Source organism: Brucella pseudintermedia, assembly GCF_008932435.1.
GTDB classification, from domain to species: domain Bacteria; phylum Pseudomonadota; class Alphaproteobacteria; order Rhizobiales; family Rhizobiaceae; genus Brucella; species Brucella pseudintermedia.
Window position 1 is genome coordinate 1 of sequence record NZ_WBWE01000001.1, and the last position, 230,686, is coordinate 230,686.

The window sequence follows — 230,686 nt, forward strand, 5'->3', positions numbered from 1 at the left end:
CCAAAACCGGTCAGCGCATGAGCCGGATACACCCTTCTCAATCTGCGTCAAAACTCTGCCGCCCAAAACAGCATACTTCCCAGAACAAAACCCGTCGAAAATATCGATGGGTTTGTCAGCGGTCTGAGCCCGGTCGCGAGACCGGGCTTTTTCGATCCTGAACGGTTATTCCGTTCCCTGAATGGCTGCAAGCTGCCATTCGCCGCCATCCTTGCGGGTGAACGTCCAGAGCTCGACGCTTTCAACCGGCTCATTTGGATTGCCTTCCACGACAGCGCCGGTATTGCGATCCAGCATCACGTCGATTGCCGAATAGCGGATAGCAACGGTGGCGTATTCGGCATTGCCTTCGCGCCAGGCTTCGGAAACATCTCCCTGCAGAAGCTTCACGTCCTTCACCTCGTTGCGCATGCCGCTGGAAGCGATCTCGCCCAGCTCTTCCGCCAGATAAGACATGGCTTCCGGCGTGGTAAGCTTGCGCAGCGCCGCATAATCCTCGCGGCCATAGGCAGTCTGGATCTCGGAAAGCATCTGCTCGAAACGATCCAGATCTTCCTGACCGACATCCATCGGTTCGTCTTCAACCGCCGCAGCAGCAGGTGCGGCTTCCTGCTTGCTTTCAAACGGGTTTACGGATGGCGTACGGCCGCCAAAACCAGCCTGTGGGGCGGCAGCCTTTGCCGCGCCGAAGGGCTGCGCGCCTGCGTTACCGGCACCTGCCGCCGCTGGCTGGCGGCGGTTCGCGAACATGCGCATGACAAACATGGCAATGAGCGCGATCACTGCGACCTGCAGGATCAGCCCGAACATGCCCGCAAGACCGCCAAGGCCGTTACCGAGCAACATGCCGATCAGACCGCCGACCAGTAGGCCGCCCAGCATGGAACGGCCAAAACTGCCGAACATGCCGCCGGAACGCTGCGCCTGCGCCGCATTCTGCGTTGCGCCTGCCGCCGGGCGGCTGGTCTGTGTCGTGCCGGTATTGGGCGTCATCGAACGTTCGATGGGAGCGGCGTTGTTGGGTGCCGTGCGCGTCGGCGCCGGTGCGGAATAGGTGCGCGCACCGCGGCTGCCGAAACCGCCACCGCCCGCGCGGCGAGCCTCGGCGAAATCGACCGCAGCAAAGGAGGCAATCAGCCCCAACACCATTGCAGCTGTCAGTTTGGTCAGGCGGTTTCCGGAACCCGGCATCGGTTTCTCCCACTTAGAGTCATGTCTGAATGTTTAAATCAGTGCTCATATGGGAATTCGCCCCCGCCCCTCACAAGAGCGTGAAGGCAAAAAAATCCTGAAATTTCAAACTGGCCCAGGAAATATTAAACGGGCAATGCCGCGTCCAGAATCTGTATCTGAGGAGTGACGGAGCCATTCCAATGGTTTAGCGACAGATTTCCTGCCACATGCACGCTCTGGCCGATATTGTTGAACAGAAACCGCCCAAGATCGCCTTCCGCCGCCCGGAAGGCTATGGCATTGACGCGCTTTCCATCCGCGCCGCGCAATGTAACGCGCACATGGTCGCGTCCTACCCCCCGCACATCGGCCAGTATATGATGCGGCAGCGCCAATATGGGCTGCGGGTGCGCCGAGCCATAGGGCCCTGCCTTCTGCAAGGCTTCATAAAGCGACACGGTGGCGCCCGATGCGGCCAGCGCACCATCGATGGAAATGCTCTGGTTTTCCCGCAGGCGCGAAACGATATGCGCCGATTCTTCTTCAAGATAGGCGCGCAGAGCGCCAAGATTGCCGCGCTCGATGGTGATACCGGCTGCCATGGCATGACCGCCGCCCTTGACGAGCAGTCCGCGCTCCATTGCGCCGCGAACGAGCTTGCCGAGATCAAGCCCCATGATCGAACGCCCGGAGCCCGAACCAACGCCATTGGCGTTGAAGGCAATGGCAAAGGCGGGACGCCGCGCCTTTTCCTTCAACCGGGAGGCAAGCAGGCCAACAATACCGGGATGCCAGCGGTCGCTTGCCGTCACGATCACCGAGGCGCCCGCACCACCGGAGATTTCCAGCGAGGCTTCCGCTTCCGCCTCCACCAGCATCTCGGCCTCCATGGCCTGACGCTCCTGATTGAGCCGGTCGAGTTCAACAGCGATACGGTCCGCCGTTGCAGGATCATCCAGCGTCAGCAGCCGAGCGCCAAGCCCGGCATCGCCGATGCGTCCGCCCGCATTGATGCGCGGCCCGATCAGGTAACCCAGATGGAAGACATTGAGCGGCTCGCCAATGCGCGCCACACGGGCAAGTGCTGCAAGGCCGACATTGCTCTGTGAGCGCGCAACAAGCAGCCCCTTGACGACGAAAGCACGATTGACGCCGGTTAGCGGCACCACGTCGCAGACCGTGGCGAGCGCCACCAGATCGAGCAGGGAAAGCAGATCAGGGCCCGGCCCTTTGCCACGCTCGCGCAAGATTTTTGTCACCTGCACCAGCGTCAGAAAAACCACGCCCGCCGCGCAGAGATGCCCTTGCAGGGAAATATCGTCTTCACGGTTCGGATTGACGATTGCCACCGCATCTTCCGGCAGGTCGCCGCCAACCTGATGGTGATCGAGCACCACGACGTCCGCCCCGGCCTGCTTCGCCGCCGTGATGGAAGGGGCGCTGTTGGTACCGCAATCGACGGTCACGATCAGGGTCGCACCCTTGGCAACCAGATCGCGCATGGCATCGGGGTTTGGGCCATAACCTTCAAAAATCCGGTCGGGAATGTAGATGGAGTGCTGAATGCCGTAATGTTTGAAAAAACGCGCCATCAAGGCGGAGGAACAGGCCCCATCCACATCGTAGTCGCCGAAAATGGCTACGGTCTCGCGGCGCAGAATGGCGTCCGCAATGCGCCCTGCCGCATTTTCCATATCGGTGAGCGTTGCCGGATCGGGCATGAGATTGCGCAGTGTCGGATCGACAAACTCCGGCGCGCCTTCCACGGACACGCCCCTCCCGGCCAGCACGCGGGCGACAAGATCGGAAATGCCGTGATGCTGCGCGATGGCAAGTGCCGTATTGGCCTCACGAAGGCCAAGCCGGTCCACCCATTTCTGCCCGGTTGCGGATTGTTTTATTCCGAGGAAAAAGCGCTCTGTGGTCATAAGATTCTAAAGACACAAAAGGCGGCATTTTTGCAATGCCGCCTTTTGCCAACTTGAAAAATGTCCTGTCAGAATTTCGACAAATCCTGATGCCTTGCCTTGATTTCGCGCACCGTCTGCGAGCTTGAACGCATGACGATGGTGTGCGTCTGGATATAGTCGCGGGCGAACTTGACGCCGGAAAGCATGTTGCCGTCCGTCACGCCGGTCGCGGCAAAAAGCACGTCGCCCTTGGCCATTTCTTCCATCGTGTAGACCTTCTTGGGGTCTGCGATGCCCATCTTGGCGGCGCGAGCGATCTTTTCATCGGTATTGAGCTGGAGACGGCCCTGCATCTGGCCACCGATGCAGCGCAGCGCTGCCGCAGCCAGAACGCCCTCAGGCGCACCACCGATACCGATATAGATGTCGATGCCGGTTTCATCCGGGTTGGTCGTGTGCATCACGCCGGCCACGTCACCGTCGCCGATCAGGCGGATGGCCGCGCCGGTCGCACGCACTTCCTCGATCAGCCGCGCATGGCGCGGGCGGTCCATGATGCAGGCGGTGATTTCATTCGGCTTCACGCCCTTTGCCTTGGCAACCGACATGATGTTGTCCGTCGGGCTGGCGTCGAGATCGACGACGCCCTTCGCATAACCCGGACCGACAGCGATCTTTTCCATGTAGACGTCCGGCGCGTAAAGCAGGTTGCCCTTCTCGGCAATCGCGATGACGGCGAGCGAGTTCGGCAGGTTCTTGGCGCAGATCGTGGTGCCTTCCAGCGGATCAAGCGCGATATCGACGTCCGGTCCCTGCCGGGTGCCAACTTCTTCGCCAATATAGAGCATCGGCGCTTCGTCGCGCTCGCCCTCACCGATAACCACCGTCCCGGCAATCGGAAGGCGGTTCAATTCCTGACGCATGGCATCGACGGCGGCCTGATCAGCGGCCATCTCGTCGCCCCGGCCACGCAGCCTCGCCGCCGCCACTGCTGCACGCTCGGCCACGCGGACCAGTTCGAGTGTGAGGATGCGGTCGAGTCCGTGGGGTTGCTGCTCTGCGGTCTTGGCCATTTGAACAAAGTCCTGAATTCGAATTGCGTGGATGCGGCGCATGACGCCCGCGACTGCCGCCTCTTATAGCGACACTGTGCAAACCTTTTGTCAAAGTCCCCGGCACCCTGCAAGGGCGCGAAGGCCAAAAACATTGTACGCTCAAACTCTTAATCGATTTAAGCAATACACGCTTCGTTTCACCTCTCGACCGGATGTGAACACTCACGCCCGGCCAGAAGTTATCAAACAACCGAAAGATGTTGCACCTATTCAGCTTCCTATAGCATCGAAGAAAAACTCCGGACTTTCCAGCTCGACCAGCTTTTTTCTTTCGATCATCCAGAACCGGTTGCCGACATTGCGAACAAAACTGCGGTCGTGCGAGACGATCAGGCTTGCCGCCTCATTGCGCAGCAGTTCCACTTCCAACGCTTCCTGCCCCTCGATATCGAGATGGTTGGTCGGTTCATCGAGAATATAGAAGTTCGGATTGGTCAGCCGCAGAACCAGCATCGCCAGCCGCGCCTTCTGCCCGCCAGACAGGCGTTCCAGCGGCTTCGCCTGCATTTCAAGCGTCATACCGGCACCGGCGAGCAGCGATCGCGTCCGCTGGTCGCCAATATCGAAGCGTCTCGCAATCGTCTCGAACGGCGTCCAGTCCGGACGAAGTTCCGACAGAGCCTGATCGCTATATCCAAGCACCAGCGATGGCGTCGCCTTGACCCCGGTCTGCGCCCGTTCCGGAGCAAGGATGGCCTCGCGCACCAGCGTCAGCAGCCGCGTCTTGCCCATGCCGTTGGCGCCCAGCAGGACAATGCGGTCGCCCGGATTGATCCAAAACTGCCCCGTCTTGAAAAGAAGCCTGCCATCGGGCGTAGCAATATCGGCGTGATCGAGAACAACCAGCGCCTTGGCGTGGCTGCCGCGGCTGTTCAATATGATCTTGCCGGCAGAGCGCTCCACATGGGCTGCCTTGGCAGTTTCCTCGATCTTGTCGGCCCGCGCTTTCAACTGCTTGGTCTTGATCACGAGCAGGTCGCTGCCGGAATTGATGCCGATATTGTTGAGCTTCGCCGCCTGCCTGCGCAATTGCTGGACCGTTTTCATGTCCTTTTCGAACTGCCGGGCATCCGCCGCGTCGATTTCATCGAGCGCAACCCGTGCCTGACTATATGGCAGAGCGAAAATCGGTGATTTTTCCGCCCTCAGGAACAGGGTGCGCTTCGTCACCGCATCCAGAAAGGCGCGGTCGTGACTGCTGACCACGACCGCGACCGAACGCGGCAGCGCATTCAGCCAGTCTTCCAGCAACCGCACCTTTTCGAGGTCCAGATGGTTGGTCGGCTCATCGAGAAGGAGAACATCGGGTTCCGACACCCAAGCGCGGGCCAGAAGCGCAAGCCGCTGCCAGCCGCCGCTGAGTTGGCACACCGGAAGCTGGCGCAATTCATCGGCCACGCACAGATCATCCAGAACGATATCGGCGCGCCAGCTTTCATAATCCCGCGCTTCTTCATCGAGCCCATCCAGCACAACTTCGTAGAAACTGCGGTCTAGCAGGCTTTCCGGCACATATTGGCTGACATAGCCGATTTTCAATCCACGCGACCGGGTGATCGTTCCGAGTGTCGGTTCACCATCGCCGACAAGGAGGCGCAGAAGGCTGGTCTTGCCGCGCCCGTTGGCAGCAACGAGACCAAGGCGCTCGCCCTCGCCTATGGCGAGATCGAGATTGGCAAAGAGGGGTTCATGAAGGGTAAGCGAAAGATTCTGGATAGAAACAAGAGACATGGCAATCAGCCCAATTCTGCCACGCACAAATGCCCGGTTTCCAAACCGCGATATGCATCAATGTGCTGGCGAATGTCCGGCACGGTCGATGACCGCGCCTTCAGGAAAAGGCAGAATAAGACAGTGGTTTCAGTGTCTTTTTTCCGCCCTGCACAAATTACTTATGCAGGGCAAAACCGGGGCCATACTGACGGTGATGATCATGACGCGTCACATACATCGTACAGCCCTCCTTTTCCTGTTTATCTCTTGAAACGAATAACCCGGCCTTCATAACAAAGGTGAATCGAACCTGCAAGAGAGCAGAATATCCGCAGTCAGCCCGCCCGTTCGATGCGGATCATCTGCGGCTTGTCGACCAGATGGTCATCCTTGAGGATCGCTTCCAGCGCCTTCTTGACGGCCGATTCGGTCGTTTCATGCGTGACGAGGATGACCGTCTTGATGCCTTCCCTTGCTGCATCGTCCATCGGCGGACGCTGCACGATGGATTCCAGCGAAATGTCATTTTCCGCCATGCGCTTGGCGATGGCCGCAAAAGCGCCGATACGGTCAAGCACAGTCAGGCGGATGAAGTAACCGCCCGCATGCTTGCGCATCTTGGCGCGTTTATAGGGCTGCAACGCCTTGGCAGGCGTGCCGAACACCGGCCCGTGCTGGAAACCCGGACGGCTCTTGGCAATATCGGCAACGTCGCCGATCACGGCGGATGCCGTGGCATTGCCGCCCGCGCCGGGACCGGAAAGCAGAAGCTCGCCCAGAAGATCGGTTTCGATTGCAACGGCATTGGTGACACCGTGAACCTGCGCGATCACCGACGAGGTTGGCACCATGGTCGGGTGCACGCGCTGTTCGATACCCGTATCGGTCTTCTGCGCAACGCCCAGAAGCTTGATGCGATAGCCGAGTTCATCGGCGGCGCGAATATCGGCCAGCGAAATATTGCTGATGCCTTCGAGATAAATATCGTCGGCTGCGATCTGCGTGCCGAAGGCAAGGCTGGTCAGCAGCGCCAGCTTGTGCGCCGTGTCGTTGCCTTCAATGTCGAAAGTCGGGTCGGCTTCGGCATAGCCGAGGCGCTGCGCATCCTTGAGACAGGCTTCGAATGAAATTCCCTCTTCCCACATCCGGGTCAGGATATAGTTGCAGGTGCCGTTCATGATGCCATAGACGCGCGAAACCGTGTTGCCGGTCAGCGATTCACGCATGGCCTTGATAACCGGGATACCGCCTGCGACAGCGGCTTCAAAATTGAGCAGAACGCCCTTGTCCTCGGCGATCTTGGCAAGCGCAACGCCGTGGCGCGCAAGCAGGGCCTTGTTTGCGGTCACGACATGGCGACCCGCGCGCAGAGCCGCTTCCACGGAAGCTTTCGCCGGGCCATCCTCGCCGCCGATCAGCTCAACAAAAACGTCGATTTCCGCAGATTTGGCCAGCTCAACCGGATCGTCGAACCATGCGATGCCGGAAAGATCGATGCCGCGATCCCGCGTGCGGTCGCGAGCGCTGACCGCCGTAACCGTCACAGGCTTGCCGCATTGGCGCGTGAGCATTTCGGACTTGTCACGCAGGATACGCAACACCGAAGCACCAACGGTGCCGAGCCCGGCAACGCCGATCCGTAATGCATCACTCATTATATCGACCTTCTGTATGGAGTAGCTATCAGGTGGGATGCACGGGCGGCGAGTTGCCGCCCCTAGCGATTTCTAAAGACTATCCGCGACGACCGTCGAGCGGAATCACATTTTGCAGGTTCTCATGCTTGGCGGAGAGAAAACGCTTGATGTTGCGCGCAGCCTGACGGATGCGGTGCTCGTTCTCGACCAGCGCGATACGCACATAGTCGTCGCCGTGTTCGCCAAAGCCAATGCCCGGCGCGACGGCCACATCGGCCTGTTCGACCAGAAGCTTGGAGAATTCAAGCGAACCCAGCGAGCGGAAGCGTTCCGGGATCGGAACCCAGGCAAACATGGTCGCAGCAGGCGGTGGAATATCCCAGCCTGCCCGACCGAAGCTTTCGACCAGTACGTCACGGCGCTGCTTGTAGACATTGCGCACATAGGCGATATCCGAGCCGTCGCCATTGAGCGCCGCCGTTGCAGCAACCTGGATCGGCGTGAACGCGCCATAATCGAGATAGGATTTTACGCGCGTCAGCGCGGCGATCAGACGCTCATTGCCAACCGCAAAGCCCATGCGCCAGCCCGGCATGGAGAATGTCTTCGACATGGAAGTAAACTCGACGGTCACATCCATGGCGCCCGGCACTTCCAGCACGGATGGCGGCGGATTGCCGTCGAAATAGATTTCCGAATAGGCGAGATCCGACAGGATGACGATGTCATGCTTGCGCGCAAAAGCCACAACATCCTTGTAGAAATCGAGCGTCGCCACATAGGCCGTCGGGTTGGACGGGAAATTGAGGATCAGCGCGATCGGCTTCGGGATGGAATGCTTCACGCCGCGCTCAAGCGTCGGGATGAAATTCTCATCCGGCTTTGCCTGTACCGAGCGGATGACGCCGCCCGACATGATGAAGCCGAAGGAGTGGATCGGATAGGTCGGGTCCGGGCAAAGCACCACATCGCCCGGCGCGGTGATGGCCTGCGCCATATTGGCGAAGCCTTCCTTGGAGCCGAGCGTGGCGACAACCTGCGTGTCCGGATTGAGCTTCACGCCAAAGCGGCGCGCATAATATTGCGCCTGCGCACGGCGCAAGCCCGGAATGCCCTTGGAAGCCGAATAACGATGGGCGCGCGGGTCCTGCACGGCCTCGCAAAGCTTGTCGACGATGTTCTGCGGGGTCGGAAGATCGGGGTTGCCCATGCCAAGGTCGATGATGTCGGCACCCGCCGCTCGCGCCGATGCCTTCAGACGGTTTACCTGTTCAAAGACATAAGGGGGCAGACGGCGGACTTTATGGAATTCTTCCGACATGATCCTGTTCCAGTGGAGGGTTGAACGTAATGGCGCGTATGCGCCGCCAAGGAGCTATACACCTGTTCTCGAATCGGGTCGAGACATGTTGCCGCGTCAAAGAACGCGGCTTTCGTCTTTAGAGCACATCCCGAAAAGTGTGAAACGGTTTTCGGGTAAGATGCGCGCCAAACCCCAAGGAAGAGGATTACTCTTCCCCGCTTTCGATCTGTTTCAGGGTAGCGTCCGTATCCTGCTGCGCCTGCTTGCGCAGTGCAGCAGCTTCGGCGGGCGTGAAACCCGCGCCGCCGGTTCTGGATGCCGCCAGACGCGTGCGGTCGGCATCAAGCTTGGTTGTAAGCTGCTGCTTTTCTTCCGCAGTGATCTGCGTGGTCGCAGCCTTCGGCATATGGCCGAATGTCGGGAAGACACCGGTCCGGGAAGCGCCTTCCTGCGGCGTGCCCTGAAACTCTTTTCCGCCCGCGCACGCAGTGAGCATCGCCGCCGCTGTTGCTGCCAGCAAAAGATTGGCGATCTGCCGCGTGCGCTTGGTCATGTTTCTGTTCCCGGTTGATGCCGCATAAGGCGCTGTTGGCCCAGCGCCAGACAAAGATAAAGCAATTGCCAACGGATAGCACCAAGTCGAGGCGTCCTGTCAACAAGTGAGTGATGCAAATCGGAAATTCGCCTTGTCCTGAAGGCCGGAACGCCACACCAACGGGCCATCAGAAAGGAAAAACCTAACCAAGAGTTACACGAAGTAATATTTTGTTATATGCGAATATTCCGCGCTAAATGCCAAGTCATTTAACACCACATGCGCATCAATAGTTGCACTCGGCGATTAAAAAACTTAAAAATTGGTAGCGAATTGCCGGACAGGTGATTTGCCCCTTGCAGCGAAATGACTGTCATTGCTCTGAAGTGACTATCATAACACGCTGATATTTCTGAATTTCTTTCCCGGCACAAACAGTCGGGAGCTGTGGGGACGATCAGCCACTGGACGTGACGTCAGCCTCGCACGGGAGAGCCGATCTCCCGAAACCAGGTAGGCCCGGAGAAATTCGGGGCGCCAAACTGGTCAGGGAAATCGAGCTGGAGCAGACTGTTGAAATTTGCACATTCTACACACCGGACCTCCGGCAGGTTTCTATCAGGCAGCGTGGCTTTGCTTGCGCTTCTTGTCACGTCCTGCACATCAACCGGGACGGGACTTGACGGCAAGCCGCTTCAGATGACCTCCGCCGCCGATGGCTCCGTCATTGCGGACACGCTGCAAAGCGCCGCTGACCAGACAGCCGCCGCAGAGGCGGCGACGGCCTCTTCCACGGAAGAGAAAAAAGCGGAAGCCAAGCCCGGTGAAACAAAGCCTGCTGTCGTGGCAGCGGCGACAAACACCAATAATAAAGAGCAGGCGAAGCCGGCCACAACTGCCGCGGCCACCGAGCAGCAGCCGACCGAGGTTGCCGCCCTCGCCCCGCAGCAACCGAAGAGCACATCGCTTTTTGGCATGTTCGGCGGCAGCAAGCCCGCAGCGCCGGAACCGGCTCAAGCTACGGAACAGCCAGCGGAAGCAGCATCTGCCGAAACTGCAAAGAAGCCCCAAGAACCGGCAAAGGAAGAAAAGAGGGCCGGGGCAGCCGAACCGCAGCAGACCGCGGCGGCAAAGCCTGCCGAGGCTGAAAAGCCGGTTCAGGTCGCTTCCCTGTTTGGTTCCACAAAGAGCGCTTACGCCTCGCCACAGCGCCCAACAGCCTCGCAAGGCAGCATCGCCCGGCTTTTCTCCGACGAATCGACCGGCGCACGCTCCGATAGAACGGAAAACAAGAAACTGGCCGTGGTGAAGCCGGTTTCGCCTTCCGCCAAGCATGATTACAATTATTCACTGCCGGGCGTGCGACCGAATGGCGGCATCGAGATCAAGCATCGCAACAGTCTCTATGACGATAGCGATATTGATGCGAACGAAGACGATGAATTTGCAAGCGTGACGCTTGCGTCAGCGCCGGGTCTTGCCCGCCTTGCGCCCAATGGCCTGAAAGTACAAAGAGAAACCGTGGATGTCGCCTGCCTCAAGCCGCAGCTCGTTTCCATGCTGAAAACCATGGAGCGTCATTTCCGCCGTCCGGTGATGGTGACTTCGGGCTATCGCAGCCCCTCCTATAATCGCAAGGTCAACGGCGCCCGCAAATCGCTCCATATGATCTGCGCTGCGGCAGACATCCAGATCGATGGCGTTTCCAAATGGGAAATCGCCCGCTTCGCGCGCTCCATGCCGGGACGTGGCGGCGTCGGCACCTATTGCCACACGACTTCGGTTCACGTCGATGTTGGTCCGGAGCGCGACTGGAACTGGCGCTGCAAGGGCTGAGAAGCACCCCTCACCGAACACCGGAAGCCGGATCGCATGATCCGGCTTTTCTTTTGCCTTTATTTTTCAAGGAAGTAACGAAATCGATCGGGGAAGTTTTCCCCATTTTTGCAGTACATTCGATTTTTTTCAGAAAAGTGTTTTTTGGGGCTTGCGAGTCAGAACCTTCCTCAATATAAGCCCACTCACACCAGCAACGGGCGCCCATCGTCTAGCGGTTAGGACGCCGCCCTTTCACGGCGGAAACAGGGGTTCGATTCCCCTTGGGCGTACCATTGCTGGTTTTTCTTTTCCCTTACAATTCAATATGTTAGCGCTGGGCGCAAGCTGTTTTGCGCTGTTTGAACTTATTCACAGACAGGTGAAAAAGGGGCTTGCATGTCGGAAATTTCCTGACTATAAGCGCCCCACACCAGCAACGGGCGCCCATCGTCTAGCGGTTAGGACGCCGCCCTTTCACGGCGGAAACAGGGGTTCGATTCCCCTTGGGCGTACCATTGCTGGTTTTTCTTTTCCTTAGAATTGACGCAAATATTACTGGCTGAACTGCCAGGATGTTGCTACGCGCCGGACTGTAACCTTCCTGAAAGGACAGCATGATGCCGAAAGCAACAGCAATCGTTTCCACCGCCCATGCCAGCCGCTACCTGCAGCAGCTCTGCAAGCATTGGGCGCACAAATTCACGGTAGAATTCACTCCTGAACACGGCACGATCGATCTCGGCGAGAACCGTCTCGTGATTCTCGATGCCGATGCTGAAAAACTGACCGCGACCGTGGAAACCTCGGAAGAAAACCTCCCCCGTCTTCAAGAGGTGGTGGCAAGCCATGTCGTCCGCTTCGCTTTTCGCGAGGAACTCGTCTTCGACTGGGTGAAAAACTAGCAAGATCCGGCGGCGTTTACCCTATCCGTAAAATGCCCGCAAATTGCCCGGAATAGCCATTATCGCATCACAATCCGGGCAAATTCTCCCGTGAAATTCCTCCCAGTTTCAAATGATTGATTTGATGGGGAAGAATAATGACAAGCGAAACAAGAACCACCCTCACCTTTCTCGGTGCCGGTCTCGTTGCTGCGGCAATGGTACTGGGTGCGGATATGAGCTGGGCCGACGTTCTCAAGGCCTTGTTCTGACCCCGGCCCCGTCTATCCGCTATTTCGGCGAGGCTGGCAGAAAAGCCTTTCGCATGCGCGCCGAACTGCTCTACATCGGCGCATGATTTTTCAAACTCCTCTGGTTACCGGCAGGCTGGAACGCCGCTACAAAAGATTTCTCGCCGACGTCACGCTTGATGACGGGCGGTTCATCACGGCGTCCGTGCCCAACACCGGCTCGATGCTCGGATTGACCGCTCCGGGTTCCCGCGTCTGGCTGAGTGTTTCGGATGCCCCTCACCGCAAATATCCCCACACGCTGCAAATCGTCGAAGCGGATAATACGCTGGTCGGCGTGAATACCGCCTTGCCCAACAGAATCGCCGAGGAAGCGATCCTCAACGGTCTCATTCCCGACCTCGCGGGATATGCCAGCCTCAAGCGCGAGCAGAAATATGGCCGCAATTCGCGCATTGATCTTCTGCTCGATGACGGTCCGCGCCAGCGCGCCTATGTCGAGGTCAAGAATGTGCATTTCATCCGGACACTCGGACTGGCGGAGTTTCCCGATACGGTGACGGCGCGCGGCGCAAAACACCTCGACGAGCTGGTCGACGTGGTTGCCGCTGGTCATCGTGGCGTGATGCTGTTTATTATCCAGCGAAACGATTGCAGCAGATTCAGTATTTCCGGCGATCTCGACCCCACTTACGCACGCGCTTTTGAACACGCGCTTGCAAACGGGGTTGAGGCCTGGGCCGTTCGGTGCCACATAACGGATAGCAGCATTGACGCCACCGGGCTGGTGCCAATCGAGTAAATGAGACGGATCGAAGTGATGGTAACCTATATCGAAGCGACAAGCGCACCCATGAAATATACGGGCCAGATCAGGCTCTATGGCCCCGAAGCCTTCGAGGGGATGCGCACGGTCTGCAATCTGACGGCGCGCTGTCTCGATGCGCTCAACGATATCGTCAAGCCCGGTGTGACCACCAACGAGATCGACCGCTTCGTGTTCGAATTTGGCATGGATCACGGCGCGTTTCCGGCAACGCTGAACTATCGCGGCTATACGAAATCGACCTGCACGTCGATCAATCACGTCGTCTGCCACGGCATCCCGAACGACAAGCCGCTGCGCGAGGGCGATATCGTCAATATTGACGTGACCTATCTTCTCGATGGCTGGCATGGCGATTCCAGCCGCATGTATGCGGTAGGCGGCATCAAGCGCGCTGCCGAGCGGCTGCTGGAAGTCACCTATGAAAGCCTTTTGCGCGGGATCGCGGCCGTCAAGCCGGGCGCCAAGACCGGCGCAATCGGCGCAGCGATCCAGACCTATGCCGAAGGCGAGCGCTGCTCTGTCGTGCGCGATTTCTGCGGCCACGGTGTCGGGCAGCTTTTTCACGATGCGCCGAATATCCTTCATTACGGCACGCCGAATGAAGGCGTGGAAATCAAGGAAGGCATGATCTTCACCATCGAGCCGATGATCAATCTCGGCAAGCCGCATGTGAAGGTTCTCGCCGATGGCTGGACGGCGGTTACACGAGATCGGTCGCTGACGGCGCAATATGAACACACGGTCGGCGTTACGAAAGACGGCTGCGAGATATTCACACTCTCTCCAGCCAATGTCTTCGGACCGCCTTCCATGAGATAATGTCGAAGTGATATTGTCCCGATAATTGTCTGGTCTGTTTTTGCGGGGGTTTAAACAGGATGGCAAAGAGCAGGAACGAGCCGGGTAATGCGCAATTGCCCGGCTTCAGCGATACGCTGCAATTAGCGCCCAAAATCGACAAGCCGCATTACGCCGGTCATCGTGATCGCCTCAAACAGCGTTTCAGGGAAACGCCCGATGCATTGGCGGATTATGAATTGCTCGAAATGCTGCTGTTTCGTGCCATTCGCCGCGCTGACACCAAGCCGCTCGCCAAGGCGCTTCTGACCCGGTTCGGCTCGATTGCCGAGGTGCTGGCCGCGCCCGAAAAGCTGATCGCTGAAGTGCCCGGTGCTGGCCCCACTGTCGCGCATGAACTCAAGCTTGTGGAAGCCATCGCCAAGCGAAGCGCGCGAAGCGCGGTCATGGAGCGCGAAGTGCTTGGCTCATGGAACCAGGTCATCGAATATTGCACCACCGCCATGGCATACGAGACCCGCGAGCAGTTCCGCATCCTATTCCTCGACAAGAAGAACAGGATGATTGCCGATGAAGTGCAGCAGACCGGCACGGTCGACCACACGCCGGTCTATCCGCGCGAGGTGGTCAAACGCGCGCTGGAACTTTCTGCCACGGCCATTATTTTGGTCCACAACCACCCATCAGGCGATCCGACTCCATCGCGCGCCGATATCGACATGACCCGACAGCTCGTCAATGCCGCCAAGGCGCTCAACATCGCCGTGCACGACCATGTCATCGTCGGGAAGCACGGCCATGCCAGCTTCCGCGGGCTGGGATTGATCTGACAAAACTCCGGCGTCACGCAGTTACCGATTGTTAAGCATAGCGCAAGGAATGATTGCGCAATGCATGGAAATCGCTCGAATTTTCTTAAATTTGGACACAATCAGAGGTGAGACGAAAGCCAGACCGAAGGCAAGACCTTTCGATGGCAATAATGAATTCAGGCATGTTTCCCGCCAGCGTTTCCGGACGGGAAAATCGGAGTAAAAAATGTTGAAGCGTTCTATCACCGCAGTGGCGCTTGGCGCCGCAATCGTTGCTTTTGCAGGTCAGGCTTTCGCCGCCGACATGATGGGAGCAACGGACTATTCCTATAACGATCCGGTTGCCAGCGGCCCGCATGACTGGTCGGGCAACTATATCGGCGCACAGATCGGCGCTTCATCGTCCAAGATCCCCGGCCCTTTCACCAACCGCACGGGCGCTCTGGGCGGCGTCGTCGTAGGCAAGAACATGCAGAGCGGCAATGTGGTGTTCGGCGCGGAACTCGAAGGCAATTTCGCCGAGGCGGAGCATCGCATTGGCCATGGCGGCAGCCTCCAGCAGTCGTGGAACGGCAATGCCAAGGGCAAGGTCGGCTATGCTTTCGACAAGACGCTGGTTTATGGCACGGCGGGCTACGGCGTGACGCGCTTCAAGGCAAAGGACAACACCACTTCCGCTCCGGGCTGGGAAGGCGGCGCGCTGATCGGCGCCGGTGTGGAGCAAGCGCTGAGCGGCCCGCTCTCGGTCAAGGCCGAGTATGACTTCCAGCGCTTCGGCGACGTGAAGTCCCGCGTCAATGGCGTGGAGCAGCGCAACAACCTGAAGAACCATTCGATCAAGGCGGGCCTGAACTACAAGTTCTAGACCGACACTTCATTCTGTTTTCGCATCAAGCAATTCGGCTTTTGCACAAAGGGCTGCGCTTTACCGCGCAGCCCTTTCGTTTTGCATAAATTTATCTTCATTTCGCAGTCTGGCCACGTCATTCGATGGCTTGACTCCGACAGGCACTCACCGCTTATAAATTGATAGTGGAAATGCGGGGAACAATGACTGGAAAGCTCAACCACCATATCGGGAGGTTATCTTACCTTGCCGTGTTGTCCCCTTGCGCCTGAACACATGAATATGTGGCTCTGCTCCGGCAGGCCATGCAGGCAGGAATGAGAGAATGCAGCGCGTTTTTGACGGACATAACGATGTCCTTCTGCGGCTTTGGGAAAATGCCCGCAAAGGCGAAGACCCCATCAAGGAATTCATCGGCGGAACGGATGTCGGCCATATCGATGCCCCCCGCTCGCGCAAGGGCGGCCTGGCGGGCGGTATTTGTGCTATCTATGTGCCCTCCGGCGAGCATATCGAACTGGGCAAGCCAGACGCCAATGGCCATTACGAAACGCCGCTTTCGCCACCGCTGGAACGCAGCCCCTCCCTCGACATCGCTCTCGATATGGCCGCCATTGCCCTCAAGCTGGAAGCGGCTGGCGGCTGGAAGCTCTGCCGCAATGGACGCGAGCTCGACGAGACGCTGAACAGCGACACATTTGCCGCCGTGCTGCACATGGAAGGCTGCGAAGCCATCGATGAAGATCTTGCAGCACTTGAAGTGTTTTACGCCGCAGGCCTGCGCTCGCTTGGACCCGTCTGGAGCCGCAACAATATTTTCGCACACGGTGTTCCGTTTGCCTATCCGATGAGCCCAGATACCGGCCCCGGCCTGACTGAGACAGGCAAGCGTCTCGTCAAGGCATGCAATGCCAAGGGTATTCTGATCGACCTTGCGCATATCACCGAAAAAGGCTTCTGGGATGTGGCGAAACTGAGCGATCAGCCGCTGGTCGCCAGCCACTCCAACGCTCATGCCCTCACCCCCGTGGCCCGCAACCTGACCGACCGCCAGCTTGATGCGATCCGCGAGAGCAAGGGCCTTGCCGGACTGAACTACGCAACGACCATGCTGCGCGCCGATGCCAAGGAAGACGCCGACACGCCGCTTTCCGATGTGGTGCGCCACGTGGATTACATGGTTGAACGCATGGGCATCGATTGTGTGGCGCTTGGTTCGGACTATGACGGCGCAACAATCCCTGCCGAAATCGGCGATGCAGCAGGCACGCAGAACCTTGTCATAGCCTTGCAAAAGGCCGGATATAACGACGAGGAACTGGCAAAGCTTTGCCGGGGCAACTGGATCAGGGTTCTGAAACAGGCATGGCATGAAGCCTGACATGCAGATACAATCGAACAAAATCCCAACAAAAATACAGAAAGGGAACTCTACCATGATGCATTTCGGACGTTTTCGCATTCTGGCCGCAGGCGCCGCACTTGCCGCTGTTCTGGCCGCAAATCCGGCCCTGTCGGCCACACCTGCCGACACGCTGGTACAGGCATGGGCCATTGACGACACCATCACGCTCGACCCTGCCGAATCCTTTGAATTGAGCCCGGCCGAGTTCATCGGTAACGCCTACGACATGCTCGTCCGTCTCGACATCAACGACACGTCGAAAGTCGTGCCGGGCGTTGCCGAAAGCTGGACCGTTTCCGACGACGGCCTCACCTATACGTTCAAGCTGAAGAAGGACATCAAGTTCGCTTCCGGCAATCCGATCACGTCTGCCGATGTAGCCTATTCCTTCGAACGCGCTGTCCGTCTCGACAAGAGCCCGGCGTTCATCCTGACCCAGTTTGGCCTGACCAAGGATAACATCAACGAAAAGGCAAAAGCCGTAGACGATAACACCTTCGTCTTCACCGTCGACAAGCCTTATGCGCCAAGCTTTGTGTTGAACTGCCTGACCGCGACCGTCGCCGCAGTCGTCGACAAGAAGCTTCTCGAAGAACATGCAGAGAAGGTTACGCCGACCGACGAGTACAAGTACGACACCGATTATGCCAATGCATGGCTGAAAACCAAGTCGGCAGGTTCCGGCCCGTTCGTGATCCGCGAATGGCGCGCCAATGAAGTCGTCATTCTGGAGCGCAACGATAATTTCTATGGCGAAAAGGCCAAGCTCAAGCGGGTCTTCTATCGTCACGTCAAGGAAAGCGCGACGCAGCGCCTGATGCTCGAATCCGGCGATGTGGATGTGGCGCGCAATCTGGAACCGGGCGACTACGAAGCCGTTCAGAAGAACGACAAGCTCGCCACAACCAGCGCCGCCAAGGGCACGGTTTATTACATCAGCCTCAATCAGAAGAACGAGAATCTGGCCAAGCCGGAAGTCCGCGAAGCGTTCAAATATCTGGTCGATTATGATGCGATCGGTTCGACTCTCATCAAGGGCATCGGTGAAATCCGCCAGACTTATCAGGCCAAGGGTGTTCTCGGCTCTCTCGATGCTGCTCCGTACAAGCTCGACGTCGCCAAGGCGAAGGAACTTCTCGCCAAGGCAGGCCTCAAGGACGGTCTTTCGGTCACGTTCGACGTGCGTAACGGCCAGCCGGTCACCGGCATTGCCGAATCCTTCCAGCAGACCGCTGCTCAGGCTGGCGTGAAGATCGAAATCATCCCCGGCGACGGCAAGCAGACACTGACCAAATATCGCGCCCGCAACCACGATATGTATATCGGCCAGTGGGGCATGGACTATTGGGATCCGAATTCCAACGCCGAAGCTTTCACCAGCAATCCTGACAATAGCGACGACGCCTCGACCAAGACGCTCGCATGGCGCAACGCCTGGGACATTCCGGAGCTAACCAAGCAGACGCAGGCCGCACTTCTGGAGCGCGACAGCGACAAGCGTGCCGAACAGTACAAGAAGCTGCAGCAGGAAGCGCTCGACCAGAGCCCGTTCGTCATGCTGTTCCAGCAGGTGGAAGTCGCCGGCATCGGCGGCAATGTGAAGGGCTACAAGCTCGGCCCGACATTCGACTCCAACTTCCTGGCTCCTGTCAGCAAGGAATAGTGGCCATGCGTCGGCGCGTGAAAATCATCACGCGCCGAAACGGCTTTAAATCAACGAGATGGAGCGGTTTTCTGAATCAAAAAGGAAGCCGCTCCACGAAATTTTCAGCACTGCCGATCCGGTTTTCCGGAGCGACAGTTGTCCTGAAACGCTCTCATTGTCGGAAGCGGTCAAAACATTGAGTAACACTGGAACCACCAAAAAGGTAAGGCGGGCACCGCGGCGCGGGGCGGCTCTTGCCACGTCGATAGCCAGTTTTCTGGGTATCGTCATCACGACTTATCTGGGCCTTCTGGCCGTAACCTTTTTCATCGGCCGTGTTGTGCCGATTGATCCCGTTCTTGCAATCGTCGGCGATCGCGCTCCAGCGCATGTCGTCGCGCGCGTTCGGGAAGAAATGGGCTTCAACCTGCCCTATTACCAGCAGTTTTTCCTTTACGTGAAGGGCGTGCTACAGGGCGATTTCGGCACTTCGGTGCTGACCACCAATCCGGTCATGACCGATATTCGCCGCGTTTTCCCGGCCACGATGGAACTTGCCACCGTCGGCACGATCATCGGCGCCGTGTTCGGCATTCCTCTTGGCGTCCTCGCCGCGGTCAAGCGCGGCAGCCTCGTCGACCAGATCGTGCGCGTGATCGGGCTTGTCGGCTATTCGGTGCCGATCTTCTGGCTCGGAATGCTCGCGCTTTTGATCTTCTATGCGCGGCTGGGCTGGACATCCGGTCCCGGACGCATCGACATCACATTCGAATATACCTTCACGCCGATCACCGGATTCTATGTGATTGACGCGATTCTCCAGCGCGACTGGCCAGCATTGAAGGATATTGTCTCCCACCTTATCCTGCCATCTGCACTGCTCGGCTATTTCTCGCTCGCCTATATCAGCCGCATGACCCGTTCCTTCATGCTCAATGAACTGGAACAGGAATATATCATCGCCGCGCGCGCCAAGGGCATTTCGGAAACCCGCATCATCTGGGGCCATGCGCTGCGCAATGCCGCCGTGCCGCTGGTGACCGTGATTGCGCTTTCCTATGCCGGGCTTTTGGAAGGTTCGGTGCTGACCGAAACCATCTTCTCCTGGCCCGGCCTTGGACTCTACATCACCAATTCACTGCAAAACGCTGATATGAATGCCGTTCTCGGTGGCACGATCGTCATCGGATCGGTCTTTATCGCGCTCAACCTCGTGTCCGATCTTCTCTATCGGCTTCTCGATCCAAGGACGCGCGCACGATGAGCCAAATGACAGATACTTCCAACCTCTCATGGCGCGAATGGCTGCTTACCGAGCGGCCGCAGTCGCGCACGCAAGCCCGTCTCGGTCGCGCCTACATGGTCTGGCGGCGCTTCACCGCCAACAAGCTGGCCGTCCTCGGTCTCCTGATCATCATCGGCCTTCTTGTCGTGGCGGCTCTGGCCGATGTGCTGGCCCCGCATTCGCCGGTTGTCGGCGATCTGGCCAATGCACGTCTCCTGCCGCCGGGATCACCGGGGTATCTGCTCGGCACCGACGATCAGGGACGCGATATTCTTTCGCGTCTGATCTATGGTTCCCGCCTCACCCTTTATGTGGTGCTGCTGGTCGCGATCATCGCAGCGCCTATCGGCCTTCTGGTCGGCACGGTTGCCGGTTACGCCGGCGGCTGGGTCGATGCGGTGCTGATGCGCATTACCGATATTTTCCTTGCCTTCCCGAAGCTCATTCTGGCGCTCGCGTTTGTTGCTGCTCTCGGGCCGGGCATCGAAAATGCCATCATCGCCATCGCCATCACCTCATGGCCGCCCTATGCGCGCATTGCGCGTGCCGAAACGCTGACCGTGCGCAACTCGGACTATATTTCCGCCGTTCGTCTGATGGGCGCTTCGCCGATCCGCATCGTCGTGCGCCACATCATGCCACTCTGCACCTCGTCGCTGATCGTGCGTGTGACGCTCGACATGGCAGGCATCATCCTCACCGCCGCCGGTCTTGGCTTCCTTGGCCTTGGCGCTCAGCCGCCATTGCCTGAATGGGGCGCGATGATCGCGTCCGGTCGCCGCTTCATTCTCGACCAGTGGTGGGTTGCCGCCATGCCGGGCATCGCGATCCTCATCGTCAGCCTCGGCTTCAATCTTCTGGGCGACGGCCTGCGCGATGCGCTCGATCCGCGGGGTAACAACCAATGAAGCCTCTTCTGACTGTTGAAGACCTGCGGGTCACCTTCCCGACCCGCACGGGCGCAATCGAGGCCGTGCGCGGCGTCAGCTTCGAACTGGGTCGCGAACGCCTCGGCATCGTGGGCGAATCCGGCTCGGGCAAGTCGCAGACCGGCCGCGCCATCATGGGGCTGACCCCGCTGCACGCGAAGATCACCGCCAAAAAACTCGAGTTCGACGGCATCGATCTTCTGAACGCTCCAGCGCGCCAACGCCGTGCCTTACGTGGCGGTCGTATCGCCATGGTGTTGCAGGACCCGAAATATTCCCTCAACCCTGTGATGACCATCGGCAAGCAGATTGCCGAAACGCTGAAGGCCCACGGCAAGTTCAGCAGCGAGGAAATCCGCAAGCGCTCCATCGCCATGCTGGAAGCTGTGCAGATCCGCGATCCTGAGCGTGTCATGAGCCTCTATCCGCACGAAGTTTCGGGCGGCATGGGCCAGCGCGTCATGATTGCGATGATGCTGGTGGCAGAGCCGGAAATGCTGATCGCCGATGAGCCGACCTCAGCCCTCGACGTGACGGTGCAGCTCGAAGTGCTCGGCATTCTGGACAAGCTGGTCGCCGAACGCGGCATGGGGCTGATCTTCGTCAGCCACGACTTGCGCCTCGTTTCCTCCTTCTGCGACCGCGTCATCGTGATGTATGCAGGCAAGATCGTGGAGGAAATCGCGGCGAAAGACCTCGCCAATGCGAAACACCCCTATACGCAAGGATTGCTGAACTGCATGCCGAAAATCGGAGCCGATCGCCATCCCCTGCCAACCTTGCAGCGTGAGGAGGCATGGAAGCTATGACAGGCGAAACTATGAGCACGGCATCTGCATTGAGCGTCGATAATATCGACGTTTATTTCGACCATTTCCATGCGCTGAAATCGGTCAGCATCGAAGTGGCCCGCGGCGAATCCTACGGGCTGGTGGGTGAATCCGGTTCGGGCAAATCGACCCTGCTGCGCGCCGTAGCAGGTCTTGCGCCTGTCGAAGATGGCGAAATCCGTATTGACGGACAATTGCTGAAGACACCGCGTGACAAGGCGTTCTATCGCAATGTCCAGATGGTGTTTCAGGACCCTTACGGCTCGCTGCATCCACGGCAGACTGTGGACCGCCTGTTGCTGGAACCGCTCGCCATCCACGGCGTTGGCGACACGGAACAGCGCATCGTGAAGGCGCTCGATGAAGTCGGCCTCGGTTCCGGCTTTCGCTTCCGCTATCCGCACCAGCTTTCGGGCGGCCAGCGCCAGCGCATCGCCATTGCCCGCGCGCTCATCGTCGAGCCCAGCATATTGCTGCTCGACGAGCCGACTTCGGCGCTCGATGCATCGGTTCAGGCGGAAGTGCTGAACCTGCTCGAACAGGTTCGGCGCGACCGCAATCTCACCTTCGTCATGGTCAGCCACGACCTTGGCGTCGTCACCCATATGTGCGACCGGCTTGCCGTCATGCGTAATGGGGAGGTCGTGGAACAGTTGCAGGCGAATGATCTTGTCAGCGGCAATATCCATGCCGACTATACGAAGAACCTGATGCGGGCGAGCGAAGGCTTCCGCAGGTAGGAAGAAGCGGTCCGTTTCAGCATGCGCAAAAACAAAGGGGACCTGGCGGCCCCCTTTTTCATTGCATCAATCGTCGGACTTGCCTGGCGTGTCGCCATCCTGCCCGCGCCGCCAATAGGCGACAATCAGCTGACGGTCCTTCGGGATATTGCGTTCCTTGCGCATATAGGTGCGGATCGACCGGAATGCGTCGAATTCGCAACCGGCCCAGACAAAAATATCGTCTTCATCTTCCGGCAATTCCACCGCCCTCACCGCGTCCTGCAACAATGTCGTCGTTCCCGCCTCGGCGCCATTGCGGTTCAGCCATTGCAGATCGACATCGGCCCGTGAGAAAAGTTTCTGCTCTTCCTCGGGGCTGCCGATTTCGACGCGCACGACCGCCTTGGTTCCTTCCGGCAACCGTTCGAGAATGCGCCCTATGGCAGGCAAGGCGGTTTCGTCGCCAGCGAGCAGATACCATTTGGCATCGCCTGCATCGCCACCGCCCGGACCAGTCATACCGACAATGTCGCCCGGCTTGGCGCTGAGGGCCCAACCGGAGCCGGGCGCATCGCAATCATCGCCATGAACGACCATGTCGATATCCACCCATCCGGCGGCCGCATCAATGTTGCGGATCGTATAGACACGTGTCGCAAGCTTGGCTTCGCCATCCGGCCAAACCGGACGGCCATCTTCGCCAGTCGTGGGCCATTGCGGTTTGGCAAGGCCCTTGGGCGGGAACAGAAGACGGATATGCAGGCCCAAATAGGAAAAGCGGTGAAGATTGTCGCCCTTGAGGCGAACACGGCGCATGTGCGGCGTTACATTCGATACCGAAACAACCTGCATCTCGCGGAAATAAGGCAATGGCAGTCCGGCCGCCACATCGCCTTCCCAGATAATCTTCGGTTTGGCGCTGCCCTTGTCGAGAAACTCCAGCACATGTTCGGCGATGGAATATTTCATATAGGCCAGCCCGGTTTCGTCCTCGCTCGTGACATCGACGCTGACCGTTTCATCGTCCCACTGCACATCCGCCTGACCGAAGCTCAGCACCAGCTTGGCCATGCTACCCTGACGGTGCACGTCGGCATGCTCGACAAAATGATCGAGAAGCTGATTGAGCACATGACCCGCATTGGTAAGCGCAAAACGGGTATTGGCGTTGAGTTCGGACATGCCCCGTCCTCCTTTGGGAATGAATTTTCCCAGCCTTACCCGAATATAACATGACTATTCAAGTCATCATTGTTGCTTGGACCCGCAATAAATTGTGACGGGCAGTGCCTGCCGCCACACATCGAAAGAACCGAGCGCCCCGGCCTGCGCAACCGAGAGCCGCGTCAGTTCTCCACCGCACTTTTCACGCCAGTTGAAAAGCAGCATTTCGCTTTGCAGGGTCACGGCATTGGCAACCAGCCGCCCGCCTGGCTTCAGGGCATTCCAGCAAGCTTGAAGCACACCGTCATCGGTCACGCCGCCGCCAATGAAAATTGCATCCGGCGCTTCCAATCCTGTAAGCGCCGCAGGAGCTTCGCCCCTGATCAACTGCAATCCCGAAGCGCCCAATGACGCGCGATTCCGCTCGATCATGGCCTGTCGCTGTCCGTTGGCCTCGATGGCAATGGCGCGACATGTGGGGTGAACACGCATCCATTCAATGCCGATGGAGCCGCACCCAGCCCCAACATCCCAAAGAAGTTGATGGGGCAATGGCTGCAATCGCGACAGCGTGACAGCGCGAATGTCCCGCTTGGTCAGTTGACCATCATTTTCAAAGGCTTCATCGGGAAGCCCGGCCGCTGGCGAAAACACGTTCGCTTCCGGCGCAGCGATGCATTCAATCGCCAGAACATTCAGATCGGCACATCGCTCGTGCCACCAGTTTTCTGCTCTATCCCCTATCCGGCGTTCCTTCGAGCCGCCTATGTGCTCAAGCACGGTCATGCGGCTCTGGCCAAAGCCCTTGTCCTTGAGCATTGCCGCCGCTTTTGCTGGCGTCAAGCCGTCATTGCTGAGGACAAGAAGTTTCTCGCCCGGCAGGATATGCGGAAGCAGCAGTTCAAACGGACGACCGTGCACGCTGACAGTGCGGACGTCCTGAAGCGGCCATCCCATCCTTGCGGCAGCCAGCGAGAGCGAGGACGGATGCGGCAGAACAAGCATTTCTTGCGGAGAAAAATGCCGCGCCAAAGTTGCGCCCACGCCGAAGAACATTGGATCGCCGCTTGCCAGCACGACGACCGGCTGGTCGCGATATGCCTCAATCATGGCGAAAGCCTCGTCGAAGGGAGACGGCCACGCCACGCGCTCAGCCTTGATGCTGTCGTCCAGAAAATCCAGATGGCGTCTGCCGCCGAAAATGACCTTGGCCGAAGCAAGCGCCGCGAGCCCGGTTTTCCCAAGCCCGTCCAATCCGTCTTCGCCGATCCCGATCACCGTCAGCCAATGTGCCATGCGCGCCGCTCCTTTTCCCTGTTCGTATGGCGAGGCAGTAGCAAGTGCAAGCGGCAAGGCGTATAAGGCTGGAATGTCGAGCCAGCAAACCACTCAAACGCTGCAAGTCCAGACCGACAGGCGCAACGCCTGTCCTGGTCTTTCACGCATGGTGATGGCGAAAGATGGCGCAATGGCCCGCATCAAATTGAAGCTCGGTCGCCTGTCAGCCGATCAGGCCCGTTCAATTGCAACGATAGCGGAACGTTTCGATACAGGCGCGATTGAGCTATCGATTCGCTCCAATATCCAGTTGCGCGGCATCGCGCCCGGACATTGGGATAATGTTGTCGCTGCGCTTCATGACACAGGGCTTGGAGCAGAAAATTCCGGTGCCGACGATGTTCGCAACGTGATGGTTAGCCCCACGTCTGGCCTTGACTGTGGTCAGATATGCGACGTCACCGGACTGGCCTTATCCGTGCTGAATATGTTGCAGGCGAATGAAGCTTTCTATTCGCTGTCACCGAAATTCTCCTTGCAGATTGACGGCGGCGAGGACTGCGCCATGATTTCCCATCCGGGCGATATCTGGCTTTCGGCCGTGGACCGGAAAACCTATGCGTTCGGCCTTGCTTCCTCTCCCGACAGGGAAGCGCTGGGGACCTTGGAATCCCGACACGCCCTCCCCCTCATCGAAGCGTTGCTGCATCGGTTTTTACGCCATGGCCGTTTTGCGCGGATGAAACATCTGTTCGAGGTGGTTTCGCCAGCCGAATTTCTCGCCGATTTGAACAGGGAACTGCCTTTTCCAATCCATTCTGCCGCAGGCTGGAAACGCAAGGCACAGACGCCATTTTCGCATCTTGGCCCGAACCGGCAGCGTGATGGATCGACTTATGTCGGCGCCATGCCGCTTATGGGGCGGCTGACGCCACACCAGCTCAGGGCACTGGCAGACCTCTCCATCAGCGGAAAGCGCGAACTACGGCTAACGCCATGGCAAGGCATCATCCTCCCTTATGTAGATGGAATGCAGATTGGAAAAATAACCGAAGTACTTCGTTCGCTTGATCTCGAAACCACAGCCGAAGCGCCTCATGCGCGGATTCGTGCCTGTTCGGGTTCGAATGGGTGCGGCTCCGCGCTCGCCGACACTCAAGCCGACGGCAAGACACTCGCCTCGCATTTGACCTGCGCAACGACAGCCGTCCACGTGACCGGATGCGCCAAATCCTGCGCGGCGCTCGCGCCCCTTCCGCATACGCTTCTTGCCCGGTCGGCAGGCCGCTACGATCTTTATGCGCGAGACAGGACTGGACCATCGCGTTTCGGGCAGCTATTGGCGACAGATATCACCATTGACGAAGCGGCGCGCCTTCTGAACGCCCGACACTGATTAGAGTGGTCCTTATGACAGACTATATTCGCGACGGGCAGGCGATTTACGACCGGTCTTTTGCCATCATCCGTGCCGAAGCCGATCTGAGCCGCATACCCGCCGATCTGGAAAAGCTTGCGGTCCGCGTGATTCACGCCTGTGGCATGGTGGATGTGGTTGGTGACCTCGCCTTTTCGGAAGGCGCGGGCAAAGCCGGGCGCGACGCCCTGCTCGCAGGCGCGCCCATCCTCTGCGATGCGCGCATGGTGGCCGAAGGCATTACCCGTTCTCGTCTGCCCGCAAACAATGAAGTCATCTGCACTCTTGGCGACCCGTCGGTTCCCGAGCTCGCCGCGAAGATCGGCAATACCCGCTCGGCGGCTGCACTCGACCTCTGGCTCCCGCATCTTGCCAACAGCGTCGTTGCAATCGGCAATGCACCAACTGCCCTCTTCCGCCTGTTCGAACTGCTGGATGCCGGTGCGCCGAAACCCGCACTGATCATCGGAATGCCGGTCGGTTTCGTCGGCGCGGCAGAATCGAAGGAAGAACTCGCCGCAAACAGCCGTGGCGTGCCTTATGTGATCGTGCGCGGAAGACGCGGCGGCAGCGCCATGACGGCAGCGGCGGTCAACGCGCTCGCCTCGGAGCGCGAATAATGGCGGCAAAAGGCAGACTGTTTGGCCTGGGCGTCGGTCCCGGCGATCCCGAACTGATAACGCTGAAAGCCCTTCGCCTTCTCAAAAGCGCGCCGGTCGTTGCTTATCATGCCGCGAAGGGAAAGAAGGGCAACGCCCTCTCAATAGTCGAGGAATATCTTTCACCGGAACAGATTCTGGTGCCGCTGATCTATCCGGTGACGACGGAAAAGCTCCCGGCACACATGGATTACGAACAGATCGTCAGCGATTTCTATGGCGAGATAACGGGCACGATAGCAAGCCATCTCGATCGCGGACAGGATGTAGCCGTGATCGCGGAAGGCGATCCGTTCTTCTATGGCTCGTTCATGTATATCCACGACAGGCTTGCGGACCGGTATGAAACGCAAGTGGTTCCCGGTGTCTGTTCCGTTCTCGGTGCCTCTGCCGTCCTCGGTGCGCCGCTGGTCTATCGCAACCAGACGCTATCCGTCCTTTCCGGCGTCATGAGCGCCGAAGAGCTGAAACAGCGGCTCGCGGATACGGGAGCAGCGGCCATAATGAAGCTTGGCAAAAATCTCGACAAGGTCCGCACCGTGCTTGGCGATCTCGATCTCATGGAGCGTGCGCTCTATGTCGAGCGCGCCACCATGTCCAATCAGCGCATCGTGCCGCTTGCCGAAGTCGATGGCGGCGATTGCCCCTATTTCTCGATCATTCTCGTTCCGGGGCAAAAATGGAACGGCGCATGATCCCCGCAATTCTGGTGCTCGGAGAAGCTGCTGTGCCCGCCGCACAGCGAATCGCAATGGCGCTGGAACGCGCCGAAATACTCGGCCTTCGGAACCGTGTTGCATCGGTTGACAGCACCTTCATGCATTTCGGCGATGCGATAAGATCGCTTTACGAGGAAGGTCGCCCCATCATTGCGCTTTGCGCCGCCGGCATCGTCATCCGGGCGCTCGCCCCGCTGCTTGAGAACAAGCGTATCGAACCGCCGGTTCTGGCCGTTGCCGAAGATGGAAGCACGGTCGTGCCGCTTTTGGGCGGTCTCTCCGGTGTAAACGACATGGCCAGGCAGGTTGCGGCGGCATTGGAAGTTGTGCCTGCAATAACCACGTCCGGCGAATTGCGGTTCGGGATCAATTTGCTGCACCCGCCTGCCGAACTGACGCTTGCTAATCCTGACGACGCGAAAAATTTCATGTCGAACCTGCTCGCCGGGCAGAAGCTGCGGCTGGACGGACAATCGCGCTGGCTTGCGCAATCGAAATTGCCTTTTGCCGACGACGGCGCGTTGACGATCAGCATAACGCCCCGCAACCGTGCACCGCGCCCGGACGAGTTGATTTATCATCCGCGCTGTGTGGCTATTGCCGTCGATAGGATCAGCGAGAACATTCAGAACGATATCGAAGATGCTCTGGCCAAAGCCGGAATAGCCCAGTCGTCTCTGGCGTTGCTTCTCGCCCACGAGAAGAATTGTGCGTCTTCCGTACTTCATCAGGTAGCGGCCAATCTCGATATTCCGCTGCGCTATGTGGCAGATGCGACAGATGCGTGCGATCTGGTCCTTCGTTCCGTGGAACAGCCGGTCGAACTGATAGATAGCGACGGGCTGGCCGTCGCCATAGCCGCTACACCGGCAGATGTACTCTTTGTCGGTCGAAAGCGTGGCAAGCTGGTCGTTATCGGACTTGGACCCGGATCGCGGGACCTGATGACGCCCGCCGTCCAGCATGAATTGGAACAGGCTGAAGACATCCTCGGCTATGAGACCTATGTGCGAATGGCAGAGGAGAACCTTCGCCCCTTCCGCGCGGACCAGATCATTCACATGACGGACAATCGCGAGGAAATGCAGCGCGCTCGTCACGCGTTCCAACTCGCGGCTTCCGGTCGGCATGTCATCATGGTCTCCTCGGGCGATCCCGGCGTCTTCGCGATGGCTGCGGCGGTTGTGGAGGCGCTGCACGAAACAGACAATCCCGCATGGTACGGTGTGGAGCTTGTCATCCAGCCCGGAATTTCAGCAGCAATGGCTGCCGCATCGCGCATTGGTGCGCCGCTGGGACACGACTTTTGCATCATTTCCCTGTCGGACAATCTGAAGCCTTGGGCAATCATCGAAAAGCGCCTGGCGCTCGCCGCCGAAGCCGATCTCGCCATGGCGTTCTACAATCCCATTTCCAGGGCGCGCCCGCATCAGCTTGGCCGCGCACTGGAAATCCTGCGCCAATATCGCGCGCCAGAGACGCCCATCGTCCTTGGACGAGACATAGGCAGGCCTGCGGAGACGACACGGATAACCACGCTCGGCGCGCTGACGCCCGGCGAGGTTGATATGCGTACCGTAGTGATCGTCGGCTCTTCCCACACCCGAAGTTTCGCGAAATCCGATGGCCGAGAATGGGTCTACACGCCGCGCTGGTATGGCGAAAACCCGGAAAACAAATAACAAAAAGGCAGGGAAAACCATGCCTTTTTCGTATGTTAGAAGTGATTCTTGAATCAGTTCTTCTTTGCCTTGGCCTTTTTCGGCTGGGCAGCGGCGGCGGCATCGGCCTTGGCGGCTGCTGCTTCAGCTGCAATCTGGTCGGCGCTCTTCGGCGACGTGTCGATGACGGCGCGCACACCGCCCTTGGCGGTGAGCTGGCAAACAGCCGTGCGCAGGTCCACCTTGAGATCGACATCCGTTCCGCCTGCTGCACCCGGACGGGAATTGACGGCGGAGATAACGCGTTCCGGCAAGAAATATTTGTTGGCTGCAGCGGTGATGCACGGCTGGGCCAGCGCCGGATCGACATAAGCCGTAGGTGTAAAGCGCGGCATCGAAATCGTCGGCGCACTGACCGGAGCGTCGGTCTTGCCCGGCGTCGCCGTGGTGGTCGGTACAGTCGTCGTGCAGGCAGCGGCAAGCGGGGCCAACATGGCAATGGCTAGGAAACGGGCTCCGGTGCGGGCGCGTCCATACATGATCAACCTCATAGGATCTGCTGAGTAGGTAAATTTTAAGTTCGATAACTATTCGGTTTTGCACGATTGTCGAGTGGCAGGAAGGTCACATTGCCAGAATTTCGATTCGCATCCACAGGCTGACGTCATTGCTTTGCCAGAATCCAGTTCAGCATTTCCCGCCAGTCTGCCATGCGGATCGGCGTGCCGTGATTGCCGTTCTCGAAACGGCGAAACTGAACCGGATAACCCGGCGCGCGCTTGCGGATCTCGCGGTAGAAGGTTTCCTGCTTGTCGATGGCGAAAACCGGGTCGCGGCTTCCATGGCCGAAGAAAACAGGAACGCGCTTCCTGAATGCTGGAGACTTGAAAAATCCTTCATCCCAGAGCGAGCCGAGCAGGATGAGACCTGCAAGCCCACCCCCGACCTTTTCGTTTCCCGCTATGCGCCAGCACAGTGTTCCGCCTTGCGAGCCGCAGGACAGGATCAACGGAGCGTTTGGCGATGACGCCTTGACGGCGTCGATCAGCCCGGCAATCTGCGCCTCTCCCACATCGGCGAAATCCTTGAAGTCCGGCGTGACATAAAGGCCGCCGTTCAATGCCGCGAGATTCTTCACCCGGTTGAAATTGCCGCCGAACGTAAAATCGTTCATGCCTTGCAGGCGATTGCCGCCACGTCCATGCAGGTAGATGACGATGAAAGATGCGCCTTCCCGCTTGCCCGCCGTCATGGCTTTGACCGGTCCGGCAACGGTTTGAAAAGTCACGTCCTTCTGGTAGGCGCGGGCTTTCAGCGAAACATAGGCGTCTTTCACACGCTTTTCAGGCACCGCATCGCGCCCGTTGATATCGCGCATCTCATTGTAATCGACGACCTTGTAATCACCGTTGTCAGCGCTGCTGATAATGCCGGGATACGCGAAATAATCGTCCTTGAATGCAGGCAAAAGACCTGCGCCAAATGCAGAAGACGCTGAAAACAGAAATAAAGCGCCCACAAGACCGCTCGTTCCACGTCGCCTCATCGCACTACAGCTCCAGAGTATGATAGCGCCTGTTGAGATAAACCAGCGCTTCCTCCTCGGCCCTCGACCGCAGGCCGACCACTTCGCCGAAAAGCACGTGATGGGTGGAGTGATCCTGAACGCTGACCACCCGACAATCGAAAGAAGCAAGCGCTCCCCGCAATATGGGCGCTCCGGTAACCTGAACTTCCCACTGCGCCAGTTCGAACCGCTCGTCCTGCGTCAGACCGATACGGCCGGAAAACGCGTCTGCAAGCTGCTGGTGCGAGCCAGCGAGCGTATTGACGGCAAACACACCATTCTCGATGAACAGCCGGTTTTCCTCATGAACTTTCTGGAGGCAAATGAGGATCGTCGGCGGATTATCGGACACCGAGCAGGCCGCAGTCAGCGTGAGGCCGCGCCTTCCCGCGCTGCCCGCCGTCGTGACGATCTGTACCGCGCCGGCATAATGGCTCATGGCATCGCGGTAGGACTTGGATTCCACCGAAGCTGCACTGGAAATGATGTTCTTAATCGTTTGCACGTCCAACAGAATCCATCTCGCCCTATGGGTATATTACCTGAAGCCAGCTATCTTGCTCAGAAGCCGCAATATCGGCCCCCAGAAACGGGCATTGCACAAAGGCGAGGAAACAGCTACCCACTTTTCGTTGAAAATGCCACGAATTGTTTAATGAAGACGGATCACGTGATCGAGCTAGGGAAACGTCCTGTTGCAGCGCTGACAAGCATTATCCTCACACTGCTGGCCAGTTCGATGCTGGCGCGGGCAGAGGATATGCGCATCGGACTTGCAGCGCCTCTGTCGGGAACGTTCGCTCCCTTGGGCAATCAACTGGCCGAAGGAGCCCACATCGCGGCCGCGGCGAAAAGCGCTCCACTCGTCATATCCGATGACCGTTGCGATGCCGAAGGCGGCAGGGAAGCGGCAGAACGTTTCGTGAAGGAAAACGTCCGGATCGCGACCGGCTTCCTGTGTCCCGACGCCCTTGAGGCAGCACTTCCGATCCTCGCAGCCGGCAACATATCGGTCGTGGCATCCGGCGTCAGCGAACCGACGCTCACCGAAAGGCGCGCAACCACGCCGATGGCGGTATTTCGTCTCGCAACCGGGCTCGACAAGGAAACGCAAGCGACTGGCAGCTTTCTCGCCAGTCTCTGGCGCGCCCAACCCTTTGCTGTCATCGATGACGGTACGATTGAGGGGCGTGAACGGGCAGCGCGTGTGCTGGCAAGCCTCAAGGAGCAGCAGCTTCAGCCGGTTTTCACCGACACCTACCGGCCTGGTCTCGACAATCAGAATGCGCTGGTCGCCCGGCTGCGGCGCGCGGGCGCTACTCACGTCTATGTTGGCGGCGAGCGCGACGATATCGCCGCCATCGGCGCAAGCGCTGCCGCCCTCAATCACCCGCTGACGATTGCGGGCGGCAGCCTGCTGGATGCCGCGCCCGGCGCACAGTCCTTGAATCAGGGCACTTTGATGATCGCCCCGCTCCGTCCGCAGGATCTTTCGACCGCAAAGCCTGCAATCGAAGCACTGCATCAGGCCGGGAAACTTGCCGATGCTTATGCCGTCATCGGTTATGCCAGCGCGGAGATTGCCGCGGATGCGATCCGGCGCACCGACGAGAAGAAGCAGCCGGTGCTTGATACGCTGCGCACCGGTTCCTTCGAAAGCGTGCTTGGCACGATCAAGTTCGACGGCAACGGCATTCGGACAGACAATCCCAACCGCCTCCAGCGCTTCGACGGCAAACGGTTCGTGCTAACCGACAAATAGCCCAAGCAGGCTCGCGGCGATCACCAGCCCGGTCATCAGGCTCATTGTTGACCAAAACAGGCGAAGCGCGGCATCGATATCATCGGCATCGGCATCGCGTTTACCGGATGCATTGAGCATCGGACCTTCAACTTTTTCCGTCCCATACTGGCGCGGGCCGGCCAGCGCCAGTCCCAGCCCGCCTGCAAATGCCGATTCCGGCCAGCCAGCATTGGGTGAGCGATGCAGTCGCGCGTCACGACGCATGACGGAGAAGGCTTCCCTTCCTGAGAGCTTGTCTTTCGTGACGGCAGTGGCAAGTGATGCCAGCAGCCCTGTCAACCGAGCGGGAATGTAGTTTGCAACATCATCCAGCTTCGCGGCAAAACGCCCGAAATCGCGATAGCGATCATTGAGATGACCGATCATCGAGTCAGCGGTATTGATCATCTTGTAGGCAAACAGGCCCGGCAACCCGCCCACCAGAAACCAGAACGCAGGCGCAACAATTCCGTCCGATGCGTTTTCGGCGAGACTCTCTATCGCTGCTCGGCTAACGCCGCCTTCGTCAAGATGCTCAGGATTGCGCCCAACAATCATCGACACGGCCCGCCGTCCGCCCTCGATCCCCTCCTCGCGCAGCGCCAGCGCCACTGCCTGCACATGATCGGCAAGGCTTTTCTGCGCCAATAGCACCGTCACGATGAGGATTTCCGCAACCGCACCTGCTGTTCCGGCAAAAGGCAACAAAGCCTCAAGGACAAGCCCCAGAACCACGCAGGCCGCCACCAGCCCAACCGTCAGCCACATGCCATTTCGGCGACGCAGCGAAGCAGGGAAATTCCGGCTGTTCCAGCGCTTTTCTCCCCAAGAGATTGCCTTCCCAAACAGCACGACAGGATGCGGCATCTTTTGCCATAGCTGCGGGGGATCGCCGACAAAGCGATCGAGAAGCAGCGCAAGCGAAAGAATAATGAGCTTTATTTCCATGAGTTTGACCAGAAAAACTGAATCAGGATTTAAACGCCTTTTCCAAGCGCGTAAGCGCCACGTCATCCAACGGCAGACCAATGCGCAGCCAGCGTGGGGCATAATCGAACTTCCGGACCAGAATAAGTCTCTGGCACAGTCTGGCATAGAGTTCGTGCGCATCCGAATGTTCAATAAGAGAAAACAGTGCCGTGCCGCCGATTTCCTTAAGGCCTGATTTCTCGAGAACAGCAGATAGCTCCAGCCGCCGCAGATCGATACGCGCACGATAGTTGGAAAGCACCTCGGCATCGCTGAAGGCATGGCTGGCAATTGCGAGCGCCGGACCGGAAACCGCCCATGGCCCAAGCCGCTGCTGCAAAGCCTCGACAAAACGTTTCCCGCCGATTACAAAGCCCAGACGAACGCCAGCCAGCCCGAAAAACTTGCCGAAGGATTTCAGCACGATCATCGGCACGTCTTCCGTATCTGCTGCAACGCTGACATCCTCATGCGCATCGGCGAAAGCCTCATCCACGATCAGAAAGCCGCCCCGTGCACCCAGCTTTCGCGCCAGATGCAGCAGATCGCCTTTTGAAACCACGCGCCCATCGGGATTGTTGGGATTGACGACAACCGCCGCCGTCGCATCGTCTGGAATTTCATCAATCGTCGTGCATTGCACAACCTTCCAGCCGGAAGCGGAGAACGAGGCCGCATGTTCCTGATACGTCGGCCCGAGAACCGCAGCCGTAGACGGAGCAACCAGCATGGGAACGAGCTGGATCAAAGCCTGTGTGCCGGGGGCGGCAATGATAGGCGCATTCTCGCCAAGCCCATAATAGCCACGGGCCAGCCGCAACGTTTCCCGTAGCAGCCCCTCGTCCGGCAGGCGATTCCAGATTTCCGGTGTCAGCTGGGGAAGTGGAAAATGCTCCGGATTGATGCCCGTCGAGAGATCGAGCCAGTCTTGCGGCTGTCCGCCAAAACGTGCGACGGCCTTATCCAGCGCACCGCCATGCTCGATTTCTGCACTCAAGCTCTCTCTCCGCAAAAATCGATAACGTGCATGAACGAGCCGGAAACGGAACCGACCCTGAGACCCACCTCGCCCAGATCATCGCCCACAGCATCCCGAACACGGAAAAGACGATCAGCGTTCCCTTCCCGCACGATGCTGGCATAGTGAAACTCGTGCGCTTTCAACGGCTCGACCCATGGCGAACCCTCAAGCGGCTCCAGCAGGCGATAGCCAAGTTCCAGCTTTCTTTTCGCAAAGCTGGTTTCGAGCGGCAGAAGACCCAGCATCGGATGCGCAACGCCTTCCGCATCGTGCAAGCTCTCGCCAAGAACCATGTAGCCGCCGCATTCGCCATAGATCGTTGCGCCACGGGTTGCGGCTTCGCGTATGCCCGTTTGAAACCGCCTTGCCTGTGCAAGACGTCCTGCATGAAGTTCCGGATAACCACCGGGCAGATAGATGGCGTCAGCGTCCTGTCTCGGTGTCTCGTCGGCAAGCGGCGAGAAGAACGAAATCTCAGCCCCGCGCCTGCGCCAGCCTTCAAACAAATGCGCATAGGCAAAAGCGAATGCGTCGTCGCGGGCAACCGCAATGTGGCTGCCAAGCGGTTTCAGGCGCGGCACATTGGCCATTGCATCGTAACGCTTTGGTCGTGACCAGAGTGACTGCAATGCGTCCAGATCAAGATGCGCTTCGATGACATCGGCGGCGTGATCCAGAAAAGTTTCGAGATCGGAATGTTCGCCCGCCTGCACCAGCCCCAGATGCCTTTCAGGTAGCGAAAGAGCAGCATCGCGAGGCAGTGCACCGAGAACCGGGATGCCGAGCGGCTCCAAGGCGCCGCGCAGCATCGCCTCGTGTCGGGCACTGCCGACGCGATTGAGGATAATTCCCGCAATCAGCACATCCTTGCGAAACTGACTGAAACCCCAGACGAGCGCGGCAATGGAATGCGACTGACGGGCGCAATCCACCACCAGCACTACCGGCAGGTCAAGTAGCCGGGCGAGGTCGGCGGAAGAACCCTTGCCGTCCAGCGCTCCGTCAAAAAGCCCCATCATGCCTTCGGCGACCAGCAGCTTGGCGCCGCTTTCCGTCATGCGGGAGGAAAGCGCACTGATAAGTTCAGGACGCATGGCCCAGGGGTCGAGATTAAAGCAATCTGCACCGCTCGCGGCCCTATGATAGGCGGGGTCGATATAGTCCGGCCCGGCCTTCACCGGCGCAAGCGCTACGCCCCGGCGCTTCAGAACCCTCAACAAACCCAGCGTTACCGTTGTCTTGCCCGACCCGGAAGCTGGGGCTGCTATCATGAAACCCTTCATGCGGTTTGCGCTCCCTCATTTTGGTTCTTTATGCCGAGCGGATCGCTGGACAGCACCTTGCCGCTCAAAGCGCCCATCCAGTCCAATCCATCCCGCAGGCGAACCACTTGCCCCACAACCACGATTGCAGGCGGGTTCAGCCCCGCCGCTTCAACGTCTCTTGCAGCCTGCATCAATGTTGTTTCAAGCACGATCTGGTCAGGCAAGCTGGCATTGCATACAAACGCAACCGGCTCATCCGGCGAGCGCCCGGCATCGATCAACCGCCTGGCGATGAGATCGATATGTTTCATCGCCATATACATGACGATCACCGGAGAGGTTCTGGCGATGCCGGTCCAGTCCATCCCGTCCGGTACAGAACCGCTGGCATCGTGACCGGTCAAAAACGTCACCGACTGATTAATGTCGCGATGCGTTGCGGGGATGCCAGCATAGGCGAGGCCGCCAATTCCGGCGGTCACTCCGGGAACGATGCGAAACGGAACACCGTGCTCAACGAGCGTGAGCGCTTCTTCCGCTCCTCGCCCGAACACGAACGGGTCGCCGCCTTTCAGGCGCAACACCTTCTTGCCCTGTTTTGCAAGTTCGACAAGCCGCAGGGAAATATCGCGCTGTTTCGGCGAGGGCTTGCCGCCGCGCTTGCCTGCATATTCCAGAACAGCATCCGCCTGTTTCAGGGAAAGGCAGGCATCATCCACCAGCGCATCGTAAACGATGACGTCCGCTTGTTGCAGAGCGTTGACGGCGTGAAGCGTCAGAAGTCCGGGGTCGCCCGGCCCCGCCCCCACGAGCCACACATGGCCGGGCTCCATCGCAGGCAAGGTCACCCTGCTTTTCGCAATGACACATGCCGCCGCTTCTTCAGCCTTGTTCATTCTCGTCAACCATTATTCTGTCTGGCGACACAGCTAGCAGATACATTATAAGGCGTCCATGAATGACGAAACCGCTCCAACGAATAAAAGTCAGGAAAAGGCCGAGCTTCGCCGCGGCTGGACTACCGGCGCCTGCGCGACCGCTGCCACCAAGGCAGCTTTGATGGCGCTCATCACTGGAGAATTTCCAGATCCCGTCGGCATAATTCTGCCAAAAGGCGAAGTGCCCTACTTCCAGCTCGCCTACGAAGGGCTGGGCGAAGGCTATGCGATGGCGGGCATCGTCAAGGATGCGGGCGACGATCCTGATGTGACCCATGGCTCCACGATCATCTCGACGGTATTCCCGGCGCCGCCGGGAACCGGCATCATCTTTCGCGCCGGTGAAGGCGTTGGCACGGTCACGCGGCCCGGTCTGCAAATTCCTCCGGGTGAAGCCGCCATCAACCCGGTTCCGCGCCGCATGATGACGGAAATCTGCGAACAGATTTGCGCCGAATATGGCCTGCCCGCCGATCTGGTCATTACGATATCGGTTCCGGGCGGCGAGGAAATTGCCAGGAAAACATGGAACCCGCGCCTCGGCATTGTTGGCGGCATCTCCATTCTCGGCACCACCGGGGTGGTCCACCCGTTCTCCTGCTCGGCATGGATTCATTCGATCCATCGCGGAATCGATGTTGCGCGTGCTGCCGGGCAAAAGCACGTGCTCGGCGCGACCGGCTCGACGTCCGAAGACGCGGCGCAGGCGCTCTATGACCTGCCGGATTTTGCCATTCTCGACATGGGCGATTTCGCGGGCGGCGTGCTCAAATATCTGCGTGACCACCCAATCGACAAGCTGACAATTGCGGGCGGTTTCGCCAAGCTGACCAAGCTCGCCCAAGGCGCGCTCGATCTCCATTCTTCGCGCTCGCAGGTGGACAAGGGCTTCCTCTGGACCATAGCGGAAAAGGCAGGCACACCAACAAGCATGAAGGAGCAGATTCTCTTTGCGAACACTGCTCTGGAAGTGCTTGAACTGACTCAATCAATCGGCTTCGACATGGCGACGCCCATTGCGCTCAAAGCGAAGGAAACAGCACTGGAAACCCTTCGCGGCGCACCTGTGGAAGTTGAGATTATCGTGACCGATCGCAGTGGCAATATCCTTGCGCGCATCTGAGCCCAAAATACTCATTTTGGGCGGAACGACCGAGGCAGCAGCGCTGGCCACGGCCTTTGCGGAACTGCCCGTCAAAGCGATCACCTCGCTCGCCGGACGCACCAGCAATCCAGCCAAACTGCGCGGTGCGGTTCGAAGCGGCGGCTTTGGAGGCATTGACGGCCTTGCCTCCTATCTCGATTGCGAAGGGATCGACCTCGTTATCGACGCGACCCATCCTTATGCCACGCGCATCTCGCAAAATGCGGTTCAGGCCGCAAGCAGGTGCGACGTTCCACTGGTGAGGCTGGAGCGCCCAGCATGGCAGAAACAGCCGGGAGACCGCTGGATCGACGTTTCCAACGAAGCCGAAGCTGCAAGCGCTGTCCCTTCCGGCGAGCGCGTGTTTCTAGCGCTCGGCCGCCAGCATATCGCGCCATTCGCCAAGCGCTCGGACGTTCATTTCGTCTTGCGCATGATCGACCCGCCGGAAACAGCACTGCCCGCGGATTGCGAGCTTATCCTCGCAAAGCCCGGCGATTTCGCAGCGGAAAGGCAATTTCTGGAGAACCACAAGATCGGGTTGATCGTCAGCCGCAATTCGGGTGGCACCGTTTCCTATGTCAAGATCGAAGCCGCTCGCGCGCTAGGGCTTCCGGTCATGATGATTTCCCGCCCGCCGGCGACAGCGGGAAATGTTGTTGTCTCGCCGGAAGATGCAATCGCATTCGCCCGTACAAACTTAGGCTTTTGAACGCGCCGCGTGGCTATGCGCTTCATGATAGAGCGCGGAATCGCGAAAGTTCTTGGGGTCCAGACCTCGCCCGACAAAAATCATCGCAGTGCGTTGTAGGCCCGACATTGCCACCTTCTCGCTTATATCCGACAACGTGCCGCGTAGTATCCGCTCATCCGGCCATCCAATGCGATAGGCGACGACTACAGGGCAGTCAGCGCCATAAAGAGGTGTCAGCTCGGCCTTGATCTTCGCGAGGTTGCGAATGGAAAGGTGAATCACCAGCGTCGCGCCCGACCGTCCAAGTGTGGCAAGGTTCTCGCCTTCCGGCATTGCGGACGATTTCATCGAGGTGCGGGTCAAGATGATAGTCTGGTTGACCTCGGGAATGGTCAGTTCCTGCTTCATGGCGGCGGCAGCAGCCGCAAATGCTGGAACACCCGGCGTCACATCATAGGGAATGCCGAGACTGTCCAACCGCCGCATCTGTTCGGCCATAGCACCGTAAATTGACGGATCGCCCGAATGCACCCGCGCGACATCGAGACCCTTAGCGTGTGCGGCTTCCATTTCAGCGATAATCTCATCCAAAGTCAGGGATGAACTGTCGACCAGATGCGCACCCTTGGGCACTCCGGCAACAAGTTCCTTCGGCACCAGCGACCCCGCATAGATGCATACGGGGCATTGTTCGATCAGGCGCAGGCCGCGAACGGTGATAAGATCCGCCGCACCGGGACCGGCGCCAATGAAATGAACAGTCACGATCTTCCTTTCCTGAACTGCGGAGCGCCGCTGGGGGCAGCAATCGCCAGAGCGGCAGTTGCTCGGCCCGAGGCGGTTTTCTCGACTGCCAGAATACCGCTCGGACCAGAGGCAGCAAGCGCTGCTGCTTCGGCAACACCATGACAACCGACTGTCCGGAAAACAGCCTCCGACGGATTTTTCAGACGTGGTGTTTCCTGCTCCAGTCGCTCCGCATCGAAGTAACAAACCGCACATGCATAATATGAAGCAAGCTCAGCCCATACCGGCTCACCGCGCTTCGTGCTCAAGGTCGCGATAGCATCAGGCCGCGAACACGCTCCCCGAGCCAACACTTGCTCGGCCAAGGCCAAAAGCTCATCGAACGTCACGCCCGACGAACCGCCCATGCCAAGAACTCTGATGAAATTGCTTTTAAGCATGTCGTTGTCCCAAAACCGGTTCCCACTTTTGGGAGACATGCTCTAGGAACCACAGGGAGATGAACGGCGCGCTTTGTGCAGCTCTTCCGGCTTGACCCCGAGCGTATCGGCAATACGCTGGATCATTGTTGCTTCGCTGCGATCAAGGCGATTATCGGAGCAGGCGATTGTCACGAGGTCGCCAAGCAACGCTAAACGACGCTCCGGCGCCATCTCTGCCAGCATATTGGCGGCTTGCTTGGTTGTCGTCTCGTAAGCAAAATCCTTGAGATATTCCGCGACTTCCGGAAGCTCTTCTGGCGCAATGCCGAAATTCTTTTCGGCAATTTCCTTGAAAGCGGCTATTTCGGCTGGGTGTTGGTCGCCATCGGCAAACACCACATGCAACAGCAAAAGCAATTCAGAAGCGAGCGCCGGATCGTCGGCGACGCGCTGCACGGCACTCTTCCTGCTCAAAAAAGCAGTAATCCGCTCAAAGATGCTTTCGCTCATGGAACCCCTCTAAACTTTCAGCCTGCATATAATGAATAGCGCCGGATGCACAGGAAAACAATCTCGCTCCGTACGCCGCTTTCTTCAGGCGAAACTCCTCGTTTGACTGGCGTTCGCGCATCCGCTGCTCTATGTTGCCCCAACCTCTCCTTTAGGCTCCCCCCGATGCTCGATTTCTTTGATACGCTTACCCTGCTCCTGACGGCTGCGGCATTCATTGCCGGAATCATCGATTCCATCGCCGGCGGCGGCGGAATGATTACGATTCCCGCCTTGTTGCTGGCCGGAATACCACCCGTTGAAGCATTGGGAACGAACAAGCTGCAAGGACTGTTTGGATCGTCTTCGGCAACGATCGCCTATGCGCGCAAAGGGCATGTCAACATTCGGGAACAGTGGCCCGAAGCGCTCGCCTCGCTCATCGGCTCGGTATTGGGCGCATTGCTGGCAACCGTTCTGCCGGTGGATATCATGCGAGCGGCCCTGCCAATCCTCCTTATCGCCATCGCAGTCTATTTTGCCGTCAAGCCGAGCCTTGGCGACGTTGACCGGGCGCGACGTCTCGGACCGTTTCTTTTCGGCGTGACGCTCGTTCCGCTGATCGGTTTTTATGACGGGCTCTTTGGCCCCGGAACCGGATCGTTCTTCATGCTCGCCTTTGTAGCGCTTGCCGGTTTCGGCGTGCTGAAAGCCACCGCTCACACAAAACTTCTTAACTGTGCGTCCAATATCGGCGGCTTTGCGACCTTCGCCGCTGTCGGCGTCATCAACTGGAAAATCGGCATCTGCATGGGCATCGCCCAGTTCATCGGCGCACAGATCGGCGCGAGCCTGGCGATGAAAGTCGGCTCACGCATCATCAAACCGCTTTTGATCGTGGTCAGCCTGGCACTGGCAGTTCGCCTCCTGATGGACGGAACGAACCCGCTGCGCCAGTGGATGGGATTCTAGAGCATTTCCAGCAAAAGTGTGAAACGGTTTTGCGTCGGATAATGCGATGAAACAAATAGTTAGAGCGGTTCCGACGGCTCCGTTTTAAGCGGAACCGCTCTAAATCCGAAGCGCTACCAGCACCACGCCGCAACCGATAAGCAGAATACCGAACCAGTTGATGGTGGACATACGCTCACCAAGGAATGCCGCACCGAACAGTGCCACCAGCACGACCGACAATTTGTCGATCGGCGCGACGCGGGATGCATCACCGATCTGTAAGGCCCGGAAATAGGCAAGCCACGAAGCACCGGTCGCCAGTCCCGAAAGCACCAAGAACAGCCACGATTTTCCGGAAATCTCGCCCGGCTTCTGCCATTGTCCGGTAATCGTCAGGAACAGGCATAGCGCGCCAATGATGACCAGCGTGCGCACAAGCGTGGCAAAATCAGAATTGATGCCTTGAATACCGATCTTGGCGAAGATCGCGGTCAGCGCGGCAAATACCGCCGACATCAGCGCCCAGAACTGCCAGCTATCGATCATCAGAATTCAATGCCCTTCTGTGCCTTCACGCCGGAGCGGAATGGATGCTTGATCATCTCCATCTCGGTCACAAGATCCGCCGCTTCAATCAACTCTTCCTTGGCATTGCGCCCGGTAATGATGACATGCTTCATCTCCGGCTTGGCTTTAAGAACCTCAATCACTTCCTCAACCGGCAGATAATCATAACGAAGAACGATATTCAGCTCGTCGCAAAGCACCATATCGTAGCTTTCATCCATTATCAGCGCCTTGGCCTGTTCCCACGCGCCCCGCGCCATGGCGATATCCCGCGTGCGATCCTGCGTCTCCCAGGTAAAGCCCTCGCCCAGCGCTGAAATCGTCACCTGCTCGGGAAATTTTTCAAGCACCCAGCGCTCGCCTGTGTCCCACGAACCCTTGACGAACTGCACGACGCCAATCTTCATACCATGACCCAATGCACGGAAAACCATCCCGAAACCGGCGGTCGATTTGCCTTTGCCCTTGCCGGTATGGACGATCACCAGCCCCTTTTCCTTGGTCTTCGTAGCCTGGATCTTGTCGCGAGCAGCCTTCTTCTTGCGCATCTTGTCCGCATGGCGGGCGTTCAGTTCCTCTTCAGTCATGGAGAGAAGTTTTGCAGATTTTTCAGCCATTTGTTCTCATTCCCGGATTCAAAGTCGCAAGTTGTTCCAGTTCGAACCGCGCCGAATTGGACCGTGGTGTCCAGAAGCCCCGCTCGATGGCGTCGTTCAGCTTCGCTGCCGTCTCGGCAAGTGCTGCGGGGTTTTTCTCAGCCATGAAGTCATGCACCGTCCTGTCCGCGATATAAGCCTGATAGACCGCCTCGAAGTGATGATTTCCGACCTTGCCGGTGGTCGCTGCAAAGGCGAACAGATAATCGACCGTTGCCGCAATCTCCGCCGCCCCTTTGTAGCCGTGACGCATCACACCCGCGATCCATTTCGGATTGGCCGCGCGCCCCCGCACGACGCGTGAAAGCTCTTCCTCCAATGCCCTGATCACCGGTTTCTCCGGGCGGGAATGGTCGTTGTGATAGACCGCAGGCATTGCGCCGCTCAGGCTTTCCACGGTCGCGGCCATTCCGCCTTCGAACTGATAATAGTCATCGCTGTCGAGGAGATCATGTTCGCGGTTGTCCTGATTCTGCACCACCGCCTGAACCGAACGAAGCCTTTCTTCCAAAAGGCCACGCTCGGCCTGCCCTTCCTCACCCGCGCCATAGGCATATCCGCCCCAGACAAGCCAGGCTTCCGCCAGATCGTTGCGCCCGGCCCAGCCATTCTCGTCGATCAGCGCCTGCAAGCCTGCACCATAAGCGCCGGGTTTGGACCCGAAGACACGATAGCCTGCACGGCGCTGTGCCGTCTTCTCGTCTACCCCATCTGCAACGAGACGCGCTTGCTCTATCCGCATGCGCGCCGCAATCGGATTATCCTCGGCATCCTCATCTAGCTCCCCCACTGCGCGCACAGCCTTGTCGAACAGCGCAATCTGTTCTGGAAACGCATCGCGGAAGAAGCCGGAAATGCGCAATGTCACATCAACCCGCGGACGGCCAAGCTTTGCAATCGGAACAATTTCGTATCCGGTTACCCGGCGTGACGCCATGTCCCAGACCGGCTTCACGCCGATCAGCGCCAGGGCCTGCGCAATGTCATCTCCGCCGGTGCGCATATTCGACGTACCCCACGCGGTCAGGCCGAAAGATGTAGGCCATTCACCATGGTCCTGCGTGTAGCGGGTAATCAGCAGTTCCGCCGATTTACGCCCAAGTTCCCATGCGGCCGGCGTGGGAACGGCACGACTGTCGGTAGAGAAGAAATTGCGCCCGGTCGGCAGCACATCGGGACGGCCCCGTGTCGGTGCGCCGGACGGTCCCGGCGGCACAAATCGCCCGCCAAGCGCGGCAAGAAACCCGTCTACTTCCGAAGGACCGCAATTGACCACCATGGGACGCAGATGTTCCTCTATGGATTGCAGCACCGCCCGCGTCTGCGACCAGTCTTGCGGGCATTCCTTTTCGCCCGCAACAAAACTCGCCGCCAGCAGCTCGATACGTTCCACCGTATCGCCTGCTATGCGCCATGTTGCTGGGCTAGCGGCGCGCAGGAGTTCCGGTTTCTCTCCCGTCCATGCCTCGGCCATGTTGCAATCCAGCGGATCGAATATTTCGTCAAACCCACAATCCGCAGCGATTGCCCGCTGGAGACTTTGATCGCCCGGCGCACCGCCAAGCGAAACCGGAACACCGCGCGGCACACGGGCCAGCGCGACCAGAAGATCGGTCAGCAGTCTGCCTTGAGGTGCAAGCCCGAAAATATGCAGTCCATCACGAATCTGCATTTCCTTGAGATCGCAAAGGTAAGCGTCGAGCTTTTGCAGCGCCATGTCTTCATCGTCATGGTCTTGAATGCCTGCATCGCGATCAAGTCCGATGTCGCGCACGAGGTCGAGTATCTGCCCTTTCAGTCTCAGGAGGCGGCGCGTATCGACACCGGAGGCTTCGTAATATTCATCCACCAGCGCTTCCAGATCTTTCAGCGGCCCATAACTTTCAGCGCGTGTCAGCGGTGGCGTCAGATGGTCGATGATGACTGCACCGGCACGACGCTTGGCCTGCGTGCCTTCACCGGGGTCATTTACGATGAAAGGATAGATATGCGGTGTGGGACCGAACACGGCTTCGGGATAGCAGTTTTCCGACAGCGCAAGCGCCTTTCCCGGCAGCCACTCCAGATTTCCATGCTTGCCCATATGCACAATGGCATCAATGCCTGCGACCTCGCGCAGAAACGCGTAGAAGGCAATATAGCCGTGCGGCGGCACCAGATCGGGCGAGTGGTAAGTCTCTTTCGGATCGATATTGTAGCCGCGTGCAGGCTGAATACCGACAAGGGTTTCACCCAGCCGCATCAACGGGAATGCGAAAGCGACAAGTTCCTCGGCAAAATAAGGATCGTTTTCCGGCGGGCCCCAGCGATCTCCAACTTCTTTCTGAATCGCAATGGGAAGTTTTTTGAAGAAAGCCTTGTATTGATTCAGTGAAATCGTCTCGCGTATCTCGCGCCCGTCACGTGCGGCATTGGTCGGCCCTGCCGTTAGGGCACGCATTAAAGCATCACCGTCCACCGGCAGGTTAGCGACGGGATAGCCGCCCTTGGCCATGGCGTGCAGGACTTCGACCGTTCCGGCTGGCGTGTCGAGACCCACGCCATTGCCAAGCCGCCCGTCGCGGTTCGGATAATTGGCAAGGATCAGCGCAACACGCCTTTCCTCAGGCGATTTCCGCCCCAACCGAACCCAGTTTGCGGCAAGTTGCGCCACAAAATCCACGCGGTTTTCATGCGGCTCGTGCGTCACGATATTCGCTTCTACTGCCGCATCAAACTGCTTTGCAGACTTGAAGGATACCGCACGCGAAAGCACCCGCCCGTCCACTTCCGGCAGGGCGACATTCATCGCCAGATCGCGCGCCAGCAGCCCTTGCTGCGACGTTTCCCAGACGGTTTTCGGCGTACCGGAAAAGATAACTTGCAAGACCATATTGCCGCGCTTGTCCAGCACCGTCGGCTTGCGCTCGGCACCTGGCGAAGAAATCGCAAATCCGGTGGCGTTCAAAACGATATCCGGCGGACAATCCGCAAACAGACCATCGACAACGGCTGCGGACAATCGGTCCTTGAGGCTCGAAACGAATATCGGAAGCGGGTTGAGGCCATTTGCTTGCAACGAAGCGATCAGCGCATCGACAGGCTGCGTCTGTCCGCTTTGCACCAGCGCCCGATAAAAAATGATGCCGGCGACTGGTGCCTTTACATCGCTCCACTGCGTACGGATGCTTTCCAGCGACGCGACATGCTCTCCCGGCCACCACAGACCGGCCCTGAGCAAAGGGGCGGCACTCTCCGGCTTCTCGGAACCCGCGATCAGTGCAGCGCAATAGTGAAGAAATGCGCCCGTATTTGCCGCCCCGCCTTCAATCAGATACTGCCAGAGTTCATTTCGTTCCTGGGCAGAGATCGTCGAAAAACGGTCCAGCCCGTGGTCTGGCTTATCGTCCCCCGGCAATACGGCAATCTTGACGCCATGATTGACGGCGCAGGCATGTAGTGCTTCCAGCCCATAGGGCCAATAGGTCTCCCCGCCAATGATGCGAACGACGATCAGCTTTGCGTGCCGCGCGGTGCGCTCCACATAAGCATCAACGGACATGGGATGGGTGAGGCTCAGGAAATTGGCCAGCCGCAAGCTTGGCAAATCCGGTGCAAGCCTGTGTGCCTGCGCCAGACTGGCCAGTTCTGTATCGGCGGCGGAAAGGAACAATATTTCTCCCGGTGTCTGGCCGAGATCGACGGCCTCATTGCCGTCGCTGATCGTTCCTTTCTGGGCAAGCAGGAGATGCATCAGGCGGCGTCTTTCACCGCTTGGGCAATCGCTGTTTCGTCAATATCGTGCAATCCGATGACAACCAGCCGCGTGGAGCGCGTTTCATCCTTGCCCCATGGACGGTCGAAATAATGCTCAATGCGCGGACCGACCGCCTGCACGACCAGACGCATCGGCTTGCCCGGCACATCGACAAAGCCCTTCAGACGAAGAATGTCATGTTCCGCGATGACCGCTTTTAGCTTGTCCGTGAATAGTTTGGGATCGGCAACAGAACCTGTCTCGACGACAAAACTCTCAAACTCATCGTGATCGTGTTCATGTCCATCCGCATGATGAATTTCATGGTGAGACTTACGGTTGGCGATGTCGTCTTCCGTACCGACACCGAGGCCCAGCAGAACATCGGCTCCAAGCTTGCCAAAGCTTGCAGGAACCATGTTCACCCGGCGCGACGAGCGCTCGGCCACATCGGTCTTGACACTTTCCAATCTCGATGGATCGATCAGATCGGCCTTGTTGAGCACGATAAGGTCGGCTGCATGAATCTGATCCTCAAAAAGTTCCTCCAAGGGGCTTTCATGATCAAGAGATTCGTCCGCTGCCCGCTGTGCATCAACCTTGTCATGATCATCGGCAAAACGTCCCTCTGCAACAGCGGCGGCATCGATCACCGTGACCACGCCATCGACTGTCACCTGCGTCTTGATTTCCGGCCAGTTGAAGGCGGCAACCAACGGCTGCGGCAAGGCAAGGCCGGAGGTTTCGATCACGATATGATCAGGGCGATCAGCACGATCAAGAAGCTTGGTCATCGTCGGGATGAAATCATCGGCAACAGTGCAGCAAATGCAGCCATTGTTGAGCTCGATCACATCTTCCTCGCGGCATGTCTCGATACCGCAGCCTTTCAGAATGCCTCCATCGACACCGAGATCGCCAAACTCGTTGATGATCAATGCAATGCGTTTTCCATTGGCGTTTTCCAATAGATTGCGGATCATCGTCGTTTTGCCCGATCCGAGAAAACCCGTGATAACGGTTGCGGGAATTTTTTGTCCCTGCATTGATTTATCCCTTCATCTTGAGCGGCAGCCCTGCCGCCATGAAATAAACTTCGTCCACGATCGCAGCCACTGCCTGGTGCAGGCGGCCTGCATGATCGCGAAATTCCCGTGCCATGCGATTTTCAGGCACGATCCCAAGTCCCACTTCGTTTGAAACCAAAACGACTGGCCCGCCAAGGCTCGGCAGCATCGCGACGAGATTTGCCGTCTCTCTCGCTATATCGCGTTCGGCCATCATCAGATTGGTAAGCCACAGGGTCAGGCAATCGACCAGCACGAACCGATCGGCGGCAGCATGCAATGCGAGTGCGCCGACGAGATCAAGCGGCTCTTCCACTGTCTGCCATTCAGGACCGCGCCGTCCCCGGTGGACAGCAATGCGATTTTCCATTTCCTCATCGAAAGCGCGTCCAGTTGCCAGATAAAGTGGCTTAAGACCTGAGGATTCGACCATTTTCTCGGCATAGGACGACTTGCCCGAACGGGCTCCGCCAAGAACCAGAACCGATTTTCCCGGCGAAGCCATTGTCGTCAGCCCTCAATCTCGGACGATGCATAGTGCTGGATGAACCAGCCGAGTGCGAGGCCGATTACCGCCCATAGAAACAGATTGGTCGCCAGCGATGCGACCGCATATTGCGACGCAAGCAGCGAGGGAATGGGCGACGAAATATCTTCTGGATGTGGTGCACCGTAAAGATGCGGCGCAGCGATCAGAACCAGGCCCAGGATTTTTGCCCAGATTTCCTGACGCAACATGACGAGATAGATACCTAGTCCGCTCAGCACCACTGTCCCAATCCACCAGAGCTGGCGTTCGGCCAGATCAGCCGCAGGCATTGCCGGCAACTCCGGCGAGAGCCCCAACGCCGGCAGAAATGCCACTGTGAAGAAACCCGCAACGCCCCAATAAATGCCATTCTGAACCGTAATACGACGCCCGAGCAGCAATGCTACGCCGCTGAGCAGCAGGGCAAAACCAGCCCCGGCCACAAGATTGGCCAGGATCGTGTTGCCCAGTCGTCCGAACGGCAATTCGGCGCCTCCTTCTTCGGCATCTGCAGTAGCGCCGCCATGATCATGCGGCGCGGATTCCGCCTCACCGTGGCTATGGCCGGCGCCAGCTTCTTCGTAGGTTTCGGCCTGCAGGATCAAAGGCACCGTTTTTAGATACATGGCAGGCGTAACCAGCAGCCCGGCCAGAAGTCCGGCGGCGAGCGTCGCCAACAAATAACGGATCAACATTTCTGTCCCTCAATAGCAATTTCGCACCGATGGAGCGCCATCCGAAAAGCCTGAAACGGTTTCGGAACAAGATGCGCGTAAAAACAGCCAGATAGGGCATTTCCAACGATTCAATCAAAATGGGAAATGCTCTGGCCGTCCGCCATCGAGCTTGTTCAACTTCAGTTCCGGAAGATATTCGACTGCTCAGTGGCAGGGAAAACCATAGGAATGGCGCGTATCGTGCGCTGAATCGTGCAGCGTATCGGAATGGGCAAGCCCTACGCCGTAAATCAGAAACGCGCCGAGAAGCAGTGAACCGACAGCTGTGCCCAGACGGGCAGCGAGCGGTATTGCGAGTGTGCTGGAAACAGAATTCTGGGTATGTGCAGCCATGACAACCTCCGTGCAGGCAGCTGGGAAAAACCTCCCAAGGGGTGCGGGCTCAATGCCCTCACGCAACAGGCAGGTCTCCTGGCTCACGGGTCACGGGGATTGAAGCTGCCTTCCCAGAAGCCATTCTGCCTCCAGTGGTTACCGGTTGTCCGGTTTGCCTCATCCCTCTCCGCTCTACAGTCGCGGGGTCGGCTGCGATAAAGACGCCCGGAGTGGGTCCGTCCGTCGCATTCCCTTTTTGGTATCACCGGGATTCGTCCCGGCAAAAACCTGTTGCACGAGTTTGACATTAGGCTGTCGGCCCACCGGCGTCAATCAGCGAACAGCCAAGCGTGTTCGCAGGTTTTTGCCGCAGAGCCGCACCCATCCGTCGATTACATTGGCGCGACGTGAAATCATGGGCCAAAACCAGATCATAACGCCGATTACGAGCACCCAGGAGATAACCACGTCAGACAGGAAATGTGCACCCATAAACACGCGGTTCAATGATACGAGCGCAAGAAGCGGGATCAGGATTATCCCCGCAGTCAATCGAAAGCGCGCGGGCACAAGCATCAGGAGAGGCAGCATGGCAGCGGCTACCGACGATTCGCCCGACGGAAAGGAACAGTTGCGTTGACATATGCTGGCAAATTGCCAGGCCGGGGTAAAATCAGCCCAGCCGCCAAACTCCACTAAATCCCGCGGCCGTGCCCTTCCAAAAAGAAGCTTCAGACTATTCACCAACACCCCTGGGCCGATCGCATAGACAAGCACCATATAAATAATCTTATGCGGCGCGATGATTGAAAGTGGGCGATGCCATAGAGCGTAGAGTCCGACGAGCACGACCATGGCTCCTAACAGATACCACTGGCTAAGCCGATGAAAATTTCGCAACTCAATCCAAAATGGATTGTGGGAAATGTAGAAACTTCCCGCCTTGAAAAAAATCGCGAGACAAACAAATCAATATTGGGAATGACAATAAAAACACCACTTATCAAAACAAAAGAGTAAAGAAAATAATTCTGCAGCCTTATATTATTAAATTCACGCTCCGACCCGGAAAAAGAGAAAGAACTCAAAACATCACCTATTAGAAATAAGTAATTATTAAATTAATAATTGCATGACTTAATAAAGTAAGATTATACAACGAATCTATTCAGTTGAATAGATGGAAGTGGCTAGCAAAATTTAAGGATAAAGAAAAAATAAAAGAGAGATCACTTTTTAATTCAGCAAATCGCGAAAAGCGCTGCAATATCGAGGCACTTTTCCAGCTCTTCGGCCAGCTCATCCAATGCATCTTCAACACCGGCGCGATAATTTACGGAACTACCGCGCACACCAAGGCTCTCCAGAAATCTCCGGCGAAATTCGTCAGCATTGAAAACACCATGGAGATAAGTTCCCATGATCCGGCCATCCGGCGATACGGCGCCATCGTAATGCCCCGCTAACCAGGCAAAAGGCCGCGCCATATCCGGGCCGGTGGTGCGACCGATATGGATCTCATACCCCTCAAGCAGCGTATTGTGCAGGCAAGACGTCGCCTGTACGTTGCGGACAACTTTTTCCGGCGCCATCACTGTTTCGACATCGAGAAAACCAAGGCCGTCAATGTCGCGTGCATGCCCTTCGATACCGGCAGGATCGCTGATGTGGCGACCAAGCATCTGAAATCCGCCGCAGATACCGAGCACGTGGCCTCCCCGTCTGACATGAGCGGACAACTGCCGATCCCAGCCATTGTCCCGAAGTGCAATCAGATCGGCGATGGTTGACTTGGTTCCGGGCAGGACGACGAGGCCCGCATCGCCGGGGATGTTCGAGCCAGGCGGAACCATGACCACTTCCACATCCGGCTCAGCTTTCAAGGGATCGAGATCATCGAAATTGGCGATGCGCGGCAACATCGGCACTGCAACCGTGAGCGCCTGCTTGTTTCCGCTCACGGCACGCTCGAGAACGACAGAATCCTCGGCCGGCAATCGCGATACAGGCTTGAGCCATGGAACCACGCCAAAGGAGCGCCAGCCGGTAAACCGGGTAATAGCGGCGAGCCCGTCGTCAAAAAGCGAGATATCACCGCGGAACTTGTTTATCAGAAACCCGCGAACCATGGCGCGGTCCTGCTTGGAAAGAATAGTGTGCGTGCCGACAAGGGAAGCGATCACTCCGCCCCTGTCTATATCGCCGACCAGGACAACCGGTACATTCGCCTGCGTGGCAAATCCCATATTGGCGATATCACCAGCGCGCAGGTTGATTTCAGCGGGCGAACCCGCACCTTCCACCAGCACAAGGTCTGCGCCTTTGCTGACTTCTGCGAATGATTCCATAACCGCAGCCATGAGTTGCGGTTTCAATTCCTGATAATAACGCCCGCGCGCCTCGCCTCGCACCCGCCCCTGCACGACAACCTGACTGCCCATATCGGTCTGCGGCTTCAAAAGAACGGGGTTCATATGTACGGACGACGGAATTCCGCATGCCAGAGCTTGCAGCCACTGTGCCCTGCCGATTTCACCGCCATCGTCGCTGACTGCCGCATTGTTGGACATGTTCTGCGGCTTGAACGGTCTGACATTGAGCCCGCGATTGCGTGCGACACGGCATAACCCGGCGACAAGAACACTTTTGCCGACGTCCGAACCCGTACCTTGAAACATGATTGCGCGTGCCATGGAAAGGTGCGTAGCTTAAACGCGAGGCGCTGGCAACGGCATCTCGTTCGGCCTCCTTCTATGCAAAAATGCGCATCAGTTTATTACAAATGTGAGCAACATTATTCCAATGGAGCGTTGGCAGCCTACCGCTGTTATGATCTAGTTCAGCGAATAGGTGCGGTGCTGCAGGGAGGAAACCATGGATGCTGCCGACCAGATTCAGTTCGAACTGAACGAAGATCAGCTTGCCATTCAAGATATGGCGCGAGCCTTCGCCAGCGATCGTGTTGCGCCCCATGCATTGCAGTGGGATCGTGACAAGCATTTTCCCGTCAATGTATTGCAAGAGACCGGGCCGCTCGGCATGGGCGGTATTTATGTACGCGAGGATGTAGGCGGTTCGGCGCTGAAACGGCTCGACGCGGTGCTGATTTTTGAAGCCCTGGCGACTGCATGTCCTTCATTCTCGGCCTTCGTCTCTATCCACAATATGGCCGCATGGATGATCGACACTTTCGGCAACGACGAACAGCGGCAACGCTTTCTGCCGAAACTTACGTCGATGGACGCGCTTGCGAGCTATTGCCTGACTGAGCCCGGATCAGGTTCGGATGCCGCAGCGCTCAGAACGCGCGCCACGCGCGACGGCGACCATTATATCCTCAACGGCTCGAAGCAGTTCATTTCTGGTGCTGGCGCCACGGATGTCTATGTGACGATGGTGCGTACTGGCGAGGACGGTCCCAAGGGAATTTCCACCATCGTTGTGCCAAAAGATGCACCCGGCCTTTCTTTCGGCGGCAATGAATTCAAGATGGGCTGGAACGCGCAGCCGACAAGAACTGTTATTTTCGATAATTGCCGGGTTCCGATTGAAAATCTGCTCGGGGAGGAAGGAACCGGTTTCCGCATCGCAATGGCGGGGCTAGACGGCGGTCGTCTCAACATCGCCGCCTGCTCGCTCGGCGGCGCGCAGGCGGCGCTCGACAAGTCGCTGGAATATTGCGGCCAGCGCAAGGCTTTTGGCCAGACGATCGATCGGTTTCAGGCCCTGCAATTCCGTCTGGCCGACATGGAAACCGAACTCTCGGCCTCACGTCTTCTGCTTTATACCGCAGCCAGCAAACTGGACCGAAAATCCCATGACGCGAGCAAATGGTCCGCAATGGCCAAACGCTTCGTCACGGATACGGGGTTCAATGTAGCGAATGAAGCGCTGCAGCTTTTTGGCGGCTATGGCTATCTTCATGAATATGGAATCGAAAAGCTTGTCCGCGATTTGCGCGTGCACCAGATTCTCGAAGGTACGAATGAAATCATGCGCGTCATCATTGCACGCCAGATGATCGGGCGCTGACGAAATTTAATAACCGCCAAGGGAGGAATTCATTATGGCCAAAATAGCATTTATCGGCCTTGGCAATATGGGCGGGCCAATGGCCGCAAATCTTGTGAAAGCCGGTCACACCGTCCACGGTTTCGACCTTTTGCCGCAACATCTTGATGAAGCGAAGGCAAATGGCCTCGTGGTTGCTTCGAGCGCGCAGGAGGCCGTTGCTGATGTGGACGTGGTGATCACCATGCTGCCCGCGGGAAAGCATGTTCTTGCCGTCTATGAAGATATTGCGCCTAAAGCCCGGAAGGACTCGCTTTTCATCGATTGTTCGACCATTGATGTGGATTCGGCGCGCAAGGCACATGAGCTGGCGGCAAGCCACGGGCATCTTTCCATCGATGCGCCCGTTTCCGGCGGCACCGGGGGAGCGTCTGCGGGCACGTTGACTTTCATGGCAGGCGGCAGCGACGAGGCGTTCAGACGCGGCGAACCGGTCCTGCAGCCAATGGCCGGAAAGATCGTGCATTGCGGCGGCGATGGCGCGGGACAAGCGGCGAAGATCTGCAACAATATGATACTCGGCATATCGATGATCGGTGTCAGCGAAGCTTTCGTTCTGGCAGAAAAGCTGGGGCTTTCACATCAGGCCCTCTTCGATGTGGCTTCGACCTCATCGGGACAATGCTGGTCGCTGACAACCTATTGCCCTGTCCCCGGCCCTGTTCCGACATCGCCTGCCAACCGGGACTATAAGCCCGGCTTTGCAGCAGCCCTGATGCTGAAGGACCTCAAACTGTCGCAGGAGGCCGCCCAAAGCGCCGGCGCTGATACGCCGCTTGGAGCGCATGCTCAGGAACTTTATGGTCTTTTTGACCGCGAAGGCCATGGCGGCGAAGACTTTTCAGGCATTATCAATTATCTGCGGGCCAGATCGGTGGCAAAGTAAACAAAAGTCCACGCAAAAAACTTGCATTGTTTAGATTTGCTTAAGTCTCTGATAACCGTACGGTAACGATGTTGAGCTAGAAAGGAGCACGAGGCGGTTCACCCCGGCTCGACGCTCCGGATCTGGTACTGCGTACCGGAGCTCAGTATATCCCGCCAGTGTATTGTTCGGCGGAGATGCCATGCGTAATTGGCAAAACCGTGCACCTCTGGCAGCGCGGTTTTTGCCGTTCTCGGCCTGCAATATTGCCCGTACCGGCACATAAACCCTTGCTCCCGAATGATTGCCTGATTACACGCCTTTGTTACAAGGCATTTTAGCTGTCCGATTGAAATCCGGACATAATCCTGTGAAATGCAGTGCTCCTCCAGTGGAGCGCCTGCACAGGCTATTTTTATTCGAGGCAATGAGTTTGACCGCACAACGATCAACCGCCGCTGTTTCCAGCGCAGACAGGACGCTCTTCGGCCTGCCTTGGGCCGTTATATTCGTGCTGTGCTATTTTGCGTTTCAGGCCGTTCTTGTCACCCTCGTTTCAAACGGTGCCGGTCTTGATGACGCCGAACAGCTTGCCAATATTGGCTATCTGGACTGGGGCTATGGCGGGTCCCAGCCCCCGCTCTATACATGGATTACCAATCTTGCGGCGTCATTGCTCGGCACCTCGATGCTCACGCTGCAGATCGTCAAGTTCGGCCTTCTCGCGAGCTTGTTCCTGAGCGTTTACGGCGCAATGAAATTACTCGGTTTTTCGCGCATGGTCGCGTCGGCCGGCATGCTCGGATTGTTCCTCATTCCGCAAATCGGATGGGAATCGCAGCGCGCATTGACGCATTCAGTTGCTGGCACCGCCGGTTGTGGCTGGGCATTTCTGGCCTTTGCCTGGCATATGCGTGCGCGTCACGCGGGGTCTGCCATCGTTCTTGGTGCTGCGATGGCTGCGGCACTTCTCGGCAAGTTCAACGCGTCGTTTTTCCTGATCATGCTGGTCGTGACGGGCCTTCTCATTCCCGAATATCGCCGGATACTGCTCTCCAAGCTGAGTCTCGTAACGGTTCTGGCATTCGCGATCTGCTTCGGGCCGACTGCGATCTGGATGCTGGCACACAAATCAAGTGTCATGGCGCGTGCAAGCAAGTTTGAGATCGGTGCTTCCGGGAATCTGTTCTTCGACCGGTTGATGGGAGTCGAAAGTTTCATTGAGGCGGCGTTTCTGTTCTCTATCCTTGCCGTCGCGATCGCTGGAATTATCGCGCTCATCCATTGGAAGAAAAAGATTGCGCCACCCGCTCCGCTGGCGACTGGCGAGAAATTTCTTCGCCTTCTCATTCTGGTGGGCTTGGGTATCGTACTTGTCGGTGTTGTCGCAACCGGCGCTAATAACGTGAAAGACCGCTGGCTGCAGCCAGTCCTGTTTCTCACTCCTGCTCTGATGGCGAGCCTTATGGCTCGTTATCGGATCGGAGATAGAGCCTTGATTGACTATGCCATCGTCAGCGCTGTCGCGGCGCTTATTGTGCCGCCGGTGTTGAGCTTTAACTTGACCTATGGTTCGGGCTCGCCGCCTTACGGCCAGCTCGACTATCGACATCTTTATGAAGAAGTGCGGGCGAAAGGCTCGTTCAAGACGATCCTCACGGACAATGCACAGATTCCGGGTAATTTCAGATTGTTTGATTCGTCCTTGCGAGTGGTACATCCAGAAACCCCGGATACCAGAGCGCATTTGACGCCACCTGTACTCGTGATGTGGTTTGGTGGGGCTGAACCGAACGAGCGCATTGCAACTTTGTTGCAGAGTGCAAATATCGCCGTGCCTCACGAAAACATTGTAACCACGGACGTTACATACAAAACCCGCCCTGACAAGCATATGACCGTCAGCTATTTTCTGACGCCGTAACGAAATGGCCCGGAAAACCCGGGCCATTTGTTCTTTTATTCTACGGTATCCTGGACCGCATGCGCGGTGCTCTTTACATCGCGGCCAACGCCTCGCACCGTATTTGCGCAGGAGGCGAGCGTAAATGCGCAGAGAACAATAGCTAATGGGACAAGTCGGGTCAGCTTCATGACAGTCTCTCCAATGGGATGCGCGTTTCTGCCCTTTTGAAGGCAGACGCCTAGAGTTCCAAGCCTATTCAAACCAGTTATGCCTCCCGCCGCATACAAGCCCCTGCTCGGCAGCTGGCGGTGAAGCCGATTCACTCGGCTGTCACACAAGAAATCTAGCGCAGCGTTTTTCTCTGGCAAGAGAATGCTTTAAGTCCCATCCCAATAAACTGTGATCTTCATCAGCAGGCCCGGAAGGTCTCGAACCGCCCGGAGCGACGATAACCTTCAAAAACACTTCGCAGATGGTCAGCGACAACCTGAATATGCGGACCGGCTTCCGGTTTCACAACCATACCAAGCTGGTAGCGGCCAAGAGCAGGCAGGCCGTGCTCCGGCCCCAGAGCAACGATCCCGTCGCTCAACAGCGTTTTACCGAAAGGCGCTATCGCAAGATCGGCCATGATCGCTGCCCGCTGCCCCGTCGAGTGTGAGCTCATGTAGGCGATACGATATGGACGTCGGCTTCTTTCAAGCGCTTCGAGCGCACTGCCCCGCCAGGCACAACCCTCTTCCCAAATGGACAGCGGCAACGGTTCGCGACGATAGGCCGTACCGCACTTGGCGCCAGCCCATACAAGTTCTTCGTCCAGCAGAACTTCCACATCGCCCTTGTTAAGCACCGTGTGGGAAATATTGATCAGCGTCACGTCCAGCCGCCGCTCGTCAAGCCGCTTGCGCAGATTGCTGCTTTGATCGATCACCACATCGACCGTTACCCCCGGATGGCTTTCAGCAAAACGCTTCAACACGAGCGGCAGCACGCATTCGCCAATATCATCCGGCGAGCCCAGCCGAACCACACCGGTCACTGTGGGCGCAACGAATTTCGATACGGCTTCCCGATTGAGAGCCAGAAGACGCCGCGCATAACCGAGCAGAATCTCCCCATCGCTGGTCAATGTGACCGAACGCGCGTCACGGTCGAAAACCGCGACCCCCAGCTGTTCTTCCAGTTTCTTGATCTGCATCGAAACGGCGGAAGGCGTGCGGAACACCGCATTTGCCGCAGAAGAAAAGCTCCCGGTATCAGCTATCGCCACAAATGTGCGCAGCACATCAATATCCAGCATCGGAAGGGGATGTTGAACGGGCGCTGTCATGACGGACTCCGTTTCTAGCACTTTGTTCAAATTTTCTGATCTTAAGCCTTTCTATATTTCGTTTGATTGAACGTCAAGGGAAATACATATTCAAGATACCGACAAGGCGAGCTGCAGCGAACGCATCAACCGGACTTTCTGAATGAGGAGAGAAAAAATGACCGTTCATTGCCAATCCGCTTCCAGTGGCAGAGTGACGACTATTCGCTTCATGCCGACTTGGACCGTCGTGAATGCACCGTCATGGCTGCTGGTACTGCACTCCAAAATGCGGAAGCAGCTGCAAATCTGGGCTTACGAGGGGCGCGTGAGGCGAAGCCGCCGGGTGCTCGAATCGTTGCCCGAGCACATATTGCACGATATTGGCTGGCCCAACGTGGATGATCGTCTGCCCGGCATTCCAAGAAACCCGAACGAACTGCCCCGCAGAAGCTGAAATCAAATGAGGGCGAGCGCGCGACCCGCCCTCATTTTCCCGACATTAAAATACCTTTTCGCGGCAGGCATTTAGCCGCACTTTGCAACCTACCCGTTCTGTGTCTCAATATAACACTATCTTGTTTGCGCCATCACCCTCCCCCTGCGAATCTCGGTTGGCGCGGCAGGACTACCGGTCTGAAAGCGACCGGCTAAAACCGGGCCCAAAACGACCCGGAGTCGTGACGGAGACACAAGGTTCGGCTGCGTCGGGAACCGTAGCCAAAGCCTTCGAGAATGGGAACGTTCGGGCATGATCCAGGCTTCATCGGTTAAGCGGTCTATTGTCTTTTTTCTTGTTCCAAATTTTTCGATGATTGCTTTCGCAACGGCCATCGAGCCATTGCGTATTGCAAATCGAATGCTGGGTTATGACGCCTATCGATGGCGGCTGACATCGGTTGACGGAAAGCCGGTAACGGCTTCCAACGGTGTGGAATGCGCTGTCAACGCCTCGCTGGAAGACGAGCGGCGCTTTCTGCAGCGCGAACAGCGTCCATCGATGGTGTTCGTCTGTTCCGGCGTCTATGTGGAGGAATTCAGGAACAAATCCGTCTTCGCGTGGCTGCGCGAAGAGTATAATCGCGGCGTTGCGGTCGGCGGGCTTTGTACTGGGGCGCATATACTGGCGGCAGCCGGGCTTCTATCTGGAAAGCGCTGCGCCATTCACTGGGAAAATCTCCCCGGCTTCTCGGAAGCATTCCCCAAAGCTGAGGTTTATGCTGATCTTTTTGAGGTTGATAGCAACCTCTACACCTGCGCAGGCGGAACCGCTTCGCTTGATATGATGCTGAAACTGATCGGGGATGATTTCGATGCAAACCTGGTCAACAAGATTTGCGAGCAAGCGCTGACGGACCGTGTTCGCAGCCCTCAGGATCGCCAGCGCCTGCCGCTGCGCGCCCGTCTCGGCATCCAAAATTCGAAGGTGCTGACTATCATCGAGATGATGGAAGCCAATCTTTCGGAACCTCAGGCGCTGATCAATGTCGCTCATACGATAGGTCTGTCTCGCCGGCAGGTGGAACGGCTTTTCCGTCAGGAAATGGGTCGGTCGCCGGCACGCTATTACCTTGAAATCCGCTTGGATCGGGCACGGCATCTGTTGCTGCAGTCATCCATGCCCGTTGTTGAAGTTGCAGTTGCCTGCGGTTTCGTGTCGGCGTCGCATTTTTCCAAATGCTACCGGGAACTGTATGGCCGTTCACCGCAACAGGAGCGGGCAGAGCGCAAAATGCTCATTGCAGCGTAAACTTGATATTGAAAGGGAATGGCGTTGAACCTCGAACAGAACAGCCCATTCCTTTCAGCTTCTAAAAGAAAATCAAAAGTCTACAGCTCGTTCCGGAATCAGTTTCACAGGTCGGACCGCATATGGCTCCAGATCAACCGGCATGTCGTGAATGGAACAGTCCTCCCCCACCCCGTGGTGATTTCCGCAAGCTTCAATGCAGTCGTCTGACGCTGCTAATATGTCGTATAAAGGCAAATGTCGCGACCAGCCAGCGACTATGGTTTTGTGAAAATACCAACTGGGGTCGCATAAAATGGCAGAGTTTCCTAAGAAGGCGAAAGTTGTGATTGTCGGGCTGGGCGGCATCGTCGGCGCCTCGATCGCGCACCACCTGATAGAGCGCGGCTGGGACGATATCGTCGGCATCGATAAATCCGGTATCCCGACCGACATCGGCTCGACAGCCCACGCCTCGGACTTTTGCTATGCGACAAGCCATGACTTCCTCTCCTGCTGGACGACGCTTTATTCCATCGACTTCTACGAAAAGATGGGGCATTACGCCCGCGTCGGCGGTATCGAGGTGGCCCGCGTCGGCGACGACGCGCGCATGGACGAAATCAAGCGCAAGGTCGCGTCGGGCAAGGCTTTCGGCACCCGCGCACGGTTGATGGAACCGGCGGAGATCAAGGAAAAATTCCCGCTGATCGAAGAAAGCATGGTTCAGGGCGGCCTGTGGGATCCGGATGCGGGCCTCGTCATCCCGCGCTCGCAGACTGTTGCGGGCAAGCTGATCGATCAGGCGGAAGCCGCGGGCAAGCTCAAGAGCTTCGCCAACACGCCTGCACAGTCGCTGATCGTTGAAAACGGTCGCATCAAGGGCGTCGTCACGCATCGTGGCACCATTGAAGCCGAATATGTCATCGTCTGTGCGGGACTTTGGGGACGCCTTATCGCCGAAATGGTCGGCGAAGACCTGCCAGTGATGCCGATCGACCATCCGCTGACATTCTTCGGCCCCTATAACGAGTTTGAGGGAACCGGCAAGGAAATCGGCTGGCCGCTCCTGCGCGACCAAGGCAATTCAGCCTATATGCGCGACACGGGTGATCCAAAGACTGCCGAAGGTGGCCAGATCGAATGGGGGTACTATGAGGAAACCAATCCTCGTCTGTGCCATCCGCGAGATCTTCTGGAAAAGCACGAAGCGCGCCTGTCGCCCTCACAGCGTGACCTCGAAATGGAGCAGATTCTGGAGCCGCTGGAGCGTGCCATCGAACTGACGCCCATTCTGGGAGAACTTGGCTACAATGAAAGCCATTCCTTCAATGGCTTCCTGCAGGTCACAACCGATGGCGGCCCATCGATGGGCGAAAGCCAGAAGGTGCGCGGCCTCTGGTATGCCGTGGCCATCTGGGTCAAGGACGGCCCCGGCATGGGCAAGCTCATCGCCGACTGGATGACGGATGGGCGCACTTCCATTGATCATCACGCCATCGACTATTCCCGCTTCTACCCGCACCAGATGACCGAACAGTTCATTTGGGACCGCTGCACAGAAACGGCGATGAAGGTTTATAATCCGGCGGTTCATCCGCGTGAACCTTTCTCCAAAGGCCGCAATATTCGCCGTTCACCATTCTACGAACGCGAAGTCGAACTTGGCGGCTATTTCATGGAACTTGGCGGTTGGGAGCGTGCGCATGGCTATGCCGCAAACGAACACCTGCTGGAGAAATACGGTGACCGTGTGCCGGTACGCAAAAACGAATGGGACAACCGCCATTTCTGGCGCGTCTCCAACGCCGAACATCTCGAACTCACCGAAAATTGCGGCATCATCAATCTCTCGCACTTTGCGATGTATGATATCGAGGGCCCCGACCATGTCGAGCTGATGGAATGGCTCTGTGCGGCCAAGATCGGCGGCGACGCCAATATCGGAAAGGGGATCTATACCCACTTCCTCGACGACGAAGGAATGGTGCGAGCCGACTTCACGGCAATCCGCATGGCTGACCGCATTCGCATGATCAATGGCGCCGATGCGGGCCCACGCGATTTCCACTATATGCGCCGTGTGGCCGAAGATAAGGGTTTCGATGTCACAATCACCGATGTGACGGAGAAATACGTTACCATTGGCATCTGGGGTCCGAACGCGCGCGAAAATCTGAAAAAGGTCGTCGAGAACCCGGAAGGGCTCGACGCGGAAAACTTCCCCTTCGCTGCCATCAAGCCGATCCGGATTGCAGGCAAGGACGTTACCGCCTTCCGCATTTCCTATGTCGGCGAACAGGGCTGGGAACTGCATATGCGTTATGAAGACGGCCTCGCCGTCTGGGATGCGCTTCGCTCCACCGGCGTGATCGCGGTGGGCGTCGAGACCTATGCCAATACCCGCCGTATGGAAAAGAGCTTGCGCCTGCAAAATGCCGATCTCCTGACCGAATACAATCTTCTGGAGGCTGACCTTGCTCGCCCCAAGGTCAAGGAAGCTGACTTCCGTGGTAAGGCAAAGCATCTGGAATACCGCGCCCGCGAGCATCAGCCCGCCATGCTCTGCACGCTGGTCATGACCGACAATGTCGATAAGAACGGCGTGGCCCGTTATCCAGTTGGCATCATGCCGGTACAAGACCCTGAAACGGGAGAAACGCTTGTCGACGAGCTGGGCCGCCGATCATTCACGACGTCCGTCGCTTATGGTCCGACCATCGGCAAGAACATTGCTCTTGCTTATCTGCCCTGGGCTTATTGCCAGGAAGGCCGCAAGCTGAACGTGGAATATTTCGGTGAGACTTATCCGATTGAGGTGCGCTCTATCGGCTATAAACCGCTCTACGACCCGGAAAACTTGAAGCCTCGCAGTTAATCCCGTTATATGCAAAAGCCGAGGCGATGCCTCGGCTTTTGTGTTCAGATCGCAAGATTATTTCAACGTGGCCTTGCCGCCACTGATCGTTATCTTTTCATCACCGGTCAATGCTTCGCGGTCCCCATTGGGAAAGGTCACAAAGCAGCCCGAAGCGCAGAAATCCACCGTCTCGCCCGGCGCGACGATCATTTCGCGCTTGGAAGCGCCTTCCGTGACGACTATCGTCTGCGGGCCGCTATCATTGTTGGAAATCTGGGCAGCATAAGCGCTCCCGGCCGAGACCGCAAAACCAATTGCTGCACCAAGAACAAGCTTGGCGAAGCCATTGAGCTGATGTGTGTTCATATCGTCCCGACCTTTCTATCGCTCCCGCTGCGATATGTTCTCTGTCGCGTGAGCCCTATTGCCCTGAGACACCCCTTTATAAGCGGACAAAACTGAACTGCAACTGAACGCAATGTTCATCAAGCGCGATCATCGTCCTTGTCCTTGGCTTCCGGCTTTTCCGCACTCGCCCTTTTTGTCCTGACCGCAGACGAATTCTCTCTTTCCTGCTGCATTAACCCGGACAGTTTTTCGATTTCCGGCACGCTCAGAATGAGATCAGTCGAGGAGGAGGACAAATGCAGTCCTTCTTCATGGAAGCGCTCGACGATCTGGAAACGTAGCTCATTCTTGATGCCGCCAGTGGACGTGATATCGGCAACATGCGCATAGATATCGAAGACCATCAGTGAATCGTTCATGCTTTGAAAAGCGACGAAAGGCTCCGGATTTTTCAAGATTGATGGATGGCCGCGAACGATTTCCAGCAGCAATGCATGAACCCGGCGCGGTTCGGCCGTGTAGGAAGCCTGCACGTTGATATCGATGCGCCCGAGCTTGTTGCGATGGGTCCAGTTGCCAACATTGCCGTTGATAAGCGTCGAATTCGGCACGATGATCGATTGCTTCTGGAAGGTTTCCACTTCGGTCGCACGCACGCTGATCTTCTTGACGATGCCGCTGACCGTGCCAGCTTCCACCCAGTCGCCGACCTTAAAGGGACGCTCGGCGAGCAGAATGAGACCGGAAACAAAGTTCTGTACGATGTTTTGCAGGCCAAAACCGATGCCGAGAGAGAGACCGCCGGCAATAAGGGCGAGGTTCGACATATTGAACCCGGCTGCCGATATCCCCATCAACGCCGCCAGACAGAGGCCGACATAGCCTATGACTGTGCGGATCGAATTGCGTACGCCGGAATCGACGCGCCCGCGCGCCATGACACTGTTGTCCAGCCAGTTCTGGAACCAGCGCGTCAGCAGATAGCCGATCACGAACAGCAGCACGCCGGTCAAGAGCCCCATGAGCGAGATCGAAATATTACCGATCTGGAAACCCGTCATCAGCTGGTAGAAAGTACTTTTCAGTTCAGCCCACTGGAAGCCAAGCTGCATCAGGACGAGCGGAATGCCGATCAGCGCCACGACGAGATTGATCAGGATGCCGGCTGCGAGGCCAAGTTGATCCAGCGTCGCGTCGTCGAAATGAAAGCGCTCCCGCATTGCCTTGCCGATATGGCTGGAAGCAAAAGCCTGCTCCTCGGAAATCGCGCGTCCGGTCAGGAAGCCCATATACATGGTCACGAGAAACGCGCCTGTCACAACGATCTGCTGTGAGATAAACCGGGCCAAGCCGATATAGCCGAAAACCGCGGTCAGGATCGGCAAAAGGCCCAATAGGATGAGGAACGTCCTGAAGGCACGCGGCCACGACCGGACAATGCCATCCTTTTCGCGCTCAACGGGCTTCAGGAAAGCGATCGCAAGAATAAGGACACCAACCATTACGGTTGCGAGCAAGCTTTTCGCCATCGTCAACGATAGCGGCGAGGAAAGTATCTGATTGACCGTTCCGAAGAAGGAATCGAGCCCGCTTGTCAGCGCCGTTCCCGTTATCAACCAGCCAAGAACACGTCCCGGCCCCGGCGCGACCGGAACCAGCCGCCATTGCGGCATATCTGAGCTGATACAGGCGAACGCCAGCCTGTGGATGAAGAAGACCAGTCCGAGCACCAGAAAAAGCGACTGGAGGAGGGACGCAATATCTGTTCTCAGAACATTGAAATAGTTCAGAAAAAAGTATGTCGTCGCCAGAAAGACGCCCACAGCCGCCGACGGTATTACCGTAGACCAGAAGGCCACCGACAATCGGCTTAGATAGGAGGGCGACTCCACTGTTGGGTCACGCTGGTAGAGTGTCCCCAAAACGCGCCGCGCACCAAGTTGAATTACCAACGCGGCTACGAATGCAAAAAAGGCGGCGGCGAGAAACGAATTGAGCTTGAACGTGCTTACAAAGCGCCACCACGATTGAATGATGCGCCAGAGCGATACCATTTGCGAACTCGCCGCCGATGCAACCTCAGTGCCGAGCGTCGTGTCGATGTTCACGCGCTGGGAAAGTGTCCTCGCAAAAAGATCGCGGCGCATATCGCCGATTTTTGCGGACATCTGATTGACGGAAAGCGACGTATCTTCCGTCTCGCCGACAATCGCATTGATTTCCGCCTTTTCGGAGACAAGCCGGGCACGCTCTTCACTGACAATAGCCGGTTCAGGCGGCTGATCGCCGGATGGCGCCGGTCCGAGCTGTTCGAGCCGCGTATTGATTTCGCTGAGACGCGGACGGAATGAAACACCGGCATCAAGAAGCTTCTTCGAAAGAGAATCCAGCTGGAGCTTGAGATTGGCGAGCGTTTCATCGTTCGAAGCCGCCTTCGGCAGCTGATCGCTGATCCGCTTCGTCTGCTGCTTCAAATCATCGATAACAGGCCTTTGCTGCTGAACCACATTGGAAACGGGCGCCGCCGCTGGTTGCTGACCGGTGGCAGCGGGCGCCTGCGTGCTTTGTGGAACAGCAGCGGGCGCGGCTGGTGCCGGCTGCTTGTTGTCCTGCGCAAAGGCGGGCGCAAAGCTTCCCGGCGACAGGGCACCGATCAGAAGAGAAAATGCAAGAACACGAAACGTCGATGAATATGCCAATTCAATTCTGCCGTTAAACAAGACACGGTTTCAACATAAAGCGCCCTAAAAGGGATGCAAGGCGTGGCTGTTTACAAGATTTCACAGCATGTAGGAAGCGGACAGATACCCTATCAGGCGAGCCTTGATGCCAGTATTTCCTTGTTCGTGCGAACACAAATGATTAATGAGGATTCGCAATGAGTGTGAAAAGCGGGCTCAACTCCACGGTTAGACTCTAAAGAAAGTCTTGGCGATTTGATGAAGGGCATGAAAAACACGGAACAGCACAAGCGGCATGGTTTCATGCTGTTCGTGACGTGCGTTCTGTCGTTTACCGCTTTTCTCTTTGCCGTCGATTTTTCAACGCCCGATGACGATGCGGCATCTCATTCCGGCGGCATCGTGGCAAGGCAAGTCGAAGGCAGTCCAGCGACGCCTGTTCGCCAGCAATCCACCCCCTCACCGCAGCCCATGCGGGCGATTCTGATCGAAGCCATAGCAGCCAAGATCAAAGCTGCGTATTTCGACAGCTCGGGCGCGGCACTCCCGGTTGTGGCGGCGGCAGCGTTTCTTCCAAAGACGGGTTCAGCCGAAGCGGCGCGGAAAATCCAGCGCCTCGCGGTCTTGCAGGGACATTTTGGCTCTGCCCGTGCGCCCCCGAAAAGCGCATAATGCGCCATTCTTGATGATTGGCCCCTACCGATCCTAACGCCATTGAAAACAATGCCCGCGTCAGCCTTCGAGTGGCAACCGGGCTTACCAACCGGAACCTTAATCCATGCGTACTTCGAAATGGGTGGTTGTGCTATATAGCCTGATCGTTGCGATCGGCGTTATCATCGCCTTGCCCAACTTCTTTACCCAAAAGCAACTTGACGCGATGCCGTCCTGGTTCCCCAAGCGCCAGGTCACGCTCGGCCTTGATCTGCGCGGCGGCTCCTATCTCGTGCTTGAAGTCGATGCAGCCAGCCTGAAGAAGGATCGCTTGCGGACTTTGCTCGACGATGCCCGCAGCAAGCTGCGCGCCGAACGCATCCAGCCGCAGTCTATCCGCGCCGTCGGTGATGCGGTTGTCGTGACCATCCCTGACGCCGACCAGCGCGCCAAGGCGGAAACTGCACTGCGCACCTTGATTTCGCAGGTCAATACCAGCGGGTTCGGTACGGCGATCAATGACATAGATGTCGCCTCGACCGACAATCAGGTGCGTCTGACCCTGACGGAAGCGGGCTTCAACTACCGCCTCGACGCCGCTCTCCAGCAGAGCCTTGAAATCATCCGTCAGCGCGTCGACCAAGTTGGCGTCGCCGAACCTTCGATCCAGCGCGTGGGTTCTGACCGCATCGTGGTTCAGCTTCCCGGCCTTCAGGATCCGGCACAGCTTCGCCAGCTTCTTGGAAGTACGGCGAAAATGAGCTTCCATATGGTTGCGGATGCCAATCCGAACGATGCGCCGCCTCCCGGCGTGACGATTATGCCGGATTCCAAGGACCCGAATATCAAATACCCGATCGAAGATCAGATCGCGCTTTCCGGCGAGCGTCTCACCGATGCGCGTGCAGGATTCGACCAGCGTACCAATGAGCCGATCGTGTCCTTCCGCTTCGATAGTCTCGGAGCGCGCCAGTTCGCGGATATCACCACAAAGAACGTCAATCGCCCGTTCGCTATCGTGCTCGACGGCAAGGTGTTGAGCGCTCCGGTCATCCGCGAACCGATCACCGGTGGTTCGGGTCAGATTTCCGGCAGCTTTACCGTTCAGGACACGGTGGTTCTTTCCGCACTCCTGCGCGCCGGCGCCCTGCCCGCGCCGCTCACCGTTATCGAGGAACGCACGGTTGGTCCTGATCTCGGCGGCGATGCGATCAAGATGGGCCTGATTACCGGTGTGATCGGCTTCGTGCTAGTCGCGGTCTTCATCCAGCTCCTGTACGGTGTCTGGGGAACTATCGCCAATGTGGCCCTCCTGCTTCACACCCTGCTTACCTTCTCGGCCTTGAGCCTTATTGGTGCAACGCTGACATTGCCTGGCATCGCCGGTATCATTCTCGGCATTGGTATCGCGGTTGACGCGAATATTCTCATCAACGAACGTATCCGCGAAGAAACGCGGCGCGGCCTCGGAGCCATGGCCGCGCTGGACAAGGGCTTCCACAGCGCTTTCTCCACCATTGTGGACGCGAATGTCACCTCGCTGATCTCGACTCTGCTGCTCTTCACCTTCGGCACAGGCCCGGTTCGCGGCTTTGCGATTACCATGATGCTCGGCATCGCGATCTCCATGTTCACGGACGTAACGCTCGTCCGCATGGTGATGGCGTGGTACGTTCGCAAACGTAAGCTGAAGGTGCTTGTCATCGAGCCGTTCCTGAAATTCGTTCCCGAAAAGACGAATATCAGCTTCATGAACGCCCGCTTCGTCGGCATTGGTGTCTCGATCGTCCTGTCCATCCTGTCGATTGGCCTGTTCTTCAAACCGGGTCTGAATTACGGCATCGACTTCAAGGGCGGCATTCAGGCGGAAATCGTTACATCACAGCCTGCCGATCTGGCGCAATTGCGCGCCAAGCTTGGCTCGCTTGGACTTGGTGAAGTCGCGCTCCAGTCTGCAGGCAGCCCGAACGATGTTCTGATCCGCGTGCAGCGGCAGGATGGTGGCGAAGAAGCGCAGACGGCCGCCGTAAACAAGATGCGTCAGGCTGTCACCGAGCTCGATCCCGGCGTGAAGATCGAACGGACGGAAGTCGTCGGTCCGAAGGTCTCTGGCGAACTGGCCCGCTCCGGCTTCATCGCGGTTGTCCTTTCGGCGCTCGGCATGCTCATTTATCTGTGGTGGCGTTTCGAATGGTTCTTCGCGATGGGCGCGATCATCACGCTTGTCCTCGATACCACCAAGATGGTCGGCTTTTTCGCGCTGTTGCAGCTCGACTTTAACCTGACCGCCATCGCAGCGCTTCTGACTGCTATCGGCTACTCGGTAAACGATAAGGTTGTGGTTTATGACCGCATGCGAGAAAATATGCGGCTTTATAAATCGAAACCGCTGCGCGAAATCGTGGACATGAGTATCAATCAGGTGCTCGTCCGCTGTATCTATACATCGATGACGACGTTCCTGTGTATGCTTCCGATGGCTATCTGGGGCGGCAGCGCGGTTCATAATTTTGCCGTTCCGATGCTGTTCGGTATCGTGATCGCAACGTCGTCGTCGATCTTCATCGCTGCTCCGATTCTGCTCTTGCTCGGCAACTGGTGGCAGCACCGAAAGGAAGCCCACCAAGCAATTGAAGACAGCGCCGCAGCGCAGAAATGACCCATTCGCCGGGCAAGGTTCATGCCTTGCCCGGCTTCCACATACAGAATAGAGAAGCCAGAGGGGGAAGGCACCTGATGCCCCATGACACGCCTTTGATAGCGACAATCGTCATCGGGTTATGCCTGGCCTTCATCTTCGGTGCGATAGCCACCCGCCTGAAAATCTCACCTCTCGTTGGCTATCTCCTGGCCGGTGTCATTGCCGGTCCCCACACACCCGGTTTCGTTGCAGATCAGGACCTCATTCTGCAGCTCGCTGAAATTGGCGTTATACTGCTGATGTTCGGTGTCGGCCTACACTTTTCGCTTAAAGATCTCCTTTCCGTCAAAGCCATCGCGGTACCCGGCGCACTTGCGCAGATCGCTGCCGCCGCAGCCCTCGGTACCGGTCTCGGCCTCGCACTCGGCTGGGACGTGCAGGCGGGTCTGGTTTTCGGCCTTGCCCTTTCAACCGCCAGTACAGTTGTCCTTCTGCGCGCCATGCAGGAGCGCCGCCTGATCGATACGGAACGCGGACGCATTGCTGTCGGCTGGCTGATCGTCGAAGACCTCGCAATGGTCATGGCGCTCGTGTTGCTTCCGGCCATTGCCAGCGTCACCGGCCGCGCAGAAGGCACGGCAGCAAGCGATCCCATTATTTCATGGCTTGGCCTCGGCATTGGCGGCATCATTCTACTTACCATAGCCAAGGTCATCCTGTTCGTTGCGCTGATGCTAATCGTTGGACGCAAGGTCATACCCTGGCTTCTCAATGTCGTGGCCCAAACCGGCTCACGCGAATTGTTTCGTTTGGGCGTGCTCGCTATTGCACTCGGCGTCGCCTTTGGCGCAGCCCATCTGTTTGGCGTTTCCTTCGCGCTGGGCGCATTCTTCGCTGGCATGGTCATGAGCGAATCCGAGCTTAGTCATCGGGCCGCTGAAGAGTCCCTCCCCCTGCGAGATGCCTTTGCGGTGCTGTTCTTCATTTCTGTCGGCATGCTTTTCGATCCGATGAGCCTTGTCCGTGACCCGCTTCCCCTGCTCGGAACGCTCGCCATTATTCTCGTTGGAAAGTCGGTCGCTGCATTTTTCATCGTGCGCGCTTTCCGTCGTCCGGTCAGCACGGCGCTCACCATTTCGGCCAGCCTTGCGCAAATCGGTGAATTCTCTTTCATTCTTGCAGGGTTGGGCGTCAGTCTCAATCTTCTCCCTCCAGCCGGGCGCGATCTCATTCTCGCGGGCGCAATCCTCTCAATCTTCCTCAATCCGGTCATGTTCATCGTAGCGGAACGGATGCGGCCATGGATCGAAAAGCGAAGCAAAGGCGAAATGACAGCCGGTGAGAATATCGAAGCCGAGCCCAGCATTTCCGAGCCCGAGCCTTTGCCGCAAACATCGCTGGTCGCGCACACGATTGTGGTCGGTTATGGCCAGATTGGTGCTGGTATCGCGGGAGGATTGCAGGCGGAAACTTCACCTTTTCTGGTGATCGAGGATTCGCCGAAAGTAAGCGCATCTTTGAAGGACAAGGGCATTGAGGCTATCACCGGCAATGCTTCGGATTCTGAAATACTGGCGGCTGCCAATCCGTCAGCCGCCAGAAATCTGGTCATCGCGATACCCAACGCCTTTGAGGCTGGTCGTGTGACCGCGCTGGCTCGAGCCGCCAACCCGGAAATAAACATCGTCGTGCGCGCCTGTTCAAAAGCAGAAGCACAATACCTGCATGATCTTGGCGCTAATTCCGTCATTCTGGGCGAGGAAGAGATTGCAGCCGCCATGGCGAAGGCAATCGGAACCGAAATCAAAAGGAAAGACGCCGTCACCGTTTCGGACGGCGAAACGCAGAACGGCATAATGGGAACAATATCGGACGGATTGGCCGATATGACGGGCAATAATGGGGATGATATGAAGCATGAACGCGTGGTGACCGGCTGATGAAAGCAAAGGATTATATCTGGCCGGTCGTAGGCATTTGCGCAGTCGGAGTTTCGGTCTGGCTTCTTTATCGCGAGCTTCGCAGCATATCGCTGGATGATGTTCTGGACAGCCTTTATGCCATCCGGGCTCACCATTGGGTTCTGGCGGCGGGTTCCGCGCTTCTCGCCTATAGTTCGCTTGCAGGCTATGATCGTATCGCGCTGCTGCATCTCAAACGCAAAATTTCCTGGCTGTTTATCGCGCTTTGTTCCTTCACCACCTACGCCTTATCGCACAATATCGGAGCCTCAGTCGTCTCCGGCGCCGTAGTGCGCTATCGAGCTTATTCCTCGCAAGGCATGCCGGGCAGTGAAATCGCCGTCCTGATTGCCTTTTGCTCTTTTACGTTCATTCTTGGCGTTATCATAACCTCCAGCGTCGTTCTTCTGCTGGAGCCGCACATTCTGATGCGTTTCAACGAGGAACTGACACCGACCGTTTCCATTGTCATCGCACTTTTGATGCTGGCATTTGTGCTGCTCTATGTCTTCGGCAGCTGGTTGCGCCTGCGCCCGCTCCAGATCGGCAGTTTCCGGCTCGAATATCCGCGCATGTCGGTGGTTGTGCAGCAGCTCATCGTCGCTCCGCTGGAACTGATCGGCGCCGCCGGCATCATCTACTTTGCCTTGCCAGAGGCAGGTAATCCCGGCTTTCTCATTATTCTCGGCATCTTTCTCGTTTCGTTCTCGGCAGCTTTGATATCGCACGCCCCCGGCGGTCTCGGCGTCCTGGAACTGGTTTTCCTGACAGGTTTGCCGGATATGAATCAGGCAGACGTTCTCGCTGCGCTGATCGTGTTTCGACTGCTTTATCTGCTTATTCCGTTCGCAATGTCGCTCGTGGTGGTGCTCGTTTTTGAAAAGTCCCAGTTTCTGCTGCGGTGGAACGAAAAACAGCAAAAATAGACCCGCCAGACATGGAGCATAATTTTCACATAATCGCTCTAAATTGAATTTGTTTTCCTTAAAAAGGCGGCTTCCGCCACTTATCTTGGAACCAGTTTCGCAAAGCGCAAGCATCGCGAAATTGAACGCCCTCCCAAGGCTTTAATTCCAAGAGGAAAGACGCATGCCTGCGACATTGATCATCCCCGGCTACAAGGGATCGGAAGCAGGCCACTGGCAGCGCCAATGGTTGCATGACGATCCGTCAGCATTGCTCGTCGAACAGGACGACTGGCACTATCCGGTGCTATCCGACTGGATGCACGCGCTCGAAGCCAAGCTCGCCGAAAACCCCGGCGCGGTTCTGGTTGCCCATAGCCTCGGCTGTGCGCTCGTCGCCCATCTGTCGAGCCGACCATCGGCTGCTCATGTGGCGGGTGCACTTCTCGTTGCACCGGCCGACGCTGAGACCATGGCCCGCAGGGACAGTCGTTTCCAGAGCTTTGCCCCGCTGCCCCGCCACGAACTGGGTTTCCCTTCTATCGTCGTGGCAAGCCGCAACGATGAGTATATGAGCTTTGCCAAGGCTGAAGCTCTTTCGCATGTGTGGGGTTCGGGATTTGTCGACCTGGGCCATGCCGGTCACATCAACGTGGCAAGCGGTTTCAGCCGCTGGCCTGAGGGAATTATTCTGGCGTCCTCGCTGCACAGAGAACCGGTAACCAACACGCTTTCCCAAGCAGCGTGACCGCGAGCCGTCTATTCCTCGAATGGACGGCTCCCTTTTTCAGGCGCCCTGCCTGCGCTCAAGCAGAACCTTCAAAACAAGCGTGAGAAGAGCGATCAATGCCAGCGTCGAGGCTGCTGCGAAAGCACCGGCGACATTATAGTCGTTGAACAGCAATTCCACCTGTAGCGGCAGCGTATTGGTCTTGCCTCGGATGGCACCAGAGACGACCGAAGTTGCTCCAAATTCCCCCATGACACGCGCATTGCAAAGCACCGCGCCATAGAGCAACGCCCACTTAATGTTGGGCAAGGTAACATAGAAAAAGGTCTGCCAAGCGTTGGCCCCGAGCGTCAAAGCCGCTTCTTCTTCATCACTCCCCTGCACTTCCATGAGCGGGATCAGCTCCCGCGCCACGAAGGGCGAAGTCACGAAAAGGCTGACCAGAAAAATCGCTGGGACCGTGAACATGATCTTGATGTCGTAGGACTCCAGTAGCGGCCCCAGCAGCCCCTGCGATCCATAGAGGAAGAGATAGGTAACACCAGCCACGATAGGCGAAACGGAAAAAGGTATTTCCACGAATGTGATCAGAAGCCTGCGGCCGGGAAAGCGGAATTTCGTTACCAGCCACGCTACACAGACACCGAAAGCCATGTTGATCGGGACAACAACGATCGCAGTCAACACAGTGAGCCACACCGCATGAAGCGTGTCTGGCCTCAATATCTCGCTGAAAAAGACATCGACGCCTTTGCTGAATGCATAGGAGAAGATGACGGCAAGCGGCGCTCCGATACAGATCACAGACAACACGGCTGCGAGCCAGATCAATATGTTGCGCATCGGGCCCGAATTTCGTGCCTGCATGCTTGCGCTAGCGTTCTGCATAACGAAGCTGCCTTGCCTGGATGAGATTGGTCACAAGAAGCATGACAAAGGCCGTAACAAGCATCACGAATGCAAGTGCAGCCGCGGCGGGATAGTCATATTCGTCCAACCGGATGAAAACGAGCAGTGACGTGACTTCGGTTTCGAAGGGCAGATTGCCTGAGATAAAGACAATCGAACCAAACTCGCCAAGGCTGCGCGCAAAGGAAAGCGAAGAGCCTGCAAGGAAAGCCGGAAAGATGGTCGGCCAGATAATATGCGAGAATGTCTGCCAGGAACTGGCCCCAAGGCTGCGCGCAGCCTCTTCCACATCGGCGCTCATATCTTCGAGCACCGGCTGAACCGTGCGAATGACGAACGGGATGCTGGTGAAGAACATCGCGATCATGATTCCAAGTGGTGCGTAAGCGACCTTTATCCCGATCGGTTCAAGAAGCCGCCCGAACCAGCCATTCTGAGCGAACAGTGTTACAAGCGCCAGGCCAGCAATGGCAGTCGGCAGCGCGAAAGGAAGATCGACAGCGGCATCGATCATGCGTTTGCCCGGAAATTCGTATCGTGTCAGGACCCATGCCAGCAGAAGACCGAACAGGCCATTGAACACGGTCGCCACCGCAGCAGCGCTCAAGGTGATCCTGTAAGTCGCCAGCGCCCGCTCCGAAGTCACAATGTTCCAGAAGTCGCTCCAGCCGAGACTGGCCGTTTTCAGGATCATGGCCAGCAGCGGCAAAGCCACGATCACAACCAGATAAAGCAAGGTGCAGCCAAGGGTCAGCCCGAACCCCGGCAACACCGAATTACGTTTCATGCTTAGAACCGCCACTGGATTTTTCCGAAAAGCGAGGCGACCCATGCGGGTCGCCAGTTGGCTTCATTTATTTGCCTTTGAAGAGCTGATCAAGCACTCCGCCTTCAGCGAAATGTTCCTTCTGCACCTTCTCCCAGCCACCAAAAGCGTCTTCAACCGTTACGAGGCGCACATCAGGATAGATGTCCTTGTGCTTGGCGATGACGTCCTTGTCATGTACGCGGTTGAAGTTTTGGGCCAGAATTTCCTGCCCCTCCAGAGAATAGAGGTAATCGAGATAGGCTTCGGCGATCTTGCGCGATCCGCGCTTGTCCACCACCTTATCCACGACCGTAACCGGAAACTCCGCCAGCAGGCTGACTTCCGGTACGACAACGTCATACTTATCGGGCCCGAGCACTTTTTCTGTCCCGCGCGTTTCCGCCTCGAAAGTCACCAGAACGTCACCAATGCCGCGTTCGGCGAAAGTTGTCGTTGCCCCGCGACCGCCTGTATCGAAAACCGGGACGTTTTTGAAAATCTTGCCGATGAATTCATGCACCTTTGCCTGATCGCCCTTGAACGCCTCGTTCGCGTAAGCCGTCGCGGCAAGATAGGTGTAACGCGCATTGCCCGAGGTTTTGGGGTTCGGGAAGATAACCTTGACATCATCGCGCGCCAGATCGTCCCAGTTCTTGATGTTCTTCGGATTACCTTCGCGCACGAGGAATGCGGGGAACGAATAATAAGGCGACGAGTTGTTGGGCAACCTCTTCTGCCAGTCCGCCGGAATCAGATTGCCCTTGTCATGAAGGACCTGCACGTCGGTCACCTGGTTGAATGTCACGACATCAGCCTCAAGCCCTTCCAGAATCGAACGCGCCTGCTTCGATGATCCAGCATGGGACTGATTGACGGTCAGGTCTTCTCCGGTCTTGGTTTTCCAATCGGCGATGAAGGCCTTGTTGATCTGCTCGTAGAGTTCCCGCGCGATATCATAGGAAACATTGAGGATTTCCTTTGGCTCCTGCGCGTGAACCGGGGCGCAGCCGAGACCGAGAGCGACCGCCGCATATAGAATAATTTTTCTCATTAGACCCATCCCCACCGCGCCATTTGCGAAAAGCGCTCTAAACTGGATTGTTTTCGGAAAACAAATCTAACGAGAGAAAAGACAAAATCAATCTAAATCATTGATTTAAATATATAAACTACTTTCAACGCCATTCATGGAAGCCGCGCCCAATCCATATGCTGGCGTGAGAAAATAATTCTCCCCCGGAGCGAAATTCTGAAATGAAACGCAAAAGGCAGGAAGCTTTCGCCTCCTGCCTTCAAAAATTTACGCGCCTGAACGGACTTACCAGAAACCGCGATGCTGCCAGCACCAGAGAAAATTATGCTCGCCGCGCTCCAACCGGTTGCGGCGGCGGGCTGCAATCTCTTCAGCATTCAGCTTCATCTCGCGCCATGGCTGTTCCAGAAAGGCCGGAACACGCAAAAACGCATTCTTCATCTTTGTAGCGAGCAGATGAACGGTTCGCTTCATGCAGGCCTCCTCATTGCCTTACGCTCCAATATTGTCGCGCTTTCGCCGCAACAATGAACGACAGGTTAATTTTGTAGGCTTCCGGACTTTTGTCAATAACCTACTTTTTTGATCGGAGTTAACTGCATGAAATAATTTGCGAGCTGAATGACCCAGCCCGCAGATATTTCCATTACACCTCATATTCGATTGAAGGCGTAATACGAACCTTACCGACGTGGCGCCCATTCATCGAGTCTATCTTGAATTCCAGCCCGTCAGCAACGAAGCTCTCCCCACCCACAGGCAAGTGCCCCAGATGCCAGAGTACGTAACCGGCGAGAGTTGTGTAGCGGTCGGCTTCGTCCACAAGATCGCGCTCCAGAAGGCCGCTCAAGCGGCGAATGTCGGTAAACCCGTCTACGAGGTAACCGCCCTGCCCGTCTGATAACGCAACGGCCGCCTCCTCGTCTTCATCCGGGAACTCACCGGCAATAGCTTCCAGAACGTCGGTAGGCGTTACGACGCCTTCGAATGAACCGTGCTCATCCACCACCACCGCGATCTGAACAGGGGAATTGCGCAACTGCTCCATAACGCGCAGCACGTTTGCATTCTCGTGCACGACCAGCGGCTGCTTCATGGATTTATCCCAGTCTATGGGCTTCTTGTCTCCAATATCGCGCAGCAGATCCCTGACCAATGCCACACCAATGAACTCATCCACCTGACGGCGCGCAACGATGACGCGCGAATGCGTCAGCTTGCGAATGGCCGCGTCCAGTTCCGCCGCGTCTTCATCCAGGTCAAGCCACTCGATCTCATTGCGGGGCGACATAATGGAACGCACAGGCCGATCAGCCAGATCAAGCACGCCGCGGATCATCTCCTTTTCTTCCGGCAAAAAGACATCGCTGGCGGCTGTCTGCTGGGCAATCACGTCAACTGTGTCAGAAAGCGGGCTCTCACCGCGGCTGCCGCCGAGCAGCCGCAACACCGCGCCCGCAGTACGCTCCCGGAGATCATTGGTGGTGACCAGCTTCTCACGATTATGCCGTGCCATCTGGTTGGCTGCTTCGATCAACACGGAGAAGCCGATCGCTGCGTAGAGATAGCCCTTTGGAATATGAAAGCCGAAACCTTCCACGACCAGACTGAAACCGATCATCATCAGGAAACCGAGACACAGAATGACAACGGTCGGGTGCTTGTTTACGAAATCCATCAGCGGCTTGGAAGCAAGCATCATCACGCCGATGGCAATGACGACAGCAATCATCATGACCGGCATATGCTGGACCATTCCTACAGCAGTGATCACACTGTCCAGCGAGAACACGGCGTCCAGAACGACAATCTGAACGATTACCTGCCAGAACACCGCATGTACGACCTTGGAGCTCTTGGGCCCGTGGTTTCCCTCCAGCCGCTCGTGAAGTTCCATCGTGCCCTTGGCAAGCAGAAACAGGCCACCAATCAGCATGATGATATCCCGGCCAGAGAACGACATTTCCATCAGCGAGACCAATGGTTCGCGCAGGGTAACGATCCAGGAAATCGAAGCGAGCAACGCCAGGCGCATCAAAAGAGCCAAGCTGAGGCCAATCAACCGCGCGCGATTGCGTTGATGCGGAGGCAGTTTGTCGGCCAGAATGGCGATGAAGACGAGATTGTCGATACCGAGAACGATCTCAAGCACCACCAATGTCACCAAACCTATCCAGGCATTGGGGTCAGCAATCCAGTCCATGGACCAGTCCATGATAGGTCGGCTCCTTTAAAGATCAGCAGAAACGAAAATTGGAAATTATGCCGCATACAGTTTGTGGCCGGGCCGCCTTTATGCGGTCCAGCCCCAGACGGGCAAAGACTGTCGGAAATTGCTCAATACACAGAAAGCGCAAACACCCCTGCGGGGAACTTGGACTTCGAGAAGACGAATCGTCAGAATTGTCGTCGGGCATAAAGCGCGATGAACCTTATATGTGATGGCTGCGAGGCTCGCCTAAGCTGCCGGTTGCCATATGAACCATATGATCTGTTATTATGCAGACCGAAGCGTAAGCCACAAGTGGCCGATTATTCGGCCGGTGTAACTTGTACACGCCGTTTCCGCTCCCGTCGCGGACGGGCTTTGAAAAAGCGAACGCCAATGACCGTCACGATAATAGTGACAATGGTGATCCCAATGGCAAACCAGAACATGTGGTCGCCGTCCATTCTGGCGAAAAGGCCTGCGCCACGTCCAGCCAGCCAGCCCGGAAGAAACATCACGGGAGCCCAAACCAGCGCGGAAAGGACATTGGCGGTCTGGAAGCGCGTCTGATCCATGGACATCATGCCGGCAACCATCGGGACAGTGCAGCGTATGGGTCCGAAAAAGCGGCCAAGGAACACCGCCGAAAAACCGTAACGACGGAAAAGGAGACGCGCCCGTGCCACGCCGCTGCGATGTTTGTTGAGCGGCCATTTGTGAATGATATTGCGGCCCAGCCACCAGCCGAGGAAATAGGAGATGATATCGCCGATTACCGCGCCGATAATCGCTCCGATGATGACCGGAATGGGTTCGATAATTCCCGCCCCCACGAGGCCGCCGATGGCAATCATGATTGGCGTGGCCGGAATGAACATTCCTATGATGGCGAGAGATTCGCCAAAGGCGATGATTCCCACGATAGGCCCAGCCCATGCCCGATGATCGGAGATAAACTGTCCGAGATCGCCTATTATGCTTTCCATTCCGTCCTCAAATACCGCGAACCGGATTGCGAAACGATATGAACCGTTCCTTTATTCGGCAATGGCGACTCCGGTGCATGAATCGCCTTGCTCTCATAATTTTGGGCGGCGCAGGCGCCCTCCTCTTCAGGACGACTACCAACCGATCAAGTCTTTTATATGCCGTAGCTTCTCAGACAAGCATCAATAATTGATGACATGGCTGCGACATTTGCAGCGTAGCCCTACTCCCCGATTAACCTCCCGCCGCACACAATGTATCCGGCAACGACGAATATGGAGTCGCCTGCCCCTCCTTACAACGCCGGACCGTGAAAAAATGAATCAAATCAAGAATTTCTCTTTTTTGATTCTTTTTAGACGCCTCAAACATGCAACCACAGTGAGCATATTTTAAAGAGACACCGGTAGCGCGCAAAATCAGAAATTCAAGAACCCCGCATTTCCGGGCTTTTTGCGCAAACTGTCATTTTTTTCAGAAAATTTGCAGTTGGAGGCTGGACAGGTGGAAAAGAGGCCGTTATAGAACCGCTCACTTCACCGGGGCCGCTGCCTCGGCAAAGCGAGTGGGTGATTAGCTCAGTTGGTAGAGCAGCTGACTCTTAATCAGCGGGTCGTAGGTTCGATCCCTACATCACCCACCATTTTCTCTTCAGAAAACAAACGCTTCCGCTGATACACTTGTCTTCGCTGGCTGGTTGAAGCCAGAGCCCTTCCAGAACGAAAATTCGCTTCGTTGCTTTCGGCTTTCCTACCTCCAGGAATGCCTCGTTGGACCGCTGCGTTTCCTCCGACACATTACCGATAATTAATTCGCATATTCATATGCGGTTCATCTAAGATGACCGACATTACTTGCACGCCATTTAGCGGCGTCCCTGTAAAAGAGTAATGGAGTAAAATAGCCATGAAATCCAAGACCGCATTTATCGCTGTAATTGCAACATCTTTGCTTGCAGTTCCCGCACTGGCGCAAGAAAACAACAGTGCAAATACTGATAAAACGGCGACAGAGACGCCCGCTACACCATCCAGAGATATGAAGTTTAGACAAGGCCCCGTCGACCTCGAAAAATTCTCACGTCTTGATGACCTCAAGGCCGCTGATAGCGATGGTGACGGAGTACTTTCTCGGGCTGAAATCGAAGCATTGGCACAAAAGCGCATCGTGAGCCGTGCGGCTGACCGTATGGAGCGTCGCCTCGATATCAATGGCGACGGCAAGGTCACGCTTGCGGAAATTGAAAACCAGCGCAAGAAGGAATTCGCTGCACTGGACCGGAATGAGGATGGCAAGATTGATCGCAGCGAAATGCGCGCAGCGAAGATGCATCATGCCAGAGGTTCTCACAAGGGTCCCCACCACATGGGGCACCACAAAGGCCCGATGAAGGGGCAGGCAGAAAAGCCGCAGGAATAAAATCCAACAAAATAGCCCGGGCTCAACGACCGGGCTATTTTTACATAGATATCAAGGCCACATCAGGAGCGGATGACGCCCTTCTTGAAGATGATATTGCCGTAGCGCCTCTTTTCACCCGTGCGAATGATCGCAAAAGCGTCACGAGCACGATGATAAAAGGCAAATCTCTCCATCGGATCGACAGAAATGTGTCGCCCCTCGGCCTTCTCGATCACAGCTTCAAATTCCTTGAAAATCGCCGGCGTTTCATTGGGCGCTTGCATGACAGCCGCTGGCTTATCGACAAAATCGTCCAATGGCAGCAGCGACAGAACGGCCTCAGCCATATCCGTTGCGGTGATTCCCGGAAAATCCAGTACGTGTACGCCGGAAGACTGCGCCGGATAATTGGCATCGACAATCACCAGATCGTCGCCGTGCCCCATATCTGCAAGGACTTCCAGCAGCGAGCCGGTCAGCAATGGATTGATATTCTTCAACATAAGAAGTCATTCCCACAAAAATTTGAACAGATCACACTAAGCAACTCGCCTTCAGAATCGCAAGGCCCAAGTGCTGGCGAGGGTGACAGGCCTATCGGGTTGTCGGGTCCAGCTTGTCACGCAGCCAGTCGCCCACAAAACTGATCGAAAGTGTCGTGAACATGATCACAAATGACGGCGCGAGCATGATCCACGGCGCACGGGTGAGATACTCGCGGCCATAACCGACCATATTGCCGAGGCTCGTCATTGGCGGCTGCACGCCGAGTCCAAGGAATGACAGACTGCTTTCGAGCAAAATGATCTCCGGGAACGTCAGCGTCATCGAGACGATCAGCGTCGAGGCAATATTCGGGAGAATATGCTTGAGATAAACGCGTGACGGCGTAGCGCCGAGTTGCGTAACCGCGGCTGCGTAGCCTTGCGCATTGGCAGAAACGGCGAGCCCGCGAGCGATACGGGCATAACGCTCCCAACCGTAGAACCCCATCAGGCAGGTCAGCAGCAGAAGTGAGCTTCCGAAGAAGGCAAGCACCGCAAGCGACAGGATGAGGAATGGCAATGCCGCCTGAAAATCAGCCAGCATGACCACCACCTGTTCCACCACACCACGAAAATAGGCTGCGAGAAAACCGAGCGTCGTGCCGAACACGGCAGAAATGACAGTCGCACCGAATGCGATGAGCAGTGAAATGCGGATGGACTCGATAAGACGCGAGAGCACGTCACGTCCGAGCTCATCGGTACCCAGCCAATGTTGCGGATTACCCGGCAATGCGAGGCGGTTTTTCAGATCGAAAGCCGTGATATTGTAAGGTTTGATCCAATCCGCGGTCAGAGCAATCAGGATCATCGCCGCGATCCAGATGAAGCCGATGATGACCATCAGCGGAATGCGTTTATGAACCTTTTTGGGGTGTATGGAAACAGCGGCTGTATTGGCGGTCATATCTGTCATCGGTTCAGCCTCACGCCTTGCTCTGCGCCTGACGTAGACGCGGATCGAGATAACCGTAGAGAAGATCGACCACGAAATTGGAAATGACCATCGTCGCGGCCACGAGAAGCAGGATGCATTGCACGATTGCAAGATCGCGATTGGCAACCGAAACCACGAGCAATCTGCCCACACCCGGCCACGAAAAGAGCGACTCCACAACCACAGCACCTGCAATCAGCGATCCCACCATGAAACCGACGATGGTAACGATCGGAATGGCCGCATTAGGCAGTGCGTGCCGCCAGACCACATTGCGCCATGACACGCCTTTGGCGCTCGCTGTGCGAATGTATGGCTGTCCCAGAATCTCGATCATCGCGCTGCGGGAAAAACGCGCCAGAATGGCTGCACCACCCAGTCCCATCGTGATGATGGGGAGAATGGCGTGCATCCAGCTATCCTGTCCGCCCGAAGGCAACCATCCAAGCGATACCGAGAACACCAGCACGAGCAGCAGCCCAAGTACAAAACTCGGCAGCGTGAAACCAATGACGGCAGTTGCCATGACAGCCCGATCAATGAAGCTGTTGCGGTGCAGCGCCGCATAAATTCCGGCGGGAATGCCAAGCCCAAGTTTGATGAGCAATGCCGGTATCGTGAGTTGAAGCGTGGCAGGTATCCGCTCTGCCACGAGTGCGATTGCGGATTGGCCGTCGCGCATCGATATTCCTAGATCGCCGCGCGCGATGGCGGCGAAATAGCGCAAATATTGCTGCCAGAGCGGATCGTCGAGACCCCAGTTCTTCCGGAATGCGGCTATGGCTTCCGGGGGGGCGTCCGGTCCCATGATGATCTGGGCCGGATCACCAGACATGCGCAACACCACAAAGGCAAATGTTACCACCAGAAGAATGGTCACAAATGCGCGGAACCCGCGAACCAACAGAAATCTAAGCATGAATAACGTCCGTCTGAAGGGCCCCTGCAAAATGGCAGGCCACTTTGCGTCCCGCTGGCATGTCGAGGAGTTCAGGTGCCTCGCTCCCGCAGCGCGGAGCGGCAAAACGGCAGCGGGGATGAAAAGCGCAGCCACCCGGTCGCGCGGCGGGATTAGGCGGCTCACCCTGCAGGATGATACGATCGCTGAGCGGCGTTCCCGCAACCGGGACACTGGACACAAGCGCCTGCGTATAAGGATGAAGCGGCTTGGCAAAAATTTCGTCAGAGGAAGCTTCTTCGACGATACGGCCGAGATACATGACAGCGACACGATCCGATATATTGCGCACCACTTTCAGATCATGGCTGATGAAAACCATCGCAATGCCTTCGCGTTCCTGCAAATCCCGCAAAAGGTTTACGACCTGCGCCTGAATGGAAACGTCCAGCGCCGACACGGGCTCATCACACACGATGAGGCGCGGTTTGGACGCGATGGCACGCGCGATGACGACGCGCTGGCGCTGCCCGCCCGAAAGCTCGTGCGGGTAGCGTGAAGCCTGGTCGGGACGAAGCCCGACCGCCTGCATCAGTTCGGCAACACGGGCTTTCTGCTCATCTGGAGTTCCGATGCCATGGATTTCCAGCGGCTCGGCAATCTGGCGACCGATCGGAAGCCGTCGATCCAGTGCTGCCAGAGGGTCTTGATAGACGAGTTGCATACGCGCTCGTAAAGCGCGCCAGCTTGCAGTCTTCTGGCGAGGCAGGGCTGAGCCTTCAAACGTGACTTCCCCCTCGCTGGGATCTTCCAGACCGAGAAGCAGCCGTCCCGTGGTGGATTTACCCGAACCGGACTCACCAACAATGCCCAGCGTTGTTGCGGGGGCAACCGATATGGAAAGCCGGTCAACGGCGCGCACTGCTACCGCTTTTCCAAAAGGGCCTTTGCGCGACGTATAGGTTTTCACAAGGTCGCGGGCTTCAATAAGAGCGGCTGTCACTGTGCTGTCGCCTTTGTATTCGCTTGTGTTGAAAGATGAGCCCCCATGGATGACAGCAAATGCGACGTGGCCGGATAGGGATGAAAACAAGCGACCATGCGCCCTTCGCCAGCGTCGTCCTGCGGAACGCCGAGCCTTGGGAGGCTTCGCGCGCAGAGATCGCTCGCGCTCAGGCAGCGCGGCGAAAATGCGCAACCTTGCGGAAGCTTGCCGGGCTCAGGAACTGTGCCTTCAATGGGGATCAGACGATTGCGCCCGCCATCAAGGCTTGGAATGGAATCAAACAGCCCATGCGTATAGGGATGGCGCGGAGCGGCAAAAAGCGCATCGGTCCCGGCCTGCTCAACAATACGTCCCGCATACATGACCGAAACCCGTTCGCAGATTTGCGAAACAGCGCCAAGATCATGGCTAATGAAGACCACAGCCATGCCTGTTTCCGCACGCAGCGCGGCCAGCAGATCGAGAATTTGAGCCTGGATCGTCGCATCGAGTGCCGTCGTCGGCTCATCCGCGATCAGGATGTCGGGGTTTCCTGCCAGCGCCATAGCGATCATCAAACGCTGGTTTTGGCCACCCGAAAATTCGTGTGGATAGTTATCAATACGTCGGCGAGCATCGGGAATCCCCACCAGTTCCATCAATCGCAAAGCTTCTGCCCGGGCCGCCGATCCTCTCAGGCCGCGATGTAGCCGCACGGCTTCCTCAATCTGTCGCCCGACACGGATAACGGGATTCAAGGAACTCGATGGGTCCTGAAAGATCATCGCAATACGGCCGCCGCGAACGCTTTCGAGCGTGCTGCGCGATGCGGTCAGCAATTCTGTTCCTTCAAGGAGGACACTGCCGGAAATGGTCGCCTTCTTCGGCAGGAGACCGAGCGCTGCCAGCCAGGTCACAGACTTGCCGCAACCGGACTCCCCTACCAGCCCGACAGCTTCGCCACGCTCAATCGAGAGGTCGATGCCATGCAAGACCGGCACGCCATCAAAGGCGACCCTGAGATTGGAAATTTCGACCAGCGGCATCATGCAATCCTTCTGGTTCATTCATAGTCGCGGGGTTAAACCCCCGAAGGATAAGCAAGCCCGGCCAGACCGGGCTCGCTACTACAAATGGCTCAAGCCCAGTTGTTCTTGCGGAAGTCCATCGCGAACGCAGGTGCCGCTTTCCACTTCAGCGACTTCGGCTTCGCGGTGAAAGTCGCGTTCTGGTGAAGGACCGTATAAGCTGGATCTTCGCGTTCGCAGATTTCCAGCATCCGCTTGAACGCTTCCTTGCGCTTTGCGTGATCCGTGCTTGTTTCCAGAATGACGGAAAGCTTGTTCGCTTCCTCATTCGTCCATTCTCCGACCTGCTGCTGTTGACCGTTCGGGCCATGCTGGCTGACGATGGAAGAAACAGGATCGTTGAACGGCGCAGAATTGGACCAGTCACGCACAGCGCGTCCCGGGCTCTTTTCCAGAATCTGCTGCCAGTTTTCCTTCATCTGAATTTCGACGTTCAGGCCCACTTGATTCCACATCTCCACGAGGATTTGCGCTGTCGGAGTCTGGTTTGTGTAATAGTTGTTGAGCAGGCGGTAGGGGATTGCATCGCCCTTGTAACCGGCTTCCTTCAGAAGCTGCTTAGCGAGATCCGGATTATATTCCGGAACGTTCCAGCCCTGAACGAACATATCGCCATAATAATCCCACTGAAGACCCGCCGGAACAACCGTGCGACCTGCCCACAGCGAATCCACAATCGCCTGACGATCGATCGCGTGAGTAAATGCGCGACGCACTAGCGGGTTTTCCAATTGCGGATGGAACTTGTCGAAAACGGTGAGACGGTGGTTGAGGATCGTGCCGCCCTGAACCTCGAAAGCATCATTCTTTTCGATGCCCTCGATCTGGTCCGGGGGAATGTCACAGGCAAACTGATATTCACCTGAGAGCAGACCATTGATGCGAGAGGCAACTTCCGGTACTTCGATGAAGCGGATCTGCTTCAGCGGCGGGCGTCCACCCCAATATTCATCATGAGCTTCGAGCACCAGCATGTTGTCTGGCTTGAACTCTACGACCTTGTAAGGCCCGGTGGTGACTGGCTTGCGCGCCCAGTCGAGATAGCTTGGGGATTCCTCCCAACCACGACGGCTCATGATCTGGCTGCCGTAACGCGAGATACGGCCTTCCATGGTCACGTCCGGCGTACCGTTCTTGAAACGCACCGTATATTTGTCGACGACTTCGACACCCAGCAGGGATGGCCACGAACGGCGGGCAGTCGCTGGCACTTCCAGCGGCAGTTCCTTGCTTTCCCGACCGAGCGGGTTTTTCTCCGAAACGTATATCGTCTTTCCTTCGGCTGGCTGCGTGTCGCCGAACATGCGTTCCTTGCCAAAGGTGAAGGCAACATCCTCGGCGGTCATCTCATCGCCATTGTGGAACTTCACCCCCCGACGGAGTTTCAGTTCGACAGTCTTGTCATCAATGCGACTCCATTCAGTCGCAAGACCAGGCACCGCCGAGAGCCCGCCCAGCCAGTCACGGTCAATCAGCGCTTCCCATATACTGGAGAAGAAAACGCGCTCGCCAACGTTCGACTGTTCGCGAAGGACGTCGAGCGTATTGCTGTTCGCCACCTTTTGCACGGCGATGGTGATCGATGGGCGATTGTCAGCCTGTGCGATAGCAAAGCGCGGCAGGATGAGCGAACCGGCGGCGCCGGCTGAAAGTCCAAGCATCCCGCGTCGGGTCAGGTTGATCATTGGTTGCTCCTGAGATCAATGGTTGCGCGTTGTCAGCCCTTGCGGGCCGGATCTGTAATGAGTGAGTGTCCGGTCGGCATGAGACAGCCGCCACGACAGGGCCTTTTGGGCGTAGTCGCGAACGAGAGCCGCATAAGCGGGATCGTCAGCTAGATTGTTGAATTCATGCGGGTCTGCCTTCAGATCGAAGAACAGCGGCGGCAGAGCGGCAAAATGCACGTACTTGTAGTTTTCGTCCTCGATCACACAGAGGCTGCAATCATCCTGGGAAAGCTGAACCGAATTCTGCGGCTGATCGTAGAAGACATCCCGGAAATCGAACTCATAGTGCAGTTCCGTGCGCCAGTCGGCGGGCTTTCCTTCTGACAGAAACGGCAACAAGGAACGACCGTCGCAGGCACGAGGCGTTTCTCCGCCCAGCCATTCCAGAATAGTCGGCATGACGTCGATGCTTTCGGAAAAGCTCTCTTCGATCCGGCCAGCGTGCTTGTTCTGCCCCGCATCCTTTATGACCAAGGGAATGCGGAAACTTTCTGCGTTGTAACCGATCTTGCCGAGAAGGTGATGATCGCCCAGCTGCTCACCATGATCGCTCGTGAAGATGACAAGCGTGTCATCCCACTGACCGGTTTCATCGAGATACGCAAAGACCTGCCCCAGACAATCGTCGATCTCGGTGATCAGGCCGCAATAGGTGGCTCGCATCTGGCGAATCTCGCCTTCATCAAGCGTTGCTCCCGAGCCTTCCGCACCATGGAAGAACGAGCCGCGTCTGATGTGATCGATGTAGTGCTTCATAAGCGGATGTTGTGCCGCTTCGGCATCCGGGTTCTCCGCACGTATAGGCGCCGGCATATCTTCGGCCTTGTACATCGCATGATAGGGCGCGGAGGCCACGAAAGGCGGGTGCGGGCGATAATAGCCAAGATGCAGGAAGAAAGGCTTGCCGTCCCTGCCCTTCAGATATGTCAGCGCGCGCTCCGTGAAGAATGTCGAATCCGAAAATTCCTTCGGGATGCGCGATGGCTTGTCGGTAGCCCCCGGGACGGAATGCTCGCCTTCTGGCAGCCAGATATCTTCGCGGTTTTCCGGCAGTTCAAAACCGTTCTGTGACACCCAGCCAAAATACCCATCCATATTGGGCTCGAATGCGCCGACAGAGCGAAACCCGTCCATGATGTCGCCCAGAACCGTGAAACGCGGATCTCTGTGAGACGTGGAACGCGGATCAGGGGTCGTCGTCGTGTAACCGATAAGCGCGGGATCATAACCAATCGCACGCAGGGCTTTGCCAAGATTGAGATGGCGCTGATCGAGCGGAACAGTATTCTGCACAGCGCGATGGTTCATCAGATAGAGGCCCGTGAGCAGGCTTGCCCTTGCGGGGCCACATGGCACGCAGGTCGTGACGTGGTTGCGGAAGGTCAAGCCTTCGCGGCAAAGGCGATCAAGATTGGGAGTTTTAAGAAAGGGTTCGCGTCCCTCCGCCCGCATCAGGTGAGGGATAAAATCTGCTCGCCATTGATCGACGACGATAAGCAGGACATTTTTTCTGGTCATGTTGGCCTCGTTATTTCCGAGGCTTACTAGGACCCTTGTATTTCAAGGGCATGACCCTTGTGTAATGTTTTGGTGAAGCTCTGATTACAGAAACGCCGGCCCTTGGCCGGCGTCTCGTGCAGATTGATAGAAGCGCTGATTATTCCGTCTTGGCTTCGATATCGACTTTGTCGAGCAAAGTGAGCGGATCTTGCGATGCTGCGACCATTTCAAGAGCGCCGATTCCCTTATCGGTTTTGGCTTTGACGACCAGCTCGAAAATATTCGGCTTCGCGAGGAAGGCTGAAAACGCCGCCACAACGTCCTGCAACTGTGGCTGATCCGCAGTCAGTTCCTGTAGAGCGGCGGCAGCTATCAGCGACACGGTGCTACGCACTTCATCTTCCGACATATTATTTTCGTCAGCATACATTTTGAGGCCCTTGGCGATAAGGCCCTTTTCCTCAATTTTGAGGTTCACCTGCCTGGCCTTGAGCCCAAGCAAGGCAACCTGCGTCATCACCTTGTCACCAGAGAAGAACTCCTTGGTGAAGCCCCCCATCAAGCCGGATATGGACACGGACCCCATATCCTTGCCGCTGATCGAAATGTCCTTGATGATCAGATTTTGGTTTGCTTCATCCCAGTTGGCCTCAAAATTTGAGGAAATGATGAGACGATCATAACCAAGTTTCCGAAGCTGCTGGTAGAACTCGTCACTGCCCTGTGCCGGGACTTTGAGCGACATATCTTCGTAAGCCACGCGCACATCTGTCGGAATGCCGTTGTAAGGCTTGTTGAGAGCAACTTCATAGCTCTTCATGGCAAACTGAATGCGTTCGGGCAGTGAAGGAACCGACGTTTCTTCGGTTGAAGCCTGAGCCGCATCGTCCGCGTTTTCCTCGCCTGCGTCCACCTCTTCAGACTGGTCGTATGGCAGATCGGCGTCGATGCCAGCAATCCGAAGCGTGCCGAATTCCGGAAGCATGGTCGTATAGGGGAAGTTCTCGACCTGATCGTCGCTCAGCGACGCGAACTTTTTCAGCGCTTCGATCGAAGTCGCCCAGGAGAAGCCTTTCAGGGAAGCTTCTTCCATCTTCATGTAATCCTGACCTTCCGCGAAATCGAAACCTTTGATGGTAGCGTCCATCTTCTGGTTATCGAAAGCGACCGCGATGCGTTCGATGCCGCCCTTGCCCTTCGAGGCATCGGCAGGCTCGATTTTCATGCCGATCAACTCGACATCACCCTTTCCCAGCGTTTCGAACAGTGAGGTCAGTTGGAGAATAAGCTCACGCGTTTCTGCCGGGGAAGGTTCGTCCGTCTTTTCGAGGGACTGCAGCTTCTGCATGGTTTCGGTGAATGGCACGGCAGGCATACGAGCGGAAAAGCCATTGCTGCGAACTTCATCGTAGCTGAAGGTCACATCCTTCGTCTTCATGACGATATTTTTCGCCGAGAACGGACCGTAGACCGGCTTGGCCTCCTTGTCGTCCGGACCTGCCTTCTCGGTATAGAGGCGCGCTAGGAATACACCGTCAATGTCTTTGCCTTCTGCGACACCCATGGTGCCCGTCATTTTGTCCGTGACTTTTTCACCATCTTCGCCAGGAACTTCGACCGTAAAGTCGAAATCTGTGCTGCCAGCGGTATAACGAGCAACCTTACCGAGGTTTATATCTTCCAGCGCAACGTCCTTGTAGACGATGTTCTGTGCGTTATTCGCAACCGTCTGGACGACCTTGATTTCCTGCGCGGTGAGGCGCTTTGCCGAAAAACGGCCAACGCGCTCCGGCAGCGTGAGGCCGCTATTGCCGAATGTGTCCTTCAGCATGGCGCTATCGAAGTTAGCGTCCTCAATCGCCACGCTTGGAATGGAAATCCTGTAGTTTCCGATCTCTGTATTGATACCCGATGCATTCAGCATCCCTGTCAGGAACAGGAATTTCGGGCGACCATCGACTGAAGCGATCCGAACGTTAGAGCCATCCTTCAGCGGCAATGTCACGTCGCGCAGGTGGATACGTCCGAGAAAATCCGCTTCGACGGAAGAAGCCGTGCCGCCACGCTTTTCAAGCTGCGATGTAATGGTCTTCTCAAGTGTGAACTTGTATCCGGTCAAACCGGCGGCAGCTATAGCGATTACCGCAACAGCCGCCCACAGCGCCTTGCGCCCGCCCTTACGGGTTCCGTTCTTTGCCTGCTCCACGATGCTGGTCCTTTCAGCGCAAATTAAAACGGTGTCTGTGCAAGCCAGCGCCCAAGACGAATTCGCAGACGAAAGGGAGGCTTCGACATCGCGTTAATACGGCTGAAACAACGGCTTAAAACACACAGCCTGAATCAGTCAGGCAGACAGATGCTCTAACTACCTGAAATTGCAAGCGCAAGCAGGAGCGCAAAAGTTTCTCACAATATTTTATCATTTGCTCAAGCATTACTCGAATAGAGCAATCCGTGATCTCTTTTTCCCTGAACTATGGTTCATTCTACATTCCGAATTTCGATCAAACCCGACCACCCAATTCGGACGTCAGGTCGGCAAGTTCCTGCCCGCCCGCCATGAGGTTTTGCAATTCGTCCATGTCGACATCGTTCTTCGTTCGCGTCCCAAGCGTTACGCCGCGGTTGAGAACGGTGAACTTGTCGCCAACCGCATGAGCATGGCGAACATTGTGCGTGATGAAGATGACACCAAGCCCGCGTGAGCGCACGAGATTGATGTATTTGAGGACCATAGCCGTTTGCCTCACACCCAGCGCCGAGGTCGGTTCATCAAGGATGAGCACCTTTGCGCCGAAATAGACGGCGCGCGCAATCGCCACGCATTGCCGCTCCCCGCCGGAAAGTGTTCCCACAGCCTGCTGCGGATCGCGGACATCGATCCCGATCTTGCGCATTTCTTCGCGCGTCACTTCTTCGGCCTGCTGCGCATCGAACCAGCGGAAAGGCCCGATACCCTTGGTCGGTTCGCGCCCAAGAAAGAAATTGCGCATCACCGACATCAGCGGGATCATCGCAAGGTCCTGATAGACAGTGGCAATGCCATGATCGAGCGCATCGCGCGGACTGTTGAACGAGACCGGCTTTCCTTCGACCAGATAATCGCCGCTCGTCGCTTTATGCACGCCCGAAAGCGTTTTGATCAGGGTCGATTTGCCCGCGCCGTTGTCGCCAAGCAGACAATGCACCTGCCCTGGCTCGACGCTCAGCGAGACGCCGTTCAAAGCAATGACCGGGCCGAAATGTTTAACGAGATTGCGGACTTCGATGATGGGTGTCGTCATGGCAAATCCTCCCCTCAGCGCTCGCCCGTAGCGCGCTTGCGAATGAAATTGTTGAAGAGCACCGCGATCAGAAGCATTCCGCCAAGGAAAACGAGATACCAGTCCTGATCGATCTGGGTATAGGTGAGCCCGATCAGCACCATGCCGAAGATGATCGCACCAAAGAACGCGCCGATTGCAGAACCATAGCCGCCGGTCAAGAGGCAACCGCCAATGACCGCAGCGATGATTGCCTCGAATTCCTTCTGGAAACCGCGGCGCGCATCGGTCGAACCCGCATCAAGAACCGTAAGGATGGCGACCAGCGCTGCGGCCATGGCCGTGCACATGAAAAGCGTGGTCTTGACACGACGCACGGGAACACCGGAATTGCGTGCCGCCAGAGCGTCGCCACCGGCTGCGAAAATCCAGTTTCCAAAGCGGGTGCGTACCAGAACATATGTTGCGATGAGTGCAATGGCGATGAACCAGAGAACTTCCACCGGCACGCCTCTCACAGAAGGCTCGCCATTGGGAAATCTGGCAATCAGGTCCTTTCCAGCCATCCAGGCAAAAACTCCCTGAAAGGCATCGCCGGAAAAAAATCCTGCAAGATAACTGCCCGCTACCGCTTCCTTCACGCCCCGCAACTGCGTAGCGCCACCTGTCGCCCATTTCAGCCCGACCAGCGACAGACCGCGTAAAATGAACAGGAAAGCAAGCGTCACAATAAAGGATGGCAAACCGGTTCGGATAACAATCTGCGCATTGACCATCCCCACGAATGCCGCAAACAGCAGGGTCACGATGATGGCGACGCCAAGCGGCACCTGCCATACGACAAGAGCAGCGGCGAAGATCAGTCCCGCAAAAGCCACCATAGACCCGATGGAGAGATCGAATTCACCGCCAATCATAAGAAGTGCTGCGGCGACGGCCAGAATGCCAAGCTGCGAAGCGGGAGCCATGAAGTTCATAATGCCAGCAGCCGTAAACATCGCCGGATTGGCAACCGAGACGAAAAAGATCGTAATGAAGATCAGGCCGGACACCGCGCCCAATTCCGGTCGACTCAGGAGCCGCTGCAACGGGCTGGCCGACTGCAATCGCTCATCCTTCGAGAGCGCTGCCATGCTGGCCTTTTGATGGGGAAGTGGCTCACTCATGATCTTCTCCTGATGCATTCTGGGTACAGATACCCGTTCCCGCCCATTGTCATGGGCGGGTCCGATATTGAATGGTCGAGATAATGCTTACCGGATGCCCTTGGCCGAAAGTTCCACGACCTGCTTGGCCTTGTCCTTGGTGATCAGGTTCGGGCCTGATGGAACATTGCCGCCCGGCATCAAACCGTATTTCGCATTAAGCGCAAGGAACGATACCGGCAGATAGCCTTGCAGAAACTGCTGCTGGTCGATGGCGAAATCCGCCTGCCCCTTTTCGACAGCCTCAAGAAAGCCAGCCGACATATCGAATGTCGAAACATGAATTCCGGTGCGACCGCTTTCAGCCGCCGCTTTCACGGCAGGTTCCCCCGCCAATGTCGCGTTGAGCGTCAGGATCGTGTCGACCGTAGCGTCAGATGCCAGAGCAGCACGAACCTTGGCTTCGTTTTCGGCGGGATCGGTCGATGTCGGCAAAACCGTTACATCGCCGAAACCTTCCTTGAAGCCCGCGCAGCGTTGATCGAGCGAGACATTGCCGACCTCGTGATTGACACAAAGGCCTTTCTTGCCGCCAGCATTCTTCAGCGCTTCACCGGCAGCTTTACCAGCGTCGAACTCATCCTGACCGACATGCAGCAGAGCTCCCAGCTTCTTCGAAGCGTCGGAGCCGGAATTCATGGAAATGACCGGGATGCCAGCCGCTACAGCCCGCTGGATCGACGGCCCAAGCGCATCGGCATCGGGAATGGAAACCACAATGCCTTGCGGCTTCTGATTGATCGCAGCGTCAATAAGTTGAGCCATCTGCACCATGTCAAAGGTTTCCGGCGCGCGATAGTCAACCTTCACGCCCGTATCCTTTGCCGCTTCAGCAACGCCATTTTTCACGACAGACCAGAACGGATCTGAAGCCTGACCATGACTGACCACGACGATATTAATATCGGCTGCCTGGGCTGCGAAAGACGCAGCCAGCAATGCCGCCCCGGCCACGGCCGACTTTAATAGAGATTGCATGTTCACTCCTCCCTTGTCCGGCACTCCCCGCCGGTTTGCGTTAACGCTTTAACTTCGTCTGCTGCATCCCGGCGCTCCTCCAAGCGTTTGCCCGGCAACTCATGCAGATCGCGGCCCATTCAATAGAATGAAACATTCATAAGAAATTATCATGGAATTATAATTCCATTTCTGATAGCTGATGTCAATCGCATAAGCTGCCGACGATATGCTTATTTCGCAAAGGAGTTGCGCAGCGCCAAACGCTTCGACCATCGTTTCTGGAGGAATGACAATGGCTGGTAGAACCGATGTTGTAAGGGCTGGTTTGATCGGCTCCGGTTTCATGGGCAAGACGCACGCCCTTGCACTCGCAAACGTCAACCGCGTCTTCGACTTGCCGGTCGATGTCCAGCTTCATACATTGGCCGACGTCAATTTTGAAACGGCGGCAAAAGCCGCAAGACAACTGGGATTTGCAAATGCCACCGGCGATTGGCGAACACTGATCTGCGCCCCCGAAATCAATCTCATCGACATTACAACGCCAAACCGGTTTCACAAAGAAATGGCGCTCGCCGCCATTGAAGCGGGTAAACACGTCTATTGCGAAAAGCCACTCGCACCCACCGCTGCGGAATGCCTGGAAATGACGCTGGCAGCCGAAAGAATGGGCATTCAGACAGCCGTTGGTTTCAACTATCTCAAAAACCCGATGATAAAACTGGCCAAAGAGATCATCGACAGCGGTGAACTGGGCGAGATCCGCAATTTTCGGGGCGTTCACGCGGAAGACTTCATGGCCGACGCCCGTATCCCCTGGACATGGAGGCTTGATCCGGCAGGCGGCGGCGGTGCCCTAGCCGATATCGGCAGCCATATTATCGCCACTGCACGCTATCTTGTTGGACCGATAGAGGCCGTTATGGGGGACGCCGTCACAGTCATCAGCGAACGCCCGGATAGTTTGGACCCTTCACAAATGAAATCCGTTGAGGTGGACGATGTTGCTCGCGCCTTCATACGTTTCGAAAACGGAGCGACCGGTACACTGGAGGCAAGCTGGATCGCGAGCGGACGCAAGATGCAGCACGATTTCGAGATTTCCGGATCCAAAGGCTCACTGTACTTTTCGCAGGAGCGCTTCAACGAACTGGACTTGTTTCTCTTTTCCGACAAGAAGGGACAACAGGGCTTCCGCAAGATTTTCGCCGGACCTGAACACGAACCATACGGAGCATTTTGCGTGGCGGGCGGCCACCAGATCGGCTTCAATGACCTGAAGACAATCGAAGTCCGCGACTTCCTGCTTGCCGTCGCGGGACAGAAGACCAATCATGCCAATTTCCGCGAAGGATATGAAGTCCAGAAGACCGTCGAAACGATCTATGCTTCTTCCCGCGAGCGTCAGTGGAAAAATATCTAGCCTACACGGGAGATCGGATGGACGATGAACTCATCATCTACCGTCATGATTTTCGCTCGAATACCATAGACATCGTGTAGCAATTGCGGAGTGAGTACTTTCGTCGGCGCTCCATCCGCAACGACATGTCCGTTGTGGAGCAGAATAAGTCGCGTGCAATGCTGTGCCGCAAGGCTCAACTCATGCAATGAGGCTACGACCGTCCTCCCCTCTCGCGCAAGCCCGACAAAACTCTCCATCAGTCCAAGCTGATGAGAAGGGTCGAGCCCCGCGACTGGCTCGTCCGCGAGTATTACGGGCGTATCCTGCGCCAGAACACGCGCGATCAGCACCCGCGCCCGCTCTCCACCGGAAAGCTCCATTGCGGACCTGTCCCGGAATTGGGCAATGTCCATACGCTGCATTGCGGCATCGACAAGCGCTTCGTCTTGCGCATTCATGCTCGCAACAATCGGTTTCAAAGCAGAACGACCCAAAGAAACGAGCATCTCCACTGAGACCGGCCACGCCACATCACGCTCTTGGGGCAGATAGGCAAGCTTCTGCGCTTTTGTTGAAGCCGTCATTCGGTGCAAGTCATCTCCGTCGAGCAAAATCTCTCCGGCGGACGCAACAAGCCCCAGAATGGCACGCAACAATGTCGTCTTTCCGGCTCCATTGGGTCCGATCAGCCCGATGAACTCACCGCCGTGAATATCGAAACTTGCATCGCTGAGCGCGGCCTTCCCGCCGAGCGCAACGGAAAGATTTTTTACCGAAAGCAATGTCATACGAGCTGCCTCCGATATTTGAACACCAACCACAGGAAGAACGGCGCACCAATGATTGCCGTCAGAACACCCAATTTCAGTTCACGCCCCGGCATGACGGTGCGCACCAATATGTCAGCCGCCAGCAAAAGGACCGCCCCGCCGAAACCGCTGGCAACCAGCAATCGTGACGGGCGCGCCCCGACCAGCGGACGCAGCAGATGGGGGACGACCAGCCCAACAAAGCCAATTGCACCGGCAACAGCGGTGGAAGCGCCCACACAGGCCGCTGTGCCTAGCACCGCAAAAAGCTGCACGCGCGCCAGATTGACGCCCATGGTGGCGGCGGCATCCGCACCCAATGTCAAACTGTCGAGCGAGCGCCCGAGCGCCAGAAGCATCACCCAGCCAATCAGTATAAACGGCGCGGCAAGAGTTACATGGGTCATGGACCTGTCCGCCAGCGATCCGAGCATCCAGAAAACGATTTCCATCGCCGCAAACGGGTTGGGCGAGAGGTTCAGCGCCAGCGCCGTCAGCGCACCGGCCAGGCTCGTCACGGCGACGCCTGCCAAAATGACGGCGAGCGTACTGGCATTGCGACCGGCCAGAAGCTTGACCAAAAACACCGACGCAAAAGCCCCTGCCAGTGCAAGCAGCGGCAAGGCCAGCGGAAAAAGAAGCGACAGGCCGCTATAAATCGCAATCACAGCGCCGAATGACGCGGAGGCGCTCACCCCCAGCAAACCGGGTTCCGCGAGCGGATTGCGAAGGTAGCCCTGCAAGGCAGCGCCGGACAGTCCAAGCGAAGCTCCGACAAGAAGCGCGAGCAACGCCCTGGGCAGGCGGATTTCGCGCATGACCAGTACGATCATGTCGCTGTCATCGCCGAAAAGTGCCTTGATGCTGTCAGGAACACTGATCGCAGCAGGTCCCGTCAGCAACGAAACGACGAAAAGCAAAGCCACAAGCAGAGCCAGCCCGACCAGCAGAAGATAGAAGCGGTTACGTTCAGTCACGCGCCGCCTCCGCAAGTTCGGCCACAGCTTCAACACTGAACGGTCCGCCGCAGACTGTCAGATTATCCGCTATGGTGACGGCTCTCGCCTGCTTTTCAAGCGCCCGCAATGCCGGATGTTCGAAATTCTCGAAAGCCAGCGCAGGCGCACGATCTCGTGAGCTGCGCACCAGAATATCCGGCTTTTCAAGCACCAGTTTTTCCAGCGATAGCGGAGCAGAACCACTGACGCCTGCCTTGTCAGCCAGATTATCAAGCCCGGCAAGACGCACAGCCTCATCGACCAGCGTTCCCCGACCGGATGTGTAACTGTTGGCGTAATAAAGCGCGACTGTCTTGCGGCGGGTCGGAGGCTGGATTGCCGCCAAGGCAGCTTTCATTTTATCAATTTCCCGGCTGGCTTCCGCCTGTCTTCCGAGCAGTTCACCCATGCGACGCATATGATCTTCTATATCGTCAAACGAACGAGCAGGCGCGAACTCTTCCACACGAACACCGAGCCTTCGCAATAGCCCAACCGTTGCTCTCGACGAGAAGGTTCCGGTCAATACCAGATCAGGCTTCATCAGAAAGACTTCCTCCGCCTGTGCGTGGTTGACTGGCATCTTACGAGCTTTCGCAGCCATGACGGACAGCTCTGGGTCCTGCGACAAGTGCGAAACCGACCGCAACTGCCCGTCCCTGGCCAACACCAATGCCAGCTGATCGGTACATACGTTGATGGAAACAACGCGCTGCGGACTTTCCATCGCATCTACTGGATTTCGCACAAAAAGGGCCAGCGCCGCCGCGAAGCAGAAGCTGGTGATCCATTTTGCGGGTACCCTTTTCATTCTCCGTCAAGCCTCAGAAATTCCGGGTCAATCCGACATTGATCGTACGTCCCGGCGCAATATAGCCAGAGCTGGTCTGATAGTCCTTGTCAAAGATATTCTCGACCGAGAACTTCAACTGCGATTGACTGTCGATGGCATAGAGTGCCACGAAATCGGCGGTCACGTAGTCTCCCAGCTTCTTGCTATTCGCAGCATCGGCATAGCGTGAGCCGCCATAAATCAGCCTTGCAGTCAGGTCGAGCTTTTCAATCGGCGTGAAGTTGACCTCAGCGGCCGCCTTGAAACGTTCGCGGTAAGGAAGGTCATTTCCGGTGTCTTCATCAATAGGCAGCTTCAAGTCCATCGAGCCTTTGGCACCCCAACGATCATTGAAACGATGCGCCAGCGTGGCTTCGAATCCGGTAACTTTCGCACTGGCGATATTGTAAGGCAGATAGGATGGCGCCGTACTCATGATCGCGTCGCGCAACCATGTCTGGTAGAATGCCATATCAAGGCTTGTAGAGGCGGTTGCCTGCCAGTTTAAGCCAAGTTCATACGAACGGGACTTTTCCGGTCGAAGGTCGGGATTGGCGAAACCCGGATAATAAAGTTCGTTGAAAGTCGGCGCCCGGAAACCCGTGGCATAGGATGACCGCAAAACCAAATCCGGCAGAACTTCATAGCTCGTACCGAGATTATAGGTCAGGATATCGCCGAACTGCCCATTGTGGTCGTAACGCAACCCGCCATCCAATCGCAACGCCTCATATTCCAGCGAGTATTGACCGAATATCGCAGCCAGATCACGGCTGGTTTCATCATAGGCAATAGTGGTATTGATCTCCTCGCGATAGGCCTCCACGCCGACGGTCACGATATGATTGACATTGCCGGTATCGAAACTCTTTTCGGTCGACGCAAATATTCCATAACGCTTGGTTTCAAACCGATCAGATCCGTTCACGCCTTTGCGGAAATTACGGGCGTTGTCGATACCGGTGCTGAACTCCAGTGTTGACGACCAGTCCGCCGAATGATCGATGCGGGTTCCGAGCTTGCCGGTAAATGCGGTGCTGTCGGCCTGGTTCGGCGATGGCGCTTTGGCGTCATACTGGTTGCGTCCCCGGCTGAAGAGACCGTCCGCATAAATTTTACCCCAGTCGAAATCCTTCGACAGTGCAAAGTTGAAAGAGCCCTGCAAAAATCCATCGCGATCCGGCTCATGGCCGTACGCATCCGCCGTGGTGAAGTCATATCCTTGCGTGCCGGTTATGGCAGCACCGAATGCATAATCGACACCAGCGTTGCTGCGCCCCTGAACGGAACCGGAGGCATAGCTGCCCCATGGATGGCTGACACCGGTAGCAAGACTTCGGCACCAGGAGCGTTCGCCACAGGCACCACCCTGCTTGGTGATGATATTGACTACTCCGCCCATGGCGTCGGCCCCATATTGGGCCGAATGAGCGCCCTTGGCGATCTCGATGCGGTCGATAGAACTCAACGGGATGTTCGCAAGCGCAGTCGCACCCGTGGTGGCCGAAGCCGTGCGCACGCCGTTGATGAGAACGACGGTTTGCTTGGAAGACATGCCTCGGAGGTAAATATCTGAAGATGACCCCTGCCCTCCATTTGTCTTAATGGAGATACCGCTATAGGACTTCAACAGCGATTGCAGATCGGGGGCCGCCGACCGCTCGATGTCTCCGGAATCGATCACAGTCACTGACGAGGTGGAGCGCTGCAGCGAAGACGCACGCCGTAACGGCGTGACCACGATTGTATCAAGGACGATGCTGCCATCACTGTCCGGCAGGTTTTGCGCAAACGCCTCGGACGGCAGGGAAAGAACACTGGCCGATAGCAACAGAACCGATGATTTCAAAAGATGCATTTTTCCTCAACCCGCCAGCACCGGAAACCGATAACCGGCTTTTCCTCTCACCGCAGGTTGAAGAGATAGTGGCGTGAATCGCCCTTCGTCCTGACGGCAACATTTCGACAATGTCACCGCCACGGACAGCCGCGCCTGGACACACCCCGTATCCAAGCATGGGTGACCGGATACGGCAGGTCTCCTGACTTCCGGGTCATCGCCTTCCCTCCGCCTTCCCGATCGCACGTTTGCTTTCAGTGGCTTTCACCGCTTGCGCGGCTGTGGAGGATAGCTCTCCGGTTACAGTTGCGGGGGCAGTCGCGGCATCAGCCAGAATGGCTTCACCGTGTTCCCTTTTCATCCGCCTGAACAGCGGAACCGTTTCCTGATGATTGCGATAGCAACATGGTTAAGGATTCGCAACTCCTACGCTGCGCAATCCAAGGCACAAACTGAATCACATCGGCAAGAAATGGGACAAGCCTCCTGATTTCAAAGAGTTTTCTATCGCAGGAACGCACGGAAACGCTGTAGCGCGAAGTAGAACAGCACAGAACCAATGACGATCAATGCCAGAAATTGCGGCCAGACGACGCTCAGCCCTGCGCCGCGAAACAGGATCGACTGCGCCAATATGACGAAGTGCGTATTCGGCGCAGCCAGCATGATTGTCTGGATGATCTCCGGCATGCTTTCACGGGGTGTTGTGCCCCCTGAAAGCACTTGCAACGGTAGAAGCACCAACATCAGCAGCATTCCAAACTGCGGCATGGAACCGGCCGCCGTCGCCAAGAATATACCAAGGCTGGTGGTTGCGAAAAGCTGCAGCGCCGCCCCGACGAGGAACAGCGTCACCGACCCATAGATGGGAACGGCGAGCAGTCCCTGTACCATCACAATCAGGGCAAAGGCTGAAGCAATCAGCACGACCAGCCCCATGGACCATATCTTGCTCACCATGATTTCGACGGGCGTGACCGGCATGACCAGCAGATGTTCTATGGTTCCGTGTTCGCGTTCCCGAATAAGGGCTGCGCCGGTCAGAATGATCGACAGCATCGTGACCGACGAAATGACATTGTTGATGGCCCCGAACCAACCCTTGTTCAAATCCTGATTGAACCTCGCCCTGAGATTGAGTTCGACGGGCGTCTGGGCGCTGCCGCGATAACGATTGAGAAACTCGCTCACCTCGCTCGATACGATCAACTGCACATAGCCGCCGCCGGTAAAGGCCTGGCTCATGCGGGTCGCATCGACATTGAGCTGAATTGTCGGCGAACGTCCTGCCAGAAGATCGCGCTGGAAGTTGGGTGGTATGTTCAGCGCAAACGTATCGAGCCCTTCATCCATACGGGCATCCATTTCGTAGGATGAAATCAGCCTCGGAGGCACAAAATATGGCGGATAGAACGCGGTCGTGATCCGGCTTGAAATCGGTGATTGATCCTCATCGACAATCGCTATCGCCGCATTGTTGAGAGCTTCAGGCATCGCCTTGGACGCCGTATAGATTGCAAGTGTAAAAGCATAGACGATAAGGATCAGCAACATCGGGTCGCGCGCGAGACCGCGTAGTTCCTTCACGCCGAGCTGGACTATGTTGGATATCCGCATCTTAGCCCGCCTGTTTCTTGAGAAGAACGATGGCGAGCGCCATGAGCACCGGCACAGCTATCAACAAGGGCAGAAACGAACTTGCGAGATCGGCAAACCCCAGCGCCTTGGAGAAAACCCCGCGCGATATGGTTACGAAATGGGTCGCCGGATAGATTTTGCCGATGAAAGCGCCCGCACCTTGCAGCGACGACACAGGATCAATAATGCCGGAATATTGCACCGCCGGAATGAGCGTCAGCAGCGCTGTGCCGAATATTGCCGCTATCTGGCTGCTCATGAAGGTGGACAGCACCAGCCCCATTCCGGTCGCGATCGTGACATAGAGCAACGCCGCCAGTGCATAGGTAGGGAAGCTACCGGTGAACGGCACCCTGAAAATGAAGACTGCGAAGGCGGTCAGCATCAGGAAGTTGAGGAACGCCAGTCCGATATACGGCAATTGCTTGCCGAACAGAAACTCGAATTTCGTGACCGGCGTCACATAGAAATTGATAATCGAACCAAGTTCTTTTTCCCGGACCACACTTAGCACCGCCAGCATCGCCGGGATCATGAGCAGCAGAAGCGGAATGACTGCCGGCACCATGGCCACGAGGCTTTGCACATCGGGATTGTAACGATAGCGTATTTCCAGATTGAAACTGCCAGCAGTTGCCGCGCGACCATAAAGTTCACGCGCCTTCTGTGCCAGCCAGGTGGCGTGCATGCCCTGGACATAGCCTTTGATTGTCTCCGCGCGGGAGGGCATCGCGCCGTCGATCCATGCCGCAATTTCCACCGGGCGTCCACGCGTGACGTCTGCCCCGAAATTCGGCGGAATTTCGAGGGCCAAGCTGATCTCCCCCTCGCGCATTCGCCGGTCGAGATCATTATAATCGGTTATCGGAGCTTGTTCGGAGAAATAGCGCGAACCCGCAATCTGCTGGACGTAATTCCGGCTGATCGTCGTATCGTCCCGGTCGAGGACTGCGAATTTCAGGTTCTCCACGTCCATATTGATGCCATAGCCAATGACGAACATCAGGATAACGCTACCGAGTATAGCGAGTGTCGCGCGGATCGGATCGCGCCTCAATTCCAGCGACTCGCGCCGCGTATAGGCCAGCATCCGTCGCAGGTCCGGCAACCAGCTTGAAGCCTGCTTTGGATGCGGTTCGTCTGCCCCTGACACTTCAAGCGGCAGTGCTGCGGGCGACTGCGCGAGCTGTTCTGTTTCGCCAATCGCATCCTGCAGATAGGCCACGAAGGCCTCCTCCAGAGTTTCCGCCTGGCGACTTTCGGTAATCGCCTTCGGCGTATCGCTAATCAGCACCTTGCCAGCATGCATCAGCGAAATGCGGTCGCAGAGTTCCGCTTCGTTCATGAAATGGGTAGAAACGAAGATAGTGACGTTGTCCTTGCGCGACAAATCGGCAAGGATTTGCCAGAAGGCGTCACGCGCGACCGGATCGACGCCGGATGTCGGCTCATCGAGAATAAGAATATCGGGCGAATGGATCAAAGCCACAGCCAGCGACAAACGCTGGCGAATGCCGAGCGGCAGTGCGTCGGGCAAGGAATCCATGACCTCGGTAAGATCAAAGCGTTCTGTCAATTCCCTGATGCGGCGTTCCGTCAGGTCGGACGCCATGTCGAACAGCTTGGCGTGAAGCTCCAGATTCTGGCGAACGGTCAATTCCGAGTAAAGTGAGAACGCCTGCGACATGTATCCGACGTGGCGGCGTATATCGATATCCTTCGGGTCGACCTCACGACCGAATAGCCGCGCCGTTCCCTCACTGGCAGGCAGCAGCCCGGTCAGGACCTTCATGGTCGTGGTCTTGCCACAACCGTTGGAGCCCAGAAAACCGAAAATTTCGCCGCGCGGAATTCGAAAACTCACGTCATTCACCGCCGTGAAATTACCGAAACGGACAGTGACGTTTTGCGCCTCGATTGCGATTTCGGCATCGCCGCCAAATTCGCGCTTTGGGATTTCGATATCGTGATGTCCTTTCCGCAATTCTTCCGGAAGAAGTGCGATAAACGCTGCATCGAGATTGGGGGTGCCGGTTCGCTGAAGCAACTCCTGCGGCGTGCCCGTTGCCAGAATCTGCCCATCATTCATGGCTACAAGCCAGTCGAAACGCTCGGCCTCTTCCATATAGGCCGTGGCGACGATGACGCTCATTCCGGGACGATCCTTGCGGATATCGTCGATCAGCTCCCAGAACTGGCGACGAGACAGAGGGTCAACGCCGGTCGTCGGCTCATCGAGTATGAGCAGGTCGGGATCATGGATAAGCGAGCAACAGAGGCTGGTCTTCTGCTTCATGCCGCCCGACAGCTTGCCAGCCGGACGATCAGCAAATGGCGACATTCCGGTGCGCGCCAGAAGATCGGCAATGCGCCGCTCCCGCTCTTTTCGATTATGTCCGAATAACCGCCCGAAAAAATCGATATTCTCGAACACTGAAAGCGTCGGATAAAGGTTCTTTCCCAAGCCTTGAGGCATATAGGCGATGCGCGGATAGGCAGACTGAAGGTGCCGCTTGTCGGAAATATCGCCATCCAGCACTTCAATATGGCCCTGCTGAACCGTCCGGGCGCCAGCGATCAGCGATAACAGGCTCGATTTGCCCACCCCGTCAGGCCCGATCAGCCCAACCATCCGACCGGCGGGAATATCAAGGTTGACGTCGCGAAGCGCACGGGTTTGCCCGTAGGATAGCTCCACGCCTTGCGCCCGGACGACAAAGCTGTCGTTATTGGCGCCAGCTTTGACCGAAGCATCATTCATTTCACAGTTTCCGCAAGATGCTTTGGCCACTCCGCATTGGGATCGAGCTTGACATAAGCCATGCCCGGCAAGCCTGTTTTTACCTGCTGGATATATTTTTGAAGCAGTTCTTGCGGAATCTTCGCCTTCACGCGGAACATCAGCTTCTGGCGCTCTTCTTCGGTTTCAACGGTCTTCGGCGTAAACTGGGCCACATCCGCGACGAAATTGATTTTCGCTGGAATGACATATTGCGGCGCCGCATCGAGAACGATCCGGGCGTCGGCGCCAATGGCGACACGTCCTGCCTGGGCGGTCGGCAGGAAGAAGGTCATATATACGTCACTGACATCGACAAGGTTGAGCACCCGGCCACCGGCGGAAAGCACCTCGCCCGGCTGGGCGACCCGATACTGCACACGTCCCGGTTTCGGCGCCCTCAAGGTGGCATCGTTGATATCTGCCTGAATGCTGGCGATAGCCGCCCTGGCAGCCTCTACCGATGCCTCGGCATCGATGACCTGCGCCTTTGCGGCGCCTATGGCGGCTTCCGTAGCGGCAAGCTGCGCTCTGGCTGCACCGACAGCCGCCTCTGCGCCTTGCGCGGTTGCGCGGTCATCGTCAAGAACCTGTTGCGAAACCGTGCGCGACTGCGTCAACTGCTGGGATCGAGCCAGACGGCGTTGCGCTGCATCGAGCTGCGCTTCTCGCTGAGCCACGGTCGCTTCGGCAGCCGTGTGTTCGGCTTCCCGCTGCGTAACAAGGCTGCGCGCCGTATCGATACCTATTTCCGCCCGGCGCAATTGCGCTTCCGCTTGTTTAAGCTGGCTTTCCAACTGATCCGTGTCCATGCGCGCAAGGACATCATTTGCTTGCACGAAATCGCCCTCATCGACGAGTATTTCGCGGATACGTCCCGGACTCTTTGTCGAAATATCGATTTCCACCGCCTCTATGCGGCCATTGCCGCTGGCAATGCCTTCCGGCAAACCATTGCCGTTCAACGTTTTCCAGGCATAGTATCCGCCTACTGCAAGGGCGATGAGCACGCCAGCCAGTATCCATTGCTTTTGGTTGAAAACCATGAAGAAACACCCTCATTGCCATCGTCGTTGCAATACCGTCTTCGAACGAAGCACCGGCAAGCGGTCGCTGTCTGCAAGGGGTTTCAGTGCCCCCGCCTTGCCTCTGGCATCGGCCAGAACCCTTTCAGAATATGGAACGACCTTCTCATTTAGCAACCGATGAATTGGGAGAAGCGATCCAAAATCGCAAACGACCTGTCGGGCCTGCTCTAGCCATCGCAGAAATCGTTCGCCTTGATTAGGATCAAGAACAGTCAAAACGTTGATATCGTTGAAGACGCGGGTGCTGATTTGATGAAACAGAGGGGAGCAACGCCGACAGCACCCGCTGGCTGCCGACAAGCGACGTTGCAGAAGATCGCGCTCATGCGCTCGACAGATTGATTTAGCCGGGGTGCCTTTCAAGTAGGGCCTCGGCACCCCGGGTTGCCAGCTCTGGTGGAAACCGGCAACGATGGCTAGTTAGCACCCGCTGAAACGCAGCTCTTTGATTTCAATCAAAGAAGAAGCAATTCCGTGGCCCCGTCGCTTTTCGCAGTCAGTTTTTTCCTGGCCTGCATTTACCCCATGTCTTCTTCAGGTAGTTCGAGACGGCTCCCAGCTTCGGCTCGGAGAGGAACCCTTGGCGGAATAGGATGCTTCCCTTCACTTCAGGCAGGGAATCGTTGAGTTCAAGCTGACGCTTGATTTCCGTCACGCCGTTGCCAGCCTGCCATCCGGGCTCAAGCGCCGTACCGGAACCGGCTCGATAAAGTGCCATGCCGATGTAAAGATCGGTTTTCGTCCCACGAACCGTCCCTGCCCACCATTTGGCGATCGTTCCGTAGGACGCGTCCTTCCGGCCAAAGGACCAGTAAATCTGCGGCGCGATATAATCGATCATCCCTTCTTTCACCCAGCGCCGGGTGTCGGCGAAATCTCCATCGTAATTGGTTTTTCCGGCGCGGGTTGCAGAACCGCGCGGATCGTCTGCTGCATTGCGCCATACGCCGCTCGGACTGATGCCGAAGCGAACATTCGGTTTGATTGATTTTATCTTGTCTGAAATCTGCCGCACCAGCGTATAGGTATTATAGCGACGCCATTCATATTTATCCGAGAAATGCGTGCCGAACTGCGCAAAGGATTTATCGTCATCGAGTTTTGACGATGCAGTTTCGTAGTAGAAATAATCATCGAACTGAATGCCATCGACATTATATTTCTGCACGACCTCTGCTGTAATATTCGTCACCCATTCGCGGACCGCCGGAATGCCGGGATCAAGAACATAACGGTCTGCCGATACGCCAACCCAATCAGGGTGGGTTTTATAAACACTGGGCGGAGATTCTTTCGATGAGTTTCGCAACTCCTTGCGGGTAGACGGCTTTGTATCCATCGAAACGCGATACGGGTTCAGCCATGCATGCAGTTCTATGCCGCGCTTATGCGCTTCCTGAATAGCGAATTTCAGCGGGTCGAAACCCGGATCTTTGCCGAGCGTTCCCGTCAGATAGGACGACCATGGCAAATAGGCTGATTGATAGAATGCATCGGCAGCAGGCGAGACCTGGAAAATGACGGCATTGATGCCATGCTCGGATGCCTCGTCGAAAAGCCTGGCCAGTTCCAGTTTCTGGCGCTTTATGCGTTCAGCATCGTCCTCGATCCGGGACGAACCGCGCGACGGCCAATCGAGATTGAGGACTGTCGCTACCCAGCTGGCATGGAATGCGTCACAATCGAGGGGCATGAATTCGTTCCATCTAAACAACTTTGTCAGGCAAGGGGTTTGATATGGCTGTTTAAAACATTAGGTTAAAGATGGAAAACCAACAGCGAGGGCAGCATGTACAAGAATATTCTCGTCACGACCGATGGCTCGGAATTTGCGGAACGCGGGCTCGTCCATGCATTTAAACTGGCGCGCAGCATTGGCGCGAAGGTGACGGTGCTCACTGTAACCGCCCCCTATTCCGTTTCCGGACTTCCTGGCGGGTGGACTGACAGCCCTGCTTTCATTGAGCGGTTCGAACAGGAATGGAACGAATACGCCGACAAATCCCTCGCCCGCGCGCGCGAATTGGCAAAGGAAGCGGAAGTCGAAGTTCATACGCTCCATGAGGTCGCCCCGCATCCCGCGACATCCATCATCGAAACGGCCAAGGAGCTGGGGAGCGATCTCATCGTCATGGCATCCCATGGCCGTCGCGGATTGAAAGGCATGCTTCTCGGCAGCCAGACCTATGAAGTCCTGACCCGCGGCAACACGCCGGTTCTGGTGGTAAAGTAACTTAGAAAATCGAAACGGCTCGAAAATAGAGCATTTTCAACGCTTCACTTTAAGTTGGAAATGCTCTTGCGACCGTTCGTTTCAACCGGTCTGGTGACCTGTCGCGCTTTCGATATCGACCCGAAAAAAGATGGGCGTCAGTTTGCGTTCGTGCCCGTCGTTCGCAACTGTTTTTGTATATGCGGGTTCCCACCAGGTTGGCTCCGAAGCCATGAGCGCGACGATCGAGTTTTTCTCGTCTTCATGTTCGATTTCACGATATCGACCGTTCAGCACTACGGTGCGCCAGTTGGTCCGGGATTCAATATGGTCGAAAAGAATGCAAACCGCGTCGTTCTTGCGCAAGGCGTCGGTTTTATGACCCTCGGTCGTAAAACAGTAAAGTGAACCGCCGCTGAACCGGAAACTTAATGGTACAATATACGGGCGATTGTCGAAAACATAAGCCAGCCTCCCCAGTTGGGTGTGCTGTATCATGTTCCGGACATCGTATTGCGACATTTCCCTGATCATCATGGTACACGCCTCCGCCATTCGCTCGTCAGTCGACAGGTTAACATAGGGCAGCGTTCCGACTTTGACCGTAATCAAATCGCAAGGCGCGGTGATCTTGTCAGACGAAGAGGCGCCCTTCCGCGATCTTGACTGCGGTCCCGCCGATCCGGGCACCCGTAAGCTGCTGTTTGGCAACGTCCAGTTCCAGGCGAATCCGTGAAGGTCGCCCCATCTCCATGCCTTGCTCGATCCACCACTGCGAACTGCCATCAACGGGTTTGTCGTTCTTCTGAATCATGCCTGCAAAGGCTGCGGCCGCAGAACCGGTAGCGGGGTCTTCGTAGACATTCGCCCCCGTTACAAACATACGTGCATGGAAATTGCTATCGAACAAAATCGTTTCCCGGCAATAGACATAAATCGGCAAGGGCCGGCCGTCGACGTGCGGCAGGCTTTCGTTGACATAAACCGGATCGATGGACACTTTCGCCGCTGCAATCAGATTATGCACCGGCACGAGCAGATAAGGCGTGCCCGCGCTCCATACGGCTGGCACGTGGTTCTCAAATCCGATCTCATGTGTACCGAGACCAATCGCAGCGGCGGCCTCTTCCTTCTCGACCTTCACGTCAAGCTGCTCCGGCAGCCGGGGCAGATCGAATTCGGCAAAAGCGCTGTTCTCGCCTAGTATGACGCCACAACGAACAATGCCGACCTTCTCTTCCAGAGCGACGAGCCTGTCCGTCTCGTCTCCCGTCTTGCGGCGCCGGGCCAACGACACGGCTGCGCCCACTGTCGGATGCCCGGCAAAGGGAAGCTCATAATCAGGCGTGAAGATACGCACCGAGGCTTCATGCGCCGGATTGCTTGGCGGGAAAATGAACACCGTTTCAGAGAGATTGAACTCGCGCGCGATAGCCTGCATGCGCGTATCGTTCAAACCCTCGCTATCATGAACCACAGCCAGCGGATTTCCAGCCAGAGCCTTGTCGGCGAAAACGTCGAAAACCTCGTAAAATCTGCCGGAAACAGCGGCTTCACTCATCCCTCATTCTCCCCACGACATACTTACAAGACAGATTGCAAAAGCGAGTTCACTCCGATGCTTCGCGTTGCGCGTTATCTGCGAGCATAGACAATTTCCCGGCGCTGTCATCTGCAAGTCTGACCAAGTTTTAGCGATTGTTGAAATGCCAGTCTGCGAAGGCCCGCACATAAGTCGGCGTAGCCTCGCCCATTGCCCCTGCTGCCTTCACCGGCATGATCTCTGACAGTTCCGGCTCGGCCTCTTCAGACAAATGTTGTTCGATCCGCGACACCAGCTCCGTGGATGGTGCATCAAAATAATAACGGCGGAAAAGCGCAATGCTGCGGTTGCCGGTCACGAGATTGATTTGCTGCTCCGCTTTGGCCTCGTGAAGGTCGAGACCGGTTTCCTCCCGAACCTCCCGCCAGCGATTGGCATCATAATCAACATATCCGTCGACAATGTCGTTATCGTCGATTGAGCCTGCCGGAAAATAAACCTTTCCTGCTCCCGCATTTTGCGCACTCATGCGGCCTGCGATCAGATGCCCTTCGCCGGAGACGATCACACCGACGCCGAAAATGTGCCACGGACGCTCTTGCGACATGTCACGTCGCCAGTACATCAACGTCGCGAAACTGGTGCGCATGAAACCGGCTTTGAACAGACCGTCCGTCAATTCGGCTTGCGGCGCGAGGTAAAACTCACCATCGAACAAGGTCGGGTTCGCAGCCCGCTCTTTCGTCCAGTTCGACGCAATCGCTTCGCTATTTTTCACGGCATATGGCAAAGGACCGGGCAGCACACGCACATCCGCACGGCCGATTATATGGACGGTGTTCTCCCGGATGTTTTTCATCGTTCAAACCATATTAAGTGTCACTGCAACCGGACAATGATCGCTTGCTTTCGGACGATCCCATCCGGTCCGGGGATAGCGGTCTATCTGCTGTTCCGGCGGAAAGATCGTACGCCATGGCTGCCCCCGCCGGATAATGTTCGGAACCGCCTTCTCGTTTTTCTTCGCAAATGAAGGCGAAGCCATGATGTAGTCGAGCTGGCAAAGATGACGCTCTTGCGGCCCGCGCGTGTGATATAGCGTCCAGCGATCCATGATGGGGCGGCGTTCGACCAGGTTCACTGCAAATCCATCCCCCAGAAGCACGTCCAGCGCACTTTCTTCTTCGGCCATGGGGGTAAACTGGTAGCCGTTCCATTCATCGCCCCCGATGACGATCCGCTCACGATAGTCATTGAAGTCACCGCAAATAAGCCAGCGACGCTCGGCGACATTGGCGGGGCCGAACTTGTCTTCAAGGATGCGGCGTACAGCCCGCGCTTCCGCGCGACGCACCGGCAAAGAGGATGTCCGCCCATCAAAGCCGTTACGCGCGCCTGTCATCGATTTCAGATGCGTCACGAATAGCGATAGCGGCTTTCCGGCAATGCGGATGTCCACATTCAGGCAGTCCCGCTTGAAAATGCGGTCGTGGGGCTCAAGCCCAAGCTCGCCAAGGGCGGGCTCGTAAAGACCGAAATCATTATAGGTCACGTAGGCGTAGCTTGTGACCTCATCAACCTCAATGGGCTGGCCGTCCCGTGTGGTGTCGCGCATCATAACGGCAACATCGATGCCACGGCTGTCGTTTCCGTCAATCAGATATTTATGCCGGAAGCCATGGCCTATCATCTTGAAAAGATAGCCATACTCAAAGGCATTGAGCGCAGCAAGATTGTCCACTTCCTGCAAGCAAAGAATATCGGCCCGCGTTTCGGCGATGGCCAGAGCCGTCATCTGGCGCGTGTCGTCAGCATGCGCGATGGCACGAGCCTGCTCGAGGAGGCGATACTGCGCCTCGTCGCTGATTTCAAACAGTTGCAAGGTGCGATCCTGATGCAATTCATTGCGAAAGCCGGAAAAATCGAACCGGCGCATCAGGTTTTCGACATTGAAGGTAGCTATTGTAAACATGCCTGCGCAATCTCTCCGCTTGCCGGGCAATTGGCAAGAGAATGAATTCCGAAACCGATAAATTTCTGCCGATACCGTGATTTTGACATAGAGTATCCCCATATACCGGGGGATTTGAAACTCAAGCGAGCCTGGACGATGGGAAAAATACTGCGTCTGACGATACTGACCGGACTTTTTGTCACCGGCATTGCAAGCGCGGGCTCCGCCGTGGAACTTCGCAACAGCCAGTATCTCCCCTCACTAAAGCCGAGCGGCCCGTTGATTATCGGCGGTCAGGCTGGCGCCAACCGCACTGATCCGAGCGCCCGCAATTGCTACGGCTCAACGCTTTGCGGGGAAAGCGGAACATATATTACCGAGCACGGCGTATTGAATTACAAGAACGGTGATCCCCTGCAATATCGTCGCACAATGCAGCCGCCAACCCCAGGTGCGCAACCAAGCATCAACCATATCCAGTGGTGCTCGAACCGTTATCGCAGCTATCGAACCTCTGACAATACGTATCAGCCATTGACCGGTCCGAGAACAGGCTGCAATTCCCCCTTCCAATAACTGAAAAGCCGGGTCAGAGCCCGGCTTTTACGCTGATCAGGCAGCGGCAGATTTTGTGTGAGCGCGTATCAGGCGACCAAGCCGCTTGATGCCTTCATCAATCATCTCGTCATTGGCACAGGAATAGCTGAGACGCAGCGTATTGGCTCCGCTGCCATCGGCGAAGAACGCCCGGCCCGGAACGAATGCGACTTTCTCGCTATCGATAGATGCCGCAAGAAGGGCCGCGCCATCCATGCCTTCCGGCAATGTGACCCAGACGAACATGCCGCCCTCCGGCTTCGTCCAGCTCGTGGTTTCCGGCATATATTTCGCCAGCGCCTCGAGCATCTTGTCCCGACGATGCTTATACACCCGATGCAATTTCGCCACCTGCGCATCGAAGCCACCGCTGGCAACGCGTTGGATAGCGATCTGGTTGATCGTGGAAGAGTGAAGATCCGCTGCCTGCTTCATCAGAACAAGCTTGCGAATGACCGGCTTCGACGCCACCACATAGCCGACACGCAAACCCGGCGCCAGTGTCTTGGAGAAGGAGCCGCAATAGATCGTACGGGTTTTCTCGATATCGCCGCCCTTACGGGCAATGTCGAGCGCCAGGATTGGCGAAATCGCATCACCATTGTAGCGAAGATACTGGTAGGCTGCATCTTCGATCACCGGAATGTCGAGTTCATCCGCCTGCGCGAGCAATTTCTCGCGGCCAGCAAGATCGACGGTTTCGCCGGTCGGATTGCTGAAATCGGCAGAGAGATAAGCGAACTTCACCTGACCGCCAGCTTTTTCCGCTGCCTGCGCATAGGATTCCGGTGTGCGATTGCCCTTGATCGCCAGGATGTCGTAATTCGGCTCATATGCGTTGAAAGCCTGAAGCGCGCCGAGATAGGTCGGGGCGGTCACGAGCGCCGTATCGGCAGGCGACAGGAACAGCTTACCGAGATAATCGAGCGCCTGCTGCGAACCCGATGTGATGAACACATTGTCTTCCGTGCAGGGAATGCCGATCTTGGCGAGTTCACCAACAAGCCAGCTACGCAGCGGCTTGTAGCCTTCCGAAATGGAATATTGCAGCGCTGCATTGGCTTCGGGGCCGGTAAGAATATCCTTATAGGCTGCCTGGAATTCTTCATGCGGGAAAAGCGCCGGATCAGGAATTCCGCCCGCAAACGAAATAATATCGGGGCGTTCCAGAAGCTTCAGAAGTTCGCGGATTTCCGATGCGCGCATACGTTTCGAGCGCGTTGCAAATACATTTTCCCAGTCCAACACGGGAAATCTCCTCAATTAGACTATCCGTACATTTTACGGAACTTGTAATAGCGAAGTCTCCTCGGAACCTGGCTATTGGATGTGAAGCTCTAGCGCACTTTTCAGCAGACGAGAACAGCTTTTCCCATGCTTCTATGGAATAAAGATATTCGGAATTGTTTTGGGCCGTTAAGTGCATGAAACGAAAAAGCTGGCGCTGAATTTGAGTTCTTTTCGTTCGCAACGAACGACAAGCCGCCCCGAGGCGCCAACTATTAAGGGGGCGCACAAAACGCCCCCTTGATTGGATAATGGAGCTGAAGTCTCTTAGTTGCGAGCCTTGTCGACCAGCTTGTTCTTTTCGATCCACGGCATCATTGCGCGCAGCTTGCCGCCAACTTCTTCGATCTGGTGAGCGTCGTTCATGCGACGGATACCCTTGAAGCGGGCAGCGCCGGCCTTCCACTCCTGCATCCAGTCCGAGGTGAACTTGCCCGTCTGAATGTCCTTCAGAACGCGCTTCATTTCGGCCTTGGTTTCAGCAGTGATGATGCGTGGGCCAGTCACATATTCACCCCACTCAGCCGTATTCGAGATCGAGTAGTTCATGTTGGCAATGCCGCCTTCGTAGATCAGGTCCACGATCAGCTTCATTTCGTGCAGGCACTCGAAATAAGCCATTTCGGGCGCATAGCCAGCTTCCACCAGAACTTCAAAACCGGTGCGGATCAGTTCGACCACGCCGCCGCAGAGAACGGCCTGTTCGCCGAACAGGTCGGTTTCGCACTCTTCCTTGAAGGTGGTTTCGATGACGCCCGAACGGCCGCCGCCGACGCCCGAAGCATAGGAGAGCGCCAGATCGTGAGCGTTGCCCGAGGCGTCCTGATGAATGGCGATAAGGCAGGGAACGCCGCCGCCCTTCTGGTATTCGCCGCGAACCGTATGGCCCGGGCCCTTCGGTGCGATCATGACGACGTCAACCGACTTCTTCGGCTCAATGAGGCCGAAATGTACATTGAGGCCGTGGGCGAAAGCGATGGCGGCACCATCACGAAGATTGTCGTGAATATGTTCCTTGTAGATGTCGGCCTGCAGTTCGTCAGGGGTTGCCATCATCATGAGATCGGCCCACTTGGCGGCGTCGGCAACGTTCATCACTTCGAAGCCGTCAGCCTGCGCCTTCTTCGCAGTCGCGGAACCTTCACGAAGGGCCACACGCACATTAGCCGCACCGGAATCCTTGAGGTTGAGCGCATGGGCGCGGCCCTGGCTGCCATAACCGACGATAACCACCTTCTTGGACTTGATCAGGTTAACGTCTGCATCCCGATCGTAATAAACGCGCATTTCCTTATTCCCTTCGTTCAGATTGTTCTTTCGGCTTTCTTGCGTCCACCGATGGCTAGGCCCCGTAAAGGGCGAAAAACTGCTTGGTGGCCCGCCGGGCATCCCGGATAACCACGTCATCAGTCAACTCCAGACGGTCACCAAGCAGCAACCGTATTTGCATGTCCCGGACGACGAGCCCGAAAAACGTGCGAAATGCCTCATCGATATCGTCGAAGGCCAGCAAACCTGCCTCCTGCCCCATATGCAGAATGGGCTTGAGGCGCTTGGCCATGGCCACGGGGCCGTTGGCCAGAACGATATCGCCCAATGCGGATTTAGCGGACGCTGCATGGCTCACCGCAAGGCGATTGAGGGCAATCGAGGTCTTTCCCGACAACACCAACAGCCAGTCGCGCGCGAAATGTTCCAGACTGGAAAACAGCGACTCCGCGTCGAGTTTCTCGCGCGTCAGCGGCACGACGCGCACCTTGGATGCCTGCCATCGCACCATCGCTGTCAGCAGGCCGTCGCGATCCCCAAACCACTTGTAGAGGCTTTCTTTCGAGCAGTTGGCGGCACGTGCAATACTCGCCGTCGTCAAAGCACGGTCCCCGCCCTCCACCAGAAGGCGCAAAGCCTGCTCCAGAACGTCGTTCTGACGCGGCGAAAGAACCTGCAATTCGTCGCCTGTATCGGTCACGGAACTCTTTCCTCCAATTTGTACCGTACGGTACGGTTCTCATTTCATAAATATTGTTCCGCCAATGGTCAAGCATGTTTTCACAAATTCCGGAAACGCACACTCCCAATTTCGGCGCGCTGGTCACGCAAAAAAGCGCCCTCCGGATATAGGGGGCCGGAGAGCGCTTTTCGATTTTCGAGGTCAGCGGAGATTGTGCGGGCTAAAGGTTTACCTGCGTTCCAATCTCGACGACTCGGCCGGTGGGAATCTGGAAATATTCGGTTGCATCCGATGCCGTTCGCGCGAGCAGGATGAACAGCTTGTCCTGCCAGAGTGGCAGGCCGGAATGAGCGGAAGCCTTGAGCGACCGGCGCGACAGGAAGAAGGACGTGGTCATGATGTCGAATTTCCAGCCGAGCTTGCGACAAATGCCAAGCGCGCGGGGGATATTCGGTTGCTGCATATAGCCGAAAGTAAGCGTCACCTGCATGAAACGCTCATTATATTGCGAAACACGTGCGCGGTCGGCGCTTGAAACCCATGGCTTCGATGCGGTCACAACCGTCAGTATGACATTGTTTTCGTGCAGAACCTTGTAGTGTTTCAGGCTGTGCATGAGGGCGGTCGGAGCGCTTTTGGGGTCGCCTGTCAGAAAAACAGCCGTACCCGGCACGATGGTCGGCGGACGCTTGGTCATCTGCTGAACGATGAGATCAAGCGGGACTTCGGCCTTGCGGGTCTTGTGAAAAAGGTGACGCGTTCCGCGCACCCAGGTCCACATGATGAGGACGAGCACCACCGCGATACTAATTGACGCCCACCCTCCTTCGTGAACCTTGATGATGTTCGCGCTGAAAAACATGATGTCGATGATAAGGAAGCCAACAATAATCGGCAGGGCGCGGCTCACACGCCAGTTCCAGATACGGGTCATCACGATATAGAGCAGAACCGTCGTGACCAGCATGTTGCCGGTGACGGCAATGCCATATGCAGCCGCCAGATTGCTGGATTTCTCGAAGCCCAGCACCAGAATGACCACCGCCAGCCCCAGAAGCAGATTGACACGCGGAATATAGATCTGGCCGTGCAGCTTTTCCGAGGTGTGCTGAATTTCGAGGCGCGGAAGGATGTTGAGTTGAACGGCCTGACGCGCCACGGAATAGGCCCCGGTAATAACCGCCTGGCTTGCTATCACTGTTGCAGCGGTTGCCAGCAAGACCATGGGCAGGAGCGCAAAGCTAGGCATCATCTGGAAGAACGGCAGCGCAGCCGCTTCACCATGTGAGAGAATGAACGCAGCCTGCCCGAAATAATTGAGCAGCAGGCACGGGAACACGACCCAGAGCCACGCACGGACAATGGGCTTGCGCCCAAAATGGCCTAGATCGGCGTAAAGGGCTTCGGCACCGGTCATGGCGAGAAACACCGCACCAACGGTGATGAAGGCGATGCCGGGACTGACCGCAAGAAAGCGCACCGCATAATAGGGGTTGAGCGCTACCATAACGGTCGGATCGTCGAAAATATGCCAGAGACCCGATGCGCCGAGCGCCAGAAACCACAATGCCATGATCGGTCCGAAGACGATGGCAACCTTTCCGGTGCCCAATTTCTGTACAGAAAACAGCGTTACGAGAATAACGACGGTTATGGGGACCACGAAAGGCGTCAGATCGGGAGCGACGATTTCCAGGCCTTCCATTGCCGAAAGGACCGATATGGCGGGCGTGATGACCGCATCACCGAAAAACAGTGCCGCACCGCAGATGCCAACCCCCAGGATCAGGTCCGGCCTGCCTTTCAACGCACTTCTGACAAGAGCCATCAGCGAAAGAATGCCGCCTTCGCCATTGTTGTCGGCGCGCAGAACAAACAACACATATTTGACAGTAACAACCAGCGTCAGCGCCCAGAAAATCAGCGAAACGACGCCCAGAATATCGCTGCGGGCAAGAATGCCGTCGCTTGCCGCCGCATGAAGCGCTTCACGAAAAGCATAGATAGGGCTGGTGCCGATGTCGCCATAGACGACGCCCAGCGCTCCCAGCACCAGCGTCTTCATGCTCTCATTATGCTGCGCGGCATCTTCCGCAAAAGCGACGCCCTCAGGAACACCGATTGCAGGCACCGCAGCCTGTATCGGCGTGTCATTGCCATTTAGCTCGCCGCTCATATGCAGGCACCTCGCAACTTCCTGAAAACGTTCTGGCTGGAGTTACTGGGATCGAATTGAGATAATGAGCGTATTCGCAAAAAGTTGCGAATTGCGGCATTGCTGCCGAGCCTTGCCCCGACCAGCTTTAATCATGGTCGCGCCGTCGACTGAACACGGCAATCAGCACGACTGCAACAGCATTGCAATTGCCGCAGCGCGCAAGGCAGGCGTCGGAGAACTGCTTCAATGCTTCCCTCATACGATCGCGCGCGCCCCCAAACGCGTCTGAATAGTGGCGGACGCCTATAGCTTGTCGCATCCGAATGCAAATGCGCTTTTTGCAAAGCTCCGATCGTAGCTATGCATGAAGCGCATTGATCAAAACTATCTCAAGGCCGCGATATAACGGCTTACCGTCGTCGGCATCCCGTACATCAGGGCATCGGCTGTCAATCCGTGCCCGATGGAAACTTCGCTCAATTGTGGAACATGTTTAACCAGCGCAGGCAGGTTGTCTACTGTCAGATCATGCCCCGCATTAATAGCCAATCCCAACGCAGCGGCAACATTTGCAGCCTTTTCCAGACGACCCAGTTCACGCGCTGCCGCAGCCGGGTTATCATAAGTGGCGCCGTAGGGACCCGTATAGAGTTCCACCCGGTCCGCTCCGATAGCCTTTGCGCGTTCGTAACCCAGCGGATCAGGATCGGCGAACAACGACACCCTCATTCCACCCGCTTTGAGGCGAGCGACTATCGGCGCGAGAAAATCGGACTTCGACACGAAATCCCATCCGTGGTCAGACGTCGCCTGTGTCGGATCGTCAGGCACAAGCGTCACCTGCTCAGGCTGATGCTTTTCCACGAGATCGAGAAATGCCTCACTTGGAAAGCCTTCAATGTTGAACTCCGCCTGCGGAAATTCGTCATCGATCAAAGCGCGGATTTCGCCGAGATCGGAAAACCGGATGTGACGCTGGTCCGGGCGCGGATGCACCGTCAACCCCGCAGCCCCAGCGGCAAGCGCGGCACGGCCCAAACCGGTAACGCTTGGCCATGGCAAATCGCGCCGGTTCCGCAGCATCGCAACAGCGTTGAGATTGACCGATAATTTGGCAGACATTGGAGACCCCCGGGATGAATATTCTGCTTTATAACGTCTGCATTGAAAAAATGTGAGTGTTTTGCCGTCGCACCACGCCCGCAATCCCCAACAGCGCAAATTGATTGTAACAAACTGGGTTTGCAGAACTTTTCCTGTTCGTATCAATTTGCGGCCGGACGCAACCTTTGCCCCCGCTTCGACGTTTGAATCTGATCATTGATGGAGGCCTGTAATGCGAAATGAGGACATACCCGTCATTCGCCGTATTCCAACAAACCGGGATGGCGTGTTCGCCTTTGCAATCGAGGGACACCTTGACGATGCGTCGCTGGAGAATCTCTACGGGCTTCTCGATGCAGCTTACGAAACCCACGACGAAATTGATCTTTTGGTGCGCCTCACCGGATATGAAGGGTTCGACTGGACCGCTGCGTTCTCGGAGAGCATGTTGTCCATGCGTGCCAAATCACTCAAAAAGCTTCGCCGCTACGCTATCGTCGGCGGCCCCTTGTGGATACAGGCCAGCATCACCCTCATGCAGCCTTTCCTGTCCATAGAGCTTCGCGCATTTGAAGGGGACGAAGAAGAAGAAGCTTGGGAATGGCTCGGCGCAAAGCCGATCCAGGAATAATCACTTTACCACGGTCAGGCGTTCAGCCGCTCGCGTGATCGCCGTATAAAGCCAACGCTCACGCGTATCGCGAAACGCAAAACTTTCGTCAAAAAGCACCACGTCATCCCATTGGGAACCCTGCGCTTTGTGAACCGTCAAGGCGTAGCCATAATCGAAATCGTCATAGCGCTTCTTGGTCTGCCACGGAATTTCGCTGTCCGGATCTTCAAACTGCGCCTTCAACAGCTTGATTTTCGCGACGCCGCGATCATCGTCCTCGGGCGTTACGAGCAGGTTGATGCCGGGTTTCACGGTTTCCTTGGAAGAGGTCATAACCTTCCATAATGATCCGTTGAGAAGTCCCTTGGCAGGATCGTTGCGCAGGCACACCAGCTTGTCGCCTGCCTGCGGATAATCCGCCGTAAAGCCCTTCAACTCCCGCAGGCGCTGATTATAGCGACGCCGCGTCCGGTTTGTGCCCACAAGCACCTGATCGGCAGCAAGAACCATCTCCTGATTGACGTCGCCTTTACCGATAACCTTCGCAGCGCCATGGTCGCCATAGGCAAGTTCCCTTCCCTCCCGTACATCAAGCGCCATGCGAATGATGGGATTATCCTGCGCCTGACGATGAATCTCGGTCAGAAGATAGTCCGGCTCGTGCTCCGTGAAAAAGCCGCCCCCGGAAATTGGAGGCAACTGTCCCGGATCGCCAAGGACAAGGATAGGCGTGCCGAAACTCATCAGGTCCCGGCCCAGCGCTTCGTCGACCATGGAACATTCGTCCACAACGATCATAGCCGCTTTGGCGACAGGGCTTTGCCGGTTGAGCGAGAAGGTCGGCGCGATGGAAGTCTTGCCAGTCGTTTCGTCTTCAATCGCCTCTTCACCGCGCGGGCGGTAGATCAGTGAATGAAGCGTGCGGGCATTGCTGGCCCCTTTCGAGCGCAGCACCTGTGCCGCCTTACCGGTAAAGGCCGCAAACTGCACATCGCCATCCACATGCTCGGCAAAATAGCGGGCGAGCGTCGTCTTGCCCGTACCCGCATAGCCGAACAATCTGAAAATGGGGCTGCGTCCGTCCTTGAGCCAATGCCCGACGGCTTTCAGCGCCTGATCCTGTTCCGGTGAAAACTGCATCGTCCCTTCAGACAGGATTCGCCGCCCGAAAACAAGATCAAACCGTGATCAAACGCCTTTGCTCACCAAAGTTGCAAACCTGTCGAGATCGACATTGCCGCCACTGACGATGACGCCTACCCGCTTGCCCTGCAGTTTCGGCGCTATCTGCCGTGCGCCGGCAAAAGCGAGACAGCCCGTAGGCTCGACGACCATTTTCATCCGGCTGGCGAAGAATTTCATGCCTTGCACGAGTTCATCGTCGCTGACGGCCAGAATATCGCGAACGGTGTCGCGAATGATGGCGAAGGTCATGTCGCCCAGAGCCTGCGTCTGCGCGCCATCCGCCAGCGTCCTTGGCACATTGATGTGAACTATCTTGCCGGAGCGCAAAGACTGCTGACCGTCATTTCCAGCTTCCGGTTCCACGCCGTAGACATCGCAAGCAGGCGACAAGGCTTTCGCGGCCAGTGCCGAACCGGCAAGCAGGCCACCGCCACCGAGACAGACAAACAGTGCATCGAGAGGCCCGGTTTCTTCGATCAATTCCTTGGCGGCAGTCCCCTGACCGGCGATGATATCAGGATGATTGAACGGCGGAATGAGGGTCAGCCCGCCCTCCTCCGCCAGTCGGCTTGATATCGCATCGCGATCTTCTTCATAGCGGTTATAGGTTACAACCTTCGCACCATAGCCTCGCGTTGCTTCAAGCTTGGCGCGTGGCGCATCTTCGGGCATGATGATGGTAGCGCCGATGCCAAGCAATTTCGCGGCAAGCGCTATCGCTTGGGCATGATTGCCGGACGAAAAAGCCAGTGCACCCCGCGCCTTTTGCTCATCTGTAAACCGCGACAGGGCATTGAAAGCGCCGCGAAACTTGAACGCGCCGATGCGCTGAAAATTCTCGCATTTGAAGAAGAACTGCGCACCGGTCTCGCGGTCGATCATGGACGATGTGAAGACCGGCGTATGGTGGGCATGGCCTTCGATCTGCTTTGCGGCCGAGATCACGTCATCGTAAGTTGGAAGCTTGTTCATCATTCGCCTCTTCATTCTTTATTTCAGCATCGGCCAAAGACTCAAGACGAGCAACAAGGCCATGATTAGATTGAACCATTTCAACCGAACAGGATCGGAAAGCCAGTTGCGCAGCAATGTGCCAAATCCCGCCCAGACCGAAACGCTCGGCAAATTCACAATCGCGAAGGCAGCGCTGACCAGAAGTACCGCGACATAATAGTTGTCGTGATTGGCATAGGTCGCAATCCCCGTGATCGCCATCACCCAGGCTTTCGGATTGACCCACTGGAAGGCTGCCGCCTGAAGGAAAGTCATTGGCTCGCTCTTGTCGCGGTGTTTTGCTTCTCCGATGGAACGCGACATGGCAATTTTCCAGGCGAGATAAAGCATATAGGCACCACCGGCGAATTTCAGCGCGGTATAGACGGATGGTACCGTTTCGATCAAAGCGCCGAGGCCGAAACCAATCGACAGCAACAATACAAAAAAGCCAACGCCAATACCCAGCATATGCGGAATTGTGCGGCGGAAACCGAAATTCACGCCCGACGCCAGGAGCATCAGATTGTTTGGTCCCGGTGTAACGGATGAGACGAATGCGAAGACGAGAAGCGCCAGAAAAATTTCGATAGACATGGTATGGCCCCGATTTATTGGGACAAATTAGCTCAATAAAAAACCGGCACAATCGAAACATTGTGCCGGTTTCCAACGATATTGTATCGGTATTGTTGGAAGCTTTTACATGCCTTCCGGTCCGCGGTTCATGGCCGCAACGCCGGTGCGACAGGTTTCAACCAGCCCCAGCGGCTTCATGATCGAGATGAACTGATCGATCTTCGCGGGCTTGCCGGTGATCTCCAGGATGAAATGATCGGTCGTCGCATCCACGACCTTTGCCTTGAACGCATCCGCAAGACGGAGTGTTTCCGCCCGTGCTTCGCCTTTGCCAGCGACTTTCACCAGAGCGAGTTCACGCTCGACAGGACGGTCGTGACCGAGTTCGGAAGCACGGTGGCTGAGATCAACAACACGGTGAACCGGCACAATGCGGGCCAACTGGTGGCGGATTTGGTCAAGCACATGCGGCGTGCCGCGCGTCACGATTGTGATGCGCGACAGGTGCTTTTCATGCTCGGTTTCCGAAACCGTCAGGCTTTCGATATTGTAGCCTCGGCCGGAGAAAAGACCGATCACGCGGGCAAGGACACCCGGTTCGTTGTCAACGAGAACGGCAAGCGTATGCGTTTCCGGGGTCTGGGTTTCGGCTGCGATGAAATAGGCCGATCCGGAAGCTAGGTTCTGTGCATTCATGATTTTCTTTCCTCCGGATCAGACGAGCGCGCGGCCCTTGGCATCGATGGCATTGGCAACGGCTTCATCTGTCGCCTCATCCGGCAACAGCATTTCATTATGCGCCTTGCCCGAGGGGATCATCGGGAAGCAGTTGGCGAGGTTTGCCACCCGGCAGTCGAAGATGACCGGCTTGTCGATATCGATCATTTCCTGAATGGCGGCGTCGAGATCGCCCGGCTTTTCGCAGCGGATACCATGCGCGCCATAGGCTTCGGCCAGCTTCACGAAATCCGGCATCGCCTCCGTATAGGAGTGCGACAGACGGTTGCCATGCAGAAGCTGCTGCCACTGGCGCACCATGCCCATATACTGGTTGTTCAGGATGAAGATTTTGATCGGCGCATTATGCTGGATCGCTGCCGACATTTCCTGGATGCACATCTGGATCGAGGCATCGCCCGCAATATCGATAACCAGTGCATCAGGGTGCGCGATCTGCACGCCGAGCGCCGCCGGCAGACCATAACCCATGGTGCCAAGGCCGCCGGAAGTCAGCCAGCGGTTCGGTTCCTCGAAACCATAGAACTGCGCAGCCCACATCTGGTGCTGCCCAACTTCAGTGGTGATGTAGGTCTTGCGATCCTTGGTCAGTTCATAGAGCCGCTGAATTGCATATTGCGGCATGATGACTTCCCGGTTCGGCGCGTAGGCCAGCGAATTGCGGGCACGCCAGCGGTTGATCTGTTCCCACCAGGCAGCGATCGCCTGCTTTTCCGGCTTCCTCTCAGAAGCGCGAAACTGACGAACGATGTCTTCCAGAACGTGGGCAACGTCGCCGATGATCGGCACGTCCACGCGAACATTCTTGTTGATCGAAGATGGATCGATATCGATGTGGATCTTCTTCGAGTTGGGCGAAAATGCATTCAGACGCCCGGTGATACGGTCGTCGAAACGAGCGCCGACGCACAGCATGACATCACAGTCGTGCATAGTCATGTTGGCTTCGTAGGTTCCGTGCATACCGAGCATTCCGAGCCAGTTCTTGCCGGAAGCCGGATAAGCGCCCAGCCCCATGAGCGTCGACGTGATCGGAAAATTGCTGATCTCAACCAGCTCGCGCAGCAGACGGGAAGCTGCCGGGCCGGAATTGATCACGCCGCCGCCGGAATAGATGACGGGATTCTTGGCATTGACGAGCAGACGTACGGCATCCGAAATTGCCTGCGCATTGCCGTCGAGAACCGGACGGTAGCTGGTGCGCGGCGCGGTTTCCGGCGGCGTATAAATGCCCTTGGCAAACTGGATATCCTTCGGAATGTCGACCACGACGGGACCGGGACGACCGGTGGAAGCGACATGAAAGGCTTCGTGCAGGATGCGCGCCAGATCGTTGACGTCTTTTACGAGCCAATTGTGCTTTGTGCAGGGGCGCGTGATGCCGATCGTATCGCATTCCTGAAATGCATCGGAGCCGATCAGGGTCGTCGGAACCTGACCCGAAATGCAAACCAAAGGAATGGAATCCATCAGGGCATCCTGAAGCGGCGTGACCGCATTGGTCGCACCTGGACCGGACGTGACAAGCATCACCCCAACTTTGCCGGTCGAACGCGCATAGCCTTCCGCCGCATGCCCGGCGCCCTGTTCGTGACGCACCAGAATGTGCTGAACCTTGTCCTGCTGGAAGAGCTCGTCATAGATCGGCAGCACAGCCCCGCCGGGGTAACCGAAGATGCTCTCTACGCCCTGATCGATGAGGGCCTGAATGACCATTTCCGCGCCTGTCATTTCGCGCGGATTGCTTGCTTCCTGCGTTTCTGCGGCGTTTGCATCCGCCTCACGTTTACCTGCAGTCATTGTTCTCTTCCCGTCTGCATTTCATTTCTGATCTGGATAATAAAAAAGGCCCCCGAGGGAGCCTGTCTTTCGCGCATGGGAGCTTTCGCCGGATGGTTACACCATCCTGCCCATGCGCGCCCGTACCACAAGAATAATAATCGTGTTCATGGTGGCGGACACTAATAGCCGGATTCGTCGTCGTCAACGCATAAATACGTCGCCTGCGTTATTTTCTTAAGATTCACCCGCCTCGACGATAACTTTATTTCAACCGAAGACACTTACCCTGACGCAAAACCTCCTGTTGAAAGTTGGGGCGAGCGGGCAGCATGAGCGAAATCGGCGGCAATTCCGGCGCACGAGAACACGGCGAATACGTGCAGCGCAATCGCACGGAAGGTTACGTCATCCAGTGCGATGGCGAAGGCGCCATCGTATCGGCATTGTCGGGTCCTTCATCCGCCGCATCCGACGATTATTGGGCCGTAGGCCAGCTGATATCCATTCGAGCTGGTGACAATCGCGTCGTCGGCCTCATTCGCAACGTGCTTGTGCCGGGCGATGTGTGGATACGCGGAGGCGACAATACGCTCCATGTTCATGTCGAGTTTTTGGGCGAGGTTCGCGTACAGCCGAATGGGCAAACCACATTCAATGGCGGCATTTCCCAATTCCCCCATCCGGGCGCTATTGCTCACCGTATCCGCGCCACCGATCTCGCTGCCATTTATGCTCAGACCGGACAAAGCAGCGTTTCCATCGGCACGTTGACACAGGACGCAACTGTTCCGGCTCATATTTCGGTCGACGACCTTATTTCCCGGCATTTTGCTATCGTCGGCACTACGGGCGTCGGCAAATCGAGCGCGGTCATGCTGCTTCTGCGCCGCATCGTTGCCCAAAAACCCAATCTGCGAGTACTCATCCTTGACCCGCACAATGAATTCGCGAGTGCATTTCCGGACCTGGCAGTGGCCGTCGATCAGACGAATATCGAGCTGCCATTCTGGATGCTGCGGCTTGATGAATTTGCCGACGTAATCTTTCGCGGACGCGCGCCGGACCCGATGGAGCTCGACATATTGCGTGATCTGGTCCAGCTTGCGCGGGAAAAAATGCAAGGTGCCGAGTCCTCGTCCGCGAAAACCTTGCGGCGACAATTGGCAGACCGGCAGAGCGTCAGCGCCGACACACCTGTAGCCTATCGCCTCCCCGATCTGATCGCGCTCATCGACCAGCGTATGGGACTTCTCGACAGCAAGGCGGAACGACCCTATCTGCGTAGCCTCAAGGCTCGCCTGGAATCGATTTCCGCCGATCCTCGGTTCCGCTTCATGTTTGCCGTGACCGGCGGACCTGAGACAATGCGGCAAGCTATCGGCCGTATTTTTCGCATTCCGCAAAACGGAAGGCCCATCTGCACATTCCAGCTTGCGGGATTGCCATCCGAAGTTGTCAACGCCGTCGCGTCGGTTTTGTGCCGACTGGCCTTCGATATCGCTCTTTCAAGCGAAGGCAGCCTGCAAACGCTGGTGATATGCGAAGAAGCCCACCGCTATATTCCAGCCGACCGCGACGCTGGTTTCTGGCCGACGCGGCAGGCTATAGCCCGAATTGCCAAGGAAGGCCGGAAATACGGTTCCTATCTGGGCGTCATCAGCCAGCGTCCCGGTGAGCTGGACGCGACAATCCTGTCGCAGTGCAATTCCATTTTCGCAATGCGCCTTGGCAATGAACGCGACCAGGAAATCATCAAGGGCGCCATTCGCGGCGGCGCGCAAAGCATGGCGGGCTTTCTTTCATCAATCGCCAATCGCGAGGCCATCGCCTTTGGCGAAGCCTTCTCGACGCCCATGCGATTGACATTTGAGACCATCCCATCCCATCAGCTTCCGGGACGCAGCAAAAGCGAAAGCGCGCTTTCCGGCTGGCGCAGCGATGGCAAGATATCGCTTGACCAGATCGTCGAAAAGCTGCGCGCCTTTGAAAGCAGCTCCCAGACGGACCCGGCGGACCGGTTCCCAGACGAGGACAGCCTTTGGGGCAACCCGGTTTCCACCACTCATCGTGACCATGCATCGATTGATGATGAATTTCACCGGCCATCGCCTTTGAAGCCGCAAACTCCACTCAGCCTCGACACGAAGCAGAGCATTGAGAAGATGGGTGAACTGGTGCGCAGTTTCCGCAAGGACCGTGAGCGCTAGGCAAAACTTCAAGCGCAGACGCGGTTGCGGCCCATATTCTTTGCGGCATAAAGCATCTTGTCTGCGCGGCGATAGAGATCCTTCGAGGTCTCGCGCCGGTCCCATATCGCAAGCCCGATACTGACGGTAACGCCAAGCTTTTCGTCGCCAAGATCGATTTCAAGCGTCGATATCGCCTTGCGAATTCGATTGGCAAGCTTGATCATCAATTCCGCGTCCATGTTCGGTGCGAGGACTGCGAATTCCTCGCCGCCCAGCCGGGCGACAACGTCATGATATCGCGTGTAATCCCTGAGGCACCGCGCCACCTCCTGCAGGACGATATCGCCAACATCGTGCCCGTAAGTATCGTTCACGGCCTTGAAGTGATCAAGGTCGATAATCATTAGTCCAACAGGCCGGTGAATACGGTCAAACTGGATCAGATATTCCTTTAGCGCCTCGTCGAAGTAACGCCGGTTCTGCATTCCCGTCAGGCTGTCCGTCAGCGCGGCGTGCTCGAGGGTCTGCGACCGCTCGGAAAGATCCTGGGTGATGACCTGCAGTTTGCCGCGATCCAGCGCATCGCTTCTAATTTGCGGATAGATCAGGAACAGCCCGCAAGCCAGCGTCGCAACCAGCACCCAGATCGTGATGTAGCTCAACTGGTCCAGCCGCGAAACCAGTTCCAAAGCATTCCCATCAATCGGCAAGGTCTGCAATTGTCCGATGTCGGCACGAGCCTGGTAGAGCAACAGCCCGATACCGACCATCAAAACAATCAAAATAAAGAATGCCCGCTCCGATCTGTTAAACCGCATAATCCGCGCCCGCCTCTCCTGTTTCAGAGAGTGCCAGCGAGTTATTTCGTTGTCGTTAATTGAGTGAGAGCAGTATTAGAATTTGCTTGCACAGACCAACTGGCATCGAGCTGATTTCGAAACCATGTCGATTGACGCTTCGCGTATTGCCGCGTGGCGATGACCGAACGTTCGATGGCTTCATCTCGCGACAGCGAGCCTTCGATATATGCAGTGATTTCACGCACACCGATGGCCCTCATTGCAGGCAATGCCGGGTCCAGATCGAGCGCAAGCAATGCCTTGACCTCGTCAATCGCGCCATTGTCCCACATCAGCGCAAATCGCCTCGCAATGCGCTCCGAAAGCCATGCCCGATCAGGCGCCAACACGATTTTGCGCGCGCTGTTGTCGTCGACCAGCGCCCGACCTTTGGTCTGCTGCCAGTCGAGAAGTGACTTTCCGGTACTCTCCAATACTTCCAATGCCCGAACGATGCGCTGACTGTCGGAAGGTTTAAGTGTTGCGGCCATGTCTGGGTCGCGTTCACTGAGGACCCCGTGAAGAAACTCCGGTCCATCCGTCTCCATGCGGCCTCGCCAATAAGCGCGAACATCGCCCGACACTTCGGGCATTTGCGACAACCCACCCAGCAATGCCCTGAAATAAAGCCCCGTACCGCCGACAAAGATCGGGGTCCGGCCCTTCATCGGGGGCTGCGATAGCAGGCTGGCTACGTCATCCAGCCACCGTCCCGTGGAATAGGATATCGAAGGCGCGACGTGTCCATAGAGATGATGTTCCGCCGCAGCCAGATCAGCCTTGCCCGGCCGCGCGGTCAGAAGATCAAGAACATCGTAAACCTGCATGGAATCGGTGTTCACGATGAAGCCGCCGGTCTCTTGCGCCATGCGAACTGCAAGTGCCGACTTGCCGCTGGCCGTCGGGCCAGCTATCAGGATTGCATTCTTGACCGCATCCTCACTCATCGCCGGAATTGCTCTCCATGTCCCAACAGGTTTCTCTCGTCGCCACCCTGATCGCCAATCCGGCTAAGGCTTCGCTCGCATCAGCGCTTGGGATTAAAGCCTCGGCGGCAGTGAATGCAACCGGGCTATACTGGCTGGCCGATGACATTGCCTGCGACATTCCGCTTCCTTTGGGAATCGGCAGCAAAGAAGCCGAAGCCCTGCTGCGTGATACGCTTGATGGCGCGCCAGTCGATGTGGTGGTGCAGGAACAGGAGCGTCGACGCAAGAAGATTCTTATTGCCGACATGGATTCCACAATGATCCAGCAGGAATGCATTGACGAACTGGCAGAAGAAGCCGGTCTGCGCGAGCATGTGGCGGCAATCACCGCGCGCGCCATGAATGGCGAGATCGCGTTCGAGCCCGCCTTGCGCGAAAGGGTAGCTTTGTTGAAAGGACTGCCGCTCACCGTCATAGACAAGGTCATTTCAACGCGCATCACGCTGATGCCCGGCGGGCCGGAACTGGTGCGCACCATGCGCAAACATGGCGCTTACACGGCGCTTGTGTCCGGCGGCTTTACCTCTTTCACGCAGCGCATTGCCGAAATGATCGGCTTTAACGAAGAGCGCGCAAACAGGCTGATCGATGATGGCGTGCATCTGACCGGCTTGGTTACGGAGCCCATTCTCGGTCGTGAAGCCAAGGTGGAGAAGCTCGTGGAAATCGCTGATCGTCTTGGCTTGACGCCGAACGATGCGATTGCGGTGGGCGATGGCGCGAACGATCTCGGCATGATCCAGCTTGCGGGAACCGGCGTTGCACTTCATGCAAAACCGGCCGTGGCAGCGCAGGCCCGGATGCGGGTTGACCATGGCGACCTGACCGCCCTCCTCTATATTCAGGGCTACAGAAAGACGGACTTCGTTCAATGAGCATCCTGGAAACGCCGCGCCTCATCATCCGAAACTGGGAAGATCGCGACCGCGATCTGTTCCACGTCATCAATTCCGACGAAGAGGTCATGCGTTTCTTTCCGTTTCGCAGAAACCGCTCGCAATCGGATGAATTGTTCGACCGCCTCAAGAAGATGATTTCTGAAACGGGTCTCGGTTTCTATGCGCTGGAAGAAAAGGAAAGCGGTCAGTGCATCGGCTTTGCCGGTCTCGCCCGCACCGATCTCGAACCTCATTTACCGAACGGCAGCGTAGAAATCGGCTGGCGGCTGGCCACTCCCTTTTGGGGCAAAGGCTATGTAACCGAAGCGGGCAGAGCGCTGATCGACTACGCTTTCGGAACCCTCGGCCTCCCGGAGGTCGTCTCCTTTGCCGTCCACAACAACGAGCGGTCTACCTTCGTCATGGAGCGCATCGGTATGACCCGTGACTCGGCAAGCGATTTTGATCATCCCGGTGTGCCGGACGAAACGCCGCATTTGAAGCGTCATGTTGTCTATCGTATTCAGGCGGACTGACCGGCGACCCAACCGGAAGACCACGCCCATTGAAAATTGTAGCCGCCGAGCCAGCCGGTAACATCGACCACTTCGCCGATGAAGAACAAGCCGGGCACGGATTTGGCTTCCATGGTCTTGGAGTCAAGATCGCGTGTATCGACCCCTCCGAGCGTAACTTCTGCGGTGCGATAACCTTCAGAACCGGCAGGTTTGATGCGCCAGTCATTTATCGCTGTCTCGACCCGGCGGAACGTCTTGTCGGACATATCCGCCAGATGGCCGGTTGCGCCGACATCCTCTGCTATCGTCTGAGCCAGTTTCCTTGGAAGATATATGGCGAGTGCCGTCTGTAGCGCCTGCTTGCCGTTCTGCTTGCGCTGCTCGCGCAATGCTTCGAAAATGTCAGTTTCCGGCAGCATGGCTATGCGGATTTCGTCACCTTCGCGCCAGTAGGAAGAAATCTGCAAGATCGAAGGGCCGCTAATGCCCCGATGCGTAAACAGCATTGCCTCTGCAAACTTGGTTTTTCCGCAGGCGACAACCGCATCGACGGCAACACCGGCGAGCGGCTTCAACCTTTCCAGCGTGTTGGGCTCAAACGTCAGCGGTACCAGCGCCGGTCGCGTTTCGACGATCCGCAATCCGAACTGGTTTGCGATATCGTAACCAAAGCCTGTCGCCCCCATCTTCGGGATGGATTTTCCGCCACAGGCCACAACCAGCGAGCGGCAACGGACGGGCCCGTCCGACAATTTGAGCGAAAAACCATCCGCGGTTCTTTCGACCGAACTGACGCTGCAGCCAAGCTTCAGTCGCGCACCATGGCGCTTCATTTCTGCCAGCAGCATTTCAATTATCTGCAATGCCGAACCGTCGCAGAAGAGTTGTCCGAGCGTCTTCTCGTGATAGGTGATGCGATGCCGCTCGACCAGTGCAATGAAATCGCGCTGTGTGTAGCGGCTCAGGGCCGAGATACAGAAGTGCGGATTTTGCGAGAGATAATTCTTCGGGCTTGCATGCAGGTTGGTGAAATTGCAGCGCCCGCCACCCGATATACGGATTTTCTCTCCGGCTGCCTTGGCGTGGTCCACGACCAATACGGAACGCCCGCGCTTCGCGGCTTCGATGGCGCACATCATGCCTGCCGCGCCAGCGCCTATGACCACAATATCGACTGTTTCCAACTCACCCTACTCCGAATGGCGCCGGTCCATAGCACAGCCGAAGCTTATGAAACAGAAAGCTTTGCCATTGCGGATAACCATAGGGAGGATCAATTGATCCGGATAGTTACAAAACGCAGTTCGCCCGAACGTGAGGCCAGCATCAGGAGCGCATTCTTGCGCCCCTCGCGGCGCAACGCCTCGATGCGCTTCTTCACATCGTCCGGCGTTTTTACCGTCACCTGACCTATATCGACAATGACATCTCCGGTTTCGATGCGCTTTTCGCCAGCAGCGGAGCCAGGAGAGACATAAAGAACCGCGACACCTTCTACGTCTTCGGCAATGCCAAACTCACCGCGGACCTCATCGCTCAGTTCGCTGAGCTTCATCCCGAGCACGCTTGGAGCAGCCTCGCTTTTCTGATCCTTCTTCGGCGTATCCGGCGTTTCCACGCCTTCATCACCGCCCTCACCTTCAGGAAGCGGAGCCTGATCTTCCGTCGCAGCCTCGGTGCTCTTGTCGTCCTCGACCAGACGACCAAGCTTTACCTTCACCGTCTTTTCCTCACCCTGGCGAACCACGACGATCTCGACTTCCTTGCCGACCGGGGTTTCTGCAACCAGTCGCGGCAGATCGCGAGCGGTATTGACCGGCTTGCCTTCATAACGGATTACGACATCGCCTGCTTCGATGGCCTTGTTGTCAACACCCGAGTTTTCGATCAATCCGGCAATCAGCGCGCCCTTGGCTTCCTTCAGCCCGAGGCTCTGCGCGATATCGTCGGTAACCGGTTGGATGCGCACACCGAGCCAGCCGCGGCGAACCTCGCCGAACTGCTTGAGCTGGTCGATCACACCAACAGCCATTTCCGCCGGAATGGCGAAGCCGATACCAATGGAGCCTCCCGATGGCGAGATGATCGCCGTGTTGATGCCGATCACCTTTCCTTCCATGTCGAACAGCGGACCGCCGGAATTGCCCCGGTTGATTGCCGCGTCGGTCTGGATGAAATCATCATAGGGGCCGGAATTGATGTCGCGCTTGCGGGCCGAGATAATACCGGCGGTTACCGTTCCGCCCAGACCGAACGGATTGCCGATCGCAAGCACCCAGTCGCCGATGCGCGCCTTTTCCGAATTGCCGAATTGAACAGCCTTCAGCGTGTGCTTGGAGGGGTCCACCTTAAGGATCGCCAGATCGGTCTTGATGTCCTTTCCGACAAGTTCCGCTTTCAGCTTGGAACCATCGTTGAAATTGACCTCGATTTCGTCGGCGTCGGCAATGACGTGATTGTTTGTGACGATGAAACCCTTCTCGGCATCGATGACGAAGCCGGAACCCAGCGACTGGACCTTGCGCGATTCGTCACCTTGTGCGCCGCCATTGTCGCCGAAGAAGTCCTTGAAATATTCCTGGAACGGAGAGCCCTCCGGCACCTGCGGCATCGGCACAGCGCCGTCACCCTCCCCGTCGCCCTTGACGGTCTGGGAGGTCGAGATGTTCACGACCGCATCAAGCAAGCCCTCGGCCAGATCAGCAACAGAAGCCGGTCCTTGAGCCGCGATTGCCGGAGGCGTCCCCATCGAAAGAGTGCCGCCGACTGTCATCGCCCCCAATGCCACGGTTGCGAAAAGGGTGCGAGCAAATCCCGCCTTTGGTGCAATTGCCATGAAGCCCTGCTCCGTTCCTGTCTGCTTGCAGTCGTTTAATTAGCGATAGATGTACTAAAGCTTGATCGCTGCAAAATACGGCCTGTTTACGGCCTCGCATAGACCGCAGACGATAAATAACGGAGGGAAAACGGCTTATCCCCTGACAAGCCAGACAATGCCGACGCCAATTGCAAGGGCAGCAATCCCGGCGATGCGCAGCATGTTCTCCGGCGTCTCGCTCGCCTCACGCGCAAGCTTCTTCGCCAAAGAAGGAAAGCCGCCGTAGAGCAGCCCTTCGAGAACGAAGAGAAGACCTACGGCGGCTAAAAAATCGCTCATGAGCGTTTGCCCCGGCTGTTACTGGGCCGGCGTTGCCAGCCTGCCGCCAGCGTCCCGGAAGAACTTGAAGAACTCCGAGTCCGGCGAGAGAACCAGCGTTGTGTCCGGTGTCTCAAGTGCTTCACGATAAGCGGACATCGACCGGTAGAAGGCGAAGAATCCGGGGTCCTTGCTGGCAGAGCGCGCGAAGATCTCACTGCGCTGGGCATCGCCTTCACCGCGAAGGATTTCCGATTCCTTGCGCGCTTCAGCCAGCGTTTCGACGACCTGACGGTCGGCAACAGCACGGATGCGCTGGGCGGCTTCACGGCCCCGGGCGCGCAGGCGCTCCGCCTCGGCCAGACGTTCCGCCTTCATGCGGTCATAGGTCTGCTGCGAGACTTCGGCAGTCAGGTCGGTACGGCGAATGCGAACATCCGCGATGGTAAGGCCAAGCGACGTCGCGTCAGGACGAAGCTGGTCCCGCACTTCACGCATCATATCGCCGCGCTCTTCCGAAAGCGCCGCTTCAAAACCACGCTGGCCGTAAACGCTGCGCAATGCGGCATCCAGACGGGTGCGCAGACGCTGCTCGGCAAGGAGCGTGCTGCCCGAAACGGTTTCGCGGAACTTGCGCGCGTCGGTGATGCGATAAACGAGGAAGGCATCGACGTCATAGAACTTGCCGCCCGAAACCTGAACGCGGATATCGTCCAGATCGAAGCGCAGCAGGCGGTCATCGATCAACTGCACGGTATCGGCATCCAGGAAGCCGAAAGGCAGCTTGAAATAGATGCCCGGGTCCGTCTTCACATCGACAATCTGGCCGAAACGAAGCACGATAGCCTGCTGACGCTCGGATACGATGAACGTGGCGGAGTAGATCAGGAAAGCGATGACGGCGATGATGCCGCCAATGATTGGAAGCCTGTTCTGGGCCATTACTGATTACCTCCGCTCGGGGTCGTCGTAGTCGCATTCACACCGGGGCGTGGCTGGCGCATGAGTTCGTTCAGCGGCAGATAAGGCACGACATCCTTTCCGGGTTCGACAATAACTTTCTTGGTGCTCTTCAGCACCTGTTCCATGGTTTCTAGGAACAGGCGGTTGCGGGTGACTTCAGGCGCCTTCTGGTATTCACCAAGAACGGAGCTGAAACGCTGCGCCTCACCTTCAGCGTCCTGAACGACGCGGTTCTTATAGGCCGCCGCTTCTTCGCGAAGCTGGGCTGCCTCACCGCGGGCCTGACCGAGCTTCTGGTTCGAATACTGGTTCGATTCTTCCACGAAACGATCTTCGTCCTGTTCGGCGCGCTGCACTTCATCGAAGGCATCAGCCACTTCCCGCGGAGGCGCTGCATCTTCGATGGACACGGCATTGATCAGGATACCCGCCTTGTAAGTGTCGAGCGTTTGCTGAACGATATCGCGAACGCTCGTTGCAATAGCCGCACGGTTGTCACGGAAAACATCCTGAGCGGGGCGACGTCCGACGATTTCGCGGATCGCGCTCTCAGAAACCTGCTGCACCATCGCATCGGGATTATCGACGTTGAACAGATATGCCTGTGGATCCGAGACACGGTAAAGAACCGAGAACTGAACGTTGACGATATTCTGGTCACCCGTCAGCATCAAGCCCTGTGTTGCGCCCCGGTTGCCTTGTCCGCCAATGTTGATCTGCTTCTCTACGATCTGCGCCTTTTCATAGGTTTCGATCGGCCACCAGTGGAAATGCAGGCCCGGTTCAGACACTTCTTCCTTCGGCTTGCCGAAGCGCAGCTCGACGGCGAGTTCGTCCGGCTGCACGGTATAGATCGACTGGAAAAGCCAGAAGCCGATAACGGCTGCACCGATCAGGAACAGAACGCCCCGATTGCTGCCGCCTTTGCCACCGCCACCGGGGAAGACCTGCTTCAGACGGTCTTGGCCCTTGCGCAGAATATCCTCGAGATCAGGTGGAGTGTTCTGGCCGCCTCCACGAGGACCTTTCGGTCCTTGTCCCCATGGGCCGCCATTATTGTTGTTATTATCGCCGCCGCCGCCCCATGGGCCGCCGCCACCATTCTGATTACTCCAGGGCATCCTCACCTCTCGTCCAGGCGACGGGAAAGCGAGCTGCCCACTCCCGTCATCAACTAATGTTTCCGTTTTATAGGCATCGGGAGGTCCGCTTTCAACGCGAAGACGACAAAATTCGTGAACTATGCTTTACACAGCACGTTTTTCGTACACGAAATAGCGCGTTGGGTGGCTGTCCCTGTCACCGGCGGGCACGTCCTCCTGTGAAACGACCTGCCAGACTTGCGGATCGATTTCCGGAAAATGTGTATCTCCATCGATATTGGCGAGAACACGCGTCAAATGAATTCTGTCCGCGAGGGGAAAAGCCTGCGCATAAATGTTTCCGCCACCTATGATGCAAACTTCCCCGGCCCCCATGTCAGCAGCCTGTCTTTGTCCAAGCGCTATCGCCTCATCAAGAGAACCGACAGTGCTGGCACCTTCAACCTGAAATCCGTTATTCCTCGACACCACGATATTGGGCCGTCCCGGCAAGGGCCGACCAATAGAGTCCCATGTCCGCCGCCCCATGATGACAGGTTTGCCCAGCGTCAGCGCCTTGAAGCGCTTGAGATCGGTCGAAAGCCGCCATGGCATGTCATTATCACGTCCGATAACGCCATTTTCCGCGGCAGCAACAATGATCGATACAATCGGCTTGGGAGCGGACATGTCGGACCTCAAACCGCAATCGGAGCTTTGATCGTCGGATCGGCTTCGTAGCCCTCAAGGCGGAAATCCTCGAAACGGAAGGCAAAAAGGTCCTTCACCTCCGGATTGATCCACATTGTCGGCAGTTTTTTCGGGGCGCGGGTGAGCTGCAAACGCGCCTGATCGAAATGATTGGCGTAAATATGCGCGTCCCCCAGCGTGTGCACGAACTCTCCCGGCTTCAATCCCGTGACCTGCGCGATCATCATCGTCAGCAATGCATAGGAAGCGATGTTAAATGGCACGCCCAGAAAAATATCAGCCGAGCGCTGATAGAGCTGGCAGGAGAGTTTTCCGTCAGCGACATAGAACTGGAAAAGACAGTGGCATGGCGGCAGAGCCATTTCATCGACCAGCGCCGGATTCCAGGCCGATACGATCAGGCGCCGCGAATTCGGATTTTCATGCAGCATCTTCAGAAGATTCGCGATCTGATCGATGTGACGACCATCCGGCGCTGGCCAGGAGCGCCATTGATAACCATAAACCGGCCCGAGATCGCCGTTCTCGTCTGCCCATTCATCCCAGATCGAGACGCCATTTTCCTTCAGATAGGCGATGTTCGTGTCGCCTTTGAGGAACCAGAGCAGTTCATGGATGATCGACCGGAGATGCAGCTTCTTGGTGGTCAGAACGGGAAAACCCTCTTCCAGATTGAAACGCATCTGATATCCGAAAACCGACCGCGTGCCCGTCCCCGTGCGGTCGCCACGGTCAACACCGTTGTCGAGCACATGTTGAAGAAGATCGAGATAGGTGCGCATGGGGGATATCCAGAATCCGATTCGGTTGGACCCAATATAAAGAAAAACCCCGGTGTCGGGCACCGGGGCTTTGAATTCACCAGATCGCTGTGGATCAAAGGCTGCCGAGTTTTCCGAGCTGCTTGGCGACCAGATAATAGAAGGTGACGCGATGCTTGTTGCGGTCGCCCTTCATGACTTCAGCAACATGGGCAACGACCTCATCGCCCTTGGCTTCGTCGTCAACGCCAAGCTTCTTGGCGACCCAATTGGTGCGGACGCGCTTCAATTCTTCCGGGTCGGTTGCCGAAACGAGGGAGGAATCGCGATTGCGCAGCGCAATACCCAGATGCTTGACGATCTTGTCGACAACAGCTTCATCGGCAGCGGCATCATAACGACGGACATCCGCGAGATATTCACTCATATATCCACTCTCCTTCGATTGGGGTTAATACCCCGTTTTCAGCTCACGGAATCCGGCTTAATCGAAATTTCGCTCGCCGCCCCCGATATATTGGTAGGATTGACCAGCGAAAGCAGACTGTCAATGAAAAATGAACGGGAACAGCGGGCACCGGAATATCGGCAAAACCCGTTAAAAAAAGTGTCCCCTCTTCCAATCGCGGCCAACCGCGCCTATATACGGCGTGTCGGCGCAAGCTGACTATGGTGATAAACGGACGGTGTAATAAACCCATTGGACCCGGGGGCGGTACCCGGCGCCTCCACCAGAATACAGATCGGTTAGCGTTTTGTATTGTGGCGGGGGCGAAACAGGATCGACAAGGGTGTAAAGATCGCTCTTTTACTCGGCATGATACCACCGTTATCGGGTCAATTGAGTAGTTGCAAATGACAACAAAGCTCAGGGTTATGCTCTCGCTGCCTAATGGCGGTGCGGGAAACCCACTCTAAAGCCCTTAGGGTTAGCCCCTTAAGGCGGGGTTCGGAGGCACCTGGCAACAGAAGCCTCCACTTTCCCTTTCCAGAAGATTACGCAGCCGCAGCTTCGGTATTGAGTTCGCTCGCCTTGCGCGACAGAACGACTTGCGTCAGCACAAAGGCGATCAGCGCACAACCGGCAATTCCTCCGACCATTGGCAGTGCAGTTCCATCGAAGAATGAACCCGTTACGCCGATTGCCACGCCGCCAATCACGAAATGCAGCGTGCCCATCAGCGCGGATGCAGTGCCTGCAATTTCACCGTGATCCTCAAGTGCCAGAACCGCTGTTGTCGGGATGACGAGGCCGAGGAAGCCATATCCCACGAACAGGAACCCGGTGATCAGCCAAAGCGACTGATGCCCCATGAGAGCGGCAGCGAACATGGCGAGCATTGCCGCGGCAAATCCGGAAACCGCGAATCGCATGACCCGACGCAGCCCGAAGCGCGATCCCAGCCAGCCGTTCAATTGTGAAACACCGAAGAATGATACTGCATTGGCCGAAAAGGCGATGGCATATTGTGTTGGTGTCAGGCCGTAATGGTCGATAAGCACGAATGACGAATTGGCGAGGTAGACGAAGAAGGACGCAATCCCGAAGCCACCGACAAAAACCAGCCCGAGAAAGTAACGATCTTTCAGCAGTCGACCATAGCCGCGCAATGCGCTGCCCAGATTGCTTTCAAGGCGTGCTTCTGCGGTTCTTGTCTCCTTCTGCGCCGTCGCGACGAGAACGATACCGATAGCAGCCGCGACCAGAACGGCCCAGAAGACGCCGCGCCATCCGAAGAAGCTAATAATGACGGAGCCCGTCAATGGCGCCAGAATCGGCGATATGGAGAAAACCAGCATCAGAAGCGACATGAGACGCGCCGCCTCGATGCCGGTGTGAAGATCACGCACGACCGCACGGGGAATAACCATGCCGGCAGCAGCACCAAGCCCCTGCACAAAACGGAAAAGCACGAGCACATCTATATCGGTCGCGACAGCCGAGCCGATGCTGCCGATACCGAACAGCACCAGACCGCCATAAAGCGGCAGCTTGCGCCCGATCATGTCGGACAGCGGCCCGCAGAAAAGCTGCGCTACCGCGAGAGCAATGAAAAAGGCCAGAAGGCTCATTTGGACCGCACCGGTTTCCGCATGCAGGTCAGCGGCAATGGTGGGCAAAGCGGGCAGATACATATCGATCGCAAATGGGCCAATGGCGGAAAGAAGGCCAAGAACAATGGCATTGCGCACAAGACTGGAAGCCATGGGGGACGCGCTTTCATCAATGTTTCGTGAGGTTCCCGCACCGATTTCGGATCTCCGGTTTTGCTTGGGAGGATGGCGCCATCGGGCTCGCAAAATCGGTACAGGACAGGTAAGTACTTGTATTCGCTACAAGGTTTCATTTTCTATGGATGAAGTCAGTCCATTTTGGGTTGTGGGCTGGCCTCAAAAACTCTGTAGCGAAAGGCATTCTATACGGAAGGTCAAAACAGATTTGACACTGATGTCAAATTAGACACCATTGTCCAAAACGTCAAGCTATCTTATGTTGGAGCTATGAAACCTACTGACATAATCGACATGGCCGTCCTGCCCGAGAAGCGCGCCGTATCCGAAAAGGGCCTGAATACCGCGCCCGTCAAGCCCGGTCAGTGCATGAAGCGCGACTTCATTTTGTGTTCCGCAGCGCGCGTCTTCAATCGCGACGGGTTTCAGGGCGCGAGCATCGACCTTATCGCCAGCGAAGCGGGCGTGTCACGCCAGACCATCTATAATCATTACCGCGACAAGGAAGCGCTGCTTGCCGCCGTCGTCGAGGACGCGCTGGCGCGCATGAATGCGAGCCTGTTCGCGGTTCTGGCCACCTTTCCCCAGACGGGCGACAATCTGGAGCATGATCTGGTGGCATTTTCCATTCGCATGAGCCGGAACTGCATCTACGATTCTTCCGGCGCGTTTCTGCGCAAGATAATGCAGGCAAATGAGACCAACCTGCCGCTTGCCGCCAGTATTTGCAATACGAAAGGCCCCGCACAGGCTATCCCTGCGATAGCGGCGCGTCTGGCCCGTCTTGCAATGGATGGCCATCTTCACGTTGATGATCCCGATCTGGCAGCGCGCCATTTCATGGCGCTGATCAATGCCGACACCCATTATCATATGCTGACCGGTCATTGCATAGACGATGCGATAATCGAGAAGAGTGCCGTGAACGGTGTGCGCACCTTCCTGATGGCCTTTGGACGCCGATAGGCCGCTGCGCCCTGTGGCGTTCAAAAATTGCACACCTTGGGGCCTGACGCACGGCGCTGTTACATTTTCAGGTCATATATCGCCATATCCGGCGAGAACGAACTTGACATCGACCTCCGAATCCGTGGGATAAGCAAACCATGGTACAGGACCTAATCCGTTACGATATTCTCGCTCAGGAAGCCCTACGCGGCGTCATTCGCAAGGTTCTTGCGGAAGTGGCCAAGGCCGGCTTGCCCGGTAATCACCATTTCTTCATCACGTTCCTGACCGGAGCGCCTGGTGTGCGAATTTCCTCGCGCCTGAAGGAGAAATATCCCGAGCAGATGACGATCGTCTTGCAGCATCAGTTCTGGGACATGCATGTGACCGACCAGCTTTTCGAAGTCGGCCTGTCCTTCGGCGATATTCCGGAAAAGCTGACTGTTCCCTTCTCTGCGGTCCGTGGCTTCTATGACCCTTCGGTCAATTTCGAACTCGAATTCGATGTCGCCGTCAGCCAGCCCGAAAGCGACAATGACGAAGTTGGCAACGTGGCCCCAATCGAGATCGCCTCGACGGAAGCCCCAATCGAGAAGACCGAGAAGCCCAAGTCCAAGTCACGCAAATCCGCAGCCGAAAAAGAAGACGCTGCATCCAAGGATGATGACGCCGATAAGGAGGCCAAGCCTTCGGCCGATGTTGTTTCGCTGGATGCATTCCGGAAGAAGTAGTCGGCCTATCCTCCAGTCAGCAGTTTATGCCCACTCAATGATTGGACATTTCCTTTTCGCTGTTGATTGCGATCAATGGTGAAAAAACAAAGAACACCTTATACTCCGTCCTGACGGCAACCAGTGCAGGATTGATTTCGATGATTCGTGCAATCGCTCAAGCGGTGTTGTGGATAAGCGGTCTCGTCGCGGCCTTCTTTGTGGCCAAGGATGAACCGAATTTTCCTCTTCTGCAAATGACGGTCGGGTTGATACTCCTGATTCTGGTGTCTCTGGCCATCTGGTGGTTCACCAATCCGAAAAACACGCAGAAATAGCGCTATCCCATGACGCACTTGCGGGACTTGGCCGAAACACGGTAGTTTTCGGAAAACATTCAACGTTTCCGCATGGTTCCATGAGCGATATTGTCAACCTACGCCAGTTCAAGAAACAGAAAGCCCGCGTCGAGAAAGAAAAGCAGGCTGACCGTAACCGCCTTCTTTTCGGTCGCACGAAAACTGAAAAGAGCCTCACGCAGGCGGAAGCGACAAAAGCGGAGCGTTTTTTTGACCAAAACCGCTTGGAAAAAAGCGATCAGCCGGACGGGGAACAGTGAGCGTATCGGGGCGGTTACGCAAACATTCCGTCAGCATTCGCGGACATGCGACAAGCTATACGCTTGAAGACCCTTTCTTTGAGCTGATCGAGGAAATTGCAGCCACCCGGAAGCTTTCTGTTGCAGCCCTGATTGCCGAAATTGATAGCGGGCGTGACAGATCGATCAACCTGTCTTCCGCGCTCAGACTTCATGTCCTCGACTGGCTAAAATCCAGAATAGCTCAAGGCTGAGGTGCCGGAGCAACCGGTGCCTGCTCCAGACTTTTTAGAAATTCGTTCAGAGATTGCCCACCTTCCGGCGATGTGAGGGGAATATTTGTTCCTCCCGCAGGAGCGGCTTGCGGCTTTTGCGCCTCAAGCTGTTGCGCTTCCTGGGCGGCTTGCCGAGCCACTTCACGCCCCTTTGCTTCAGAGCGGCGCCTTGCCTCTTCCTCGCGCTGCAAGCGGTCGCGTTCCGCTTGATCCGCCTCAAAAAGCCCAAGCTGGCGGTGAAGATGCTGCTTCTCCATGAGGCTCGCCTGCATGGATTCAACACGCTCCTGCTCGCGCTCGAGCGCACGCTGGGTCAGGAACTGGACCAAAGGCTGCTTGTCGAATGTCACTTCCGGCACGCTATAGGTGCCGCTCAGGGAGAAAGCGACTTGCGGTGAGATGCCGTTATCGGAGCCGTCATCGTTCTGGAACGTCAGGCTACCGTTTCCACCCATCCCGAGCGTAGACATGTCGAATTGCAGATCACCGAGAAGCACTGCATTGCCGTCATTCAGGTTGGCGGCAGCCATGCGCGCCACGCCGCCGCTGATTGCAAAGTCGAACCGCGCATTACCGGGCGCGAACGTACCTTGCCCCGTCGCCTTGTCGGCGATACCGACAAATTGTGTGGAAGCCAGCTTGTCAGGAGCGGAGGACTGGTCGCCTGTCGCGTCAGCAGCCGCTATCATTGCGGGCAGTGCAGCCCCATCCAGACCATTGACGGTGAAATTCTCCACGTCGAAACTTGCCGTTCCGGCCAGCGATCCGACCAGCGACGCGACGCTCTCACCACTGCCGTTCAGATTAACGGCGGCTTTCACCACGCCGCCGAGCGGTGCAGAACCGTTCTCCAGCTTGTAGAAATCCCTGAGATTTGCGCCGCTCCACTTGAGATCTGTCGCGAGGAGAGCATTCTTGTCGCTGTTGCTCAATGAAACACTGCCGACCAGATATCCGCCTGCCCAATTGCCAGTCAATTCGTTTAACTGGAGACCATCCATGGTCTTCTGGAGCCGCGTGGAAAATTCCGTAGCGGTCCCGAAGCCGCCCATATGCGCCTGTGCAACATTGAGTTTCACATCCAGCAACAGCGGCAGCGACGAACGGACCGCAAACGCGCCGCGCGGCCAAATCGTCTTTGCGGTAGGCTTTGCCGACTCGAACGCATCCTGTCCGAGCATGATCGCTGCAAGACTGTCGACCTCAAGCGTGGCGAGCTTCGCTTCGCCTTTGAGCTGCGGCAGGCCGCTATCGGCAAAATTGGCCTCCAGTCGCGCCGACACCTCTTCGTCGTCCAGCTTTCCCGCAAGATTGGGGAACCGCAAGATGCCTTTTGCAAACTGGAAGTCGCTCGCAAGGTCTGCCGAAAGCCCCTCGCCAAATCCGGGCAGCGCAAAACCTGCCGTCGCGATGAACGGCTGTAGATCGGCAGATTTCAACTGCGCCTTGCCGCTGGCGGCAATATCTCCGCCAATCAGCGAAATCACACCATCAGCCGTCGCGGAACCGTCAGGCGCCGTAAGTTTGAGGAGTGTCCGCATACCTGCGCTCGGTGCGCCTTGCATGCTCAGATCGGCGGTAAGTTCACCCGCAAGCCCCAACGGCAAGGCAGGCAAGCCAATCAGTGCGAACACCGCTTCGCCTTGTTCAGATGCCACGGTCCCGTTCAATTGCATCTGCAACGGTTCGCTCTCGCCTTCGCCACCGCTTGCCGTCCCGGACAGGTCCAGCTTCATTCCGCCCGCTTTGCCCGTAACGCTGAACGAAAACTCGCCAACACCGGGAGGATTTTTGGCTTTCGCTTCGACAGGACGGTCGCTCTTGTCCTTGGATGCCGCAGTTTTTGCAGGTGTCTTGCCCGCCGCCGCTGGCATGGAAGGCGAAACCGCGTTGGCGATCACATTAATTTCGCTATCCTCGAACAAGCCGGGAAAGTTGGCTGCACGCATCGAAAGCGCGTGGAACAGCGGCAACTGGGGATAGCGATTGGCCATCAGCGAGAGGAACCGCGAGAGGTCGGCAGACAGAATGGTCGCGTCGAGCGAACCGGACGGCGTATTGGCAAAAGGCTCATAAGTGCCTGTTGCGGTCAGCGTCGTACCCGCCACGTCACCAATCATCAGCCGGTCGAAGTCGAAGCGTCCGTCATGCAGCCTCAGCGCCATATCGACATTGCCGGCCTCCATGTCCTGATAACGGACCGGCCCCGCCTTGAATGTCAGGTTCAGCGACTGACCATCGAGCAGCGCGAGCCCGTCACCGCTGGAGAAAAATCCTGTAAAGGCTTGCAGCGCTTCGCTTTCCACCGCTTCACTATTGAGGGCAAGCGTTATCGCGGGCTGCGCCGGCCCCTTCACTTCGCGAATAAACGAACCTTTGAGCGTTGTCTTTCCCAACGCGATTTCGAGATTATCGATCCTCTGCACACCGTCGCGAAGCTCAACCTGGCCGGAGAAGCCTGCGCCTTCGAGCCTGCGCACGGAATCATCGACTGTCTCGTTGAGCCATGTTGCCAGACCGGAAGGCTGACGCGAGGCAACCAGCATATCGCCTCTAAAGCCGAAATCCTTGCCAACCGAGAGCGTTCCCTTGGCTTCGACCTTCGTTCGTCCGGGGAGATCGGCAGCAAACTGACGGATATTCCAGTTGCTCCCGTCGGGCTCCGCGCTCACTGTCACCGAGCGTATTGTCGTGCCACCCGCGATCACCGCAGGCAGGCGCAAATCCACATTACCGGGTATGGTCGGAATAGGCAGTTGCTCGAAAACGCGACGCGCGATCGCGATCCGGTCAGCGATTGGCATGGCGGAGGCAGTCTGTTCTTCGCTGGCGGCTTCGTTCGGCCCCCAATAGAGTTGCTGACCATCAGCGCTGACCTCGAAACGAGGCTCTTCGCCATAATCAATGAAAGCCCTGCCATCCACCACATAAGGATTGTCCGCTGGCCCCTGCTCCATCCGGAATTCGCTCGCATCGAAGCGACTGCGGTCTGCCTTGAACTTTCCCGTTACGCGCACGCCACTGAAAAACGGCGCTTCCACCGGCGCTTTCTGATCCTTGCCTGTCTTTGCAATCACATCGGAAGAACGGAGAGAAAAGTCACCGGCATAGTCGAGCCGACCGTCGGTTACAGTTACGTCACCATCGGTTTCAAAGGAAGCCGGGATTGCGTCCGGTGAGATTCGAGCCCGCACGCGCAGCGATCCATCCGGCTTCGCCTCGCCGCTTGCAAGGTCGATTGCCAGTTTTTCGCCTTCCAGAACGAGGCTTCCATTTGCCTGCCACGGACCTGCCAGACTGTTTGCAGAGATCACGGCATTGAGTTCGCTCGCCGTATGACTGCGACCGCTTGCCTCTTCGTGGAGCGTGATGGTGCCATCCTTGACGGAAAGTCGTTCCAGCTTGATTTTCGCTGGATCAAGCGGCGTCGACGGACGGATTGCCCAATCGACCTTGCCACCCCTGTCGAGCGAAATCGTTGCCCGCGGACGGTCGACGCGCATATCGAAAATCAGAAGCTGGCCGCGCAGGAACGGCATCAACTCGGCATCCATCGAGAATGTGTCGACGGTCATCACTGGCTGAGCTGCATCGGCCCCGACACGCACGTCCGAGAATGCAACCGAGGGAAACGGCAAAAGGCGTGCGCTGACGTCACCCGCGACCTTGACGGGGCGCCCCAGGACACGGCTTGCCTCCCGTTCGAAATCGGCACGATAGCCGCTCCAGTCAACAAAAGGCGGCACGACAAGCGCTGCCGTCAACAGCAGCACGAGTAGCCCGCCGACGATGACGAATATGCGGCCCAAAGAACCAGCTCCGGTCAAACAGATTTAACGTTAGCGTGAAACAAAGAGTGAATCACGCTCTCTTTATCTGCGCAACATAACGGCATCGATCCGGCGACAACAAGGCAAATTGCACCGGAGCCGCGCCCATATGCACGCCTGCCTGAATCAAACTCTCCGCCAACCGTTCCAAGCGGCTGATTTGAATCACGAAATCAGTATTTTTCCGGGGTTCATGATGTTGTCTGGATCGAGCGCTTTCTTGATCGCCCGCATATAATCCGTGGCCTCACCCAGTTCCATGGCAAGATACTTCATCTTGCCCTGCCCGATGCCATGCTCGCCGGTGCAGGTGCCCTCCATGGCGATTGCACGCTTGGCGAGCCGGTCCATGAAAGCTTCGGCACGTTCCATCTCGCTGGCATCGTCCGTATCGAGCAGCAAAAGAAGATGGAAATTTCCGTCCCCCACATGCCCGACAATCGGCGCGATCAGACCGGTCTCGGCGAGGTCCTTTTCCGTTTCGCCGATGCAGTCGGCTAGCCGCGAAATCGGCACACATACATCGGTTGAAACGCCTTTGCAGCCCGGTCTCAGCAGGAAGGATGCGAGATAGGCGTCATGCCGTGCGCGCCACAGCCGGTCACGCTCCTCGGCATCGTGGGTCCATCGGAAATCTCCGCCGCCATTCCCCGCAGCGATTTCTCCGAACAGTTCGGCCTGTTCGGCAACGCCGCTTTCCGTGCCGTGGAATTCAACGAACAGATAGGGCTGCGCCTCGTAAGGCAGTTTGGAATGAAGGATCAGCGCCTGCATCTGAAGCGTGTTCACAAGCTCGATGCGTGCAACTGGAATGCCCATCTGGATGGTTTCAATCACCGTGCGGCACGCCGAATCCACATCCGGGAAAGGACAGATACCGCCGGAAATCGCCTGCGGAATTCCCTGCAATTTCAATGTCAGTTCGGTGATGATGCCAAGCGTTCCTTCCGCCCCGATCAGCAGTCTCGTGAGATCGTAGCCCGCAGCAGTCTTTTTCACGCGCTTGGAGGTCTCGATCAGGCGTCCATCCGGCATCACGGCTTTCAACGCCAGCACATTTTCGCGCATGGTCCCGTAGCGCACAGCATTCGTGCCGGAGGCGCGGGTGGAAGCCATTCCGCCAAGCGTTGCATTGGCGCCCGGATCGATGGGAAAAAATAGCCCGGTATCGCGAAGATATTCATTCAGTTCCCGACGCGTAATGCCCGGTTCCACCACGCAATCGAGATCTTCCGCATGTACGGCAATCACCCTGTTCATGCGCGTGAGATCGAGAGACACGCCCCCGGCGGGCGCGTTCACCTGCCCTTCGAGCGACGATCCCGCGCCAAAGGCAACAACCGGAACACGATGCTCGGCACAGATGCGGACGACATCCTGTACTTCCTGCGCGGTCTCAGCGAAGATCACGATGTCGGGTGCCTGCGTCGGCACATAGGTCGTCGTGTGGCCGTGCTGCTCGCGGATGGCCTGGCCGGTCTGCGCACGTTCACCGAAACGCTGCTTGAGAATACCTATTGCTGCTGCAATACCGTTCTCATTGCGTGCGAGCGCAACCACATTTTCAAGCGACATCGTTCATTCTCCGAAATTCACATTCAAACGGCAGGCAACGCCAATGCGACAGGGTCTTGCCCAAGATGCCCGGCAACAGCCCGGACAACCAGATTATGGTCCTCACGCTGCGGCAGTCCCGATACGATGACCGCACCGATCACGCCCGCTCCGCCGACGCGGATTGGAAATCCGCCGCCTGCCAGCGCGTAATCTTCCACATTCAATGCTTTATGGGGCGCGAACATGCGATCATCGCGATTCTGTTCCAGAACAAGGCGATAGGTCGAAGCGTGAAAGCGGCGGACGACATTGAACTTGCGGCGCAACCATTCCTGATTGTCCACGGTGCTTCCGGTCGTCGTCGCATAAAACAATTGCCGGTCCCACAGGGATATTTCGATAGCGATGCCGAGCTTTTCCTTCACGGCGATATCGCGAATGCGCGAGCCCAGCGCAAATGCTTCATTCTCGTCAAACGACGGAAAAATAAGCGCCTGTTCCTGCCGGATGATCTGCGCGATTGCCTGCTTGCTGTCGTCGCTCTGCGCCATTTTTTGTTTTTCCCTGATGAGCCGCACGAAATTTGTGTGTTCCTTGTGCGCTTTCGATCACGGGATTGCAATAAGGCTCGTCGGCCTTCAAACTTGATTGATCGGATGCAATCCACTAGTGGAGCCTTATGGTTCAGAACCCCAATATAGATGTGCCTCTGAAAGGCGACCAAATACCGGAATTTGTGGAAACCGCCGTATTCAAGCGCGACGTGTTTTCTGAGACGCATGCCGGCTATTTTGTGAACGATCCTGACACCCGCATCATCCGCCGCGTGGTGAGCGCCGCTCCCTGGTGGTCAAAGCCGCTGGCCTGGATATTGGCCCGGCGTGAAATTCGCGGCCTCAAGACGGTGCGCGGCATCGAAGGCGTCCCGCAGCTCCTCGCCACGGACAAGGACGGGCTTTATCGATCCTGGACCGAGGGAACGCCGCTGCACCTTGCACGCCCGTCCGATCCGAAATGGTATCGCACCGCGCATCGCATCCTGCGCGACATGCGCCGGCTCGGTGTAACCCATAACGATCTCGCCAAGCCGCAGAACTGGCTGATGACGCCCGAAGGCGAAGCGGCGGTGATCGATTTTCAGCTAGCGAGCGTTCATCGTCGTCGCGGCGCGCTCTATCGCCTGATGGCATACGAAGACTTCCGTCATCTGCTCAAGCAGAAGCGCGCCTTTGCAAAGGACCGGATGACGCCGACGGAAAAACGCATTCTGGCGCGCCGGTCCCTGCCCTCGCGCATCTGGCTCGCGACAGGCAAGAAAGTTTACAACTTTATCACCCGTGGCATTTTCAGCTGGTCGGACGGTGAAGGTACGGGCGACCGGATCGACAACGAAGGTCCTGCCATCCGCGCAGCGCTGAAATCCGATCCACGTGTGAGCGATGTGGCGCTGGCCCTCTATTCGCTGCCAGCCAAGGGCGTCGGCATCTATGCTTTCGTGGAAACGCTGAATGCCGACGAAAAGAGCCTGCGCGCAAGGCTTAAAGGCCAGAAGGTCGAACTGATCCAGCCGGTTGCTCACCTGCCAAGGCGCGCAGATGGGACCGTCCGCGACGACATTCTGCGGTTGATCGCCATGAACCAGATGACGGAACTGGACGATCTGTTGCAGCGCGAACCCGAACAGCGCGGACTTGTTGAAGCGCTGGCCTCGCATCGCCTGAACTTTACGGACCGTCGCGTTACTCACTTGGAGTAGTCGAATATTTTAACCCTTTCGCTGGTCTTTCAGCCACGAATCATTACATTCGGGTCAAATGTCTGACTTTCCCGACGATATGCCGTTTTTCGGCGATGACGACGCTCCGGCAAGCCGCACGCCTGCTCCCGGCAGCATTGCTGCGCGCGCCATGGCTGCACGCAACCAGCAGCGCGGCGAGCCCGATTACCTGAAAGGGCTGAACCCGGAACAGCGTCAGGCCGTGCTAACGACAGAGGGGCCGGTGCTGGTGCTGGCAGGTGCGGGCACGGGCAAGACACGCGTTCTGACAACGCGTATCGCGCATATTCTGACCACCGGCCTTGCCTATCCAAGCCAGATTCTCGCCGTGACCTTCACCAACAAGGCCGCGCGCGAAATGAAGGAGCGTATCGGTCATCTGGTCGGCGGTGCCGTGGAAGGCATGCCTTGGCTCGGCACGTTCCACTCGATCGGCGTCAAGCTTTTGCGGCGCCATGCGGAACTGGCAAATCTGACATCGGATTTCACGATCCTCGACACCGATGATGTAATCCGCCTTATCAAGCAGCTCATCCAGGCCGAAGGGCTGGATGACAAGCGCTGGCCTGCCCGCACCTTCGCCAATATGATCGACGGGTGGAAGAACAAGGGATTCGGGCCATCGGATATTCCAGAAGGTGATGCGCGCTCATTCGGCAATGGTCGGGGGCGCGAACTTTATCAGGCCTATCAGGAACGCCTGCGCACATTGAATGCTTGCGATTTCGGCGATCTTCTACTGCACCCGATCCGTATCTTCCGCAACCATCCCGATATCCTGCGCGAATATCACGCGAAGTTCCGCTACATTCTGGTGGACGAATATCAGGATACCAACACGGCGCAATATCTCTGGCTGCGCCTGCTGGCACAAAGGCCGCGGCCAAGAAACACCGCACCTGATACCACCCAAGGCGGAAATGCGCCCATACAGCCCGCTAGGGCGTCCGAAGCCCCCCGCGGAGCCGGTGAGCGCAGCGAACTCGGCGTGAGCGAAAACAAAGTCAATCTGTGCTGCGTCGGCGATGACGACCAGTCGATCTACGGCTGGCGTGGCGCGGAAGTGGATAATATCCTTCGGTTCGAGAAAGATTTTCCGGGCGCTACCGTCATCAAGCTGGAGCGCAACTACCGCTCCACGGCCCATATCCTCGGCGCTGCAGCGCATCTGATTGCGCACAATGAGGGCCGCCTTGGTAAAACGCTGTTTACCGAGGCGCCCAATCCGGACGACCCGCGGGTAAAAGTTCACGCTGCATGGGATTCCGAAGAGGAAGCGCGCGCAGTCGGTGAAGCCATCGAACAGGCGCAGCGTCAGGGGCATCTTCTCAACAACATGGCGATTCTCGTTCGCGCCTCTTTCCAGATGCGCGAGTTCGAAGACCGTTTTGTCACCCTTGGCCTCAATTACCGCGTCATTGGCGGTCCGCGCTTCTATGAGCGGCTCGAAATCCGTGACGCGATGGCCTATTTGCGCGTGGTCGCGCAACCGGCCGACGATCTGGCGCTGGAGCGCATCATCAACACGCCGAAGCGCGGTCTGGGCGAAGCGGCTATACGGCAGGTGCACGATTATGCGCGTGCGCGCGATATTTCCATGTTTGCCGCCGCCTGCGATCTCATCGAAACCGAGGAATTGAAGCCGAAGCCACGCTCCGCGCTGCGCGAAGTGGTGGAGAATTTCCTGCGCTGGCAGTCGATGATCGACAACACGCCGCATACGGAGCTGGCCGAAACCATTCTGGATGAATCCGGCTACACTGCCATGTGGCAGAACGACAAATCGGCGGAAGCACCGGGACGGCTTGAAAACCTCAAGGAACTGATCCGTTCCATGGAGGAATATGAAAGCCTGCGCGGCTTCCTCGAACACGTCGCCCTTGTCATGGATGCCGAACAGAACGAGGATCTGGATGCCGTCAACATCATGACGCTGCATTCTGCCAAGGGCTTGGAATTTGAAACGGTTTTCCTTCCCGGCTGGGAAGAAGGCCTGTTTCCGCACCAGCGCGCGCTCGATGAAGGCGGTCGTTCCGGTCTTGAGGAAGAGCGCCGCCTTGCCTATGTCGGCGTGACGCGCGCCAAGAAGAACCTGCATATCTGGTTCGTTTCCAACCGGCGCATCCATGGCATGTGGCAATCGACCATCCCCTCCCGTTTTCTGGAGGAGCTGCCGGAAGCGCATGTGGAAGTGGCCGAACTGGAAGGTAATTACGGCGGTTATGGCGGTGGCTATGGACAGTCCCGCTTCGACAAGGCAGATCCATTCCAGAACAGCTATTCGACGCCGGGATGGCAGCGCGCGCAGCAGAACCGTTCCGATGCAACACGCAACAACTGGGGCTCGCGCTCCGGCAGCCGCGTCGAGCGGATCGGCTATGGCGAGACCGATTCCGGCTTCGGCGCCGGGCGCGGCTCCGTGAAGGGACGCACGATAGACGGCGAACTGGTGGCCAAGTCAGTCGCCGACAAGCCATCAGCCTTCAAGCTTGGCGACCGCGTGTTCCATATCAAATTCGGCAACGGTACGGTTTCGCTTATCGACGGCAACAAGCTGACCATCGATTTCGACAAGGCCGGGCAGAAGCGCGTTCTCGACAGCTTCGTCCAGCCGATCTAAATTCCATCGTCAAATAAGAATTTGGCAGCCGGACTATTCCGGCTTGCCCTTCGTCCACGTGACATCACCCTTGTAAAGCGGCACGGTTGACAGCGACGTTTTCGCTGAACCGTCCTGAACCTGCGTCGCGTGGGCGAGATAAAGCAGCGTATTGTTTGTCTTGTCGTAAATTCGAGTGATGACGAGTTTCTTCCAGATCAGACTGGTGCGTTCGGAAAAAACCCGCTCGCCGCCCTTGCCCAGATCGATATTTCCGATGGTGATCGGCCCTGTCTGTTCGCACGAAATCGAAGCATTGGACGGGTCCTCGAACCAATTACCCTTTTGCAGCCGGTCGATCATGCCGCGAGAAAACGACGCCAGATGGCAGGTTACGCCCTGCACCTTCGGGTCCTGCACCGCGTCGATGACGATATCGTTTCCAAGCCAGTCGACACCGACCTTGCCGACTTCCTCGGCGGGAGCCGCCGAAGCAGCAACGACCATCATCGGAGCAAGCAGCAAACCGGCAAAACGCTTCAGCGCGACCATCTTCCAGCCTCCAGAACTGTTGTGATAGCAGGGTGGGTGAACAATTGCGGCTTTGCAAGGGCCGGAATTTAGCCGCTCCACTTTTCGAGAAAAGCTTCGATTTCAAGCGTCTGAATGTCCGGCACCGCTTCATAGAGCTTTTCCACCGGCCAGTTCCACCATTCAAGTTCAAGCAACCGTTCAATCACCGCGTTCTCGAATCTTTTGCGGATAAAATGGGCGGGAACACCGCCGACCACATGATAAGGCGGCACATCCTTCGTTACCACCGCATTCGCGCCAATCACAGCGCCATGGCCAATCTGGACGCCCGGTGTAATGACTGCACCGTGGCCGATCCATACATCATTGCCGATGACCACACGCCGCTCCTGACGCCTTGCGCGGAACTCGCCATCGACGCCCAGATAACGAAAATATTCATTTGGCCGGTAGCTGACCTTATGCGTCGTCAGCCGCTCCATCGGGTGTTCGAGCGCGTTGATGCGAACATTCGCGGCAATGGAGCAGAATTTGCCGATCTCCGCATAAATCCCCTCGCCGTTCCGCTCGAAATAGGTGAAATCACCGACCGTGACCTCACGCAGAATCACGCGCTCACCGATATCCGCATACCGCCCCAGCTTGACGGATTTCAGCTGGGCCGTGGAATGTATGCGGGGTTCGCTGTTCTGGAAACGAAGATCATCCGACGATGTCATGCAAATTCACCCGAAGCATCGCTAAAAACAACCAAATCCTCAAAATAACGCCTTATGCCGCTGCCATTTTATGACAGGCATATATCAGTTCTGACACCCGTGAAAGACAAGGCAGACATTCTGCCAGACTGATTTCCGCTACTACGCGACAAATAGTCAAAAGTTTCAGAAATTATTGAAAATTGGGCAAATGACCGTACACTGCCATAAGCTCTTCATGATGGCATGAATGCGGCTATATCGACGGTTCTGCAATGCATAAAGAAAAGATAGGTTGTTGAGCAGCACAACAAGGCGCGTTCGGAAATTCAAGGCTGACTGGACATGAAAAAATTCCTACCCATCTTCATCATCGCCTTTATCGTCGTCATTGTCGGCGCGGCGGGGCTCAATCTTTTCCGCGACAAGCAAGCGGCGAAAGAACCGTTTGGCGGTCCGCTCAATCTTGTCACCATGGACGGAACGCCTTTCACAGAAAACGACCTGCGCGCCGCACCGGCGGCCATCTTCTTCGGCTTCACTCACTGCCCGGATGTCTGCCCCACCACGCTCTATGAACTGGACGGCTGGCTGAAGCAGCTTGGACCGGAGGCCGGGGATATCAAGGCCTATTTCATCACCGTTGACCCGGAACGTGACACGCAGGAGATCATGAAGACCTATGTCGGCAATGTTTCCGACCGCATTATCGGCCTTACGGGCACGCCGCAGAACATCGCCGATGTGATCAAGTCCTACCACGTCTATGCCAAGAAGGTTCCGACCGAAGACGGCGAATATACGATGGATCATACGGCATCCGTATTTCTGCTCGACAAGGGCGGGCGCTTCCGCAGCACCATCGCCTATCAGGAAAACCCGGATACGGCTCTGGAAAAGTTGAAGAATCTGGCCAAAGGCGCTGCAAAGAGCTAAGGAGAAACTCAAGAACGTTTCCAGCAGAAAGCTTTTTACTTCATGGCCCAGTCACGACTTTTCTTTTCGGCGGATAAGGCGGAAGCCGAGCGCGTCTACAACATCCTCGAACAGGCTTTCGAGGATGACGGCTTTCCCATCGCAATTACCGAGATCGATGAAGACCGCCAGATCTTCGAGGTCTCGGTCTATGTCGAGGATAACGCCGAGAATGTCGCCACGCGGATCGATGAACTGGTGGGAACCGGCCTTTTTGCCGTCGAAGAACTGCCGGACATCGATTGGGTCACGCATTCGCTGGAAGGTCTGAAGCCGGTCCGGGCCGGGCGTTTCTTTGTCCATGGCTCGCATGACCGCGACAAGATCGAAGCGGGCGACATCCCAATTGAAATCGACGCGGGCCTTGCTTTCGGCACCGGCCACCACGGAACGACGGCGGGATGCCTCGAACTTATTGAGGAAATCGTCACCAGCGAACATCCGACCAATGCGCTTGACCTTGGAACCGGCAGCGCCGTTCTCGCCATTGCTATCGCCAAGCTCGCGCCCATTCCGGTACTGGCTACCGATATCGATCCCGTCGCCGTCACCGTTGCCGCCGAAAATGCTGCCAAGAACGGCGTGGCGGAGCATATCGTCACGGCAACGGCGGAAGGCTTCGGTCACGCGATCTTCCGTTCCTATTCGCCCTTCGACCTGATCGTCGCCAACATTCTGGCCAATCCGCTGATCGAGCTTGCGCCCTCCCTCAAGCAACATCTTGCATCGGGCGGTTCCATCATTCTTTCCGGAATACTTGACAGCCAGCACGATGCGGTGCTCGCTGCCTATCAGGCACAGGGCCTGACCCATCAAAAGACGCTGCATCGCGAAGGCTGGGTGGCGATCCATTTGAAGTAACAGGCCGCATAAACCACGGCGTATTCCCGTTTGGAGCAAGTTACACAATGGCTTTTCAGAGTTTCGACGTCACCACGAACCCGGGCAATGGAGCCCCGCGCGTTGCAAAGCTGCGCGCAAAGATGGCCGAGCTTGGCCTCGACGGGTTTCTGGTTCCTCGCGCCGACGAGCATCAGGGCGAATATGTTCCGCCCCATGCGCAGCGCCTCGCCTGGCTGACCGGCTTTACCGGATCGGCGGGTGCGGCGCTCATCCTCAAGAACAGCGCTTATATTTTCGTGGACGGACGCTACGAATTGCAGGTTCGGGCTCAGACCGACCCGAAAGTCTTTTCCTATGAAAGCCTTGTCACAAATCCCCCGGCCTCCTGGCTGACGGAAAACGGCAAGCGTCTGAATATTGGTTTCGACCCGTGGCTTCACCCCATTTCGGAAGCGCGCAGCTTGCGCGAGGCGCTTGAAGCTCAGGGGGGCCAACTGGTTCCGGTCGAAAACAATCTTGTCGATGCCATCTGGGACGACCAGCCGGAAGTGCCCGCAGCGGAAGTCACGATCCAGCCAGCCCGTTTCGCTGGCCATGAAGCAGAAGACAAAATCAAGGAAATGCAGGCCGCCGTTGCCGCAAGCGGGGCCAGCGCGACCGTTCTCACCGATCCCTCCTCGGTCGCATGGGTGTTCAATATCCGCGGCAAGGACGTTTCCAATACACCGCTTCCGCTAAGCTTTGCCATCATTCCTGCAAAGGGTGAGCCGGAGCTTTTCATCGATGAGCGCAAACTCGCAATCGAACCCCGCGCCTATCTGACCCAGCTTGCCAAGCTCTCGGCACCTGCCGATCTGGAAGGACATCTCAGCGCCCGGGCTGCCAGGAATGAAGCCATTCTTCTCGACCCGATCCTCGCGGCAGAAAAGCTTCGCCTCATCGTCACCAGCGCAGGCGGCAACGTGATCGAAGGCAAGGACCCTGCCCGCATCCCACGCGCAATCAAGAACAAGGCAGAGCTTGACGGCTCACGCGCAGCCCATGAACGCGACGGCGTGGCGATGGTCAATTTCCTGTCGTGGATCGACGCACAGAAGCCCGGCTCGGTTGATGAAATCAGCGCTGCCCAAAAGCTGGAGGAAGCCCGCACCGAGGCTGGACGCGATTTTCAGATGCCATTGGAAGACATATCCTTCGACACCATCTCCGGTGCGGGTCCAAATGGCGCGATCATCCATTATCGCGTCAATACCGACACCAACAGAACGCTTGAAGACGGTGAGCTTTATCTGGTCGATTCCGGCGCACAATATCGCGATGGCACCACAGACATCACGCGCACCGTGCCGATCGGAAAGGTAGTGCCCGAGACCACCATCAAGGCCTTCACGCTCGTTCTGAAAGGCATGATCGCGATCACCACCGCCCGCTTCCCGAAGGGCACGCGCGGGCAGGATATCGATGTTCTGGCCCGTATCGCGCTGTGGAAGCATGGTTTCGACTATGCACACGGAACCGGCCACGGCGTCGGCTCTTACTTGTCGGTCCATGAAGGCCCGCAGAGCATTTCGAAGAAGGGCGCGCAGGAACTTCTGCCGGGAATGATTCTTTCCAATGAGCCGGGCTATTACAAGCCGGGTTCTTTCGGCATCCGCATCGAAAACCTCATCATCGTCACCGAACCGGAAGTGCCGGAAGGCGGCGATATACCGATGATGGGGTTCGAGACGCTGACATTCTGCCCTATCGACCGGCGTCTGATCGACAAATCGCTTCTCACACAAGAAGAAATCGACTGGCTGAACAACTATCATGCCCGCGTGCGCGAGAAACTGTCAGGCCACCTCAAGGATGCTGAACGCCGGTGGCTCGAAGCGGCAACCGCGCCGCTTTGATAATGCCTTTATGCCGTGAAATGGCGTAGCGCGATCAAAAGCGCTACGCCCGCAAAGAACATGGTCATCAAGCTGAACCGCAGCGAAAGCACGATGCAAACCGCGAGCACCAGCAGTTCCCGCCAGCCGTGATCCGAAGCGGGCGCGGCGACAATGGCCGTCAGAACCGCTGCGGGCACGGCATTGAGTGCCGCCTCCACCCGATAATGCACACGGCTGAAGCGTGACAGGACCAGATGCCCGCCAATACGGGTGAGATAAGTGCAGAACGCGCCCGCGAGAATAATCCAGATCGTGGTGGACATTTACGCCTCCCCCTCGCGCGGCTTGGCAATAACCGCCGCAAGAACCACACCGCCCAACGCTCCCAATGTTACGTGCCAAGGCGAGCCAACCAGCTTGTAAGCCGCCACCGCGGAAATCGCGCTGACGATGACGACTGGCAGCCAGTTCTGCCGATGGCGGAAACTCATCACCATGCCGAGAAAATAGATGGGCAGCAGGAAGTCGATGCCAAAGGCATAGGGATCGGTAATGAGATTGCCGAACAACCCGCCGATCAGCGCTTCGAGAACCCATGTCAAATAAAATGTCAGCCCTAATGCCATATACCAGACGAAAGTGACCGGCTTTCCGGCTTCCGCCCGCTGTTCGACTTCCGCATACTGGATATCCACCAGAACGAAAAAGGCCAGCGCCTTCTGCCACAGCTTGAAGTGTCGGATACGCCGCCCCGTGGACGCCGAATAGAGCACGTGCCGGAAATTGACCGCGAAAATCGACATGACAATCATCCATGGCGCGATGCTCTGGCCGAAAAGATCGAGCCCGACCATCTGGCTGGCGCCTGCATAGATGACGGCACTCATGAAAACCGCTTCGGCAAGCGACAATCCGTTATCGACAGCAAGGGCGCCAAACAGCAGGCCAAAGGGCGCGCCGGCAACCACAAGCGGAAGTCCGCGCCGGACACCGTCAACAATATCGGCGCGCGCTGAAGCCCTTCCGGGCCGAAAAGTCTGGTTCACGAATATTCACTCCTCCGAATGAAGAGTAGTTATGAAATTCTGCTGCCAGTTGAAATACGATTTCCCAAAAAATCATACTATTAAACAGCGATGCCGCATTTGCGCATCACTCATGAATTCGGCTGATGCATCCATGAATGTTCATGATTGTTGCGGAACGGTCTTTTCGATTTTGTGCATCCAGTCGATGAGCGGACGAGCGCGTTCGGTGAAGTCGACAAGGCGATCAGCCAGATCGGCACGGGTAATCGTTTCAGGATCGATTTCCATCCGCAAAGAGAAATGCCGATTGCGAATCGCTTCCAGCAGATCATCGTCAGCCACGGCTTCGAAACCACGCGGCGTCCGTTTCAGCCGATCATAATCGCTGATCTTCAAACCGTTTTTCTTGAGCTTCGCGACCATGGCGCGAAATTCTTCCGGCTTCTCGACAATGGATGTGCGAATGGCCTGAAGCAGTTCTTTCTTCGGCCCCCACCACGCGACACAGGCGTAGCTGTCGCGCACACCCGGCAAGCCGATGCAGACATAGAAGCACCCGCTCTCGTCCCATTTCGTGCCTGATTGCGACAGTAGGGCGGACAGATGCCGATTATAGGGGGCCTTGTCCTTGGAAAACCGCGTATCGCGCTTGATACGGAACTGCGATTTCACCCGGTCTCCCTTGAAGGGCAGACCGGCCTTTTCAAACCGGCTTGTCAGCTCTTCGACGAGATCGCCAAGCGGCTCCTTCAAGTGCTGCTCGAAAAGATCCTTGTTCTCGACAAACCATTCGCGGCTTTGATGAAAATCCAGAGCTTTCAGAAACGGGATCGCTTTCTCGCCAAAACCGTTGAACGGGGCCATTATTCTTCTCCGACCAGCTTGAACCAGGCATCTTCGTCAATGACTTCGATACCGAGCTCAGATGCCTTGGCGAGCTTGGAGCCCGCCCCCGGTCCCGCCACCACAAGATCGGTCTTCTTCGATACCGATCCGGCGGTCTTTGCCCCATAGCGTTCGGCCATAGCCTTGGCCTCATCGCGCGACATGCGCTCCAGGCTGCCGGTAAACACCACAGTCTTGCCCTCAACTGGTGAACCAGTCGCAACCCGCGCTTCTTCATCAAGCGGCGTCACTTCCGCGAGAAGGGCCGCCAGCACTTCCCGGTTATGCGGCTCGGCATAAAAATCCACGACCGCTTCGGCAACAATGGAACCGATACCCTCAACCGCAATCAGGTCCTGCCAGGCTTCATTGCCCTTATCGGCACGGTCGCCTTCCTTCGGCGGAACGGCTTCCAGAGCAGCTTTTTCAAACGCGGCATAAGACAGATAGGCCCGCGCGAAACGCTTGGCATTCACCTCACCCACATGACGGATGCCAAGTCCAAACAAAAAGCGATGCAGGGCAATCTCCCGCCGGTCATTGATCGCATCGTAAAGCTTCTTCACGGAGGTCGCGCCAAAACCTTCGATGTTCTCCAGCTTCTTGAGAGAACCCGCCTGTCGCTTCTGCAGCGTAAAAATATCGGCAGGGGACTTGATCTTCAGGCTGTCATCTTCGGCATGGAAGAAGAACTCGACCTGCTTTTCGCCAAGGCCTTCAATATCGAACGCATTGCGCGACACGAAATGGCGAATGCGCTCGACGGCCTGCGCCGCACAGGTAAGACCGCCGGTGCAACGATAGACCGCCTCGCCCTCCTCCCGCACCGCATGGCTGTGACAGACCGGGCATTCATGCGGAAACTGGAAAGGCGTGGCATCTGCCCGACGCTTCTCCAATACAACATCGACAATCTGGGGAATAACATCGCCTGCGCGCTGCACGATGACCGTATCGCCGATGCGGATATCATGCTCATCCGCGCGGATACGCTCGCCCTTGAGACCGATGCCCTTGATATAGTCCTCATTGTGCAGCGTGGCATTGGTGACAACCACGCCGCCGACAGTAATCGGCTCCAGTCGCGCAACCGGGGTCATTGCGCCGGTGCGCCCGACCTGAATGTCGATTTTCAGAAGCTTTGTAAACGCCTGTTCTGCCGGAAACTTGTGCGCAATTGCCCAACGCGGGCTGCGCGAGCGGAAACCGAGCCGCGTCTGCAAGTCCAGCCGGTCGACCTTGTAGACGACGCCGTCAATATCATAGTCGAGCTGCGCTCGCTCAAGACCGATGGCGCGGTAATGCGCAATGAGTTCGTCCGCGCTGTGAAGCCGCTTTGTCAAATTATTGACCGGGAAACCCCATTCGTGGAACGTCTCGACCATGCCCATCTGCGTGTCGGCGGGCATCTCGGACATTTCTCCCCAGGCATAGGCAAAGAATTTCAGCTTGCGGCTCGCCGTCACCTTGGCGTCAAGCTGGCGCAGCGAACCTGCTGCCGTATTGCGCGGGTTGACATAGGTCTGCTTGCCTTCAGCGGCCATCTGCTCGTTGAGTGCGAGGAAGTCGCTCTTGGCCATATAGACCTCGCCGCGCACTTCCACGACGGAAGGCGCCCCAGCCGGAAGCCTGTTGGGAATCTCAGCAATGGTGCGGATATTGGCGGTGACGTTTTCGCCGGTCGTGCCGTCACCGCGCGTCGCGCCGCTGACCAGAACTCCGTTCTCGTAACGGATCGACATGGAAAGCCCGTCGATCTTCGGCTCGGCGGTAAAAGCGATGGAATTATCCGGCAACTGCCCCAGAAAGCGATAAACGCTGCCGACAAAATCGCGCACGTCCTCATCCGAAAACGCATTGCCGAGCGAAAGCATCGGACGCGCATGGACAACCGGGGCGAATTTGGAAACCGGCGCAGTGCCGACCCGTAAGGTCGGGCTATCCGCCCGCACCAGATGCGGAAAGCGAGCTTCGATCGCATCGTTGCGCCGCTTCAGCGCATCATATTCGGCATCCGAAATCTCCGGTCGGTCATTGGCATGATAAAGCTCATCATGATGAGCGATTTCACGCGCCAGCCGCTCCAGTTCGGAAACAGCTTCAAGCTCGGTCAATGTTTCGACGGGAATATAGGTCATAGGCAAAGCAAAACCTGCTGATTCAATTTTGCTCAACATAACCAAGAAATACGGCTACGCCTACGAAAACAGCGAACTGCATATTGGCTGCTGACAGGCTTTTAGATAGCCAGCGCGCTATTCTCGGCAAGCAGGCGTTCCGCTGCTGCGCGCGCTTCGTCGGTGATGCTGGCGCCGGCCAGCATCCGGGCGATCTCTTCCTGCCGCTCGTCCACGCCTATGGAACGGATCGAGGTCGCCATCCGGTCTTCATTGGTTGCTGACTTGGCAATCAGGAAATGTGTGGAGGCACGCGCTGCCACCTGCGGGGCATGTGTCACCGAAAGCACCTGCACGCGTCCGGAAAGCCGTGCCAGGCGCTGGCCGATGGCATCCGCCACCGCACCGCCCACGCCGGTATCGATTTCGTCGAATACGAGCGTCGGGGCAGAGCCGCGATCCGCAAGCGCAACCTTCAGCGCCAGCAGGAAACGCGAAAGCTCACCACCCGAGGCGACCTTCATCATTGGCCCGGCCCGCGTGCCCGGATTGGTGCGAACCCAATATTCCACCGTATCGATGCCTTCCGCCGCCCGCGCTTCCGGGTCGGTCGTCATTTCGACGATGAATTCGGCACGCTCAAGCTTGAGTGCGGGCAGTTCGGCCATCACAGCGGCCTTGAGATGTTCCGCAGTTTCTTTGCGCGAACCGGAGAGCTTGGCCGCAGCCACGTCATAAGCCACCCGCAATTCAGCCGCCTGATTTTCAAGCTGGATGAGCTTTTCGGCCCCAGCGTCGAGATCGGCGAGATCGGCATCCATCTTGTCACGTAGCGCGGGCAAGCCTTCCACCGCAACGGAATATTTACGTGCCGCAGCGCGCAGAGCAAAAAGCCGTTCCTCGACCTGTTCCAGCACGCGCGGATCGAAATCGATTTCACGCATGGCGTGATCGATACCGTCCTGCGCAAGAGCCAGACTGTTGAGTGCTTCGTCGATTGCCTTGCAGACCGGCTCCAGCAGATGCGGCGCTTCGGGAATCTTGCGCTCCAGACGACGCACAAGGCTTGCCAGCGACGGCACAGGCGAGCCCTGCCCCGACAGCAATTCGCCAGCTTCGTTCACGTCACCGGCGATCTTTTCCGATTTCATCATGATCGCGCGACGTTCAGCGAGTTCTTCCTCTTCGCCGGGTTGCGGATCAAGCTTTGTCAGTTCCTCAACCGACGAGCGCAGATAGTCGCCTTCGCGCTCAGCCTGCTCGACGCGGGCGCGATGCTTGGCAAGCGCCGTTTCCGCGTCGCGCCAGGCCTTGTGACGCTCGCGGACCACTGCCGCCTCTTGCTCAAGACCGCCGAAAGCATCCAGCAATGTACGGTGAAGATCGGTATCGATCAGGGCGCGGTCGTCGTGCTGGCCGTGGATTTCCACCAGCTTGCGCCCGAGATCGCGAAGAAGCGCGACGCTTGCCGCCTGATCGTTGATGAAGACGCGTGTGCGGCCATCGCCCATCTGCAGACGGCGCAGGATGATGTCGCCATCATCGTCAAAACCGTTTTCGCGCAGAAAATTCCGGGCAGGATGTCCGCCCGGCACATCGAATACCGCCGTCACCTGCCCCTGATCGGCACCATGACGCACCAGCGAGGCATCGCCACGCGCGCCAAGCGCCAGTGAAAGCGAATCAAGCAGGATGGACTTGCCCGCCCCGGTTTCACCGGTAAGCACAGACAAGCCCGTCTTGAACTCGATGTCGAGCCTTTCAATCAGAACAATATCGCGGATCGACAGGTGCGACAGCATGTGAGAATCAGCTTATGAGCCGCCGCCGGTGATGAGCGCCGAAGCCTTGGCCAGCCACGAATTGCCATTCTCGCGCGGCTGAAGGCCACCACTCTGCAGAAGCTTGTAGCTGTCCTTGTACCACTGGCTGTCCGGATAGTTCTTGCCGAGAACCGAAGCGGCCATCTGGGCTTCCGACGTCAGGCCGAGCGCGTAATAGGCTTCCACGAGACGGGCCAGTGCCTCTTCCACCTGGCGGGTGTTGGAATATTCTTCCACCACGCCGCGGAAGCGCTTGATGGCGGCCAGATATTCCTTGCGTTCCAGATAGTAACGGCCAACCTGCATTTCCTTGCCTGCGAGCTGGTCGCGGGCGACACGGATCTTGGCCTTGGCGTCATCCGTATATTCGGAATCCGGGAAGCGATCGACCACTTCCTGCATCGCGGCGATTGCCCGGCGGCTTGCGGCCTGATCGCGGGTTACGTCCGGAATCTGGCGGAAGTAGGAAAGACCGATAATGTAATAGGCATAAGCCGATTCAGACGAAGTCGGGTAAAGCGTGTTGTAACGCTTGGCCATCGAGATCGCTTCTTCGTAATTGCCCTTGCGATAGTTGGTGAAGGCAGCCATCACGAGCGACTTGCGCGCCCATTCGGTGTAAGGATGCTGGCGGTCGACGGCAGCGAACTTCTTCGCTGCTTCATCAAGGCGACCTGCATCCAGATTGGCGAGACCTTCATTATAGAGCTTGTCGGCAGGATCGATTGTCTCGACATATTTGGTGAGATCGATGTCGTCGTCCTTGCTGGCACAACCGGCGAGCGGGATAAGAACGGCGATGGCGCCAGTCAGCAGCGCGGTTTTCGTCACACCCTTGAATTTGAAACTCGTCATGCGGTCTCCGGCCTTCTGGCAGCGTCATTCCTGTTTGGAGTTGCGTGCTTCTAGCACTGCACGGCTGCTCCATCCATACAAAACATTCAGCTCCAGCAAATGTAAGAACATAGCTGACGCTGTTTTGGCCGTCCATAAACCACATGCAGGCGAAATCGGCAATCGTCTAGTGGCCCGAAATCCGCCGGACGGCACATCGAAACGCGTAACCAGTGTGAATTGTCCCCGGTATTGGCCACCCGCATGGGTAGATACTCCCCGATCAATCCACCGCGGAACGGCGCACCGACTCAATTGCGAGGTGAACCGGCGAACACGGCCCAATTAAGGCCAAGGGCCGATACCCACGCATTTTCCTGATCAATATCAAAGCGCCGAGGGAGCAGCGATGTTCGGCTTCATGGCAACGAAATCGGATGCTCGGGGCGGATACCGGAAGCCTCGACAATATCGAACGCAGACTTGTCCGAGAGCAACGCCTTCACCGTTTCCGCGTTTAGCCTGTGGCCGCTGCGATAGGAGCGGAAGCAGCCGATGAACGGCAGGCCTGCCAATGCCAGATCGCCAACAGCGTCGAGCGTCTTGTGACGGACGAACTCGTCCTTGAAGCGCAAGCCGCCAGGATTGATGACAGAATTATCGTCGCCGATGACAAGTGAATTATCGAGGGAGGATCCAAGTGCATGGCCGGAAGCCCAAAGACGCTCCACGTCCTTCATGAAACCGAAAGTGCGCGCGGTGGAAAGCTCCTTGCGGAAGGTCGCCTCATCCACATCGTCCGCAAATTTCTGTCGGCCGATCAGCGGACATTCGAAATCGATCTCCACCTCAAATCGTGTACCGGCAAAGGGGCGAAATTCCCCCCAGGAACCGCCGGCTTCCACACGCACCGTTTTCAAAATACGGATAAACCGGCGCTTCGCCTCCTGCGAGACAATACCTGCCTCATCAAAAGCTTCGATAAAACGCGCCGAAGTCCCATCAAGAATGGGAACTTCCGGGCCATCGACTTCCACGACAAGATTGTCGATGCCGAGAGCGACGATTGCCGCCAACAGATGCTCCACCGTGTCGATCTTGGACTCTTTCGGTCCAAGGGAGGTGCAGAGGTCCGTTGCGCCGATCTGCGAAACATGGGCCCGGACTTCCGACGCTTTGCCCTTCAGGTCCGAGCGTTGGAATACGATCCCAGTATCAGCATCCGCCGGGAAAAATGTCGCCGAAGCAGGAGCTCCGCCATGAACGCCGACGCCTGAAAGCGTCACCGCACGACCGATTGTCTTTTGATAAGCGCTCAAGACAGTTCCAATCTGCTGAATAAAATGAGTGCAGGCCGTCCAAAGGAATTTCAACAGCCGATTTCGCAATTCTTGCGTCTATATGGATAGATATAGCTAAAATTGCGACAGGAAATACGCGAAGGTTCACAAAACTTGACCCTCGAAACATACCCCGTTTCTCTCAAGATAATAATTCGCGCGGCCTGAACAAAATCACGCTTTCTTACCGAAGCGCTGTTTCTGTTTACAGAAACGAAAAGCCGCGGAATTACCCGCGGCTTTCAAATTCATTGTCCGAAATGGCTCTGCTCGACAAAGCCTCAGTTCGACTGGCGGCGCAGGAAGGCCGGAATTTCGAGCTGATCTTCTTCAGAAGCTGCCCGCGGCTGCGGACGGCCCTGATCGTCGAGCTGGCCGCGACGCGGTGCGTAGATCGACGAGTCCTGCTGGGGAGCACGGCGTTCGGCCGGGCGCATGCCGGGCTCGCGATGCTGGGCCGGTTCCAGGCGGGCTGCAGGCTGATCGTCCTCGCGACGCGACAGGCCATGGGTCAGGCGCTTCAGGAGGCTCATCGGGCCGCGCGGTTCTTCCTGTACAGGTTGCTGCGGAGCGCGACGGGCATTGAGTTCAGCCTGTGCGACCGGAGGGAAATCCGAAACGGCTGGCATGCGTGGAGCCGGACGCGGCTCGCGAACGGGCTGTTCGTGCATCTGCGGCTGCTGATAGGTCTGCGGCTGCACGGCCTGAGCTGCCTGATGGGCTGCCGGAGCCTGCGGCATCGGTGCACGGGCGACCGGAGCGCGTTCGAAGGATTCCGGCGCCGGAGCCTGAAAGATGCGGCTCTGCGGACGGAATTCCGATTCGGCAGAAGCGGCAGGGGCTGCGGGTGCGGCTGGAATTTCGGTTTCGGCGGACTGGATCGCCTGGGCAATCGGGTCGACCTGACGCGGCTGTTCAACGACAGGAGGACGCAGTGCGCCATGCGGAGCCATCGGCTTTGCCTGAGCGGCAGTCTGCTTCACCGGCTGGCGAAATTCCAGCGGCGCAGGCGCCGCGTCTCCTAACTGCTTATCGATACCGGTAGCGACGACAGAAACGCGGATGACGCCTTCAAGACCTTCGTCGAAGGTTGCGCCGAGGATGATGTTCGCATCCGGATCGACTTCCTCGCGAATGCGGGTCGCGGCTTCGTCGACTTCGAACAGGGTCATGTCGCGACCGCCGGTGATCGAGATCAGGAGGCCCTTTGCGCCACGCATCGAGGTTTCGTCGAGCAGCGGGTTGGCGATTGCAGCTTCGGCAGCAGCCATTGCACGGCCTTCGCCGGAAGCTTCGCCCGTGCCCATCATGGCCTTGCCCATTTCGCGCATGACCGAGCGAACGTCGGCGAAGTCGAGATTGATGAGGCCTTCCTTGACCATCAGGTCGGTAATGCAGGCAACGCCGGAATAGAGCACCTGATCAGCCATTGCGAAAGCATCGGCGAAGGTGGTCTTGTCATTGGCGATGCGGAAGAGGTTCTGGTTCGGAATGACGATGAGCGTATCGACATTCTTCTGCAGTTCTTCGATGCCGAGATCGGCAGTCTTCATGCGGCGGGCGCCTTCGAAATGGAAAGGCTTGGTCACGACGCCGACGGTGAGGATACCGCGTTCACGGGCAGCACGCGCCACGACCGGAGCAGCGCCGGTGCCGGTGCCGCCGCCCATGCCAGCCGTCACGAAGCACATATGTGTGCCGTTCAGGTGATCGACGATTTCGTCGATGCATTCCTCAGCGGCCGCACGGCCAACCTCTGGCTGGGAACCCGCACCGAGACCCTCTGTAACGGCAGCGCCGAGCTGGATCATGCGTTCGGACTTCGACATCGTCAAAGCCTGAGCGTCGGTGTTGGCCACGACAAAATCCACGCCGCGCAAGCCGGCATTGATCATGTTGTTGACCGCATTGCCGCCGCCGCCGCCGACACCGAATACGGTGATGCGGGGCTTCAGCTCGGTGATATCCGGCTTTTGCAGATTGATAGTCATAGGTCCTTGTTCCTCTTAAGCCTTACCACCGCTTCGCCGCCGCGGTGTGGATTGGTTGTTACCCAGATGGTCACGCCCCAATAAGTCGACACGCTAATTCAACAGCTTACACAATACTGGTACTCAGAAACTCTCTTTCAGCCATTGGCTGACACGTTGAATGCGCCCACCCGTACCGGTCATGAGACCGGAGGAAGCTGCTTTCACCGACCGCTCTTCTATCCCGGCCACCTGCGGGTAAATCAGAAGTCCAACGGTCGCGGAGAAAGCCGCCCCCTTAGCCGCCTCAGGCAATCCCGCTATTCCTAGAGGACGCCCGATTCGTACATTTCTTGCAAGGATTCGTCTGGCTGCCTCCGGCATTCCCGGCAGCTGGCTTGCGCCGCCCGTCAGAACCACCCGCTTGCCGACGATATGTCCGAGACCGGACTGGTTGAGCCTGTCGCGCACCAGTTCCAATGTCTCTTCCACCCTCGCACGGATAATCCGCGTCAGCACCGAGCGCGGATATTGATTGGGTACATCACGCTCATCGTCGCCGATTGGCGGAACCGAGATGAGGTCGCGGTCATCGGCAGCGCTTGGCAGCGCCGAACCGTACATGACCTTCAGGCGTTCGGCATCTTCCATGCGTGTGGAGAAGCCGCGCGCCACATCCATCGTGACATGCGTGCCGCCGATAGCCACTGCATCGGCGTGAATGAATTTGCCTTCGGAGAAGACGGAAATCGTCGTCGTGCCGCCGCCCATATCGATGCAGGCCGCGCCCATCTCAGCCTCGTCGCCCACCAGAGCTGCAAGACCGCTGGCATAAGGCGTTGCTACGATGGCTTCCACCGACAGATGGCAGCGATTGATGCAAAGCTCCAGATTGCGCAACGGCGCGGCATCGGCGGTCAGCACATGCATATCGACGCCAAGGCTGTCACCCAGCATTCCAAGCGGATCGCGAATGCCGCGCTCGCCATCGAGCGTATAGCCAACAGGCAGCGAATGAACGAGATGGCGTTCGGCGGCGAGCGCCTGCTTGGCGCCAGCGGCCAGCACACGGCGAATATCCGCCTGCTCTACTTCATGGCCGCCCAGATTGACGCTCGCCGTGAAGGTTTCGCTCTTAAGGCGGCCGGCAGAAATATTGACGATCAGGCTGTCGACGGTCAGTCCGGCCATGCGCTCTGCCGCATCGACCGCAAGACGGATCGACTGTTCAGCCGCGTCAAGATCGATGATGACGCCCGACTTTACGCCGCGCGAACGCTGATGGCCGATGCCCAGCACCTCCATGCGGTGCGTGCGACCCGGCAGCAGTGCGCCGCCCTCATGCGGGCGCAACCTTGCAATGACGCAGGAAACCTTGCTCGATCCGACGTCCAGAACCGTCAGAAGGCGCACCTTGCGCCCTGCAGCCCCGCCTTGTGATGTTCCCTTGCCGCCCAGAATACTCATACGCGCTTCCCCGTGCGGGATAGTTCTTTTTTACGCTCTGCCAGAAATTTCTGGCGCTGCTCCATGCCGCTCGCCGTCAGTTGCACCGTGACCCGGTCTTCGAGACGAAGATCGACCGAAGCGATATCGCGCGACAGAAGATGCTGTTCCTGGTCGAGCTTGTCGACCTGCGCCAGCGCCTTCAGCGGATCGGTTTCCGGCAGCATGATGCGCACACCATTATCCAGCAGCAGATCCCAGCGGCGGTCGCCCACGCGAACATAAGCCCGGATCTTTCCGGCCAGCGCCGGATAGGCCGCGATTTCATCGACGAAACCCTTGACCTTCTTTTCCGCGCCCTCACCCACCACGAGCGGCAGCGAATTGTAACGGCCCGGACGGAACGGAACGATGGTGTCGCCCGCAGCATCGATCAACGACAGATCCTTGTCGTTCTGCCAGATGGCGAACGCCTTGCGCTCCCGCAGCGACACAAGAACGGTGCCGGGATAAACCTTGCGGACTTCCGCGCTTTCCACCCAAGGCAGCTTGTCGATAGACTGGCGTGCCTCTTCGGCGCTCAGGCCGACCAGGGAAGTCTCGCCGTCCAGATCGAGCTGACCCAGAATATCGATGTCGGAGGTCTCGTTGTTGCCGACAACCTTCACATCCTCGATTGCGAAACCAAGCGTGGACGCAGTTGCCTTGACGACTTCGGGTGTATGGCCACCCACGGCCATTCCATAAAGGCCAGTCGCGCCAAGAAAGCCCAGCATGCCGACGGTGCCGGCATGGCGCGGAATGTTGACATTGCCCTGAAACAGGCGGACGGCAAAGCGGAACGGCTTGCGCAGGAAGCGCGGCAGGACAAAAGCGGCACCCATCGCGCCCGATGCATCCCGCATCGAGCCCGAGCGCCCGTATCCGTCCGATTTTCCGTTCAACGCAAACAAGACGCGTCCTCCACCATCCAACTCAACAATTCACCGAAAGAGATACCAGCCGCCTTGGCGATATCAGGCACGAGCGAGGTAGGAGTCATCCCCGGCTGGGTATTGATTTCCAGCCAGATAACTTCGCCATCTTCGGAGAAACGATCATCGAAACGGAAGTCCGACCGGCTTACGCCCCGACACCCGATTGCCCGATGCGCCGTAAGGGCCATTGTTTGTATTTTTTGGTAAATATTTGGTAAAATTTTTGCGGGACACACGTGAGTTGATGCACCTGCAACATATTTTGAATCGTAATCGTAGAACTGGTGCCCGACGGGAATGATCTCGCACACATCCATGACGCGATCGCCCATAACGGCACAGGTCAGTTCGCGACCGGGAATGTATTTCTCGACCAGAACCTCCGCGCCGTAATTCCACTCGGCAGAGCTGATGATCTGCGGCGGATGAGCCTGATCCTCCTTGACGATGACGACGCCGAAGCTGGACCCTTCGCGCACCGGCTTGACCACGTAAGGCGGCTTCATCGGATGCTCCGCGCCGATCTCGAAGCGATTGAGAAGAAGCGAGGGGGCAACAGCGACACCAGCGGCAGCAGCAACCTTCTTGGCGCGATCCTTGTCCATGGCCAACGCCGAAGCAAGCACGCCCGAATGCGTGTAGGGAATCTGGAGATACTCAAGAACGCCCTGAATGGCGCCGTCTTCACCGAAAGGACCATGCAGTGCATTGAACGCAACATCGGGCTTCAGCTCGGCAAGAACGCTGGCAACATTGCGATCCACGTCAACACGCGTCACGCGATAGCCGCACCCTTCGAGGGTCGCAGCACAAGCCGCTCCGGAGGACAAGCTCACCGGACGCTCCGAAGAGAAACCGCCCATCAAAACGGCAACGTGCTTTCCCGTCATGTCAGCATCCCCTCTGCGCAATCCCCTGCGCATCAATTGAACAGAATCCAGGCAACCCAGCAGCACAGGCCGCAGGCACCCGCGACAGGAAAATCCTGCCGAATCAAATCACTGTGTGGTTAACCCTAAAGAATCAGAGGATTGATTCCGTGACAAGACCCTATAGGAAGGGACGAACCTTACGCGTCGCTTGCGAAGGCAAAAAAGCCCGGAATTTCAGGTAGAAAATCCGGGCAACTTTTTTATTAGAATTTTCCGAGAAACTCTTCAACCGGCTCGCCATCGCGGAACAAACCGAGACGTTTGATTTCCCAATGCAGGCGAATGCCCGAATTTTCAAAAACCCTGGCGCGAACCGTTTCGCCCAAAGTCTCCAGATCATGCCCCGTTGCGGTGCCTGTATTGATCATGAAATTGCAATGCATTTCTGACATCTGCGCGCCGCCGACACGCAAACCGCGGCAGCCTGCCTTGTCGATTTCCTTCCAGGCCGATGTGCCTTCGGGGTTCTTGAAGGTCGAACCGCCTGTCTTCTCGCGCACCGGCTGCACCGTCTCGCGGTGATGCTGCACCTCGTCCATGGCTTGCCGGATCGCCTCACGATCGCCGGGAGTGCCTTCAAACAGGACGGAAGTAAAAATCAGGTCCGGCGAAGCCGACGAATGCCGATAGGCATAGCCCATCTCCGCATTGGAAAGCACATGCACTTCCCCCTTGCGGTCGAGCGCGCGCACTTCCACCACGCGCTCGCGTGTTTCCACGCCGTTGGCGCCCGCATTCATGCGCAAGGCGCCGCCGATGCCGCCGGGTATACCATGGTAGAAATGAAAGCCGCCGAGCCCCGCTTCCAGAGCCGCCGCAGCCACGCGCTTGTCGGGCGTTGCCGCCCCTGCCCGCAACTGCGTATCGGAAACCTGCTCCACCTCGCCAAAGCCTTTGGCGGAAAGCCGCACAACAAAGCCCGGAACGCCGCCATCGCGCACCAGAAGGTTGGAGCCGATTCCAACGACAAGGATCGGTATATCTTCCGGGACAGCCTTCAGAAATGCGGAAAGATCTTCCTCATCGGCAGGCTGGAAAAGCACCTGTGCCGGTCCGCCAGCGCGAAACCAGGTTATCTTGTCCATGCTTGCATCGGCTGTCAGCCGACCCCGCAGGCCCGACAGCTTGCCATCGAGCTTCTTCAGAAGCGTCTCGCCGCTTTCCATCTTACTTCTTGCCCTGTTCAGCCAGTTCTTTCGGCAATGCGTAGGCCCACTGCGTAATGTTGCCTGCGCCGAGGCAGACGACAAAATCGCCGGGCTCCGCAATCGACGCGACCAATGGCGCCAGCGCTTCGGGACCGCTTGCATAGCGCGCGTCGCGATGGCCAGCCGTCTTGATGCGCGATACGAGCGCCTCGGAATTGACGCCTTCGATCGGGTCCTCGCCCGCCGTATAGACCGGCGCCACGACGACCGTATCGGCATCGTTGAAACATGCCGCAAACTCGTCGAACAGGCTTGCCAGACGCGTGAAACGGTGCGGCTGTACGATGGCGACCACACGGCCTTTGGCGGCTTCACGCGCGGCTTTCAGGACAGCGCGGATTTCAACGGGGTGATGGCCGTAATCGTCGAATATTTCGACGCCGTTCCACGAGCCCGTATGGGTGAAGCGGCGCTTCACGCCACCGAACGAGCCGAGACCGCGACGAATATCGTCGGCGGAAATACCGAGTTCATGCGCAACCGCGATTGCCGCCGTGGCGTTGGATACGTTGTGCTGGCCCGGCATCGGCAGGCGCAGATCCTTGATCTCGGTAGCCTCGCCCTTGCGGGAGCGGATAACAACATCGAACAGGCTCGCGGCACCGTCCATGCGGTGATTGACGAAACGCACTTCGGCCTGCGGATTCTGACCGTAGGTGATGATGCGACGATCCTCAATGCGGCTCACCAGAGCCTGCACTTCCGGATGATCGAGGCACATCACGCCGAAACCATAGAATGGCACGTTCTCGACGAACTGGCGGAAGGCGGCGCGCACCGCATCGAAATTGCCGTAATGATCGAGATGCTCCGGATCGATATTGGTGACAACCGCAATATCGGCTGGAAGTTTCAGGAAGGTGCCGTCGCTTTCGTCGGCTTCCACGACCATCCAGTCACCATCGCCCATGCGGGCATTGGTGCCATAGGCGTTGATGATGCCGCCATTGATGACGGTCGGATCGAGATGCCCGGCATCGAGCAAGGCCGCAACCATCGAGGTGGTAGTCGTCTTGCCGTGCGTTCCGCCAATCGCGACCGCATGACGGAAGCGCATCAGCTCGGCCAGCATTTCGGCGCGGCGCACGATAGGCAGCAGCTTTTCGCGCGCGGCCACCAGTTCGGGATTGTTCTTCTTGATCGCCGTCGAAACGACAACCACTTCGGCATCGCCAATGTTTTCAGCCTTGTGCCCGACAAAGACCTCAATGCCCTTTTCACGCAGGCGCTGCACATTGGCGCTGTCGGACTGGTCCGAGCCTTGCACCTTGTAGCCCAGATTGTGCAGCACTTCGGCAATACCACTCATGCCGATGCCGCCAATTCCGATGAAATGGACGCGCCCGATATTCAGCGGCATTTTCATGGCCGAGTTCCTTCTTTGAATTCCTGAACAGATTTACCCGCTGCAATAGCCTCTGCCAGATCGGCAAGCAACCGCCCAGCATCCGGCTTGCCAACGCTTTTTGCAGCTTTTGCTTGTGCTTCGAGGCGCTGCGGCTCATTCATGGCGGCCTGGAGTAGCCCGGCCAGGCGTTCCGGCGACAATTCCGACTGACGAACGACCTCGCCGCCGCCCGCGGCCGCAAGTGCCGCCGCGTTCGCCGCCTGATCATGATCGAGCGCGTGCGGAAACGGCACCAGCATGGCTGGGCGACCGATGACTGTGATCTCGGAAACGGTGGAAGCCCCTGAACGCGAAATCACGAACTGGGCATCGGCCATGCGTGCAGGCATGTCGTTGAAGAACGGCGCGACATCCGCCGGAATGCCAAGCTTCTTGTAAGCATCGCGCACCGCGGCTTCATCTTCCTTGCGGGACTGCTGGGTGATCAGCAACCGTGCGCGATCTTTCTCAGGCAGCAAGGCCACGGCGGCGGGAATGGCGCTCGAAAAGAATTGCGCGCCCTGACTGCCGCCAAAGACCAGCAGGCGGAACCGTTCATCCGCCTTGACCGGCTTATAGGGCGTCCCTGCTGCGACCAGCACCGGCGGGCGCACCGGATTACCGGTCGCGACCGTCTTTTCGGCATGGACGCCGCCCGTTTCAGACAAAAAGCCACCGGCAATGGCCTTCACGCGGCCCGCAAGCCCTTTATTGGCGCGGCCCATGACGGCGTTCTGCTCATGCACCAGGGTCGGGATGTTCATGTTGCTCGCCGCATAGAGTGGCGGCAGCGTCGGATAGCCTCCAAAACCCGCCACGAGCTTCGGTTTCAGCCGACGGAACAATTTGCGGGAATCGAGATTGCCCTGCCACAGCGACCAGAACGTCTTCAGAAGCGCTATGGGATTGCGGCCGGCAATCGTCGCCGAACGGATGACATGAACATGGTCTTCCGCAAATGCGCCTGCGAAACGCTGCGCGCGCGCATCGGTCGCCAGATGGACGTCCCAGCCGCGCGCCTTCAGTTCATGCGCCAGCGCTTCCGCCGGGAACAGGTGACCGCCTGTTCCACCGGCAGCCAATACAATTACGCCCTTCCCCATATTTCCCTCACAAAGCCGGAATGCGCCTGTTCACATCGGCGCCCATGCTGACCGTGTGGGTCATGCGGGCTTCCGGACGGCGGCGCGTCAGGGCCAGAAGAATGCCCATCGTGATGGCGATGGCAATGAGCGACGACCCGCCATAGGAAATGAACGGCAGGGTCATGCCCTTTGCAGGCATGAGATGCAGGTTCACGGCCATGTTGATGATCGACTGGAAACCGAACAGGATGACAATCCCCGAGACGGCCAGACGCGTGAATGCATCGCGCTCGCGCAGCGCAATCGAAAGACCGCGCACAACGATGAACGCGAACAGCAGCATGATGACCATGCACAGGATGATGCCGTATTCTTCCGCCGCGACCGAGAAAATAAAATCGGTATGGCTGTCCGGAATGATGCGCTTTACCGTGCCTTCGCCCGGACCTTGCCCGAACCAGCCGCCGCGCAGGATTGCCTCACGACCGGCATCGACCTGGAACGTGTCACCCTCGCCCGTCATGAAGCGGTTGATACGCCCCGCCACATGGTCGAACATGAAATAGGCTGAAATGCCGCCGCAAACCGCAAGGCCGCCGAGGACCAGAATCCAGAACATCGGCAGACCGGCGAGGAAGAACATGGCGCCCCATGTGCCTGTGGTCAGCATCGTCTGGCCAAGGTCAGGCTGGAGAACGAGCAGCGCCGCAACAGTACCGAACAGCAGCATGGCCAGAAAATTGCCAGGCATTTCGCCGCCGCGTTCGCGTTCTGAGAACAGCCAGGCGCAAACCACCACGAAAGCGGGCTTCATGAATTCCGATGGCTGGATGGAGATGCCTGCAAGATTGACCCAGCGCCGCGCGCCTTTCACTTCGATGCCGAAAAACAGGGCGGCAACCATCAATACCAGCGAAATGCCAAGCAGGATCAGGGCAAACCGCCTGATCTGGCGCGGCGAGAGAAACGACACGCCGATCATGACGGCGACCGCCGGAAGCATGAAGAAAATCTGGCGTTCGACAAAATGGAAGCTGTCCAGCCCGATGCGCGACGCCACAGCCGGGCTTGCGGCGAATGACAGCAAAATTCCAAGCCCCATCAGGGCCAGACATGCAGCGAGGAAGAAGCGGTCTATTGTCCACCACCAATTGGCGACAGGACCGCGATCGACACGGCTTACCATCAGCTTTCCCCTCTCATTGGCGTTACACCCGGAAGCGCCAGAACGGCGCTGCGGAATGCATCGCCGCGTTTTTCAAAATTCTGGAACTGGTCGAAGCTTGCGCAGGCAGGCGACAGCAGAACGACAGGCTCCGGCGCGGCATCGTTGCCAGCATCGCGCGCGGCATGTTCGACGGCAACAGCAAGCGTGTCGGAAATCTCGAACGGCGCCGCATCGCCAAGCGTTGCCGCAAACTGCGCCGCAGCTTCACCGATCAGATAGGCCTTGGCAATCCGCGGGAAGAAAACTGACAGCGAAGCAATCCCGCCTGCCTTCGGCACGCCGCCTGCAATCCAGTAAATGTTCTGCGGGAAGGATGACAATGCCGGAGCAGTCGCTTCCGCATTGGTTGCCTTGGAATCGTTGACGAAGAGGACTTTCCCGCGATGCCCGACCTGCTCCATGCGATGGGCGAGGCCCGGAAAGCTCTTCAGACCGGCGTGAATTTCTTCAAGGCTCAGGCCGACCGACAGACAGGCGGCAATCGCCGCAAGTGCATTCTGCGCATTATGCGCGCCGCGCAGCGAGCCGATACCTTCAAGAGAAGCGATTTCATCGACTTCTCCATCCTGCGCCCAGAACAGTTTCGCGCCATCGGCAAAATAGCCTTTGCCAAGACGCTTTTCCTTGGAAATCCGCACGACATTTACGCCGTCGCGATAAAGCCGGTCGGCAATGGCTTCGCAATATTGATCGTCCACGCCGACAATCGCCGTGTCGCTTGCTGCCACAAGCCGTTCCTTGATCGCCGCATAGTTTTCCATCGAGCCATGACGGTCGAGATGGTCCGGCGTCAGATTGAGCAAAATTCCTGCAGTCGGGTTTAGCGACGGCGCAAGATCAATCTGGTAGGAGGAGCACTCAACCACATAGAAACGATTTGCCTGCGGCGGTTCCAGCGTCAGGATTGCCGTGCCGATATTGCCGCCGAGCTGCATGTCGCGACCAGAGGCCTTGATGATATGGGCGATCAAGGCGGTCGTCGTCGATTTGCCGTTGGTGCCAGTAATGGCAATGAATGGGCAATCGGGAGCAATGTGGTTGCGCTCGCGCACGAAAAGCTCCACGTCGCCGATGATTTCGACCCCGGCCGCATGAGCCAGATCGACGGTCCAGTGCGGCTTTGGATGGGTCAGCGGAACGCCGGGCGAAAGCACGAATGCCGCAAATTGCGACCAGTCTGCCTGCCTGAGATCGCCCGTGGCAATGCCCGCGCTCTGCGCACGGGCAACGCTGTCGGGATTGTCGTCCCAGGCAATGATCTTTGCTCCGCCGCCAAGAATGGCCTTGGCGGTCGCAATGCCCGACCCGCCCAGTCCGAAAAGGGCGACTGTCTTATCCTTGAGGGCGGTGATCGGGATCATGGCACTTTACCGGAGCTTGAGGGTGGAAAGACCGATCATCGCGAGGATGATCGCAACGATCCAGAAGCGGATCACGACCTGGCTCTCGGTCCAGCCCTTCTTTTCGAAATGGTGGTGGATAGGCGCCATCAGGAAGACGCGCTTGCCAGTCAGTTTGAAGGAACCGACCTGAATAATGACGGAAAGCGCTTCCATGACGAACAGTCCGCCGATGATGGCAAGGACGATCTCGTGCTTCGTCGCAACGGCGACCGTGCCCAACATCCCCCCCAGCGCCAGCGAACCCGTGTCGCCCATGAAGATGGCGGCGGGCGGCGCGTTGAACCACAAAAAGCCGAGACCGGCGCCGATGACTGCGCCGAGGACGACGGCAAGCTCACCTGTGCCGGGGACGAAATGGATTTGCAGATAATCGGCGAAGATCGCGTTACCGGAAAGATAGGCGATAAAGCCAAAGGAGGCCGCGGCCACCATGACCGGCACGATTGCAAGCCCGTCGAGGCCATCGGTCAGGTTTACCGCATTGCCCGCGCCAACCATGACAAAGGCTGCAAACGGGATAAAGAACCAGCTCAGATTGATGACAAACTGCTTGGCGAAGGGGAATGTCAGCGAGGACGAGAACGGCTCCTGCCCTGCCCGCATGATGATGAAGGCGGCGGCTGCGGCGATCAGGAATTCAATGCCAAGACGCGCCTTGCCCGAAAAACCCTTGTCGGACTGCTTCGTCACTTTGAGATAATCGTCATAGAAGCCGATAGCGCCGAAACCCACCGTAACCAGCAGCACCACCCAGACATAGACGCTGGAAAGATTGGTCCAGAGCAGGCACGACACGAGAATGCCGGTCATGATCATGAGACCGCCCATGGTCGGCGTACCGGCCTTCTTGAAATGGGTCTGCGGGCCGTCGGCGCGGATCGGCTGGCCTTTCCCCTGACGCACCCGGAGCGAGTTGATGATCGACGGGCCGAACAGAAACACGATCAGCGCCGATGTGATCATGGCGCCGCCGGTGCGGAAGGTGATGTAGCGGAACACATTAAGCGGTGTCATATGTTCGGCGAAGAAGGTGAGAAGCATAAACATGTAGAGAAAAATCCCTCAAATACCGCTTATTCCGCCGGTTCCACCGGCGGAAACTGGCTGATCAGCGCCTTGACGATTTTGGAAAAACCGATCCCCTTCGACGATTTCACCATGATGACATCGCCCGGACGGACCGTCTTGATCACCAGCGGCAACAATTCGTCGGTGCTCTGCCTGTACTCGGTATGAATTTCAACCGGCAAGGCATTTTTGAGCGCCGACATGTCCGGTCCACCGATAAAAAGCGCATTCACTTCGGCATCCACGATCGGACGCGCCAGATCGGCGTGGAGTTTTCCCGACTGACGGCCAAGCTCGAGCATGTCGCCCAGCACCGCGATACGGCGGCCGCGCGAGCCTTCCGGTGCCGTCGAATGCAAGAGTGACAGGGCTGCGCGCATCGAGGTCGGATTGGCGTTATAGCTCTCGTCGATCAGCGTGAACGTGCCTTCGGGGTGCTGGAGCACATGGCGCGCGCCACGACCGCCTTCGGCAGAAAGCGTTGCCATTGCCATCATCACCTTGGCGATATCCGCGCCGACCAGATCGGCTGCGCCAAGGACGGCGAGCATGTTCTGCACGATATGACGGCCCGGCATGCCGACCTTGACTGCCGCTTCATGCGCGCCAGCCTTCACCGTCATGCAGGAACAGGTCGGATGCAGCTTCACTTCGCGCAGGCGGTAATCAGAACGGGCATTCTCGCCGAAGGTGACGATATGCTCGACGCCTGCCTTTTCAGCCAGCTCTTCCAACTGCTTGAAGCGCTTGTCATCGCGATTGAGGAGCGCATAACCGCCCGGCACAATGCCCTCGAAAATCTCCGCCTTGGCGACGGCGATTTCTTCCAGATTGGCGAAATGGCCAAGATGCGCGGGCGCGATCAGCGTAATCAGCGCCACGTGCGGGCGCACCATCTTCACCAGCGGGCGGATTTCGTCATGATGATTCATACCGATTTCAAAGACGCCGTAATCGGTATCGGCCGGCATGCGCGCAAGCGTCAGCGGCACGCCCCAGTGATTGTTGAATGACGCCACCGAAGCATGAACCTTGCCCACTTCGGAAAGCACATGGCGCAAGGCTTCCTTGGTCGTCGTCTTGCCGACCGAACCCGTCACCGCGATGATCTGTGCCTTTGAGCGTGCGCGCGAGGCAATGCCAAGCTTGATCAGGGCTTCAAGCACGTCCTCGACCACGATCATCGGCACCTTGGAATTGCCGAACGCGGGCAGACGATGTTCCGCCACCACGATCAGACCGGCACCGGCAGCCATGGCAGCGGTGACGAAATCATGTCCGTCGAACTGTTCGCCCTTGATAGCAAAAAAAGCCTCGCCCGGCTTCAGCGAGCGGCTGTCGATTGAGATACCGGTAATGCCAGCAGGAAGGTTGCCAAACGGCCTTCCTTCCATGGCTTCGACCATATCATCGGATTTCCACAGCCAGTCACTCATTCCGAGCGCTCCTCAAGGCGGGCGGCCAGCGCTGCCGCCACTTCGGCGTGATCCGAGAACGGCAGGGTGATATTGCCGACGATCTGCCCCTCTTCATGTCCCTTGCCTGCAACGACCAGCGTATCGCCCGGCTGCATCATCGACACGGCGGTGAAGATTGCCTCGCGGCGATCACCGATTTCGGTTGCGCCCGGCGCTGCCGCCATGATTTCGGCGCGGATCTGGGCCGGAACTTCCGAACGCGGATTGTCGTCCGTGACAATTGCCACATCAGCCAGCCGGGAAGCGATTTCACCCATGATCGGGCGCTTGCCCTTGTCGCGGTCACCGCCGCAGCCGAAGACCACGATCACCCGGCCCGTCGTGAACGGCCGCACCGAAGTCAGCACATTTTCGAGCGCTTCCGGCTTATGGGCGTAATCGACATAGGCCGGGGCGCCGTCTTCCGTCGCACCAACGAGATCAAGCCGTCCGGGTGCCCCTTTCAGGAGCGCCAGGGCGCGCATCGCAGCCGCGGCTGGAACGCCCGTGACCATGGCAAGCCCTGCCGCCACCAGCGCATTCGCCACCTGAAAATCTCCGGCAAGCGGCAGCTCGATCTCGAAAATCTCGTCGCCGATGCGCACTTCCACGTGCTGGCGGAAACGTTCATGCTCGACACGCTTGAGGGCAATGAAGTTACCCTTCCGTCCAACCGTCTTCACGTCGCAACCGGCAAGCGTCGCCGCTTCGATGGCCTGCGCTGAAAAATGATCGTCGGAGAAGATGATGGCTGGCGCGCCCTTCGGCAAAAGCGTGGTGAACAGGCGCATCTTAGCGCCAAGATATTCATCGATGGTCGCGTGGTAATCCATATGGTCGCGACCGAGATTGGTGAACGCACCGGCAGCAAGCTTGACGCCGTCGAGACGCCGCTGGTCAAGGCCGTGCGACGAGGCTTCCATCGCCGCATGGGTAACGCCTTCATCGGCAAGTTCGGCCAGCACGCGATGCAGTTCCACCGGATCGGGCGTGGTCAGTGAATTATAGTCGCTGCGTGTCGGCGAGAAGACGCCCGTCGTGCCGATATTCGCGGCCGGGAAACCGGCATAGGCCCAGATCTGGCGAGTAAAGGAGGCAACGGAGGTCTTGCCGCTGGTGCCCGTAACGGCAACCATGACCTGCGGCTGCTTGCCATAGAACTGCGCGGCGGCAACCGCCAGCGCAAGGCGCGGGTCATCAACATGGAGGACCGGCACGCCTGCATCGGCGATGACCGTGTCCTTGCCCGCAACGATAGCGCTGGCGCCACGCTTGATGGCATCGGCGGCAAAAGCCGCGCCGTCCGCTTTCACGCCCTTCAAGGCTGCGAAAAGAAAACCGCGTTCAACCTTGCGGGAATCCGATGTGACGCCGGTGATCTCCACCTCGCCGGCATTGCCGGAGGCCAGTTCCTTGAAAAGAGCGATTTCCTTCAGTTTCATGGTCATACCAAATCCAGATTCAGTTGTGCGCGTAACGCTGCAAAGGCTGTTTTAAGCGAATCAGTCGTATTCGTTGGAAACCATTGCTGGCGGCACTTCCTGTTGAAAATCGGGCCTGCCGCTTAAATTGCTAACCATTGCTGGCTGGGCTTCGAGTTGGAAATCCGGCTTCACCCCGAGGAACGATGCGGACCGGCGGATGATCTCCGAAACCATCGGCGCTGCGTTGAGACCCGCGGTTGCGCTGAACTTGCCTTCTTCCGGCTTCGGTTCGTCGATGATGGTCAGCACGACATAAGTCGGGTCATCCATCGGAAATGACGCCAGAAACGCGTTGAAGCGCACGTCCTTCGAATAGCGGCCATGCACCACTTTTTCCGCCGTGCCGGTCTTGCCGCCGACGCGATAGCCCGGAACCGTCGCGCGCTTGCCGGACCCACCCGGCGCCGTCGCATTGAGGCGGTAGAGATAACGCATGTCGGCAGAAACCTGTGGATGGATGATCTGCTTGGCCACCTGATCGGCCTCTGCCTGCGTGCGCATCAGGAATGTCGGCGGCATCAGCTTGCCGCCATTCATCAGGGCCGCAGCGCCAACCGCCGTCTGCAACGGCGTTGTCATCATGCCGTGGCCGAACGAAATGGTCATGGAATGAACCTTCTTCCACACACGCGGCTCGACCGGGCGCGCCACTTCGGGCAGCTCCGTCTGCAAGCGGTCGAGAAGGCCGATCTTTTTCAGGAACGCGCGGTGTCCTTCGATGCCGACGGCATCGGCTTCGCGGCCTGAACCGATGTTGGATGAGAAGATGAAGACTTCCGGCAGCGTCAGCACGCGACCCTTGCCGTGGAAGTCACGGATGGTCTGGCGACCGAACACCAGCGGGCGCGACGCATCAAGGCGAGAATTGAGGTTAAACTTGCCGGAATCGAGCGCCATCGCCGTGGTAAAGCTCTTGATGGTCGAGCCCATTTCATAGGTGCCCGCAGACATGCGGTTCAGGCGGTCCTTATCCAGCGCGTGGACCGGATTGTTCGGATCGAAATCCGGCACCGATGCCATGGCGATCACTTCGCCGGTCTTGACGTTCAGCACAACCGCACCGGCGGCAATCGCCCGGTAGCGTTCCATGGCCTTGACCAGCACGTCGCGCATGATGTGCTGCACGCGAATATCGACGGAGAGACGCACTGGCTCCAGCGACTGCCCGGTCGCAAGGCCGACGGAACGCAGGTCAGTCAGGCCCTGGCTGTCGATATATTTCTCCATGCCCGCAATGCCCTGATTGTCGACATTAACGAGACCGAGAATGTGCGATGCGGTGGGGCCGCCCGGATAGAAGCGCCGCTTTTCGGTCCGGAAGCCAATGCCCGGCACGCCGAGCGCCATGATCTGGCTCTGCTGGCGCGGCGTGAGCCCGCGCTTGACCCAGACGAAGCCCGCACCGCTTTTCAGACGCTTGTATGTCGCTTCCCAGTCGAGGTCTGGAAGCACGGTGGACAGCATTTCGATGGTCTCGTCGGGATCGACGATCTTGCGCGGCTCGGCATAGAGCGAGGCCGTCTTGATGTCGGTCGCCAGAATTTCGCCATTGCGGTCCAGAATGTCCGGGCGCGACGCAAGCTGCTGCACGGCCGGTCCTGCATTCTCCTCGTCTTCGCCCCCGATAACGCCGAAATAGATAAGCTTGCCGCCCATCACGCCATAGATGCCGACAAAGCAGGCGATGGCCATCCACAGGCGATTGCGCGCGCGGTTGCCATGCTTCTTGCGCGAGCCGACAAACGCCATGTTGCCGGCCAGCTTTTCATCGCCAGCCGGCTCAACACCGTTACTTGCCTGCAAATTCTTTTTTCTGAAAGGTCTCAGCCGCATGATCAGTGCCTCGCCCCGCTTTTCTTGACGCTGCCGGTCGTGATGGCATCCTTTTCGAGCACGCCGCTTGCGAGCAATTCGTCGCTGCCGGAAATGATTTTCTGGATATCGTCAACCGGACGTTCCGGAATTTCGTTGACGCCCAGCAGAAGCTGTTCCGCTTCGATCGGCTGGAGATTGAGTTCCTTTTCATAGACCCCGACGAGGCTCTGCAAGCGGCCAGGCTGGGTCATCAAGGCCCAGTCGGCGCGCAGGAGCGTGATCGTGTCCTTCTCGGAATCGATCTGCCGCTTCAGCTTGGCGATCACTGCGATCTGCTTTTCCGCGTCATATTTGATCGTGTAGGTGACGGTCGCCGCCACCAGCATCGCCGCTATCATGATGATGTCGAAAGTACGCAGCACTCGTTCAACTCCGGGCCAGTTCGTTCGTCTCGGGCAGTTTGGGCAGTCCGAAAAGCGATAGATCGTCTTCCAGTGGCGGATTATCCGTCCTGATCCCGGCGCGCAGCTTCGCGGAGCGCGCGCGCGGGTTTCGTTCTTCTTCCTCGGCCGTCGGGCCGACAGCGCCCTTGACCGCAGCCGTGAAGCTCGGCAGGCGGACATGCGTTTCCGGCAGATGGCGCGACCCCGCGCTGCCGCCCGCGCGGTCCGCGAAATAGCGCTTCACCATGCGGTCTTCCAGCGAATGGAAGGTCACGACAACCAGCCGGCCACCTGGCTTCAGGATGCGCTCAGCAGCAAGCAACGCCCGCGCCAGTTCGCCCAGTTCATCGTTTACATAGACGCGCAGCGCCTGAAACACGCGCGTCGCCGGATGAATGCGATCCTTCGGATTGCGCCCCACCAGCGTTTCGATGGCATTGGCAAGATCGAGCGTGCGGGTGAAAGGCTGCGCCGCACGGCGCTTGTCGATCATGCGCGCAATGCGGCCCGCATGACGCTCCTCGCCCAGAAAATTGAAGATGCGGGCAAGATCGCCGGTCTTGAGACGGTTGACCACATCGGCAGCACTTGGACCCTTTTTCGACATGCGCATGTCAAGCGGGCCGTCCTTCTGGAAGGAAAAGCCGCGCTCGGCCTCATCGATCTGCATCGATGACACGCCAATATCGAGCACAACGCCGTCCACCTTGCTGCCTGCTCCCTTTACGGTCGAGACTGCTTCGTCCAAAGCAGAAAACCGCGACTCGACCAGATTGAGCCTGCCCGGAAACTGCTTTTCCATCGCCCGCCCGGCTTCGATTGCGGTTGGATCGCGGTCGATCGCGATCACGTCCGCGCCCGCTTCGAGTATGCGGCGCGTATAACCGCCAGCACCGAATGTCCCGTCGACGATCACCGCGCCGGTCACAGGCTTCAGGGCATCGATCACTTCGGCAATCAGCACCGGAACATGACGGACTTCAGCCCCACCGGCTTGAGAATTGTCTCCGCCGAGGCTTGCCATCATTCCGATCCTTTCCCGGGTACGCGGCCCGTTATCTAAAGCGCGTTGCGCTTAGAGCATTTCCCGCTTTCGGGAGACATGCCTGAGTGTTGCCTTTGGATTCCGCCCATTTGCCGTCAACGTGGGGGCATGACGGATTCGTTCATCAGTTATCGGATATTAAGCTTAATGAAGCGTTATCCTTTGGCGGGAGTAAGGGAGTAAGGGAGTAAGGGAGTAAGGGAGTAAGGGAGTAAGGGAGTAAGGGAAAAAAATCCTTATTCTCGGTCAAGGCAAATATTTTGCTTGCCTTGTCGCCATCGGCTTCGCACCCTATTCCCCTATTCCCCTATTCCCCTATTCCCCTATTCCCCTTCCTCCCCCTTTCCCGTTGACACCTGCCGCGCACGCGCTTATTTAATGCAAATAGTTTGCAACTGCATTAAGTCATCAAGGCATTTCTCATGGCTCCTCATGGAGAAAATTCGTCTGGCGCTGGCGAAGTTACGTTTGAAGGCTGGCGGCGTGATCGCGGCGAGGCATCCATGTCCGATGTCCACCGCTCAATCAGAGTCAATCGATCCGGCTCGAAGTTCCGCCGCGCGCTGTCCTTCTTCGGACCCGGCTATCTGGTAGCTGTTGGCTATATGGACCCCGGCAACTGGGCCACCTCGCTGGCTGGCGGCTCCCGCTTCGGCTATACGCTGCTCTGTGTCGTTCTGTTGTCCAATCTGATGGCCGTGCTCTTGCAGGCGCTCTGCACTCGCCTTGCGGTCGCGACGGGTCGCGATCTGGCGCAGGCCTGCCGCGATGCCTATCCGCGTTTTCTCGCCTGGCCGCTCTGGCTTCTGGCCGAGCTTGCAATCTGCGCCACCGATCTTGCCGAAGTCATCGGCACGGCCATCGGCCTCAACCTGCTGTTCGGCATTCCGCTTGAAATCGGCGTCATCATCACCGCCGCCGACGTGCTTCTGGTTCTTTATCTTCAGAACAAGGGATTCCGCCGCGTCGAGGCGCTCATTATCACGCTTCTGGGCGTGATCGCGCTCTGTTTCCTCATACAGATCTTGATGGCGCAGCCGCAATGGGGCGAGGTCATCAGGGGGTTTGCGCCTACCACCGAGATCATCCGCAATCCGGATATGCTCTATATTGCGCTTGGCATCATCGGCGCCACGGTCATGCCGCATAATCTCTATCTGCACTCCGGCATCATTCAGACCCGTGATTACGGCCATACCACGCCCGAAAAGCGGGAAGCCATCCGCTTTGCAACGTGGGATTCCACGATTGCGCTGACATTCGCGCTTCTGGTCAATGCGTCGATCCTGATCCTGGCGGCTGCGAGCTTCAACGCCACCGGCAATACCGCGGTTGAAGATCTCGACAAGGCCCATGCTCTTCTGAACCCGCTGCTCGGCTCGGCTCTCGCGCCGACGCTCTTTGCCATTGCGCTTCTGTGCTGCGGTCTGAACTCGACCATCACCGCAACCATGGCCGGGCAGATTGTCATGGAAGGCTTCATCGACATTCGCCTGAAGCCCTGGCTGCGCCGTGCGATTACGCGCTTCGTGGCGATCGTTCCGGCTGCCGTGGTGACGATGATGTATGGTTCTGAAGGAACGACCGAGCTTCTTATCCTGTCTCAGGTCGTGTTGAGCCTGCAACTGCCCTTTGCGATCATTCCGCTTGTCATATTCACGGCAGAGAAAAAGAAGATGGGATCGCTGGTCGCGCCGCGCTGGGTGACGCTGCTTGCCGCCATCACCGCCGCAATCATCGTCGTTCTGAACATGAAGCTGATTTACGACTTCCTGACCGGCGTGCCGATCTAACCTCATTCCAAGGCTGTTCCTGGAACACTTGGAGCGGTTCCTGTTTTAACGGAGCGTCGGAACCGCTCTGGAGAAAGATTGTCAGCCGATCTGTAAGCCGGGTTCTGTATGGCCGGGCTCGCGCCCGACGTGGCAGCCATTCATCTGGGACGGATGTCGCCACCCGCCTCGTGCAACCCACCCGGACGGCTGATCCGGAAACCGATTGCCGGCCCTTGCGAACCGACGCGCCGTCCCTATTCGGTTTTGCTCCCGATGGGGTTTACCGTGCCGTCTGCATTACTGCAGACGCGGTGGGCTCTTACCCCACCCTTTCACCCTTACCCCGTCATCCCTGCCGCTACGTCATGCAACGGTACGGAAGACGGGGCGGTCTGCTTTCTGTGGCACTTTCCCTGGGGTCGCCCCCGCCGGGCGTTACCCGGCATCGTGTTTCCATGGAGCCCGGACTTTCCTCACCTGCCGCCTTTCGGCATATGACAGGCGCGGCTGCCCGACCGACTGACAGCGCGCATATAGCAACGATAGCGCAACAGTGAAACCGGATTCCGGAAAAAATCTGGTCGCAGCGGCAACAGAAAAGCCGACAGTGTTGCCACTGTCGGCTTTCCGTTCGCATCAGGCTGCCTGTACTCTACGCGACCGCCGACGCAAATTGGTCAGAGCCCGCGCATATATGCCTTGACCGAGCTGCAATATTTGGCAGAGGTCGGGTTCATGCGCGTTGCGCCGTGACCGGCATTGTATTTCAGGATCGTGCCGCAGGTGCTTCCGCCGCCGAGCTTCTGCGCCATTGCAAGATACTTCATGCCAAACTGGATGTTCGTGGATGGCTCGTAGAGGCCCTTGGCGGAGCCGGTGTAGCCAAGGCCGCGTGCGGTCGAGAGCTTGATCTGCATCAGGCCGATTTCACCGGCCTTGCCGCGCACGTTCGGCTGGAAATTGCTTTCGTGACGCACAACCGCATGGGCCAGCGCGGACGGCACGCCATAGGTCGAGGCGTAGCGATTGATGATGCTGGAATAGGCGCTGCCTTTGACATTGCGGGCAGTCGTGTCTTTCGACTGCGAACGCTTGCCGGTGAAACCCTTTGTGGCCGGAGCCGCGCGGCGGGTGATGACCGATGCCTTCTTAGGCGCTGTGGTTGGCTTTTCTGCCTCTGCAGACTTGTTCTGCTGGCGTGCCTTGAGGAGAGCTGCGAGGTTGGTCGGTTCGGTTGATGGGGCACTCAGTGCCGGATTCAGGCCAAACGAACTCATCGCGCCGACAAGGGCGCTAACAACAACAAATTTGATTTTCATAACCTACCGTCTTGGAACGTTTCTTTTGTCAGGCCGCCTGTCTTGGGGGGTGACGACCCTGTTTTTGATCCCGCCCGATATGGCCCGTCAGGCCCATGACCGCTGGGATTGCCGAATGAATTGGTGGGCAAATGCAGCCGAAGATTGGTTGCAAAAGTAAAATAGTCTTACAGGTTGCAACATTGGCGACTCATGCACGATCGGCGCGAACTGCCGTTGCAATCCGTCCGCGATGGGGCCGGATCGATCTATTTTAATGAAAACATTAGAAAAATAAGAAATGCCGCCCCGTGAAGGAACCGGCCGCCTGAGCCGTGTCAGGCGGTAACATTCTGCAGGGAAAAAATCAGCCTGTAGAGGGTATCTATGGTAGAAACATCGGCCACGCCGTCCACATTCTGCGGCCGAAAATGGCGCTGAAAGGCCTTGATCGCGATCTCCGTGTCCTCATCGAAGACCCCTGTGATGCCAATTCCATAGCCGTAAAGCGCCAGCATGGACTGCAAGGCTTCGACCGGCTGGCCCTGTTCTCCGCGTGCCAGAAAGCGCCCGCCCCGGATCGGGGTCGGCTCGATATAGTGGCCGATGCCCGCCTCATGGAGCCGCTTCCACGGAAAATTATGGCCGGGATCGGTCTTGCGCGCCGGCGCGATGTCCGAATGGGCCAGCACGTTCTCCGGCTTGATGGCGTGGCGCTCGCATATGTCCCGGCAAAGACGGATGACCGCGTCGATCTGCACATCCTTGAACGGCGGATAATCTTCGAGATTGCCCGGATTGACGATCTCGATGCCGATGGAGGCCGAATTGATATCCGTTTCGCCCTTCCAGAAGCTCTTGCCTGCATGCCAGGCCCGCGCCTTTTCCGATACCATCTGCACGATCCGCCCGTCTTCATGGACGAGATAATGGGCGGAAACTTCCATCTCGGGCGACTTCAAAACCTGCACCGCCTCTTCGGCGGTTGCCAGACCCGTATAGTGGAGGATCAGAAAGGCGGGCACCTTGCCGTCGCGGCGAGGACCAAAATTGGGCGACGGGTCCAGTGTTGCCCCGGCGAAATCCGGCTGGATCAGCGCCAGCTCCTCCAACGATTGGCTCTCGATGTCGCGCGCGCCGCTCATGCCGCCTCCAGATTCTTCTCGATACTCGCCCAGGCCGCGTTTATCGCCGCAAGACGCCTGTTGGCAATGGTTATGAATTCGAGCGGCAGGCCCTCTGCCACCAGCCGGTCCGGGTGATGCTCCTTGACCAGCGCACGATAACGCTTGCGGGCCATATCGAAGGAAACGCCGCGCTCCAGCCCCAGAATGGCGTAAGGATCATCCGCGCCGCGCTGGACATGCCGGATGGCGATGCGGTCGAAAGCCACCTCGTCGTAGCCGAAAATTTCCGCAACGCCCGCAAGAAAGGCCATTTCCTTTTCGTGCACATAGCCGTCGGCAGTAGCGATATGGAAAAGTCCGTCGAGGATGTCTTCCAGCAAATGGCAGTCGCTCTGTCCCTCGCTGCACAATCCGGCAAGCTGACGCGCATAGGATTCGTAGCCCGCCACATCCTGCTTGGCGAGATCGTAGAGCCGCGCGACATGCGCCGTCTCTTCCTTCGGCACGGCGAATATGTCCTGAAAGGCACGGATTTCATCCTGGGTGACGATCCCGTCCGCCTTGGCCATCTTGGCGGAAAGCGCGATCATCGCGATGGAGAATGCCACCCGGCGGCGTGTGTCGGCATCGCCTTCAAAGACGGTGCGCACGGCTTCGATAACGCCAGTGATGGCATTCGACGCCACGGACGTGACAAACTCACCGATGCGAACCCAAATCGACATGGGACTTTTCTATAGAATTCCAAATGAACTGAAAACCGCCCGCACGAGCGAAAGTTGAAAAAACAAATATTTAGAAAGAACACCGAGCCGCAGGCTCAGATTATTGCTGGGGCTCGCGATCATTGAAGGAACGCTGTGCAACCGCAGCCGCGGCCTCCCCCGCCGCCTGTGCCTGCTCATCCGTCTGCCCCACCGACTGCGCCGCCGCGACCGCATTTGCGCGCGCCCTTTCGATGGCTGCAGCTTTTTCTTCCGGAGTTACCACCCCCGCATTCTCGCGAAGCGACTTGACCAGATCGGGGCCTTTTTCCGCGCCTGCGCTTTCCGCTGGTTTGGCCGGCTGCGATATGGCGGCAGCGCCCTGTTCGCCGCCATTGGTCGTTGTAGCGGTCTCGTCATTCCCCTTGCCGCAAGCAGCAAGCGCAACGAGAACAATCGCAGAGATGAAAAACACGAAGTTACGGTTCATGACAAAAGCCATAACCGAACCGAGCCTGCGTTGAAACACGCAAAACGCAGAATGCCCGTCTTTTCCCACTATGGTTGCCTTAACATTCATATCAAATCCGAAACCACCGGCAAAAGCCGTCAGGCAAGAATGGCGATCCGTAACCCGGATCGCCATTCGGCTGCAAAGCGGTCACGACGTCGCGACCTTGGAGCGCATCCCACTCAGATCGAAACGCGCACTAGTTGGAAGGTGCGGTTCCCGTACCCGGCGTCGATGGTGCCGGAGTGGTCGGTGCGGGTGTGGTCGGGGCTGGCGCCGTGTCGTTGTTCGAAGGCGCTGTCGGCGCGGATGGTGCCGGCGCGTTGGTCGTGTCGTCCTTCTTGTCGTTGCACGCTGCAAGACCGAGAAGTGATACGGCGGCGACAGAAGCAATCAGAAACTTCTTCACTTAGGCTCTCCTTCCTAGGTTAGGCTCTTGGCCTGGTTTGGGCATCAAATGGCAAGTTGCCAAACGCCTCTCTGTTTCTCCGTGCGTGGCCGGTTTTCCGGCCAATCACCTTTGCGGCCTCTCATCGACACAGAAATCCTGTCGACCCGGACCTTCACCCGAAAAAACGGCAGCAGCGCGAAAAGGTTCTCTCAAATAGTCTTACCAGACGTAATAAAGCGATAGTATTACAGGGCTGTAGCCCAATTCCGCCGGTTCATGGGCCCGCAATTATTTCGTCACGTCCCTGTCATTGGACGATGTTTAACTTTGCATAATCGAAGCCGGATTCGCGCATTGAGGAACTTTTGATGACAGAGCAAGCAACAGGCGGCACAATTCTCAAACGTGCGGTGACACAAAACAACGCCCTTTCACGCGCGGGTTTTTCCGAAAGATTGTTCGCGTGGCTGTTCAAGGGGCTGGTGTATCCGCAAATCTGGGAGGACCCGGAAGTCGATATGGCGGCGCTTGCCATCGAACCGGGCCACCGCATCGTCACGATTGCATCGGGCGGCTGCAACGCCCTTTCCTATCTGACCGCCGACCCGGCCCGCATCGAGGCCGTCGATCTCAACCAAGCCCATGTCGCCTTCAACCGGCTGAAGCTGGCGGCACTGAAGCATCTGCCCGATTATCAGGCTTTTTATCGCTTTTATGGCAAGGCTGACGACAAGACCAATCTGGCCGCCTACAAGCGCTTCATCCGCCCGCATCTCGACAGCGAAAGCCGCGCTTATTGGGAAAAGCGCAAATGGAACGGCCGCCAGCGCATTTCCATCTTCTGGCGCGATCTTTATCGCCACGGCTTGCTCGGCGTCTTCATCGGCATGGGTCACCGCGTGGCGCGACTCTACGGGATCGATCCGCGCGACATATTGAAGGCGCGCACGATGGAAGAACAGCGCAGCTTCTTCGACGCGGCGCTGGCACCGCTTTTTGAAAAACGCATGGTGCGCTGGGCGACAGCCCGCAAATCCTCCCTGTTCGGGCTTGGCATACCGCCACAGCAATATGACGCCCTTGCCACCGCTGGAAATGGCGACATGGCGCTTGTCCTGTGCAGCCGCCTTGAAAAACTCGCCTGCGGCTTTCCCCTCGCCGATAATTATTTCGCCTGGCAGGCCTTCGGGCGCGGCTATGGCGGCGATGAAGAGACCGGGCCGCTCCCGCCTTATCTGTCACGGGGCAATTTCGAAACGGTGCGCGCCCGCGCCGATCGCCTGACAGTGCAGAACGCGAGCTATACCGATTTTCTCGCGGCCAAGCCTGCCGCTTCCGTCGACCGTTATATTCTGCTCGATGCGCAGGACTGGATGAGCGACGGACAACTCAACGCGCTATGGAGCGAGATCACCCGCACGGCGGCGCCCAATGCCCGCGTCATCTTCCGCACCGCTGCCGAACCGAGCCTGCTTCCGGGACGGGTGGCGCCAGAGATACTGGATCGCTGGACGTACCAGGCGGACCAATCCCGCGCCTTGCATGACCGCGATCGTTCCTCGATCTATGGCGGCTTTCATCTCTATATCTTGAAGGATGCCTGACATGCTGCGCAGCCCATGGAGCATTCAGGGTATCGACCATGCCAGCCTCATGGATCGGGTCTATCGCCGCCAGCGGCACTTCTACGATGCCACGCGCAAATATTATCTTCTGGGCCGCGATCCGATGATTGCGGGACTGGCCGTCCCCAAGAACGGCACGGTTCTGGAGATCGGCTGCGGCACAGGCCGCAATCTGGTGAAGACCGCGGAACATTATCCCGACGCCAGGCTGTTCGGTATCGATATTTCCGCGGAAATGCTGGATACCGCCCGCCGGGCTGCGGAGCGCGCCGGCATCGAAAGCCGCGTCCGGCTTGAGCGTGCCGATGCCGCGCAATTCGATCCCGAACGATTGTTCGGACAAACGGGCTTCGACCGGATTTTCATTTCCTATGCCGTGTCGATGATCCCGCAATGGCAGTCAGTTGTCCGCGAGAGTATCCGCCATCTCGCTCCACAGGGGGAATTGCACATCGTCGATTTCGGCGATCAGGCGCGCTTGCCCGGCTGGTTCAAGCGCGCCCTCTATACATGGCTTGAGTGGTTCCGTGTGACGCCGCGCAACGACCTGCTCTCCTTCTGCGAACAGCTTGCATCAGAACGCGGCTTTTCGACCGAACAACGCATTCTTTATCGCGGCTTCGCGTGGATCATCACGGCTAAAGCTATTCATTAGCTTAACAAATATACTAACCGCGCATTATAATATTATTCCACAGTAATTTTGATTTCCGCATCGTCCTGAACGCCTTCCAAACCATGAGGGTCGGTACATTCTTTGCCATCACAAGTTGCATTAACAGCCCCAGTTACTGCCGTAAGCCACTTTTTATTATATTTCCAGTGTTTAAACTCTATAATATTATTGTTGTTTTGATCTCTCCACCTAACTGCTTTACTGCCATCGGCACAAACCATAAAATTGCTATCCTGAATAACAAAAGGTTTAGGGGTATTACTCACATCAATACTCTCAGGACCTGCATCATGCATGCATTGGACCCAAATCCTTTTCATAACGGTCGTTTTTGACGTCGCATTTTGAAAAGTAACAATATATTTTTGTTCGGCACTCGCTGATGAAATCAATATAAAACTAAAAATACCCGCCGAAACGGCCGTTAGCGCTTTTTTTAACATAATTTTAACCATAGATTTTTTAAATTAAAAAGATTTTTGGAAACCAGCGTCAATCCAGCCAATTTACAGAAACTACTATATCCCATTCCATATTGTGGAACTCCTGTATGAATCACCTGGCCAGCCGTTTTATCCCGTCTCTGGGCATCTTGTCTTTGAGCGCCTTTCTGCTTTCCGCCTGCACGACGGTGGACTACGACTTTTCCGATGTGAAGAAATCAGGCGGCTCGGTAGCCCGGATTCCGCCGCCCTCCGGCCCTGTGAAGGCATCGCGTTTCGGTGATCGCGACCCGCACGACTGGACTGGCAAGACCCCTTGGCACTATCCGATCCACGGCACGGACGTTTCCAAATATCAGACCAATATTGACTGGAGCGCCGTTCGCGCCAGTGGCATTTCCTTCGCCTTCATCAAGGCGACCGAAGGCGGTGACAGGGTTGATGACCGTTTTCAGGAGCACTGGAACGGCGCCCGTCAGGCAGGCATCGCACGGAGCGCCTATCACTTCTACTATTTCTGCCGTCCGGCCATCGAGCAGGCGCGCTGGTATATCCAGAACGTGCCGCGTGACCCCGGCGCGCTTCCGCCCGTCCTCGACATGGAATGGAACCCGCAATCGCCGACCTGCAAGCTGCGCCCCAATGCAGCCGTTGTGCGCAAGGAAATGCGCATCTTCCTGCAAGCGCTGGAAAAGCATTACGGCAAGCGCCCGATCATCTACACGACGGTCGATTTCTTCGATGACAATGACCTGCGGCAGATGGCGGATTATCCATTCTGGCTACGCTCCGTTGCCGGTCATCCGGACGAGAAATACGGTCCGCATCCGTGGACGTTCTGGCAATATACGGGCACCGGCTCCATTCCCGGCATCAAGGGCGACGCCGACATCAATGTCTTCGCTGGCGATGCCAACACCTGGAAAAAGTGGCTGGAAAGCAACAAGGTTCGCTAACACGGCTCGGTTTGGCGGTTCACTCTAAGTTTTGCTTCATTTCCGATGCTTGTTGAGGCAATAGCAGAACAATCCTCGGAAGGGAGCCGCATGCTCCCGATCATTAGTGTGAGTTACCAATGAAGTTTTTTGCTTCAGTTATAGCAGCCGCATTGCTCGCGTCGACAACCATGTCCACCGCACAGGCCGCCGCATCTCCGGCGCCCGCTGTGACGCCATCTGAAAACACCGTCAACCTTCCAAAGCCGGAATGCGAGATTGATTTCGGCCAGTGGATGGACAATCTGACCAAGGAAGCCCGTGACGCCGGTGTCGGCGAAAAAGGTATCGCGGAACTGCACAAGGCCATGCTTGAGCAAAAGGTGCTCGACCGCGACCGCAAGCAGACCGTCTTCAACCTGACCTTCACTGAATTTTCCAAGCGTCTCATCTCGGATGCGCGCCTGAAGAAGGGCCGCGAAAATCTGGTCAAATATGCCGATGTCTTCAAGAAGGTTGAGGACACCTATGGCGTTCCCGGGCCGGTGCTTGCCGCTTTCTGGGGGCTTGAAACCGATTACGGCGCGATCCAGGGCGATTTCGATACGCTCAACGCACTTGTCACCCTTTCCTATGATTGCCGCCGCCCGGACCTGTTCCGCCCGCAGCTCATCGCCCTTCTCAAGCTTTTCGATCAGGGCGTCGTCGATGCGGCGACCACCGGCGCTTGGGCCGGCGAAATCGGCATGATGCAGCTTCTGCCGAAGGATTATCTGGAGCGCGGCGTCGATGGCGACGGCGACGGCAAGGTCGATCTGAAGAACAGCGTTCCCGATGCCATGATGACCGCCGGTCGTATGATCTCGGAACTTGGCTGGAAACGCGGCCAGCCCTGGCTTGAGGAAGTTCGTCTCACCAAGGATCTGCCTTGGGAAGAAGCGATCCGCACCAACCGCAAGCCGCATTCCTGGTGGGCCGAACAGGGCGTGACCGGGATCAATGGTCCCCTCGGGCCGGATGACGGCGATGCGTCGCTTCTGCTGCCGCTTGGCCGCAAGGGACCGGCTTTCCTGTCCTATCCGAACTTCGACGTGTTCGTGGAATGGAACAAATCCATCGTCTACGCCACGACGGCTGCCTATTTCGCCACACGCCTGGCTGGCGCGCCCGCCTTCGATCCGGGCAATCCTGATCAGGGATTGACGCAGGACCAGTTGAAGGAACTTCAGACCAAGCTTCAGGCGCGTGGCTATGACATGGGCAAGATCGATGGCGTTTTCGGTGTCGCCACCCGCGATGCCGTGCGCGCCGAACAGATGCGCCTTGGAATGCCGGCCGATTCATGGCCGACGCCGGAGCTTCTCGATAAGCTCTGATTTTCGGCAAGGCGCGGAGTTCAAAGCCCGCGCCTTTTCCTTTCCTGAACTGAAATGCGCCCCATGCTCACCACGCTGTTCGTTGTCCTTCCCGTTTTCGCGCTGATTTTCTCCGGTTGGGGCGCCTTCAAGCTGAAAATACTGGGTCCTCATGCGATAGCGGAGCTGAACCGCTTCGTGGTCTATCTGGCGCTGCCCGCCCTTCTGTTCGACATCATGGCCAATACAAATGGCAGCGAACTATGGCAGCCCGGCTTCATTGCGGTGTTCCTGCTTTCGAGCGCGATTGCTTTCGCCTTGCCGTTTGTGGTGCGGCTGCGCGGAAAACTGCCGCTTGCGGATACCGCACTCGACGGCCTCAACGCCGCCTATCCCAATACCGGCTATATGGGCATCCCGCTTTCGATGATTGCCTTCGGCTCCGGCGTTCTGGCCGCAACCACCATTTCGATCATCATCACCGTCTGCGTCACCTTTGCTTTCGCAATCGTGCTGATCGAAATCGGCCTGCAAACCGAGAAGAAACCGCTCCGCCTCATCTGGAAGGTCATGCGGTCCCTGATCCGCAATCCGCTGCTTGTCGCTCCGGCGTTGGGCGCGGCTGCGTCTTTTCTTGGGCTCACCATCCCCGCCCCTGCGGAAACCTTCCTCAAGATGCTCGGCGGCGCCGCATCCCCTTGCGCGCTGGTTGCGCTTGGACTGTTCCTCGCCCAGCCCCGCAAGATCGAACGCGAAAGCGTCAATGCCATAGCCTTCCTTGTTGCTGTCAAGCTGATCGTGCAGCCGCTCGCAACCTGGCTGCTGGCGGTCTATGTATTCGGACTGCCGCCCCTCCTCGCGCAGAGCGCCGCCCTTCTCGCAGCCCTCCCCACCGGCACCGGTCCCTTCATGCTGGCCGAGCATTATCGCCGCGAAGCAACGATAACCTCCAACGTCATCCTCTATTCGACCGTGCTATCCATCCTCACTTTGTCGGCATATCTGGCGCTAATTCGCTAAAAACCACAAAAAACATGCCAAAAAACCTGTGGCAACTGCGGCGAAAACAGCACCAAACGTGGCAGTTCGATGTCTTTTTCATGAAATGTGAACAAATTTTTCTGGTCAAATATTTCAATGATTTAGAGGGTAAACAATAGGTTTATTCCCCTATCACGGCAGATTGCAGAACGAAATCTTCTTTTGTTCGAGGCGTTTTGCGCTTAGATTCCTGTTTCCTACCAGCGCGCGTCCGCTCCGTCGGGCGCATATGAAGGAGACAGACCAATGGGACTTACGCGATCTTTGAATGTCCTCATGATCTGTGCGGCATTTGCATTTGTTGCAGCGTTGATAGCAGGGGTCATCCCTTAAAGCATGTCTCCCGAAAGTGGGAACCGGTTTCGGGATAAAGACATGCGTGAAAACAAATCGAGAGCATTTCCGACGATCCAGCCTAAACAGGAAATGCTCTAAGGGAAATGGCCTAAACCATTACGGCGGCTTCGGTTTTTGAGGATAGGCCGACCCGCACGAAAACGAGAAAGCCCGGCGAAATTGCCGGGCTTTCTTATTTCAGGCAACCTCAAGAACCGCCTCTGCCTTCGGCCTTATGCCGATCATATGACAGATCGCAAAAGGCAGATCGGCGCGATTCATCGTATAGAAATGGAAATCCTGCACGCCGCGTTCGATCAGGTCCATCACCTGTTCCGCAGCAATCGCCGCCGCCACGAGCTGATGTGTCTGCGGATCGTTGTCCAGCCCCTCGAATCGTTCCGCCAGCCAGCTTGGAATATGCGTCGCCGAGCGCGCGCAGAAATTCTTGACCTGCTTGAAGTTATGGACCGGCAGCACGCCCGGAACGATCGGAATGTAGATACCGGCGCGGCGTACGCGCTCGACATAACGCTCGTAAAGATCGTTTTCGAAGAAAAACTGGGTGATGGCGCGCGTCGCTCCATTATCGACCTTGCGCTTCAGCATATCGATATCGGTCGCAAAATCCGGGCTTTCCGGATGTTTTTCCGGATAGGCAGAGACCGAAATGTCGAAATCCGCAATATTGCGCAGGCCGGAGACCAGTTCGGCGCCGTTCTGGTAGCCGCCGGGCGTCGGCACATATTTCTCGCCGATACCGGCTGCCGGATCGCCGCGCAGTGCCACGAAACGATTGACGCCAAGCGAAGCGAATTCACGCACAACACGGTCGACTTCCTCGCGCGTCGCATCCACACATGTCAGATGCGCGGCGGGCTTGATGTCGGTTTCCTTGAGAATGCGCGCTACGGTGCGTGCCGTGCGTTCCCGCGTGGAACCGCCCGCGCCATAGGTCACCGAAACAAATTCGGGCTGCAACGGGGCAAGCCGCGTGACCGTATCCCAGAGACGCTGTTCCATTTCTTCCGTCTTGGGCGGGAAGAATTCGAACGATACCCGGGTGGTCTGGCCAACGTCCGGTCGGCGGGAAAGACCGTAAAAACCCATCAAACTGTCTCCGTCATGCTCGGAGCATTTTGCAGCCGGATACAAACATCTGGCGTCGCATAATGCCGTGAATACAAATATTCAAAGCGCGTTTCCGTCCAACCTCGTCAGGCCGAAACGCGCTCAATTGTTTTCGACACCGGGTCGGCGATCAGAAGGCGCGGATCGCGAGCAAGCCACAGCTTCACTGTCAGCCCCTCATCTCCGTTGGTGGCCTTCGGCTCCAGTTCCAGTGTCTTCTCCGGCTCAAGTCCGGCATCCTTCATCCAGCCCAGCATCTGCTCATCGCTGAAACCAAGCCGCAAATGTGCGTGTTCCTCGCGCAGGAACTCAAGCCTGTGCGGTGCAAAATCGACGATCAGCAGCCGTCCGTTGGGGCGCAGCGCCCGCGCGCCCTCCCGGATCGCGGCCAGCGGGTCGTCGAGAAAGTGCAGAACCTGATGAATAGTCACCAGATCGAAACTCTCGCGCTCGACAGGCAGCGCATAGACATCGCCCTGGCGAACCTGTGCATTGCCGATTGCCGCCAGATCGAGATTGGCACGCGCCACGGCCAGCATGTCGCGATTGATGTCGATGCCGACGCCGCGCAGGTAAAGCGGGGCAAAAAGCTCCAGCAAGCGGCCTGTACCTGTGCCGACGTCCAGCATGGCCTGAAACGGCTTGTCGCCGACAATCTTCTTGAGCGCGACCTCGACCGCATCCTCGGAAACATGCAGCCTGCGAATCTGATCCCAGCTTCCGGCATTGGCGCTGAAATAGGCGGCCGCCTTTTCCTGTCGGCTGGACTTCACCTGCGACAGCCGCTCCATGTCGCGCTCAACCAGCGCATCGGCGCTATCGAGACGCGCCAGAAGCCCACGCGCAAGATCGCCGCTGATCGCATTGTCCGCGAGACGGAAATAGGCCCACGCCCCTTCCTGATAGCGATCAATGAGATCAGCTTCGGCCAGCAGCTTCAGATGACGCGAAACCCGCGGCTGTGACTGCCCCAATATTGTCGTGAGGTCGGAGACGGTCAGGTCGCCCCGCGCCAAAAGCGCCAGAATGCGCAAACGGCTTGGCTCCGCCACCGCTTTCAACACATCCACCATCTGATCGAGTTGCAGTTGCAAACCGCTCATCCCTTGCCCTCAGGCCGACTAAAAGACATAAAGATATGTTTATATGGAAAATGATTCCGACGCAAGGACTTTTCATGCAGAATGGGTGACATAAGGGATTCGCAGTGGAGCGCGATCCGTCCTTGCGGACGCACAAAGGACATTCAAAATAGCGAAGCCACGCATCGCGCATTCAGAAAATCGTTTCGGATTTTCAGGCAGATGCAGAACATGGAAGGAGAGCGGAATGAGCGCAGGCACCAATCGCCAAAAGGCAATTGCCAAATCGCTGACGCTCCTGCTTCCGGCAGTACCCTATTCGGATTCCGAGCCGATCCGCGCCGCGGCGCTCAGCCCCCATATGAAGGCGCTGCCGCCATCCACCGCGGTGTGGCTCGCAACCGTTGCGCATGTGCGCCATGCTCATACCGATTACGACGCGTTGCGTGATGAAGGCTATGATAGGGATTCGGCACGTTTCTTCGTCATGGATGCGATCAACGCGAAACTTACGGAATGGCGCGCCACCCGTCTCGTCTCGCCGGAAGACGACGAAGCGGTGCAGATGTGAAAACACCGCATGGAAGCATGCAACGTTTTAGAGTGCGTTTAGATCTGAGTGGATCAGATTCATACTTTTCGGGATGCGCTCCAATAATTGAAAACAAGATCACACATCACAGTGATGGCGACCAACACTCCGCAATATGCGACATCAAGGCGGAGCATTTCGTTACATCGTGAAGCGACACAGAATCCTCCACTGAATGTACAGAGATCTCTTCTTGGAAGAATAAATCCTTACTTTGGATTATTGTGTTCGGCCGAATTCGCCTTATTACCGAATCGAAAGTGGATTTATCAATACAACCTAATACTATTTTAGTAAAAATTTGATACCTGCTATTTGTGACAGTTTATAATGCTTATAAAATAAATTAATATATCGACTGTTATATACAGGAGTTTAAAATGCATAATAATAAAATTTTTGATCTATCTAATACTTTAAATTCCGAGTCTGATTTTGACTTTTTAGGAGTATGTCAAATCAGTGATGGAACAGTCAGTGGAGGAACCTTAGCTTCGTCAGGTTGGACCATTAAAATTGATAAACTTGTAGATGGAGTAAAGGTAAACACCGGCGTTGGCGATATAGCTAAGGTTACTGTTTTCTGGCACGGAAAGCCGGTACCGGATGCAGTGTTAGGCTGCACCATTGACAATGCGCCAATGAACTCATTTGCACCCTCCCTGGCTGAACGTGAAAATATTATAGCTTTTGATCATTATACTGCATTGGGAAAAACAGACTCTACTGGTTCTTTTGTAATTACTATCGGCAGATGGGAGATTGGCGGCGAGGTGAAATTTACAGCATATTGCGCCACTGCTTCAGCAAGCAAAAATTTTAATTTTATTGATTGATGTAGAAAACATATCATGACTTATAATATAACCCAGTGAATAAAATTCGCCGGGTTGTATTTTGTTATTTTACATATCTGAATAACTATATATTAATTGTAATTTTTAATACTTAAACTAGAAATAGATAAATTGTTTTTAATAATTAATACTATCTTATAATACTACAATTTACTTATATTTCAAGAGTGTCAACTCATAAGCCATTTCGGGCTGTTCAATCAACCATACCATGCCCTTGCAGATAGCCGTGCTTGCGCGGGTTGGGCATCACGATACTGACGGCGAAGACGACCACCATGATTACGGTCACATACCAGAAGAAGCCGCTTTCCATGCCCTGCTGCTTGAACCACAGCGCCACATATTCAGCCGTGCCGCCAAAAATCGCATTGGCGATGGCGTAGGAAAAGCCGACGCCCAGCGCCCGCACTTCCGCCGGAAACAGCTCTGCCTTCACGATGCCGCTGATGGAGGTGTACATGCTGACGATCGCGAGCGCGATCACGATATAGATGAATGCCCACACCGGGCTTTGCACCGAACCGATCAGCGTGAGAAGCGGAATCGTGGTCAGGATCGAAATGCCGCCAAAGCCGATCATCATCGTCTTGCGCCCGATCTTGTCGGACAATGCGCCGAAAAGCGGTTGCATCAGCATATAGACCAGCAGCACGAAGGTCATGGTTTCGCTGGCTGTTTCCTTGCTCATGCCGGCGGTGTTGACCAGATATTTCTGCATATAGGTCGTGAAAGTATAGAAGGCGAGCGAGCCGCCAGCCGTGAAGCCGACGACGACAAGGAAAGCCTTGCGGTGGTTCTTCCAGATATTGGCGAAGCTGCCTGCCGCCTTGTTGCCGCGGGTTTCTTCCGTCGAGGTCTCATGCAAGGTCCGCCGGAGGAAAAGCGCCACGATGGCCGCAACACCGCCAATTGCGAACGGGATGCGCCACCCCCATGCGTGAAGCTCATCCGATGTCAGGAAGAACTGCAGCACCACGATAACCAGAACGGCCAGCAACTGCCCGCCGATCAACGTGACATACTGGAACGAGGAGAAGAAGCCGCGGCGACCGGCCAGCGCCACCTCGCTCATATAGGTTGCGGTGGTGCCGTATTCGCCACCGACGGAAAGTCCCTGCAAAAGCCGCACGATCAGCAGCAGTAACGGCGCCAGAATGCCGATGCTCTGATAGGTCGGCAGAATGGCGATGGCGAAAGAGCCAAGGCACATCATCGTGACCGAAATCAGCATGGATGTGCGCCGGCCGAGCCGGTCGGCAATGCGGCCAAAAAGCCAGCCGCCGATAGGACGCATGAGGAAGCCTGCCGCAAAAATCGCAGCCGCGTTCAGCAACTGGCTGGTCTGGTCTTCCGCAGGGAAAAACTGCGATGCGAAATAAAGCGCACCGAAGGAATAGACGTAAAAATCGTACCACTCCACCAGATTGCCCGATGCGCTGGCCACGATGGCAAACACGCGGCGGCGCGTGTCATGGGCATCATGTGCCGCTTCGATCTCGCCATTGGCGTCAGCATGCATTTCTGCATTGTTCATTCTGAAAACTCCCGATAGCAGGCGGTTTGTGAAACCGCCTGCAAGCCGCCGGTCCCACACGCGGGATGACCGAAGTCGGCGCTTGTTTCACGTCACAAAGGTGCGGGCCGCACTTCAACCACAAGGCAGGCACGCATTTGAAATGTCCTCCCGGCCAAACCATGCCGTCTCAATCGCTCGCGACGGCGAGCAGTCCTTGGACCGGCGGTCTCGGTGTTCATTCCCAACGAAAAATGTAACGGAGCAAAAGCATCGAAACCGGCATCCTGAACGAAATCGCAACGGGATGAAGCATCATGGCGTTGCGATCACAGGCTCCATATCTAGAGCAGTTTCAGGATGCGGCCAGACCATAGGAACAAAATCGTTTGCATGCAATCTATTCCAATATAAGAAATTGCTGACGGACGCGACCGGAACCGGTGCGCAAATCAGGCACACTGCAACCCTTTGAAATAACGTTGAAATAATAAGGGACGGCCTACACGGGCAGTCGATCAAATCCCCGTGTAGAACGATTCTTGAGCCCGCTATTTCTTCTGGGCAACCAGAAAAATACGCGGAAAACGCAACAGGACTTTTCCGTCGACCGTTGCCGGATAATGCGGCGCGATCCGCGCCTTGTAAGCCGCCAGATAATCCACCTGCTCCTGTGGGTCGAGCGGATCGAGAAAAGGCCGCAAACCTGTTCCCTTCACCCACTCCACAATCGCATCCACGCCATCCAGCGTATGGTTGTAGATCGTATGCCATATATCGATGCGTGCGGAATGAGCGGCCAGCGCGTTGTAATATTCCGCCGCTGGCGGCAGAGGGTCCCTGCCCTCAGTGCCGATCTTGGCGGCAAAGGCTTCGGTTCTTGCAACATCACGCATACCGACATGGGTTGGCTCGGCCATATTGTCGGGCATCTGCACGGCCAGCACCGCGCCCGAACGAAGCCGCGACAGAAGGCGCTTCATCTGCTCCATGTGATCCGGGAGCCACTGGAAAACGGCATTGGAGAAAAGAACGTCGGTTTCCGCATCCGGCTCGTAGCTCTTCACGTCGCCGATAGTGAAATTGACCTGCGGCAAGCGCGCACTGGCCTTTTCGATCATGTCAGGCGATGTATCAAAGCCGGAAATTTCCGCGCCCGGCCAGCGTTCGGCCAGAAGTTCCGTCGAGTTGCCCGGTCCGCAGCCCATATCGACAACCTTGCGCGGCTTGTCGAGCGGTATCCGGGCCAGAAGGTCACCCGCCGGGCGGCTGCGTTCGTCTTCAAACTTCATATATTGCTGCGCAGACCAGTCTTTCATCCTGTTTCCTTTCATCAAATGAAAAGGCCGGTGCAATGCACCGGCCTTAACTTCAAATCGCCAGAGGTTCGTTGAGGTTCTGGTTATAGCAAGGCGAAAATGGTGAGGTTCGAAGCGTACTTTGCGTAGGTGAGCGCCGGAAGCACAGAACCACGCCATTCGCAGACCGCGAGAACCTGAACATCTCGAACCTTACCGCGTCAGCGGCTTGTAGGTCACCCGTTTCGGGTTGACGCTGTCCGGTCCGAGACGGCGGATCTTGTCAGCTTCATAGTCCTCGAAGTTGCCTTCAAACCATTCGACGTGGCTGTCGCCTTCGAATGCGAGGATATGCGTTGCCAGGCGATCGAGGAACATACGGTCGTGGCTGATGATAACGGCGCAGCCAGCGAAATTTTCCAGCGCATCTTCAAGTGCGCCCAGCGTTTCCGTATCAAGGTCATTGGTCGGTTCGTCGAGGAGCAGGACATTGCCGCCGGACTTCAGCATCTTGGCAAGGTGAACACGATTGCGCTGACCGCCGGAAAGATTGCCGACCTTCTGCTGCTGGTCGCCGCCCTTGAAGTTGAACGCGCCGCAATAAGCGCGGGAGTTCATTTCAAACTTGCCGAGCTTGATGACGTCATTGCCGCCGGAAATCTCTTCCCAGACGGTCTTGTTGGGGTCGAGCGCGTCGCGGCTCTGATCCACATAGGACAGATGAACCGTCTCGCCAATACGCACAGAGCCCTTGTCCGGCTGTTCCTGACCGGTCAGCATCTTGAAGAGCGTCGATTTACCGGCACCGTTCGGGCCGATGACGCCGACAATGCCGCCCGCAGGCAGCTTGAAGCTCAGATCGTCGATCAGCAGTCGGTCGCCAAAGCCCTTCGACAGGTTTTCAACCTCGATCACCACCTGACCAAGGCGCTCGCCCACCGGAATGATGATCTGCGCATCGCCGGGGCGGCGCTCTTCCGCGCTCTTGACCAGTTCGTCATAGGCCTTGATACGCGCCTTGGACTTGGCCTGACGCGCCTTCGGGCTTGCCGAAATCCACTCGCGTTCGCGCGACAACGCCTTTTCGCGAGCAGCTTCCTCGCGGCCTTCCTGCGCCATGCGCTTGGCCTTGGCTTCCAGATAGGCGGAATAGTTGCCTTCATAAGGAATGCCGCGACCGCGGTCGAGCTCCAGAATCCAACCCGTCACATTGTCGAGGAAGTAACGGTCGTGGGTGATGATCAACACCGAACCCGGATATTCGCGCAGGTGCTTTTCAAGCCATGCGGTGGTTTCGGCGTCCAGATGGTTGGTCGGTTCGTCGAGAAGCAGCAGCTCCGGCTTCGAAAGCAGAAGCTTGCAAAGCGCCACGCGGCGCTTTTCGCCGCCCGAAAGCTTGGTCACGTCCGCATCGCCCGGAGGGCAGCGCAGCGCCTCCATGGCCATCTCGACCTGGCTGTCCAAGTCCCAGAGGTTCTGGCTATCGATGATATCCTGAAGCTTTGCGCCTTCGTCGGCGGTCTCATCGGAATAATTCATCATCAGTTCGTTGTAACGGTCGATGATCGCCTTCTTGTCGGCGACGCCTTCCATCACATTGCCGAGCACATCCTTGGAAGGATCGAGCTCCGGCTCCTGCGGAAGATAACCGCAGGTAGCGCCTTCGGCGAGCCACGCCTCGCCGGTATATTCCTTGTCGAGGCCGGCCATGATCTTGAGCACGGTCGACTTACCGGCGCCGTTCGGACCGAGAATGCCGATCTTGGCGTCAGGATAGAAGGAGAGATGAATATTCTCCAGAATCTTCTTGTTGCCATAGGCCTTGTTGAGGCCGGACATATGATAAATGAACTGGCGTGCCATAAAGCGCGTCGTCTCCGCAGGTTGAGAAGCGCGGGTCGCCGATCATGCGAACCGCGCGGAAATTGCTGACGCGTATGTAGGCCAAATACGCCCCGGAAGCAAACGCCAACCCGTGAAATGGAAGCGGCCGGAACCGCCAGTCCGTATCTGCTGATGAAACACATATAATGAAACCGGGCGCGGATATTTCCGTCACCCGGTTTCCCCTCTGGCCACCGTCCGCGAAAGTTTCCTCCCTTTCATCGGACGGCCTGCAAGTTATGACGCGAATTCCGTCTCTCGACGCCCCTGAATGCCCTTCAAAACCCCGTCTGCAAGGCTAGATTTGCCCAAGCTTTTGCGCTTTTCAAGCAGAATCTGCACAAAAAACGCTGTTGCCTAAAATTCACTCACCCCACGGTCCGATGCCTGTTTATGCGACGCTACATAAGGGGAGATTGACTATTTGCACGGCATAAAATCAGATGGCGGAATGACCTTCAAAACCATTCATCATCTGCCGGTCCCAGACAAACCGGAACTTCCGTTCCGCACCATCCGTGCCGACGCGCCGCGAGCGGTCGTCCAGATATGCCACGGTCTTGCCGAACACTCGGCGCGATACGAACGCTTCGCATCCGCCCTCGCTGCGGCTGGCTGCCACGTCTATATTCACGACCATCGCGGACACGGCGCCAATATCGGCGCTCATGCACCAAGAGGCATGTTCGCGCAAAAACAGGGTCATATCGTGGCCATCGAGGACGTCCGGGCGCTCAACCGACACATCCACGAGAAACATCCGGGCTTGCCCGTGGTGCTTTTCGGCCATTCCATGGGAGGGCTGATCGCGCTGAACTATGTGCTGAACCATGCCGATACGGTCGATGCGGCGGCAATCTGGAATGCCAATTTCGACGGCGGAGCGGAAAGCGCAGCGGCCCTCGCACTTCTTTATATGGAGCGCATGCTGAAAGGCTCGGACGTTCCAAGCAGCATCCTGCCGAAAATGACCTTCCGCGCCTGGGGCCGGTCCATAAAGGGACACCGCACGCTGTTCGACTGGCTTTCCCACGATGCAGCGGAGGTCGATGCCTATATCGCCGATCCGCTTTGCGGCTTTGACGCCAGCGTGGCGCTATGGATCGACATTTTCCGCTTGATCCGCCGTGCCGCCGACGACCGCAACTTCGCGAAAGTTCCGCGAGACATGCCGTTCAATCTCGTTGGCGGCGCGGAAGACCCGGCAACGGCAAACGGTGCTGCTGTGCAGAGGCTGGCGGAGAGACTGCGGAACATGGGCTTCAAGCGTGTCGATTGCACGATCCTGCCCGGCACCCGCCACGAAAGCCTCAACGAAACCAACCGGGACCAGGTGACACAGAATTTTCTGGATTGGCTGGCAGCGGCCCTTCCGTCTGCGCCAATGTCCGGCTAAAACAGCGGTCAATCGACTAATCGAGCTATTATCGGGGCCAAAACTCACGATTACTTGAACCGTCTTGGCTTTGCCATGCAATCAATGCTATGCAGCGCGCCTTGCGCGCTATCGGGTTTCCGGGCAGATAAGCCGGGCTTAGGCAGATGGCGCGAGGAATGAAGGAACACTCCGCTTGGACACACCGACGATTTCTGTGGTTATCCCCTGCCGCAACGAAGCCGACAATCTTGCCTTTCTGCTGGATGAAGTCGATGCCGCCATGCAGGGCCGCGCATACGAAGTCATCGTCGTAGACGACGGTTCGACGGACTCGACGAGCGATGTGCTCGCGGGCCGCATCCATGCGGGCAAGCCGCTCCGCCATCTGCGCCATGACCGCTCGTCGGGTCAGAGCGCCGCTGTGCGCTCCGGTGTTTTCGCAGCGCGCGGCAAGATCGTCGTGACCATGGATGGCGACGGGCAGAACAACCCGGCCTATCTGCCGGTTCTGGCGGATGCGCTGATCAAAGCCGGACCGGATTACGGCATTGCAGCCGGACAGCGCCTCAAGCGCACCGATACCAAGCTAAAGCAGTTGTCTTCCCGTTTTGCCAACAATCTGCGCGGCGCGATCCTCAAGGATAAGACACGCGATTCCGGTTGCGGACTGAAAGCGCTGCACACCGACCTGTTCCGGCAACTGCCTTTCTTCGACGGCTGGCATCGCTACCTTCCCGCGCTGGCGCTGCGCGAGGGCTATGACGTGGTGCATGTGGATGTGGTCGACCGCGAACGCCGCCACGGCAAATCCAATTATGGCATTCTGGACCGTGGAATGCGCGGCATCCTTGACCTTTATGGCGTCTGGTGGCTGCGCAAGCGCCGCAAGGTCGTTCCTCGTGTGAGGGAGATCACCCATGACTGATATTTTCAACAGCCTGTCGCAATGGCTGCACGAGGTCTTCGTGGCGCAATGGGACGGCTGGATCGTGCTGGGCTTCATCGCCCAGGCCTGTTTCACCATGCGCTTCGTGGTGCAGTGGCTGGCGTCCGAAAAGGCAAAGCGCAGCGTGATGCCTGTTGCCTTCTGGTTCTTCTCGCTTTTCGGCGGCACGCTACTTTTGATCTATGCGATCCAGCGCAAGGACCCGGTCTTCATTGCCGGACAGGCGCTTGGCCTCGTCGTCTATATCCGCAATCTCTGGCTCATCGCCAATGAAAAGAAGCGGCTGACAGCCGGGGAGTAAACTCCCCGGCATTTCACTCAGATTGGAAGCGTCCGCCCCACCGAACGGTAATCAAGTCCGGTGCCTGCAATGTCTTCGGCCTTGTAGACATTGCGCAGGTCGATCAGCACATTTCCGGCCATGGCGCTGGCTATCCGTTTAAGATTGAGCGCGCGATAGGCGTTCCATTCGGTCAGCAGGGCGACGACGCCCGCACCTTCCGCCGCTTCATAGGCTGAATTGCACCAGACGACGTTGGGCAACACCGCTCGGGCAGCACCCATGGCTTCCGGGTCGTGGGCCTGAACCTTGATCCCGGCTTTCTGGATGGCCGCGATAATGTCGAGCGCGGGAGACTCGCGAATATCATCGGTGTTCGGCTTGAAGGCGACGCCAAGAACCGCAACCGTATCCGCCCCGCTTTCCTTGGCGGCAGTCACGATCCGTTCGGCCATGGATTGCTTGCGCGCTTCATTGACCGCGATGACCTGCTCGATCAGCGATTGTGGCGCATCATATTTCTTGCCGGTTGCAGCGAAGGCGCGCGTGTCTTTCGGGAAGCATGACCCGCCAAAACCCGGTCCTGCATGCAGGAACTTGGAACCAATGCGGTTATCCATGCCGATGGCGCGCGCCACTTCCTGCACATTGCCGCCGGTCTTCTCGCAAAGATCGGCCACCTCGTTGATGAATGTCACCTTCATCGCCAGAAAGGCATTGGCGGCATATTTGATGATTTCCGCATTTTCGAGCGACGTGACGACCATCGGCGTTTCACGCAGGTAAAGCGGACGATAGAGACGTTGCATCGCAGCCCTGCCGCGCTCGTCCTCCACGCCGACCACCACACGGTCAGGCCGCATGAAATCTTCGATTGCGGAACCTTCCCGCAGAAATTCCGGATTGGACACCATAGAGAACGGCACGCCCGGATTGGCGGCCTTGATGCGGTCGCGTATGCGCGCATTGGTGCCCACCACCACCGTCGACTTGATGACGACCACGGCACCGGGTTTCATGGCGGCGGCGATTTCATCCGCAGCCGCTTCGATATATTGCAGGTCCGCCTCGCCGTCACCACGACGCGACGGCGTGCCGACCGCTATGAAGATGACATCGGCGTCCGCCACGCTTGCCGGAAGATCGGTGCTGAACTCCAGTCGGCCATCGCGAATATTGCGGGTCATCAACTCATCGAGTCCCGGCTCGAAGATGGTGACCTTACCGGCTTTCAGCCGTTCGATGATCGACGGATTCTTGTCGACGCAGATGACGTGAAAGCCGAATTCAGCAAAACACACACCCGAAACCAGCCCCACATAGCCCGTTCCGATCATCGCCAGCTTCATGATTTAGTCCTTCAGTTTGCTTCGCGAGAGCCTGTTGAGATTCCGGTTCCGGTTTGCCTGAAATGGAGCCGTTGGAGAACCGGAGCATTGTTCACTTAAAGTTACATGCGGACCGGAAGCGTCAAACAACACCATTTGCAGGCTGCCAGAAACGAAATATCGGTAGGATCACAGCCATTTGTCGTAGTCCGATACCAGCAGATGCAGCGGCTTCTCGTTTTCTTCGATATTCGAAAAACGGCCGATCGGCTCGCGGAAAATATTGTCTGTCAGGTCATCGTTGACGGTCGAAACCTCACCGATCAGCACATCGCCGCCCTCGCCCCAGAAAGCATGCCAGTTGCCGGGCAAGAGGGTCACGCTTTCACCGGGCTGAAGCTTCAGGTGAGCGCCAGCCTTCTGCGTCACAAGGCGTCCGTCGGTTGCGACCGTCACGTCGGTTTCCTCATCCACGCTGCCGTCCGGGAGCGAATTGAACAGTTCCAGCACCAGCGTGCCGCCGCCGCGATTGATGATGTCTTCCGCCTTCACTACATGGCGGTGCATCGGGGAAAGCTGATTCTCACGCGAAATCATGATCTTTTCGGCATAAAGCATCCCGCCGCCGCGCTTGAGGTCCTTCGCATTGCCGTTGCGCGTGGTGAAGAGAAACAGTCCGAGATCGGCAAACTTGCCCTGCCCGTAGTCGGTGATATCCCAGCCGAGGCGCGCGTCGCGGATTGCGCGCGCATCGGACGAGGTGCGCGCCTTCAGTTCCTCCGGCGACCAGTAGGCGAAAGGCGGCATGACATAGCCGAAAGAGCGGATGAAGGCGTCGCTTTCGCGAATGATTTCGTTGATTTCGGAACGTTTCATGGCCACCGAGCCTCCCATGGAATGAAACAGATTGGGATATGGTTGACGTGGTAACTGGCTTTTAAGCCAATTTGCAATCCTGGAAACGTCGCAAACGCGATAATTTGACGTGTCGTCTTTACGCGAAAACCATGTCGCATCCCAATGCGCGTTTAGAATAGTTCAGTGATTGAATCAGGGTAACGGAAGCCAGTCCGCAGACCTCGGGAGATGTGGACAAGCCATTGAGATAACGGGACAAGCCGTGCTTCCGGAAGACAAAGGGAACACCGGATCGCGCCATGGTCGCTGGGAGAACAGCAGAAGGCGGATCCAAGATGGAAAGCAAGGGTTCGAGGCTATGGACGTTCGCAACGAAATGCTGGGGCTGTTGACCGGGCGCGACCCCAATTTCAGCCTGGAGCAGAAATTCTACACCGATCCTGAATATTACAAGCAGGATCTGGAGAACATTTTCTACAAGGACTGGCTGTTTGTCGGCCACGACTGCGAGTTGCCGAAAACCGGTTCCTACATGACCGTGCAGATCGGCGCTTATCCCGTCGTCATCGTTCGCGACACGCAGGGCGGCATTCGTGCTTTCCACAATTCCTGCCGCCATCGCGGCTCGCGCATCTGCGCCGCCGAAAAGGGAACGGCCGCAAAGCTCGTCTGCCCCTATCACCAGTGGACTTATGAGCTCGACGGACGCCTGCTCTTCGCGCGTCAGGTCGGCCCTGACTTCAAGCCTGCGGAATACGGCCTCAAGCCGGTGCATTGCGAAACCGTGGCTGGCTATATCTATATCTGCGTCGCCGATGAAGCGCCCGATTTCGCGGCCTTCCGCAATCTGGTCGAACCTTATCTCGCGCCGCACAATATCAAGGACGCGAAGGTCGCCTTTGAAAGCTCGATCATCGAGAAGGGCAACTGGAAGCTGGTCTGGGAAAACAACCGCGAGTGCTATCACTGCGCTGCCAACCACCCCGAACTCTGCCGCACCTATCCGGAAGCGCCATCGGCAACCGGCGTGCAGGGCGTCATGGAAGACCCGGAAATCAACCAGCTCTGGAAGAATTGCGCCAGCGTCGGCCTGCCTGCACAATTCAACATGTCGGAAGATGGCCGTTACCGCATCACCCGCATTCCGCTTCTGCGCGACGCGGTGAGCTACACCATGTCCGGCAAGGCAGCGGTCAAGAAGCCATTGAGCGAGCAGGTGGCTGGCGGCACGAATATCGGCGCCATGCTGCTGTTCAACTATCCGTCGACCTGGAACCATCTGATGGCCGACCACGCGATTTCCTTCCGCGTCTTGCCGATCAGCGCCGAGGAAACGCTTGTCACCACAAAATGGCTCGTTCACAAGGACGCTGTCGAAGGCGTGGATTACAATCTCGACGAACTGACCCATGTATGGATACAGACCAACGATCAGGACCGGCAGATCGTCGAGGAAAACGCGGTGGGCATTCGCTCGCCCGCTTATCAGCCCGGCCCGTATTCGGTCGAACATGAAGGCGGCGTGATGCAGTTCCTCGAATGGTACACCAACACCATGACGCCGCGCCTGCGTGGCGAAGCGGCAAAGCTTAGCCGCGTCGCCTGATACCGTAATATGAAGCGAGAAGTGAGAAGGCCATGCAGCCTCTGAAATATCTGGATGAGATGCTGCCGTGGAACGACAGGTTGCAGATGCTGGAATGCATCTCGGCCATCGAAGAAGCGCCAGACGTCATGACCTTCTCCTTCAAGACTGCCGAGGACAACTGGTTCCGCTATACGCCGGGCCAGTTCGTCACCCTCGAACTGCCGATTGAACGGGCCGATGGCCTGGGGCCGGTGCTGCGGACCTATACGCTGTCCTCCACCCCTTCCCGTCCCTACCACATCTCTGTCACGGTCAAGGCGCAGAAGGGCAGCATCGGCACACGCTGGATGCTCGACAATCTGCGTCCGCCGATGAAAATCAAGGCTTACGGGCCGAATGGCGATTTCTCGCTCGCCAACCATCCCGGCGAAAAATACCTCTTCGTCTCCGCCGGTTCCGGTATCACGCCGATGGTCTCCATGACCCGCTGGCTTTTCGACTGCGCCCCGGCAACCGACGTCGCCTTTATCAACTGCGCGCGCACGCCGGACGACATCATTTTCCGCCGGGAGCTGGAACTGCTTTCCGGACGCATGGAAGCCATGCGGCTGGCCTTTATCGTCGAGCAATCATCGGCACGCCATGTCTGGCCCGGCCTGCACGGGCGCATCGACCGCGCCCGGCTCGAACTTCTGGCGCCGGATTTCCTGCATCGCACCGTCTTCTGCTGCGGGCCGGAGCCGTTCATGAACGGCGTGCGCGGCCTGCTGGAAGATGCCGGCTTCAACATGGCCAACTACCATCAGGAAAGCTTTAATCCGGCCAGCGAGATTTCGTCGGTTCCAGTGCCTTCCACGCTCTCCGAGGCGGCTTCGCCAGCACCCGCCGCTCCGGCGGTGGCTTCCGCCAGCGTCGTCTTCAGCCTTTCAGGTGTCGAAGTCGAATGCACCGAAAACGATACGATCCTGCTTGCGGCACGCAATGGCGGGCTCAAGATTCCAAGCGCCTGCGAGTTTGGCATCTGCGGCACCTGCAAGGTGAAGTGCCTCGGCGGTGAGACCGAAATGAATCACAATGGCGGCATACGCGATGACGAGATCGCGGAAGGCTATATCCTCGCCTGCTGCAGCCGCCCGCGCGGTCGCGTGGAGATCGACGCCTGACCTTGTAGTTACACAGGGCGACTTTTGGAACAGGCTCTCAGGCTTTCTTCAGAAACTCAGTTCGCAGCACCAATCCCTTGACCTGCTTGGTGCTGCAATCGACTTCCGCCGGGTTTCCGGTCAGGCGAATGCCCTTGACCAGCGTTCCCCGCTTCAATGTCGTGGAGGTTCCCTTGACCTTCAGGTCCTTGATGAGCGTGACGGAATCGCCGTCATTCAACTGGGTGCCATTGCTGTCGCGGACGATTACATCTGTCATGATGATTTCCTGTTGGGACTGGTTTGGGTCGTCCGTAGCACCCTTGCCGATGTTATACCAGAACGCGGCTTATTGCTGGCCTCGCAAAACCTCTCTGGCTATAGTCGACCGTAGAGCAAACCAAGCGGGAGCGCTTCATGATCGGTCATGCACTTGTGGTTATCGACGTCCAGAATGATTTCTGCCCCGGCGGTTCGCTGGCGGTTGATCGCGGCGATGAAATCATTCCCACCGTCAACCGGCTGATCGAGGAAAGCGAGAACGTCATCCTCACGCAGGACTGGCACCCGGCCAACCATTCAAGCTTCGCCTCATCCCACCCTCGCGCCATGCCATTCGATACGGTGGAAATGGCCTACGGCCCGCAGACGCTGTGGCCCGACCATTGCGTGCAAGGCAGCCGCGGCGCGGATTTCCACCCCGCCCTGCAATGGACGCGGGCGCAGATCATCATCCGCAAGGGCTTTCGCGTCGGCATAGACAGCTATTCCGCATTCTTCGAAAACGATCATAAAACGCCGACCGGCCTTGGCGGATATTTGCGCGAACGCAATATCGGCTCGCTCACCCTGGTGGGCCTCGCTACCGATTTCTGCGTCGCCTATTCGGCGCTCGATGCCGTGGCCCAGGGCTTTCAGGTCCGCGTCCGTCTCGATGCCTGCCGCGGCATCGACCTCAACGGTTCAATGGACATCATGCTGGAAAGGATGAAACAGGCTGGCGTCGAACTGATCGACGAGCCTGTTTCAGCATCACACTTAATCTAGTTCGCCGTCAGGCATCGCCACGAAGATAAGTACGGCAATGATGGTGATGAAGAACCGGAACGCAGATTCGATCCCGTTCCAGGTTTGCGACATCCACATGCCGAACCATTCTCCACCAACGGACATGAAGCCCACCTGCCAGACCAGAAAACCGAGCGACAGACCGGCAATGGCCCATTTCTTGGAGCGGTTGAAGCTCGCCGCCCGGTCGGTCAGGCGGCCAAGCATGGCAACAGCTCCGATCCAGCACAGGATTGCAGTCAGCGTTTCCGCCGCGATGATCAGAAGATAGGCGGCGTTGTGCAGCATCGGATTATCGATGGCACGGTACTTCGTCGTGGCGTCGGGAAAGATCGTGTCCATCATCAGAACGTGCTGCACGAAGGCAAAATTGGTGTCGTAATCGGTGATATTGCCGAACGAAACCAGCGTTGCGAAAAAAGCTATTGCCGCCACGAAAGCGATCTTGCTCAACCGTGTAACGACCATGGAAACGTCCCCTCCCCCTGTAAAAACCGCATCGCTGCATCGACACGACTACGGCAAGTTGCGAAATCCATCGCATTCATAAATGGTCTTCAACTCCGGCGATTCGGTCAAGCCCAACAAAAAAGGGGCCGCATGAGCGACCCCTTTTTTTCAAACTACACAATATAGGCTAATGCCCCGGGGCCTCTTCGGCTTCTTCCTGCCAGTTCGGATTGAGCCGGTTGTAGCGTAGCGACGACATGAAAGAGAGACCGATCAGGGCCGCGCCGATAAGGCCGGTGATGACTTCGGGAATATGCACCAGCGTCTGGACATACATGATGACCGCCAGAACCAGGATCGCATAAAAAGCGCCATGCTCGAGATAGCGGTACTGGCCGAGCGTCTTGCGCTCGACAAGCATGATGGTGAGCGAGCGCACATAGAAGGCGCCGATACCAAGACCGATGGCGATGATGAACAGGTTCGTGGTCAATGCGAACGCGCCGATAACCCCGTCGAACGAGAAGCTGGCATCGAGCACTTCCAGATAAATGAAAGCGCCAAGGCCGCCGCGATGCACCATGTCCATCTGCTCCTGCGTCGCGTCCAGGACCTCGCCAAGTCCTTCAACGGCAAGGAAGGTCAGAAGACCGAATAGGGCCGCGATGAGGAACGTGTGCGAATGCTCGGCATCAAGCTGATAGGAGAAGAAGATGATCAGCGCGATTGCGACGCCGATTTCCACCCCTTGCACGGAGGCGAACTTCGACATGCGGCTTTCGATGGCCTTGATCCAGTGCACATCCTTTTCGACATCGAAGAAGTACTTCATGCCGACCATGAGCAGGAATGTGCCGCCGAAGGCCGCGATGCCGGTATGCGATTCCGAGATCACGCGGGCATACTCATCGGGCTGCCAGATGGCGAGTTTCAGTGCCGAGATCGGATCGGTCCACATGGCAACCGCGACGATGGCCAGCGGAAAAATGATGCGCATGCCGAAAACGGCGATGATAATGCCCCAGGTCAGGAAGCGGTGCTGCCATTCCGGCGTCATGTCACGCAGAATGCGCGCATTGACGATGGCGTTATCGAAGGAAAGCGAGATTTCGAGAACGCTCAAAACTGCACAGATGATGAAGACGGAGACCATTCCCCCAAAAGTGCCGGTCAATTCGTAACCAAGCCAGACGGCACCAGCGAGACCCAATACGGTGAAAACCATGGGCCAGATGAAATAACGAAGAGTGGCCATTGCAAACCATCGGATTATTATTGTTATCAAACGGAAACCGGCAGCGGACGCCGCAAAACGAACCCGCGAAGCGAAATTCGCTTGCCGCATCCGTTCTGCCTGACCACTGCTCTTCCCGCCAAGGCGTATCGGCTATGTAAGTAGCAGGCCAGATGCAAACAAGAGAAAGCGTGGCAATAAATTGGCAATTTTGCGGATTTGATGTGCTGAAATATTTCGTTACTATTCTGTGATACTAAAGTCGGACGAATCCGCCCTCTCCCGCATCCCTTTGGCAGTAAAGTCCTCTCGACGTGATCGTTTTGTACGAATTGTCGCGTGGTAAAAACTTGATCTCAACATAGATTCCGGGTGCGGATTGCAGTCAGCAATGGCTGCGCACTTTTACAGGAACGAAGGAACTCAGCAGATGATTGCTCCGGAAGAGCTACAGCGCCGAATCGAGAAAAGACTGGCCGAGAGCAGCTTTACACAACCCGAACTGCTTATCCGCCGAGCGCACCGCGTGGCGCTCGAAGGCAAGAACGGATCGGCCTCTGACGCCAACGCGCTGCTGAAGGAAGCCGGCTCGCAGATCGGCCTGCAGGAACTGACCGAAATTATTGACCACCGGCCCTGGCTTCTCGAAATCATTATCAACAGCGCCGGGAAAAGCAATTCCAGCCATCACTAGCTCGCGAAATGGGGAGAAGCGTATTGCCGCTGATAGATTCCGGCGGCAATCGCGGAGGAGCGCCGTACTGTCCTGCAGCCAATAAATTGCGACACCCGCTGAAAATCCACAGAATAAACGTCAGTACTGGCAAGAATTTTCGTTTTATTTCTCAAAACGATTAACATATATATGGAGAAAGATTTGAGTCCGATGTATTATCAGAAATGCTAATACATAATCGAGGGGTTTTTTCAGTGAAACGCGGAAGATCACGTAACCAGAACGGGAATTTACTGTCAAAATTTTCCAGAAATATTATATTAGCAACAACTGTTTTAATAGGTTCATCAATAGCATCCCTTGCCGCCGATGCCGTGGCGCCACAACCAGAAATTCAGGATCAGCAGCGCTGGCGGGTGGTCGTCAGCCCTTATCTTTGGGGCGCCTCGCTGAATGGCAGCGCCGGATTGCTGGGCCGCAGCACCGATGTCCATATGCCGTTCAGTGAGATTTTCGACAATCTCGATATGGGCCTGATGGGCAATGTTGATATTTCCAACGGTACGTTCGGCTTTTTCATCGACGGGCAGTACGTGAAAACCAGCCAGGAGGAGAACCTCCGCGACAACGAGCTGTCGCTTGACATCACAACGACAAGCCTGTCGGGCGGCGCGTACTACCGTATTTATGAACAGCAACTCGAAGGAACAACGCTTTTCGGAAACCAGCGTGTTTTCGCGATTGAACCGACAATCGGCGTGCGCTGGACAAAGCTGGAAGCGGGACTGGAAGTCGGGCGTTTCAGCGGTTCGCGCAAGGTGGAATGGACTGACCCGTTCGTGGGCACCCGCGTCTTCTACGATATCAATGACCGGTGGAACATTTTCGCGGAAGCCGATATCGGCGGCTTCGGAGCCGGAACCAAACTCAGCGCCAACGGCCAGATCTATCTGGGCTATCGCACGCTGGTTTTCGATGTGCCGACAACATTCCGCGTTGGTTATCGTGCGCTCTACCAGGATTACAAGGACAACGATACGGTTTCGAAGTTCAAGTATGACGTGACCCAGCATGGGCCTGTTGTCGGCTTTTCCGTCTCGTTCTGACCCCGGCAAATTCGAATTTCACCTGCTCAGCCCGCCGGCTCAACCGGCGGGTTTTTCTATTGGGGCAGTTCCTGTTTTAGCCGAGTTTCCGAACGCAAAACCGTTTCACACTTTTGCTGGAAATGCTCTAAGTAAAATTCAACACTTCTCCCTAATATTAGCTGCCAACAAGCCGATATCAGAGCGCAGCCGAAAGCGGCTTTGATGAAAGATATGCGGCAGAACAACAGGTGAGAGCGATCCCGATCGACCGGCAGCGCTCCAAGTGGGGAAGAATGACCTTTATCTTCGAGCTGCCGATTTACCTGTCATTTGTAGCCTTCGCCGTACTCGGAATTGTGTTCTATGGGGTCGGGCGTTTCGCACTGGACATGCTGTCAAAACACGCAGCCAGTGACGCTTTGTCAATTCCGATCGGTGCCTTCATCGGCACTATCGCCACGGCCTGGGCTTTATCGCTCGGCTTTGTCGCGGCCGATATATGGAGCGTCAATTCCCGGGCCGATCAGGCTGTCAGTGAAGAACGCTCGGCGATTTCCCGCCTGATCGGAACCTCCAATGCGGAGATATTGGCCGCGCCTGCCCTTACAACCGCCCTCACCGGCTATCGCCGCGCGGTGATCGACGATGAATGGCGCGACAAGATCAATGTCGAGCCCGCCGGTTCCGTCGAAACCGCACTGCAGGACATAAGGCGCGAGATCATCAATCTTGCGCGCACCGATGTCCCCTCGCCCGTCATCTCCCAGCTCATCAACGACTTCGATGAATTGCAGGATGCCCGCAATACCCGTCTGGCGGTCGGATCGACCTCGATCGACTATTACAAATGGTATCTTGTGCTTTCGCTCACATTTCTGACCGCGATAACCATCGCCGCAACTCACGCCGACCGCGTGCGGGCAGGCGTGAAAGCGCTCGTCATCTACTCACTGACGGCCTCGTTCTGTCTCTGGATTCTGGCAATCCATGCCAATCCCTATCAGGGGCTGGAGCGCCTGGAGCCCTCCCTGCTTTTCACAAGCCATAAGCATCGCTAGAATATCGGGAGATTCGGTCTATTTTATCTTGCTGAAATTGCACGGAAATTCGGTCAACCGGATACGGAGCGGCGATTTGATAAAACTGCTGGGTACAGGCATCCTCATAGGTCTGGCGTTCCCTGGCGGACCGGCTTCGGCACAGACCTTCAGCGTCTGCCACGGTTACGAATGCCATTACCGGACCAAGGTTACGCTGAGCGCAAAGGACGAACAGCGCATCCGCAATCTGCTGCAGAACGGTAACCGAAGTGCAGACGGCGAGCGCAAGGCATTGCGGGCCGCAGTGGCCATCTTCGAACAGCGCAGCACCGCGACCATCGGCATCCGCGACAAGCCGAGAATGCAGTTCGGCAAGGCCCGCATCCGGGGCCAGATGGATTGCATCGATGAATCGACCAATACCGACAACTTCCTGCGCTATCTGCAATCACGCGGGTGGCTGAAACATCACACGGTCGCCCGGCGCGCATCCCGCGGCGCTTTCATTGACGGTCGTTACCCGCACTGGACAGCGGTTATCGAAGACCGGCAAGGCCAGCGCTGGGCCGTCGACTCCTGGTACGAGGCAGGCGGAGGGCCGCCGGACGTCATGCCATTGCAGCAATGGAAACAGCGCGGATATATGGGAGAGCGTTAGAGTATACTCCGACCGGAGTGAAACGAGGATCGATAAGAATATGCTTCAAGTAAAAGGCTTTTTAGCGCTGATCTGACAAGATTAAATAAAAACGCGCTTTATTGCCGGTGCACCTGTCTTCCCAACAGCAATCGCTGCCTTATATCGCGTTGCGAAGGGCATTCGCCCGACGGCCAACGGGCGTTCTGCCCGTAAGATTACGGGCATCACAGAGGGGACTATTCATGCCGATTTCGAAGCGGTCTTTTTCCAGCACCTGCATCGCAGCGCTCGTTGCAGGCAGCATGCTCGCCGCACCGGTTGCCGAAGCATGTACGCGTTTCGTTTATCATGGGGCCAACGATCAGGTGATGACCGCCCGATCCATGGATTGGAAAGTGGATGTCGCAACCAATCTCTGGATCTTTCCGCGCGGCATGAAACGCTCCGGCGAGGCGGGCAAGAATTCGCTCCAGTGGACGTCCAAATATGGCAGCGTTATCGCCTCCGGTTACGACATTTCCACTACCGACGGCCTGAACGAAGCAGGACTTTCCGTTGGCGCGCTGTGGCTGGTCGAATCCGAATATCCCAAATATGACGGCACCACGCCGGGCCTCACCATCGCCGCATGGGCGCAATATGTACTCGACAACTTCGCAACCGTCGACGAGGCGGTCCAGAAGCTGCGCAGCGATCCCTTTACAATCGTGACGGACAAAGTCCCCGGCGAAGACCGGCTGGCGACGCTGCATCTGGCCATTTCCGATTCGAGCGGCGACAGCGCGGTCATTGAATATATCGAAGGCAAGCAGGTTATCCATCATGGCAGGCAATATCAGGTGATGACCAACTCGCCGGTTTATGACGAACAGCTGGCACTCAACGCCTACTGGACCCAGATTGGCGGCACCGTGATGCTGCCGGGCACAAATCGCGCTGCCGACCGTTTTGCACGCGCATCGTTCTACGTAAACGCCGTCCCGAAAACCGAAGATCCGGTCAAGTCGATTGCCAGCGTGTTCAGTGTTATCCGAAACACATCCGTTCCTTTTGGCCTGACGACGCCTGACCAGCCCAACATTTCCTCGACGCGCTGGCGAACGGTAGCTGACCAGAAGCGCAAGCTTTACTTCTTTGAATCTGCTTTGACACCGAATGTCTTCTGGGTCGATCTGAAGAAAATCGACTTTTCACCGGAGAGCGGCAAGGTGAAGAAACTCGACCTTGGCGTCAACCAGACCAACACCTTCAATGGCGTCGTCAACGACATGTTCAAGGAAAGCGAGCCCTTCCAGTTTCTCGGTCTCTGAGCGGATTGCGCAATTTTTTACTGAACCAATCGTGGTCCGTTGCGTTAGTTAACCATAACCAACCCGGAACGGAGGAACGACCAATGGACTGGAATCGCGTTGAAGGAAACTGGAAACAGGCCAAGGGCAAGATCAAGGAACAGTGGGGCAAGCTCACCGATGACGATCTTGATCAAATCAACGGCCGGCGCGAGCAGTTGGAAGGTAAGATCCAGGAACGCTACGGCATTGAGAAGGACCGTGTTCGGTCGGAGCTGGACGATTGGTACAATCGTCAGACCTGGCTTTCCTGAGGCCGGACATTTCAAGTCAAAGCCCTGCCAGCCGGCAGGGCTTTTTCGGCATTACCGGCAGCTATCCACGCGCTGCAAGGAGGCTGACAGCCCCATCAGAGAAAACGTGTAGCGGGTCTGTGTGCCCCGCGCCGATGTCGCCTGCACATTGAGCGTCTTACCCGCGCGCATTGCACGTATCAGCTTCGCCTCATCGGCGACATTTTCCGCCCAGGCGCGATTGCCCTCGCTGAAAAACGGGAAGCGCGCGCCATCAACCACCACATTGACTGCGCTATCGGCCTTCAACTGATATCCCATCACCAATTGGGGGCTGTATTGTCCATCCGCCTTGGAAATAATCACAAAATTATCGCCATGCCGCACGCCGGCAGGATGAAAATTAATCGGCACGGTCAAAGCATAGCACTTGTTTCCCGCAAGCTCGGTGTTCTGGTAAACACCCCAATCCCGAAATTCACCCAGATAACTCGTCTTCGCTGAAGCCGCGAGAGAACTCGCCACCAACCCCGCTAGTGCCAGCGCAACGGTGGTTGCATTTTTTCTCATCGCCAAAAACCTCCAATTTGTTGCCAGTTCACGTCACTTAAAAAATTGTTTCATTGCGTTACTATTTTCTTAACGAACCGCTAAAATTTGTTGAAACTTTGTAGTGAGGCCAGCACCACCGACCTGTTGGAACAGGCGGCTGTTTTTCATGTGCGATTGTTGCCAAGGCCGATCCTGTCGAAACTGACTTATCGGAGATCGAATTTTTGCAGCGGACACGCCACGGAAAGCGCGCGTTCGGACAGGAATTTCTGTCGCTAAAAACTGCTGAGAGGAAAATGGTGGGCCCGGAGGGACTCGAACCCCCAACCAAGCGGTTATGAGCCGCCGGCTCTAACCAATTGAGCTACAGGCCCCACGCATCCTTGCCCTACCCTAAAGAAAGCCGGGACACAAGCTGTCAAATGCATCAGTTGCCCTAATGCGCACATATTCAGTTGCGATGCATGCAACCGGGAGCATGTCTCTCGAAAGTGGGCACCGGTTTCGGGATGAAGACATGCGACGAAACAAATACTTAGAGCGGCTCCTAGCACTTCCGCTGTTTTAACCGGAGGTTGCATTTGGCGCGCAACTCGAATCTGATATCGTCGGCTCCACGCATGAGAGGGAACTCAAGAAATAAATGATTTCAAAGACAAAGCGGCCAGCCCTTCCGGCACGGCCTGCTCTGCCAAAGCTGCCTCAACTTTCTCTACAGGAGATTTTATGAACAACCGCGCTACCACTCTTCTTGCAACCTCCTTTTCTGCAATCATGCTCGCAGGCGCGCTGACCCTGCCGGCTCTGGCACAGGAGAATCAGATGACGAAGCAGCCTGCGCGTATCGCCGTGACCGGCGAAGGCACCATGACCGCCTCGCCCGACATGGCCATCCTCAATCTCTCCGTGCTGCGCGAGGCGAAGACCGCCCGCGAAGCGATGACCGCCAACAACGAGGCCATGGCAAAGGTGCTCGAAGCCATGAAGAAGGCGGGCATTGAAGACCGCGACCTTCAGACCGGCGGCATCAACATCCAGCCGCGCTACGTCTACCCGGACGACAAGAATGGCCTGAAAGAGCCCAGCATCACCGGCTATACGGTCTCGAACAGCCTGACGGTGCGCGTCCGCGATCTGGCCAAGGTCGGCAACGTACTTGATGAATCCGTGACGCTCGGCGTCAATCAGGGCGGCGATCTGAGCTTCGTCAACGACAACCCGTCCGCCACGATCAATGAAGCGCGCAAACGTGCCGTTGCCGACGCAATCGCCAAGGCGAAGACGCTTGCCGATGCTGCCGGTGTAGGTATCGGTCGCGTCGTCGAGATCAACGAACAAAGCCGCCCGCCAATGCCGATGCCGATCGCTCGTGCCCAGTTCAAAACCATGGCCAGCGCAACGCCGGAAGATGCCGTGCCTGTCGCAGCGGGCGAAAACAGCTACAACGTTTCGGTCAACGTTGTTTTCGAAATCAAGGAATAACGACAACTCAACTGGCAAGATCAAAGGGGCGCACCGGCGCCCCTTTTCTTTACCTGTCGGCAAAGAAAAGCCCCGGCCTGACTGCTCAGGCCGGGGCTTTTCAAACTCAAACCGGGTTTAGCGAATGATCGGGCAGCCGCGCACATTTGCGAAGACGACCCCGGCGGGGCGACCATGGCGGAAGCCGCGAACCTGAACCGACTTGCCGCGATAGGCGACGCGCGCATTGCGGATGCCCATGCGGTTGGCCTTCATCTTGGCGCCTTCAACCGAGCAGGCAGGGCCGCGATAGACCGGGCGGCCATGGCGATGCCCCCGATAGTCGACGTTCACGATGGCAGAGCTTGCCGACGTGGCGACAGCGGGAACGGCGACCGGCGATGCGGCGCCGGCCGTAGCTGCCGTCGTGAAGATGGCGGCAACGCCAAGAGCGGCGGTTACGACGAACGACTTGAGCGAAATTGCAGACATCATTGAACCTCTTTCGATTTGCTTCCAGGGCTTGCCTGAGACACCCGAGAATTAGCCCGCAATAGATGAACAGAATGAAAAGCCATCATTCATGTGCCGTTCAGCTTACCGTGAAGCGGAAGACACATCCGCATCGCATCCCTATAAAACAAATAAATTCAATACGTTATGGCAATGCAAAAAACCGCGTCGCACTGTCCCGGTCGCGGATTAAATTTAAGCAATGTTTGAAAAACACAGGCCAGCCGTCATCGCTCGCCCGGCATCACCATATGATCGAGATAATCGTCGTCATCTTCCATATCATGATCGAAGGCCGTCACCTTGCCGCGAACAGAGACACCCGCTTCATGCACGGTTTCGGGTGAACCCGAAACAAGCGGGTGCCACCAGTACAGGTCCGAACCTTCCGCGACCAGACGGTAGGCGCATGTCACAGGCAGCCAGTCCACTTCATCGACGATTTCCGGCGTCAGGAACACGCAGTCCGGCACTGTCTTTTTCCGGTTGGGATAGTCGCGACACTGGCACGTTTCGGCATTGAGCAGCGTGCAGGCGACGCTCGTCCAGTAAATCTCGTCGGTGTCCTCGTCCTGCAATTTATGCAGGCAGCATTGGCCGCAACCGTCACACAGGCTTTCCCACTCGCTGCGGGTAAGCTGGTTCAGGGTCTTGGTGCGCCAGAATGGTTTGTCGTTCATGATGCAGCGTATAATGGAATTGTGTCGGGAATGGCATGGACAAATCGCCGCCATTCTGAACGGTTGAAATCGGCTCACGGACAGGCTAATCAAACAGCGTCATCATCATGACCGTAAGCGTCTTACGTCAGGCAACGCGTCGATCCCGCCGGGAACGGCAATCACGTTGATGTTCGTTGCGTTCCCAGCATAATATTCAGGAATACATATGTCTCGGTTTGAATGCGCACGCCGCAGGAAGCTGCCCGCTCGCTATGCATCCATTGTGATGCCTTTCATCCTCTCGATCATGATGACATTCATCGTGTCGCTGATTGCGACCGCCAAAAGCCTTGGCTTTACCCATCCCGATCTCGCGTCGAGCTGGATGGGCGCCTGGGCTCTTTCATGGGTGGTCGCGTTTCCGGTGCTCCTCGCCATTCTGCCCATCGTGCGCAGACTGGTCGCCATGGTGTGCCATCCGCACTGAACTTCAATCGAAAAAGCCGCGCATTTTACGTGCGCGGCTTTGTCAATCTTCTTGCAGGCGGTCAGCGAAAAATGGCCTCGCCCTGTTCGTCCACGATCTGTCGCCCCTTGTTCAGCGCAATGCTGGCGGCATCTTCGATACCGGGGCAACGGTCGGCACGAACAAAGCGATATTCCTTCACTTCACCGTCAATCGACTTGGAAATGACGCCGCAGACCTGATACTGCCCGCCCTCGCTATAGGGCGTGGCAATGATAAGAAAGTCCTTATGCTCAAGGCGACCAGCCTCTTTCGGCTCCGCTGGCGTTTCAGAGGCGGAGCCTCCACCAAAAAGACGCTTCAAAAAGGACATATCGCCTCCCCTTCCCGTATCGTTTGGCTGTCCAAGCTTAGCTGTCCAAGAACGAACGCAGCTTGCGCGAACGGCTTGGATGCTTCAGCTTGCGCAGCGCCTTGGCTTCGATCTGGCGGATACGTTCACGGGTAACCGAGAACTGCTGGCCAACTTCTTCCAGCGTGTGGTCAGTGTTCATGCCAATGCCGAAACGCATGCGCAGAACACGTTCTTCACGCGGCGTCAGCGAAGCCAGAACACGGGTCGTCGTATCGCGCAGATTGGCCTGAATGGCCGCATCGATTGGCAGAAGCGCGTTCTTGTCCTCGATGAAATCGCCCAGATGTGAATCTTCCTCGTCGCCGACCGGCGTTTCGAGCGAGATCGGTTCCTTGGCGATCTTCAAGACCTTGCGCACTTTTTCAAGCGGCATGGCGAGCTTTTCGGCCAGTTCTTCCGGCGTCGGCTCGCGACCGATCTCATGCAGCATCTGGCGCGATGTACGAACGATCTTATTGATCGTTTCGATCATGTGCACCGGGATGCGGATGGTGCGCGCCTGATCGGCAATCGAGCGGGTGATCGCCTGACGGATCCACCATGTCGCATAGGTCGAGAACTTGTAGCCGCGGCGATACTCGAACTTGTCGACAGCCTTCATCAGGCCGATATTGCCTTCCTGGATGAGATCGAGGAACTGCAAGCCGCGGTTCGTGTACTTCTTGGCAATCGAGATAACGAGGCGAAGGTTGGCTTCCACCATTTCCTTCTTGGCGATGGTCGCTTCGCGTTCGCCCTTCTGCACCTGATTGACGATGCGGCGGAATTCACCGATCGAAATCGCGGTTTCGGTCGCCAGCATCTGGATTTCCGAACGCAAGCGATCGATGGTGCGTTCTTCCTTGGCTGCGAATTCCTTCCAGCCGCGCGCCGAAAGCGTGCTGACGCGCTCGACCCATTTCGGGTCCAGTTCGTGGCCCTGATATTCCTTCAGGAACTCCTCGCGGCGCACGCCGAAGGATTCGGCCAGACGCAGGAGCTTGCCTTCGTTCTGCACCAGACGCTTGTTGATGTCGTAAAGCTGCTCGACAAGCTGTTCGATACGGTTCTGGTTCAGCGACAGCGACTTCACTGCCTTGATGAGCTGATCCTTGAGTTCCTTGTAGCGGCGCTCCTGGCTTGACGACAGTTCGCCGGTCGCGGCCAGACGGCCCTCGACCTGCTGGTCCTGCAGCTTGCGCAGCTTCTTGTAGGTGTCGGCGATGAGATCGAGCGTTTCCATGACCTGCGGGCGCAGTTCGGCTTCCATGGCCGCCAGCGACAGGTTTGCTTCGTCCTCGTCTTCTTCTTCCTCTTCAACCGGCATGTCGCCGCCGACATTGGTAATGTCGTCGTCGTCACGCGAACGGCGCTGAGGCTTGTCATCGCGCGGCTTGTCCTCTTCCACCCGCTCGATCACCGGGGCCTGCTTGGCTTCCGGACCGGCATAGGTGGTTTCGAGATCGATGATTTCGCGCAGCAGGATGTTGGAATCATTCAACTGGTCGCGCCAGATGATGATCGCCTGGAAGGTCAGCGGGCTTTCGCAAAGCCCGGCGATCATGGTTTCACGACCGGCCTCGATGCGCTTTGCAATGGCGATTTCGCCTTCACGCGACAGAAGCTCGACCGAACCCATTTCGCGCAGATACATGCGCACCGGATCGTCGGTACGGTCGGTCGGCTCTTTCTTGGTCGTGGTGGTGGCAACAGCCGTGCCTCCGGCTTCGACCAGATCGCCGCCCTCTTCCGAGTCGTCGTCGCTGTTGTCTTCGCGGTCGTTGTCCTGCTCGTCGTCTTCAACGACGTTGATGCCCATGTCTGAAAGCATCGACATCGTGTCTTCGATCTGTTCGGATGTCACTTCCTCAGAAGGCAGCACGGCATTCAGCTCGTCCATCGTGACGTAGCCGCGCTTCTTCGCGAGTTTGATCATCTTCTTGACAGCATCGTCAGAAAGGTCGAGAAGCGGACCGTCGGCGGCACCTTCGCGCTCGACTTCGGCTTCTTCGTTTTCCTTAACCTTCGTTGCCATATGTTCTTCTCCAGGCGACCCCGGTCGCTTCTAAGATAGATAGAGTTCTCGGACAGTTTTGCGAGGTCGCAATCCGTCAGTTGATTCTGCGAGTAGCCGATTTCCTGTTAATGGCGGATTAACCTTGCCATCGGTATCGGGCTTCTTCATCTCCGATTTCTTGTGGGCAGATCGGGCGGTCCACCGGACAATACCGATTTTCCGGGCCAGTCTTCCGGGCAGCTTTCCGGCCCGTACCCAGCTTGCCGCCTTGCAGCCTCGGATATCACCGGTTTCTGTTCTTTTCCTTGTTCGAACTGTCGTGATTCCGTCATTTACGCCATACGTCAAGAGCGACTCACCTGATTCGCGCCTAAAAAGCGAATCATTTTGTTGTCGCGGCCCCTTCGCTGGCCAGATAGAGCACGGTTTTGGGATCGCAACCCCGCATTTCCGGCAGTTCGGCAAGCCTGATTCGTAAACCGAATCAGAAACCGCCGGGCGGACGTCCCGAAGACAGGCCGAAACCATCGATCAGCGCTTCTGTCGCATCAGCTTTCAAAATCTGATTTTGTATATCCTTAAGACGTGCGAATAACTCGCCCGTTTCGTCTGTTTCAAGCGCGGCTTCAACGGCTCGCAGTTCCTTATGTAGTGTACGCGCCCGCTGATGCAAGTGAAGCGCCTGCCGAAGCGCTTCCCGGGCATCATCTTCAGCGGCCAGAGCCGTCGCGGTCCAGAGCTTCGCGCCCTTCACCACAAGTTCGAGCATTTCGATCTGTTCGCCATGTCCGGCATTGACCAGCGCCCGCCGCATCGCATGGCCATCTTCGATGTGACCGGCAGCCAGCACATCCAGCATGGCCAGATGCAGCGACCTCAACGCTTCATGCCCCAGATCGAGCGCGGCCAGCGTTTCAAAATCCTCTTCGATCAGGCGCGGATGGTTGAGAAGCGTCAGCACGATTGCGGTTTCGCGCAAAGGCGCGTGCGAGCCCGCCCCCGGCCTGCCGCCTTTTACCAGCGTGGAACGCACCAGACTGTCGGAAATCGCAAGACGCCCCCCGGCGCCAGCCGGTCCGCCGCGCCCGCGTCCGCCTTCGTTCCTGCGGTTGAAAGACGAATTGCGCTGCCCTCCGCCCTGATACCCCTGACGTCCCTGACCGAAGAAAGCCTGCGCCCGGTCGCGCATGTCCTGGCTGTAGTGGCGGCGAATATCCTCATTGGCGATGCGGCTCGTAATCTCGCGCAGCCGCGCTTCAAGCTCGGCCCGGCGTTCCGGCGTATCGAAGACACCGCCCGTCGTTTCCCGCGTCCACACCATGTCGACCAGCGGCTTGGCATCGCGCAGGACCGCGTGGAACGCAGCCGGACCTTCCGCCTTGACGAGATCGTCCGGGTCCTGACCTTCCGGCAGAAGCGCGAAACGCAGCGACTTGCCGGGCTGCAAAGCGGGCAATCCCAGATCGACGGCGCGGTAGGCGGCGCGAAGCCCCGCCCCGTCGCCATCGAAGCACAGAACGGGTTCCGGGCTGATGCGCCACAGCAGATCAAGCTGTTCTTCCGTCAGCGCCGTGCCCAGCGGAGCCACCGCCTGATGGATACCCGCCTGCGCCAGCGCAATCACATCCATATAGCCTTCAACGGCAATGATGGATTTGGCGGGCTCGCCGCCTTGCGGCTGGCAGGCCTTGCGCGCCCGCAGGCCGTTATAGAGCACCCGGCCCTTGTGAAACAGTTCGGTTTCCGGCGAGTTCAGATATTTGGCCGGGGCATCGGCGGAAAGCGCGCGCCCGCCAAAGGCGATGATGCGCCCGCGCAGATCCTCGATCGGGAACATGACCCGATCGCGGAAACGGTCATAGGAAACGGCAATGCCCTCGCCATGGACGACAAGGCCGCACGCCTCGATCTGTTCGCGCGACACGCCCTTGCCAGCCAGAAACTCCTTCAAGGCGTTGCGCGATTCCGGCGCATAGCCGATACGGAACGTCTGCTGCGTCGCCGTCGAAAGGCCGCGGTCGCGCAGATAGGCGCGCGCCTTGGCCCCGACAGCGTTTTGCAACTGGCTCTCAAAAAACTGCGCCGCCAGTTCCATGACATCGTAGAGCGTAGCGCGCTGCGCCTCACGCTTTTCCATTTCCGGGTCACGCGCAGGCATCGGAACGCCCGCCATATCGGCAACGCGTTCGACAGCCTCAGGGAAACTCAGCCCCTCAAGATCGGTCAGAAACTTGAAGTGATCGCCGGTCACACCGCAACCGAAACAATGATAGCGGCCCTTGCGGTCTTCACAGTGAAAGCTCGGCGTCTTCTCGCCATGGAAAGGGCAGCAGGCCCAGAAATCGCCCTTTGGCGGATTGCTCTTCTTGCGGTCGAACGAAACGCGCGTTCCAATCAGCGTCGAGATCGGGACGCGGTCTCTGATCTCATCGAGAAAGGAGGGCGGAAAACGCATTACAGATTTCACTTTCGGTTGATAGGGCAGGCTGTTCGGGCAGCGCGTGCATTTAACAGAGTATATAGGCGCGCCCGCTTCCGCAGTCCATCGCGCAGGCGCGTCCCTCCCCGCTAATCACATGTCGCGAGCAGACAAGTTCATTGTCACAAAACTGTCATATATTCGTCATGACTGCATGGGAATGGATTGCTTTTGGTTGCGAACAAGCCCATATCTCTTGGAAATTTGATTAGCCGGAACATATTTTTTCTTCATTTGTTGCGTTAGCTCAATCAACCAGTTTCAACCCTGTCTCCAACCCGAAGGGATTTTGCCGTGAATGGTTCTGTAGTCCTTTTGCATCTGGCCGGTGCAGTTGCCCTCCTGTTATGGGCAACACGCATGGTGCGGACCGGGGTGGAGCGCGCCTATGGCGACCGGCTGCGCAGGCGCTTGCGCAACCAGATGCAGAACCCGCTGCTTTCCGTTGCCTTTGGCCTTGCCCTTGCTGTCGCCCTGCAAAGCTCGACGGCGGTTACGCTTCTCGTCGGCTCCTTTGTCGGCTCCGGCTTTGTCAGCGGCATCGGGGGCCTCATGGCCGTGCGCGGCGGCGAGCTTGGCTCCGCCCTTGTCGTCAAGATTCTGAGCTACGACCTCACGCTTCTGGTGCCGCTCTGCCTCGTCATCGGCACGGGCATCTTCATGACCACCGAGCGCCGCGACTGGCGGCAGATCGGGCGTATTCTTGTTGGCATCGGCCTGCTCATCATGTCGCTGGAAATGACCGGGCAAGCCACGGAGCCGCTGCGGCAAAGCGAATTGCTGCCGGTTATCGTCGATTATCTTTCCGGCGATCCGGTCACGGCCTATCTGCTCGCAGCCCTGATGACATGGCTTTTTCACTCCAGCGTTGCCGCCGTCATCCTGCTCACCACCTTTGCCTCGCGCGGGCTGATCCATCCCGAGCTTGCCGTGGTGATGGTTCTGGGCGTCAATCTGGGTTCGTCGATCATCGCCCCGATCCTGACCCGCCATGCCCCGCCCGAAACCCGCGTCGTGCCGCTCGGCAATCTCCTGATGCGCGGTGCGGGGTCGCTCATCATGCTGGTGCTTTATCAGACCTTCAAACCGTCTATAGCCTTCCTTGGCGCTGACCCGGTTTCGCAGGTGGTCAACGCGCATATCCTGTTCAACGTCATCGTGATGATTGCGGGCATCCCTCTTTCCGGCCTCGTTCTGCGCGCGACCGAAGCGCTCGTGCACCTCAATGCCGACAGGAATGCGCCCGCGCAGCCTCTGGCGGCCGAGGAATACAGCGCGCTCGACGCCGCCGTGCTCGACCGGCCTTCGCAAGCGCTCGCCAATGCGACCCGCGAAGTTGTCGGCGTCTGCGACACGATCGAGGTCATGCTGCGCCGCATCATTGAACTTTATGAAAAGCCGGATCAAGCCCGGATAAATGAGCTGGCCGCGCTTGACGACCGGGTGGACAAGAAGCACGCGGCGATCAAGCTCTATCTCACCAGGCTTGCGACCCATGAGCTGACCGATTTCGAGTCGCTGCGGATGCAGGAACTGCTCGGCGCCTGCGTGAAGCTCGAACAGGTGGGCGACATCATCGTGCGCAACATGCTGGCGCATGTTCAAAAGAAGATGGACCACAACCTTGAATTTACCGAGGAAGGCTGGAAGGAACTCAGCCATTTCCACGCCATGGTTCTGGCCAATGCGCATATGGCGTTCAACGTAATTGTTTCGCGCGATGGCCGCACGGCCCGCCAGCTTGTGCAGGAAAAGGACCAGTTGCGCGAACTGGAAAAGCAGACGAGCATGCGCCATTTCACGCGCCTGCGCGAAGGTGCCACCCGCAGCATCGAAACGAGCTCCATCCACCTCGACACGATCCGCGACCTCAAGCAGATCAACTCGCTGCTGGCCTCCATGGCCTATCCAGTGCTCGAAGAACAGGGGCTGCTCAGCGACACGCGCCTCAAGGCCGCCAAACAGAGCTGATCCATTCAAAAAGCCTCCGCCAAGGCGGAGGCCCGAAAGGCTTGCAGAGAAGCTCTATCTTTTCACTGCAAAAGCGATTTCACGATGGCGCTGGCCTTGGTGAAATCCATCTTGCCGGCATAGCGCTCCTTCAGCACCGCCATGCACTTGCCCATGTCGCGCAGGCCCTGGGCGCCGATTTCGGCAATGACATCCGCACAGGCCTGCTTGATCTCGTCGTCCGACATCTGCTGCGGCAGGAACTCGGAAATGATCGCAATTTCCTCACGCTCGGCTTCCGCCAGTTCGATACGGCTGCCTTCCTCGTAAATGCGGGCGGATTCCTCACGCTGCTTGACCATCTTGCCGAGGATGCCGAGCAATTCCTCGTCCCCTACCGGGTCCTTGCCCGCGGTGCGATTGGCGATATCTCGGTCCTTCACCGCGGCCATGACAAGGCGCAGCGTCGACATGCGGCGCTTGTCCTGCGCTTTCAGCGCGGTCGTGAGGGCCTGGGAAATCTCCTGGCGAAGCATAACGTCTCTCCTGACGGTGTTTGTTCTGTGTTGTTCGTTTCGTGCATCTATACAGCAAGCGCACAGAAACGCCGAGCTGTCCGAACCGACATCCCGAGAAATAATGCGATGAATATCGTCATTATTTCGGGAAAGCCAGGTTGCAGACGATTGACCCGGCCTTCAAGTTTCTCTATTGCTCAAGGCTTAGCAGGACATCGGCACGTGCTGGCAGTGGGAGGTTTGAAATCCCCGCTGCCTTTTGGCGCATATATGACCCTTGACGCTTCATCTTTCAAGCTACCTTACCGGTGGCGGGTTGGAACACGAACGCGTGCCGCACGAACTGACAATGAAATAACATGCTGGCGAAACAGGAGTGCAGACCATGACAGAAAATACACCCAAAACAGCACCCTGGACTGTCGAGAAGCGAACCGCCATCCTGGTGCTTGCAGATGGAACCGTGATCGAAGGCAAGGGCCTCGGCGCGACCGGCGCGATCGAAGCCGAAGTCGTGTTCAACACGGCGCTGACCGGTTACGAAGAAATCCTGACCGATCCGTCCTATGCCGGGCAGATCGTCACCTTCACCTTCCCGCATATCGGCAATGTCGGCGCCAATGCCGAAGACATTGAAGACCTCACGCCAGCCAACCGCCATGGCGCGGTCGGCGCGATCTTCAAGGCCGACATCACCTCCCCATCGAATTTCCGCGCCACGGAAGATCTGGACGCGTGGCTCAAGCATCGCGGCATCATCGCCCTCGCCGGTATCGATACCCGTGCGCTGACCTCGCTCATCCGCGAACGCGGCGCGCAGAACGCAGTCATCGCGCATGATCCGAGCGGCAAGTTCGACCTCGACGCGCTCAAGGCCCGCGCTGCAGCGTGGAGCGGCCTCGAAAACCTCGATCTCGCCAAGGACGTTACGGTCGGACAGAGCCTCACATGGAAGGAAACGCCATGGACGCTCGCAAATGGCTATGGCGAACAGGAAGCCCCGGAATATCACGTAGTGGCGCTCGACTTCGGCGTGAAGCGCAACATCCTGCGCCTGCTCACCGGTCTCGGCGCGAAAGTCACCGTACTGCCTGCAACTGCGACGGCTGAGGATGTTCTGGCTCACAATCCCGATGGCGTCTTCCTGTCCAACGGCCCCGGCGACCCGGCGGCGACCGGCGAATATGCCGTGCCGACCATCAAGAAGCTGGTCGAAACCGAACTCCCGGTCTTCGGCATCTGCCTCGGTCACCAGATGCTGGCGCTGGCGCTCGGCGGACGCACCGAGAAAATGCATCAGGGTCATCACGGCGCCAACCATCCGGTCAAGGACTACACGACCGGCAAGGTCGAGATCGTGTCAATGAACCACGGCTTCGCGGTGGATTCAGATTCGCTGCCGGAAAATGTCGAGGAAACGCATGTGTCGCTCTTCGACGGCACCAATTGCGGCCTGCGCGTGGTCGGCAAGCCGGTCTTCTCGGTGCAGCATCACCCTGAAGCATCGCCTGGCCCGCAGGATTCGCATTATCTCTTCCGCCGTTTCATCAATCTGATCCGCGAAAGGAAGGGTGAAGCGCTGCTTCCAGAACGCGAACAGGCAGCTTAAACCCGCCGCAAATTATCAAAGTAAAAGGCCGAAGCGAAAAACTCCGGCCTTTCCGTTTTCACATCCGTCAAACCTCTGACAGCTTGGCCGCAGGCGCGGGCCGCACCCGCGCCACCACGATGACCAGCGCCAGAAAGACCAGCCCGGCGCCCACCGCATAAGGCATGCCCGCAAAGACGAACGGCGCATTCTTGCCGGTGAAAATCGCGAAAAGCTGCGTGAAGATGAGCGGGCCGATAATGGTCGTAATGCTCGACACGCTTGTCAGGGCGCCTTGCAATTCGCCTTGCGCCGAAGGCGGAACCTTACCCGCAGCGATGCTTCGCAGCGGCGGATCGGCCAGACCTTCCAGCGCCGTCAGGAAGATGACGGCATAGACCATCCAGCCTTCCCACGCGATGGCGTATCCGATCAGGCCCAGACAGGAAAACAGCACGCCGGTAATCGCCGTGCGCCGCTCGCCGAGCACCGGCAGAATGCGCGGCAGAACCAGCGCCATGACGACAGCCGCGCCGATGCCGAAAAGCCCGAGCGAAAAGCCGATCTGCGCTTCACTCCAGCCGTAGCGGTAAGCGCCGACAAAAGCCCAGACGGACGGATAGACGGCATGGGCCAGCCAGAACAGGAAGAAGACCAGCACGACCCAGCCGATGCCGGGATAGTTCCGCATCTGCTTGAGCGCGCCAAGAGGATTGGCGCGCGCGATCTGGAATGAGCGCCGGTTTTCGTGCTTCAAGGTTTCCGGCAGCAGGAAATAGGCCAGAATGAAGTTGATGAAGGACAGGAACGCCGCTCCGTAGAACGGAACGCGCGGGCCGAACTCACCCAGCAAGCCGCCCAGAACCGGACCGAGCGCGAAGCCGACACCGAAGGCAATACCGATCAGGCCGAAATTGCGCGCACGATTGCTGTCATCGCTGACATCGGCAATGTAGGCCGAAGCCGTGGCGAAGCTCGCGCCGCTGATCCCTGCCAGCACTCGGCCGACGAACAGCATCCAGTAGGTCGTTGCCAGCGCGCAGATGAGATTGTCGAGCGCGAAGGTGAAGATCGAGGCGAGCAGCACCGGACGTCGGCCAAAGCGGTCGCTCAGATTGCCGATCATCGGGGCGAACAGGAACTGCATCCCGGCATAAACCAGCAAAAGCCAGCCGCCATCCACGGCAGCGGTGCTGATATCCGCCCCGGTCAGCTCTTCGAGAAAAGTCGGCAGAACCGGCATGATGATCGCAATGCCGATAATGTCGAGAAACAGTGTCATAAAGACGAGTAACAAGCCCCGCCGTACAAACTGGGGATCATGCATGGGACACCTGAAATACGCTCCACGAGAGACAAGGTGGAACATTCAAAAACTGTGTTGATTGGAGAACTCGCGCGCCATCGCCGCTCAAAAATGAGCGTCACGCTTGTAAATCGAAAAAAGGCCGCGCCGGTGCGAAGCATTTATCTGGAAAATTATTTCACGACAAGGCGAATATTGCCAGTCCTGAACAAAAGAATAAGCGATGTTCATGCAAAAAGGAAAAGGCGGTCGAAACCGCCTTTTTCTATAGTCTC

205 protein-coding genes, 4 tRNA genes, 2 other RNA genes, 1 pseudogene and 2 riboswitches are annotated in these 230,686 nt (G+C 57.2%); of the genes and pseudogenes, 77 read left to right on the forward strand and 135 right to left on the reverse strand.

Annotated elements, in window-relative coordinates; translation table 11 throughout:
- Positions 1-165 precede the first annotated feature (165 nt).
- The 7 genes from F9K78_RS00005 to F9K78_RS00035 form a co-directional block, all read right to left on the reverse strand.
- A complete protein-coding gene (locus F9K78_RS00005) occupies positions 166-1,191 on the reverse strand; it encodes a Tim44 domain-containing protein (RefSeq protein ID WP_121982282.1) in 1,026 nt (341 codons plus the stop codon).
- Between the two features lie 125 nt (positions 1,192-1,316).
- Positions 1,317-3,101, reverse strand: coding sequence for a single-stranded-DNA-specific exonuclease RecJ (gene recJ, locus F9K78_RS00010; RefSeq protein ID WP_121982281.1), 1,785 nt, complete (start codon positions 3,099-3,101; stop codon positions 1,317-1,319).
- A gap of 68 nt (positions 3,102-3,169) precedes the next feature.
- Positions 3,170-4,156 (reverse strand): class II fructose-bisphosphatase, encoded by a 987-nt coding sequence (gene glpX, locus F9K78_RS00015; protein ID WP_121982294.1) that lies wholly within the window; start codon positions 4,154-4,156, stop codon positions 3,170-3,172.
- A gap of 252 nt (positions 4,157-4,408) precedes the next feature.
- Entirely contained in the window at positions 4,409-5,929 is a 1,521-nt protein-coding gene (locus F9K78_RS00020; protein WP_121982293.1) for an ABC-F family ATP-binding cassette domain-containing protein, read from the reverse strand.
- 317 nt (positions 5,930-6,246) lie between these two features.
- Positions 6,247-7,566: a homoserine dehydrogenase gene (locus F9K78_RS00025; RefSeq protein ID WP_121982280.1), complete on the reverse strand. Its 1,320-nt coding sequence runs from the start codon at positions 7,564-7,566 to the stop codon at positions 6,247-6,249.
- Positions 7,567-7,645: 79 nt separating this feature from the next.
- The gene (locus F9K78_RS00030; protein WP_121982279.1) at positions 7,646-8,869 is read right to left on the reverse strand and encodes an LL-diaminopimelate aminotransferase; all 1,224 of its coding nucleotides are present in this window, start codon (positions 8,867-8,869) and stop codon (positions 7,646-7,648) included.
- Positions 8,870-9,056: 187 nt separating this feature from the next.
- Positions 9,057-9,404 carry a hypothetical protein gene (locus tag F9K78_RS00035; protein ID WP_006467069.1) on the reverse strand — a complete coding sequence of 116 codons (348 nt, stop codon included), beginning with the start codon at positions 9,402-9,404 and terminating at the stop codon, positions 9,057-9,059.
- A gap of 555 nt (positions 9,405-9,959) precedes the next feature.
- On the opposite strand from F9K78_RS00035, the gene F9K78_RS00040 reads away from it, so the two are divergent.
- From F9K78_RS00040 to F9K78_RS00105, 14 genes are all read left to right on the forward strand, one after another.
- Positions 9,960-11,222 carry a D-Ala-D-Ala carboxypeptidase family metallohydrolase gene (locus F9K78_RS00040; protein WP_121985065.1) on the forward strand — a complete coding sequence of 421 codons (1,263 nt, stop codon included), beginning with the start codon at positions 9,960-9,962 and terminating at the stop codon, positions 11,220-11,222.
- A 200-nt stretch (positions 11,223-11,422) separates the two neighbouring features.
- Positions 11,423-11,497, forward strand: a tRNA-Glu gene (locus tag F9K78_RS00045).
- Between the two features lie 147 nt (positions 11,498-11,644).
- A tRNA-Glu gene (locus tag F9K78_RS00050) sits at positions 11,645-11,719 on the forward strand.
- A 102-nt stretch (positions 11,720-11,821) separates the two neighbouring features.
- Complete coding sequence (locus F9K78_RS00055) at positions 11,822-12,106, forward strand: DUF2218 domain-containing protein (RefSeq protein WP_121982292.1); 285 nt, start codon at positions 11,822-11,824, stop codon at positions 12,104-12,106.
- A 333-nt stretch (positions 12,107-12,439) separates the two neighbouring features.
- The gene (gene sfsA / locus F9K78_RS00060) at positions 12,440-13,138 is read left to right on the forward strand and encodes a DNA/RNA nuclease SfsA (protein ID WP_121982277.1); all 699 of its coding nucleotides are present in this window, start codon (positions 12,440-12,442) and stop codon (positions 13,136-13,138) included.
- Between the two features lie 18 nt (positions 13,139-13,156).
- On the forward strand, positions 13,157-13,984 hold the full coding sequence (map, locus tag F9K78_RS00065; protein WP_121982276.1) for a type I methionyl aminopeptidase: 828 nt from the start codon (positions 13,157-13,159) through the stop codon (positions 13,982-13,984).
- A 59-nt stretch (positions 13,985-14,043) separates the two neighbouring features.
- On the forward strand, positions 14,044-14,793 hold the full coding sequence (radC, locus tag F9K78_RS00070) for a RadC family protein (RefSeq protein ID WP_151682027.1): 750 nt from the start codon (positions 14,044-14,046) through the stop codon (positions 14,791-14,793).
- Positions 14,794-15,001: 208 nt separating this feature from the next.
- The gene (locus F9K78_RS00075) at positions 15,002-15,640 is read left to right on the forward strand and encodes an outer membrane protein (RefSeq protein WP_121982274.1); all 639 of its coding nucleotides are present in this window, start codon (positions 15,002-15,004) and stop codon (positions 15,638-15,640) included.
- Between the two features lie 307 nt (positions 15,641-15,947).
- Positions 15,948-17,003 carry a dipeptidase gene (locus F9K78_RS00080; RefSeq protein WP_121985064.1) on the forward strand — a complete coding sequence of 352 codons (1,056 nt, stop codon included), beginning with the start codon at positions 15,948-15,950 and terminating at the stop codon, positions 17,001-17,003.
- Positions 17,004-17,058: 55 nt separating this feature from the next.
- Positions 17,059-18,690: an ABC transporter substrate-binding protein gene (locus F9K78_RS00085; protein ID WP_121982272.1), complete on the forward strand. Its 1,632-nt coding sequence runs from the start codon at positions 17,059-17,061 to the stop codon at positions 18,688-18,690.
- Between the two features lie 178 nt (positions 18,691-18,868).
- Positions 18,869-19,936: an ABC transporter permease gene (locus F9K78_RS00090; RefSeq protein WP_121985069.1), complete on the forward strand. Its 1,068-nt coding sequence runs from the start codon at positions 18,869-18,871 to the stop codon at positions 19,934-19,936.
- The gene (locus tag F9K78_RS00095; protein ID WP_112592393.1) at positions 19,933-20,865 is read left to right on the forward strand and encodes an ABC transporter permease; all 933 of its coding nucleotides are present in this window, start codon (positions 19,933-19,935) and stop codon (positions 20,863-20,865) included. Before F9K78_RS00090 ends, F9K78_RS00095 begins: the two co-directional genes overlap by 4 nt.
- Positions 20,862-21,695, forward strand: coding sequence for an ABC transporter ATP-binding protein (locus tag F9K78_RS00100; RefSeq protein ID WP_121982271.1), 834 nt, complete (start codon positions 20,862-20,864; stop codon positions 21,693-21,695). The genes F9K78_RS00095 and F9K78_RS00100 overlap by 4 nt, the downstream gene beginning before the upstream one ends.
- A gap of 11 nt (positions 21,696-21,706) precedes the next feature.
- Positions 21,707-22,456, forward strand: a complete 750-nt coding sequence (locus F9K78_RS00105; RefSeq protein ID WP_025090430.1) for an ABC transporter ATP-binding protein — start codon at positions 21,707-21,709, stop codon at positions 22,454-22,456.
- Positions 22,457-22,522: 66 nt separating this feature from the next.
- Here F9K78_RS00105 and F9K78_RS00110 read toward each other — a convergent pair whose 3' ends face one another.
- Both F9K78_RS00110 and cbiE read right to left on the reverse strand, forming a co-directional pair.
- On the reverse strand, positions 22,523-23,620 hold the full coding sequence (locus F9K78_RS00110; RefSeq protein WP_121982270.1) for a siderophore-interacting protein: 1,098 nt from the start codon (positions 23,618-23,620) through the stop codon (positions 22,523-22,525).
- 66 nt (positions 23,621-23,686) lie between these two features.
- The gene (gene cbiE, locus F9K78_RS00115) at positions 23,687-24,898 is read right to left on the reverse strand and encodes a precorrin-6y C5,15-methyltransferase (decarboxylating) subunit CbiE (protein WP_121985063.1); all 1,212 of its coding nucleotides are present in this window, start codon (positions 24,896-24,898) and stop codon (positions 23,687-23,689) included.
- A 73-nt stretch (positions 24,899-24,971) separates the two neighbouring features.
- On the opposite strand from cbiE, the gene cobG reads away from it, so the two are divergent.
- Genes cobG through cobJ form a run of 4 tightly spaced genes read left to right on the forward strand, consistent with a single transcriptional unit; the run spans position 24,972 to position 29,357 of the window.
- Positions 24,972-26,276: a precorrin-3B synthase gene (cobG, locus tag F9K78_RS00120; protein ID WP_235925373.1), complete on the forward strand. Its 1,305-nt coding sequence runs from the start codon at positions 24,972-24,974 to the stop codon at positions 26,274-26,276.
- A gap of 14 nt (positions 26,277-26,290) precedes the next feature.
- The gene (locus F9K78_RS00125; protein ID WP_121982267.1) at positions 26,291-26,917 is read left to right on the forward strand and encodes a precorrin-8X methylmutase; all 627 of its coding nucleotides are present in this window, start codon (positions 26,291-26,293) and stop codon (positions 26,915-26,917) included.
- Entirely contained in the window at positions 26,917-27,651 is a 735-nt protein-coding gene (locus F9K78_RS00130; RefSeq protein ID WP_121982266.1) for a precorrin-2 C(20)-methyltransferase, read from the forward strand. Before F9K78_RS00125 ends, F9K78_RS00130 begins: the two co-directional genes overlap by 1 nt.
- Positions 27,648-29,357, forward strand: coding sequence for a precorrin-3B C(17)-methyltransferase (gene cobJ, locus F9K78_RS00135; protein ID WP_186443326.1), 1,710 nt, complete (start codon positions 27,648-27,650; stop codon positions 29,355-29,357). Before F9K78_RS00130 ends, cobJ begins: the two co-directional genes overlap by 4 nt.
- A gap of 53 nt (positions 29,358-29,410) precedes the next feature.
- Here the strand turns inward: cobJ and F9K78_RS00140 are convergent, their stop codons facing one another.
- The 3 genes from F9K78_RS00140 to F9K78_RS00150 all read right to left on the reverse strand — a co-directional run bounded on the left by F9K78_RS00140 (position 29,411) and on the right by F9K78_RS00150 (position 31,408).
- Positions 29,411-29,875 (reverse strand): hypothetical protein, encoded by a 465-nt coding sequence (locus F9K78_RS00140; protein ID WP_121982264.1) that lies wholly within the window; start codon positions 29,873-29,875, stop codon positions 29,411-29,413.
- 125 nt (positions 29,876-30,000) lie between these two features.
- Positions 30,001-30,882 carry an alpha/beta hydrolase gene (locus tag F9K78_RS00145; protein WP_121982263.1) on the reverse strand — a complete coding sequence of 294 codons (882 nt, stop codon included), beginning with the start codon at positions 30,880-30,882 and terminating at the stop codon, positions 30,001-30,003.
- A gap of 4 nt (positions 30,883-30,886) precedes the next feature.
- Entirely contained in the window at positions 30,887-31,408 is a 522-nt protein-coding gene (locus tag F9K78_RS00150; RefSeq protein WP_121982290.1) for a flavin reductase, read from the reverse strand.
- Between the two features lie 165 nt (positions 31,409-31,573).
- Here F9K78_RS00150 and F9K78_RS00155 point away from each other — a divergent pair, with 165 nt between their 5' ends.
- Positions 31,574-32,665, forward strand: a complete 1,092-nt coding sequence (locus tag F9K78_RS00155; protein ID WP_376903283.1) for a branched-chain amino acid ABC transporter substrate-binding protein — start codon at positions 31,574-31,576, stop codon at positions 32,663-32,665.
- Here F9K78_RS00155 and cbiB read toward each other — a convergent pair.
- Genes cbiB through cobA form a run of 4 tightly spaced genes read right to left on the reverse strand, consistent with a single transcriptional unit; the run spans position 32,651 to position 36,837 of the window.
- Entirely contained in the window at positions 32,651-33,634 is a 984-nt protein-coding gene (gene cbiB / locus F9K78_RS00160; RefSeq protein ID WP_121982261.1) for an adenosylcobinamide-phosphate synthase CbiB, read from the reverse strand. The two genes, F9K78_RS00155 and cbiB, sit on opposite strands and share 15 nt — an antisense overlap.
- A 22-nt stretch (positions 33,635-33,656) precedes the next feature.
- Positions 33,657-34,652, reverse strand: coding sequence for a threonine-phosphate decarboxylase CobD (gene cobD / locus F9K78_RS00165; protein WP_121982260.1), 996 nt, complete (start codon positions 34,650-34,652; stop codon positions 33,657-33,659).
- Positions 34,649-35,959, reverse strand: coding sequence for a cobyrinate a,c-diamide synthase (locus F9K78_RS00170; protein WP_121982259.1), 1,311 nt, complete (start codon positions 35,957-35,959; stop codon positions 34,649-34,651). The genes cobD and F9K78_RS00170 overlap by 4 nt, the downstream gene beginning before the upstream one ends.
- Positions 35,956-36,837, reverse strand: a complete 882-nt coding sequence (gene cobA, locus F9K78_RS00175) for a uroporphyrinogen-III C-methyltransferase (protein WP_121982258.1) — start codon at positions 36,835-36,837, stop codon at positions 35,956-35,958. The genes F9K78_RS00170 and cobA overlap by 4 nt, the downstream gene beginning before the upstream one ends.
- Before the next feature lie 58 nt (positions 36,838-36,895).
- On the opposite strand from cobA, the gene F9K78_RS00180 reads away from it, so the two are divergent.
- Entirely contained in the window at positions 36,896-38,002 is a 1,107-nt protein-coding gene (locus F9K78_RS00180; protein WP_121982257.1) for a cobalt-precorrin-5B (C(1))-methyltransferase, read from the forward strand.
- On the forward strand, positions 37,989-38,735 hold the full coding sequence (locus tag F9K78_RS00185; protein ID WP_121982256.1) for a cobalt-precorrin-6A reductase: 747 nt from the start codon (positions 37,989-37,991) through the stop codon (positions 38,733-38,735). Before F9K78_RS00180 ends, F9K78_RS00185 begins: the two co-directional genes overlap by 14 nt.
- On the opposite strand, the gene cobM is transcribed toward F9K78_RS00185, so the two are convergent.
- The 3 genes from cobM to F9K78_RS00200 are packed head-to-tail and all read right to left on the reverse strand — an operon-like array spanning position 38,724 to position 40,396.
- Complete coding sequence (cobM, locus tag F9K78_RS00190; protein WP_121982255.1) at positions 38,724-39,482, reverse strand: precorrin-4 C(11)-methyltransferase; 759 nt, start codon at positions 39,480-39,482, stop codon at positions 38,724-38,726. The genes F9K78_RS00185 and cobM overlap by 12 nt on opposite strands.
- On the reverse strand, positions 39,479-39,904 hold the full coding sequence (locus tag F9K78_RS00195; protein ID WP_121982254.1) for a cobalamin biosynthesis protein: 426 nt from the start codon (positions 39,902-39,904) through the stop codon (positions 39,479-39,481). Before F9K78_RS00195 ends, cobM begins: the two co-directional genes overlap by 4 nt.
- Before the next feature lie 42 nt (positions 39,905-39,946).
- The gene (locus F9K78_RS00200; protein WP_121982253.1) at positions 39,947-40,396 is read right to left on the reverse strand and encodes a tellurite resistance TerB family protein; all 450 of its coding nucleotides are present in this window, start codon (positions 40,394-40,396) and stop codon (positions 39,947-39,949) included.
- A gap of 165 nt (positions 40,397-40,561) precedes the next feature.
- Here F9K78_RS00200 and F9K78_RS00205 point away from each other — a divergent pair, with 165 nt between their 5' ends.
- A complete protein-coding gene (locus tag F9K78_RS00205) occupies positions 40,562-41,347 on the forward strand; it encodes a TSUP family transporter (RefSeq protein ID WP_121982252.1) in 786 nt (261 codons plus the stop codon).
- 99 nt (positions 41,348-41,446) lie between these two features.
- Here the strand turns inward: F9K78_RS00205 and F9K78_RS00210 are convergent, their stop codons facing one another.
- From F9K78_RS00210 to F9K78_RS00250, 9 genes are all read right to left on the reverse strand, one after another.
- Entirely contained in the window at positions 41,447-41,875 is a 429-nt protein-coding gene (locus tag F9K78_RS00210; protein WP_121982251.1) for an EamA family transporter, read from the reverse strand.
- Positions 41,875-42,513, reverse strand: coding sequence for a cob(I)yrinic acid a,c-diamide adenosyltransferase (cobO, locus tag F9K78_RS00215; protein WP_121982250.1), 639 nt, complete (start codon positions 42,511-42,513; stop codon positions 41,875-41,877). The genes F9K78_RS00210 and cobO overlap by 1 nt, the downstream gene beginning before the upstream one ends.
- A complete protein-coding gene (cobN, locus tag F9K78_RS00220; protein ID WP_121985061.1) occupies positions 42,506-46,285 on the reverse strand; it encodes a cobaltochelatase subunit CobN in 3,780 nt (1,259 codons plus the stop codon). The genes cobO and cobN overlap by 8 nt, the downstream gene beginning before the upstream one ends.
- Positions 46,285-47,334: a cobalamin biosynthesis protein CobW gene (gene cobW, locus F9K78_RS00225; protein ID WP_121982248.1), complete on the reverse strand. Its 1,050-nt coding sequence runs from the start codon at positions 47,332-47,334 to the stop codon at positions 46,285-46,287. Before cobW ends, cobN begins: the two co-directional genes overlap by 1 nt.
- A gap of 4 nt (positions 47,335-47,338) precedes the next feature.
- Positions 47,339-47,860 carry a bifunctional adenosylcobinamide kinase/adenosylcobinamide-phosphate guanylyltransferase gene (gene cobU, locus F9K78_RS00230; RefSeq protein WP_121985060.1) on the reverse strand — a complete coding sequence of 174 codons (522 nt, stop codon included), beginning with the start codon at positions 47,858-47,860 and terminating at the stop codon, positions 47,339-47,341.
- A gap of 5 nt (positions 47,861-47,865) precedes the next feature.
- Positions 47,866-48,579, reverse strand: a complete 714-nt coding sequence (locus F9K78_RS00235) for a CbtA family protein (protein WP_121982246.1) — start codon at positions 48,577-48,579, stop codon at positions 47,866-47,868.
- Positions 48,580-48,765: 186 nt separating this feature from the next.
- Positions 48,766-48,954, reverse strand: a complete 189-nt coding sequence (locus F9K78_RS00240; RefSeq protein ID WP_121982245.1) for a CbtB domain-containing protein — start codon at positions 48,952-48,954, stop codon at positions 48,766-48,768.
- Between the two features lie 51 nt (positions 48,955-49,005).
- Positions 49,006-49,243, reverse strand: a riboswitch (cobalamin riboswitch).
- Positions 49,244-49,269: 26 nt separating this feature from the next.
- A complete protein-coding gene (locus F9K78_RS00245; RefSeq protein ID WP_121982244.1) occupies positions 49,270-49,791 on the reverse strand; it encodes a phosphatase PAP2 family protein in 522 nt (173 codons plus the stop codon).
- Positions 49,792-50,177: 386 nt separating this feature from the next.
- Positions 50,178-51,629 (reverse strand): cobyric acid synthase, encoded by a 1,452-nt coding sequence (locus F9K78_RS00250; RefSeq protein WP_121982243.1) that lies wholly within the window; start codon positions 51,627-51,629, stop codon positions 50,178-50,180.
- A gap of 181 nt (positions 51,630-51,810) precedes the next feature.
- Between F9K78_RS00250 and F9K78_RS00255 the strand changes: the two genes are divergently transcribed.
- The 3 genes from F9K78_RS00255 to F9K78_RS00265 all read left to right on the forward strand — a co-directional run bounded on the left by F9K78_RS00255 (position 51,811) and on the right by F9K78_RS00265 (position 55,796).
- Positions 51,811-52,968, forward strand: a complete 1,158-nt coding sequence (locus F9K78_RS00255) for an isobutyryl-CoA dehydrogenase (RefSeq protein ID WP_121982242.1) — start codon at positions 51,811-51,813, stop codon at positions 52,966-52,968.
- A gap of 34 nt (positions 52,969-53,002) precedes the next feature.
- Positions 53,003-53,893 (forward strand): 3-hydroxyisobutyrate dehydrogenase, encoded by an 891-nt coding sequence (gene mmsB / locus F9K78_RS00260; RefSeq protein ID WP_121982241.1) that lies wholly within the window; start codon positions 53,003-53,005, stop codon positions 53,891-53,893.
- A gap of 406 nt (positions 53,894-54,299) precedes the next feature.
- Entirely contained in the window at positions 54,300-55,796 is a 1,497-nt protein-coding gene (locus F9K78_RS00265; RefSeq protein ID WP_121982240.1) for a glycosyltransferase family 39 protein, read from the forward strand.
- 35 nt (positions 55,797-55,831) lie between these two features.
- Here F9K78_RS00265 and F9K78_RS22300 read toward each other — a convergent pair whose 3' ends face one another.
- On the reverse strand, positions 55,832-55,966 hold the full coding sequence (locus F9K78_RS22300; protein ID WP_006470280.1) for an entericidin A/B family lipoprotein: 135 nt from the start codon (positions 55,964-55,966) through the stop codon (positions 55,832-55,834).
- Between the two features lie 221 nt (positions 55,967-56,187).
- Positions 56,188-57,108: a LysR family transcriptional regulator gene (locus F9K78_RS00275; RefSeq protein ID WP_121982239.1), complete on the reverse strand. Its 921-nt coding sequence runs from the start codon at positions 57,106-57,108 to the stop codon at positions 56,188-56,190.
- A 157-nt stretch (positions 57,109-57,265) separates the two neighbouring features.
- On the opposite strand from F9K78_RS00275, the gene F9K78_RS00280 reads away from it, so the two are divergent.
- From F9K78_RS00280 to F9K78_RS00290, 3 genes are all read left to right on the forward strand, one after another.
- Complete coding sequence (locus F9K78_RS00280) at positions 57,266-57,544, forward strand: DUF1127 domain-containing protein (RefSeq protein WP_121982238.1); 279 nt, start codon at positions 57,266-57,268, stop codon at positions 57,542-57,544.
- 294 nt (positions 57,545-57,838) lie between these two features.
- Complete coding sequence (locus F9K78_RS00285) at positions 57,839-58,837, forward strand: GlxA family transcriptional regulator (RefSeq protein WP_021586008.1); 999 nt, start codon at positions 57,839-57,841, stop codon at positions 58,835-58,837.
- 295 nt (positions 58,838-59,132) lie between these two features.
- Positions 59,133-61,694 carry a GcvT family protein gene (locus F9K78_RS00290; RefSeq protein WP_121982237.1) on the forward strand — a complete coding sequence of 854 codons (2,562 nt, stop codon included), beginning with the start codon at positions 59,133-59,135 and terminating at the stop codon, positions 61,692-61,694.
- Positions 61,695-61,751: 57 nt separating this feature from the next.
- On the opposite strand, the gene F9K78_RS00295 is transcribed toward F9K78_RS00290, so the two are convergent.
- The gene (locus tag F9K78_RS00295; RefSeq protein WP_121982236.1) at positions 61,752-62,042 is read right to left on the reverse strand and encodes a hypothetical protein; all 291 of its coding nucleotides are present in this window, start codon (positions 62,040-62,042) and stop codon (positions 61,752-61,754) included.
- A 119-nt stretch (positions 62,043-62,161) separates the two neighbouring features.
- Positions 62,162-64,723, reverse strand: coding sequence for a mechanosensitive ion channel family protein (locus tag F9K78_RS00300; protein WP_121985059.1), 2,562 nt, complete (start codon positions 64,721-64,723; stop codon positions 62,162-62,164).
- A 240-nt stretch (positions 64,724-64,963) separates the two neighbouring features.
- Between F9K78_RS00300 and F9K78_RS00305 the strand changes: the two genes are divergently transcribed.
- The 5 genes from F9K78_RS00305 (at position 64,964) to F9K78_RS00325 (ending at position 71,614) form a co-directional block, all read left to right on the forward strand.
- Complete coding sequence (locus tag F9K78_RS00305; RefSeq protein WP_121982234.1) at positions 64,964-65,377, forward strand: hypothetical protein; 414 nt, start codon at positions 64,964-64,966, stop codon at positions 65,375-65,377.
- 106 nt (positions 65,378-65,483) lie between these two features.
- The gene (gene secD / locus F9K78_RS00310) at positions 65,484-68,018 is read left to right on the forward strand and encodes a protein translocase subunit SecD (protein ID WP_121982233.1); all 2,535 of its coding nucleotides are present in this window, start codon (positions 65,484-65,486) and stop codon (positions 68,016-68,018) included.
- Positions 68,019-68,095: 77 nt separating this feature from the next.
- Complete coding sequence (ybaL, locus tag F9K78_RS00315; RefSeq protein WP_121982232.1) at positions 68,096-69,940, forward strand: YbaL family putative K(+) efflux transporter; 1,845 nt, start codon at positions 68,096-68,098, stop codon at positions 69,938-69,940.
- Positions 69,940-70,887: a lysylphosphatidylglycerol synthase domain-containing protein gene (locus F9K78_RS00320; RefSeq protein ID WP_121982231.1), complete on the forward strand. Its 948-nt coding sequence runs from the start codon at positions 69,940-69,942 to the stop codon at positions 70,885-70,887. Before ybaL ends, F9K78_RS00320 begins: the two co-directional genes overlap by 1 nt.
- Positions 70,888-71,050: 163 nt before the next feature.
- Positions 71,051-71,614, forward strand: a complete 564-nt coding sequence (locus F9K78_RS00325; RefSeq protein ID WP_121982230.1) for an alpha/beta hydrolase — start codon at positions 71,051-71,053, stop codon at positions 71,612-71,614.
- A 39-nt stretch (positions 71,615-71,653) separates the two neighbouring features.
- On the opposite strand, the gene cysW is transcribed toward F9K78_RS00325, so the two are convergent.
- The 6 genes from cysW to F9K78_RS00355 all read right to left on the reverse strand — a co-directional run bounded on the left by cysW (position 71,654) and on the right by F9K78_RS00355 (position 77,541).
- Entirely contained in the window at positions 71,654-72,484 is an 831-nt protein-coding gene (gene cysW, locus F9K78_RS00330) for a sulfate ABC transporter permease subunit CysW (RefSeq protein ID WP_121982229.1), read from the reverse strand.
- The gene (gene cysT / locus F9K78_RS00335) at positions 72,471-73,292 is read right to left on the reverse strand and encodes a sulfate ABC transporter permease subunit CysT (RefSeq protein WP_121982228.1); all 822 of its coding nucleotides are present in this window, start codon (positions 73,290-73,292) and stop codon (positions 72,471-72,473) included. Before cysT ends, cysW begins: the two co-directional genes overlap by 14 nt.
- 67 nt (positions 73,293-73,359) lie before the next feature.
- The gene (locus F9K78_RS00340) at positions 73,360-74,364 is read right to left on the reverse strand and encodes a sulfate ABC transporter substrate-binding protein (protein WP_121982227.1); all 1,005 of its coding nucleotides are present in this window, start codon (positions 74,362-74,364) and stop codon (positions 73,360-73,362) included.
- Between the two features lie 267 nt (positions 74,365-74,631).
- Positions 74,632-74,820 carry a hypothetical protein gene (locus F9K78_RS00345; RefSeq protein WP_121982226.1) on the reverse strand — a complete coding sequence of 63 codons (189 nt, stop codon included), beginning with the start codon at positions 74,818-74,820 and terminating at the stop codon, positions 74,632-74,634.
- 172 nt (positions 74,821-74,992) lie between these two features.
- Entirely contained in the window at positions 74,993-76,561 is a 1,569-nt protein-coding gene (locus F9K78_RS00350; RefSeq protein WP_121985058.1) for a TerC family protein, read from the reverse strand.
- Between the two features lie 317 nt (positions 76,562-76,878).
- Positions 76,879-77,541: a DedA family protein gene (locus F9K78_RS00355; protein ID WP_121985057.1), complete on the reverse strand. Its 663-nt coding sequence runs from the start codon at positions 77,539-77,541 to the stop codon at positions 76,879-76,881.
- Between the two features lie 568 nt (positions 77,542-78,109).
- On the opposite strand from F9K78_RS00355, the gene F9K78_RS00365 reads away from it, so the two are divergent.
- Together F9K78_RS00365 and F9K78_RS00370 are read left to right on the forward strand one after the other, a co-directional pair.
- Positions 78,110-78,185: transfer RNA gene (locus F9K78_RS00365), tRNA-Lys, on the forward strand.
- A gap of 263 nt (positions 78,186-78,448) precedes the next feature.
- Positions 78,449-78,961: an EF-hand domain-containing protein gene (locus tag F9K78_RS00370; RefSeq protein ID WP_121982223.1), complete on the forward strand. Its 513-nt coding sequence runs from the start codon at positions 78,449-78,451 to the stop codon at positions 78,959-78,961.
- 62 nt (positions 78,962-79,023) lie between these two features.
- Here the strand turns inward: F9K78_RS00370 and F9K78_RS00375 are convergent, their stop codons facing one another.
- The 11 genes from F9K78_RS00375 to F9K78_RS00425 form a co-directional block, all read right to left on the reverse strand.
- Positions 79,024-79,446, reverse strand: coding sequence for an RbsD/FucU family protein (locus tag F9K78_RS00375; protein ID WP_121985056.1), 423 nt, complete (start codon positions 79,444-79,446; stop codon positions 79,024-79,026).
- Between the two features lie 91 nt (positions 79,447-79,537).
- Entirely contained in the window at positions 79,538-80,395 is an 858-nt protein-coding gene (locus F9K78_RS00380) for an ABC transporter permease (protein WP_376903285.1), read from the reverse strand.
- 19 nt (positions 80,396-80,414) lie between these two features.
- On the reverse strand, positions 80,415-81,344 hold the full coding sequence (locus F9K78_RS00385) for an ABC transporter permease (RefSeq protein ID WP_121982220.1): 930 nt from the start codon (positions 81,342-81,344) through the stop codon (positions 80,415-80,417).
- Entirely contained in the window at positions 81,337-82,326 is a 990-nt protein-coding gene (locus F9K78_RS00390; RefSeq protein WP_121982219.1) for an ABC transporter ATP-binding protein, read from the reverse strand. The genes F9K78_RS00385 and F9K78_RS00390 overlap by 8 nt, the downstream gene beginning before the upstream one ends.
- On the reverse strand, positions 82,323-83,357 hold the full coding sequence (locus F9K78_RS00395) for an ABC transporter ATP-binding protein (protein ID WP_121982288.1): 1,035 nt from the start codon (positions 83,355-83,357) through the stop codon (positions 82,323-82,325). Before F9K78_RS00395 ends, F9K78_RS00390 begins: the two co-directional genes overlap by 4 nt.
- 89 nt (positions 83,358-83,446) lie before the next feature.
- Positions 83,447-85,081 (reverse strand): ABC transporter substrate-binding protein, encoded by a 1,635-nt coding sequence (locus tag F9K78_RS00400; RefSeq protein WP_121982218.1) that lies wholly within the window; start codon positions 85,079-85,081, stop codon positions 83,447-83,449.
- 15 nt (positions 85,082-85,096) lie between these two features.
- Entirely contained in the window at positions 85,097-86,641 is a 1,545-nt protein-coding gene (gene pehA / locus F9K78_RS00405) for a phosphoric/sulfuric ester hydrolase PehA (protein WP_121982217.1), read from the reverse strand.
- Between the two features lie 139 nt (positions 86,642-86,780).
- Entirely contained in the window at positions 86,781-88,829 is a 2,049-nt protein-coding gene (locus F9K78_RS00410; protein ID WP_151682028.1) for a hypothetical protein, read from the reverse strand.
- A 298-nt stretch (positions 88,830-89,127) separates the two neighbouring features.
- Positions 89,128-89,907 carry an ATP-binding cassette domain-containing protein gene (locus tag F9K78_RS00415; protein ID WP_121982215.1) on the reverse strand — a complete coding sequence of 260 codons (780 nt, stop codon included), beginning with the start codon at positions 89,905-89,907 and terminating at the stop codon, positions 89,128-89,130.
- Positions 89,908-89,921: 14 nt separating this feature from the next.
- Positions 89,922-91,052 carry an ABC transporter permease gene (locus tag F9K78_RS00420; protein ID WP_151682029.1) on the reverse strand — a complete coding sequence of 377 codons (1,131 nt, stop codon included), beginning with the start codon at positions 91,050-91,052 and terminating at the stop codon, positions 89,922-89,924.
- A gap of 87 nt (positions 91,053-91,139) precedes the next feature.
- A complete protein-coding gene (locus F9K78_RS00425; RefSeq protein WP_121982214.1) occupies positions 91,140-92,069 on the reverse strand; it encodes a sugar ABC transporter substrate-binding protein in 930 nt (309 codons plus the stop codon).
- Between the two features lie 274 nt (positions 92,070-92,343).
- On the opposite strand from F9K78_RS00425, the gene F9K78_RS00430 reads away from it, so the two are divergent.
- Positions 92,344-93,474: a Gfo/Idh/MocA family protein gene (locus F9K78_RS00430; protein ID WP_121982213.1), complete on the forward strand. Its 1,131-nt coding sequence runs from the start codon at positions 92,344-92,346 to the stop codon at positions 93,472-93,474.
- Here the strand turns inward: F9K78_RS00430 and F9K78_RS00435 are convergent.
- From F9K78_RS00435 to F9K78_RS00470, 8 genes are all read right to left on the reverse strand, one after another.
- On the reverse strand, positions 93,471-94,244 hold the full coding sequence (locus tag F9K78_RS00435; RefSeq protein WP_121982212.1) for an ABC transporter ATP-binding protein: 774 nt from the start codon (positions 94,242-94,244) through the stop codon (positions 93,471-93,473). The two genes, F9K78_RS00430 and F9K78_RS00435, sit on opposite strands and share 4 nt — an antisense overlap.
- Complete coding sequence (locus tag F9K78_RS00440) at positions 94,241-95,242, reverse strand: FecCD family ABC transporter permease (RefSeq protein ID WP_121982211.1); 1,002 nt, start codon at positions 95,240-95,242, stop codon at positions 94,241-94,243. The genes F9K78_RS00435 and F9K78_RS00440 overlap by 4 nt, the downstream gene beginning before the upstream one ends.
- The gene (locus F9K78_RS00445) at positions 95,235-96,074 is read right to left on the reverse strand and encodes an ABC transporter substrate-binding protein (RefSeq protein WP_121982210.1); all 840 of its coding nucleotides are present in this window, start codon (positions 96,072-96,074) and stop codon (positions 95,235-95,237) included. The genes F9K78_RS00440 and F9K78_RS00445 overlap by 8 nt, the downstream gene beginning before the upstream one ends.
- Positions 96,075-96,087: 13 nt before the next feature.
- The gene (locus F9K78_RS00450) at positions 96,088-97,953 is read right to left on the reverse strand and encodes a TonB-dependent receptor domain-containing protein (protein WP_121985054.1); all 1,866 of its coding nucleotides are present in this window, start codon (positions 97,951-97,953) and stop codon (positions 96,088-96,090) included.
- 157 nt (positions 97,954-98,110) lie between these two features.
- A riboswitch (cobalamin riboswitch) is annotated at positions 98,111-98,333 on the reverse strand.
- Positions 98,334-98,439: 106 nt separating this feature from the next.
- Positions 98,440-99,552 carry an ABC transporter permease gene (locus F9K78_RS00455; protein ID WP_121982208.1) on the reverse strand — a complete coding sequence of 371 codons (1,113 nt, stop codon included), beginning with the start codon at positions 99,550-99,552 and terminating at the stop codon, positions 98,440-98,442.
- Between the two features lies 1 nt (position 99,553).
- Positions 99,554-102,334, reverse strand: a complete 2,781-nt coding sequence (gene rbbA, locus F9K78_RS00460) for a ribosome-associated ATPase/putative transporter RbbA (protein ID WP_121982207.1) — start codon at positions 102,332-102,334, stop codon at positions 99,554-99,556.
- The gene (locus tag F9K78_RS00465) at positions 102,331-103,398 is read right to left on the reverse strand and encodes an HlyD family secretion protein (RefSeq protein WP_121982206.1); all 1,068 of its coding nucleotides are present in this window, start codon (positions 103,396-103,398) and stop codon (positions 102,331-102,333) included. The genes rbbA and F9K78_RS00465 overlap by 4 nt, the downstream gene beginning before the upstream one ends.
- Before the next feature lie 538 nt (positions 103,399-103,936).
- Positions 103,937-105,133, reverse strand: coding sequence for a glycoside hydrolase family 10 protein (locus F9K78_RS00470; protein ID WP_121982205.1), 1,197 nt, complete (start codon positions 105,131-105,133; stop codon positions 103,937-103,939).
- Positions 105,134-105,229: 96 nt separating this feature from the next.
- Between F9K78_RS00470 and F9K78_RS00475 the strand changes: the two genes are divergently transcribed.
- Complete coding sequence (locus tag F9K78_RS00475; RefSeq protein ID WP_121982204.1) at positions 105,230-105,673, forward strand: universal stress protein; 444 nt, start codon at positions 105,230-105,232, stop codon at positions 105,671-105,673.
- Positions 105,674-105,754: 81 nt separating this feature from the next.
- Here F9K78_RS00475 and F9K78_RS00480 read toward each other — a convergent pair whose 3' ends face one another.
- From F9K78_RS00480 to F9K78_RS00495, 4 genes are all read right to left on the reverse strand, one after another.
- A complete protein-coding gene (locus F9K78_RS00480; protein ID WP_121982203.1) occupies positions 105,755-106,189 on the reverse strand; it encodes a pyridoxamine 5'-phosphate oxidase family protein in 435 nt (144 codons plus the stop codon).
- Positions 106,190-106,286: 97 nt separating this feature from the next.
- Positions 106,287-107,213, reverse strand: a complete 927-nt coding sequence (locus F9K78_RS00485) for a PhzF family phenazine biosynthesis protein (protein ID WP_121985052.1) — start codon at positions 107,211-107,213, stop codon at positions 106,287-106,289.
- A gap of 130 nt (positions 107,214-107,343) precedes the next feature.
- On the reverse strand, positions 107,344-108,054 hold the full coding sequence (locus tag F9K78_RS00490; protein ID WP_121982201.1) for an NUDIX hydrolase: 711 nt from the start codon (positions 108,052-108,054) through the stop codon (positions 107,344-107,346).
- Positions 108,055-108,057: 3 nt separating this feature from the next.
- Positions 108,058-109,167, reverse strand: a complete 1,110-nt coding sequence (locus tag F9K78_RS00495; RefSeq protein WP_121982200.1) for an endonuclease/exonuclease/phosphatase family protein — start codon at positions 109,165-109,167, stop codon at positions 108,058-108,060.
- 138 nt (positions 109,168-109,305) lie between these two features.
- On the opposite strand from F9K78_RS00495, the gene F9K78_RS00500 reads away from it, so the two are divergent.
- Positions 109,306-109,725, forward strand: coding sequence for a BA14K family protein (locus tag F9K78_RS00500; RefSeq protein WP_121982199.1), 420 nt, complete (start codon positions 109,306-109,308; stop codon positions 109,723-109,725).
- Positions 109,726-109,761: 36 nt separating this feature from the next.
- Here the strand turns inward: F9K78_RS00500 and F9K78_RS00505 are convergent, their stop codons facing one another.
- The 5 genes from F9K78_RS00505 to F9K78_RS00525 form a co-directional block, all read right to left on the reverse strand.
- Entirely contained in the window at positions 109,762-110,994 is a 1,233-nt protein-coding gene (locus tag F9K78_RS00505) for an aminotransferase-like domain-containing protein (protein ID WP_121982198.1), read from the reverse strand.
- A gap of 306 nt (positions 110,995-111,300) precedes the next feature.
- The gene (ilvC, locus tag F9K78_RS00510) at positions 111,301-112,320 is read right to left on the reverse strand and encodes a ketol-acid reductoisomerase (protein WP_006467168.1); all 1,020 of its coding nucleotides are present in this window, start codon (positions 112,318-112,320) and stop codon (positions 111,301-111,303) included.
- A gap of 55 nt (positions 112,321-112,375) precedes the next feature.
- On the reverse strand, positions 112,376-113,002 hold the full coding sequence (locus F9K78_RS00515) for a TetR/AcrR family transcriptional regulator (protein WP_121982197.1): 627 nt from the start codon (positions 113,000-113,002) through the stop codon (positions 112,376-112,378).
- A 202-nt stretch (positions 113,003-113,204) separates the two neighbouring features.
- Complete coding sequence (locus F9K78_RS00520) at positions 113,205-115,160, reverse strand: potassium transporter Kup (protein WP_121985050.1); 1,956 nt, start codon at positions 115,158-115,160, stop codon at positions 113,205-113,207.
- 366 nt (positions 115,161-115,526) lie between these two features.
- Positions 115,527-116,264 carry a pyridoxine 5'-phosphate synthase gene (locus F9K78_RS00525; RefSeq protein WP_121982195.1) on the reverse strand — a complete coding sequence of 246 codons (738 nt, stop codon included), beginning with the start codon at positions 116,262-116,264 and terminating at the stop codon, positions 115,527-115,529.
- A 214-nt stretch (positions 116,265-116,478) separates the two neighbouring features.
- On the opposite strand from F9K78_RS00525, the gene F9K78_RS00530 reads away from it, so the two are divergent.
- A complete protein-coding gene (locus F9K78_RS00530) occupies positions 116,479-116,877 on the forward strand; it encodes a SpoIIAA family protein (protein ID WP_121982194.1) in 399 nt (132 codons plus the stop codon).
- On the opposite strand, the gene F9K78_RS00535 is transcribed toward F9K78_RS00530, so the two are convergent.
- The 5 genes from F9K78_RS00535 to F9K78_RS00555 all read right to left on the reverse strand — a co-directional run bounded on the left by F9K78_RS00535 (position 116,878) and on the right by F9K78_RS00555 (position 122,154).
- A complete protein-coding gene (locus F9K78_RS00535) occupies positions 116,878-117,999 on the reverse strand; it encodes an ATP-dependent DNA helicase (protein WP_121982193.1) in 1,122 nt (373 codons plus the stop codon).
- A 48-nt stretch (positions 118,000-118,047) separates the two neighbouring features.
- Positions 118,048-119,016: a threo-3-hydroxy-L-aspartate ammonia-lyase gene (locus F9K78_RS00540; protein ID WP_121985068.1), complete on the reverse strand. Its 969-nt coding sequence runs from the start codon at positions 119,014-119,016 to the stop codon at positions 118,048-118,050.
- Positions 119,017-119,034: 18 nt separating this feature from the next.
- Entirely contained in the window at positions 119,035-119,634 is a 600-nt protein-coding gene (locus F9K78_RS00545; protein WP_121982192.1) for a LysE family translocator, read from the reverse strand.
- A 105-nt stretch (positions 119,635-119,739) separates the two neighbouring features.
- Positions 119,740-120,312, reverse strand: coding sequence for an acetolactate synthase small subunit (gene ilvN / locus F9K78_RS00550; RefSeq protein WP_121982191.1), 573 nt, complete (start codon positions 120,310-120,312; stop codon positions 119,740-119,742).
- Between the two features lie 18 nt (positions 120,313-120,330).
- Positions 120,331-122,154: an acetolactate synthase 3 large subunit gene (locus tag F9K78_RS00555; protein ID WP_121982190.1), complete on the reverse strand. Its 1,824-nt coding sequence runs from the start codon at positions 122,152-122,154 to the stop codon at positions 120,331-120,333.
- Positions 122,155-122,465: 311 nt separating this feature from the next.
- Here F9K78_RS00555 and F9K78_RS00565 point away from each other — a divergent pair, with 311 nt between their 5' ends.
- Positions 122,466-124,343: an ATP-binding protein gene (locus F9K78_RS00565; RefSeq protein WP_121982189.1), complete on the forward strand. Its 1,878-nt coding sequence runs from the start codon at positions 122,466-122,468 to the stop codon at positions 124,341-124,343.
- 8 nt (positions 124,344-124,351) lie between these two features.
- On the opposite strand, the gene F9K78_RS00570 is transcribed toward F9K78_RS00565, so the two are convergent.
- Together F9K78_RS00570 and miaA are read right to left on the reverse strand one after the other, a co-directional pair.
- A complete protein-coding gene (locus tag F9K78_RS00570; RefSeq protein WP_121982188.1) occupies positions 124,352-125,143 on the reverse strand; it encodes a GGDEF domain-containing protein in 792 nt (263 codons plus the stop codon).
- A 41-nt stretch (positions 125,144-125,184) separates the two neighbouring features.
- Entirely contained in the window at positions 125,185-126,111 is a 927-nt protein-coding gene (gene miaA, locus F9K78_RS00575; protein ID WP_121985049.1) for a tRNA (adenosine(37)-N6)-dimethylallyltransferase MiaA, read from the reverse strand.
- Between the two features lie 17 nt (positions 126,112-126,128).
- Here miaA and serB point away from each other — a divergent pair, with 17 nt between their 5' ends.
- Together serB and F9K78_RS00585 are read left to right on the forward strand one after the other, a co-directional pair.
- Positions 126,129-127,028, forward strand: a complete 900-nt coding sequence (gene serB / locus F9K78_RS00580; protein WP_121985048.1) for a phosphoserine phosphatase SerB — start codon at positions 126,129-126,131, stop codon at positions 127,026-127,028.
- Positions 127,025-127,567, forward strand: coding sequence for a GNAT family N-acetyltransferase (locus F9K78_RS00585; protein ID WP_121985047.1), 543 nt, complete (start codon positions 127,025-127,027; stop codon positions 127,565-127,567). The genes serB and F9K78_RS00585 overlap by 4 nt, the downstream gene beginning before the upstream one ends.
- On the opposite strand, the gene F9K78_RS00590 is transcribed toward F9K78_RS00585, so the two are convergent.
- The 8 genes from F9K78_RS00590 to F9K78_RS00625 all read right to left on the reverse strand — a co-directional run bounded on the left by F9K78_RS00590 (position 127,555) and on the right by F9K78_RS00625 (position 134,629).
- Entirely contained in the window at positions 127,555-128,733 is a 1,179-nt protein-coding gene (locus tag F9K78_RS00590) for a BaiN/RdsA family NAD(P)/FAD-dependent oxidoreductase (protein WP_121985046.1), read from the reverse strand. The genes F9K78_RS00585 and F9K78_RS00590 overlap by 13 nt on opposite strands.
- An 89-nt stretch (positions 128,734-128,822) precedes the next feature.
- Complete coding sequence (locus F9K78_RS00595; protein WP_121985045.1) at positions 128,823-130,385, reverse strand: Do family serine endopeptidase; 1,563 nt, start codon at positions 130,383-130,385, stop codon at positions 128,823-128,825.
- A 135-nt stretch (positions 130,386-130,520) separates the two neighbouring features.
- The gene (locus F9K78_RS00600) at positions 130,521-130,706 is read right to left on the reverse strand and encodes a DUF2065 domain-containing protein (protein ID WP_006467185.1); all 186 of its coding nucleotides are present in this window, start codon (positions 130,704-130,706) and stop codon (positions 130,521-130,523) included.
- 18 nt (positions 130,707-130,724) lie between these two features.
- The gene (gene hflC, locus F9K78_RS00605) at positions 130,725-131,627 is read right to left on the reverse strand and encodes a protease modulator HflC (protein WP_121982182.1); all 903 of its coding nucleotides are present in this window, start codon (positions 131,625-131,627) and stop codon (positions 130,725-130,727) included.
- Entirely contained in the window at positions 131,627-132,769 is a 1,143-nt protein-coding gene (gene hflK, locus F9K78_RS00610; protein WP_121985043.1) for an FtsH protease activity modulator HflK, read from the reverse strand. The genes hflC and hflK overlap by 1 nt, the downstream gene beginning before the upstream one ends.
- 126 nt (positions 132,770-132,895) lie before the next feature.
- A complete protein-coding gene (locus F9K78_RS00615; RefSeq protein ID WP_121985042.1) occupies positions 132,896-133,420 on the reverse strand; it encodes a dihydrofolate reductase in 525 nt (174 codons plus the stop codon).
- Positions 133,421-133,428: 8 nt separating this feature from the next.
- Complete coding sequence (locus F9K78_RS00620; RefSeq protein WP_121985041.1) at positions 133,429-134,223, reverse strand: thymidylate synthase; 795 nt, start codon at positions 134,221-134,223, stop codon at positions 133,429-133,431.
- 94 nt (positions 134,224-134,317) lie between these two features.
- Complete coding sequence (locus F9K78_RS00625) at positions 134,318-134,629, reverse strand: DUF2853 family protein (protein ID WP_021586857.1); 312 nt, start codon at positions 134,627-134,629, stop codon at positions 134,318-134,320.
- 186 nt (positions 134,630-134,815) lie between these two features.
- Here F9K78_RS00625 and ssrA point away from each other — a divergent pair.
- Positions 134,816-135,182, forward strand: a transfer-messenger RNA (tmRNA) gene (ssrA, locus tag F9K78_RS00630).
- Positions 135,183-135,198: 16 nt separating this feature from the next.
- Here ssrA and F9K78_RS00635 read toward each other — a convergent pair.
- Entirely contained in the window at positions 135,199-136,410 is a 1,212-nt protein-coding gene (locus tag F9K78_RS00635) for a multidrug effflux MFS transporter (RefSeq protein ID WP_121985040.1), read from the reverse strand.
- A gap of 294 nt (positions 136,411-136,704) precedes the next feature.
- On the opposite strand from F9K78_RS00635, the gene F9K78_RS00640 reads away from it, so the two are divergent.
- The 5 genes from F9K78_RS00640 (at position 136,705) to F9K78_RS00655 (ending at position 138,944) form a co-directional block, all read left to right on the forward strand.
- Positions 136,705-137,400: a TetR/AcrR family transcriptional regulator gene (locus F9K78_RS00640; RefSeq protein WP_122066449.1), complete on the forward strand. Its 696-nt coding sequence runs from the start codon at positions 136,705-136,707 to the stop codon at positions 137,398-137,400.
- Between the two features lie 140 nt (positions 137,401-137,540).
- Positions 137,541-138,113 carry an SspB family protein gene (locus F9K78_RS00645; RefSeq protein ID WP_121982176.1) on the forward strand — a complete coding sequence of 191 codons (573 nt, stop codon included), beginning with the start codon at positions 137,541-137,543 and terminating at the stop codon, positions 138,111-138,113.
- 62 nt (positions 138,114-138,175) lie between these two features.
- Positions 138,176-138,430 carry a hypothetical protein gene (locus F9K78_RS21815; protein ID WP_162995363.1) on the forward strand — a complete coding sequence of 85 codons (255 nt, stop codon included), beginning with the start codon at positions 138,176-138,178 and terminating at the stop codon, positions 138,428-138,430.
- 80 nt (positions 138,431-138,510) lie between these two features.
- Complete coding sequence (locus tag F9K78_RS00650) at positions 138,511-138,711, forward strand: DUF4169 family protein (protein ID WP_121985037.1); 201 nt, start codon at positions 138,511-138,513, stop codon at positions 138,709-138,711.
- Entirely contained in the window at positions 138,708-138,944 is a 237-nt protein-coding gene (locus F9K78_RS00655) for a ribbon-helix-helix domain-containing protein (RefSeq protein ID WP_121985036.1), read from the forward strand. Before F9K78_RS00650 ends, F9K78_RS00655 begins: the two co-directional genes overlap by 4 nt.
- On the opposite strand, the gene F9K78_RS00660 is transcribed toward F9K78_RS00655, so the two are convergent.
- From F9K78_RS00660 to F9K78_RS00670, 3 genes are all read right to left on the reverse strand, one after another.
- Complete coding sequence (locus tag F9K78_RS00660) at positions 138,935-142,774, reverse strand: AsmA family protein (protein ID WP_122066450.1); 3,840 nt, start codon at positions 142,772-142,774, stop codon at positions 138,935-138,937. The genes F9K78_RS00655 and F9K78_RS00660 overlap by 10 nt on opposite strands.
- Positions 142,775-142,960: 186 nt before the next feature.
- Positions 142,961-144,370 (reverse strand): FAD-binding oxidoreductase, encoded by a 1,410-nt coding sequence (locus tag F9K78_RS00665; RefSeq protein WP_121985034.1) that lies wholly within the window; start codon positions 144,368-144,370, stop codon positions 142,961-142,963.
- Between the two features lie 23 nt (positions 144,371-144,393).
- Positions 144,394-144,903 carry a heme-degrading domain-containing protein gene (locus F9K78_RS00670; RefSeq protein WP_121985033.1) on the reverse strand — a complete coding sequence of 170 codons (510 nt, stop codon included), beginning with the start codon at positions 144,901-144,903 and terminating at the stop codon, positions 144,394-144,396.
- 128 nt (positions 144,904-145,031) lie between these two features.
- On the opposite strand from F9K78_RS00670, the gene F9K78_RS00675 reads away from it, so the two are divergent.
- Together F9K78_RS00675 and F9K78_RS00680 are read left to right on the forward strand one after the other, a co-directional pair.
- Positions 145,032-146,108, forward strand: a complete 1,077-nt coding sequence (locus tag F9K78_RS00675; RefSeq protein WP_121982169.1) for a serine/threonine protein kinase — start codon at positions 145,032-145,034, stop codon at positions 146,106-146,108.
- A gap of 58 nt (positions 146,109-146,166) precedes the next feature.
- The gene (locus F9K78_RS00680) at positions 146,167-148,749 is read left to right on the forward strand and encodes an ATP-dependent helicase (protein ID WP_122066451.1); all 2,583 of its coding nucleotides are present in this window, start codon (positions 146,167-146,169) and stop codon (positions 148,747-148,749) included.
- 33 nt (positions 148,750-148,782) lie between these two features.
- Here the strand turns inward: F9K78_RS00680 and F9K78_RS00685 are convergent, their stop codons facing one another.
- Entirely contained in the window at positions 148,783-149,280 is a 498-nt protein-coding gene (locus F9K78_RS00685) for a CreA family protein (protein WP_121982167.1), read from the reverse strand.
- Between the two features lie 68 nt (positions 149,281-149,348).
- Positions 149,349-149,981, reverse strand: a complete 633-nt coding sequence (locus tag F9K78_RS00690; RefSeq protein ID WP_121985031.1) for a DapH/DapD/GlmU-related protein — start codon at positions 149,979-149,981, stop codon at positions 149,349-149,351.
- Between the two features lie 324 nt (positions 149,982-150,305).
- On the opposite strand from F9K78_RS00690, the gene F9K78_RS00695 reads away from it, so the two are divergent.
- The 3 genes from F9K78_RS00695 to F9K78_RS00705 are packed head-to-tail and all read left to right on the forward strand — an operon-like array spanning position 150,306 to position 153,673.
- The gene (locus F9K78_RS00695) at positions 150,306-150,896 is read left to right on the forward strand and encodes an SCO family protein (RefSeq protein ID WP_121985030.1); all 591 of its coding nucleotides are present in this window, start codon (positions 150,306-150,308) and stop codon (positions 150,894-150,896) included.
- A gap of 42 nt (positions 150,897-150,938) precedes the next feature.
- The gene (locus tag F9K78_RS00700) at positions 150,939-151,796 is read left to right on the forward strand and encodes a 50S ribosomal protein L11 methyltransferase (protein WP_121985029.1); all 858 of its coding nucleotides are present in this window, start codon (positions 150,939-150,941) and stop codon (positions 151,794-151,796) included.
- A gap of 47 nt (positions 151,797-151,843) precedes the next feature.
- Positions 151,844-153,673, forward strand: a complete 1,830-nt coding sequence (locus tag F9K78_RS00705; protein ID WP_122066452.1) for an aminopeptidase P family protein — start codon at positions 151,844-151,846, stop codon at positions 153,671-153,673.
- Positions 153,674-153,681: 8 nt separating this feature from the next.
- Here the strand turns inward: F9K78_RS00705 and F9K78_RS00710 are convergent, their stop codons facing one another.
- The 22 genes from F9K78_RS00710 to rsmH form a co-directional block, all read right to left on the reverse strand.
- Positions 153,682-153,978, reverse strand: a complete 297-nt coding sequence (locus F9K78_RS00710) for an AzlD family protein (protein WP_121982162.1) — start codon at positions 153,976-153,978, stop codon at positions 153,682-153,684.
- A complete protein-coding gene (locus F9K78_RS00715) occupies positions 153,979-154,701 on the reverse strand; it encodes an AzlC family ABC transporter permease (RefSeq protein WP_121985027.1) in 723 nt (240 codons plus the stop codon).
- A 141-nt stretch (positions 154,702-154,842) separates the two neighbouring features.
- The gene (locus F9K78_RS00720; RefSeq protein ID WP_121985026.1) at positions 154,843-155,547 is read right to left on the reverse strand and encodes a DUF2461 domain-containing protein; all 705 of its coding nucleotides are present in this window, start codon (positions 155,545-155,547) and stop codon (positions 154,843-154,845) included.
- Entirely contained in the window at positions 155,547-157,706 is a 2,160-nt protein-coding gene (gene ligA / locus F9K78_RS00725) for an NAD-dependent DNA ligase LigA (RefSeq protein WP_121985067.1), read from the reverse strand. Before ligA ends, F9K78_RS00720 begins: the two co-directional genes overlap by 1 nt.
- 101 nt (positions 157,707-157,807) lie before the next feature.
- On the reverse strand, positions 157,808-159,487 hold the full coding sequence (gene recN / locus F9K78_RS00730; protein ID WP_121985025.1) for a DNA repair protein RecN: 1,680 nt from the start codon (positions 159,485-159,487) through the stop codon (positions 157,808-157,810).
- A gap of 12 nt (positions 159,488-159,499) precedes the next feature.
- A complete protein-coding gene (locus F9K78_RS00735) occupies positions 159,500-160,363 on the reverse strand; it encodes an outer membrane protein assembly factor BamD (RefSeq protein ID WP_121982157.1) in 864 nt (287 codons plus the stop codon).
- A 398-nt stretch (positions 160,364-160,761) separates the two neighbouring features.
- Positions 160,762-161,661: a UDP-3-O-acyl-N-acetylglucosamine deacetylase gene (gene lpxC / locus F9K78_RS00745; protein WP_121985024.1), complete on the reverse strand. Its 900-nt coding sequence runs from the start codon at positions 161,659-161,661 to the stop codon at positions 160,762-160,764.
- A 302-nt stretch (positions 161,662-161,963) separates the two neighbouring features.
- Positions 161,964-163,673: a cell division protein FtsZ gene (gene ftsZ, locus F9K78_RS00750; protein WP_121982155.1), complete on the reverse strand. Its 1,710-nt coding sequence runs from the start codon at positions 163,671-163,673 to the stop codon at positions 161,964-161,966.
- Between the two features lie 123 nt (positions 163,674-163,796).
- Complete coding sequence (ftsA, locus tag F9K78_RS00755; RefSeq protein ID WP_121982154.1) at positions 163,797-165,119, reverse strand: cell division protein FtsA; 1,323 nt, start codon at positions 165,117-165,119, stop codon at positions 163,797-163,799.
- Complete coding sequence (locus F9K78_RS00760; protein WP_121985023.1) at positions 165,116-166,051, reverse strand: cell division protein FtsQ/DivIB; 936 nt, start codon at positions 166,049-166,051, stop codon at positions 165,116-165,118. Before F9K78_RS00760 ends, ftsA begins: the two co-directional genes overlap by 4 nt.
- A complete protein-coding gene (locus tag F9K78_RS00765) occupies positions 166,039-166,965 on the reverse strand; it encodes a D-alanine--D-alanine ligase (RefSeq protein ID WP_121985022.1) in 927 nt (308 codons plus the stop codon). The genes F9K78_RS00760 and F9K78_RS00765 overlap by 13 nt, the downstream gene beginning before the upstream one ends.
- Positions 166,966-167,210: 245 nt before the next feature.
- Positions 167,211-168,173, reverse strand: a complete 963-nt coding sequence (murB, locus tag F9K78_RS00770; protein WP_121985021.1) for a UDP-N-acetylmuramate dehydrogenase — start codon at positions 168,171-168,173, stop codon at positions 167,211-167,213.
- A gap of 1 nt (position 168,174) precedes the next feature.
- Positions 168,175-169,581, reverse strand: a complete 1,407-nt coding sequence (gene murC / locus F9K78_RS00775) for a UDP-N-acetylmuramate--L-alanine ligase (RefSeq protein WP_121985020.1) — start codon at positions 169,579-169,581, stop codon at positions 168,175-168,177.
- Positions 169,578-170,705, reverse strand: coding sequence for an undecaprenyldiphospho-muramoylpentapeptide beta-N-acetylglucosaminyltransferase (gene murG, locus F9K78_RS00780; protein ID WP_121985019.1), 1,128 nt, complete (start codon positions 170,703-170,705; stop codon positions 169,578-169,580). The genes murC and murG overlap by 4 nt, the downstream gene beginning before the upstream one ends.
- A gap of 7 nt (positions 170,706-170,712) precedes the next feature.
- Positions 170,713-171,873, reverse strand: coding sequence for a putative lipid II flippase FtsW (gene ftsW, locus F9K78_RS00785; protein WP_121985018.1), 1,161 nt, complete (start codon positions 171,871-171,873; stop codon positions 170,713-170,715).
- On the reverse strand, positions 171,873-173,276 hold the full coding sequence (gene murD / locus F9K78_RS00790) for a UDP-N-acetylmuramoyl-L-alanine--D-glutamate ligase (protein WP_121985017.1): 1,404 nt from the start codon (positions 173,274-173,276) through the stop codon (positions 171,873-171,875). The genes ftsW and murD overlap by 1 nt, the downstream gene beginning before the upstream one ends.
- Before the next feature lie 6 nt (positions 173,277-173,282).
- Positions 173,283-174,365 carry a phospho-N-acetylmuramoyl-pentapeptide-transferase gene (gene mraY, locus F9K78_RS00795; protein WP_121982146.1) on the reverse strand — a complete coding sequence of 361 codons (1,083 nt, stop codon included), beginning with the start codon at positions 174,363-174,365 and terminating at the stop codon, positions 173,283-173,285.
- A gap of 26 nt (positions 174,366-174,391) precedes the next feature.
- Complete coding sequence (locus F9K78_RS00800) at positions 174,392-175,822, reverse strand: UDP-N-acetylmuramoylalanyl-D-glutamyl-2,6-diaminopimelate--D-alanyl-D-alanine ligase (RefSeq protein WP_121985016.1); 1,431 nt, start codon at positions 175,820-175,822, stop codon at positions 174,392-174,394.
- On the reverse strand, positions 175,819-177,291 hold the full coding sequence (locus F9K78_RS00805) for a UDP-N-acetylmuramoyl-L-alanyl-D-glutamate--2,6-diaminopimelate ligase (protein ID WP_121985015.1): 1,473 nt from the start codon (positions 177,289-177,291) through the stop codon (positions 175,819-175,821). The genes F9K78_RS00800 and F9K78_RS00805 overlap by 4 nt, the downstream gene beginning before the upstream one ends.
- A 54-nt stretch (positions 177,292-177,345) precedes the next feature.
- The gene (locus tag F9K78_RS00810) at positions 177,346-179,160 is read right to left on the reverse strand and encodes a peptidoglycan D,D-transpeptidase FtsI family protein (protein ID WP_121985014.1); all 1,815 of its coding nucleotides are present in this window, start codon (positions 179,158-179,160) and stop codon (positions 177,346-177,348) included.
- Positions 179,161-179,162: 2 nt separating this feature from the next.
- The gene (ftsL, locus tag F9K78_RS00815) at positions 179,163-179,564 is read right to left on the reverse strand and encodes a cell division protein FtsL (protein ID WP_121985013.1); all 402 of its coding nucleotides are present in this window, start codon (positions 179,562-179,564) and stop codon (positions 179,163-179,165) included.
- A 4-nt stretch (positions 179,565-179,568) separates the two neighbouring features.
- Positions 179,569-180,612 (reverse strand): 16S rRNA (cytosine(1402)-N(4))-methyltransferase RsmH, encoded by a 1,044-nt coding sequence (gene rsmH, locus F9K78_RS00820; protein WP_162929767.1) that lies wholly within the window; start codon positions 180,610-180,612, stop codon positions 179,569-179,571.
- A 440-nt stretch (positions 180,613-181,052) separates the two neighbouring features.
- Here rsmH and F9K78_RS00830 point away from each other — a divergent pair, with 440 nt between their 5' ends.
- Entirely contained in the window at positions 181,053-182,423 is a 1,371-nt protein-coding gene (locus F9K78_RS00830) for an Nramp family divalent metal transporter (protein ID WP_121982832.1), read from the forward strand.
- 77 nt (positions 182,424-182,500) lie between these two features.
- Here F9K78_RS00830 and rnpB read toward each other — a convergent pair.
- The 6 genes and pseudogenes from rnpB to F9K78_RS00860 form a co-directional block, all read right to left on the reverse strand.
- Positions 182,501-182,928: RNase P RNA component class A (rnpB, locus tag F9K78_RS00835), an RNA gene on the reverse strand.
- A gap of 154 nt (positions 182,929-183,082) precedes the next feature.
- The gene (locus F9K78_RS00840) at positions 183,083-183,724 is read right to left on the reverse strand and encodes a lytic transglycosylase domain-containing protein (protein ID WP_121982831.1); all 642 of its coding nucleotides are present in this window, start codon (positions 183,722-183,724) and stop codon (positions 183,083-183,085) included.
- 317 nt (positions 183,725-184,041) lie between these two features.
- Complete coding sequence (locus tag F9K78_RS00845; protein ID WP_121986025.1) at positions 184,042-184,848, reverse strand: N-acetylmuramoyl-L-alanine amidase; 807 nt, start codon at positions 184,846-184,848, stop codon at positions 184,042-184,044.
- Positions 184,845-185,555, reverse strand: a complete 711-nt coding sequence (locus F9K78_RS00850; protein ID WP_121986024.1) for a J domain-containing protein — start codon at positions 185,553-185,555, stop codon at positions 184,845-184,847. Before F9K78_RS00850 ends, F9K78_RS00845 begins: the two co-directional genes overlap by 4 nt.
- Positions 185,556-185,655: 100 nt before the next feature.
- A pseudogene (locus tag F9K78_RS00855) lies at positions 185,656-186,074 on the reverse strand (hypothetical protein).
- Positions 186,075-186,244: 170 nt separating this feature from the next.
- On the reverse strand, positions 186,245-186,454 hold the full coding sequence (locus F9K78_RS00860) for a hypothetical protein (RefSeq protein WP_121982828.1): 210 nt from the start codon (positions 186,452-186,454) through the stop codon (positions 186,245-186,247).
- Positions 186,455-186,804: 350 nt separating this feature from the next.
- On the opposite strand from F9K78_RS00860, the gene F9K78_RS00865 reads away from it, so the two are divergent.
- Both F9K78_RS00865 and F9K78_RS00870 read left to right on the forward strand, forming a co-directional pair.
- Positions 186,805-188,040 carry a BtaA family protein gene (locus F9K78_RS00865; protein ID WP_121986046.1) on the forward strand — a complete coding sequence of 412 codons (1,236 nt, stop codon included), beginning with the start codon at positions 186,805-186,807 and terminating at the stop codon, positions 188,038-188,040.
- 1 nt (position 188,041) lies between these two features.
- Entirely contained in the window at positions 188,042-188,716 is a 675-nt protein-coding gene (locus F9K78_RS00870) for a class I SAM-dependent methyltransferase (RefSeq protein ID WP_121986023.1), read from the forward strand.
- Between the two features lie 32 nt (positions 188,717-188,748).
- Here F9K78_RS00870 and F9K78_RS00875 read toward each other — a convergent pair whose 3' ends face one another.
- The gene (locus F9K78_RS00875; protein ID WP_144897536.1) at positions 188,749-189,180 is read right to left on the reverse strand and encodes a hypothetical protein; all 432 of its coding nucleotides are present in this window, start codon (positions 189,178-189,180) and stop codon (positions 188,749-188,751) included.
- A 107-nt stretch (positions 189,181-189,287) separates the two neighbouring features.
- Between F9K78_RS00875 and F9K78_RS00880 the strand changes: the two genes are divergently transcribed.
- The 3 genes from F9K78_RS00880 to F9K78_RS00890 all read left to right on the forward strand — a co-directional run bounded on the left by F9K78_RS00880 (position 189,288) and on the right by F9K78_RS00890 (position 192,490).
- The gene (locus F9K78_RS00880) at positions 189,288-190,136 is read left to right on the forward strand and encodes a glycoside hydrolase family 25 protein (RefSeq protein WP_121986021.1); all 849 of its coding nucleotides are present in this window, start codon (positions 189,288-189,290) and stop codon (positions 190,134-190,136) included.
- Positions 190,137-190,255: 119 nt separating this feature from the next.
- The gene (locus tag F9K78_RS00885) at positions 190,256-191,491 is read left to right on the forward strand and encodes a lytic murein transglycosylase (protein WP_121986020.1); all 1,236 of its coding nucleotides are present in this window, start codon (positions 190,256-190,258) and stop codon (positions 191,489-191,491) included.
- Between the two features lie 63 nt (positions 191,492-191,554).
- Entirely contained in the window at positions 191,555-192,490 is a 936-nt protein-coding gene (locus F9K78_RS00890) for an AEC family transporter (RefSeq protein ID WP_121986019.1), read from the forward strand.
- A gap of 555 nt (positions 192,491-193,045) precedes the next feature.
- On the opposite strand, the gene metF is transcribed toward F9K78_RS00890, so the two are convergent.
- A complete protein-coding gene (gene metF / locus F9K78_RS00895; RefSeq protein WP_121982823.1) occupies positions 193,046-193,957 on the reverse strand; it encodes a methylenetetrahydrofolate reductase [NAD(P)H] in 912 nt (303 codons plus the stop codon).
- 107 nt (positions 193,958-194,064) lie between these two features.
- Entirely contained in the window at positions 194,065-195,081 is a 1,017-nt protein-coding gene (locus F9K78_RS00900; protein ID WP_121982822.1) for an ArsR/SmtB family transcription factor, read from the reverse strand.
- A 226-nt stretch (positions 195,082-195,307) separates the two neighbouring features.
- Here F9K78_RS00900 and F9K78_RS00905 point away from each other — a divergent pair, with 226 nt between their 5' ends.
- Positions 195,308-195,631: a DUF2293 domain-containing protein gene (locus tag F9K78_RS00905; protein ID WP_121986018.1), complete on the forward strand. Its 324-nt coding sequence runs from the start codon at positions 195,308-195,310 to the stop codon at positions 195,629-195,631.
- Positions 195,632-196,032: 401 nt separating this feature from the next.
- On the forward strand, positions 196,033-196,488 hold the full coding sequence (locus F9K78_RS00910; protein ID WP_144897538.1) for a DUF4198 domain-containing protein: 456 nt from the start codon (positions 196,033-196,035) through the stop codon (positions 196,486-196,488).
- A 217-nt stretch (positions 196,489-196,705) separates the two neighbouring features.
- Here the strand turns inward: F9K78_RS00910 and F9K78_RS00915 are convergent, their stop codons facing one another.
- The 3 genes from F9K78_RS00915 to ettA form a co-directional block, all read right to left on the reverse strand.
- Positions 196,706-198,046, reverse strand: a complete 1,341-nt coding sequence (locus tag F9K78_RS00915; protein WP_121986017.1) for an MFS family transporter — start codon at positions 198,044-198,046, stop codon at positions 196,706-196,708.
- A 530-nt stretch (positions 198,047-198,576) separates the two neighbouring features.
- On the reverse strand, positions 198,577-199,344 hold the full coding sequence (gene tam / locus F9K78_RS00920) for a trans-aconitate 2-methyltransferase (RefSeq protein WP_121986016.1): 768 nt from the start codon (positions 199,342-199,344) through the stop codon (positions 198,577-198,579).
- 192 nt (positions 199,345-199,536) lie between these two features.
- Positions 199,537-201,186: an energy-dependent translational throttle protein EttA gene (gene ettA / locus F9K78_RS00925; protein WP_121986015.1), complete on the reverse strand. Its 1,650-nt coding sequence runs from the start codon at positions 201,184-201,186 to the stop codon at positions 199,537-199,539.
- Positions 201,187-201,658: 472 nt separating this feature from the next.
- Here ettA and F9K78_RS00930 point away from each other — a divergent pair, with 472 nt between their 5' ends.
- The 3 genes from F9K78_RS00930 (at position 201,659) to F9K78_RS00940 (ending at position 203,832) form a co-directional block, all read left to right on the forward strand.
- Positions 201,659-202,603: an alpha/beta fold hydrolase gene (locus F9K78_RS00930; RefSeq protein WP_121986014.1), complete on the forward strand. Its 945-nt coding sequence runs from the start codon at positions 201,659-201,661 to the stop codon at positions 202,601-202,603.
- 175 nt (positions 202,604-202,778) lie between these two features.
- The gene (locus tag F9K78_RS00935; RefSeq protein WP_006467249.1) at positions 202,779-203,510 is read left to right on the forward strand and encodes a glycosyltransferase family 2 protein; all 732 of its coding nucleotides are present in this window, start codon (positions 202,779-202,781) and stop codon (positions 203,508-203,510) included.
- A complete protein-coding gene (locus tag F9K78_RS00940; protein ID WP_121982814.1) occupies positions 203,503-203,832 on the forward strand; it encodes a lipid-A-disaccharide synthase N-terminal domain-containing protein in 330 nt (109 codons plus the stop codon). Before F9K78_RS00935 ends, F9K78_RS00940 begins: the two co-directional genes overlap by 8 nt.
- Before the next feature lie 17 nt (positions 203,833-203,849).
- Here F9K78_RS00940 and F9K78_RS00945 read toward each other — a convergent pair whose 3' ends face one another.
- Both F9K78_RS00945 and F9K78_RS00950 read right to left on the reverse strand, forming a co-directional pair.
- Positions 203,850-205,160, reverse strand: a complete 1,311-nt coding sequence (locus F9K78_RS00945) for a UDP-glucose dehydrogenase family protein (RefSeq protein WP_121986013.1) — start codon at positions 205,158-205,160, stop codon at positions 203,850-203,852.
- A 168-nt stretch (positions 205,161-205,328) separates the two neighbouring features.
- Positions 205,329-206,015 carry a D-lyxose/D-mannose family sugar isomerase gene (locus tag F9K78_RS00950; protein ID WP_121986012.1) on the reverse strand — a complete coding sequence of 229 codons (687 nt, stop codon included), beginning with the start codon at positions 206,013-206,015 and terminating at the stop codon, positions 205,329-205,331.
- Between the two features lie 340 nt (positions 206,016-206,355).
- Between F9K78_RS00950 and F9K78_RS00955 the strand changes: the two genes are divergently transcribed.
- A complete protein-coding gene (locus tag F9K78_RS00955) occupies positions 206,356-207,603 on the forward strand; it encodes an aromatic ring-hydroxylating oxygenase subunit alpha (RefSeq protein WP_121986011.1) in 1,248 nt (415 codons plus the stop codon).
- 32 nt (positions 207,604-207,635) lie between these two features.
- Positions 207,636-208,748, forward strand: a complete 1,113-nt coding sequence (locus F9K78_RS00960) for an FAD-binding oxidoreductase (protein ID WP_121982810.1) — start codon at positions 207,636-207,638, stop codon at positions 208,746-208,748.
- Between the two features lie 37 nt (positions 208,749-208,785).
- On the opposite strand, the gene F9K78_RS00965 is transcribed toward F9K78_RS00960, so the two are convergent.
- On the reverse strand, positions 208,786-209,007 hold the full coding sequence (locus F9K78_RS00965) for an alkylphosphonate utilization protein (RefSeq protein ID WP_006467255.1): 222 nt from the start codon (positions 209,005-209,007) through the stop codon (positions 208,786-208,788).
- Between the two features lie 137 nt (positions 209,008-209,144).
- Here F9K78_RS00965 and pncA point away from each other — a divergent pair, with 137 nt between their 5' ends.
- Positions 209,145-209,774 (forward strand): bifunctional nicotinamidase/pyrazinamidase, encoded by a 630-nt coding sequence (gene pncA, locus F9K78_RS00970; protein ID WP_121986010.1) that lies wholly within the window; start codon positions 209,145-209,147, stop codon positions 209,772-209,774.
- On the opposite strand, the gene F9K78_RS00975 is transcribed toward pncA, so the two are convergent.
- Together F9K78_RS00975 and F9K78_RS00980 are read right to left on the reverse strand one after the other, a co-directional pair.
- Positions 209,766-210,263, reverse strand: coding sequence for a DUF2165 family protein (locus F9K78_RS00975; RefSeq protein WP_121986009.1), 498 nt, complete (start codon positions 210,261-210,263; stop codon positions 209,766-209,768). The genes pncA and F9K78_RS00975 overlap by 9 nt on opposite strands.
- A gap of 169 nt (positions 210,264-210,432) precedes the next feature.
- Positions 210,433-211,500, reverse strand: a complete 1,068-nt coding sequence (locus tag F9K78_RS00980) for a DUF475 domain-containing protein (RefSeq protein WP_121986045.1) — start codon at positions 211,498-211,500, stop codon at positions 210,433-210,435.
- A gap of 409 nt (positions 211,501-211,909) precedes the next feature.
- On the opposite strand from F9K78_RS00980, the gene F9K78_RS00985 reads away from it, so the two are divergent.
- The 6 genes from F9K78_RS00985 to F9K78_RS01010 all read left to right on the forward strand — a co-directional run bounded on the left by F9K78_RS00985 (position 211,910) and on the right by F9K78_RS01010 (position 216,526).
- Positions 211,910-212,173 (forward strand): hypothetical protein, encoded by a 264-nt coding sequence (locus F9K78_RS00985; RefSeq protein WP_121982807.1) that lies wholly within the window; start codon positions 211,910-211,912, stop codon positions 212,171-212,173.
- Positions 212,174-212,409: 236 nt separating this feature from the next.
- Positions 212,410-213,261, forward strand: a complete 852-nt coding sequence (locus F9K78_RS00990) for a porin family protein (RefSeq protein ID WP_121982806.1) — start codon at positions 212,410-212,412, stop codon at positions 213,259-213,261.
- 275 nt (positions 213,262-213,536) lie between these two features.
- On the forward strand, positions 213,537-214,301 hold the full coding sequence (locus F9K78_RS00995; protein WP_121982805.1) for a bestrophin-like domain: 765 nt from the start codon (positions 213,537-213,539) through the stop codon (positions 214,299-214,301).
- A 79-nt stretch (positions 214,302-214,380) separates the two neighbouring features.
- On the forward strand, positions 214,381-214,941 hold the full coding sequence (locus tag F9K78_RS01000) for a hypothetical protein (RefSeq protein WP_121986044.1): 561 nt from the start codon (positions 214,381-214,383) through the stop codon (positions 214,939-214,941).
- 224 nt (positions 214,942-215,165) lie between these two features.
- Positions 215,166-216,233, forward strand: a complete 1,068-nt coding sequence (locus F9K78_RS01005; RefSeq protein WP_121986007.1) for a linear amide C-N hydrolase — start codon at positions 215,166-215,168, stop codon at positions 216,231-216,233.
- 83 nt (positions 216,234-216,316) lie between these two features.
- Positions 216,317-216,526 (forward strand): CsbD family protein, encoded by a 210-nt coding sequence (locus F9K78_RS01010; protein ID WP_006467262.1) that lies wholly within the window; start codon positions 216,317-216,319, stop codon positions 216,524-216,526.
- 51 nt (positions 216,527-216,577) lie between these two features.
- On the opposite strand, the gene F9K78_RS01015 is transcribed toward F9K78_RS01010, so the two are convergent.
- Together F9K78_RS01015 and F9K78_RS01020 are read right to left on the reverse strand one after the other, a co-directional pair.
- Positions 216,578-217,075, reverse strand: coding sequence for an invasion associated locus B family protein (locus tag F9K78_RS01015; RefSeq protein ID WP_121982803.1), 498 nt, complete (start codon positions 217,073-217,075; stop codon positions 216,578-216,580).
- Between the two features lie 279 nt (positions 217,076-217,354).
- Positions 217,355-217,431: transfer RNA gene (locus tag F9K78_RS01020), tRNA-Ile, on the reverse strand.
- A 352-nt stretch (positions 217,432-217,783) separates the two neighbouring features.
- Here F9K78_RS01020 and F9K78_RS01025 point away from each other — a divergent pair.
- Complete coding sequence (locus F9K78_RS01025; protein WP_121986006.1) at positions 217,784-218,539, forward strand: SIMPL domain-containing protein; 756 nt, start codon at positions 217,784-217,786, stop codon at positions 218,537-218,539.
- A gap of 117 nt (positions 218,540-218,656) precedes the next feature.
- Here F9K78_RS01025 and F9K78_RS01030 read toward each other — a convergent pair whose 3' ends face one another.
- Both F9K78_RS01030 and F9K78_RS01035 read right to left on the reverse strand, forming a co-directional pair.
- Positions 218,657-219,010 carry an antifreeze protein gene (locus F9K78_RS01030; protein ID WP_121982838.1) on the reverse strand — a complete coding sequence of 118 codons (354 nt, stop codon included), beginning with the start codon at positions 219,008-219,010 and terminating at the stop codon, positions 218,657-218,659.
- Between the two features lie 248 nt (positions 219,011-219,258).
- On the reverse strand, positions 219,259-219,711 hold the full coding sequence (locus F9K78_RS01035) for a YcgN family cysteine cluster protein (RefSeq protein WP_121982801.1): 453 nt from the start codon (positions 219,709-219,711) through the stop codon (positions 219,259-219,261).
- A gap of 208 nt (positions 219,712-219,919) precedes the next feature.
- Between F9K78_RS01035 and F9K78_RS01040 the strand changes: the two genes are divergently transcribed.
- Positions 219,920-220,180 carry a DUF2798 domain-containing protein gene (locus F9K78_RS01040; protein WP_121982800.1) on the forward strand — a complete coding sequence of 87 codons (261 nt, stop codon included), beginning with the start codon at positions 219,920-219,922 and terminating at the stop codon, positions 220,178-220,180.
- 61 nt (positions 220,181-220,241) lie between these two features.
- Here F9K78_RS01040 and F9K78_RS01045 read toward each other — a convergent pair whose 3' ends face one another.
- From F9K78_RS01045 to dnaG, 3 genes are all read right to left on the reverse strand, one after another.
- Positions 220,242-220,532 (reverse strand): HlyU family transcriptional regulator, encoded by a 291-nt coding sequence (locus tag F9K78_RS01045; protein WP_000008939.1) that lies wholly within the window; start codon positions 220,530-220,532, stop codon positions 220,242-220,244.
- A gap of 37 nt (positions 220,533-220,569) precedes the next feature.
- On the reverse strand, positions 220,570-222,588 hold the full coding sequence (rpoD, locus tag F9K78_RS01050; RefSeq protein WP_121982799.1) for an RNA polymerase sigma factor RpoD: 2,019 nt from the start codon (positions 222,586-222,588) through the stop codon (positions 220,570-220,572).
- A gap of 466 nt (positions 222,589-223,054) precedes the next feature.
- A complete protein-coding gene (gene dnaG, locus F9K78_RS01060; protein WP_121986005.1) occupies positions 223,055-225,025 on the reverse strand; it encodes a DNA primase in 1,971 nt (656 codons plus the stop codon).
- Between the two features lie 318 nt (positions 225,026-225,343).
- On the opposite strand from dnaG, the gene F9K78_RS01065 reads away from it, so the two are divergent.
- A complete protein-coding gene (locus F9K78_RS01065; RefSeq protein WP_121986004.1) occupies positions 225,344-227,020 on the forward strand; it encodes a Na/Pi cotransporter family protein in 1,677 nt (558 codons plus the stop codon).
- A gap of 62 nt (positions 227,021-227,082) precedes the next feature.
- Here F9K78_RS01065 and F9K78_RS01070 read toward each other — a convergent pair whose 3' ends face one another.
- Positions 227,083-227,535 (reverse strand): GatB/YqeY domain-containing protein, encoded by a 453-nt coding sequence (locus tag F9K78_RS01070; protein ID WP_121982795.1) that lies wholly within the window; start codon positions 227,533-227,535, stop codon positions 227,083-227,085.
- 367 nt (positions 227,536-227,902) lie between these two features.
- On the opposite strand from F9K78_RS01070, the gene carA reads away from it, so the two are divergent.
- A complete protein-coding gene (carA, locus tag F9K78_RS01075; RefSeq protein WP_121986003.1) occupies positions 227,903-229,126 on the forward strand; it encodes a glutamine-hydrolyzing carbamoyl-phosphate synthase small subunit in 1,224 nt (407 codons plus the stop codon).
- A gap of 67 nt (positions 229,127-229,193) precedes the next feature.
- Here the strand turns inward: carA and F9K78_RS01080 are convergent, their stop codons facing one another.
- Positions 229,194-230,432: a TCR/Tet family MFS transporter gene (locus tag F9K78_RS01080; RefSeq protein WP_121982793.1), complete on the reverse strand. Its 1,239-nt coding sequence runs from the start codon at positions 230,430-230,432 to the stop codon at positions 229,194-229,196.
- Positions 230,433-230,686: the final 254 nt, after the last annotated feature.

Excerpts from the sequence above, each read along its gene's own strand:
- F9K78_RS00005 (WP_121982282.1), bottom strand. The coding sequence starts at position 1,191 with ATGCCGGGTTCCGGAAACCGCCTGACCAAACTGACAGCTGCAATGGTG.
- recJ (WP_121982281.1), bottom strand. The coding sequence starts at position 3,101 with ATGACCACAGAGCGCTTTTTCCTCGGAATAAAACAATCCGCAACCGGG.
- glpX (WP_121982294.1), bottom strand. The coding sequence starts at position 4,156 with ATGGCCAAGACCGCAGAGCAGCAACCCCACGGACTCGACCGCATCCTC.
- F9K78_RS00020 (WP_121982293.1), bottom strand. The coding sequence starts at position 5,929 with ATGTCTCTTGTTTCTATCCAGAATCTTTCGCTTACCCTTCATGAACCC.
- F9K78_RS00025 (WP_121982280.1), bottom strand. The coding sequence starts at position 7,566 with ATGAGTGATGCATTACGGATCGGCGTTGCCGGGCTCGGCACCGTTGGT.
- F9K78_RS00030 (WP_121982279.1), bottom strand. The coding sequence starts at position 8,869 with ATGTCGGAAGAATTCCATAAAGTCCGCCGTCTGCCCCCTTATGTCTTT.
- F9K78_RS00035 (WP_006467069.1), bottom strand. The coding sequence starts at position 9,404 with ATGACCAAGCGCACGCGGCAGATCGCCAATCTTTTGCTGGCAGCAACA.
- F9K78_RS00055 (WP_121982292.1), top strand. The coding sequence starts at position 11,822 with ATGCCGAAAGCAACAGCAATCGTTTCCACCGCCCATGCCAGCCGCTAC.
- sfsA (WP_121982277.1), top strand. The coding sequence starts at position 12,440 with ATGATTTTTCAAACTCCTCTGGTTACCGGCAGGCTGGAACGCCGCTAC.
- map (WP_121982276.1), top strand. The coding sequence starts at position 13,157 with ATGGTAACCTATATCGAAGCGACAAGCGCACCCATGAAATATACGGGC.
- radC (WP_151682027.1), top strand. The coding sequence starts at position 14,044 with ATGGCAAAGAGCAGGAACGAGCCGGGTAATGCGCAATTGCCCGGCTTC.
- F9K78_RS00075 (WP_121982274.1), top strand. The coding sequence starts at position 15,002 with ATGTTGAAGCGTTCTATCACCGCAGTGGCGCTTGGCGCCGCAATCGTT.
- F9K78_RS00080 (WP_121985064.1), top strand. The coding sequence starts at position 15,948 with ATGCAGCGCGTTTTTGACGGACATAACGATGTCCTTCTGCGGCTTTGG.
- F9K78_RS00085 (WP_121982272.1), top strand. The coding sequence starts at position 17,059 with ATGATGCATTTCGGACGTTTTCGCATTCTGGCCGCAGGCGCCGCACTT.
- F9K78_RS00095 (WP_112592393.1), top strand. The coding sequence starts at position 19,933 with ATGAGCCAAATGACAGATACTTCCAACCTCTCATGGCGCGAATGGCTG.
- F9K78_RS00100 (WP_121982271.1), top strand. The coding sequence starts at position 20,862 with ATGAAGCCTCTTCTGACTGTTGAAGACCTGCGGGTCACCTTCCCGACC.
- F9K78_RS00105 (WP_025090430.1), top strand. The coding sequence starts at position 21,707 with ATGAGCACGGCATCTGCATTGAGCGTCGATAATATCGACGTTTATTTC.
- F9K78_RS00110 (WP_121982270.1), bottom strand. The coding sequence starts at position 23,620 with ATGTCCGAACTCAACGCCAATACCCGTTTTGCGCTTACCAATGCGGGT.
- cbiE (WP_121985063.1), bottom strand. The coding sequence starts at position 24,898 with ATGGCACATTGGCTGACGGTGATCGGGATCGGCGAAGACGGATTGGAC.
- cobG (WP_235925373.1), top strand. The coding sequence starts at position 24,972 with ATGTCGAGCCAGCAAACCACTCAAACGCTGCAAGTCCAGACCGACAGG.
- F9K78_RS00125 (WP_121982267.1), top strand. The coding sequence starts at position 26,291 with ATGACAGACTATATTCGCGACGGGCAGGCGATTTACGACCGGTCTTTT.
- F9K78_RS00130 (WP_121982266.1), top strand. The coding sequence starts at position 26,917 with ATGGCGGCAAAAGGCAGACTGTTTGGCCTGGGCGTCGGTCCCGGCGAT.
- cobJ (WP_186443326.1), top strand. The coding sequence starts at position 27,648 with ATGATCCCCGCAATTCTGGTGCTCGGAGAAGCTGCTGTGCCCGCCGCA.
- F9K78_RS00140 (WP_121982264.1), bottom strand. The coding sequence starts at position 29,875 with ATGTATGGACGCGCCCGCACCGGAGCCCGTTTCCTAGCCATTGCCATG.
- F9K78_RS00145 (WP_121982263.1), bottom strand. The coding sequence starts at position 30,882 with ATGAGGCGACGTGGAACGAGCGGTCTTGTGGGCGCTTTATTTCTGTTT.
- cbiB (WP_121982261.1), bottom strand. The coding sequence starts at position 33,634 with ATGGAAATAAAGCTCATTATTCTTTCGCTTGCGCTGCTTCTCGATCGC.
- F9K78_RS00170 (WP_121982259.1), bottom strand. The coding sequence starts at position 35,959 with ATGAAGGGTTTCATGATAGCAGCCCCAGCTTCCGGGTCGGGCAAGACA.
- cobA (WP_121982258.1), bottom strand. The coding sequence starts at position 36,837 with ATGAACAAGGCTGAAGAAGCGGCGGCATGTGTCATTGCGAAAAGCAGG.
- F9K78_RS00180 (WP_121982257.1), top strand. The coding sequence starts at position 36,896 with ATGAATGACGAAACCGCTCCAACGAATAAAAGTCAGGAAAAGGCCGAG.
- F9K78_RS00195 (WP_121982254.1), bottom strand. The coding sequence starts at position 39,904 with ATGCTTAAAAGCAATTTCATCAGAGTTCTTGGCATGGGCGGTTCGTCG.
- F9K78_RS00200 (WP_121982253.1), bottom strand. The coding sequence starts at position 40,396 with ATGAGCGAAAGCATCTTTGAGCGGATTACTGCTTTTTTGAGCAGGAAG.
- F9K78_RS00205 (WP_121982252.1), top strand. The coding sequence starts at position 40,562 with ATGCTCGATTTCTTTGATACGCTTACCCTGCTCCTGACGGCTGCGGCA.
- F9K78_RS00210 (WP_121982251.1), bottom strand. The coding sequence starts at position 41,875 with ATGATCGATAGCTGGCAGTTCTGGGCGCTGATGTCGGCGGTATTTGCC.
- cobO (WP_121982250.1), bottom strand. The coding sequence starts at position 42,513 with ATGGCTGAAAAATCTGCAAAACTTCTCTCCATGACTGAAGAGGAACTG.
- cobN (WP_121985061.1), bottom strand. The coding sequence starts at position 46,285 with ATGCATCTCCTGCTTGCCCAGAAAGGAACGATCAGCGACGGCAATGAG.
- cobW (WP_121982248.1), bottom strand. The coding sequence starts at position 47,334 with ATGCAGGGACAAAAAATTCCCGCAACCGTTATCACGGGTTTTCTCGGA.
- cobU (WP_121985060.1), bottom strand. The coding sequence starts at position 47,860 with ATGGCTTCGCCGGGAAAATCGGTTCTGGTTCTTGGCGGAGCCCGTTCG.
- F9K78_RS00235 (WP_121982246.1), bottom strand. The coding sequence starts at position 48,579 with ATGTTGATCCGTTATTTGTTGGCGACGCTCGCCGCCGGACTTCTGGCC.
- F9K78_RS00240 (WP_121982245.1), bottom strand. The coding sequence starts at position 48,954 with ATGGCTGCACATACCCAGAATTCTGTTTCCAGCACACTCGCAATACCG.
- F9K78_RS00245 (WP_121982244.1), bottom strand. The coding sequence starts at position 49,791 with ATGGTCGTGCTCGTCGGACTCTACGCTCTATGGCATCGCCCACTTTCA.
- F9K78_RS00250 (WP_121982243.1), bottom strand. The coding sequence starts at position 51,629 with ATGGCACGCGCAATCATGTTTCAAGGTACGGGTTCGGACGTCGGCAAA.
- F9K78_RS00255 (WP_121982242.1), top strand. The coding sequence starts at position 51,811 with ATGGATGCTGCCGACCAGATTCAGTTCGAACTGAACGAAGATCAGCTT.
- mmsB (WP_121982241.1), top strand. The coding sequence starts at position 53,003 with ATGGCCAAAATAGCATTTATCGGCCTTGGCAATATGGGCGGGCCAATG.
- F9K78_RS00265 (WP_121982240.1), top strand. The coding sequence starts at position 54,300 with ATGAGTTTGACCGCACAACGATCAACCGCCGCTGTTTCCAGCGCAGAC.
- F9K78_RS22300 (WP_006470280.1), bottom strand. The coding sequence starts at position 55,966 with ATGAAGCTGACCCGACTTGTCCCATTAGCTATTGTTCTCTGCGCATTT.
- F9K78_RS00275 (WP_121982239.1), bottom strand. The coding sequence starts at position 57,108 with ATGACAGCGCCCGTTCAACATCCCCTTCCGATGCTGGATATTGATGTG.
- F9K78_RS00280 (WP_121982238.1), top strand. The coding sequence starts at position 57,266 with ATGACCGTTCATTGCCAATCCGCTTCCAGTGGCAGAGTGACGACTATT.
- F9K78_RS00285 (WP_021586008.1), top strand. The coding sequence starts at position 57,839 with ATGATCCAGGCTTCATCGGTTAAGCGGTCTATTGTCTTTTTTCTTGTT.
- F9K78_RS00290 (WP_121982237.1), top strand. The coding sequence starts at position 59,133 with ATGGCAGAGTTTCCTAAGAAGGCGAAAGTTGTGATTGTCGGGCTGGGC.
- F9K78_RS00295 (WP_121982236.1), bottom strand. The coding sequence starts at position 62,042 with ATGAACACACATCAGCTCAATGGCTTCGCCAAGCTTGTTCTTGGTGCA.
- F9K78_RS00305 (WP_121982234.1), top strand. The coding sequence starts at position 64,964 with ATGAAGGGCATGAAAAACACGGAACAGCACAAGCGGCATGGTTTCATG.
- secD (WP_121982233.1), top strand. The coding sequence starts at position 65,484 with ATGCGTACTTCGAAATGGGTGGTTGTGCTATATAGCCTGATCGTTGCG.
- ybaL (WP_121982232.1), top strand. The coding sequence starts at position 68,096 with ATGCCCCATGACACGCCTTTGATAGCGACAATCGTCATCGGGTTATGC.
- F9K78_RS00320 (WP_121982231.1), top strand. The coding sequence starts at position 69,940 with ATGAAAGCAAAGGATTATATCTGGCCGGTCGTAGGCATTTGCGCAGTC.
- F9K78_RS00325 (WP_121982230.1), top strand. The coding sequence starts at position 71,051 with ATGCCTGCGACATTGATCATCCCCGGCTACAAGGGATCGGAAGCAGGC.
- cysW (WP_121982229.1), bottom strand. The coding sequence starts at position 72,484 with ATGCAGAACGCTAGCGCAAGCATGCAGGCACGAAATTCGGGCCCGATG.
- cysT (WP_121982228.1), bottom strand. The coding sequence starts at position 73,292 with ATGAAACGTAATTCGGTGTTGCCGGGGTTCGGGCTGACCCTTGGCTGC.
- F9K78_RS00340 (WP_121982227.1), bottom strand. The coding sequence starts at position 74,364 with ATGAGAAAAATTATTCTATATGCGGCGGTCGCTCTCGGTCTCGGCTGC.
- F9K78_RS00345 (WP_121982226.1), bottom strand. The coding sequence starts at position 74,820 with ATGAAGCGAACCGTTCATCTGCTCGCTACAAAGATGAAGAATGCGTTT.
- F9K78_RS00350 (WP_121985058.1), bottom strand. The coding sequence starts at position 76,561 with ATGGACTGGTCCATGGACTGGATTGCTGACCCCAATGCCTGGATAGGT.
- F9K78_RS00355 (WP_121985057.1), bottom strand. The coding sequence starts at position 77,541 with ATGGAAAGCATAATAGGCGATCTCGGACAGTTTATCTCCGATCATCGG.
- F9K78_RS00370 (WP_121982223.1), top strand. The coding sequence starts at position 78,449 with ATGAAATCCAAGACCGCATTTATCGCTGTAATTGCAACATCTTTGCTT.
- F9K78_RS00375 (WP_121985056.1), bottom strand. The coding sequence starts at position 79,446 with ATGTTGAAGAATATCAATCCATTGCTGACCGGCTCGCTGCTGGAAGTC.
- F9K78_RS00380 (WP_376903285.1), bottom strand. The coding sequence starts at position 80,395 with ATGACCGCCAATACAGCCGCTGTTTCCATACACCCCAAAAAGGTTCAT.
- F9K78_RS00385 (WP_121982220.1), bottom strand. The coding sequence starts at position 81,344 with ATGCTTAGATTTCTGTTGGTTCGCGGGTTCCGCGCATTTGTGACCATT.
- F9K78_RS00395 (WP_121982288.1), bottom strand. The coding sequence starts at position 83,357 with ATGATGCCGCTGGTCGAAATTTCCAATCTCAGGGTCGCCTTTGATGGC.
- F9K78_RS00400 (WP_121982218.1), bottom strand. The coding sequence starts at position 85,081 with ATGATCAACCTGACCCGACGCGGGATGCTTGGACTTTCAGCCGGCGCC.
- pehA (WP_121982217.1), bottom strand. The coding sequence starts at position 86,641 with ATGACCAGAAAAAATGTCCTGCTTATCGTCGTCGATCAATGGCGAGCA.
- F9K78_RS00415 (WP_121982215.1), bottom strand. The coding sequence starts at position 89,907 with ATGACGACACCCATCATCGAAGTCCGCAATCTCGTTAAACATTTCGGC.
- F9K78_RS00420 (WP_151682029.1), bottom strand. The coding sequence starts at position 91,052 with ATGAGTGAGCCACTTCCCCATCAAAAGGCCAGCATGGCAGCGCTCTCG.
- F9K78_RS00425 (WP_121982214.1), bottom strand. The coding sequence starts at position 92,069 with ATGCAATCTCTATTAAAGTCGGCCGTGGCCGGGGCGGCATTGCTGGCT.
- F9K78_RS00430 (WP_121982213.1), top strand. The coding sequence starts at position 92,344 with ATGGCTGGTAGAACCGATGTTGTAAGGGCTGGTTTGATCGGCTCCGGT.
- F9K78_RS00435 (WP_121982212.1), bottom strand. The coding sequence starts at position 94,244 with ATGACATTGCTTTCGGTAAAAAATCTTTCCGTTGCGCTCGGCGGGAAG.
- F9K78_RS00445 (WP_121982210.1), bottom strand. The coding sequence starts at position 96,074 with ATGAAAAGGGTACCCGCAAAATGGATCACCAGCTTCTGCTTCGCGGCG.
- F9K78_RS00450 (WP_121985054.1), bottom strand. The coding sequence starts at position 97,953 with ATGCATCTTTTGAAATCATCGGTTCTGTTGCTATCGGCCAGTGTTCTT.
- F9K78_RS00455 (WP_121982208.1), bottom strand. The coding sequence starts at position 99,552 with ATGCGGATATCCAACATAGTCCAGCTCGGCGTGAAGGAACTACGCGGT.
- rbbA (WP_121982207.1), bottom strand. The coding sequence starts at position 102,334 with ATGAATGATGCTTCGGTCAAAGCTGGCGCCAATAACGACAGCTTTGTC.
- F9K78_RS00465 (WP_121982206.1), bottom strand. The coding sequence starts at position 103,398 with ATGGTTTTCAACCAAAAGCAATGGATACTGGCTGGCGTGCTCATCGCC.
- F9K78_RS00470 (WP_121982205.1), bottom strand. The coding sequence starts at position 105,133 with ATGCCCCTCGATTGTGACGCATTCCATGCCAGCTGGGTAGCGACAGTC.
- F9K78_RS00475 (WP_121982204.1), top strand. The coding sequence starts at position 105,230 with ATGTACAAGAATATTCTCGTCACGACCGATGGCTCGGAATTTGCGGAA.
- F9K78_RS00480 (WP_121982203.1), bottom strand. The coding sequence starts at position 106,189 with ATGATGATCAGGGAAATGTCGCAATACGATGTCCGGAACATGATACAG.
- F9K78_RS00485 (WP_121985052.1), bottom strand. The coding sequence starts at position 107,213 with ATGAGTGAAGCCGCTGTTTCCGGCAGATTTTACGAGGTTTTCGACGTT.
- F9K78_RS00490 (WP_121982201.1), bottom strand. The coding sequence starts at position 108,054 with ATGAAAAACATCCGGGAGAACACCGTCCATATAATCGGCCGTGCGGAT.
- F9K78_RS00495 (WP_121982200.1), bottom strand. The coding sequence starts at position 109,167 with ATGTTTACAATAGCTACCTTCAATGTCGAAAACCTGATGCGCCGGTTC.
- F9K78_RS00500 (WP_121982199.1), top strand. The coding sequence starts at position 109,306 with ATGGGAAAAATACTGCGTCTGACGATACTGACCGGACTTTTTGTCACC.
- ilvC (WP_006467168.1), bottom strand. The coding sequence starts at position 112,320 with ATGCGCGTTTATTACGATCGGGATGCAGACGTTAACCTGATCAAGTCC.
- F9K78_RS00520 (WP_121985050.1), bottom strand. The coding sequence starts at position 115,160 with ATGAGCGGCGAGCTAAATGGCAATGACACGCCGATACAGGCTGCGGTG.
- F9K78_RS00525 (WP_121982195.1), bottom strand. The coding sequence starts at position 116,264 with ATGTCTGCCAAATTATCGGTCAATCTCAACGCTGTTGCGATGCTGCGG.
- F9K78_RS00530 (WP_121982194.1), top strand. The coding sequence starts at position 116,479 with ATGCGAAATGAGGACATACCCGTCATTCGCCGTATTCCAACAAACCGG.
- F9K78_RS00535 (WP_121982193.1), bottom strand. The coding sequence starts at position 117,999 with ATGCAGTTTTCACCGGAACAGGATCAGGCGCTGAAAGCCGTCGGGCAT.
- F9K78_RS00540 (WP_121985068.1), bottom strand. The coding sequence starts at position 119,016 with ATGAACAAGCTTCCAACTTACGATGACGTGATCTCGGCCGCAAAGCAG.
- F9K78_RS00545 (WP_121982192.1), bottom strand. The coding sequence starts at position 119,634 with ATGTCTATCGAAATTTTTCTGGCGCTTCTCGTCTTCGCATTCGTCTCA.
- ilvN (WP_121982191.1), bottom strand. The coding sequence starts at position 120,312 with ATGAATGCACAGAACCTAGCTTCCGGATCGGCCTATTTCATCGCAGCC.
- F9K78_RS00555 (WP_121982190.1), bottom strand. The coding sequence starts at position 122,154 with ATGACTGCAGGTAAACGTGAGGCGGATGCAAACGCCGCAGAAACGCAG.
- F9K78_RS00565 (WP_121982189.1), top strand. The coding sequence starts at position 122,466 with ATGAGCGAAATCGGCGGCAATTCCGGCGCACGAGAACACGGCGAATAC.
- F9K78_RS00570 (WP_121982188.1), bottom strand. The coding sequence starts at position 125,143 with ATGCGGTTTAACAGATCGGAGCGGGCATTCTTTATTTTGATTGTTTTG.
- miaA (WP_121985049.1), bottom strand. The coding sequence starts at position 126,111 with ATGAGTGAGGATGCGGTCAAGAATGCAATCCTGATAGCTGGCCCGACG.
- serB (WP_121985048.1), top strand. The coding sequence starts at position 126,129 with ATGTCCCAACAGGTTTCTCTCGTCGCCACCCTGATCGCCAATCCGGCT.
- F9K78_RS00585 (WP_121985047.1), top strand. The coding sequence starts at position 127,025 with ATGAGCATCCTGGAAACGCCGCGCCTCATCATCCGAAACTGGGAAGAT.
- F9K78_RS00595 (WP_121985045.1), bottom strand. The coding sequence starts at position 130,385 with ATGGCAATTGCACCAAAGGCGGGATTTGCTCGCACCCTTTTCGCAACC.
- F9K78_RS00600 (WP_006467185.1), bottom strand. The coding sequence starts at position 130,706 with ATGAGCGATTTTTTAGCCGCCGTAGGTCTTCTCTTCGTTCTCGAAGGG.
- hflC (WP_121982182.1), bottom strand. The coding sequence starts at position 131,627 with ATGGCCCAGAACAGGCTTCCAATCATTGGCGGCATCATCGCCGTCATC.
- hflK (WP_121985043.1), bottom strand. The coding sequence starts at position 132,769 with ATGCCCTGGAGTAATCAGAATGGTGGCGGCGGCCCATGGGGCGGCGGC.
- F9K78_RS00615 (WP_121985042.1), bottom strand. The coding sequence starts at position 133,420 with ATGTCCGCTCCCAAGCCGATTGTATCGATCATTGTTGCTGCCGCGGAA.
- F9K78_RS00620 (WP_121985041.1), bottom strand. The coding sequence starts at position 134,223 with ATGCGCACCTATCTCGATCTTCTTCAACATGTGCTCGACAACGGTGTT.
- F9K78_RS00625 (WP_021586857.1), bottom strand. The coding sequence starts at position 134,629 with ATGAGTGAATATCTCGCGGATGTCCGTCGTTATGATGCCGCTGCCGAT.
- F9K78_RS00635 (WP_121985040.1), bottom strand. The coding sequence starts at position 136,410 with ATGGCTTCCAGTCTTGTGCGCAATGCCATTGTTCTTGGCCTTCTTTCC.
- F9K78_RS00640 (WP_122066449.1), top strand. The coding sequence starts at position 136,705 with ATGAAACCTACTGACATAATCGACATGGCCGTCCTGCCCGAGAAGCGC.
- F9K78_RS00645 (WP_121982176.1), top strand. The coding sequence starts at position 137,541 with ATGGTACAGGACCTAATCCGTTACGATATTCTCGCTCAGGAAGCCCTA.
- F9K78_RS00650 (WP_121985037.1), top strand. The coding sequence starts at position 138,511 with ATGAGCGATATTGTCAACCTACGCCAGTTCAAGAAACAGAAAGCCCGC.
- F9K78_RS00665 (WP_121985034.1), bottom strand. The coding sequence starts at position 144,370 with ATGTCGCTTGAAAATGTGGTTGCGCTCGCACGCAATGAGAACGGTATT.
- F9K78_RS00670 (WP_121985033.1), bottom strand. The coding sequence starts at position 144,903 with ATGGCGCAGAGCGACGACAGCAAGCAGGCAATCGCGCAGATCATCCGG.
- F9K78_RS00675 (WP_121982169.1), top strand. The coding sequence starts at position 145,032 with ATGGTTCAGAACCCCAATATAGATGTGCCTCTGAAAGGCGACCAAATA.
- F9K78_RS00680 (WP_122066451.1), top strand. The coding sequence starts at position 146,167 with ATGTCTGACTTTCCCGACGATATGCCGTTTTTCGGCGATGACGACGCT.
- F9K78_RS00685 (WP_121982167.1), bottom strand. The coding sequence starts at position 149,280 with ATGGTCGCGCTGAAGCGTTTTGCCGGTTTGCTGCTTGCTCCGATGATG.
- F9K78_RS00690 (WP_121985031.1), bottom strand. The coding sequence starts at position 149,981 with ATGACATCGTCGGATGATCTTCGTTTCCAGAACAGCGAACCCCGCATA.
- F9K78_RS00695 (WP_121985030.1), top strand. The coding sequence starts at position 150,306 with ATGAAAAAATTCCTACCCATCTTCATCATCGCCTTTATCGTCGTCATT.
- F9K78_RS00700 (WP_121985029.1), top strand. The coding sequence starts at position 150,939 with ATGGCCCAGTCACGACTTTTCTTTTCGGCGGATAAGGCGGAAGCCGAG.
- F9K78_RS00705 (WP_122066452.1), top strand. The coding sequence starts at position 151,844 with ATGGCTTTTCAGAGTTTCGACGTCACCACGAACCCGGGCAATGGAGCC.
- F9K78_RS00710 (WP_121982162.1), bottom strand. The coding sequence starts at position 153,978 with ATGTCCACCACGATCTGGATTATTCTCGCGGGCGCGTTCTGCACTTAT.
- F9K78_RS00720 (WP_121985026.1), bottom strand. The coding sequence starts at position 155,547 with ATGGCCCCGTTCAACGGTTTTGGCGAGAAAGCGATCCCGTTTCTGAAA.
- ligA (WP_121985067.1), bottom strand. The coding sequence starts at position 157,706 with ATGACCTATATTCCCGTCGAAACATTGACCGAGCTTGAAGCTGTTTCC.
- recN (WP_121985025.1), bottom strand. The coding sequence starts at position 159,487 with ATGCTGTCGCACCTGTCGATCCGCGATATTGTTCTGATTGAAAGGCTC.
- F9K78_RS00735 (WP_121982157.1), bottom strand. The coding sequence starts at position 160,363 with ATGACGAGTTTCAAATTCAAGGGTGTGACGAAAACCGCGCTGCTGACT.
- ftsZ (WP_121982155.1), bottom strand. The coding sequence starts at position 163,673 with ATGACTATCAATCTGCAAAAGCCGGATATCACCGAGCTGAAGCCCCGC.
- ftsA (WP_121982154.1), bottom strand. The coding sequence starts at position 165,119 with ATGAGTATTCTGGGCGGCAAGGGAACATCACAAGGCGGGGCTGCAGGG.
- F9K78_RS00765 (WP_121985022.1), bottom strand. The coding sequence starts at position 166,965 with ATGACGGGAAAGCACGTTGCCGTTTTGATGGGCGGTTTCTCTTCGGAG.
- murB (WP_121985021.1), bottom strand. The coding sequence starts at position 168,173 with ATGGAAAGCGGCGAGACGCTTCTGAAGAAGCTCGATGGCAAGCTGTCG.
- murC (WP_121985020.1), bottom strand. The coding sequence starts at position 169,581 with ATGAAAATGCCGCTGAATATCGGGCGCGTCCATTTCATCGGAATTGGC.
- murG (WP_121985019.1), bottom strand. The coding sequence starts at position 170,705 with ATGGGGAAGGGCGTAATTGTATTGGCTGCCGGTGGAACAGGCGGTCAC.
- ftsW (WP_121985018.1), bottom strand. The coding sequence starts at position 171,873 with ATGGTAAGCCGTGTCGATCGCGGTCCTGTCGCCAATTGGTGGTGGACA.
- murD (WP_121985017.1), bottom strand. The coding sequence starts at position 173,276 with ATGATCCCGATCACCGCCCTCAAGGATAAGACAGTCGCCCTTTTCGGA.
- mraY (WP_121982146.1), bottom strand. The coding sequence starts at position 174,365 with ATGTTTATGCTTCTCACCTTCTTCGCCGAACATATGACACCGCTTAAT.
- F9K78_RS00800 (WP_121985016.1), bottom strand. The coding sequence starts at position 175,822 with ATGAGTGACTGGCTGTGGAAATCCGATGATATGGTCGAAGCCATGGAA.
- F9K78_RS00805 (WP_121985015.1), bottom strand. The coding sequence starts at position 177,291 with ATGACCATGAAACTGAAGGAAATCGCTCTTTTCAAGGAACTGGCCTCC.
- F9K78_RS00810 (WP_121985014.1), bottom strand. The coding sequence starts at position 179,160 with ATGCGGCTGAGACCTTTCAGAAAAAAGAATTTGCAGGCAAGTAACGGT.
- rsmH (WP_162929767.1), bottom strand. The coding sequence starts at position 180,612 with ATGATGGCAAGCCTCGGCGGAGACAATTCTCAAGCCGGTGGGGCTGAA.
- F9K78_RS00830 (WP_121982832.1), top strand. The coding sequence starts at position 181,053 with ATGGCTCCTCATGGAGAAAATTCGTCTGGCGCTGGCGAAGTTACGTTT.
- F9K78_RS00840 (WP_121982831.1), bottom strand. The coding sequence starts at position 183,724 with ATGAAAATCAAATTTGTTGTTGTTAGCGCCCTTGTCGGCGCGATGAGT.
- F9K78_RS00845 (WP_121986025.1), bottom strand. The coding sequence starts at position 184,848 with ATGAGCGGCGCGCGCGACATCGAGAGCCAATCGTTGGAGGAGCTGGCG.
- F9K78_RS00850 (WP_121986024.1), bottom strand. The coding sequence starts at position 185,555 with ATGTCGATTTGGGTTCGCATCGGTGAGTTTGTCACGTCCGTGGCGTCG.
- F9K78_RS00865 (WP_121986046.1), top strand. The coding sequence starts at position 186,805 with ATGACAGAGCAAGCAACAGGCGGCACAATTCTCAAACGTGCGGTGACA.
- F9K78_RS00870 (WP_121986023.1), top strand. The coding sequence starts at position 188,042 with ATGCTGCGCAGCCCATGGAGCATTCAGGGTATCGACCATGCCAGCCTC.
- F9K78_RS00875 (WP_144897536.1), bottom strand. The coding sequence starts at position 189,180 with ATGTTAAAAAAAGCGCTAACGGCCGTTTCGGCGGGTATTTTTAGTTTT.
- F9K78_RS00880 (WP_121986021.1), top strand. The coding sequence starts at position 189,288 with ATGAATCACCTGGCCAGCCGTTTTATCCCGTCTCTGGGCATCTTGTCT.
- F9K78_RS00885 (WP_121986020.1), top strand. The coding sequence starts at position 190,256 with ATGAAGTTTTTTGCTTCAGTTATAGCAGCCGCATTGCTCGCGTCGACA.
- F9K78_RS00890 (WP_121986019.1), top strand. The coding sequence starts at position 191,555 with ATGCTCACCACGCTGTTCGTTGTCCTTCCCGTTTTCGCGCTGATTTTC.
- metF (WP_121982823.1), bottom strand. The coding sequence starts at position 193,957 with ATGGGTTTTTACGGTCTTTCCCGCCGACCGGACGTTGGCCAGACCACC.
- F9K78_RS00900 (WP_121982822.1), bottom strand. The coding sequence starts at position 195,081 with ATGAGCGGTTTGCAACTGCAACTCGATCAGATGGTGGATGTGTTGAAA.
- F9K78_RS00905 (WP_121986018.1), top strand. The coding sequence starts at position 195,308 with ATGAGCGCAGGCACCAATCGCCAAAAGGCAATTGCCAAATCGCTGACG.
- F9K78_RS00910 (WP_144897538.1), top strand. The coding sequence starts at position 196,033 with ATGCATAATAATAAAATTTTTGATCTATCTAATACTTTAAATTCCGAG.
- F9K78_RS00915 (WP_121986017.1), bottom strand. The coding sequence starts at position 198,046 with ATGAACAATGCAGAAATGCATGCTGACGCCAATGGCGAGATCGAAGCG.
- tam (WP_121986016.1), bottom strand. The coding sequence starts at position 199,344 with ATGAAAGACTGGTCTGCGCAGCAATATATGAAGTTTGAAGACGAACGC.
- ettA (WP_121986015.1), bottom strand. The coding sequence starts at position 201,186 with ATGGCACGCCAGTTCATTTATCATATGTCCGGCCTCAACAAGGCCTAT.
- F9K78_RS00930 (WP_121986014.1), top strand. The coding sequence starts at position 201,659 with ATGACCTTCAAAACCATTCATCATCTGCCGGTCCCAGACAAACCGGAA.
- F9K78_RS00940 (WP_121982814.1), top strand. The coding sequence starts at position 203,503 with ATGACTGATATTTTCAACAGCCTGTCGCAATGGCTGCACGAGGTCTTC.
- F9K78_RS00945 (WP_121986013.1), bottom strand. The coding sequence starts at position 205,160 with ATGAAGCTGGCGATGATCGGAACGGGCTATGTGGGGCTGGTTTCGGGT.
- F9K78_RS00950 (WP_121986012.1), bottom strand. The coding sequence starts at position 206,015 with ATGAAACGTTCCGAAATCAACGAAATCATTCGCGAAAGCGACGCCTTC.
- F9K78_RS00955 (WP_121986011.1), top strand. The coding sequence starts at position 206,356 with ATGGACGTTCGCAACGAAATGCTGGGGCTGTTGACCGGGCGCGACCCC.
- F9K78_RS00960 (WP_121982810.1), top strand. The coding sequence starts at position 207,636 with ATGCAGCCTCTGAAATATCTGGATGAGATGCTGCCGTGGAACGACAGG.
- F9K78_RS00965 (WP_006467255.1), bottom strand. The coding sequence starts at position 209,007 with ATGACAGATGTAATCGTCCGCGACAGCAATGGCACCCAGTTGAATGAC.
- pncA (WP_121986010.1), top strand. The coding sequence starts at position 209,145 with ATGATCGGTCATGCACTTGTGGTTATCGACGTCCAGAATGATTTCTGC.
- F9K78_RS00975 (WP_121986009.1), bottom strand. The coding sequence starts at position 210,263 with ATGGTCGTTACACGGTTGAGCAAGATCGCTTTCGTGGCGGCAATAGCT.
- F9K78_RS00980 (WP_121986045.1), bottom strand. The coding sequence starts at position 211,500 with ATGGCCACTCTTCGTTATTTCATCTGGCCCATGGTTTTCACCGTATTG.
- F9K78_RS00985 (WP_121982807.1), top strand. The coding sequence starts at position 211,910 with ATGATTGCTCCGGAAGAGCTACAGCGCCGAATCGAGAAAAGACTGGCC.
- F9K78_RS00995 (WP_121982805.1), top strand. The coding sequence starts at position 213,537 with ATGACCTTTATCTTCGAGCTGCCGATTTACCTGTCATTTGTAGCCTTC.
- F9K78_RS01005 (WP_121986007.1), top strand. The coding sequence starts at position 215,166 with ATGCCGATTTCGAAGCGGTCTTTTTCCAGCACCTGCATCGCAGCGCTC.
- F9K78_RS01010 (WP_006467262.1), top strand. The coding sequence starts at position 216,317 with ATGGACTGGAATCGCGTTGAAGGAAACTGGAAACAGGCCAAGGGCAAG.
- F9K78_RS01015 (WP_121982803.1), bottom strand. The coding sequence starts at position 217,075 with ATGAGAAAAAATGCAACCACCGTTGCGCTGGCACTAGCGGGGTTGGTG.
- F9K78_RS01025 (WP_121986006.1), top strand. The coding sequence starts at position 217,784 with ATGAACAACCGCGCTACCACTCTTCTTGCAACCTCCTTTTCTGCAATC.
- F9K78_RS01030 (WP_121982838.1), bottom strand. The coding sequence starts at position 219,010 with ATGTCTGCAATTTCGCTCAAGTCGTTCGTCGTAACCGCCGCTCTTGGC.
- F9K78_RS01035 (WP_121982801.1), bottom strand. The coding sequence starts at position 219,711 with ATGAACGACAAACCATTCTGGCGCACCAAGACCCTGAACCAGCTTACC.
- F9K78_RS01040 (WP_121982800.1), top strand. The coding sequence starts at position 219,920 with ATGTCTCGGTTTGAATGCGCACGCCGCAGGAAGCTGCCCGCTCGCTAT.
- F9K78_RS01045 (WP_000008939.1), bottom strand. The coding sequence starts at position 220,532 with ATGTCCTTTTTGAAGCGTCTTTTTGGTGGAGGCTCCGCCTCTGAAACG.
- rpoD (WP_121982799.1), bottom strand. The coding sequence starts at position 222,588 with ATGGCAACGAAGGTTAAGGAAAACGAAGAAGCCGAAGTCGAGCGCGAA.
- dnaG (WP_121986005.1), bottom strand. The coding sequence starts at position 225,025 with ATGCGTTTTCCGCCCTCCTTTCTCGATGAGATCAGAGACCGCGTCCCG.
- F9K78_RS01070 (WP_121982795.1), bottom strand. The coding sequence starts at position 227,535 with ATGCTTCGCCAGGAGATTTCCCAGGCCCTCACGACCGCGCTGAAAGCG.
- carA (WP_121986003.1), top strand. The coding sequence starts at position 227,903 with ATGACAGAAAATACACCCAAAACAGCACCCTGGACTGTCGAGAAGCGA.
- F9K78_RS01080 (WP_121982793.1), bottom strand. The coding sequence starts at position 230,432 with ATGCATGATCCCCAGTTTGTACGGCGGGGCTTGTTACTCGTCTTTATG.